A 226,026-nucleotide genomic window follows, 5' to 3' on the forward strand; every position below is an offset into this window, starting at 1 on the left:
CAGCGCCATCAGGCCCGGCATTTCGGTTTCGGCGATATCCAGTTCTTTACGGCCAAACGCCGCCAGAGCGATGTCTTTTACAATGTAATCTGCGGCCATGGGCGGCATCCTTTCAGAGTTACTTTAGCAGCCGATCTAGCACCAAGCCCCCCTGCGGACAACCAAACCCGAAGGATGTAAGTACCGAAAATTTTATGACACACGCTATAGTTGTGATATGTCTGGTTACACACAGCACACGCATAAGTATACTTTTGCAAACTTTAATTATTTCTCTGTGTATTTTTATTATTTGCAGGGGGCAAATATGATTAACCGTAAGATAGCGCTGGCGTTACCGCTAGTTGCGCTAACAGCTGCACCAGCGCTGGCCGGGTCGGTCGGCTATTGGAGCAACAACGGTGATTCGAAGGCAGCAGCCAAGCGCGTCGTCGAATCCACCGGCCAGACCTACAAGGATATGAACGATCTCAGCTATGACTCGCTGAAAGGTCTGGACGTGCTTTGGATGACCAACCGCAAGTCCAAGAAGCAAGACCAAGAGATGATCGCGGCTTCTAATGCGATCAAGCAGTGGGTCCGTGAAGGCGGCGTTCTGGTGTATAATGACCGCAACGTCCGCGATGCAGGTCAGGTTCTACCCGGCAGCGAGAACATGAAGTTCGTCCGCCATCGCAAGGGCGATGTAGACATTGTCGACGATAGCACCGTGGTTACCCGCGGTCTGGACAATGACTCGCTTGATCACCGCAAAGTCGGGACTGTTGGCTGGGTCAAAAAAGGTAGCGCGCCCAAGGGCACCAAGGTCATCATGACCAGCGAGTCCAAATCCCACCGCGCGACCGAAATGACCTACGCTTTCGGCAAGGGTAAGGTCCATTATTCGACAATTCCTTTGGATTACTATCTGAAGAACGTCAAACACGGGTTCCACGACAAATACGCGAAGAACCTGATGAAGTACGGCAAAAAGCTGCATGAAATCTCACCGGTTCCGCTTCCTGCGACCGGTGCGGCCTTGCTGGCGGCGCTTGGAGGCCTGGGGCTGATGCGTCGCCGCAAGAAAACTGCCTAACCCCCCCGGAAGGGCAGTGTGGCGCGGGGATCCGTCTTCGCGCCACTTTTCTTTTCGCCATCCATGACCAATACTCCGGCAAAAAGCGCGCAGGAGAGGCACATGGCGAAACCGGTCAGAGCATGGCAACGAATGCTGTCGGGGCGGCGGCTGGACCTGCTGGACCCCACCCCCGTTGATATCGAGATCGAAGACATCGCCCACGGTCTGGCCTTTGTGGCCCGCTGGAACGGTCAGACGATCGGGGATTACCCATACTCCGTGGCCGAACATTCGCTGCTGGTGGAACGCATCTACCGGATGCAGAACCCCAAGGCTCCTGCCAAATGGCTGCTGGCTGCGTTGCTGCATGACGCGCCTGAATATGTGATCGGGGACATGATCTCGCCTGTAAAGGCAGCTGTCGGCCCTGGTTACGGAGAGCTGGACCTGCGCCTGACCGCAGCCATCCACATCCGCTTTGGACTGCCCGCTGCTTTGCCCAAAACCGTCAAAGCCACGATCAAACGGGCCGACAAGGTCAGCGCCTGGCTAGAGGCCGTCCAGATCGCAGGGTTCGAAGAGGCCGAGGCCAACAAAATCTTCGGGCGCCCGAAGGACGCCCTGCTACAAGATCTAACGATTGATCTGCGCCCGCCGGTCGAGGTCCGCGCAGATTATACCGCGCGGGTGAACCAGCTGCTTCAGCTTATTTAGGCGAACGTTTCGCCAGAATGCGCTGCAAAGTCCGGCGGTGCATGTTCAGGCGACGCGCGGTTTCCGAAACGTTGCGGTCACACAGCTCATAAACGCGCTGGATGTGTTCCCAACGGACACGATCCGCGCTCATGGGGTTTTCCGGCGGCGGAGGCAGTTCGTCACCCGTGGCCAGCAAAGCGTTGGTGATGTCGGTCGCATCCGCAGGCTTTGACAGATAATCGGTCGCACCGATTTTCACTGCAGCAACCGCCGTGGCGATCGCGCCGTAACCGGTCAGGACCACGATCCGCGCATCGGGACGCTTTTCCCGCAGCAACTCGACCACATCCAGACCGTTGCCGTCTTCTAGCCGCAGATCAACCACTGCAAAGGCTGGGGGACGCGCCGTGGCAACCGCTTTGCCACCAGCGACCGAGCCCGCTGTCTCGACCTCAAATCCCCGTTTCTCCATCGCCTTGGCAAGCCGTTTCAGAAACGGCTCATCGTCGTCTACCAGCAACAAGGATTTGTCTTCGCCGATGTCCAGCATTGCTTCTGCCATCCCGTTTCCCCCTCCAAAGCCTTATAGGCTAGTATTTATTTCTAGAGCGATCCGTAGGGGGCGTCAAACATTCGCCGCGATCACATCTCATCCAAAAAACACTGGATGCGATCAGCCATCTGCTCTGGCTCTACCTCACGGCGGAAGAATTCAACAAAGCCCTCTTCCGGCAGTACCAGATAGGCAAAGGTCGAGTGGTCCATCAGATAATATTCCGGATCACCGTCTTCCTGCTTTTTGTAATAGGTGCGGTAGGCCTTGCTGGCGGCCTTGATCTGCTCGGCCGAGCCGGTCAGCCCCAGCATCCGCGGATGCATGTTATCGGTGAACTCGGTCAGGGCCTCGGGGGTGTCGCGTTCAGGGTCGATGCTGATGAACACCGGCTGCACACTATAGCCACGCTCGTCCAGAATATCGACGGCCTGCGCGTTGCGGGACACGTCAAAGGGGCAGATGTCGGGGCAGTAGGTATAGCCGAAATACAGCAGAGACGGCTCGGTGATCACATCCTTGTCGGTCACCGTCGCGCCGGTTTCCGAGACCAGAGTGAACGGCCCGCCAAGGGCACCGGCACCGCCCGCCACAGTCGAAGCACGGCACTGGGCGAATTTATCGTCACTGTCCCCTTGGGTCATGACGTAACCTGCGGTTCCACCAACCACAGCCACCAGAACTACTGCGGCACCTATCGCGAAAAACTTCTGCATCCGAATACTCTCTTTCCAGCTATGGCGCGGCGTTGATCCCATCCACGGGCGCCATTAACAATGGATAACCTTGTCGCAACGCATCTAGGAACCAGAATGGCCGAAACCAACCTTTCCCCGTTCGCTTTTGAAGGTCGCGGCAATTATGTCCGACTGCGCACCATGATCCTGCTGCGCTGGCTGGCCATCCTTGGCCAGCTTTCCGCGATCCTCGTGGCACAGCGCATCGTCGGACTGCAACTGGAATATGGGTTGGCCTATATGACCGTCGGTGTCTCGGTCATCGGCAACCTGATCGCCCTGTTCGTCTTTCCCGAAAACAAGCGCCTGTCCGAGACCGAGAACTTTCTCATGGTGCTGTTCGACCTGCTGCAACTGGGGTTCCTGTTGTATCTGACGGGCGGTCTGCACAATCCCTTTGCCCTGCTGATCCTTGGGCCGGTGACAGTGTCCTCTGCGGCGCTTAGCCGGCGGTCCTACCTGATCCTCGGCGCGACAGCGCTGGTGGTTGTGACGGTTCTGGCGCGGTTCCACCTGCAACTTGTCACCCATGACGGCCAGATCATGGCGATCCCGCAACTGTTCATCTTTGGCACATGGACCGCGATTGTGATCGGCATTCTGTTCCTTGGCCTCTACGCCCGCCGCGTCGCGACCGAGATGCACAACATGTCCGATGCCCTGCAGGCCACGCAGATGGCACTGGCGCGGGAACAGAAGCTGACCGACCTTGGCGGCGTTGTTGCCGCTGCGGCGCACGAACTTGGCACGCCGCTGGCGACGATCAAACTGACCAGCGCCGAATTGGCCGAAGAGCTGGACGACCTGCCGGAACTCAAGGCCGATGCCATGCTGATCCGCGAACAGGCCGACCGCTGCCGCGATATCCTGCGCAGCATGGGACGCGCGGGCAAAGATGATCTGCACCTGCGCATGGCGCCCCTGACCACTGTCCTGCAAGACGCGGCTGAACCGCATCTGGATCGCGGCGCACGGGTCATCTTCTCGTGGCCCGACGATACCGAAATGAACGCGCCGCTGATCTACCGCCGCCCCGAGCTGCTGCATGGTGTCCGCAATCTGGTACAGAACGCTGTGGATTTCTCGCGCAGCAAAGTCTGGGTCGAGGCCCGTTGGACCGACGATCAGATCACACTGCGCATCATCGATGACGGCAACGGCTTTCCCCCCAGCATCATCGGCCGTATCGGTGACCCCTTTGTCAGACGCCGCCGCGCCGAGCAGGATATGAAAAAACGCCCAGAATATGAGGGGATGGGTCTGGGACTGTTCATCGCCAAAACCCTGCTGGAACGATCGGGGGCAGAGTTGACTTTTGCCAATGGTCGGGACGCATCCGACCCCGAATCACATATGGTTGAACAGTGCGGCGCTATCGTCCAAGTTGTCTGGCCCGCCGCCAAAATCGTCGCTGACCGCGAAAAACTGGGTCAAATTGGCTCGGAAAACCCGATATTTAAGTGATACTTTCAAATCAAGAGTTGCAATAACGTAAGGTCATTCTACTCTGGCGGTGTTATCGAGGGAGTTGAGTCATGCCGCCGTTGCCCCCCATGCCTCCGCATTTGTTAATGTTACTAGTAAGTTCCGCGATTGTTGCCGGATCAATCGCAGCATTGGCAATTATGGTCTTGACCCGCAATCAAGCAACAGGACGGGCAGAAGAAGCGAAATCTCGCAAAGAAGAGTCAGGGGTGAATCTTAAAGATGGGCTAACGCCCGTCGATCTGAGTTCCGCCCTCGCGAGGGCACCAGCGATCTCGACAGAACCCAGTGCGTTGGTCCAGACGATGACAAAAACCTTTGCCCAGTTGTCCGTGGGCATCGGGATTTTCGACAAGGCAGGCAATCTGATCCTGTTCAACCCCGCCCTTATGGAACTGACCACCCTGCCGGTCACCACGCTTAGCCGCAAACCCACCATCACCCAGTTTCTGGACGAAATGCGCGGCAGGGGAATGCTGCCCGAACCTCGCGACTACACCGATTGGCGCGCCCGCTTCGAAGGGCTGCCGCTTGAGGCAAGCGGCTCGGGCAATGATCTGCTGGACGAGTTGTGGTGCCTGCCCTCGGGCCAGACCTATCGGGTCACAGCGCAGGCTTATCGCAACGGGGCCGTGGCGCTGCTGATGGAAGATATATCCAGCGAACTTTCCGCTACTCGGGGCATCCGGTCGCGCATCCGGCAGAATGAATCCACCCTCAACAGCTTTGAAGAGCCGATCTGCGTGTTCGCCGAAGACGGACGTCTTAGCTTTTCCAACCGTGCGTTCAATTCGGTCTGGGCCTCGCTCACGGACGAACGCCCGACGCGGCTGGATCAGGCGCTGGCGCTTTGGCGCAACGCCTCTGGTGGCTGCGGGTTCTGGGACGATGTGGAAAGCTATGCCACGCAGGTCAGCGACCGCGAACCCTGGTCCTTCCGCACACAGTTGGGTGGGCTGGCCAACGCCTTGGTCCGCGTCACGCCAGTTGTCGGCGGCGGGATCATGATCCGCTTGGATGATCGCGCTGTCTCGACCCCCCAGCGCATGGCCCCCATTAGCCGCTTGCAGGCCGCGAACAGCCAGTCCATCTTCGCGGTCGATGGAACGCACATTTGATCTGAATTCACCCGAAGCCACCGCTCACTTCGCACAGTCCCTTGCCCCCCTCTTGGAGGCAGGGGATGTTGTGTTTCTGGAAGGGCCGATCGGCGCGGGAAAGACCCACTTTGCCCGCAGCCTGATCCAATCGCTTCTGCCCGCGCCCGAAGATATCCCCTCGCCAACTTTCACAATTGTGCAGGTCTATGAGGGGCCGGACTGTGAGATCTGGCACAGCGATCTGTACCGCCTGTCCCATCCCGATGAGGCGATTGAACTAGGTCTGGATGAAGCGTTCGAAGACGCCATCTGCCTTGTGGAATGGCCCGACCGCCTAGGCGCCGACGCGCCTGATAAGGCTTTTTGGATGACGCTTGAGACAACCGGCGACGACACCCGCCGCCTGACCTGCCGCTGGAGCGATCCCGCGTGGAATTCGAAAATCGAGGCGCTGGCATGATGGACACAGCAACCCTGTTGAAACTGGCCGGTTGGGACAAGGCAGATGCCACGCCTCTGGCAGGTGATGCCTCATCCCGACGTTACACGCGCCTTACCCGCGGCGAAGATCGCGCCATTCTGATGCAGGCCCCCAAGGGCGAGGCTGGCGGCACCCCCTCCTTTGCCCGTCTGGCGCGGCACCTGCGCGGCATTGGCCTGAGCGCGCCGAAGATTCTGTCTGGGAACCCTCAGGCGGGTCTCTTGTTGCTAGAGGACTTTGGCGACGGCGTTTTCGCACGCCAGATGGCAGAGGACCCCGCCCAGATCATGCCGCTTTACCGGCTGGCGACAGATGTGCTGGTGCATCTGCACGAACGCCCCGCGCCTGAAGGCCTGCCTGTCTATAACGCCCGCATGATGGCGGATCAGGCGATGCTGCTGTTTGACTGGCCCTTGCCGGATCGTCCTACGCTGGACGCCAGTGCAAGGGACGCCCTGCACGCCGCCCTGATCCGCGCCGCATTGCCCTTTGACCGGCAAAAACGCGTGTTGATGCTGCGCGACTACCACGCCGAAAACCTGATGCTGCTGACTGAAAGGCAGGGCATCGCGCGCGCAGGTCTGCTGGATTTCCAAGACGCCTGTCTGGCCCATCCGGCCTATGATCTGGTGTCGCTGCTGCAAGATGCCCGCCGCGATGTGGATGACACCGTGGCCGAGGAAATGACCTTTCACTATCTGTCGCGCACTGACCGCGACAGCCATGATTTCTACAGCGCCTATGCGGTCTTTGGAACCGGACGCGCCCTGCGTATCTTGGGGATTTTTGCCCGCCTCGCCGCCCGCGACGGCAAAGACCGCTATCTGGCCTTTGTCCCCCGCGTGCTAGACCACCTACGCACCAACCTTGGCCATCCCGCAATGACCGAGGTCGCCGCGATCCTGTCGCCCCTGACCGGAGAGGACGCATGAGCCTGCCTCATCCCGTCATGCTGTTTGCAGCCGGTTTCGGCACGAGAATGAAGCCTCTGACCGACACCCGTCCGAAGCCTCTGATCGAGGTCGCCGGAAAGCCCTTGCTGGATCATGCCCTTGATCTGGTACGGGTCGAAGGCGCGCCGCGCACGGTCGTCAACAGCCACTATCTGGGCGCCCAAATCGTGGCGCACCTAGACGGGCAGGACGTCGTGACCAGCCATGAAGACACCATCCTTGATACGGGCGGCGGGCTGCGCCACGCCTTGCCGTTGCTGGGTGATCAGACAGTGTTCACTATGAACACCGACGCGGTGTGGGCCGGTCCCAATCCGCTGCGGATGCTGGCTGATCACTGGAACCCCGACGTGATGGAGGCCCTGCTGCTGTGCCTGCCAAAGCCGCAAGCCATCGGCCACAAAGGGCAGGGGGATTTCGTCAGCGATCACGGCCCCGCCACCCGCGGCCCCGGTCTGGTCTATAGCGGCGTGCAGATCCTCAAGACCCAAGGGCTGGCTGTGATTGACGATCAGGTTTTCTCGCTCAACCGCCTTTGGGATGACATGATTGCGCGGCAAAGGCTGTTCATTCTTCCCTACACCGGCCTCTGGTGCGACGTGGGACACCCTGCGGGCATCCAACTGGCCGAAGACATGCTGGACCAACATAATGGCTCTGTTTGATCCCCACACCGGCCCCCGTATTTTCGGCCTGCCTCATGGCGTGGACTTTGCTGCTGAACTGGTGCGCGGGCTGATCCCGCGTCTGGACCGTCTGCCCCCTGAACAACAGGCACGGGCCGAACTGTATGTGGCCACGCCCCGTATGCAGCGGATCATCACCGCCCATTTTGACAAGCACGGCCCCCGTTTCCTGCCGCGTATCCGGCTGATCGGTGATCTGGGACACCTGCCCGGACCTGATGTGCTGCCTGCGCCGATTTCATCCCTGCGCAAGCGGTTGGAGCTGGTGACACTGATCCGCCAACTTCTGACCAGCGCACCGGACATGGCACCACGCTCGGCCCTGTTCGATCTGGCGGACTCGCTGGCGCGTCTGCTGGATGAAATGCAGGGCGAAGGCGTTGTGCCAGAGGCCCTGCGCGGCTTGGACGTGACCGACCAGTCGGGCCACTGGCAGCGGGCGCTGACCTTTGTGAACATCGTCGAGCAATTCATCGAGAACAGCGAAGACCGCCCCGATGCCGAAGGCCGCCGCCGCGCGATTGTCGAGGCTCTGTGCGAGGCATGGGAAACCGCCGCGCCAAGCCATCCGGTGATCGTCGCAGGCTCAACCGGTTCGCGGGGCGCGACGGCGCTGTTTATGAAGGCGGTTGCGCATCTGCCCCAAGGGGCGGTGATCCTGCCGGGCTATGACACCGATCTGCCCGCCAATGTTTGGGACGGGATGGGTGATGCCCTGACCGCCGAGGATCACCCCCAGTACCGCTTTCGCCGCCTCATGAACCTGATCGGTTTTGCCCCCGATGACGTGCAGATGTGGTCTGACGGCGCCCCCGCCAGCCCCGCGCGCAACCGCCTTTTGTCTCTGGCACTGCGTCCTGCGCCGGTCACCGATGCGTGGCTGACCGAAGGCCCCGCGCTGCCCGATCTCGACCGCGCTTGCGAAGGTCTGACCTTGGTCGAGGCACCAAGCCCCCGCCTAGAAGCAGGGGCCATCGCCCTGATCATGCGTGAGGCGCTAGAGCAGAACCGATCCGTCGCGCTTATCAGCCCTGACAGCATGCTAACCCGTCAGGTCCGCGCTGCCTTGGGCCGTTGGGGCATTGTGCCGGACGATTCCACCGGCCTGCCGCTGCCCCTCTCGCCCCCCGGTCGTCTGTTGCGACAAGTGGCGGATCTTTACGGCCAGCGCGTGGATGCTTTGTCGCTGCTGCGTATCCTGAAACACCCGCTGACCTGCGCGGGCAGCCCGACGTTGCAAAACGAACTGAATGATCAAGGCGTCCTGCGGCGCGGCCAACACCTGCTGCGCACGCGCGAACTTGAACTTGCCGTGCGTCGCGAAGGCTGTGCGTTCCCTGATGGCGACTGGCTGCGCAAATGGGCCACGCCCCGCGCCGAAAAGGACGAAGGGATTGAGGGTTGGATCACTTGGATCGAACAGACGATCCTTAGCGTCCCCGATCTGGGCGACGCGCCCCTGACCAACTACGTCGAAGATCACCTGAACCGGACCGAAAACATCGTGGCCGGTCCCGACGGCAACCCCGCCCCCCTCTGGGCCGAGGCTGCGGGCCGCACCGCAAAACCCGTGATCCAGGAATTGCGCCAAGAAGCCAGCGCCTGTGGCGATCTGACCGCCCACGATTACGCAGGACTGCTGTACGGCGTTCTGGCCACCGAAGAGGTCCGCGACCGTGACGCAGGCCATCCCATGGCAGCAATCTGGGGCACGCAAGAGGCCCGCGTGGGCCGCGCCGATGTGATGATCCTTGCGGGTCTGAACGAAGGCATGTGGCCCGGTGCGCCAAACCCTGATCCGTGGCTGAACCGAGCCATGCGGGCCCGTGTGGGACTGCTGCTGCCGGAACGGCAGATCGGCCTCTCGGCCCATGACTTTCAGCAGGCGATCACCGCGCCCGAAGTTGTGCTGACCCGCGCGATCCGGTCCGAGGACGCGCAGTCCGTGCCCTCGCGCTGGTTGAACCGTTTGATGAACCTGCTGAACGGTCTGCCTGACACCGGCGGGCGGGACGCGTTGCAAGGGATGAAGGACCGCGGCGATCTTTGGGTCCGCTATGCCGAGGAACTTGAGCGTCTCGGTGACGTGCCCCGCGCCAAACGGCCCAGCCCTTGTCCGCCGGTCTCGGCCCGCCCCGATGCTATGTCGGTGACAGAGGTGCAGACCCTGATCCGCGACCCTTATGCGATCTACGCCAAGCACGTCCTGCGCCTGCGCCCGCTCGACCCGCTGTCCCGTGAACCGGACGCCCGCCTGCGCGGCACGGTGCTGCACGCGGTGCTGGAAGAATTCGTGAAATCGGCCCCCGTCACCGGCGCGCCGGAGGACAAAGACCGCCTTCTGACCATCGCCCAGCGCGTGATCAACGCCGAAGTGCCGTGGTCCGTAACCCGCACCTTCTACATGTCGCGCATCCAGAAGTTCGCCGACTGGTTCATCGCCTGCGAGGCAGAGCGTCAAAAACACCAGCACCCCACCGCGTGGGAGGTCGACGGCAAGCTGGTGATGGAGACCGCCAAGTTCACCCTTCGCGCCAAGGCAGACCGGATGGACACGGATGATCGGGGCTATCTGGTTCTTTATGACTACAAAAGCGGCGCGGCACCCACGGGGCCGGAACAGAAGTACTATGATAAACAGTTGCTTCTGATGTCGGCGATGGCCGAAGAGGGGGCCTTTGAAAACATCCCCCCGACCGAAGTCGCCCGCGCCAGCTACATCGCCCTGAGCAAGATGAAAGAACAATCCGCCCCCGTGGAAGAGACCGAAGCCAGCACCATTCTGGCCGAATTCCACGCGCTGCTCAGTGCCTACCGCGATCCCGAACAGGGCTATACCTCGCGGCGGGCGCCCAAGAACGAAGGGTTCGAAGGGGACTATGACCAACTGGCCCGCTTTGGCGAATGGGAAGCCACGGACCACCCAGAACGGGAGGTCCTGAAATGAGTGCGATGAACGACGCAACGCTGGCGCAAATCCGCGCCGCAAATCCGCATATGTCCACTTGGCTGGCCGCCAACGCAGGCTCGGGCAAAACACGTGTGCTGACCGACCGCGTAGCCCGCCTGCTGCTGACTGGGGTCGAGCCTCAGCACATCCTGTGTCTGACCTACACCAAAGCCGCCGCATCCGAGATGCAGAACCGCCTGTTCAAGCGACTTGGGGAATGGGCGATGCTGGACGCGGATTCGCTGCGGGCGCAGCTGCGTGATATGGGCGAAGAGGGGCTGATCACCCCCGAACGTCTGGCCCACGCCCGCACGCTCTTTGCCCGCGCGATTGAGACGCCGGGTGGCCTGAAAATCCAGACCATCCACTCGTTCTGCGGATCGCTGCTGCGCCGTTTCCCGCTAGAAGCCGGCGTCAGCCCCCAGTTTACCGAGATGGAAGACCGCGCCGCGCAGCTTTTGCGCCTTGAGGTGCTAGAGCGCATTAACCAGGACGAACCGGCGCTGCTGGACGGGCTGTCCAGCTACTTGGACGAAATGAGCCTGCCCTCATTGCTGTCCGCCATCGTCAGCCGCCATGACGAACTGCTGCCCCATCCGGGGCGTGATGCGATCTGGAAAGCCTTTGATCTGCCCGCCGGTTTCACCACCCGCGACATGCTGGGGCGGGTCTTCTTGGGGGATGAGGCGGACCTTTTGGCGGAACTGATCCCGATCCTTGATGCCTCGGGCGGCAATGACGAAAAGGCCGCGACTAAACTGAAAGGCATCACCGGTCTGAACCTGAATGCCCTGACGATCCTTGAGGACGTTCTGTTGACCGGCAGCGGCGCGAAAGAGCCCTTTACCGCCAAAATCGGCAGTCTGCCGAAGAAAGCCGTGCAAAAAGGCCCCGCCGCCCACCTGATGGACAGGCTGGAAAACCTGATGCGGCGGGTCGAGGATGCCCGCGGCCAGCGGCTGGCCCTGTCGGCAGCGCAAAAGGCCCTTAGCCTGAATGACTTTGCCGCCGAATTCCTAACCCATTATGCGCAGGCCAAACAGATGCGCGGGGCGCTGGACTTTGACGACTTGATCCGCAAGGCAGGCCAGCTGTTGACCAGCGCGGCAGTGGCGCAATGGGTTCTGTACCGTCTGGACGGCGGCATTGACCACATTCTGGTGGATGAGGCGCAGGACACCAGCCCGTCACAATGGCGGGTGATTGCGGCTTTGGCGCAGGAATTCACCAGCGGCGAAGGGGCCCGTTCGGATGTCGAGCGGACGATCTTTGTGGTCGGCGACAAAAAGCAATCGATCTACAGCTTCCAAGGGGCCGACCCCCGCGCCTTTGACGCGATGATGGAACGGTTCCGGCATGATCTGCAAACGGTCGACGCGCCGTTCCAATCGATGGAACTGCAATATTCCTTCCGCTCGTCCGCTGCCATTCTGGACAGCGTAGACCATGTCTTCCGCGAGAATTTTGCGCGCGAAGTCGGCCAAAGCGCCACCCACCGCGCGTTCAAATCCGCCCTGCCGGGCCGCGTGGACCTGTGGCCGTTCTTTGAAAAGACCAATGATGAGGACGAAGACGCCCTTTGGTACGATCCGGTGGATCGCATTGGCAGCTCTTCCCCCGAAATCCAGTTGGCCCGTCAGATCGCAATGGAAATCCGCCGAATGATCGACGCGGGCGAGACTATTCCCGATGAGATCAAAGGACAGACCATCCGCCGAAAGGTGCGCCCCGGTGATTTCCTGATCCTTGTACAAAGCCGCAGCGCCCTGTTCAGCGAATTGATCCGCGCCTGTAAGGCCGAAGAACTGCCCATCGCCGGATCGGACCGTCTGAAGGTGGGCGGCGAATTGGCCGTGCGCGATCTTGGGGCCTTGCTGGCGTTTCTGGCCCTGCCAGAAGACGATCTGGCGCTGGCCACGGCCCTACGCTCGCCCCTATTCGGGTGGAGCGAACAGCAGCTGTTCAGCCTGTCCCATACCCGAAGGCAGCCGCGCCTTTGGGCCGCGCTGCGCGATACGCCCGAACACAAGGACACCATCGACACCCTGCAAGACCTGCGGAACCACGCGGACTTTTTGCGCCCGTTTGATCTGATCGAACGCATCCTGACCGTCCACAAAGGGCGCTTTAACCTGCTGTCCCGACTAGGCCCCGAGGCCGAGGACGGCATCAACGCCCTACTGACCCAAGCCATGCGCTATGAAGCGCAAGACGTGCCCGATCTGACCGGCTTTCTGACGTGGATGCAGACCGACGATCTAGAGATCAAACGCCAGATCGACGCCGAAGGAGATGAGATCCGCGTGATGACGGTGCATGGCTCGAAAGGGCTTGAGGCGCCGATTGTGATCCTGCCTGACGCCGCCAAACGGCAGGCCCCCAAGGGCAACGACATTCTGCCCGTGGGCGATATCCACGCGTGGCGCCAACCCAGCGCCGAGCGGCCCGCGGTCATGGATGCCTCGAACGCCGAGATTGTCGGAAGCCAGAATGATGAACGCTTCCGCCTGCTTTATGTGGCGATGACGCGGGCAGAAAAGTGGCTGATCGTGGCGGGGGCCAAGGACAAGGGCAAGTACCCCGAAAGCTGGTACAGCATCGTGGAAAAGGCCCTACAGGATCAGGAAACGCCCGAACACGACTACGGCTTTGGCAAAGGTTTGCGCCTGACCCACGGGGATTGGGACGGGCTGCCGGTGCAGGATATGCCCCGTGCCACTAAGGAAACCGTTACGCTGCCCGCCTATGCCACCACACAGCCTCCCTTGCCGCCAGTAAGCGTGCGGGCGCGGACGGCCTCGGACCTTGGCGGGGCCAAGGCGCTACCGGGCGATGCTGGCCGCGATCAAGACGCGGCGATGGACTACGGCGATATGATCCACAAACTGCTTGAGGTGCTGCCAACGCGCCCGCGTGCCCAATGGGAAGGCACCGCCGCACGTCTTTTGGCAGGAAAAGAACCGTCGGTCGCGCTGATGGCACAGGCCGAGGCAATTGTCGTGTTGGAAGATACCGAACTGGCCCATCTGTTCGCGCAAGACACCTTGCAAGAGGTCGAACTGACCACATCCCTCAACGGGCAGACCTTGCACTGCAAGATCGACTGCATGGTGATGAAAGACGGGCTGATCGAGGTGATCGACTACAAGACCAACAGAACCGTTCCGGATGCGCCAGAGCAGACTCCAGAAGGGCTTTTGCGGCAAATGGCTGCATATCAGGCCGCTTTGGCGCAATTGTACCCGACCCATAAGATCGTGGCAAAACTGCTTTGGACGCACACCAGAACCCTGACAGAACTGCCCGATACACTGCTTCGTGAAGCGCTGGTACGCGCAGGGCTTGCTTGACGCTGGCCTTGCCCGCACTTACGTTCCGCATCAACCAAGAGCCCGCTTTAGGAGTGAGAGATATGGCCACTGTTGCCGTTACCGACGAAACCTTCGATGCCGAAGTGAAAAATTCCTCTGTTCCCGTGGTCGTAGACTTCTGGGCCGAATGGTGCGGCCCCTGTAAACAGATCGGCCCCGTTCTGGAAGAACTGTCGTCCGAGATGGAAGGCCAGATCAAAGTCGTGAAAGTGGACGTAGACAACAACCAGCAGTGGGCGTCGCAGCTGGGTGTTCGCGGTATCCCCGCGCTGTTCATCTTCAAGGATGGCGAAGTTGTTTCGAACCGCGCCGGTGCTGCCCCCAAGGCCGCGCTGAAGTCGTGGATCGAAGACTCGATCTAAGGCGGCCCGCCCGCACGTCTTTCAAGGGCGCCCTCTGCAACGGGGCGCCCTTTTTCGTATCAGCATTCAAGAGGCAGCAATGTCACAGAACGAATTCCCCGGCTGGCACGGCACCACGATCATCGGCGTCCGCCGCGGAGACGAGGTTTGCGTGGCCGGCGACGGTCAGGTCAGCCTTGGCAACACCGTGATCAAAGGCAGCGCCCGCAAGGTGCGCCGTATCACCCCCGGCGGGCATCCGGTTGTGGTGGGCTTTGCGGGCTCGACCGCAGACGCGTTCACCCTGCTGGAACGCCTTGAGGCCAAGCTTGAGGCCACCCCCGGTCAGTTGGCCCGCGCTAGCGTGGAACTGGCAAAGGACTGGCGCACGGACAAATACCTGCAAAAGCTTGAGGCGATGCTGATCGTGACCGACGGCAAGGAACTGATGGTGATCACCGGTGCAGGTGACGTGCTGGAACCCGAACACGGCATCGCGGCGATTGGTTCGGGCGGCATGTATGCCCTGTCGGCGGCCCGTGGTCTGGCGGAAAACCCCGACCTTTCGGCCCAAGAGATCGCAGAAAAGGCGATGGCGATTGCCAGCGATATCTGCGTTTTCACCAACGGCAACCTGACCATCGAAACGATCAAGGCCTAAGGCTTTATTTCGGGCGCGGCGCTGCCTATCTCAGGCGCAGCCCGCCCAATTACAGGAGATTTCCATGTCCGATCTCACCCCGCGCGAAATCGTCAGCGAGCTGGACCGCTTTATCATCGGTCAGGCCGAGGCCAAGCGCGCCGTGGCGGTCGCTCTGCGCTCGCGCTGGCGTCGGCAGCATCTGCCCGCCGCGCTGCAGGACGAAGTGTACCCCAAGAACATCCTGATGATCGGGCCCACCGGCGTCGGTAAGACCGAAATCAGCCGCCGTCTGGCCAAGCTGGCCCGCGCCCCCTTTGTGAAGGTCGAGGCGACCAAATTCACCGAGGTCGGCTATGTGGGCCGCGACGTGGAACAGATCATCCGCGATCTGATGGATGCCGCGATGATCACCACCCGTGAGAACATGCGCGAAGACGTGAAATCCCGCGCCATCGAATCCGCCGAGGAACGCGTGATCAGCGCCATCGCTGGCGAAGACGCCCGCGACAGCACCCGCGAGATGTTCCGCAAGAAATTGCGCTCGGGTGAATTGGACGACAAGGAAATCACCATCGAAGTGCAGGACAGCACCAACCCTCTGGGCGGCATGATGGACATTCCCGGCCAGCCCGGCAGCCAGATGGGCATGCTGAACCTTGGCGATATGTTCGGAAAGGCCTTTGGTGGCCGCACCGTCCGCAAGAAGGTCTCCGTAGCCGACAGCTATGAGCTGCTGATGGGCGAAGAGGCCGACAAGCTGCTGGACGACGAACAGATCAAACGCGCCGCTCTGGAAGCGGTCGAGCAGAACGGCATCGTCTTTATTGATGAGATCGACAAAGTCTGCGCCCGCTCGGACGCCCGTGGTGGCGATGTCAGCCGCGAAGGTGTGCAGCGAGATCTGCTGCCGCTGATCGAAGGCACTACCGTCAGCACCAAGCACGGCCCGATCCGCACGGACCACATCCTGTTCATCGCCTCAGGCGCATTCCACATCGCAAAGCCCTCGGACATGCTGCCTGAATTGCAGGGCCGTCTGCCGATCCGCGTGGAACTGAAGGCGCTGACCGAAGGCGATTTCGTCCGCATCCTGACCGAGACCGACAACGCGCTAACTCGCCAATACGCGGCGCTGCTAAAGACCGAAGGCGTCACGATTGAATTCAGCGAAGACGGCATCGCCGAGATTGCCCGCATCGCCGCCGAGGTGAACCGCACTGTGGAGAACATCGGCGCCCGCCGCCTTTACACAGTGATGGAGCGGGTCTTCGAGGAACTGTCCTTTGTGGCCCCCGATCTGGGCGAGCAGCTGATCACCATCAACGCGGAATATGTGCGCAAGTATGTGGGCGATCTGGCAGCCTCGACCGACCTCAGCCGTTACGTGCTGTAACGGCGCTTACAAAGACCGGTTGCGGCGCAGATAGATGTAATATGCGCCGCCGCCGCCGTGTTTCAGGTGCGCGTTGCGGACCTGTAGCACGATAGGTGACAAGGGCGGCATTTGCAGCCAGTGCGGCACCTGATGGCGCAACGCCCCGTGACGCTCGGGGATAGGGCCGTTGGTGTCCTTGACCTTACCCTTGCCAGTAATCACCAGAACCAGACGATGACCCGCCGTGTAGCTGCGCATAATAAAGGCGACCAGCGTCGGATGCGCCTGCGCCAGCGTCAGACCGTGCAAGTCGATCCGCGCTTCGGGGTCCAGACGGCCCCGCTTCATCTGGGTGTGGGTCTTTTTATGCATGTTCAAAGGCGCGCCCGCGATATCGTCTTCAATCGCGGGGGCCAGATCATGGGTACGCTTGCGGCCCAGCTTGGCCTTTGAGCCAATGACAAAGGGCTTCAGGCCCGCTGTCACCTCTGCCGGCGTGTCGACCGAGCGGGGCACCGCCTTTCGGACGGGTTTGGGCAGCCATTCGGCCTCATCGTCGATCCGTTTTTTGCGGCGCACGGGATGCATGGGGTCCGCTGTGCGGCGAACCTTATCCCATAGTTCTTCTTCGTCGGGGTTCAGCTTGCGGCGACGGCTCATCCGGCCGGATCCTCGGTCAGGCTGGCAAAGGCCCGTTGGATCGGCATCAGCACAATCATGCGGCCGCTGTCCTTCATCTCTCCGGCCAGACGCCCTGCATCATCGCCCGTGCCGACAAAAACGTCCGCCCGCTGCGCCCCTTTGATGGCCGATCCGGTATCCTGCGCGATCATCAAGCGCCGCATGGGCATCGCGCCCTCTTTTTCCACCCAGACGGGGCTGCCAAGGGTCACCCACGCAGGGTCCACCGCGATCGAGCGCATCGGCGTGATCGAACGGTTCATCGCCCCCAAAGGCCCTTTGTTCGCAGGAACGCCCCGCACTTCGCGGAAGAACACATATGAAGGGTTGTGCCGCAGCAGCTCTGGCCCATCGACGGGGTTATTACGCACCCAATTGCGGATCACCTGTGCGCTGACCTGATGGCTTTCAAAAATGCCTCGGCGCACCAGTTCCTGCCCGATCGAGCGGTAGGTGTGCCCGTTCGCCCCGCCATAGCCCACGCGCATCATCCGCCCGTCGGTCATGCGCAACCGGCCTGACCCTTGGATTTGCAGAAAGAACAGCTCGACCGGATCGTCCACATAGGCAATCTCAAGGCCGCGACCGGTCATCTGGTTGCTTTCCTCAATCTGGCGACGGGTCAGCCACGGACCGCTAGCGCGGGCCTCTTTCGGCATCCGATAAAGGGGATAGCGAAAACGGCCCGACTGACGGGTAGAAGCATCCAGTTCCGGCTCAAAATACCCTGTGAACAGGGGATCGGCCCCGTCAGTGATCAGAACGGGACGGAAGAACAATTCAAAGAAAGCGCGGGGGTTGGCGGTCTGGTCCTTGGCAACGGAACACAGGCTTTGCCAGTCAGGACCGCGCATATCACCGCAGGTCTCCAGAAACGCGGAAAGGGCCGCGCCGTGATCGTCGCTGGCCCATCCATCCAGATCGTCAAAACTCAGTAGTTGGGTCACGGGTTCCTCGCCAAGGGCAGGCGCCACCCACAGGGACAGCGCCAGAAGAATGCCGCCGAGGGACCGGATCATTCCCCGGTCGCGACGAGTTGCCAGTTCGGATCGTCGCTGCCCATAACGCGGGCATAGGTCCAAACGTCCTTTTGCCGCTTGATCTGCTTTTTATCGCCTTCGACCACTTCGCCATCGGCGTCGCGGACCTCATAGGTCAGATCGGCCACATAGCGCACAGTGACTTCGCCTTCGCCGGTCGCCTGATCAAAACTCGCATCAACCAGCTGCATTTCGCGGATACCAATAAAGCTGGCATCCACGGTTAGCCCCTGATCGGCACGGCGATCCACAACCGCTGCAAAGCTTTCGTAGATTTCTTCGTCCAGAAACGGCTCCAGATCGCGGATGTCGCCTTTTTCAAAGCCCATCAGGATCATTTCATACGCGCCGCGGGCACCCTGAAGGAATTCGGTCACCGAGAAAGACGGCTCGGCCTTCTTCATCGCAGCCAGCGCGGTTGCCGCATCGCTGCTTTCGGGAACGTGGTCGATGATGTCCCGATCAGGACCGCCATCGATCACCTCAAACGAATGACGCGAATTCTCAGAGGGTGCCTCATTCCGGGCGAGGGGCGGCTTTTCATAGCCTTCCCGCGATCCCAGCACGTTTTTCAGCCGGAAAATCAGGAAGAGCGCGATGCCTGCCAGCACCAGAAGTTGCACGATCGGAGTGTTCATCAGTTCCTCGTCTTTAGGTCGGCCGCCGTCGAATGCCGTTGTAATCTATGTATGTCACAGATGGGGGCAAGTCCACCGAAGCACAATGCAGGTGACCCGTCAAAAATGCCTAAATCGGTCAGGATTTCGTAGCGTTTCGCTGTTTCTCGCCGGAAAACGCGGGTTTTTCCGTGCAAGAATAGTAAGCGGGGCACAAAGCCCCTATGTAATTGCGAACCCCGCGCCAATAGCGGGCGGGATGACGATTTGACGCGAAGGAAGACGAAAAATGTGGCTGCTTCTGGCTTTTGTGCTGGTTCCGATGATCGAGATCGGCCTGTTTATTCAGGTTGGAGGCGTGATTGGCCTATGGCCCACGCTGGCCATCGTCTTTCTGACCGCCATCGCAGGCAGCTACATGGTGAAATCCGAGGGGCTGAAAACCCTGCGCGATTTGCAGCAGTCCATGACCCAGATGTCGGACCCCTCGCAACATTTGGCGCACGGGGCGATGATCCTGTTTGCGGGCGCGCTGCTGCTGACGCCGGGCTTTTTCACCGACACCATGGGTCTTTTGCTGCTGATCCCCGGTGTGCGGACGGCGGTCTTTAAGCAGATGCGTGGCCGGATGAAGATGCAGACGTTCCACGCATCCTCACAGGGCGGTCATTACCACCGCAGCGGCCCCGGATCGGACACGATCGACGTGGATTACGAAGTGATTGATGAAACACGTCCGAAAGAGGATCGCCCCGACGGTCCCAGCGGGTGGACTCGCCATTGAGGCGCTGGGTGTGAAGTGATAACACCAGTCCCAAAGAATTTCCAACGGAGCGAGTTATGACCGAAGAGACAGCAGGCGCGGCGCCCCAGGCGCAGCAGCCCCAGATCAAGATGAACATCCTGGCCCAGTACATCCGGGACATGTCGTTCGAAAACATCCTGGCCCAAAAAGGCGCCAACGGTGACACCACCCCCGAGCTGAAAGTAAACGTCGCACTGGACGTCAAAAAGCGCACCGCGCCGAACCAGTACGAAGTCATCATGAAGCTGAACGTTGCGGCGAACACCAAAGAGGGCAACCAGCCCCTGTTCCTGCTGGAACTGGAATACGGCGGCGTATTCAACATCGAAGGCGTGCCGGAAAACCAGCTGCACCCCTTCCTGCTGATCGAATGCCCCCGTCAGCTGTTCCCCTACGTGCGCCGCATCGTTAGCGATGTGACCCGCGATGGCAGCTTCCCTCCGCTGAACCTCGAGCCCATCGACTTTGTCGCGCTGTACATGAACGAGCAGGCACGTCGCGCTCAGGCACAGCAGGCCGAGGCACCCGCAGTCAACTAAGGGCTGCGTGACCAGTTATTTCCGGTTCCACAACGGGTTGTCGCCCAGTTTTGCCACGAATTCGGCATGGGCGGCGGCCTCTTTCTCGGAGATCCGAGAGGGCAGAGGATTGGGCCGCGGACGCGGACGCCAAACCTCGCCATTGGCGCCGGTGCTGTGATCCACTGTGGCCAGACCAAAGTCAGGCTGACGCCCGCCGATCAGCTCCAGGTACACTTCCGCCAGAATTTCCGAGTCCAAAAGCGCCCCGTGCAGGGTCCGCGACGAGTTGTCGATGGCAAAGCGGCGGCACAACGCGTCCAAGGACGCCGGCGCACCAGGGAAACGCTTGCGGGCGATCTCTAGCGTGTCCAGCGCCTGCGACATGGGCAGCTGCGGCAGGTTCATCCAGCGCAGCTCGGCGTTCAGGAACTTCATATCGAAGCTGGCGTTGTGAATGACCAGCTTGGCGTCACGCACGAAATCCAGAAAACTTTGGCCCACTTCAGCGAATTTGGGCTTATCGCGCAGGAAATCGTCGCCTAGGCCGTGCACTTTAAACGCCTCTTCGGGCATGGGGCGTTCGGGGTTGATGTAGACGTGATAGGTCTCGCCGGTGGGCATGTGGTTGTACAGCTCAACACAGCCGATCTCGACGATGCGGTCGCCCTGTTCGGGGTCAAATCCAGTGGTTTCGGTATCGAGAACGATTTCACGCATCGCGCTGTCCCTGTCTGATCTGATCCACAATCGCGGCCACCTGAGCCTGCGCGTGTTCTAGCGTATCGGTTTCGATGATGAAATCGGCGCGGGCACGTTTTTCTGTATCCGGCATCTGGCGGGCTTTGATTTGTTCGAACTGGGCCGCATCCATCGTACCACGAGCCAAAACGCGGGCCCGCTGGGTATCCGGATCGACCGAAGTCACCGCAACGCCGTCCATCTGCGCCTCTGTCCCGTTCTCAAACAGCAGGGGAATATCGTAAATCGCGATATCGGCAGTGCACGCCGCGCGGAATGCGTCGCGATCCTGTGAAACCAAAGGATGAACGATTGCCTCTAACTGTCTAAATGCGTTGGGATTTTCGCCAAGATACGCCCGCAGAGCAGGGCGGCTGACCGCCCCATCCACCACAACACCCGGAAAAGCCGCCTGCAAAGGGGCCACGGCCGCACCATTCACGCCGTAAATGCGATGCACGGCTGCATCTGCGTCCCAATGGGCGCAGCCAAGATCCACGAACATCTGCGCAGTGGTGCTTTTTCCGGTGCCGATCGATCCGGTCAGCCCCAGATGGTAGGTCATCCCAGAACCACCTGCCGCAATTCCTCATCCACCGTGGGCTGGGTGCCAAACCAACGGTAAAAGCCCGGAACCGCTTGGTGCAGCAGCATCCCCAGACCATCCACCGTGCGGCAGCCATGTTCACGGGCCTGCGCCAGCAGTGGCGTTTCCAGCGGGGTATACACGATATCCGTGACCAGAGCCGAGGTGGGCAAATCGCTGAGGTTAATCTTCAACGGCGGGTTCCCCACCATCCCTTGCGAGGTGGTGTTTACCAGCGTAGCAGCACCTTCCAGCATCCGATCCAGATGCACCCAGTCATAGACCGAGATTTTGCCGCCAAATTCGGACTTTAGCTGATCCGCGCGCAGGCGCGTGCGATTGGTCAGGCGGATTTCGGGCACGCCCGCATCCAGCAGCGCCACGATAATCGCCCGCGACGCACCGCCCGCACCGATCACCACTGCGGGGCCGGCTTTGGGGTTCCAATCAGGGCAATTCTGCCGAAGGTTCTGCATAAAGCCGTAACCGTCAGTGTTATCGGCATAAATCGTGTGATCGGGACGGAAAATCAGCGTGTTTGCGGCACCAATCAGGGTCGCACGGTCCGAGACCTGATCGGCCAGACGCAAAGCGGCCTCTTTATGGGGAATAGTCACGTTCGCACCGACAAAACCCATACGGCTCATGGCGCCCAGAACTTCGACCAGATCATCGGGCTGAACCTCAAGCGGTACATAATGCCCCGCGATCCCGTAACGCTTTAACCAATGACCATGAAGGCGCGGCGACAGACTATGGCCAACGGGGCAACCAATCACCCCCGCAAGCGGTATGTTGGTGTGACTCATGCTCTGATACTCCCCCTCGCCGACAAGTAAGACAACAGTTCGACCAGTGGCAAACCCAATATTGTGAAGTAATCACCCTGAACACTGGCAAATAGACGCACGCCTTCTTCCTCAAGCTTATATCCGCCGACCGAGTGGCGGATACTGTCCCAATTCCGCGCGATATAATCATCCAGATAGTCGTCTGAAAAGTTCGACATCCGCAGGCGCGCGATGCCCACATGACGCCAAAGAGGCTCGGCCCCCTGATAGATCACGACCGCCGACATCAACATGTGCTGCTGACTACGCAGCGCCATCAGCTGTTCGCGGGCCATATCGGGCGTTTCAGGCTTGGAAAACACGCGCGTCTTCAGCGCCAACACCTGATCGCAGCCCAAAACAAGGGCGTCAGGATGCTTTGCGCTGATCTTGCGCGCTTTGGTTTCGGCCAAAGCGTCCGCCACATCGCGGGGATTTGCGTCCTCTGCCTCTAAAGCGGCGCGGATCGCCTCTTCGTCGACGCGGGCGGGGATGATTTCAACATCAAGACCGGCGTTGCGCAACAATTGTGCCCGAATCTCTGATCCTGACGCAAGGATCAGTCTTTCCTGCATGTGGATATCCCTGTGAGAGTCATTTTGGTAATCACGGTTTGTTCTTATGGATCACTAGCGGCCTTCCAACCGCCTGTCGATAAGTCACATGGTTTTGCCCACGTTCAAGGCGTTTTTGCCTATGTGGGCGAGGAAAACCTGAAAGCGTGGGAAAACGGAATCTCCCAACAGTTTTCCACAGATTCCCACCCATCCACAGACTCCGGATTCAGTGAATGAATCCAAACCCCTTGTTTTGAATCATTTTCCTGATCCCCACCCTCTGTGTAACGTTTTCCCCGTGTGGAAAACCACGCGGAGAACCAAACAATCCACAGGAGTCAGGTACCTCTAAAAAAACAACTTCCTTTTCTTTCTTATTCTTTATTTAAGTCAGGCAGAGAGGTTCCCATGCTAGACATCCTGAGCGCGCTTTACCCTTGGACAAAATCCCTACATGTGATTTCGGTGATCACCTGGATGGCAGGGATTTTCTATCTTCCCCGCTTGTTCGTGTATCATGCAGAGAAAGCGGGGGATCAGACCGGAGAGTTGCACGAAACCTTCACGATCATGGAACGAAAGCTGTTCAAGCTGATCATGAACCCCTCTTCGATCGCGACTTGGGTGTTCGGTTTGGCGCTTGTGTTCACGCCGGGCATTGTTGACTGGTCCTCTGTGTGGCCATGGACCAAAGCAGCTGCTGTGATCGGGATGACGTGGTTTCACCATTGGCTTGGGTATCGCCTCAAAGAGTTTGCATCCGGTAAAAATTCCCGGAACGGCCGCACCTACCGGATGATGAACGAGGTTCCGACGCTGCTGATGCTGCTGATCGTGTTCTCGGTCATCGTTAAGTTCTAAGGGTTTCATTGACTCAGGAGGGAATCCCGCTTATCTGCGGATCACGGCCTGTCCTGGTCGTGTCTTCCTGTTGTGAAATTTCCACATGCCGATGCCCCAACGTGGGGTGCAAAGGGTATGCCTATGACCGATGAACGCCTCAATCTATCCGACCTAAAAGCCAAGAGCCCCAAGTCTCTGTTGGCGATGGCCGAAGAATGGGAAATCGAAAACGCTTCGAACATGCGCAAGGGCGAGATGATGTTCTCGATCCTGAAAGAGCATGCTGAAGACGGCTTTGTCATCGGCGGCGAAGGTGTTCTGGAAGTTCTGCAGGACGGTTTCGGCTTCCTCCGCTCGCCCGAGGCGAACTATCTGCCGGGTCCCGATGACATCTATGTCTCGCCCGACATGATCCGCCAGTATTCGCTGCGCACCGGTGACACCATCGAAGGTGTGATCAAGGCGCCGAATGAAACCGAACGCTATTTCGCGCTGACCGCGGTCGAGAAGGTTAACTTCCAAGACCCCGAAAGCGCCCGTCACAAGGTCAGCTTTGACAACCTGACGCCTCTGTACCCCGATGAACGTCTGAAGATGGAGGTCGAAGATCCCACCATCAAAGACCGGTCGGCCCGGATCATCGATCTGGTGGCCCCCATCGGTAAAGGCCAGCGTTCGCTGATCGTGGCGCCGCCGCGGACCGGTAAGACCGTTCTGCTGCAGAACATCGCCAATAGCATCGAAAAGAACCACCCCGAGTGCTATCTGATCGTTCTTCTGATCGACGAACGTCCCGAAGAGGTGACCGACATGCAGCGTAGCGTGAAGGGTGAGGTAATCTCCTCGACCTTCGATGAACCTGCGACCCGTCACGTTGCCGTGGCCGAGATGGTCATTGAGAAGGCCAAGCGACTGGTCGAACACAAGCGGGACGTTGTGATCCTGCTGGACTCGATCACCCGTCTTGGCCGCGCCTACAACACCGTTGTACCGTCCTCTGGTAAGGTTCTGACCGGTGGTGTCGATGCGAACGCCCTACAGCGCCCCAAACGCTTCTTTGGTGCCGCACGGAACGTTGAAGAGGGTGGTTCGCTGACCATCATCGCCACCGCCCTGATCGACACCGGCAGCCGCATGGACGAAGTGATCTTTGAAGAATTCAAAGGCACCGGTAACAGCGAAATCGTTCTGGACCGTAAGGTTGCCGACAAGCGCGTCTTCCCTGCGATGGACATCCTCAAATCGGGTACCCGCAAAGAAGATCTGCTGGTCGACAAAGGCGATCTGGCCAAGACTTTCGTTCTGCGCCGCATCCTGAATCCGATGGGTACCACGGACGCTATCGAATTCCTGATTTCCAAATTGAAGCAGACCAAGACAAACTCCGAGTTCTTCGACTCGATGAACACCTAAGAGGGCGTGATGGACACGATCTTTGCCCTGGCGACTGCTCAAGGCAAAGCCGGGGTCGCAGTGATCCGGATTTCGGGGCCGCAGGCATTTGCCGCGGCCTCTGTTCTTGCGGGCAGCTTGCCAGCGCCGCGCAAAACTGGCGTGCGCTTGCTGCGCGACGGGGAAGGGGCCTTGGTTGATGAGGCCATGGTGATCAGCTTTGCCGGTCCCGCCAGCTTTACCGGCGAAGATGTGGTCGAACTGCATCTGCACGGTAGCCCCGCCATCGTGCGACGCGTGATGGAGTTACTGTCTGACTGCGATGGTCTGCGTTTGGCAGAGGCGGGGGAATTCACCCGTCGCGCCTTGGAGAACGAACGTCTGGATTTGGCGCAGGTCGAAGGCCTATCCGATCTGATCGAGGCCGAGACCGAAGCACAGCGTCAGCAAGCGGTGCGCGTGTTCTCTGGCGGATTGGGCGATCAGGCCGAGGTTTGGCGATCGCGCATCATCCGGGCGGCGGCCTTGCTGGAAGCAACTATCGACTTTGCTGATGAAGAGGTCCCCGAGGACGTCACACCCGAAGTGGTTGGCCTGCTAGAGCAGGTTCAAAGCGACCTAGGCCACGAAATCGTGGGGTCTAAGGTGGCCGAACGTCTACATCTTGGGTTTGAGGTTGCGATTCTAGGTGCCCCGAACGCCGGGAAGTCGACTTTGTTGAACCATATCGCTCGGCGCGAGGCGGCGATTACCTCGGATATCGCGGGAACGACCCGCGACGTGATTGAGGTTCGGATGGATCTGAAAGGCCTGCCAGTTACCTTCCTTGATACTGCCGGTCTTCGTGAGACCGATGACCATGTGGAAGGGATTGGCATCCAGCGCGCCCTGCAGCGGGCTGAGGCGGCCGACCTGCGGGTTTTTCTGACGCAACCCGATGAAGAGCTGCTGCTAGCCCCTGTCGAAGGCGACTTAGTGTACCGTGCTAAGGCTGACCTGCTAGATGATGATGTTGGGGCAATATCTGGTAAAACTGGCGCTGGTACTGCCGATATGCTGGATTCGGTCTTCGCTGTTTTGTCAGAGCGGATGCAACGGGTGAACCTTGCCAGCAAGGAACGCCATCGGGTTGCCTTACTGCGGGCTAAGGATGCGCTGGCCGAGGCAGCTATTCAGGTGTCAGCCGGTCCTGACCGCTATGAATTGGCGGCAGAAGAGATTAGATCTGCTGCAAGGGCGCTAGACATGCTCTTGGGGAGAATCGACGTTGAAGCTATTTTGGACGAAATCTTCTCAAGCTTCTGTCTCGGGAAATAGGAGTGTTTCACGTGAAACAATCTGACTTCGATGTGGTGGTAATTGGCGGTGGTCACGCGGGCGCGGATGCAGCCCACGCGGCTGCGCGAATGGGCGTGCGCACCGCGCTGGTCACGCTGAAGAGTGAGAATATCGGCGTGATGTCCTGCAATCCTGCGATTGGTGGTCTTGGTAAAGGCCATCTTGTTCGCGAGATCGATGCGATGGACGGGGTCATGGGCTATGTAGCTGACCGCGCCGGTATCCAGTTTCGTTTGCTAAACCGTCGCAAAGGTCCGGCGGTTCAAGGACCCCGCGCGCAGGCAGATCGTAAGATCTATCGTGAGACCATGCTTTCGGTTTTGCAGGCAACGCCCAATCTCACCATCGTTGAAGGAGAAGTCGCAGACCTGATCCAGAGCGCCGGGCGTATTTCAGGCGTTGTGCTAGCTGATGGTTCTGAAATTTCGTGTCATGCGGTGATCCTGACAACAGGCACTTTCTTGCGTGGCGTCATCCATATTGGCGATGTATCGCGACCCGGTGGCCGGATGGGGGATAAGCCATCTGTTCCATTGGCAGAGCGCTTGGATAGCTTTGAACTTCCGCTTGGTCGTTTGAAGACCGGAACGCCCCCGCGACTGGATGGTCGCACGATCAAATGGGATTTACTTGAAAGCCAGCCCGGGGATGATGATCCGACGCTGTTTTCATTCATGTCGTCAAAGCCGTTCGCGCGTCAGATTTCGTGCGGCATTACGCATACGAATGAAAAGACCCATGAGATTATTCGCAGCAACCTAAGCCGTTCTGCAATGTACGGTGGGCACATCGAAGGAGTTGGGCCGCGTTACTGCCCCTCGATTGAGGACAAGATTGTTCGCTTTGCCGACAAAACGTCCCATCAAGTCTTTCTTGAGCCCGAAGGGCTAGATGATCCGACTGTTTACCCGAACGGCATTTCTACTTCTCTGCCCGAGGACGTTCAGCATGATTACATCCGCTCGATGTATGGGCTTGAAGATGCGGTTATCACGCAACCCGGCTACGCGATCGAATATGACTACGTCGATCCGCGCGCGCTACGGGCGACGCTAGAGGTTCGGTCTCAGCCTGGCCTCTATTTGGCGGGGCAGATCAACGGTACCACCGGCTACGAAGAGGCAGCAGCGCAGGGAGTGGTTGCGGGCCTTAATGCCGCTTTGAGTGCGCTTGAGAAAGAACCTGTGATCTTCAGTCGCTCTGAAAGCTATATCGGCGTGATGATTGATGATCTCATCACTCGTGGGGTGACCGAGCCCTACCGGATGTTCACCTCTCGCGCTGAATTCCGCCTTTCGTTGCGGGCAGATAACGCCGATCAGCGATTGACCCCAATCGCCAAAACGTTGGGCTGCATTTCCGATGTGCGCCAGGAAGCATTCGATAAGAAGATGGAAGCGCTGGAAGCTGGCCGGACACGGGTGCAGGGAATTTCTTTCACATCAAAAGAGCTGGCCAATGGTGGCGTTAAGGTAAATCAGGATGGTGCGCGTCGCAGCGGGTATGATCTGCTGGCGTTTCCGGACTTCACCTTTGATACCTTGATCGGGCTCGATCCGACGCTCTCTGACATTTCTGAGCCGATCCAGCGCCAGCTTGAGTGTGATGGGTTGTACGCAAAGTATATTGAGCGTCAGGAAAAAGATGTTCAGTCACTTAAGCGCGACGAAAGCCACGAGATTCCAGATGACTTCGATTTCTCAATTCTTGAGGGACTCTCAAACGAACTTAAAATGAAGTTGATCAGGACAAAGCCCGCAACTCTCGGGCAGGCGGGTCGCGTGGAGGGTATGACGCCCGCCGCGCTTACTCTGATTCTGGCAAAGCTACGTCAGAATAAGCGCGCGGCGTCGGCATCATGAGCCTGTCATATGCGGGACTTGATGTTTCACGTGAAACATCGGATCGCCTGAAACACTACGAAGGGCTTCTGAAAAAGTGGAATAAGGCGATCAACCTTGTGTCGCCTTCCACAATCTCTGAGGCGAAGTCACGGCATTTCATCGATTCGGCCCAGATATATGGCGTTGCGGCGCAAGATTGGAAAATCTGGTGTGACCTCGGTAGCGGTGGTGGATTCCCGGGACTCGTCGTCGCAATTATAGCGGCAGAAAAGAACCCTGATGGAATGGTCACCTTGGTAGAAAGTGACCAGCGTAAAGCGACCTTTTTACGGACGGTCGCCCGTGAGACAGGGGTAAACGCGACGGTGATCAGCAAGAGAATCGAAGCAATCGATCCGCTCAAAGCCGATGTTCTGTCTGCTCGCGCTTTGGCGCCGTTGCCGATGTTGTTAGAGTTTTGCCAGCTGCATCTGTCCGAAAATGGGCAGGCGTTGTTCCCGAAGGGGGCAACATGGCAACAAGAAGTCGCAGAAGCCCGCGAAGCGTGGTCTTTCTCGCACCAAGTTCATACAAGCATTGTAGACTCGTCGTCAGTTATTCTGAGCATTGGAGGGATCTCGCGTGGTTGAAACTGTGCCCGCAACCGGAGCCAAAATCATTGCTGTTACGAACCAGAAGGGCGGGGTGGGTAAAACCACGACTGCCATCAACTTGGGCGCAGCCTTGGCCGAAAAGGGAAAGCGCGTCCTTCTGGTGGATATTGACCCGCAAGGTAACGCATCGACCGGCCTTGGGATCGAAAGCTCGGATCGGGATTTTACAGCATATGAGCTGCTATTGAATGAGGTTGCGCCCCAGCAGGTGATCCGTCCGACCCAGTTTGAAAACATCTTTGTCGTTCCGGCGACCACCGATTTGGCTTCAGCGGACATTGAATTGATGGCGAATGAACAGCGCAGCTTCTTGTTGCGCAACGCGTTGCGCCAGCCGGTGATGGATGAAATCTCGTTCGACTACATCCTGATCGATTGCCCGCCGTCTCTGAACTTGCTGACCGTGAACGCCATGGTGGCGGCGGATTCGGTGCTGGTCCCGCTGCAAAGCGAGTTTTTCGCGTTGGAAGGTCTGAGCCAGTTGATGCTGACTATCCGCGATGTGCGTCAGGCGGCGAACCCGAACCTGCGGATCGAGGGGATTGTTCTGACCATGTACGATGGCCGGAATAACCTGTCGCAGCAGGTCGAGCAGGACGCGCGCGATAACCTTGGGGACTTGGTGTTCCAGACCAAAATTCCGCGCAATGTACGTGTCAGTGAAGCGCCGTCTTTCGCTTTGCCGGTGATCAGCTACGATCCAGCATCGCGGGGCGCAGTGGCTTATCGCGAATTGGCCGATGAGCTGTTGAGTAAGAATGCCGCCGTGGCGGCGTAAAAGACCAAGAGGGCAGTTATGAACAACGATAAGAAACTGAAACGTGGTCTCGGTCGCGGTCTGTCCGCATTGATGGCGGACGTCCAGCCCGAACAGACCCCTGCAGGAACCGCCGCGCCGCGCCGTCCTGATATGCTGGTTCCGATTGAACGGATCGAGCCGAACCCCGAGCAGCCGCGCCGCGTTTTTGCGCCGGAAGCGTTGCAGGATCTGGCAAACTCGATCCGCGAAAAGGGTGTGATCCAGCCGCTGATCGTCCGGGTCAGCCCGCGCGATTCCAACAAGTATGAGATTGTGGCCGGTGAACGCCGTTGGCGTGCCAGCCAAATGGCGCAGCTGCATCAGCTGCCGATCCTTGTTCGTGACTTTGACGACACCGAAGTTCTGGAAGTCGCGATCATCGAAAACATCCAGCGGGCTGATCTGAACCCGGTGGAAGAGGCGGCTGGCTACAAGCAGTTGATGGAGAAGTTCGGCCACACACAAGAACGTCTGGCTGAGGCACTTGGCAAAAGCCGTAGCTATATCGCGAACTCGATGCGTTTGTTGCAGCTGCCTGAGGATGTGATTGATCATCTTCAAGAAGGTCGCTTGTCGACGGGCCACGCGCGTGCACTGATCACCAGCGATCATGCGTCAGAACTGGCAAAGCAGATCGTGGTTCGTGGGCTCTCGGTTCGTGATACCGAACGTCTGGTGAAGAAGGCCGCGCAGGGCGAAACCGCACCGAAGCCGCGCCAGGAAAAGATGGTTAAGGCCAAGGGTGAAAAGGATGCGGATACTATCGCGCTGGAAGGCGATCTGTCGGCGGCCTTGGGAATGCGCGTTTCGGTGGACCATAAAGAAGGCACCGAAGAGGGCACGATTACTGTGAAATACGCATCGCTCGACCAGTTGGACGAGATTTGCCGCCGCTTGAGCGCGGTGGAATAAGCGTTAAAAGCTTGGGCGGGTCCAGATGAAAATCAGGACCGCCCCTAAGGTCACGGCCTGAATGCCCAGTAGCATCGGCCGCAGACCCATAAACACCGAAATCGAAAAGACGATGACAATCGACAATGTCGCTGCGCGTTTGCCCAAGGGGCTAATCGCGCCGCTGCGTTGCCAATCCGCGATGGCGGGGCCAAAGATGCGATGACCGACCAGCCAAGCGTGCATCCGTTCAGAGCTACGGGCAAAGCAGAACGCTGCCAGCAGCATGAACGGAACGGTCGGTAGAAGGGGAACGACGACCCCGATCAGGCCAAGCCCAAGGCAGAGAATTCCAAAGGTGAACCAGATCGGGCGCATAAGTTAATCCAGTAGCAGTTCAGCGATCACCGCATTCAAGACCAGACGGCCTTGGTGCGTAGCCTTAACATAGGGCGATTCCACAGAAATCATCCCCATTTGCTCAAGATCTTTCAGTGTCGCAGGGTCCAGCGGTTTGCCACCCAGAGCCTCAAATCGTGCCATATCTACTCCCTCAGTCAGGCGTAGACACATCATAAGGTACTCATTGGCTTGTTCAGTGGGGTTGATCGGATCGAACAATTTTTCGCCAGTGCCTTGTTTGACGGCCTCGAGCCATTTGCCGGGCTGTTTAAAGGTATCGCTGGCGTGACGCTGGCCATTGATGGTCACGCGCCCGTGGGCACCGGGACCGACGCCTACGTAATCCCCGTAGTGCCAATAGATCAAGTTGTGTCGGCTTTCTGCACCGGGGCGGGCGTAGTTCGAGACCTCATAGTCATACAGACCAAACTCGGCGCAAATCTCTCGGGTGACTTCGTACATGTCAGCCGCATCGTCGTCGTGGGGCAGGCCGCGCAGAAGGCCCCGCTCAAAGCGGTCACCAAATGCGGTGCCGGCCTCGATCGTCAGTTGGTAAAGCGACAGGTGATCGCCAGCCAAAGACAGCGCCTCGCGCAATTCGTCCTTCCAATCGGAAAGGGTCTGATCCTGACGTGCATAGATCAGATCAAAGCTGACGCGGTTAAAACAGTCCTTGGCGATTTCAAACGCGCGGCGGCCTTCCTCGACCGAGTGCAAACGGCCAAGGCGGCGCAGGTCTTCGGCCCGTAGGCTTTGCAGACCCATACTAACGCGGTTCACACCGGCATCGGCGTAGGCGCGGAAACGGCCTGCCTCAACCGAGGTGGGGTTGGCCTCAAGGGTGATTTCCTGATCATTGGCGGGAGTCCACAGCTGGCCGACCCGTTCAAGGATTGCGGCAACCACGTCGGGCTCCATCAGGCTGGGGGTGCCGCCGCCGAAAAAGACCGATTTCAGCACGCGGTCGGGCGTGCGTTCAGCATTGCGATCCAGTTCCGAGAGGTAGGCGTTCAGCCACGCTTTCTGATCAATGGATGCAGAGACGTGGCTGTTAAAGTCGCAATAGGGGCATTTGGACTGGCAGAAGGGCCAGTGGATATAAAGGCCAAAGCCCCCATTGCGCCAATCTTCGGGCAGGTCAGCCAAAGCAACCTGCCACAAGCTTTTTCAGAGCATCGGCGCGATGGCTGATGCGGTTCTTTTCGTCGGGATCCATCTCGCCCAGAGTGATGTCATAGCCTTCGGGCATGAAGATCGGGTCATAGCCGTGACCTTCCGCGCCGCGCATCGGCCAGACAAAGCGGCCTTCGATCTTGCCTTCGAAGACTTCGTCATGACCATCAGGCCACGCCAGAACCAGCGTGCAGCAAAAGCGGCAGGTGCGGGGTTCTGGGGCGTTCTTTTCTTCCAAGAGGTTGTAGGTCTTGGTCATCGCCATGACGAAATCGCGACCGTTCGGGGTTTCCGACCAGTCGGCAGTATAGACGCCGGGGGCGCCGTCCAGTGCATCAACTGCGATGCCGCTGTCATCTGACAGGGCAGGCAGGCCGGTCGCCTTGGTGGCGGCGTGGGCTTTGATGCGCGCGTTCTCGACAAAGGTGGTGCCGGTCTCTTCCGGTTCCGGCAGGCCTTTTTCTTTGGCGCCGACGACAGTGATGCCGTAGGGCGCCAGCAGCGCGGTCATCTCTTTCAGCTTTCCCGCGTTGTGGGTCGCGAAAAGGATGGTATCGCCGTCGAACTTGCGGGTCATTTGCAGGCGGCCTCTTGGGCGGCGACCAGCTCGGCGATGCCTTTGTCGGCTAGATCCAGCAGCTGGTTCATCTGGTCACGGCTGTAGGTTGCGCCTTCTGCGGACATCTGGGTCTCGATCATCTGGCCGTTGCCAAGCATGACAAAGTTGCCATCAACGCCAGCGGCGGAATCTTCGGGGTAGTCCAGATCCAGAACGGGCTGGCCCGCGTAGATGCCACAGCTGACCGCCGCGACCGGAGAGATCAGCGGGTCGCTGATGATGTCGCCCGCTTTCATCAGCTTGTTCACAGCCAGACGCAGAGCCACCCAACCGCCGGTGATCGAGGCGCAGCGGGTGCCGCCGTCGGCCTGAATGACGTCACAGTCGATGGTGATCTGACGTTCGCCCATGGCAACGCGGTCAACGCCCGCGCGCAGGCTGCGGCCGATTAGGCGCTGGATTTCGACGGTGCGTCCGCCTTGTTTGCCCTGCGTTGCCTCACGGCGCATGCGCGAGTTGGTCGAGCGGGGCAGCATACCGTATTCGGCGGTGACCCAACCCAGGCCCGAGCCCTTGACGAAGGGGGGGACACGCTCTTCCAAGGTGGCGGTGCACAGCACGTGGGTGTCGCCAACTTTGATCAGGCAGCTGCCTTCGGCGTGCTTGGTCACATTGGTTTCAATTGAAATCGGGCGCATTTCGTTTAGGTCACGTCCAGAAGGTCGCATAATAATTCCCCTTGTTCTGTTGCTTTCCGCATACGCGTCCACCGCCAAGGGTGGCAACCCCGATTGACGATTTCCTCAGGGCGATTTTTTATAGGCCGTAAGGAGTCCCATACGATGCAAGATGCAGGCAATATCCTAGAACAGATGAACGACCGCTCGCGCGAAGTTTTTCGCCGCGTGGTCGAAGGCTATCTGGAAACCGGTGGCCCGATCGGTAGCCGGACCCTGACCCGCTCGATGAACGAAAAGGTCAGCGCGGCAACCATTCGCAACGTGATGCAGGACCTTGAGTATCTGGGCCTGTTGGGCAGTCCCCATATCAGCGCGGGGCGGGTTCCCACACAAACGGGCCTGCGGATGTTTGTTGATGGATTGCTTGAGGTAACTCCGCCAAGTGACGATGATCGCGAGAAAATTAACGCAACGCTTGGCGGGAACAGTGACGATGTGGGCACGATGCTGGACCGGATCGGAAATGCCCTGTCCGGTGTGACCCGCGGCGCAAGTCTGGTGCTGGCCCCAAAACACGAAGCCCCCATCAAGCATATCGAGTTTGTCAGCCTTAGTGCCGAACGCGCCTTGGTGGTTCTGGTCTTTGGCGACGGGCATGTGGAAAACCGCGTCTTTACGCCCCCGCCGGGTCAAACCCCCAGCAGCATGCGTGAGGCCGCGAATTTCCTGAACGCGCTGGTCGAGGGCAAAACCCTGTCGGACATCCGCCGCGATATGCGCCAACAGATCACCGCCCGCCGGCAAGAGATCGACGTGCTGGCCCACGCGCTGGTGGAAAGCGGGCTGGCGGTTTGGTCGGAAAACACCGATGAGCCGGACCGTCTGATCGTGCGAGGCCGCTCGAATCTTCTAGAGGATCAAGGCGAGGCCGAGGATCTGGAACGCATCCGCGTGCTGTTTGACGATCTGGAACGCAAGCGCGACATCGCGGAATTCTTGGAACTGACGGAATCCGGCGAAGGTGTGCGCATTTTTATTGGCTCGGAGAACAGACTTTTTTCACTTTCGGGTTCCTCTCTGGTGGTCTCTCCTTATATGAACGCTGACCGTAAGATTATTGGAGCGGTGGGGGTCATCGGACCCACGCGCTTGAACTATGGACGGATCGTGCCCCTTGTGGACTACACAGCGCAGCTGGTGGGGCGGATGATCTCGGACCGGACTGAGAGGTAGAAATATGGCTGAGCCCAAGAACGAGGATTTTTTGGATGATGTCGAAGCAGCAGAAGCCGAAGCCTTTGCCGAAGACGCGGCAGAGTTCGACGGTGCCGAAGTAGAAGTGGACGAGCTGGAAGCCACCCGCGCCGAGCGGGATGACTTCAAAGACCGTTACATGCGTGCACTGGCCGATGCGGACAACGCCCGCAAGCGCGCCGACAAAGAACGTCGCGACGCCGAGAAGTACGGCAGCACCCGTCTGGCCCGCGACCTGCTGGGGGTTTACGACAACCTGCAGCGTGCGCTGAAGGCGGCGGAAGAAACCTCGAAAGAGGATAACGCTGTTCTGATCGAAGGCGTGGAACTGACCCTGCGCGAGTTGAACAACATCTTCAGCAAGCACGGTCTTCAGGTGATCGAACCCGCCGTGGGCGAAGTGTTCGATGCCAACATCCACGAAGCGATGTTTGAGGCCCCCGTGCCGAACACCAAAAAGGGCGAGATCATTCAGGTCAGCGCCGTTGGTTTCATGCTGCACGACCGTCTGCTGCGTGCCGCTCAGGTTGGCGTTTCGTCGAACCCCGCCTAAGTCACGGATTCACGTGAAACAGAATTGGGAAAGCCCGCCGTTACTGGCGGGCTTTTTCTTTGAGGTCGTAGAGGATTTGCAGAGCCTCGCGCGGGGTCAGCTCATCCGGGTGGACGGCCTCTAGCGCGTCCAGCACAGGCGAGGGCGCGGGCTTTGCCGCAGGCGGCGGGGCAGGCGGGATCGCAGCGAAAAGGGGCAGATCATCGATCAACGCCTTTTGCTTGGTGCTGCCGCCCTGACGTTCGCCTTCCTCCAGCGCCTCCAGAACAACCCGGGCCCGTTCCACAACGGATGCGGGCAGGCCGGCCAGTCGGGCAACCTGCACACCATAGCTGCGGTCGGCAGCGCCGCGGCGCACCTCGTGCAGAAAGATGACTTCGCCTTCCCATTCCTTCACCGCGACGGTGGCGTTTTCCACACCGTCCAGCTTTTCCGACAAAGCAGTCATCTCGTGATAGTGCGTCGCGAACAGGGCGCGGCTGCGGTTTACGTCGTGCAGATGTTCAAGCGTGGCCCAAGCGATGGACAGACCGTCATAGGTCGCGGTGCCACGTCCGATCTCATCAAGGATCACCAGCGCGCGGTCATCGGCTTGGTTCAGGATCGCGGCGGTCTCGACCATCTCGACCATGAAGGTGGATCGGCCACGGGCCAGATCGTCCGAGGCCCCGACGCGGCTGAATATCTGGCTGACCATGCCGATGTGCGCTTCGCGGGCAGGGACATAGCTGCCCATCTGCGCCAGCAGGGCGATCAGGGCATTCTGGCGCAGGAAGGTCGATTTACCGGCCATGTTCGGACCGGTGATCAACCAGACCGCTGCACCATCACGGGCAGTCAGTTCGCAGTCATTCGCGATAAAGGGCGCACCGTCCGCCTTCAGGGCAGCTTCAACCACCGGATGGCGGCCACCTTCGATGTAGAAGGTGCGGCTGTCGTCGATTTTGGGGCGGCACCAGTTTTCGGCACGGGCCAGATCGGCAAGGGCGGTGGTCAGGTCCAGCTCGGCCAAGGCGCGGGCCATGTTGCCCAAGGGCGCGGCCTGATCAAGGATCGCTTGGCGCAGCACCTCAAACAGACGCTTTTCAATCTCCAGCGCACGACCGCCCGCGTTCAGAATGCGGGTCTCAAGGTCCGACAGTTCCACGGTCGTGAAACGCAGCGCATTGGCGGTGGTCTGGCGGTGGATAAAGCGATCGCCCATCGCCAGCATCTTTTCCCCGTGGGTCGAGGTCACTTCGATGAAGTAGCCAAGCACGTTGTTGTGCTTGATCTTCATGCTGCTGATGCCGGTTTCTTGCGAATACTGCGCCTGAAGTCCCGCGATCACCCCGCGCCCTTCGTCGCGCAGTTGGCGGGCGTCATCCAGGTCCGCATCATAGCTGGGGGCGATGAAGCCACCGTCGCGGGCCAGCAGCGGCGGCTCGGCCACCAGTGCTTGGTCCAGCAGGTCCAGCAGTTCGTCCTGACCTTTTAGCAGGGCGGTTGTCTCTGTCAGCAGGGCGGGCAGGTCCAGCGGGGTCAGCATGGCGGCAAGATCCAGCGCCTGACCAATCGCGTTGCGGATCGAGGCCAGATCACGTGGCCCCGCGCGGTCTAGCGAAAGGCGCGACAGGGCGCGGTCCAGATCAGGCACGCGGCGCAGGCTATCGCGCAGACGGTTGGCCAACGTGCTGTTGTCTACCGCATAGGTTACAGCTTCTTGCCGTCCGTGGATTTCATCCAATACGCGGGAAGGTGCAGACAAGCGCCGTTCCAGCAAGCGCCCGCCACCTGCGGTCACCGTGCGATCCACCACAGACAGCAGCGATCCCTGACGGCCCCCCGCCAAGGCGCGGGTCAGCTCCAAGTTCCGGCGGGTCGAGGCATCAATCTGCACAACCCGATCCTGCGCTTCACGCACGGGCGGGCGCAGTAGGGGCAACTGGCCTTTCTGGGTGATGTCCAGATATTCGACGATGGCCCCAAGGGCCGACAGTTCCGCCCGCGTGAAACTGCCAAAGGCGTCCAGCGTGTCTACTTTGTAAAGGCTGCACAGGCGCACCTCGGCTGCGGTGCTGTCAAAGGCGGCACGGCCCAAAGGGGTCAGGGATGCGCCGTTGTCCTCAATCACCTCGGCCCACGCTTCTTCGCGGTTATCGCACAGCAAAACTTCGCGCGGCATCAGGCGGGCCAGTTCCGGCCCGATGCGGACTTTGGGCAGGGACAGAACGCGCAGCTCTCCGGTCGAGATATCGGAATAGGCCAGCGCCACGTCGCCGCGCACTTCGGTCAGGGCGGCCAGATAGTTGTGGCGGCGGGCCTCTAGCAGTGAATCCTCGGTCAGGGTGCCCGGCGTCACCAGACGCACGACGCCTCGTTTCACGACGGACTTTGATCCGCGTTTCTTGGCCTCGGCGGGGTCTTCCATCTGTTCACAGACGGCCACGCGAAAGCCTTTGCGGATCAGCGTCAGCAGATAGCCCTCGGCCGCATGGACCGGAACGCCGCACATAGGAATGTCTTCGCCCGCGTGCTTGCCCCGTTTGGTCAGGGCAATGTCCAGCGCCTCAGAGGCAGCAACGGCATCGTCAAAGAACAGCTCGTAGAAATCGCCCATCCGGTAGAACAGAAGCGATCCGGGATGGGCCTCTTTGATCTCCAGATACTGCGCCATCATGGGCGTTACGCCGGTCGCTGCCATCGTGCCTGTCGTCCTTTGCGGCTATCGTTCACGCGGGGATACCGTGTCAAAGCCCGTATCGAAAGGCAAATCGAAGGCGCTTCGTTTCAGCCCTTCTTTGGGTAACTAAATTACAAAATACATACCAATACAGAAATTATATGTTGCAAATCCTTGCCGCAACTGCGAAATCGCAAATCAAATACAAGGTTTCGGCCAGCGTTAGCGCAACCATTGCGGTGTCCCTGTTGTGGGCACGACACCAAAGCGTTAACCACCGCTGCGCCCAAAGAGGATACCAAGATGTCGAAGAACAAAGTCACCCGTGAAGAAGCTCTGGCCTTTCACCTGAACCCCAGCCCCGGCAAGTTCGAGGTGACTGCGACCGTCCCCATGACCACCCAGCGCGACCTCAGCCTTGCCTATTCGCCCGGTGTGGCCGTGCCTTGCGAAGAAATCGCCCGCAACCCAGAGACGGCTTATGACTATACCACCAAGGGCAACCTTGTGGCGGTGATCTCGAACGGGACGGCGGTTCTGGGTCTTGGCAACCTTGGTGCGTTGGCGTCAAAGCCGGTGATGGAAGGCAAGTCGGTGCTGTTCAAGCGCTTTGCCGACGTGAACTCGATTGACCTTGAGCTGGACACCGAAGATCCCGAAGCCTTCATCAACGCCGTGAAACTGATGGGCCCGACCTTTGGTGGCATCAACCTCGAGGACATCAAGGCGCCCGAATGCTTCATCATCGAGCAGCGCCTGAAAGAAGAGATGGACATCCCCGTCTTCCACGACGACCAGCACGGCACCGCCGTGATCTGCGCCGCCGGTCTGATCAACGCTCTGCACATCAGCGGCAAAAAGATCGAGGATGTGAAGATCGTTCTGAACGGTGCCGGTGCGGCGGGTATCGCTTGTATCGAGCTGCTGAAATCCATGGGCGCACGCCATGAGAACTGCATCGTGTGTGACACCAAAGGTGTGATCTATCAGGGCCGCACCGAAGGTATGAACCAGTGGAAATCGGCACACGCAGTGAAAACCGACCTGCGCACGCTGGAAGAGGCCATGAAGGGTGCGGACGTCTTCCTTGGCGTGTCGGTCAAAGGCGCAGTGACCCCCGAAATGGTCGCCGCTATGGCAGATGATCCGGTCATCTTCGCGATGGCGAACCCCGACCCCGAGATCACTCCGGAAGAGGCGCAGGCCGTTCGCGCCGATGCCATCGTGGCCACGGGCCGCAGCGACTATCCGAACCAGGTGAACAACGTTCTGGGCTTCCCCTACCTTTTCCGCGGTGCGCTGGACATCCACGCCCGCGCGATCAACGATGAGATGAAAATCGCCTGCGCCGAGGCTCTGGCCGAACTGGCCCGCGAAGATGTGCCGGACGAAGTCGCGATGGCCTATGGCCGCAAATTGTCCTTTGGCCGTGACTACATCATCCCGACCCCCTTCGATCCCCGCCTGATCTACCGCATCCCGCCCGCCGTGGCGAAAGCGGGTATGGACACCGGCGCGGCCCGCCGTCCCATCGTGGATATGGAGGCTTATGAGCTCTCGCTCAAATCCCGCATGGACCCCACCGCCAGCATCCTGCGCGGCATCCACGCCCGCGCCAAGGCAGCGCAAGCCCGCATGATCTTTGCCGAAGGTGACGATCCCCGCGTGCTGCGCGCCGCTGTGCAGTACCAGCGTTCCGGTCTGGGCAAGGCCTTGGTTGTTGGCCGTGAAAACGACGTGAAGGAAAAGCTGGAAGCGGCTGGCATGGCCGATGCTTACCGCGAGCTGGAGATCGTCAACGCGGCGAACACCCGCTATCTGGATCAGTACAAAGACTTCCTCTACCAGCGCCTGCAGCGAAAAGGTATGGACCGTCATGACATCCACCGCCTTGCAGCGCGGGATCGCCATGTGTTTTCGGCCCTGATGCTGGCACACGGTCATGGCGACGGTCTGGTCACCGGCGCGACCCGTAAATCGGCCCATGTGCTGGAACTGATCAACCACGTTTTTGACGCGAATGCGGAAAAAGGCGCGGCTGGCGTTACTGCCCTTCTGCGCAACGGCAAAATCGTTCTGATCGCCGATACGCTGGTCCACGAATGGCCCGAGACCGAAGATTTGGCCAACATCGCCGAGCGTGCCGCAGGCGTTGCCCGCCATATGGGTCTTGAGCCCCGCGTGGCCTTCGTCAGCTTCTCGACCTTCGGCTATCCGCGTTCGGAACGCGCCGAAAAGATGCACCTTGCACCTGCGGTTCTGGAAAAGCGCGGCGTGGATTTCGAGTTCGAAGGCGAGATGACCGTCGACGTGGCCCTGAACCCCAAGTCGGCCGAGGCTTATCCCTTCAGCCGCCTGACCGGTCCGGCGAATATTCTGGTGGTTCCTGCCCGCCACTCGGCCAGCATCTCGGTCAAGCTGATGCAGGAAATGGGCGGCGCGACGGTAATTGGTCCGATCCTGACCGGTGTGGACCAGTCGATCCAGATCTGCTCGACCAACATGACGGAAACGGACATCCTGAACATGGCCGTCCTCGCGGCTTGCAAAGTGGGCTAAGCCACAAAGTTTTCTGCGAAAACTTTGCCAAAGAAAATCCTTCGCCGAAGGATTTTCCACCCCGCCGATCAACGGTTGTAAAACGTCCCTCTGGGGCGTTTTATGCTGTTTGAAGGTAGGGGGACTGCAATGACGATTTTCAATCTTGGTTCGATTAACGCTGATTTCACCTATCAGGTGCCCCATCTTTTGCGGGCTGGTGAAACGCTGGCGGCCTCTAGCCTGACCCGTGGTCTTGGCGGCAAAGGCGCGAATATGTCCGTGGCTATCGCGCGTGGCGCGGGCCGTGTTCAACACATCGGCGCTGTCGGGGAAGAAGGCGCATGGGCCACCTTGCGCCTTTTGGAATACGGGGTCGACACCCGCCACATCGCAACGGTTCCAGAGGCCACGGGCCACGCGATCATTTCGGTCGATCCAGCGGGCGAAAACAACATCCTGATTTTCCCAGGTGCCAATGCCTGTATCTCGTCAGAGATGCTGGGCCGTGCCTTAAGTGCAGCGCATACGGGCGATTGGCTGATTATGCAAAATGAAACCAACTGTCTGGAAGAGGCCGCCCACATGGCACGCCAATTGGGCCTGCGCGTCGCCTACGCCGCTGCGCCTTTCGTTGCCGAAGATGCTGCCAAAATCGCCCCGCTTTGCGAGTTGATGTTCCTGAACCAGATCGAGGCGCAACAGCTTTCCGAAACCCTCGGCATCCAGTTCGAAAAGTTGGGGATCAAGGATATCATCGTCACCCTCGGGGCAGATGGATGCGATTGGTACCACAACGGCACGCCGACGCGGATCGCGGGCTATCCGGCCAAAGTCATCGACACAACAGGCGCGGGAGATACCTTTACTGGCTATGTAATGGCGGGACTGGATCGCGGTCTGCCTATGGCCCAAGCCATTGATCTGGCGCAACAAGCAGCCGCCTTGATGGTGGGGCGCCTTGGCACTGCCGATGTGATCCCCGACCTCAAAGAAGTCACAGAGGCCCGCCTTTCCCGCAACTGACCCTGCGGCTTCTTTATTGCATAAATACTCGTAAAACGCCCCTTGCCACCTGACGCGCAGGCCCACACTCTGGGCGCATCCAGCGGCAAGAGGCATCCATGACCGAAGAACACGTCACCACCCATCAGGCCGAAGAAGACGCTCGCAACGAAGACATTTTGATCTACGTGAACGGCAAGATTCTTCCCAAAGCGCAGGCACTGGTCAGCGTCTATGACAGTGGCTTTATGCTGGGGGACGGCATCTGGGAGGGGCTGCGTCTGTATGACGGCACTTGGGCCTTCGCGGATGAGCATTTCGACCGTCTCTATGAGGCAGCCTTGGCCATTGATCTGGACATCGGCTTGACGCGGGACCAGCTCTTTTCAGCATTGGAAGACACCCGCCGCGCGAACAACATGCAGACCGATGCGCACGCCCGTTTGATGGTGACGCGGGGGATCAAGACACGGCCGTTCCAGCATCCGTCCCTGTCGCGCCAAGGGCCGACCATCGCGATCATCGTGGAACATTCCAAACCCAAAATCCCGCGTCCGATCCGTCTGGCAACTGTGCCGCACCAGCGCGGTCTGCCGATGACGCAAGACCCCAAGCTGAACAGCCATTCCAAACTGAACTGCATCCTCGCCTGTATCGCCGCTGAAAAGGCCGGCGCGGACGAGGCGCTGATGCTGGACGTGCATGGCTTTGTGAACACCACCAACGCCTGCAACTTCTTCATTGTCCGCAAGGGCGAGGTTTGGACCAGCACGGGCGATTACTGCATGAACGGCATCACCCGACGTAAGGTGATTGAGGTCTGCAGACAGGCAGGCATTCCTGTTTATGAGCGCAATTTCAGCCTTGTGGACACCTATGGCGCGGATGAGGCATTCCTGACCGGCACCTTTGGTGCCCAAACGCCGGTTGGCAATATCGATGGGCGGCAGATCGGCACGGGACAGATGGGACCGATGACCGAACGGATCAGGACGCTGTATAAAGCGCTGATCACTCAGGAGGTCCGCTGATGCGTTTGGCAATGTGGTCCGGCCCGCGCAACCTTTCGACCGCGATGATGTACAGCTTCGGGAACCGGTCTGATTTTTCGGCGGTGGATGAGCCCTTTTACGCGGCCTATCTGGCGATGACAGGCAAGGTCCACCCGATGGGGGATCAGATCAAGGCCAGCCAAAATCAGGATCCGCATGCGGTGATCGATGAGCTTTTGGCACCCACAAAAACGCCGCATGCCTATCATAAGCATATGACTCAACACATGATCGACGGCATCCCGCGCGGGTTTCTGAATGACTGCACCAATGTCTTTTTGATCCGTCATCCGGCGCGGGTGGTGGCGAGTTTCTCTGCCAAGTATGATCAACCCGAATTGGCCGAGATCGGATTTTTGCAACAGGCAGAGATATACGATCAGGTAGTATCCGAGGGGCTGCCTGCCGTGGTGGTGGACAGCGCCGACATCCGCGCGAACCCTGAGGGGATGCTTCGGGCGCTTTGTGCGGCCATTGATCTGCCTTTTGATCCGGCGATGTTGGCTTGGCCAGCGGGGGGACATGCGGATGACGGCGTGTGGGCGGCCCATTGGTACGGCTCGGTTCACAACTCAACCGGTTTCGCGGGACCAGAGGGACCAATGCCAGAAGTTGAGCCAGAACTTGCCCATTTGGTTAGCGGGGCAATGCCCGCTTACGAGAAAATGAAGGCTGTCGCGATAGGATTGTGATGGTTCCGGGTGCTGCTGAGTTCGAATCACTTTCTATGCAATTATGCAAAAACCGCCTACTCTTGTGGCGATTTTGGCAAAATGTACCAACTGGTTTTGATGGTTAATATCTAATAAAAATTGATCTTTTAACCAGATATTTGCTCAAGTTCTGGGCGCTGTTGGAAAATTGTCGAAAACTCAGAGTGTTGCAAATAGATAAGTTTTCCACACGCCTTCCGCTCAGCTTGCCAAGCTGTCTGGTTTTGATATGTGCAAAAAACATTATGTGATTCCGGCTAACGGTTGTATGGTTAACCTCAATCAAGGGGAGAAAGTTGCTCGGTGATACACCAGCCTGACGCAACGCCTAAATAATCGGCATCCGCTGGTTTTTCCCTGAATACTCTAAGAAGCCGCTCACCCTTTGGCCCGTTCTCAGAAGAGAGCGGGTCATTTTCCGTGTGCAATCTCTTAAGTGACACTTTCGTGAAGGCTTGTGAGCGCGACAGGTGCAACTGAAGCACCCCCTGAAGCGTAAACCTTGTAACCGGTTGCTTGGACCGGCCCACAAACGTTTTGGAGGATCTTGTGAAAATTACAGCAATCGCACTCGCCCTGAGCACTACTGCAACCGCAGCATTCGCTGCCGGTCACGGTATGGCACCGTCGGTCACCGCAATGGATCAGTCCGTCGCCAATGGCGTGGTCTCGGCAGATAGCATTATGGCGCCGGCAAATGGCTGGATGGTTGTCCACCGCACGGACGCCGAAATGAAGCCTGGCCCCGTTGTCGGCTACGCGCCCCTGCGTGAGGGTGAGAACACAGATGTGGCCGCTATCCTGCAAGAGGATGTCGCCGCTGGCGATATGCTGATGTTGATGGTCCACGGCGAAGACGGCGGCATGAGCACCGGGGTGTTTGAATACACACTGGGTGCCAAGGAAGACGGTCCGATCCGCGTCGATGACAAGCTGGTCATGCAAGTGATCACTGCCCAATAACCCGATATCGGGTGACCTCTATTGGGTTATGGCCCGCGCAGAGACATCTTGCGCGGGCTTTTCACGTGAAGCGGCCAGTTAGCCCTTCAGATACCGCGCCAGCTCCATGGCTGCTGCAGGATTGCCGCTAACTTTCATCTTGCCCATCATGACGCCGGTCATCGGGTTCAACTCGCCTTTGAGCAGCTTTTTCAGGTTCTCCAGGGACATGCGGATCGTGCAATCGGCGGGGCGGTCGTCCATGGCGACCTGTTTTCCGTCCAGCACCATGATGCCATCTTCACCGCAATCGATCTTCAGGCTTTTCTGGTTGGAACTGGTTGCCAGCACCGGCGCTACGCGGTCGGCAATGTCTTGGAGGGTGGTTGCCATGAGGGGAACTTTCTAAACTGGTTGGTTCAAAAAGAAATGGCCCGCCAAGGCGAGCCATTTCAAGTGTGACGGTGCGTCTGAGGCTTAGCCTTTGTGACGACGTGCGCGCGATGCCAGCAGCTTCAGGCGCAGGGCGTTCAGCTGGATGAAACCTGCGGCATCTTTCTGATCGTAGGCGCCTGCGTCGTCCTCGAAGGTGACGTGCGCTTCGGAATACAGGCTGTAGTCCGACCAGCGGGCCACGGTGCGGGCGCTGCCTTTGTACAGTTTCACGCGGACGGTGCCGGTGACGAACTTTTGGCTTTCGTCGATCAGGGCCTGCAGCATCTCACGCTCGGGGCTGTACCAGAAGCCGTTGTAGATCAGCTCTGCGTAGCGGGGCATGATCGAATCCTTCAGGTGGCCTGCGCCGCTGTCCAGAGTGATCTGTTCGATGCCGCGGTGTGCTTCCAGCAGGATGGTGCCGCCGGGGGTCTCGTAGACGCCGCGCGACTTCATGCCAACGAAACGGTTTTCCACCAGATCCAGACGACCAACGCCGTGCTTGCGGCCGTATTCGTTCAGCTGGGTCAGGATGGTTGCGGGGCTCATGGCTTCGCCATTGATGCTGACCGCGTCGCCTTTTTCGAAACCGATCTCGATGAACTCGGGGGTATCGGGCGCATCTTCGGGGTTCACGGTACGCTGGTAGACGTAATCGGGTGCCTCATCGGCGGGGTTCTCAAGAACCTTACCTTCGGACGAGGTGTGCAGCAGGTTCGCATCCACCGAGAAGGGCGCTTCGCCGCGCTTGTCTTTGGCGATCGGAATCTGGTTTTGCTCTGCGAACTCCAGCAGCTTGGTGCGGCTGCTCAGGTCCCATTCACGCCAGGGCGCGATGACCTTGATGTCGGGGTTCAAGGCATAGGCGGCCAGTTCGAAACGAACCTGGTCGTTGCCTTTGCCGGTCGCGCCGTGGGCCACAGCGTCAGCACCGGTCTCGGCGGCGATTTCCACCAGACGCTTCGAGATCAGCGGACGTGCGATCGACGTACCAAGCAGGTAAAGCCCTTCGTACAGCGCGTTGGCGCGGAACATGGGGAAAACGAAGTCGCGCACGAACTCTTCGCGGACGTCTTCGATGAAGATGTTCTCAGGCTTGATCCCCAGCATTTCTGCTTTCTTGCGGGCGGGTTCCAGCTCTTCGCCCTGACCGAGGTCAGCGGTGAAGGTAACCACTTCGCAACCGTATTCGGTTTGCAGCCACTTCAGAATGATCGAGGTATCAAGGCCACCGGAGTAGGCCAGAACGACTTTTTTGGGCGCGGACATAGGAATTCCCCTTTAATCGGACGCACCGCCGATAGCGGTTTTTCCGTGCGGGGGCAAGTTAGGGCAGGGGAATCGCTGCAAATGACTGACATTTCCCTCTGTATCAGGGTTTTGCACCGTTGACCGCCTTGGAAAATCAGGCGAACCCTGAGGGAAAGCGGCTTTTTTATGGGGTTGGGTTATGACCGGATGGATGCTTTTCAAACACGCGGTGGCCATGGTTCTGCGCAACTGGCGCGAGGCGCTGCGGATTTCGGGCCTGCTGTATCTGGTTCTGGCGGTGGTCGAACTGTCGTTCGGCCAGTCGATGCAAGGTGGCGGGCATGGGGGCAACATGCCCATGTCGGGTGGCGCAATCCTGATCCAGCTGCTGGTCGCTGTCCTCTATGTGATCCTCAGCCTGTGGATCGCCGTGTCCTGGCACCGCTACATCCTGCTGGAAGAGATGCCCGAGGGCTACGTCCCCCAATGGCATGGCCGTCCGATCATGCGGTATCTGGGCTTTTCGTTGCTGATCACCTTGATCGTCGCATTGGCCGCCGCGCTTGGGGCGACGGCTCTGATGATTGTGGGTAAGGGTCTGGCACCTGTTGCGGTCGCACTTGGCGTGTTTCTGGTGCTTTACCTGTTTACCGTCTTCTACCGTTTGTCCCCGATGCTACCTGCCGCAGCCATCGGCGAAGACATGGGCCTGAAAGAAGCTTGGGACAAAACAAAAGGCCTGACCGGCGCAATTCTGTTGATCATTGCTTTGCAAATGGCCCTGACCTTCGGCCTACAACTGTTTGCGCTTGGTTTCGCCGGTATCCCGATAATCGGGATAATCGCGCAAATCGCGGCGAATTGGTTCCTGACAATGGTCATGGCCAGCCTGCTCACGACTTTTTACGGGCATTTTGTTCAGGAGCGGGCACTACTCTAAAGTATAGGCAATTGTGACATTAACTAAGCTTAAAGTTGTTTTCTTGCTTGCTATAATTTGTTAATGTATTGTTAACTTAATGCATAAATTGCAGATTCCTTTGTGTTTGGGTTTGTCATGTCTGATTCTGATATTTTAAGAGACACGTATAGCGTGTTTGTGGAAAATCAAAAAAAGCTCCTCTCGTTGGCGATTGGGCGAGTTGCACTGTTCCTTTTGACTAGTAGCGTCCTTGCCGCGGCTGCGATCTCTGTCGGTCAACCGCTGCCGACTTTGATTTCGGTAGGCTTTGTTGCATTGCTGGGGGTCTACTGCGTAAGCAAAATCGCCGTCCCGCTGCATCGCCTTTTCCTTCTGCCAAGTTCCGGTGAGAACCGGCCCGCGATGCGTCGTGTCAGAACACGCGAAATTTTGCAGTACGCGGGCGCCATGACCTCGGTCGGTGCTGTGATGGGGGCGATCATGTTTGTGTTCGCTCTGGGCGCGGTTTCGTTGCTGGTCGGCTCTGGGTCGAACAGCGCGACGGTCAATATTCCGGTCGGTTTCTACGGCGTCGGAGCTTTGGTTGTGCTGCTGGTCGGCTACGTTGGGTTCCGCATTTCACCCCTGCTGCCTGCTGCGGCTGTCGATGTGCGCCTGACCATGAGCGAGGCGTGGAACACCACCCATGATATGTCCGGTACCTTCATTAAGGCGTTGGTTGGAATTGGCGGCACGGCCCTTCTGATCGGCGCGGCGTTCGGCGCAGGGGCGTTCTACGCGCTTGAGGCCGCAAGCCTCGGTCAGGGTTTGGCGCTGGTCGCAGGCGGCTTTGTTGCCCTGCAAGCTGCGTTCTGGACTGCCACCCTTCTGTCGTTGGTTTTCATGAGTGTCATGTACGACAAAGTTATCGAAGAGCGTTTGGTGGATGACCGGATGAGAGAATTCCAAGTCATCTAAGCCGAGATCATTTCATTATCTCCCAACGCCCGTGCTTGCATAACGCAGGTGCGGGCGTTGTCATTCAGGTCGCAGCAACTGCATCTTGCGCCAGCGCAATCCTTGGGTCACTGATACCTGCATGAGTGATTTCCGTACCCAGGCCCAAGCCGCCGAAGCCGCCATGCGTGAGGTGTTCCCCGCAACACCGATGCTGCGCAATGATTTCCTGTCTGCTCGCTTTGGCGCTGAAATCTGGCTGAAGCGTGAAGACCTAAGTCCCGTCCGCAGTTACAAACTGCGCGGCGCGTTCAATGCCATGCGCAAGGTTCTGGCGGAAAAGCCGGACCAAAAACAGTTCGTCTGCGCCAGTGCGGGCAATCATGCGCAAGGCGTCGCCTATATGTGCCGGCATTTTGATGTGAAGGGCGTGATCTTTATGCCCGTCACGACGCCGCAGCAAAAGATCATGAAGACCCGTGCCTTTGGCGGTTCAAACGTCGAAATCCGCCTGACCGGCGACTATTTCGATGACACGCTGGCCGCCTCGCAGGCCTATTGCAAAGAGGCCGGTGCCCATTTCCTGTCGCCCTTCGACGATGATGATGTGATCGAAGGTCAAGCCAGTGTCGCGGTCGAGATCGCGGAAACCTTGGGCAAAGCGCCTGACCATATCGTGTTGCCCGTGGGCGGCGGTGGATTGTCGTCGGGGATCTACAAGTTCTTTGGCAGCGATTGCAGCTACAGCTTTGTCGAGCCTTTGGGCGGGATGTCTCTGGCTGCTGCCTTGAAGGCGGGCCGCCCCATGCCGCTAAAACGCGTGGATACCTTTGTAGACGGTGCGGCGGTCGCGCAGGTCGGGGCGAAAACCTTCGACATTTTGAGGGATGTGCCTGTCCAGAACGTCTTTTCAGCGCCTGAAGACCGGATTTGCGTCACGATTCTAGAGATGCTGAATGTCGAAGGGATCGTTCTAGAGCCCGCGGGGGCGCTGTCGATCGATGTTCTTGCGGATATTCGCGATCAGATCGAAGGGAAAACCGTGGTCTGCGTGACCTCGGGCGGGAACTTTGACTTTGAGCGTTTGCCTGAGGTGAAAGAACGCGCGCAGCGTTATTCAGGGGTGAAAAAGTACTTCATCCTGCGTTTGCCCCAGCGTCCCGGTGCTTTGAAAGAGTTCCTGAATCTCTTGGGGCCGCACGACGATATTGCCCGTTTCGAATATCTGAAAAAATCGGCGCGGAACTTTGGTTCGGTTCTGATCGGGATCGAGACCGATGATGCCGCAAACTTTGCCGGATTTACGGCCAAGTTGGATGCGGCAGGTTTCGTCTATACGGATATTACCAATGACGATCTGCTGGCGCAGTTCCTGATCTAAGGATCAGGCTGCACCGCAGATTAGCGGGCTTTCGATGAACAGGGCGCGTGATTTGTCGTAGCATTTGATCACTTCGGAGATGTCCACCTCTGCCGGATCGCTTTCCCGTGCGGTGTATTCGCCGGATGCGCAAAGCTCGGCAAAGGTTGCAAAGCCTAGGTTGATCGCGCTGCCCTTCAGGAAATGCAGATCCTCGGCCAGCGAGTCCAGCTCTGGTGCGGTGCGCAGTTGTTCGATGGCTGCGTCTACCTCAACCAGAAACATTTGAGCGACATCCGCGAAATCTTCTTCGCCGATCTCGTCGCGCAGTTCATTGATTCGATTCCAGTCGATCATCGCAGTCTCCATCTTACTAATAGAGGTAGTTCGAAATCCGCCCTCCGTCACTATAAACGTTCGACTAATGTAAGTGGATTTTTAGCATTTACCTCTCATTAAACCCTGATGCGCTTCTTTACCCCATGTGGGTAAGGGAATGAGTTATGAGTGGAATCAATGATTTCCAGCAGGTTAAAGTTGTGCCCGATCGACCGAATGCACAACGATTGCGGGTTTTGATTGTAGATGACAGTGCCATGCAAAGGCGCATACTAAGTGTTAGCTTGCGAAAGCAGGGGTATGAAATTCTTGAGGCGGATAGTGGCCAGACCGCGCTGGCCCTATGCCAAAACACACCTCCCGATATTGTTTTGAGCGACTGGATGATGCCCGGCATGGATGGGTTGGAATTCTGTCGTCGTTTCCGAAAGATGGAAAAAGCTGGTTATGGATATTTCATCCTTCTGACCTCTCGCACCGACAAAGGTGATGTCAGTCACGGGTTGGATTGCGGCGCAGATGACTATTTGCCGAAGCCTGTGGTCTTTGACGAATTGCGCGCGCGATTGTCCGCAGGCGAGCGGATCGTTCAAATGCATCGCGAATTGGCGGAAAAGAACCGGCAGTTGTCGGGTGCATTGTCCAAGCTGCAAGAGCTGTACGAGGCGCAGGAAAAAGAACTAACCGATGCCCGCCAACTGCAGCAATCCTTGGTGCCAGAGCGATTCCGTGATTTCGGGCAGGGACAGATTTCTTTGATGCTCCGGCCTTCGGGCCATGTGGGCGGCGATCTGGTGGGGTTCTTCCCCAGTGCGCAGGATGAGGTGTTGATGTACGCCATCGATGTCTCGGGCCACGGGATCAGCAGCGCGCTGATGACGGCGCGGCTGGCGGCTTATCTTTCGCCCGGTCACCCTGCGATGAACCTTGCCATGCAAGAGGGGCCAGCGGGGATATTCCGCGCCAGCGATCCCCATGCGGCTGTGGGCCGGATCAACGAACGCCTGCTGTCGGATATGCAGACCGATCATTATGCCACAATGGTTCTGGCCAGCCTGAACCTGCGCACGGGGCAATTGCGCCTGTGTCAGGCGGGCCATCCCCATCCCATCATTCATCGCGCGTCTGGCCGGATGGAGCAGCTGGGGCAGGGCGGTCTGCCCGTCGGTCTCTTTGATGGTGCTGAATTCGAAACGGTGGAAACGCGGCTCGATCCCGGTGACCGGCTGTGGATCCTCTCTGACGGAATTTCGGAAAGTACCGATCGGGCAGGGGATTTTCTGGGCGATGCGCGGACCAGCGAACTGGTCCGGATGCTGGGAGATATGCCGACCAACACCGCGCTGGACGGGCTGATGTGGCATCTGGCCGATCACGCAGGCTCAGAGGATTTCGGCGACGATATCTCGGCAATTCTGTGGAACATGCAGCACCTATAGGCGGTCGATCACCTGCTGGACAAAGGCGCGGTCGCCGTCGTTGTCCATGATCGCAGGGGCTGCGGGCAGAGGCACCCAAATCGCGGTGTGGCTTTCCTCGGTCGGGGGGCCAAGCGGGCGGATCGGGCGGGCTAGATAGATCATGCAAATCTTCTCGGCCCAGAGGTCATAGTCCGGCATGTAGACGAAGCGCTTGTAGGTTCCGATCCGGCGCGGGGTGGAAATGGTCCAGCCGGTCTCTTCGTAGACCTCACGGTGCAGGGCCTGAACGGGGGTCTCGCCCGCATCAATGCCGCCGCCGGGGAGCTGGAATTCAGGCTCGGGTTCGGCCTGAAATGTCATCAGCATTTGCCCGTCCCGCACCAGAACCGCATAGGCCCCCGGTCTGCGCGTATAGGAAATGTCAGAGCGGCGCGGCGCACCAAATCGTTGCATTCTGGAAATCCTGTATGAGGGAAACACGGATTATTGGCACCATAGCCCTTTGGTCCGGCACTTGTAGCCCCTATATGGGCGCGGTATGCCCAAACCGATCCGCGTAAGGGAACCCCACTATGCAAGTGAATAAAATTGCCTGGGACGACACTGTTCTGCCGTTCCAGCTGGACAAAGCCGATATCCGCGGGCGCGTTGCCCGTCTGGACGGGGTGCTGGATGGCATCCTGAAGCAGCACGACTATCCCGCGCCGGTCGAAGCCTTGGTCGCCGAGATGGCGTTGCTGACTGCCTTGATTGGCCAGACCATCAAACTGCGCTGGAAGCTGTCGCTTCAGGTTCAGTCGAACGGCCCTGTGCGCATGATCGCCACCGATTACTACGGTCCCGAAAAAGAGGGCGAGCCTGCCCGCATCCGCGCCTACGCCAGCTATGACGCTGATCGTGTGGATGCCAAAGCTGCCCCCATGTCGTTGATCGGCGACGGCTACTTCGCCGTTCTGATCGATCAGGGACCCGATATGCAGCCCTATCAGGGCATCGCGCCGCTGAACCGCGAATCGCTGTGCGCCGCGGCGCAGGGCTATTTCGCGCAGTCCGAACAGCTGCCCACCCGTTTCCACGTCACCTTCGGCAAATCCACCGAAGCAGGCGGCGTGGAACATTGGCGTGCCGGCGGCGTGATGTTGCAGCACATGCCCAAAGCCTCGCCCTTTGCCAGCGGCGAAGGTGGCTCGGGCGAAGGTGGTGTGCTGATGGCGCAGGATCTTGTGGATGGCGATGACGCCGAAAACTGGAACCGCGCCAACATCCTGCTGGATTCGGCAGAAGAACTGGAAATGATCGGCCCAAGCGTATCGCCTACCGATCTGCTGTTCCGCTTGTTCCACGAAGAGGACGTGCGGGTCTATGATGCGCAGCCGGTGAAATTCGGCTGTACTTGCTCGGAAGAGCGGGTGCGCAGCAGTCTGTCGATCTATTCGCGTAAGGACATCGCCACGATGACCACCGAAGAAGGTCGCGTAACGGCGGATTGCCAGTTCTGCGGCGCCCATTACGATCTGGATCCCGCCACCCTTGGCTTCGAAGCCGAGAAGCCCGCTGATGGCGGGGAATGATCTGAAACAGACCCTATTGGCGGCCCTGTCGAAACCGGCAGGGCCGTCGTCGGATTTTGACCTGAACCCTTCGGTTGTTCTGCCCGAAGGGCGCAAGTTACGGCCTGCTGCGGTTCTTTTGGCGTTTGAACCGACGCATGCGGGCGGGCGGTTGTGGCTGACCAAACGCTCTTCCGCGCTAAAGCATCACCCGGGCCAGATCGCGGCCCCCGGTGGCAAGCAAGACCCCGAAGATGCCGATCTGACCGCCACAGCCCTGCGTGAGGCGCGCGAAGAGATCGCGCTGCCTTCCGAGAATGTGGAAATCCTTGGGTCGCTGCCCGCGCATGAAACGGTGACCGGCTTTGCCATGACCCCGATCGTGGGGCTATTGCACACGCCTTTCACACCGAAACCCGAAGCGGGTGAGGTGGCCGAGGTCTTTCACGTTCCCTTTGATCATGTGACCGATCCGGCCCGCTTCCTGATCAACGGTCGCCGTTGGCGCGGACAGCGCCGTCATTACTACACGGTGCCCTATGGTCCCTATTATATCTGGGGTGCAACGGCGCGGGTTCTGCGCGGTTTGGCAGAGAGAATGTGATGCAGGTTACCGGCGAATGGCTAACACGGGATGAAACGCAGGCGGTCTGCGCCGCGCTGGTCGATGCCGGTTATCAGGCATGGTTCGTTGGCGGTTGTGTCCGGAATGCTCTGATCGGGGCGCCTGTGGATGACATCGACATCTGCACCGATGCCCGCCCCGAAACCGTGATTGAACTGTCCAAGGCCGCAGGGCTGAAACCTGTACCTACAGGCATTGATCACGGCACCATCACGGTGGTTTCCGGCGGCATCCCTCATGAGGTCACGACCTTCCGCCGTGATGTGGAAACGGACGGGCGTCATGCGGTCGTGGCGTTTTCCGACACGATGGATGAGGACGCAGCGCGGCGCGACTTCACCATGAACGCCCTTTACGCGGATCGCACGGGCGGTTTGGCCGATCCCTTGGACGGGTTGCCGGATCTTGAGGCGCGGCATGTGCGCTTTATCGGCGATCCCCAGCAGCGCATTCGCGAGGATTACCTGCGTATCCTACGGTTTTTCCGTTTCTCGGCTTGGTACGGTGATCCGGCGTTGGGCATGGACGCTGAAGGTCTGGCGGCTTGCGCGACCCTGTCTGATGGCATCGAAACACTTGCCGCCGAGCGGATCGGGGCCGAGATGACCAAGCTGCTGCGTGCCACAGACCCTGCGCCTGCGGTTGCAGCGATGGCGCAGTCAGGCGTGCTGTTGCAGGTGCTGCCCGCAGCCGATCACACCGCCCTTGCGCCGCTGGTTCACCTAGAGGCGCAGGCGGGCCAAGACCCTGATCCGATGCTGCGCCTTGCCAGCCTTGGCGGTCAGGATGTGGCGGATCGTCTGCGCTTGTCCAAGGCGGACGCGAAGCGGTTGGATGCCTTGCGTACTTGGGCGCTGGAGGGGCAGCCGCCCCATGAAGTGGGTTACCGTCTTGGCGCTGACATTGGTGCGCGGGCTGTGGTTTTGCGGGCAGCAATGATGGGTCAGCCGGTTAATTCGACTGATCTGGATAGCGTAGCCAAAGGCGCAGCGGCTCAATTCCCCGTGAAAGCGGCAGATTTGATGCCTGAATACACCGGCGCACAGTTGGGCCTGCGCCTTAAGACGCTTGAAAAGCGGTGGATCGAGGCGCAGTTTACCCCCAGCAAACAAGATCTTTTGAACGCTCCCGATTAACCGTCACGCTTTCTCGCCAGACTTCGGGCACTATAGTTCATCCCGAACAGAGTTGAGACACATGCTGCGGTTTTTCGAAAACCTCATTGACCCCTATGCCCCTTATGAGGAACCCGACCAGCCTCCGCGCCGCGTTCGGGACTATCTGTGGTGGCTGTCGCAACCCTTCAAACGGGTCTTTGCCTTTGCCGGTCTGGCAGCCATATCGGTCGCCGTGGTTGAGATTTGGCTGATCTACTACATGGGCCGGCTTGTGGATCTGCTGCAGGGCGATCCGCAGACTTTCTGGGTTGATCACGGGTTTGAGGTCGGTCTGGTGGCGCTGTTCATCCTGACCTTGCGCCCGCTATTTCAGGCGCTGGATGTGGCGCTGCTGAACAACGCGATCCTGCCGAACTTTGGTACCATCTTCCGCTGGCGGGCGCACAAGCATGTGCTGCGCCAGTCCGTCGGCTGGTTCGAGAATGACTTTGCCGGTCGCATCGCGGGGCGGATCATGCAGGCCCCTCCTGCTGCTGGTGAGGCGGTGTTTCAGGTCTTTGATGCGCTGGCTTTTTCCTTTGCCTATGTGGTGGGGGCGGCGGTTTTGCTGGGGGATAGCGATCTGCGGCTGATGTTGCCGCTGCTGGCGTGGTTGGGCCTCTATCTGCTGCTGGTCCGCTGGGTCATGAAGCGCATCGCGCCCGCCTCCAAGGCCGCTGCCGATTCACGCTCGAAGATTACGGGTCGGGTGGTGGATAGTTATTCCAACATCCAGTCGGTCAAGCTGTTCGCCCATCACGACCGCGAACTCGATTATGCCTATGAGGCGATCGAGGATGCCCGCCGCACCTTCCAGACCGAAATGCGGCTATACACCGTCATGGATCTGGCGCTGGTGATCCTGAACGGTTTGCTGATCGTCGGAGTTGTCGGATGGGCGCTGTATCTGTGGACTGTGGGCTCGGCCACCTTGGGGATCGTTGCGGCGGCGACCGCGCTGACCCTGCGCCTGAACGCGATGACTGGCTGGATCATGTGGGCGGTCAGTAGTTTCTTTCAGCAGCTCGGTGTCGTGGATGAGGGGCTAGAGACGATTGCCCAACCTATCGATCTGGTGGACCGCCCCGATGCGCAGCCCTTGCAGCTACGCGAAGGCTTAATTCAGGTGAAAGACCTGTCGCACCACTACGGCAAGGGCCAAGGCGGGCTGGATCACATCAGCCTGACCATCCAATCGGGGGAAAAGGTGGGTCTGGTGGGCCGCTCGGGTGCGGGCAAATCCACCCTGATCAAACTGCTGTTGCGGTTCTATGACGTGGAGCAGGGGCAAATCCTGATCGACGGGCAGGACATCGGCGCGGTGACCCAAGACAGCCTGCGCGGCCAGATCGGGATGGTGACGCAGGACAGCAGCCTGATGCACCGCTCGGTGCGGGATAACATCCTATACGGCAAACCATCGGCCTCTGAGGCAGAGATGGCGCAAGCCGCGGCGCAGGCTGCGGCGGATGTGTTTATCCCGACGTTGGAGGACCCCGAGGGCCGCACAGGCTATGACGCCCATGTGGGCGAGCGCGGCGTGAAACTGTCGGGCGGTCAGCGCCAGCGGATCGCGCTGGCGCGGGTCTTTCTGAAGAACGCGCCCATTCTGGTACTGGATGAGGCCACAAGCGCGCTGGATTCTGAGGTTGAGGCCGCCATTCAGGAAACGCTCTACCAGATGATGGAGGGCAAGACGGTGATCGCCATTGCTCACCGTCTATCGACGATCGCCCAGATGGACCGGATTATCGTGCTGGATCAGGGGCAGATCGTAGAAGACGGAACCCATGAGGCGCTGCTGGCGCAAGGTGGCATCTACGCCAGCCTTTGGACACGCCAGTCCGGCGGGTTTCTGGGCCGCACGCCAGACGGCGAACAAGAGGGCGAGCGATGAAGATTTCAGACTGGATCGACGCATTCAAACCCGCAGACGGGCCACCGCCGCAGACGCTTTGGCCATTTATGCGGTGGGCGATGGCAGGGGCGTGGCCTGCGGTTTTGGGGGCGTTCGCCCTATCGGCGCTTGCTGGCGCGACCGAGGCAGGCTCGGCCATGGTGCTGGGGCTGCTGGTTGATGCTGCGGGCACGTCGGTAGATGTGTTTGATGCGGGTCATATGGCTGTTCTTGTGGGCGCGGTGGCGTTCTTTATTCTGCTGCGGCCTTTGACCTTTGGCCTCTCGGCCGCGGCGAACAGTGTGATCATCCAGCCCAACGTGAACCCGCTGGTTCTGTCGCGCCTGAACCGCTGGACGCTGGGGCAAGAGGTGTCGTTCTTTGACGATGATTTCGCGGGACGGCTGGCGCAAAAGCAGATGCAATGTTCACGGGCCACGACCGATGTGGTGTCTGAATTTGTTAACGTGATCGCCTTTTCGCTGGCCTCTTTGCTGGGGTCGGTTTTGTTGCTGGGGGCGATCAGTTGGTGGGTCGCGCTGCTGCTCGCTGCGTGGCTTGGGGCCTATTTCGCGCTGATCCGGTACTTTATTCCCCGTGTGCGGGGGCGGTCCAAGGCGCGTGCCTCGGCGCGGGCGATGGTGACAGGGCAGGTGGTGGACACGATCACCAATGTCAAAACGGTCAAACTGTTTGCTCATGACCGGTATGAGGACAGCGCGGCACTGGATGCCATGCGCACGTTCCGCGACAAGGCGCTGCATATGGGCCATCTGGCGGCTGCGTTTCGGGCCTGTCTGATGCTGCTGGCGGGCGTGCTGCCTGTGCTGCTGATCGGGGCGACGATGATGTTAATGCGCGGGGGGCAGGCCAGCGCGGGGGATATTGCGGCGGCTGGAGCAATCTCGATCCGGATTGCGCAGATGACCGGCTGGGTCAGTCACACGCTGATGGGGATGTACGCCAATATTGGCGAGATCGAGGACGGTATTCGCACCCTGACCCCAGCGCGGCGGATCGAGGATGCGGAAGGTGCGCCTGACTTGGCCGTGCCGCGCGGTGAGATCGTCTTTGACGATCTGCGCTTTGGCTATGGACGTCGCACGGGCGGCGTGCAGGGCATTGATCTGCGGATTTCCGGTGGCGAGAAGATCGGGATCGTGGGCGCCTCTGGCGCGGGGAAATCGACCTTGGTGTCCTTGCTCTTGCGGCTGTATCAACCGGAAGGCGGGCGGATTGTGATTGACGGTCAGGACATCTCGGATGTGACACAGGAGAGCCTGCGGCGGCAGATCGCGATGGTCACGCAGGACACATCTATGTTCAACCGTTCCGCGCGGGACAATATATTGTACGGACGACCGGATGCCAGCGAGGCCGAGTTGATCGCCGCAACCGAAGCTGCCGAGGCGTTGGAGTTTGTTGGCCGTCTGCGTGATTTCGCAGGCCGTGAAGGGTTCGAAGCCCATCTGGGCGAGCGCGGCGTGAAACTGTCTGGGGGTCAGCGGCAGCGGATTGCACTGGCCCGCGCCATTCTGAAAGACGCCCCTATTCTGGTGCTGGACGAGGCCACCAGTGCACTGGACAGCGAAGTAGAGGCCGCCATTCAAACGGCGTTGGAGCGGGCGATGGCGGGGAAGACGGTGCTGGCCATCGCGCACCGCTTGTCCACCATTGCGCGGATGGACCGGATTGTCGTGATGGATGATGGCCGAGTGATCGAAGAGGGTACCCATCAGGCCCTGCTGGCGCAGGACGGGGTCTATGCGCGGCTTTGGGCGCGGCAGTCCGGTGGATTCTTGGGCTTGGAAGCGGCAGAGTGAGTGCTGTTTGGCATCGGTTGCGCCGCCTCCGGCGGAGGTATTTTTGCCAAGATGAAAGTCAGAGGTAGCCCTCGGACCGGAAGCTGAGTTCGCATGATTTCCCGACGATGATGTGATCGTGGAGGGTGAGGCCGAGGGCCTGCGCGGCCTCTTCTATTTTTTGGGTCATGGAGATGTCGGACTGGCTGGGGGTTGGATCGCCTGAGGGGTGGTTGTGCACCAGAATGAGGGCGCTGGCGTTGAGTTGCAGGGCGCGTTTCATGACCTCACGGGGGTATACGGGGACGTGGTCTACGGTGCCTTTGGCTTGCTCTTCATCTGCTACGAGGACGTTTTTGCGGTCCAGATAGAGGACGCGGAACTGTTCGGTTTCGCGGTGGGCCATAGTGGTGTGACAGTAGGCGATGAGGGCCTGCCAGCTGCCCAGAAGGGGGCGCTGGATGACACGGGAGCGGGCGAGGCGATGGGCCGCAGCCTCGACAATTTTGAGTTCAAGGATGACGGCGGGGCCGCAGCCTTTGGTTTCCGAAAGGCGTTCCGCCGGGGCGGAAATGACGTGGTTGAAGTCGCCGAACCGGTCCAGAAGGGTGCGGGCGAGGGGCTTTACGTCTTGTCTTGGGATCGCGCGGAACAGGATCAGCTCTAGCAGTTCGTAATCGGGCAGGGCGTCTGCGCCACCCTCCAAGAAGCGCTGGCGTAGGCGCTGGCGGTGGTCCTTGATGTAGGACGGGAGCCGTTTTGCCTCTGGCAGGGCCGCGGTGGCGGCCTCATCCATGGCAAAAAGCGCGAGTGATTCCTGAAAGGCGTTCGGGTCTGACATATGGGCAGGGTGCGCCCGAACTGGTTAACAAACGGTGCATGGCTGTGAAAAGCAAACGCCCGCCGGTGAGGGCGGGCGCTGTAAATTGTTTCATGTGAATCAGGATCAGCTCTTCATGCTGTCCCAGAAGTCTTTCACCGAGCCGAAAAAGCTTTTGCTTTCCGGGTTGTTATCCTCGGACAGCTTTTCAAACTCTTTCAAAAGTTCCTTCTGGCGCGAGGTCAGGTTGACCGGTGTTTCTACTGCCAGTTCGATGAACATGTCGCCGTTGCCAGCGCCGCGCAGGGGCGGCATGCCCTTACCACGCAGGCGCATCTGACGGCCCGATTGGCTGCCGGACGGGATTTTCACCCGGCTGCGACCGCCATCGATGGTCGGCACTTCGATATCACCGCCAAGAGCGGCAGCTGTCATCGAGACTGGCACGCGGCAGAACAGGTGGTTACCTTCGCGCTTGAAGATCGGGTGCTCTTGTACATCGATGAAGATGTAAAGATCGCCGGTCGGCCCGCCGCGCATACCTGCTTCGCCTTCGCCTGCCAGACGGATGCGTGTGCCGGTTTCCACCCCTGCCGGGATGTTGACCGAGAGCGAACGCTCTTTTTCAACGCGGCCAGCCCCGCTGCATTTCTTGCAGGGGTTCTTGATGATCTGGCCAAGGCCGCCACAGGTCGGACAGGTGCGTTCGACTGTGAAAAAGCCCTGCTGTGCGCGGACTTTGCCCATGCCGGAACAAGTCGGGCATGAGGTGGGTTCCGCGCCGCCTTCTGCGCCCGATCCGTCACAGCCTTCGCAAGCGACTGAGGTGGGTACGCTGATGGTTTTGGCTTGGCCGGTGAAGGCCTCTTCCAGCGAGATGCGCAGGTTGTAACGCAGGTCCGAGCCGCGCGCCGCGCGACCACGGCCACCGCCGCCCCCGCGTCCGCCGCCCATGAAATCACCGAATAGATCGTCGAACACATCAGAGAAGGCCGACGCAAAGTCGCCCTGTCCCTGAAAGCCGCCGCCACCGGGACGCGGGCCGCCGCCCATGCCACCGTCAAAGGCGCCGTGACCATAGCGGTCGTAGGCTGCCTTTTTGTTCGGGTCTTTCAGAACGTCATAGGCCTCGTTCACTTCTTTGAACTGGCTTTCGGCGTCCGGGTTGTCTTTGTTCCGGTCCGGGTGAAGCTCTTTCGCTTTGCTGCGATAGGCTTTCTTCAGCTCGTCTGCAGAGGCGCCCTTCGAGACGCCAAGCACCTCGTAATAATCACGTTTCGCCATGGGTTCCCCCTTGTTTCGGGAACGCAAAGGGCCGGCCCGTCACCCGGACCGGCCCTTTGTTGGTTCCGTATCTGCAGATCTTACGAGCGCTTGTTGTCGCCCAGATCTTCGAAGTCGGCGTCTACGATGCCGTCGTCATCGTCGTTACGGCGGCCATTGTCGGCGTCGTAATCAACGTTGTCGTCATCGCCGCCTTCCTGGCTGGCTTTGTAGATCGCCTCACCCAGACGCATGGACGCTTCGGTCACGTTCTGGATGCCCGACTTGATCTTGGCCGCATCGCCTTTTTCCAGCTCGTCCTTCAGAGCGGCAACGGCCAGTTCGATAGCTTCGACGGTCGAGGGGTCAACCTTGTCGCCGTGCTCTTCGATTGCCTTCTCGGTCGAGTGGATCAGGCTTTCCGCCTGGTTCTTCGCGTCAACCAGACCGCGACGCTCTTTGTCAGCCTCGGCGTTCTCTTCGGCTTCCTTGACCATGCGTTCGATCTCGGCGTCGTCCAGACCACCCGATGCTTGGATGGTGATCTTCTGCTCTTTGCCGGTGCCTTTGTCCGATGCGCCCACCGACACGATGCCGTTGGCGTCGATGTCGAAGGTCACTTCGATCTGGGGCATGCCGCGCGGTGCGGGCGGGATGTCCTCAAGGTTGAACTGACCCAGCATCTTGTTGTCTGCCGCCATTTCACGTTCGCCCTGGAAAACGCGGATGGTCACGGCCGACTGGTTGTCCTCAGCGGTCGAGAAGATCTGCGACTTCTTGGTCGGGATCGTGGTGTTGCGGTCGATCAGACGGGTGAAGACACCGCCCAGAGTTTCGATACCCAGCGACAGGGGGGTCACGTCCAGCAGAACAACGTCTTTCACGTCACCCTGCAGAACGCCGGCCTGAATGGCTGCACCCATGGCAACCACTTCGTCCGGGTTCACACCCTTGTGGGGTTCTTTGCCGAAGAACTTGGTCACTTCTTCGAAGACTTTGGGCATACGGGTCTGACCACCGACAAGAACAACCTCGTCAATGTCAGCCACGGTCAGGCCAGCGTCTTTCAGAGCAGCGGCACAGGGCTTCAGCGAGCCTTTGACCAGATCGCCAACCAGCGATTCCAGCTTGGCACGGGTCAGTTTCATGACCATGTGCAGCGGCGCGCCGTTTGCACCCATCGAGATGAAGGGCTGGTTGATTTCGGTCTGGGTCGAGCTGGACAGCTCGATCTTCGCCTTTTCAGCCGCTTCTTTCAGACGCTGCAGCGCCATCTTGTCTTTGGTCAGATCAACGCCGTGTTCTTTTTTGAACTCGTCCGCCAGATAGGTGACGATGCGCATGTCAAAGTCTTCACCACCCAGGAAGGTGTCGCCGTTGGTCGATTTCACTTCGAACAGACCGTCGTCGATTTCCAGAATGGTCACGTCGAAGGTACCACCACCAAGGTCATACACCGCGATGGTACGGCTTTCTTTCTTGTCCAGACCATAGGCCAGCGCAGCCGCGGTCGGCTCGTTGATGATGCGCAGCACTTCAAGGCCAGCGATCTTGCCGGCGTCTTTGGTTGCCTGACGCTGAGCGTCGTTGAAGTATGCAGGAACGGTGATAACCGCCTGTTTCACTTCTTCACCCAGATACGACTCGGCGGTTTCCTTCATTTTCTGCAGGATCAGAGCCGAGATCTGTGCGGGGCTGTATTTCTCGCCACGGGCTTCGACCCATGCGTCGCCCTGACCGCCGTTTACAACGTTGTAGGGCAGGTTTTTCTTGTCTTTCGCGATGTCCGCGTCGTCAAACCGGCGACCGATCAGACGCTTGACTGCGAAAATGGTGTTGTCGGGGTTGGTGACAGCCTGACGCTTTGCGGGCTGGCCGACCAGACGCTCGTCTTCTGCAAATGCAACGATCGACGGTGTGGTACGTGCACCTTCGGCGTTTTCGATAACGCGGGGCTGGCTGCCGTCCATGATGGCAATACAGCTGTTGGTGGTACCAAGGTCGATCCCGATGACTTTCGACATGTTTGTATCCCTCTTGATCTTAGGCGATGTGTCAGGTGCGGGCCCGTTCCGGCACCCGAACCCGATGTCTTGAAGCAGGCTCGCCTGCTCCGGTTCTCGGCGTATATAAGTAGCGGGAATTGACGCTGCAAGCGTTGCGCAACCCCCTTCTGTGACAAATTTGTCTCAACGCCCGAAAGCTGCCCATTTATGAGCCACCAAAACCCAGTCGATCTGTCCGGTGCGGCCTACTTTCCAGCCGCTCTGGATCAAGCCGCCCAATCGGCCTTGGTCGAGGATGTCCGCGCCATCTTGCGCGTCGCGCCGCTGGTCCAGCCGATGACGCCTTCGGGCAAACCCATGTCTGTGCGCATGTCCGCTGCTGGCGATTATGGTTGGGTCACGGACCGCAAAGGCTACAGGTATCAGCGCCGTCATCCCGATGGTCAAAGCTGGCCTGCGATCCCGCTAAGTCTGTCTTCTCTTTGGCAAAAATACTCAAATTCCGACCGTGCCCCCCAGTGCTGCCTTGTGAACTGGTACGGACCCGAGGCCAAAATGGGTCTGCATCAGGACAAGGACGAAGCGGACCTGACCCAGCCGGTCCTTTCCATCTCTTTAGGGGATGAGGCGCGGTTCCGGATCGGTGGGGTGAACCGCAGCGATCCGACCCGTTCGGTCTGGCTTAGGTCGGGGGATATCGTGGTGCTGCAGGGCCCGTCACGCCTTGCCTACCACGGGATCGATAAAATTCGTGCAGGCAGCAGTTCGTTGCTGCAAAGCTCGGGCCGCATCAATCTGACGCTGCGTGTTGTGGACTAGCGGCGGGCGCTCCAGCTGGCAGAGGCGTGCTTACGCGTCACAAATTCGCCCATCATGCCGATCACAAGCAGCACAAAGCCGACAACAACCGGATAGGTCAGCGAACTGTTGTGGGGGTTGTAGTTGATAAAGATAAACCCCCGCGCCTGATCGATGGCGTGGAACAGGGGGTTCCAGTCGAACATCGCCAGCATAAAGCCGGGCAGGGTGTTGGCCACGAACATCTTGCCGGACGCGATCATATTGGCCCGCTGATAAATCTGGGACAGAATCTGGCACAGGCGCGGCGACCACGGTTTAATCGCCAGAAACAGGATACCTACCGCTGCGCCGGTAAAGAACGCCAGCAGATACATGGCGAATGCGCCTACAGGATCAATGATCACGATGGGCGTAACGATCACATGATACAGCAGCAAAATTGTGAACATCGAGATCGTCTGCACATATAGTGTCGAGATCATGGCGGCGATGATCGCAATCGTCGTGGTCATCGGCGCGTGTTTCATCATGGGCGAGGCAGGGCCGTCCGTGGCCGAAATCGCGGCAACTGCCTTAATATGTGTCATGAACAGGAAGATGCCCGACATGATATACAGCAGGAAATCCCCGCGGATCGCGGCTCTGCGCACGCCCAGAACGGCGAAGAACAGATAGAAGCCCGCCAGCATGATCATGGCTTGCAGCATGTTGAACAGGATCGCCAGAACCGCGTTATTGTGGGTTTTGCGCACGTCACGCACAGAGTTGTGGTAGACGACCTCGGCCATTGCGATGGCCTTGCTCCACCCCGATCTGCTTTGCGTGTGCCCGAACATTCAGCGCTCCAATGCCTCGGTTTTTGCTTCAACGAACATCGACTTCTTGAAGCATCGTTTCCAGACAGGATAAGAGTTCCCTTGGTTCACTACAATAACATCGTAAGATTAAGGATTTCCCTCTATGGATTATGAAAAGCTCACATCGGTTATGCGCCGTCTGGCCCTGGACGCGGGTGACAAGATTATGGAGATCTACAACTCGGACGATTTCGAGGTGAAATCCAAAAGCGATGAAAGCCCCGTCACCGCTGCGGATGAGGCGGCAGACGCGATCATCTCGGCTGGTCTGCGCGCGGAATTTCCCGATGTGGCGCTGGTCACCGAAGAACAGTCCGACAGCCACAACCAGTCCGTGGACACCTTCCTGATCGTTGACCCGCTGGATGGCACCAAGGAATTCATCAACCGCCGCGGCGATTTCACTGTGAACATCGCGCTGGTCGAAGCGGGCGTTCCAACCCGCGGCGTGGTCTATGCCCCCGCCAAAGATCGCATGTTCTACACCCTTGCCGATGGCACCACCGTCGAGGAAATGGGACCCTTTGCGAAAGAGGCCGCGGGTGAGACCAAAGCCATCAAGGTTGCGGATTCGGACAACAGCGCATTGATGGTTGTGGCGTCGAAATCGCACCGCGATCAGGCGACCGATGACTACATCAACAAATACGCGGTGAAGGATTCCAAAAGCGCGGGCAGCTCGCTCAAGTTCTGTCTGGTCGCTACCGGCGAGGCAGACCTGTACCCCCGTCTGGGCCGCACGATGGAATGGGACACCGCAGCCGGTCAGGCGGTTCTGCATGGTGCGGGTGGCAAGGTTGTTGTCTTTGACGGTCACGCGCCGCTGCAGTACGGCAAGGAAGGGTTCGCGAACCCCTTCTTCATCGCCTTTGCACCTGCGGTTGATCTGAAGGCCTAAGGCAGTGGGACAGACCATCAGTGCGGTCGTTGTCAGTCAGGGACGCCCTGAGCTGCTTGCGCGCTGTCTGATGTCTCTGTCCCAACAGCAGCGGGTCGATCTAGAGGTGGTGGTGGTCGCTGACGCTGCCTCTCTGGATCATCTGGCCGCTGGCCCATTTGCGGGGCGTTTCAAGCCGGTGCTTCTAGAGCAGGCGAATATCTCGCTTGCCCGAAACATGGGGATTCAGGCCGCTGCAGGGGATGTGGTGGCCTTTATTGATGACGATTCGGCGGCAGAACCCACATGGGCCGCTTTTTTAACCGCTCCTTTAGCTGACCCGAGTGTGATTGCTGCCACAGGTTTTGTGCGTGGTAGGAATGGCATCACCTTCCAGTGGAAGGCCGAGACAATTGATGTCTTTGGGAATAGTCACCCTATGAGTGTGCCGGAGGATGAGGTGAGTTTTCATCTGCCTCCGAAAAACGGAGCTATCAAAACGCCCGGAACCAATATGGCCTTCCGGCGTGCGGACCTGATCGCTGCGGGGGGATTTGATGAGCGTCTGCACTTTTACTTGGATGAAAGCGACCTGAATATCAGACTTTCAAAATCGGGGCTTAAGACAGCCGTTGTACCCCATGCTCAGGTTCATCATGCTTACGCGGCCAGCGCCCGACGGGCCGCAGACCGGACACCCACATCTTTGATCGAAATCGGTGCGAGTCAGTCAATCTTTCTTTCAAATCACTGTCCGCCGGAAGATGTAAATTCAACCTTAGGGCGATTCGCTTCGCACCAAGAATCAAGACTTTTAAGATTTTTGCAGCGCGGACCGATGGGTCCTGAGACAGTATTTCGCCTTAGGCGGGAATTGGCTCATGGGTTCGAAGTGGGGAACAAACGCGGAAAATGGGCTCCTCATATTTTTGCAGAGGGGCGTTCGGCATTTCTTTCGCTCTGCTCCCAGCGTCAAGATGATATTTGCTTAAAATTTATGCGGCCTTGGAATCGCGCCAAAATGATAGGCGAAATCGCTTCGCTCGTCGCTGAGGGAAAGATTGTCACTGTTGTCGAAATGGCTCCAACTTCGGTGTATCATCATGTTTTGTACACGAATGCAGGATATTGGCTGCAAAAAGGAGGCACATTCGGCCGATCAGAAAGGTCAGATCCAATCTTCAGATTCACAAATTTTCAACGCCGGTGCCGTAAGGAAATTCTAAGAGTGAGTAAAGTCAGGGGAATTGACCCCTGTACTCTAGGAACCAAGCGGATACGCTAACGTTATTGTTTTTGCGCTGCTCCGCAGCAATGTGATAAAACCGGCTTAACATGATCAAACGATCAAGAAAGAAGGCACTTGTTTATGCGTCATAAAGTTACAAAAGCGGTTTTCCCGGTGGCTGGTCTCGGCACTCGCTTTCTTCCGGCAACGAAGTCGATCCCCAAGGAAATCATGACGCTGGTCGATCGCCCGTTGATCCAATACGCGATCGACGAAGCGCGGGCTGCTGGCATTGAGGAATTCATCTTTGTGACCTCGCGCGGGAAAAGCGCGCTTGAGGACTATTTCGATGACGCGCCCGAGCTTGAAGCCAATCTGCGCTCGAAGAACAAGAACGACCTGCTGGATGTTCTGAGCAAGACCAATATGGAAAGCGGCCAGATCGCCTACGTGCGCCAGAACAAGGCGCTAGGTCTGGGTCACGCGGTTTGGTGTGCCCGCCGGATGATCGGGAATGAGCCCTTTGCCGTCCTGCTGCCCGATGACGTTATTCAGGCGGAAAAGCCCTGCTTGAAACAGATGGTCGAGGCTTATGAGGAAACCGGTGGCAACATGGTTGCCGCGATGGAAGTTCCGATGGACCGCGCTTCGGCCTACGGTGTTCTGGACATCAAGGAAGACATGGGCAGCATGGTTTCCGTGAAGGGCATGGTTGAAAAGCCCAAGCGTGAAGAGGCTCCCTCGAACCTGGCGGTGATCGGCCGTTACATCCTGTCGCCCAAAGTGCTTGAGAATATCTCGACCATGGAAGCAGGTCACGGCGGCGAGCTGCAGCTGACCGACGCGATCGCGCAGGAAATCCGTGAAAGCGACAACGTCTACGGCTACCGCTTCAAGGGTGAGCGTTATGACTGCGGCTCGAAGTCGGGCTTCTTGCAGGCAACCGTTGCCTTCGGACTGGCGCGTGACGATCTGCGCGACGATCTGGAGCATTATCTGCAGGACGTTATGGCTGCACGCAAAGCGGCGCAGTAAGCGGGACCGGATTAGTGACGAACGTTCTCGTGACAGGTGGTGCGGGCTATATCGGCTCGCACGCTTGTAAAGTTCTTAAGGCCGCTGGCTTTACGCCGGTGACCTTCGACAACATCTCAACCGGTTGGGAAGAGGCGGTCAAATTCGGGCCGCTGGAAAAAGGCGACCTTCTGGATCGTGCCCGCGTGGATGAGGTATTTGCCAAGTATCAGCCTGTGGCCGTTATGCATTTCGCCGCCTTCAGTCAGGTTGGCGAATCCATGAAGGATCCGGGTCTGTATTGGCGCAACAACGTCATCGGCTCTCTGACCTTGATTGAGGCGGCGGTGGCTGCGGGCTGTAAGAATTTCGTCTTCAGTTCGACCTGTGCGACCTATGGCGAACAGGACGGCGTGACGCTGGACGAAAACTGCGCTCAGGCTCCGATCAACGCCTATGGCGCCTCGAAGCGGGCGATCGAAGATATCCTTGAGAACTTCGAAGCTGCTTATGGGCTGAACAGCGTGATCTTCCGCTACTTTAACGTGGCGGGTGCCGATCCTGAGGCTGAGGTCGGTGAATTCCACCAGCCCGAGACGCACCTGATCCCCGTCATGCTGGATGCCATCGCGGGCAAACGCCCTGCGTTGACCATTCACGGCACCGATTATGACACGCCCGATGGCACCTGTGTCCGCGACTATGTCCACGTGATGGATCTGGTGCAGGCCCATGTGCTGGGTGTGAAATGGTTGCTGGATGGCAAGGGAAGCCGCGTGTTCAATCTGGGCACAGGGGATGGCTTCTCGGTCCGTGAGGTGATCGACCATTCGCGTACGGTGACCAACCGCGAAGTGCCCTTTGATGAGGGTCCGCGTCGCCCCGGTGACTGCGTAAAGCTTGTTTCCGGTTCCAAACGCGCGTTGGATGAGCTTGGGTGGACACCCGAACATTCGACGCTGGAGCAGATGATTGGCGATGCTTGGCGCTGGCACCAGACCGGCCACTACGACAAATAAGGCACCTCGCCTTGTTGACCTGACGCGGCTGGTTAGCCGCGCAGGTCGCGTTCTAACCGGCGTGGATCGGGTAGAACGCGCGTATCTGGCAGCTTTCCTTGATGATGATGTTCCGGCCTTTGCCCTGATCCGTACGCGGTGGGGGTATATTGTGCTGGACCGTGCAGGCATGGACGTGCTGCTGCGTGCCTGTGCGGATGGCACTGTGCCTGCGGATGTTCTGCCCAGTCTGCGTCGTCACGCTATTGCCCGCGTCCCAAAGGTGCTGCTTGGGCGGATGCTGCGCCGCCGGTTTAAGGCGGGGCTGGTGTACGTGAACACCGGCCACAGCAACCTGAGCCAGCGCGTTGTGACGAACCTGCGTTGGGTGCCAGACGCGCGGATCGTTGTTCTGATCCATGACACCATTCCGCTGGACTATCCCGAATATCAGGCCGCCGGCGCCACCGCCCGCTTTGAGGCCTTTCTGAACCGTGCCTGCCTGAACGCCGATCTGCTGATTTATAACTCTGAGCAGACCCGTCAGGACGTGGCGCGTCATGCGCCTGCGGGCTTGCCTGAGGGGATTGTTGCCCATTTGGGGATAGATTCGACCACGGCAGCACCTGAGGATATCCCCCCATCGCTGCAATTAAATGCACCGTATTTTATCACAATTGGCACGATTGAGCCGCGCAAAGCTCACGATGTTCTACTGGATGTCTGGGATCGTCTTTACGCAGAGATGGGGGCCAATGCGCCCGACTTGTTACTTTGCGGAACACGCGGGTGGAACAATGAAGACGTCTTTAAGCGCTTGGATTCATTACCATCTGACATGCCGGTACATGAAATCGCGGGCCTGTCCGACGGGGCCTTAAAGGCCTTGATACAAGGGGCGACGGCACTACTTTTTCCCAGTCATGCTGAGGGATTTGGCTTGCCTCCGGCAGAGGCGGCAGTATGCAATACAACTATAGTTTGTAACGACCTACCTATTTATCGAGAATTTCTAGGAAATATACCCGTTTACGCGCCTTCGGGTGATGGTAATCTCTGGTATCAGATTGTTATGAGGGCTTACACAGAGTCCCTGACGTCTGGGTGTTCCGGTCAGCAGACGCGCCAAGGCTGGCAAGCGCCGACTTGGGGACAGCATTTTAGCCTCGTGATGCCGCAACTCTAGCGGTGCCGCGATGGCATCGGAGAGAGGATAGCCTTGGGGGCAATGCAGGCATACGGGCTTCGGCTGGAACGTAAGCGATGGCGCTACCGCGCTATGCGCAAAAGCCGTGAGCTTTCAGGCATTTCTGTCCGCACCGGTCATATCCGCGAAAACGATCTTCTGGTTTTCTCGACCATGCGGAACGAGCTGAAGCGCCTGCCGTATTTCCTTCGGTACTACCGCGATCTGGGTGTCGATCATTTCTTGATCGTGGACAATGACAGCACCGATGGAACTGCCGATTATCTGGCACAGCAGCCTGATGTCTCGATCTGGCGGACGACGCACAGCTATAAACGGTCGCGGTTCGGCATGGACTGGCTGAACTATCTGCTGATGAAGTTCGGTGATAGCCATTGGTGCCTGACCGTCGATCCTGATGAGTTCCTGATTTATCCGTTCTGCGACACCCGCCCGCTGCGGGCGCTGACCGACTGGCTGGATGCATCCTCGATCCGGTCGTTCGGTGCGATGTTGCTGGACATGTACCCTAAGGGGAACGTGGGCAATTCGGTCTATCAGGCGGGGCAGGACCCGCTGGATATCGCCATGTGGTTCGACAGCGGCAACTACATGATCGAGCGGAACAGCAAATACGGGAACCTCTGGATTCAGGGCGGACCCCGTGCGCGTTGCTTCTTTGCGGATGAGCCGGCCCATGCGCCAGCGCTGAACAAGATTCCGTTGGTGAAGTGGGACAACCGTTACGCATATACCAGCTCGACCCATGCGCTGCTGCCGCGCGGTCTGAATCTGGTGTATGACGAATGGGGCGGTGAGAAAGCCTCGGGCATTCTGCTGCACACCAAATTTCTGGATACCTTTGCCGACAAAGCCCACGAAGAGATGGAGCGGCGTCAGCATTACGCGGGCAGCCGTGAATATCGCGCCTATGCGGACAAGAACGCGGGCCTGCCCGATCTGTGGTGCAACTGGTCCGAGAAATACATCAACTGGCGCCAACTAGAGATTCTGGGCCTCATGTCTAAAGGAAACTGGGCATGACATTGGGTGTCATCATGTTGGTTCACACCGCGCTGCAACGGGCAGAGCAGGTGGCGCGCCACTGGGCCACCCATGGCGTGCCTGTGGTGATCCATGCGGACAGCACCGTCAGCCGCGCCCGCTTTGAGGCCTTCCGCAATCAGCTAAGCGATTTGGACAACATCCGGTTCTCCAAGCGGCATCGCTGTGAATGGGGCACGTGGGGGCTGGTGGCGGCGTCCCAAAGCGCGTCCGAGGTGATGCTGAAGGAATTCCCCGGCGTCCGGCATGTCTATCTGGCGTCGGGTTCGTGTCTGCCCCTGCGCCCCGTCAGCGAACTGATCGAATATCTGGCGGCCCGTCCGGCCACGGATTTCATCGAATCCGCGACGCTGGCCGATGTGCCGTGGACCGTGGGCGGACTGGATGATGAGCGGTTTACCCTGCGCTTTCCCTTTGCATGGAAAAAGCACCGCCGGCTGTTCGATGGTTATGTGGAATTGCAGCGCCGCCTGAAATTGCAGCGCGAAATGCCGGATGGCTTGGTGCCCCACATGGGCAGCCAGTGGTGGTGCCTGACTCGTCAGACCCTATCTGCGATCCTTCAGGACCCGCGTCGCCGCGTCTATGACCGCTTTTTCAAGCAGGTCTGGATTCCGGATGAGAGCTATTTTCAGACCCTCGTGCGCCTTTATTCGCGCCGGATCGAAAGCCGCAGCCTGACCCTGTCCAAGTTCGACTTCCAAGGTAAACCGCACATCTTCTATGACGATCACCTGCAGTTGCTGCGGCGCTCCGATTGCTTTGTGGCGCGGAAAATCTGGCCCTATGCGGATCGTCTTTATAACGCATTCCTGAATGCTCCGGGCGATAACCTGAAACGGACCGAGCCGAACCCCGGCAAGATCGACCGTATCTTTGCCAAAGCGGTGGAACGCCGAACCCAAGGCCGCCGCGGCCTTTATATGCAGAGCCGCTTCCCCAATCAGGACTGGGAAAAGGGTTTCACCGGCGCGGAATATTCCGTGTTCGAAGGGTTTTCCGAACTCTTTGAGGACTTTGAGCCGTGGCTGGCCCGCGTGACTGGCACCCGTGTTCACGGCCATCTGTTCGCTCAAGAACGGGCGGAATTCGAAGGTGGCGTCGATGTGCTGAACGGGGCGCTGACCGACTGCGCGGCGCTGCGGGATCGCAACCAGAGATCGTTCTTGACGAACCTGCTGTGGAACACGCGTGGCGAACGGCAGTGCTTCCAGATGGGGCCAGCGGACACCTTCCGCGACATTGAATGGGACATTGCCAAAGACCCGAACGCGCAGGTCTCGGTCATCACTGGCGCTTGGGCGGTGCGGTTGTTCCGCTCGAACCAGGATTTTGCGATGATCCGGCAGCAGGCTGCGGATTTGCAGCGCCGTGAGGCAAAGCATCTGGATGTGCTGCGGTCCCAATACGCCAAGGCGCGTATCCGCATCTGGACCATGGCCGAGTTTGTGGAAAACCCGATGGAGCCGCTACAAGAGATCATCAGCGAAATCGGCCCGACCGATTACCGTCGTTTGACCGAGGCGCCCAAGATGGTGAACCTGACCGGTTTCGCACAGTTCTTGCAGAATTTGAAAAATCAGGGGATGCACCCCTATCTTACGGGTGATTTTCCGAACACATTGGAAGATCTGGAAAAGCCGCGCAAACCGCGCAAACCCTATCTGATAAAGTGATCTCTGAATGACCTCGACGTTTCAGTCATTTGTGGTGCTGGCGGAAATGCGCACCGGTAGCAATTTTCTTGAGGCAAATCTGAATGCGCTGGATGGCGTCACCTGCCACGGAGAGGCGTTCAATCCCCACTTTATCGGCTATCCCAATATCGATGAGCTTCTGGGCCTAAGCTACGCCGCGCGTGAGGCTGATCCGATGGCGCTGCTGACGCGGGTTCGTGATGGGGATGGGCTGAACGGGTTCCGCTATTTCCACGACCATGATCCGCGCGTGCTGGATGAGGTTCTGAACGACCAGAGTTGCGCCAAGATTGTGCTGACCCGCAATCCGGTGGAAAGCTATGTCAGTTGGAAGATCGCGCAGGCCACCGGCCAGTGGAAGCTGACCGACGGGCGGCGGCGCAAGGACGGGCAGGCGGTCTTTGACCCCGATGAGTTCATCACCCATCTTGAGGCGCTGCAGGCGTTCCAGATCCGCGTGATGCGGTCGTTGCAGGCTTCGGGGCAGACGGCGTTTTACGTGGCCTATGAGGACTTGCAGGACCTTGAGGTGATGAACGGTCTGGCCGCTTGGCTGGGTGTCGCGGCGCGGCTGCCTGATCTGGATCGCAAGCTGAAAAAGCAAAACCCCGAACCCATGTCCGAGAAGGTCGAGAATTTTGAAGCGATGGAGCAGGCGCTGGCCCGTCTGGACCGCTTTGATCTGACCCGCACCCCGAATTTTGAGCCGCGTCGCAGCGCGATGGTGCCGCAGTATGTGGCGGCCGCGAAGACGCCGCTGATGTATCTGCCCGCACGCGGCGGCCCAGAGGCGCAGGTCATGCAATGGCTGGCTGATGTGGACGGTGTCAGTACCGATGATCTGATCCGTGACTTCACCCAGAAACCGCTGCGCAAGTGGAAGCGGGTGAATGACGGGCACCGAAGCTTTACCGTGGTCAGCCATCCGCTGCTGCGGGCCTATCGGGTGTTCTGCGACAAGATCCTCTCGACCGGACCTGATGCCTTTGGTGATATCCGTGAAACCCTGCGCAAGCGGTATAAGCTGCCGCTGCCTGCCAAAAACCAGATGGACGGCTATGACGTGGCTGCCCATCGCGCCGCATTTCTAGGGTTCCTGACGTGGCTGAAAAGCAACCTGTCAGGCCAGACCAGCATCCGCGTGGATGCGGCTTGGGCCTCGCAGTCGCAATTGTTGCAGGGGTTCGCTGAATTCAGTGTGCCTGATCTGGTTCTGCGGGAAGAGCAACTGGCGATGGGCCTTGCGCAGCTTTGTGATCAGATCGGGATCAAAGGCCCCGATGCGCCAGTGATCCCGCTGCCAGAGGCGCCTGCCACGCTGGCCGAGATCTACGATGAAGAGATCGAGAAGGCGTGCAAAGACGCCTACATGCGCGATTATATGATGTTCGGATACGGACCGTGGCAGCAGGGCTAAGCGCCCTGCGTTAGGCGGCTTGCGTTGCCTGTGCTTCGGTCAGGACCGCGTGCAGGGTTGCAGGGTCCGAGTTGGCGCGCAGTTTGGTGCGGATCGCCTCATCCTTGAGGGTCCGCGACACCAGCGCCAGAGCTTTCAGATGTTCAACGCCCGCGTCTTCGGGGGCGAATAGCGCGAAAACCAGATCAACAGGTTTGCGGTCCACCGATCCGAACTCAACAGGCTTGTCTAGACGCAGGAACACGCCCTGAACTTTGCTGATCTCGGGCAGGCGGGCATGGGGCAGGGCAACGCCATGTCCCACACCTGTCGGCCCGAGGCTTTCGCGTTCCATCAGCGCCTCGACGGCGCGGGCGCTGAGGATTCCCAAAGCGGCCTCAGTCAGATCACCGACATCCTGGAATAAACGTTTTTTACTGGAACAACCCGCAAGGGATTTCACCGCCTGCGGCGCGAGGATGTCTGTTAACTGCATGAGCCTGATTGCCTTGTAGGGCGCGTACGCTTTTATGCGTTGTTACTACGGGGATCGATCCATCCGATATTCCCGTCATCACGACGATATACGACGTTTACGCCACTATGTGCCTCGTTTCGAAAGACCAGAAGCTGAGATCCGGCCAGTTCCATCTGCATAACTGCCTCGCCCACCGAGAGCGAAGGCACCCGCGTCTCCATTTCGGCGACGATAATCGGCTGCAGGCTTTCGGGCTCGTTCGCACCGTCATCCTGCGCTTCTGGCGCGAGGATATAGGAGGAAGCTTCGAAAACTTCAACAGGTGACGTGCGATCCTTGTGGTGGTCCTTCAGGCGGCGTTTGTAACGGCGCAGCTGCTTGTCCATTTTTTCGGTGCACATGTCGAACGTGCCGTAGATTTCCGTGCCATGAGCGCGGGCGGCGGCGTTAAGGCCGGTCGAGAGGTGAACGGTGGTTTCGCAGATGAACTCGTGGCCTGATTTCGAGAATACGACCTGCGCATCTGTGGGACGCTGTGAATACTTTTCCAGTACCTCACCCAGTCGATCCTGCACATGACTCTGCAGTGCTTCTCCAACGTCGATCTGTTTTCCGGTGATTTGATACCGCATGGTGCGTTCCTTCTACGTGCAAAGACAGTCTTCCCCCCTCAAGTGCTGAAGGGGCTCTATCCGGTTGCGTGGGGATTGTGAGCGACCCTTCCCTGACCCGCGTGTTTGCGGAGGTAGCTTTCAAAGGACCTACAGTGGGTAAAGGTCATGCTCATATGACCATTTGGTGACAGAGTCGGGGGGACTGTCAATGATTTCTGCGACAGGTAATACTCTTTTGCAGAGGTCAGCCGATGCGGAAGTCTTTGCCCAGATAGACGCGGCGCACGTTTTCATCCTGCACGACTTGTTCCGGCGTGCCGGACATCAACACCTTGCCGTCATGAAGAATATAGGCGCGATCAACAATCTCTAGGGTCTCGCGGACATTGTGGTCGGTGATCAGGACACCGATGCCCCGTTTCTTGAGATCATGCACCAAAGCGCGGATATCCCCGACCGAAATCGGGTCAACGCCGGCGAAAGGTTCGTCCAGCAGAAGGTACTTTGGATCAGCAGCCAGACAGCGGGCAATCTCGACGCGGCGACGTTCACCGCCCGACAGGGCCAGCGCGGGGGCGCGTCGCAGATGCTCGATCGAAAAATCGCTGAGCAGTTCTTCCAGACGTTCGCGGCGGGTGTGGGGGTCATTCACGGTGATTTCGAGAATCGCCGCGATGTTGTCTTCGACCGACAGCCCGCGAAAAATCGACATTTCCTGCGGTAGATAGCCGATGCCCAGTTTGGCGCGGCGGTACATGGGCAGGCGGGTTGCCTCGGACCCGTCAATGGTCACACGGCCGCCTTCGGGGGTCACAAGACCGGCAATGGCATAAAAACAGGTGGTTTTACCCGAACCGTTCGGTCCCAGCAGCGCAACGACTTCGCCCCGATGCAGCGACATGCTGACATCGCGGATCACCACGCGCTTGCGGTAGGACTTGCGAAGGTTGGTGACCTGAAGGCCCGCTTCACCTTGCGATACTGACAGCTCGGGACTTGCCATTACTTGCTTTCACCAGGGTTGATGATGGTCCGGACGCGGCCGCGCATCAGGGCAGTGTTCTGCGCCAGATTGATGTCTGCGGTTTCGCCGGTCACCACGTTGCGCCCCTGCCTTATCAGAGCATCCCCCTTCATGACCACGATTTCCGAACTTAAAACGTAATCTGCGGTCTGCCCTTCGGCGGCATCATCGCCCGAGAACATGCGCACACCGCCCGAGGCGAAGACGCGTTCGATCCCGTCTTCGACTTCGACGGTGTCGGGGTTGTCCTCCACATAGGTGACCTCAACGCGGGGTGCGTGCAGGACGGTTTGGTCCTGCGTCACTACCACTTCGCCGGTGAAGACGGCGACGCGGCTGTTGTCATTCACTTCCAGACGCTCTGCCGTCACTTCGATCGGGGCGTTGGTGTCCTGATCCTTCGCGCCGAACGATGTGGACATGCCCTGCGACAATGCGGGCACTGGGGACAGGAGCATCACAGCACACAGTAGGCGAATCATTTAGTTCTGCTCCTCGGATTTGTCGTCTGTTCGGCTATATATCAGGTGGACGCCGTTTTCGAAAACCGTGATCATTTCGTCCTGACCCTCGGGGATGGTCATATGCATGTTACCGGCATCAATACGCCCAAAGGGGCCGGTCCCCGTGATGGGGCCGGGGCTGACCACATCGGTCTTTTCCATTGAGGAAATCACCTTGTCCGAGGTGATCTCATACCCGTCCGAAGTGTTCATCTGTACCTGACCGGTAAAGGTGATCAGCTTGGTATTGCTCAGATCGCCAAAGTCGGAAACCAGATCGATAATCGTGCCGTCGGGTCTTGTCAGACGCGCGACAACGTCATCGGCGGTCCCTTCATCCGTGCCATCGCCCGACGGGCGCGCCGCCTCGGCCGAGACCGAAAGCACGCCGCCATCACGGGTCTTGCCCTGATAGTCGGGTTTGCTGAGCCGCTGTTCGCGGATCATCTGGATAATGTCATCTTCGGCGTAGGGAATCGCGCCTTCGGGATCGATCCGACGCGACAGAAGAAAGATCGAAGACAAAAGAAGCACCGCCACCAATGGCAGGACGATCTTTACCCAGCTGATCACAACCGAGTAGGTGTTTCGCTGTTTATCAGCCATTGAAAACCGTAAGTCCCAGTTCCGTTAGTGCGAAAAGATATCGATCTCGGGCCATCCCCCAAGATCCAGTTGCGCACGGGTGGGCAGGAATTCAAAGCACTTCTGCGCGATTTCTGTGCGACCTTCCCGTTCCAGCATCCGGTCCAGTTCGATCTTCAGCTTGTGAAGATGCAGCACGTCCGAGGCCGCGTAGTCGATCTGCGCCTTGGTCAGTTCGGGGGCGCCCCAGTCGCTGGATTGCTGGTGTTTCGAGATGTCGGTTTGCAGCAAATCTTGCAGCAGGTTCCGCAGACCGTGGCGATCCGTATAGGTGCGAACCAGTTTGCTGGCGATTTTGGTGCAGTAAACAGGCTGGGCCAGCGCACCAAATGTCTTGTACATCGCCGCAATATCGAATCGCCCATAATGGAACAGCTTTAGCACCTTGGGGTCGCGCAAGAGGCGGCACAGGTTGGGGGCTTCGGTCTGGTCTTTGGCGATCTGGACAAGGTGGGCGTTTCCGTCGCCAGCCGACAACTGCACAACGCACAGCCGATCGCGACCGGGCACTAAGCCCATGGTTTCACAGTCAATAGCGACTGCGTTCCCTAGGTCTAGGTCGGCGGGTAGATCTTGATTGTACAGAAAGTTTGTCATTTCAGCTCCAATATATATATTGGAGGAAATGGTGCCCAGGAGAGGACTCGAACCTCCACGTCCATACGGACACTAGCACCTGAAGCTAGCGCGTCTACCAATTCCGCCACCTGGGCAGGTGTCGTGGGGGCTATCTACGGCTGGCCGCTGGGGGTGTCAACGCGAAAAAATGAAAATTTTGAAAAAACTTCACACGGGCTTTTTGGCCGCGTCTTATAGCGCTTGTTCCACAGTTCCTGCGGCGCTAGTAAGGTCCACAATACAGCATAGGCCGGAGGCAGACCCATGGCACAGCTCGTCACGATTTTTGGCGGATCTGGATTCGTAGGACGCTATATTGCGCGTCGGTTGGCTCAGCAGGGATGCCGCGTGCGCGTGGCCGTGCGTCGCCCCAATGAGGCGGGCTTTGTGCGCACCTACGGTGTCGTCGGTCAGGTCGAGCCGGTCTTCTGCAACATTCGCGATGACGCGTCGGTTGCCGCGGTTCTGAACGGTGCGGATGCGGTTGTGAACTGCGTCGGCGTTCTGAGCGAAGCGGGCAAGAACAGCTTTGAGGCCGTACAAGCTGATGGCGCAGAGCGGATCGCCCGTCTGAGCGCCGCCGAAGGCATCGCCAATCTGGTCCATATCTCGGCGCTTGGTGCGGATGCGGACAGCGACAGCGAATACGCACAGACCAAAGCAGCAGGTGAAGAGGCGGTTCTGTCGCACATCGCCAATGCTGTGATCCTGCGTCCCTCGATCATCTTCGGGAATGAGGATGAGTTCTTTAACCGTTTTGCCGGCATGATCGGTCCGGTTCTGCCCGTGGTCGGTGCCAAGACCCGCTTCCAGCCGGTTTATGTGGATGATGTTGCTGCGGCAGCGGTTCAGGGCGTCAACGGTCAGGTTGCCGGTGGCATCTATGAACTGGGCGGCCCCGATGTCCGTTCGTTCGAAGAACTGATGAACCAGATGCTGGACGTTATTCACCGTCGTAAACTGGTGCTGAACGTTCCCTTCTTTGCGGCCAGCATCATGGGCGCGGCGCTGGACTTTGCGCAGGCGATTACGCTGGGTCTGTTCCACAACGGCATTCTGACTCGTGATCAAGTCAAGAACCTGAAGGCGGACAATGTGGTGTCGGAAGGTGCCAAGGGCTTTGACGCCTTCGGGATCGAGCCCACCAACATGGGCGCAGTTCTGCCCCAGTACCTGTGGAAGTTCCGTCCCTCGGGCCAGTACGACGCGATCAAGGCCTCGGCCAAGAACCTGCGCGGCTGATAGCTTTCCGCCTCGGATTTTTAAAAACGCCTCTCCGGTTCGGAGGGGCGTCTTTCTTTTGTGACTACGATCCGCACTTTGGATTGCGAATGAGGCGCAGTCTTAACTTGTTATTTTTTTTTGTAATTTCTCGGGCAAAGCTTATCTGAGCCCCATCGGGGAGTAGCATCCCGTCCCGCAAGGGGCGTGGGGGCGCGTCAACAGACTCGCGATGGTTATCGTGTGGTGCGTCCGGCCTGAGTGGCTTTGCAAGACCGTGGCGGTGGGATTCCTGCGGGCGGGGTCCGTCCATCGCCCGGATCCAGGCCCTGAGGGATTGTCATGTCTCCTGTTTCGATCGGCATTCTTGCCGTCTCTATGTCTGTTGATGCGTTTATAGCTTCCCTTGGCAAAGGGGCGGGCGGGCAAGGGGTTAGCTATCGCCGTGCCCTACAGACCGGTGCCATCTTTGGTCTGGTTGAGGCGATCACGCCGCTGATCGGTTGGGCGGCGGGTGCGGCGGCTAGCAGCTATGTGGCAGCCGTCGATCACTGGATCGCCTTTGGTTTGCTGACGGCGGTCGGTCTGAGGATGGCGTTGCACGCTTTGGCGCGGCAGGCTGATGAGGCCCCGAAAGAGCAGGGCCTTTGGGGGCTGGTGGCGACGGCTGTCGGAACTTCGATCGATGCGATGGCGGTGGGCGTGTCGCTGGCCTTTGTTGAGGCGAATATCTTTGTGATTGCTGCTGCGATTGGTCTGACGACCATGATCATGAGCGCCTCTGGCATTCTGGCGGGACGCTATCTGGGGCGGTCCTTCGGGCGCTGCGCCGAAGGGATTGGCGGCGCGGCGCTGATGGTTATGGGTGCCGCAATCCTGTTGCAGCACCTAGGGATGATCGCGTCTTAAAGGTAGGCGTAGGCCAGTAGGCAAACGCCAAAGACAATGCGGTAGATCACATAGGGCGTAAAGCTGACGCTGCGCAGCAGGCGCATCATGATGGTCAGCGCCAACAGGGCCGACACGAATGCCAGCGCGGCGGCGATGGCGGCGTCGTGGATGACGGCGGCGTTGTTCGCTTGTCCAGCAACCTTGATCCCCAGCAGCAGGCCCGAGGCCATGATGGTCGGGATGGACATCAGCATAGACAGCTTGGCCGCGTCGTGACGGTTATACCCCATGAAACGTGCGCCGGTGATGGTGATCCCTGACCGTGAAGTGCCGGGAATCAGGGCGACCGCTTGCCAGAGGCCCATCTTCAGCGCCTCCATGGGGGTCCAGTCGGTTTCGTCCTTTTCCACGGGGCCTTTCTGGTCAGCCCAATATAGAACGATGCCAAAGATCAGCATGGTCCAGCCGATCACCGCGACCGAGCGCATGGCCTCATCAAGGCCGGTGACGTTCAGGATCAGGCCGATGATCACAACAGGGATGGTGCCGATGATCAGACCAAGTGCCAGACGGTCGCCTTGATTGGTGATCCGGCCCCGTAGGGCGTTTGGCAGGCCAAGCAGGCCGATTTTCACGTCTGCCCAGAAATAGATCACAACGGCCAGAAGGGTGCCGACGTGGACGGAAACATCGATCACCTGTCCTTGGTCTTCCATGCCAGTCAGTGCTGGAAGCAGAATCAGGTGTCCTGATGAAGAAATGGGCAAAAATTCGGTGATCCCTTGGATGACCGCGACAAGGAAAAGGTGAAACAGGGTCATGTTGCGCTCGCAATATGCTTAACTATCGGCGCGACCCTACAGTGCATTGATTCCCAAGGCGATCCCATTTGATGGGTCCGGATCGGACCTATAGTTTCGCTAAAATGCGCAAAATTCCGCATCGCAGAGGGGGTAAATCTGAATTTAGGTCAGCACTTATGACTTTTCATTCATTTCCCTTTGGTTTAAGCAGCCTGCAAACCCCGTAACAACCAGGGAGCTGCCCAACATGGCGAAGCAACCCATGCTCAAGTTCGTGCGCGTTGAGCGCGACATGCCGATCAAGCGTACTGCAGAAGACCGCAAGCAGGACTTCGATGAGATTTATGCAGAGTTCGCTCGTGAGAAAGCGGCAGAGCAAGCAAGCCGTTGTAGCCAGTGCGGTGTTCCGTACTGTCAGAACCACTGCCCGCTGCACAACAACATCCCTGACTGGCTGAACATGACCGCTACCGGTCGTCTGGAAGAGGCGTATGCCATCAGCCAGAGCACCAACACCTTCCCCGAGATCTGTGGCCGTATCTGCCCGCAGGACCGTCTGTGCGAAGGTAACTGTGTGATCGAACAGTCGGGCCATGGCACTGTGACCATTGGCGCGGTGGAAAAGTACATCACCGACACCGCATGGGAAAAAGGCTGGGTTCAGCCGATCGTTCCCGCGGCAGAGCGGACTGAGAGCGTAGGCATCATCGGTGCTGGCCCCGGCGGTCTGGCCGCGGCAGACATGCTGCGCCGCGCTGGTGTTCAAGTCACCATCTATGACCGCTACGACCGCGCAGGCGGCCTGCTGACCTACGGCATCCCCGGCTTCAAGCTAGAGAAAGACGTGGTCATGCGTCGCAACAAGCTGCTGGAAGATGGCGGCGTGCGTTTCGTTCTGAACTGCAACGTGGGCGAAGACCTGTCGTTTGAGGAAATCCGTGCGCAGCATGACGCTGTGATCATCGCAACCGGTGTTTACAAGACCCGCGATCTGCAAGGCCCCGGCGCTGGCGCCAAGGGTATTGTCCGCGCGATCGACTATCTGACCGCGTCGAACAAAGCCTCTTTCGGTGACGAAGTGGCGGAACTGATCGACGGCACTCTGAACGCTGAAGGTAAGAACGTTGTGGTTATCGGCGGTGGTGACACTGCGATGGACTGCGTGCGTACCGCGATCCGTCAGGGCGCGACCTCGGTCAAATGTCTGTATCGCCGTGACCGTGCCAACATGCCCGGCTCGCAGCGCGAAGTGCAGAACGCCGAAGAGGAAGGCGCAGAGTTTGTCTGGCTGGCGGCCCCCAAAGGCTTTGCCGGTGACAGCGTCAGCAGCGTGAAAGTTCAGCAGATGCGTCTGGGTGCCCCCGATGCCTCGGGCCGTCAAAGCCCCGAAGTGATCGAAGGTGCCGACTTTGATGAGCCCGCAGAGCTGGTCATCAAGGCGCTGGGCTTTGAACCTGAAGATCTGCCCAAGCTGTGGGGCACCGACGGTCTGGAAGTGACCCGTTGGGGCACCGTGAAAGCGAACTTTGGTTCGGGCGAGACCAGCCTTGATGGCGTCTATGCCGTTGGCGACATCGTACGCGGTGCATCGCTGGTGGTTTGGGCGATCCGTGATGGCCGCGACACCGCCGCAGCGATCCTGGAAAAGTTCAACGCCAAGGCAGCAGTGGCCGCCGAATAAGGGTCTGGCCCACGTATGGTAAGGGTATGGCAAACGTCATGACGTTCGCCTGCCCGCCGCAGCCAGTGAGAATTGATTAGGGCAACAGCCCTGACCCACCAGCGAAGGAAGGGTTAAAACATGCAAAAGTTTGATGAAAACTGGGTCCGCGCCGAAGAAGAAAAGCGCAAGTGGATGGACGAGAACAGCCTGTACCGTGACGCCGAGGAGCATTCCTCGTGCGGCGTCGGTCTGGTTGTCAGCATCGACGGCAAACCCAGCCGTAAAGTGGTCGAGGCCGGTATCACCGCGCTGAAGGCGATCTGGCACCGTGGTGCTGTGGACGCAGACGGCAAAACCGGTGACGGCGCAGGTATCCACGTTCAGATCCCCGTTCCGTTCTACTACGAGCAAATCCGTCGCACCGGCCACGAGCCGAAGAAAGACGAACTGCTGGCAGTTGGTCAGGTGTTCCTGCCGCGCACCGACTTTGGCGCTCAGGAAACCTGCCGGACCATCGTGGAAACCGAAGTTCTGCGCATGGGTCACAGCATCTATGGCTGGCGTCACGTACCCGTCGATGTGACCTGTCTGGGTGACAAGGCGAACGCGACCCGTCCCGAGATCGAGCAGATCCTGATCTCGAACGCGAAGGGCGTGGACGAAGAAACCTTCGAGCGCGAACTGTACGTGATCCGTCGCCGCATCGAGAAAGCCGCGGCTGCTGCACAGATCAACGGTCTGTACATCGCGTCGCTGTCGTGCCGCTCGATCATCTATAAAGGCATGATGCTGGCCGAGCAGGTTGCGGTGTTCTACCCCGACCTGATGGACGAGCGTTTTGAATCGGCGTTCGCGATCTATCACCAGCGCTATTCGACCAACACCTTCCCGCAGTGGTGGTTGGCTCAGCCGTTCCGCATGCTGGCGCATAACGGTGAAATCAACACCATCAAAGGCAACACCAACTGGATGAAGAGCCATGAGATCCGCATGGCCTCGGCGACCTTTGGTGACATGGCCGAAGACATCAAGCCGATCATCGCAACCGGTGCGTCGGACTCGGCGGCGCTGGACGCGGTGTTCGAGGTTCTGGTGCGTGCAGGCCGTAACGCGCCCATGGCGAAAACCATGCTGGTGCCCGAGTCGTGGTCCAAGCAGGCGGTAGAACTGCCCGACGCATGGCGCGACATGTACGCCTACTGCAACGCCGTGATGGAGCCCTGGGATGGCCCCGCCGCACTGGCGATGACCGACGGCCGCTGGGTCTGCGCGGGTCTGGACCGTAACGGTCTGCGCCCCATGCGCTATGTCGTGACCGGCGACGGCCTGCTGATCGCGGGTTCGGAAGCGGGCATGGTTCCCACCAACGAAGCGACCGTTGTGGAAAAAGGCGCTCTGGGTCCGGGTCAGCTGCTGGCCGTGGACATGAAGACCGGCAAGCTGTTCCACGACACCGAGATCAAAGACACGCTGGCTGCCAGCCAGCCCTTTGGCGATTGGGTCGGCAAGATCAATGAACTGGATGAAGCGCTGGGCGACATTCAGGAGAAGGCCCTGTTCACCGGTGCCGAGCTGCGCAAGCGTCAGATCGCTGCCGGCTATAGCATGGAAGAACTAGAGCAGATCCTTGCCCCGATGGCAGAGGATGGCAAAGAGGCACTGGCTTCGATGGGTGACGATACGCCGTCGGCAGTTCTGTCGGCCAAGTACCGTCCGCTAAGCCATTACTTCCGTCAGAACTTCAGCCAGGTGACCAACCCGCCGATCGACAGCCTCCGCGAATTCCGCGTGATGTCGCTGAAGACCCGTTTCGGCAACCTGAAGAACGTGCTGGACGAAAGCGGCAGCCAGACCGAGATCCTCGTGCTGGACAGCCCCTTTGTGGGCAACGCGCAGCTGGAAGAAGTCAAAAAGCACTTCAATGCCGAGCTGATCGAGATCGACTGTACCTTCATGCCCGGTGCCGACCTGCGCACTGAACTGTCGCGTATCCGCGCTGAAGCCGAGGATGCGGTGCGTTCGGGCGCCGGTCACATCGTTCTGACCGACCATCTGCAGAATGCAGAAAAGGTCGCGATGCCGATGATTCTGGCGACCAGCGCGGTGCACAGCCACCTGACCCGTAAGGGCCTGCGGACCTTCTGCAGCCTGAACATCCGTTCGGCCGAATGTGTGGACCCCCACTATTTCGCCGTTCTGATCGGCTGTGGTGCGACCACTGTGAACCCCTATCTGGCCGAAGATTCGCTGGCAGATCGTATCGAGCGTGGTCTGCTGGAAGGCAGCCTGACCGAGAACATCAGCCGCTACCGTGACGCTATCGACCAGGGTCTGCTGAAGATCATGGCGAAGATGGGTATCTCGGTGATCTCGTCCTACCGTGGCGGTCTGAACTTTGAAGCCGTGGGTCTGTCGCGCGCCATGTGTGCCGAATACTTCCCCGGTCTGATGAGCCGTATCAGCGGTATCGGTGTCAGCGGTATCCAGAAGAAAGCCGAAGAAGTACACGCAGCCGGTTTCAAAGCGAACCGCGACGTGCTGCCGATCGGTGGTTTCTACAAGGCGCGCCGTTCGGGCGAGACCCACGCGTGGGGTGCAAACAACATGCACCTGCTGCAGTCCGCTTGTGACCGTGGTTCGTATGAACTGTGGAAGCAGTATTCGTCCCTGATGAAGGCGAACCCGCCGATCCATCTGCGTGACCTCTTGGACATCAAGGCGCTGGGCAAAGCGATCCCGCTGGAAGAGGTGGAATCGATCACCTCGATCCGTAAGCGTTTCGTAACGCCGGGTATGTCGCTGGGCGCACTGTCGCCCGAGGCGCACAAGACCCTGAACGTGGCGATGAACCGTATCGGCGCCAAGTCGGATTCGGGTGAAGGCGGCGAAGATCCCGCACACTTCCACCCCGAGCCCAACGGCGACAACCCGTCGGCCAAGATCAAACAGGTGGCTTCGGGCCGTTTCGGTGTCACCGCCGAATACCTGAACCAGTGTGAAGAACTGGAGATCAAAGTCGCACAGGGCGCGAAGCCCGGTGAAGGTGGTCAGCTGCCCGGCATGAAGGTCACCGACCTGATCGCCCGTCTGCGCCACTCGACCAAGGGTGTGACCCTGATTTCGCCGCCGCCGCACCACGACATCTACTCGATCGAGGACCTTGCGCAGCTGATCTACGACCTCAAGCAGATCAACCCGCGTTGTAAGGTCACCGTGAAGCTGGTTGCCTCGTCCGGTGTTGGCACCATCGCCGCGGGTGTGGCGAAGGCGAAAGCGGACGTGATCCTGATCTCGGGCCACAACGGTGGTACTGGTGCGTCGCCTGCGACCTCGATCAAATACGCGGGTCTGCCGTGGGAAATGGGTCTGACCGAAGCGCATCAGGTTCTGGCGATGAACCACCTGCGTTCGCGCGTCACCCTGCGGACCGACGGTGGTCTGCGGACCGGTCGTGACATCGTCATGGCAGCGATGATGGGTGCCGAGGAATACGGCATCGGCACCGCCGCCCTGATCGCGATGGGCTGTATCATGGTGCGTCAGTGCCAGTCGAACACCTGCCCCGTGGGCGTATGTACGCAGGACGAAAGCCTGCGTGCCAAGTTCACCGGCAACGCGGACAAAGTGGTCAACCTGATCACCTTCTACGCACAGGAAGTTCGCGAGATTCTGGCAAGCATCGGTGCCCGTTCGATGGATGACGTCATCGGTCGTGCCGACCTGCTGAGCCAGGTCAGCCGTGGTGCTGCGCATCTGGACGATCTGGACCTGAACCCGCTGCTGATCACTGTGGATGGTTCGGAAGCGATCGAATACGACCGCAGCCGTCCGCGCAACGTTGTGCCGGATACTCTGGACGCGGAAATCGTGAAGGACGCCGCGCGCTTCCTGAAGGATGGCGAGAAGATGCAGCTGAGCTATGCGGTGCAGAACACGCACCGTACGGTCGGTACCCGCACCTCGAGCCACATCGTGCAGAACTTTGGCATGCGCAACAGCCTGCAGCCTGACCACCTGACCGTGAAACTGCGCGGTTCGGCTGGCCAGTCTCTGGGTGCCTTCGCGGCCCCCGGTCTGAAGATCGAAGTGTCGGGCGATGCGAACGACTACGTGGGCAAAGGCCTGTCGGGTGGTACCGTTGTGGTCCGTCCGCCGATGGAAAGCCCGCTGGTTGCTGCCGACAACACCATCATCGGTAACACCGTTCTTTACGGTGCGACCGACGGCTACCTGTTCGCAGCTGGCCGCGCAGGCGAGCGTTTCGCTGTCCGTAACTCGGGTGCGAAAGTGGTGATCGAAGGCTGTGGTTCGAACGGCTGTGAATACATGACTGGCGGTGTGGCGGTTATCCTCGGGACCATCGGTGCCAACTTTGGCGCGGGTATGACCGGCGGTATGGCCTATCTGTGGGACCCCGAAGGAGAAACCAGCCGTTGGATGAACATGGAAACGCTTGTGACCTGCACGCCCTCGCACCCCCATTGGGTCGAGCAGCTGAAGGGTCTGGTCGAGCGTCACTATACCGAGACCAAGTCGCGTAAGGCAGAAGAGATCCTGCAGCACTGGGACGAGAACCTGCAGCACTTTGTTCAGGTCTGCCCGAAAGAGATGCTGGACAAGCTGACCTACCCGCTGGCCCCCGAAGGCAAAGAGGCGATCCCCGCCGAATAAGGCCAGACGGATCTGACATGACTGACCCCGCCAAGGAAACTTGGCGGGGTTTTTCTTTGTCCGGTTGCCAGTGCGTGCGGAAGGAGTGAGTGGGGAACGGTGGGCGGCATTCCATGGTGTAAACGCAAGTTAACTATTGCCGATTTGCAATAGTCGCCCATCCTGATGGATTTTTGCGCATTTTAGGTTTGCGCGAATCTACGTTCGTAAGAATAGTTAACAATACAAAATAATAAAAAATATATCCGAGCGAGCAGTACAGAGGCACAGCAAGATGCCCACCACATATTCGGATCAGTTTTACTATATGGACCCCGCCAACCCACCGGCGTCGGGCACATCGCTGATCCCGCAAGTCCGCAGTTATACTGACGGAAACAACAACTATCAGATCGAAGCGGGTCGTTATGATTCGTTCGACGGATCGCGCATTCTGGCGGTGTATCCTGGTGACCAGATCGTTGCAGAATTCCCTGACGGGGAAGTGAAGACGATCACTGGCGTGACGTTCTATGTCTCGAACGGGGCGGGGGGACGCTATGCGGTGTTTACCCCGACAGACGGGACTGTGTTGCAGCCAGCGACCTTTCTTTCTGCACCTTTCTATGAGCCGTCCTCGACCAAGGTGGACCTGCCCCAGATGGGGCCGCCCTGTTTCACCCCCGGCGTGATGATCGACACCGAAAGCGGGCCGCAACCCGTTGAGGACATCCGCATCGGTGATCTGGTCTGGACGCTGGACAATGGTTTGCAGCCCGTTCGCTGGATCGGGAACACCACAGTGCGGGGCCATGGCGCCTTTGCGCCGGTTCTGGTGCGGGCAGGGGCCTTGGGCAACAGCGCCGATATGCTGGTCAGCCAGCAGCACCGCTTTATGCTGTCCGACTGGCGGGCCGAGTTGCTGATTGGCGAGCCCGAGGTTCTGGTGGCCGCCAAACATCTGGTGAACGGGCGCGATGTGACGCTGTCTCCGCAGCCGCATGTGACCTACATCCACCTGATGTTCGATCGCCATGAGATTGTCTTTGCCGAGGATGCGCCGACCGAAAGCTTCTTTGCCGGTGGCGTGATGGCCGATGGCATGGAAGAGGTCCAGCGCGAGTTGGCAGCCCTTTTCCCCGAGGTCGAGCAGATGGCCAGCGCCTGTGTTCTGGCTCGTCCCAATGTGAAACGCTATGAGGCGACCGCGCTGATGGCTTGACCCCTGCGTATGGGCGGGCTTACTGGCAGGTATGGCAAAGAGCACAAAGAAAAAGACCACAGGGCGTAAGTCTAAAGGCAAGGCCGCATCGCGCAGTTTCCGCGACCGTTTGCGCGGCTGGCTGCGGTATGGCCTGTTCGGTGTGATCGGGCTGTTGGCGCTGGCGGTGATCCTGCCGGCCTATATCAACCCGCCCCGTGGCCCCTATATCATCGCGGAATCCATGCGTTTGGGCAGCGTTGACCGTGCCTGGACCCCAATGGAACAGATTGCCCCTGTGATGGCGCGCTCGGTCGTGGCGGCTGAGGATGCCAATTTCTGCAAGCACTGGGGCTTTGACATGGGCGCGATCCGTAGCGCCATCGAGGACGGCGGGAACCGCGGCGCCTCGACCCTGACGCAGCAGGTGGTAAAGAATGTCTACCTCTGGCAAGGGCGCAGTTGGCCCCGCAAGGCGCTGGAGGCGCTGTTGACCCCTCTGGTCGAAGCGGCGTGGAGCAAACGGCGCATTCTGGAGGTCTATCTGAATGTGGCCGAGTTCGATGAAGGCGTCTTTGGCGTTGATGCGGCGGCGCGGAACTACTTTGGTACCTCGCCCGAGGCATTGACAGCACGGGAAGCGGCGCTGCTGGCGGCGCTATTGCCTGACCCGAAGGATCGGGATGCGGCTAACCCGTCGAAATTCGTCTCTCGGCGTGCGACACAGATCGCCGATGGGGCCGCGACCATTGCCCGTGACGGGCGTGCGGCCTGTTTCGAGGATTGAAAACCCCCTGCGGGACAGGCATTGATGGTCTGGCCCCCTTAGTCACCTGATCGAGATATGATGAACCGTCTGTATCACGTCCCCCTGTCGCCCTTTTGCCGGAAAGTCCGTTTGGTGCTGGCCGAAAAGCGTATCGAAGTGGAACTGGTGGAAGAGCGGTATTGGGAAATGCAGCCCGATTTCATGCGCCGCAACCCTGCGGGCAAAGTGCCGGTGCTGAAGCTGGACGGGCGCACGCTGACCGAGAGCATGGCGATCTGCGAGTATGTGGATGATCTGTACCCCGATCCGTCCCTGATGCCGCAATCCGCCGAGGGCCGCTACGAGGTGCGTCGCTTGGTTAGTTGGTTCGACGACAAGTTCCACCACGATGTTACCGCGAACCTTCTGTACGAGCGGGTGAACCGCAAGCTGATGAAGACCGGTTATCCCGACAGCCGTGCGGTGAAGCTGGGTGCTCAGCGGATCAAGTACCATCTGGATTATATGGCGTGGCTATTGGATCACCGCCGCTGGCTGGCCGGAGATCGCATGACGCTGGCGGATTTCGCGGCGGCGGCGCATCTGAGTTCATTGGACTACATCAGTGACGTGGACTGGAACCGTAGCGATGTGGTGAAGGACTGGTACGCCAAGATCAAATCGCGCCCTGCTTTCCGCAGCATTCTGGCCGATCAGGTTCCGGGCTTTCCGCCCCCTGCCCATTATGCCGATCTGGATTTCTAAGCTTCGCTCTTTGGGGCAAGGCTGGGGGCGCTGCCCCCAGACCCCCGAGGTATTTGTGCCAAGATGAACGGGGCGGCGCTGAAAGAGGCTTTGGTGGCGGCGGCCTTGGCGGAGGGGTTTTCCTCGGTAAGGGTATGCCGTCCTTGGGATGTGCCGGAGGTTCCGGCCCGCTTGGAGGCTTTTGTCTCGGCGGGCTATCACGGGCAGATGGGCTGGATGGAAGAGCGCATGTCGTGGCGCGGTGATCCGTCAGCTTTGTGGCCTGAGGCGCGGTCGGTGATTGTGCTGGGCGAGAGCTATACCCCTGAAGAAGATCCGATGGATGTGGTGGGTTTGCCGGATCGCGCGGCGATATCCGTTTATGCCCGCGGGAAGGATTACCATGATCTGGTGAAGAAGCGCCTGAAGCGCTTGGCCCGTTGGCTGATTTCCGAGGCGGGCGGCGAGGTGAAGGTGTTTGTGGATACCGCGCCGGTGCCGGAGAAGGCTTTGGGGCAGGCGGCGGGCCTTGGCTGGCAGGGCAAGCACACCAACCTAGTCAGCCGTGAGATGGGGAACTGGTTCTTTATCGGCTCGGTCTTTTCGACGTTGGAGTTGCCGGTAGATGGACCTGAGGTGGATCACTGTGGATCGTGCAGCCGCTGTTTGCAGGCCTGTCCGACCGAGGCTTTTGTGGCGCCTTATCAGATGGATGCGCGGCGCTGCATTTCCTATCTGACGATCGAGCATAAGGGGCCGGTGCCGTTGGAACTGCGCGAACGGCTTGGGAACCGGATTTATGGCTGTGACGATTGTCTGGCGGCCTGTCCGTGGAACAAGTTTGCCGTTGAGGCCCGCGAGATGCGCTATGCGGCCCGTGAGGGGACCATTGCGCCGCCTTTGGCGGAACTGGCGGCACTGGATGATGCGGCGTTCCGCGAGAGATTCTCGGGCAGTCCGATCAAGCGGATCGGGCGCGGACGGTTCGTGCGCAACGTATTGTATGCCATCGGAAATTCGGGAGATCCGTCGCTGGGAAAGGTGGCCACCGCGCTGGTGGAAGACCCCGATGAGGACGTGGCCGATGCAGCGCGGTGGGCTTCCTTACGACTGGGGTAAACATACGCTGCAACTGCGCGGCTGACCAGTGCCTATCACCGAAGTGTCAGGAAGGTTTCAAGGGCTTTGCCTTTGGCGATTTTGACCCCACATTATGGCGCAGCCCAGATAGGAGAATTGCCCCGTGAGCCGATATACCCGTGATCCCGATGTCGTGCAGGCACTGGAGCCTGAAAGCTTTTACGTGACGCAGGAAAGCGGCACCGAGCGGCCCGGCACTGGCAAATACCTGAACAACAAAGAGCCGGGGCTTTATGTGGATATTGTCTCGGGTGAGCCGCTGTTTGTGTCCTCTGCGAAATACGAATCCGGCTGTGGTTGGCCCAGTTTCACGCGCCCCGTCAGCGATGATTTCATTCAGGAGCTGGTGGACACCAGTCACGGGATGCGGCGGACCGAGGTGCGTTCGACCCACGGGGACAGCCACTTGGGGCATGTGTTCGACGATGGGCCGCGGGAACGGGGTGGTTTGCGGTACTGCATCAACTCGGCCGCGCTGCGGTTTGTGCATCGCGATGATATGGTGGATGAGGGGTATGGGGATTACCTTCCCCTATTGGATGAGGAGCAATGACGATGGCTGAAGAACGCGCTGTTCTGGCGGGTGGCTGTTTCTGGGGGATGCAGGATTTGATCCGCAAGCTGCCCGGGGTGCTGCGCACGCGGGTGGGGTACACGGGGGGCGATGTGGCCAATGCGACCTATCGCAACCACGGCACCCACGCGGAAGGGATCGAGATATTCTTTGATCCGGCGAAGGTCAGCTATCGCCAGTTGCTGGAGTTCTTTTTCCAGATCCATGATCCGACCACGTTGAACCGGCAAGGCAATGATCTGGGCCTAAGCTATCGAAGCGCGATCTACTATGTGGATGATGCGCAGCGTCAGGTGGCCGTGGACACAATTGCCGACGTTGATGCCAGTGGCATCTGGCCGGGCAGGGTTGTGACCGAGGTCGAGCCGGTCAGTGACTTCTGGGAGGCCGAGCCCGAGCATCAGGATTATCTGGAGCGGCTGCCGAACGGCTATACCTGCCATTTCCCGCGCCCTGATTGGGTTTTGCCAAAGCGGGACGCGGCGGAATAAGCCGCTAAATAAAGTTTACGTCGGGGCCCTTTGTGGCCCCGTCTTTGTTTCAGAAGCGAAAGCCAGCGCTAAGCTGGGTGGTGGTGCTGTTCATCTTCCAGTCGGATGTGGTGGTGCTGTTGAAGTCCTGATGCCGGTGGCGCTTCATCTCTAGCCCGATCGAGAAATTGGGGGTCACCAGAAACTCTGCCCCGCCACCGATGAAGGTGCCGCCGCCGGTGCGGATGTCCTCGATCTCGATGCGGCTGATGCCTGTGGTGACATAAGGCAGTGTGCGCCCCAGATCGAGGCCGCCGCGCAGTTTCAGCATGCTGAATGAGGCGACGTTCACGCTGGGGAAGGGGGCGACGTAAAGTTCCACATCTGTAGAGAGATGCTCGATCGCGGCGCCAAGGACGAAGGAGCCGAAATCCTGATCGACGCCGATCTGCAGGCCGTTGATCTGTCCGTCCCCTTCCAGATCGACAAAGCCGCCTGTCGTCTTTGACGTTGCGCTGCCGCTGCTGATGCCGATGTAGACACCGGTCCAGTCCTGGTCTTGCAGGGTCGTTGTGGCACCGGAGGTTTGGGATGTTTCAGCCCCTGCGTTGGCCGCACTGACCAATAGGATGGCCGCAGCCATCGCTTTGTAAAGCATCTCTGCCCCTTCCTGAAATGTTAAGGATCGTGTCTCTTTGTGATACACGCTTTAATTGCAAAACACTGTACACGAATGCAATCAAAAAGAGAAATTCTCGGCGATCCTGTGCTGATGGATTCAAGGTTTCATAGGGTATGCGCGTGGATTGGCGCAAATTGGCTGTACAATAGCCTACACAAATGCGGGTTTGTCTTTGCGGTGCCGGACATCAGAAAGATACCTTTGGCGGCAGGCGTGCTGGTTCCCCTCCAGCAAAAGTTTGAGGGCAGCGCGGGGCTGCCCTCAAAAACCAGTTAGAACCGGAAGGATGCTCTCAGTTGGGTCGAGGTCGCGCCAAGCTTGATGGGGTTCTCGTCGCCGAAGGCACGGTAGTCGTGGCGGCTGACCTCAAGGCCGATGGTCAGACCTTCGGTGACAAAGGCCTCGACCCCGCCACCGTAAAAGCCGCCACCGCTTGTGTTGCCGTTGTCCAGCGCGGCGCGGCCGATGCCAGTGGTGACATAGGTCATCGCGCCACCCAAATCCAAGCCGCCGCGCACCTTCAGCATGCTGATGGAACTAAGCTTGGCCACATCGTCCAGATTAACGTCTGTTGGGGTATGTTCGACCGAGGCCCCCAGCACGTAGTCCCCGAAATCCCGATCCACGCCGACGTGAAAGCCCATTGCGGGGCCTTCGCCCGACAGTTGGGGATCATCGCTGGTTTCACCGACAACGCCGCCAGCGCTGTAGCCCAGATAGACGCCTGTCCAATCGGGCGACTGGGGTTCGGGCAGCGGTGAGGGGGCGGGAGGGGCCACGTAAACGGGCGCTTCTACGGTTCGCTGCAATCCACCTGCAGAGGCCGCACTGGCCAGCAGGATGGCTGCAAGAGCAGTCATCGCTTGATAATACATTTCTTACCTTTCCTACCTACAATCTGTTCGCCTCTGCGTGCGATACCCGTTTAGGTTGCAAGTATTGGTCCGGTAATGCAATCTACCGCTGATTCACGGAGTGGTAGTGCGTGGCGGAATCGTCACGCTTGTCTTCGGTCAGTTTGGTTTGGAAGATCGTGGGTCGCTTATTATAGTATTGTTTTCGTTAGTGATTTTTGGGCCGCGGACGCTTGGGAAAGCAATCCGAATTATCCGAGCTTTCTCGATCTGACGAGTGCTGCCGGTACGGTGGCGTCCGCGTGTCCGCCCGAAAAAGAAGAGAGCCCGCTTGGGACGGGCCCCCTTCCACCGAGGAACAGAGGATACTGGTAACGACTCGGTAAACGTGGACTCGTTAGAAGCGGTAAGATGCACGCAGCTGGGCGGTGGTCGCATCTAGGTCGGTGTTGGTGTCGTTAAAGTCGGTGAACGTGTGCTCAAGGACTTCGGCACCCACAGTCACGTTGTCTGTGACCTTGTGTTCATAGCCCAGACCGTAAAAGCCGCCGTCGCTTGTGCCTAGGTTCTCTGCCGTGGCGCGTGCTGCACCGCCGGTCACGTATGCCAGACCGTTGCCCAGATCCAGACCGGCGCGGGCCTTCAGGCGGGTGATGCTTTCAAGGGTGTCGGCGCTGTCCAGCTTGATCTCGCCCGCGTCATATTCCACGGCACCACCAAGGACGAATTGGCCAAAGTCATAGTCGTAACCAAGGTGCGCACCGCCGAGGCCGCCCTGACCGTCCAGATCGTTGGTGCCATCGGTAACGACATCACCGCCACCGTATTGCAGACCGCCGTATACGCCGGTCCAATCGCCATCCAAACGTGCGGGCGCGGGGGCGGGCGCTGCGACGGGCTGCTCGATCACCGGAGCGGACAGGTTGCCCGCGAAGGCAGGGACGGCCAGCGCCATAAGGGTTGCCGAGGTAAGGGCTACAGTCTTGATCGCCATGAAATGAACCTTTCTGTTATTCGTAAAAATGCACTCGTGTGTGCTGCGGAACATAGCTGGGGTCGGCTAAGCGCTTATGCAATCACGGGAAATTCACATCTTAGGCCCGAGGATGTGAACGATCCGGCCCTCTTTGCAGGGACCTGTGGTGCAGGGGCAACGCTTTCGGATTAGTTCCTTGGTGTCAGGGGGTTAGGCTGCGCGGGAACCTGCCGGAACAGGGCGGGAATGCGGCCGATGACGCCAGAGGGCCGAAAACCGGTGCAAAGAAAAACCGTCGCTCTGCCCAGATACACAGGCTGCACCCATCATCGGCAATTGCGTAGTTGTATGATGACTGTGCATAGTCTGCTTGACCCGCTTCTAAATTCCGGCGCAAGCCCTTTCATATGCCCTACGATACCTATCAGCCGATCAAGGCCATTACACTTAAACTTCTGTCAGTGGTCGCCTTCATGTCGATGGCCTCGCTGATCAAGGCGACGGCGGATGATGTGCCGACGGGCGAGGCGGTGTTCTTCCGGTCCTTCTTCGCGATGCCGATCCTGTTCACCTGGCTGGGCTGGCGCGGAGAGCTGCGCACGGGCCTGAAGGTCAAAGCTCCGTTTGGCCACGTGATCCGCGGCTTTGTCGGGGCCAGCGCGATGGGGATGAACTTTATCGCGCTGGGGCTGCTGCCCCTGCCAGAGGTCACCGCGATCGGTTTTGCCGCGCCGCTGATGACCGTGGGACTGGCCGCCGTCATGCTGAAAGAGCGTGTCGGCCCGTTCCGCCTGTCTATGGTGGCGCTGGGGCTTGTGGGGGTGATGATCGTTCTATGGCCCCGTCTGACCCTTGAAGGGGCCAGTGCAGGGGCAACCTTGGGCGCGGTGCTGGTGCTGGGGTCGGCGGGCTGCCGTGCATTGGCGCAAATCCAGATACGCAATTTGGTGAAAATCGACGAACCAAGCGCCGTGGTGTTCTGGTTCACTATGACAACGACGGTGCTTTCGCTGTTCACCATCCCCTTTGGTTGGGTGATGCCCGAGGGGCAGGTGCTGGTGTTCCTGATCCTTGCCGGCCTTTTGGGGGGGATGGGGCAGATCCTTATGACCTCGGCCTATCGTTACGCAGGCGCAGCTGTTGTGGCGCCGTTCGACTATAGCTCGATGCTGTTTGCTTTAGCTGTGGGTTACATATTCTTTGCCGAGATTCCGACAGTCCCCATGTTGATTGGCGCGGCATTGGTAATCGCAGCGGGCGCTTTAATTATCTGGCGTGAGCATCGATTGGGGTTGAAGCGCGGAAAAGCACGTTCCGGAGTGACCCCCCAAGGGTAACTTCACCTTATAGTTGTGTTGTCGACATGCTTACGGGTTAAGTAAAAATTATTTTCGATGATTCCTTGGTCCTGAATCCAGCTAGAAGCGAAGGTTTTAAGTTGCTCAAGCACTGTGATTTAGTGGTTTGCAAAATTGCAAAAACAACTTTTAACTGTTCATCAACTTGTGAGATTTTGGTTTATGCAAACAAGGTTAAGCAAAAATGCGGCCTGTGGATAAAATCCTTAAAAACATGATCAGAATCGCGTGATCTCCAACAAAACAAGCCAAAAGTACGTATCCAAATAGTACCATTCATAGGGAGATTGATGTGTCCCATTGGGGAGTAATTTGTAATATCTAATCCCCATTCGATGTGTCAAAGTAGTCTCATCGGTTTGGTAAGCCAGTTTTCGTTTTCCCACATCCACACCTAATGACGTGGCTAACAATTCTCTCAGATGAAGCGTTCATCACAAAGGATAGTTAGCAAAACCAATTAAGAGGGATTCAGAATGCGTGTACTTATCGCTGACGATCACGAACTGCTCCGCGACACGCTGGAGCTTTACCTGAAGCAAGAAGGCAATATCGAAACTGCTGTTGCCGCTGATCTGGATGGCGCTGTCCGTCTGATCAACAATGAGGGACCTTTCGATCTGGTCCTGCTGGATTTCAACATGCCCGGCATGAATGGCCTTGAAGGTCTGCGCCGTGTTCAAGAGATGAACAGCGGCCAGCGCGTCGCCCTGATCTCTGGCGTTGCAACCCGCGATATCGCGGAGCAGGCGCTGGCCTCGAACGCTGCCGGTTTCCTGCCGAAAAGCCTGTCGGCCCGCAGCCTGATCAACGCCGTGCGCTTTATGGCCATGGGCGAGCAGTATGCGCCGCTGGAATTCATGTCCGGTGCGCAGGAAGATGACAAGTCGAACCACCCGCTGGCCAGCCAGCTTTCGCGCCGCGAAATGCAGGTACTGGAAGGTCTGAGCCTTGGCAAATCGAACAAAGAAATCGCCCGCGACTTAGACGTGCGTGAGCCCACCGTGAAGCTGCACGTGAAAACGCTGTACCGTAAAATCGGCGTTCATAATCGTACGCAAGCTGCACTAGTCGCGAAAGAAGCCGGCCTGTTCTAAGGTCCGCTTGTCCGACGGGCCCGCTAAGAGGTTCTCGGCGAAGAGACACGTCATTCATCCCTGAGGGGGTGTGTGCATCGGGCACGAGGTTGGTGCCCGCCATTGGATGTGGTCGATAAGGCAGGCCGGATCATCGCGGATTTGGAAATTCGCAAGCTCCGCCTGTCTTTTCGGATCATCAGATGGCAAGTCCAAAGCGGGCGAAGTTCCGCAAAATAACCGGGTTTACCTAATCTACCAGCTTACACCTGCGGATTTCTGCCGTCGCATGAAGATGATCCATGCATGCGGAATTTCGATGGTCTAACGTTGCCTTGTGCACTAGGTGTTAAGGCGATGTTCAGAACTCTATTTCTCTCAGTTATTAGCGCCTCGGCACTGGCGGGTTCCGCCACAGCCCTTGAGGTGAATGTCGTGTTGGACGGGGGCGATGATGCTCTGAAAGCACGCCTTGAAAACGCCTCGCGCCTTGCTGCTGCCGATGAAACCGGCACGGCGACCTCTCAGGATTATGCGGCTGCGGCGCTGGCGGAATACAGCATCATGGTCGGTGTGCTGTACGAAGAGGGCTATTACGGCCCGAAGGTGAACGTGCTGCTGGACGGGACCGAGGCGGTTGACCTTGATCCCTTTGAATTACCTGAACAATTCTCAAAGGCTGAGGTGCGGGTCCAGACAGGGCCGGTGTTCACCTTTGGCAACGCCACTATTGCACCTGTGGCCCCCCAGACCACGCTGCCCGAAGGGTTTGCATCGGGGCAGAAGGCGCAGCTGGACGTGATCCGCAGCACCGGCCAAGAGGTGGTTAGTGGCTGGCAGGACATCGGCTATGCCAAGGCCGATCTGACAGACCAGACCATCGTGGCCGATCACCCGAACAAGACGCTGGATGTGGATCTTGGGGTGACGACGGGGCCTTTGCTGACCTTTGGCAAGCTGGTGATCAGCGGCAACCGCAATGTGCGCGAAGAGCGGATCAAGGCCATCGCCGGTCTGCCCCGCAGTGCGGTTTATGATCCGGATATTCTTCAGCAAGCCGCCACCCGTTTGCGGGATACCGGCGCGTTCCGGTCGGTCTCGATGCGGCTGGCGGATGAGATTAGCGAAGGTGACAAGATCAACGTGGAGCTGCGGGTCTCTGAAGCCAAGCCGCGCCGCTTTGGCTTCGGGGCCGAGCTGATCTCGCAGGAGGGGCTGGAACTGTCGGGCTTCTGGATGCACCGGAACATTCTGGGCGGTGCGGAAAAGCTGCGGCTGGACTTTGCGGTTGGCGGCATCGGCGGGGTGACAGGTGGTGAAGATACCATGCTGAAAACCCGCTTTGAGCGCCCCGCCACCTTTGACGCCCGCAACACCCTGTTCGCGCAGACCTTGCTAGAGCGTCAGAACGAGCCCGACTATATCTCGGACCAGTTCCGCGCCGATCTGGGGATTACCCGTTGGGCCAGCGAGTTTCTGGATGTGGAATACGGCATCGCCTACCGCCGTGCGCGCATCATTGATGGGGGTAGCGAAAGCTATTTCAGCCAACTTCTGTTCCCGATCAACGCCACCTATGACAAGCGTGAAGGGGGTGCCTCTGCCACGGGGGGATACTACCTGAAGGGCGAAGTGATGCCTTTCATCGGCCTGAACGACACGGCCAGCGGTACCCGCAGCACGATGGATGCGCGGACCTATCTTAGTCTTGGTGAAAGCACCGTTGTTGCCCTGCGCGGCCAGTTGGGCGCGATTGAAGGGGCCAAGGTGCAGAACCTGCCGGCGGACTTCCAGTTCTATTCGGGCGGTGGCGGCACTGTGCGCGGGCAAAGCTATCGTTCGCTGGGGTATGGCGACGGAGGCGGCGCGACCTTCCTTGGCGCCTCGGCCGAGGTGCGGCAGGGCTTTGGCGGATCGCTGGGGGCGGTGGCCTTTGTGGACTATGGCTACATCGGGGCCGAGCCGAGCATGACGATGGACGGCAGTGATCATACGGGCGGCGGTCTGGGCCTGCGCTATGAAACGCCGATCGGTCCGCTGCGTCTGGATGTGGCAACGCCGCTGTCTGGTGACAGCGTCTTGGGCAAACTGGAAATTTATATCGGGATCGGACAGGCATTTTGAGACGGTGGATTGCGACAGCTCTCATTGCGCTGACCCCGCTGGCGGGCGCGGCGCAGGATGACGACGGACAGGGCTATCTGGAACGTCTGCTGCAGGACACTTTGTCAGGTGCGGGCCGTGAAGTGCGCATCGAAGGGTTCCGCGGGGCGCTGTCCAGCCGCGCGACCATTGACCGGCTGACCATCGCGGATGCCAACGGGGTCTGGCTGGACGCCGAAGGGCTGGCGCTGGACTGGAGCCGCGCGGCCCTGCTGCGCGGGCGGGTCGAGGTGAATGAACTGTCCGCCGAAAGCCTGAAGATGCCGCGCAAGCCGGTCTCGGACGCTGTGGATGTTCCTGCGCCAGAGGCGACGGCCTTCACTCTGCCTGATTTGCCAGTTTCGGTGAATGTTGCGGACCTGTCTGTCGCACGGGCCGAATTGGGCGCGGATGTGATTGGTCAGGATGCGGTGCTGTCTCTGTCTGGGCGGGCGCAACTGGCCAATGGCGCGGGCATTGTCGCTTTGGAGGCAGGGCGTCAGGACAAGGCGGGGCAGTTCACGGTTGATCTGGCCTATGATCCCGATGCGAACACGGCAGCCATCAATGTCCAGACGCAGGAACCCGATGATGGCATCATCGCGGGGCTGATCGGTCTGCCCGACCGCCCCAGCATTGATCTAAGCGTTGCGGGCACGGGGCCTGCGGACAATCTGACGGTGGATGTGGCGGTCAAGACCGACGCGGCCTTGCGGCTTGGCGGTCAGGTGACCCTGCGCGGCTCGGCTCTGGATGTGGATTTGGGCGGCGACCTGCGGGCGCTGCTGGATGAGCGGTATCACCCGCTGGTGGGGGATGACGCGCAGGTCAAAGCCTCGGCCGCGAAGGCGGATGATGGCACGCTGACCCTGAGCGATCTGGATGTTCAGGCGCGGGCGGTGGATTTGCAGGGCCATGCGGTGATCGCACCCTCTGGCTTGCCCACCGAGATTGCTTTGAAAGGCAGCCTGCAAGACCCCGATGACGTTCCGCTGGAACTGGCGCCCGATGTGACCATTGCCTCGGCGCGGATTGATCTGGGCCATGATGCGGCGGCGGGTCCCGATTGGACGGGGCAGGTGGTGCTGGAAGGGGTTTCTCAGGCGGCTGTGGAACTGGGCCAAGTGACCCTGAACGGCAGCGGACAGATTGTGCCCGAGAACGAAGATAGCCCGCAGCAGGTCTCGGCCCGTTTTGATTTTCTGACCGACGCGTTGCAGATGACCGATCCGGCGGTGCAGGCGCTGTTGGGGCCGCAGGTGCAGGGCGGCGTTGATCTGTTGGCGGTGGACGGTCAGCCGTTGGCCCTGCGTGATCTGGTGATCACGGCGCGGGCATTTACGGCTTCGGGTCGGGCAGATGTGGATGGGCTGGAGTCCGGCTATGCCACTGCGCTTGATCTGGCCGTGGACGTCAGTGATCTGGAAGCCGCGCGGGCGGCGTCTGGTTTGGATTTGGGCGGGTCGGCCAATCTGGCGGTTGCGGGCAGCGTGACGCCCTTGTCCGGTGCGTTCGATCTGCGTGTGACGGGCCAGACCCGCGATCTGCAGACCGGTCAGCAGTTGCTGGATGGTCTGGCAGGCGGCACTGGTGATCTGTCGCTGGTGGCCCGCCGCGATGAGACTGGTATCACCATTGAGACGCTGGACCTGAACACCGAAGGTCTGCGCATGATCGCCAAAGGCACCGTGGGCAGCGCCGAGACCAACATCGACTTTGACGCGCTGGTCAAGGATCTGGCTCGGCTTGGTCCTGATGGGGCAGGTCGGGCGACTTTGACTGGCAGCGCGGCCTTGAACGGCACGGTGGTGAACCAGATCAAGGTTCTGGCCAATTTGTCGGGCTTCAACGGCGTTCGCGTGCCTTTGGGCGATCAGACCCTGAGCCTGTCCGAAGGCCGCGTCGATGCGGAAATCGGACAAGGGCGTTGGACTGTGGATACCGCTTTGGCCGGTGTCCGTCATGCGTTGGGGCAGTTGAACCAAGGGGATATTCGCGGGCGCGGCACCTATGCACAAAGCGAGAGTGGCGCGGTGACCGCCCTGAAAGGTGATCTGTCTGCTGAACTGCAAGGCGCGCAGCCTGCGGATGCGGATTTAGCGCGGGCATTGGGGCAGAACGCCAGCCTCGTGACCCGTGTGGATTATACCGAAGGCCAGCCTTTGGTGCTGAACCCCCTGTCGCTGACGGGGGACGGTTATGGTCTGAGCGGCGCGGTCAGTGCTGATCTGGAAGCGCAGGTCGCCGACGTGGACCTGAGCGCGAATGTGAAGGACGCGGGACGGTTCTCGGGCCTTGCGGGGCGCAGCCTTTCGGGCGCGGCGGATGTCTCGGTCAAAGGGACCTTGGGCGCGACCCAGATGGATGTGGTTGTGACCGCGACGGGGCGCGGGCTGGATGTCAGCGATCCCCACGCGAATGGCCTGTTGCAGGGCAGTCTTGATCTGGACGGGCATATTCTGCGCGATGGGGACGTGTTCACCATCGACCGGCTGGATGTGACGGGCGGCAACCTTAGCGCCAAGGCCAGCGGAACCGTGTCTGCGGACGCACGGGATGTAACCGCCGAGGTGCGGGTCAGTGACCTTTCGCGTCTGGTGGAACAGTTCCCCGGTGCGGTCAGCGGCACGGCGCGGATTGGCGGCAGCGGATCGACCACCACAGTTGATGTGAACCTGAACGGGCCTGCGGGCATGACCGCCAAAGTGGGCGGCAGCATTGATGGGGCGACCCTTGATCTGACGGCCACGGGGCAGCTGCCTTTGGGGCTGGCCAATCCGATGATCGCGCCGCGCCAGGTCTCGGGTGTGGCCAATCTTGATCTGGCGATCCGAGGGCCTGCGGGGCTGGATGCGGTCAGCGGGTCGGTGCGGGTTGCGGACGGGTTGTTCTCGGAACCGCTCGTCGGGATCAGCCTGAAAGAGATCAACGGCGCGGTTGCTATGTCGGGTGGACGGGCCACAGTGGACATGAGCGCGCGGGGCAGCGAAGGCGGCAAGCTGAACGTTGCGGGCGATGCCAACCTCTCGGGCAATATTCCCGTGGATATTACCGTGGTTCTGGATGCTTTGGTTTTCCGCGATGCGGGGCTTTATGAGGCGACCACCAGCGGCGAGATTACGTTGAAAGGTCCCGCGACGGGCGGCGCCAGCATCGGCGGTGAAATCAACATCGCGAAGGCCGAGTTGCGCATTCCCGAAACCGGCGCGGGTGCCGGTGGCGCGATCCCTGAAATTGAACACATCGCCCCCAGTGCTGCCGTGCAGACCACGCGCAGCCGTGCGGGTCTTATCGTGGATGACAGCGGCCAAGGGGCGAAAACGATCGGCTTCCCCATTGATCTGGTGATCAAGGCACCGCAACGGGTCTTTATCCGAGGTCGCGGGCTAGATGCGGAATTGGGCGGGCAGATGCGTCTGCGCGGGGCGACGGATGACATCATCCCCTCGGGCCGGTTCGATCTGGTGCGCGGTCGCCTGACCCTGTTGGGCCAGCGCTTTGAGTTCGACGAAGGCTATGTGGTGCTGGAAGGTGCCCTGAATCCCGCGATCCATCTGGTGGTCGAAACCCAGCAAGGCGAGATCACGACGTTTATCATCGTCTCCGGTGCGGCCTCTGCCCCCGAGGTCACGTTCAGCTCTAGCCCCGAACTGCCCGAGGACGAGGTTCTGGCGCAACTGCTGTTTGGCCGCGACATGAGCCGCCTGTCCGCATTCCAAGCTCTGCAACTGGCAAATGCAGTGGCCACTTTGGCCGGAAAAGGCGGGAAAGGCGTGATTTCCAGACTGCGCGAAGGGTTTGCGCTGGACGATCTGGATGTGACCACCGATGATCAGGGCAATGCGGCGGTGCGCGCGGGCAAGTACATCTCGGACAACGTCTATACGGATGTGACGGTCGGCGCGGCTGGCAAGACAGAGTTGAACCTGAATATCGACGTTAGCCCCTCGATCACGGCGCGGGGCGGGGTGGATAATGAGGGGACCAGTAGTGTCGGTGTCTTCTTTGAGCGTGATTACTAACCCGTTCGGGTGGCGCGGCAATCTAATTGCTGTGCCGCCGTTTGAAAAACCCTGTGCGTGATTTGTACGGTTCGGTGAAATACTGCCGTAAAGATTGAAGAATGGCGGGTAGGCTGTTACCTAGCCACAAAAAACTGCAACAGATTGAGGGTCCGGCCACAGTGTCACTTTTTCTGATCGCTGCTCTGCCTTTCTTGGGCGCGCTATTGCCAGGCCTGATGGTCAAGGCAGGTCGCAACACCTGTGCCACGTGGACAGGTATCATTTCCCTTTCCGCTTTGATCGGTCTTCTGGTCCATGCTCCTGCCGTTTTGCGGGGCGAGGTCATTGAGGCGTCGGTCGAATGGATGCCCCTTCTGGGGCTGAACGCCAGCTTTTACCTTGATGGGCTGGGGCTGTTGTTCGGGACGCTGATCCTTGGGATCGGCTGTTTGATCATCCTTTACGCACGGTTCTACCTGTCGCGTCAGGACCCGATGGGGAATTTCTACACCTATCTGCTGCTGTTCCAAGGCGCGATGGTGGGGATTGTCCTGTCGGATAACATCCTGATGCTGTTGGTCTTCTGGGAGCTGACCTCGCTGTCGTCCTTCCTGCTGATCGGCTATTGGAACCACCTGCCCGAAGGTCGCCAAGGCGCACGGATGGCGCTGACTGTGACCGGCACCGGTGGTCTGGCGTTGATCGGTGGCATGGTGATGCTGGGTGAGATCGCTGGCACCTATGAGCTGACCGAGCTGCTGCAAATGCGCGACGTGATCCAGCAAAGCCCGCTGTACGTCCCTGCGCTGCTGTTGATCCTGCTGGGGGCGTTTACGAAATCGGCCCAGTTCCCCTTCCATTTCTGGCTGCCCCGCGCGATGGCCGCACCGACGCCGGTGTCGGCCTATCTGCACTCGGCCACGATGGTGAAGGCGGGTCTGTTCCTGATGGCACGCCTGTATCCGGTCATGTCCGGCACCGCCGAATGGTTCTGGATTGTCACGCTGGCGGGTCTGATCACCATGGTTCTGGGTGCCTTGATCGGTATCTTCCAGAATGACCTGAAGGGTCTTTTGGCCTATTCGACGGTCAGCCATCTGGGTCTGATCACCATGCTGCTTGGTTTCAGCACCGAGGCGGCTGCCATCGGCGCGGCCTTCCACATCATCAACCACGCGACGTTCAAGGCCTCGCTCTTTATGACGGCCGGTATTGTGGACCATGAGGCCCACACCCGCGACATCCGCCGTTTGGGCGGTCTGCGTCATCTGATGCCGATCACCTTTGCGATCTCGGTCATTGCGACGCTGTCGATGGCGGGTATTCCGCCGTTCAACGGTTTCTTGTCGAAAGAGATGATGCTTGAGGCAGCGGCCCATGCCCATCTGGGCGAGAACGCATGGCTGATCCCGACGCTGGCGACGATTGGTGCGCTGTTCTCTGTCGCATATTCGTTCCGCCTGCTGATCCATACGTGGTTCGGCCCTGTGCGTGATGATTATCCCCACAAACCCCATGATCCGGGTTTCGGCATGTATGCCTCGCCCGCGCTGCTGGCGGTGCTGGTCATTCTGATCGGCCTGTTCAGCCAGCCGCTGGTGGGTCACGCGGTTGAGGTCATCGCAGCGTCAATCCTTGGCAACGGCGCCCATCCCCATGTGCATCTGGCCCTGTGGCACGGCGTGACGCCGGCGCTGTATATGTCCGGTGTTGCTGTGGCGGGCGGTCTGGCGCTGCTGGCGATGTACAAGCCCCTGAACGCCATGTGGGAAACAGCGCCCCGTCCCGATGCGAAGGTGATCTTCGATGCCATCGTCGCTGTGGTGACGCGGATTTCGAACGGCTTTACCGATCTGCTGCATGACGGTGCACTGACGCGCTATGCGGCGATCTTCTTTGTGTTCTCGGCGCTGGTGTCGGCCCATGCCTACTTTGGCGTGGATGCAACGCAACTGACCCGCACCCCGATCGAGGCAGGCATTCTGCCGATCATCGCGTGGTTCGCGCTGATTGTTTCGGCGGCCTGTGTGGTGGTCTATCATCGTCACCGCCTGCTGGCGCTGGTAATCCTTGGAATCATCGGTGTGGTGGTGTCGCTGTCGTTCAACTACCTCTCGGCCCCTGACCTTGCACTGACCCAGTTGTCGGTTGAGGTTGTGACCATCGTTCTGCTGCTGCTGGCACTGAACTTCCTGCCGGAGCATACGCCGGTGGAAAGCGGCAGCGCCCGCCGTATCCGTGACGGTGTGATCGCAGGCGGTGTGGGCCTTGGCGTTGCGGCGCTGGCCTATGTGGTGATGCTGAGCGATTTCGCACTGCCCTCCATCGCGGAATACCATCTGGCGAACAGCTATAAAGGTGGCGGCGGCACCAACGTGGTGAACGTGATCCTCGTGGACTTCCGTGGCTTTGATACATTTGGCGAAATCACCGTTCTGGGGATCGCGGCGCTGATCATCTACGGCGTGACCGAGGGTCTTCTGGGCAGCAAGGTGCGTCAGGTTCTGCTGGAGCGTCGTCCCAACCATCCCATCGCCGGTGATGAGCACCCGATGATGATGGTGGTCGCGACCCGTCTGATGCTGCCCATCGCGCTGATGGTGGGTGTCTACATCTATCTGCGCGGTCACAACGATCCGGGCGGCGGCTTTATTGCCGGTCTGGTCGTGGCGATTGCGGTGCTGATGCAGTACATGGCCTCGGGTTATGACTGGGCCGACAAGCGCCAACGCTATCCGTATCACGCCACCATCGCGGCGGGCGTCATGATTGCAGGGATTACCGGTATCGGTGCCTTCTTCAACAACATGCCGTTCCTGACCAGCGACTATGGTTATTTCCAGATCCCGCCGATGGGCAAGTTCGAGCTGGCAACCGCTATGGGCTTTGACCTTGGCGTGTTCCTTGCGGTCGTTGGTGCTGTGATGCTGACGCTGGAGAGCCTGTCGCGTCTGGCCTACCGCCGTGGCGACATGCCCGATGAATACCCGATGGACATCAACCCGTCTCGTGCGGCTGTTGAGACCACCGAGAATGAGGACAAGACATGAGCGTAGAGTTTCTGGTCGCCTCCGCAATTGGCGTGCTGACCGCAGCAGGGATCTATCTGATCCTGCGGTTGCGCACCTTTCCTGTAATCCTTGGCACATCGTTCCTGTCTTATGCGGTGAACGTGTTCCTGTTCACCACTGGCCGTCTGGCCGTGGGCGCACCGCCCATTCTGGACAAATACGCCGAGAACCCCGTCTACACCGACCCGCTGCCTCAGGCGCTTGTGCTGACCGCGATTGTGATCAGCTTTGGTATGACAGCGGTGGTTCTGATGATTGCCCTCTCGGCCTATCTGTCGGGCGGGCATGACAAGATCGACATGCAAGACGAGACTGAATCGGAGGAGCGGGCATGAGCCATTGGATCATTACGCCGATCCTGCTGCCCACGCTGATGGGCGCATTCATCGTGATGTCCGTGCGGCATCAGGTGGCGTTGCAGCGGGTCTTCTCGCTGGTCGGCCTGTCGCTGCTGCTGATCAACGCGATTGGCCTGTTTGTTTACGCTCTGGGCGATGACATCTGGGTCTATGAGCTTGGCGCATGGCCTGCACCCTTTGGCATCGTTCTAGTGCTGGACCAGCTGTCGGCCACGATGGTGCTGCTAACCAGTTTCCTTGCGATGGCAGTGATGCTGTACGCAATCGGGTCCGACTGGGACAAGAAGGGCAAGCATTTCCACGCGCTTTATCAGTTCCAGCTGATGGGTGTTCTGGGCGCCTTCCTAACTGGCGACGCCTTCAACATGTTCGTCTTCTTCGAGATCCTGCTGATCGCCAGCTATGGTCTGATGACTTACGGCGGCGGCGCACGGCGCTTGCAGGCGGGCACGCAGTATGTGGTCTATAACCTGCTTGGCTCGACCCTGTTCCTGTTCGCTTTGGGCACGCTCTATACGGTGACTGGCACGCTGAACATGGCGGATATGGCCGTGCGCGTGGCAGAGATTGCGCCCGAGAACGCGGCGCTGCTGCGTGTGGCCGTGGTGATGCTGCTGATGGTCTACGCGGTCAAGGCGGCGATCCTGCCCCTGCAATTCTGGCTTCCCGAAAGCTATGCCGCAGCGCCTGCCCCTGTGGGTGCGCTGTTCGCGATTATGACCAAGGTTGGCGTCTACGCCATCATCCGCATGTATACGCTGGCCTTCCCGCAGGACGCTCCGGCGCTGATCGGAACCTATGATGTCTGGCTGATGCCGGTGATCGTCGGCTCGCTGGTGATTGGTATGGTCGGTATCCTGGGTGCCAACAGCCTGTCGCGTCTGGCGGCCTTTGCGGCCATGGGCTCGGTCGGGACACTGCTGATCGCTGTGGCCAGCTTCACGGTCGAAAGCACCGGCGCGGCGATCTATTATATGGTCCATTCGACGCTGGCGGCAGCTGCTCTGTTCCTTGTGGTGGATATGGTGCAATCGCGCCGTCCCCAGTGGCAGGACGCCATCCGCGAGGATCGCCCCATGCCGCAGAACGGCTTGGTCTCGGCCTGTTTCTTTGCCGTGGCGATTGCCATGGCGGGCTTGCCGCCCCTGTCGGGTTTCCTTGGTAAGCTGCTGATCCTTAAGGCCACCGCAGGTGCGTGGTGGCTGTGGGCCGCGATCCTGATCAGTTCGGTCATCGCGATCATGGGCTTTGCCCGTGCCGGTTCGCTGGTGTTCTGGAAGGGCAACGGCCTGCCCGAAAGCGATGAGCCCGCGTTTGAGCATCCCAAGCAGCCGCTGGCCTTTGTGGGCTTTGGCGTGCTGATGGCGGGGATTGTGGCGCTGACCGTTCTGGCCGGTCCCATGCACAGCTTTGCCACCGAAACCGCCGAGCAGATCTACGACAGAGACAGCTATATCGCTGCCGTGTTCGAGGTGAAGGAATACGCGACTGTGGACAGCCATGGCGCAGAGCCTGCCGGTGATCACGGAGAAGCTGCCACCGATAGCCATGGCGCGACCGAGGGAGGTCACTGATGCTGAGACGTTTGCTGCCCCACCCGCTGTTGACCGCCCTGCTGACGGTGGTCTGGATGCTCTTGAACAACTCGGCCACGCTGGGTCAGTTCGTGATGGGGCTGATCCTTGGTCTGATCATTCCGGTGATTACCGCGGCCTACTGGCCGGATCGACCGGTGCTGAAGAAACCGATGAATATCATCGGCTATGTGCTGATCGTCATGTACGACATCGTCAAATCGAACATCGATGTGGCGCTGATCGTGCTTTTCAAATCCAACGCTGCGCGTCAGCCCGCATGGGTCACCGTGCCTTTGGACCTGAAATCGCCCGAGGCGATCACCGTTCTGGCCGGTACCATCACCATGACCCCTGGCACGCTGACCGCCGATCTGTCGTCCGAAGGCCACGCGCTGTTGGTGCATTGCCTTGATGCGCCCGATCCGCAGGCGGTCTGTCAGGACATCAAAGACCGCTACGAGAGCCGCCTGAAGGAGATTTTCGAATGATCGACTACGCGCTTGATTTCGCCTTCATCTGCTTTGGTCTTGGCCTGCTGTTTACGCTTTATCGCGTGATCTTTGCCCCCGGTGTGGGCGATCGCGTGCTGGCACTGGATACGATGGTGATCAACACCATCGCCATTCTGGTGCTGCAAGGGATCAACCAAGGGACCGAGATCTTCTTTGAGGCCGCAATGGTGGTCGCGATGCTGGGTTTCGTGGGCACTGTGGCCTATGCGCGCTTTATGCTGCGCGGCAACATCATCGAGTGAGGCTCTGACATGGAAATGATTGCGGAAATCGTCATCACCGCCTGTCTGGTCATCGGAGGGTTCTTCGGTCTGGTCGGCAGCTATGGTCTGATCAAGCTGGATCACCCCATGGCCCGTCTGCACGCGCCGACCAAGGCGACAACGCTGGGCGTCGGGGGCGTTCTGATCGCCTCAATGCTGTATAGCTGGGTCTTTGAGACGCATGGTTCCTTCCACGAACTTCTGATTACCTTGTTCCTGTTCATCACGGCGCCGATCACGGCGAACTTTATTGCGAAAGCCTATCTGCACCGTCATGAACAAGAAGAGGTCCTGCCGGATCCCCAAGGGGACAAGACCTGGGCCGTATTGAATCGCCCCGCGTTCAGCCCCGAACCGGAAGAGACCCAAAAAGGATAAAGCCTTGCACACTGCGCTGCCTCAAACCCGCGATCTGGTTTTCGTCGGCGGGGGGCACGCTCATGCGCTTGTCCTGCGGATGTGGGGGATGAACCCTGTCCCCGGCGTCCGCCTGACCGTCATCGATCCGCAACCGGCGGCGCCCTATACGGGGATGCTGCCGGGGCATATCGCCGGTCATTACTCCCGCAAGGATCTGGACATCGATCTGGTGCGTCTGGCGCGTTTCGCTGGTGCGCGGCTGATTCTGGGGCGGGCGACCCGCATGGATCTGGCGGGCAAGATCGTGCATGTCCACGGCTACGGGGCGGTGCCCTATGACGTGGCCTCGGTCGATGTGGGGATCACTTCTGACATGCCCGCGTTGGAAGGCTTTGCCAAGAACGGCGTGCCTGCCAAACCCCTTGGCCGTTATTCACTGGATTGGGCCGCATTCCTTGGGCGCGGTGGCGGTGATGTGGCCGTCATTGGCGGCGGTCTGGCGGGGGTCGAGCTGGCAATGGCTATGGCTCATGCCTTGGACGGGCGGGGCAAAGTCTCCATCATCGAAAAGCGCGAGGCGCTGGCAGGACACTCTGAGCGTCAGCAACATCTGTTGCGGGCCGAACTGGCCCGTTGGAAGATCGAGGTTCTGGAAGGGGTCGACGTAGCCCGCGTTGCGCCAGATCACGTGGCCTTGGCTGATGGGCGCAAAGTGTCTGCCCTGATGACCGTTGGCACGGCGGGTGCGCGGCCCCATGAGTGGCTGGCGCAGACGGGGCTAGAGTTGCACAAGGGCTTTATCCGCGTGGATGGGCAGTTGCGGACCAGCGATCCGTCGGTCTTCGCCTGTGGGGATTGTTGTCACCAAGACCCCAGCCCGCGGCCCAAAGCGGGGGTGTTTGCGGTCAGGGCAGCGCCTGTACTGCTGAACAACCTGCGGGCAGCTGTCGGGGTTGGAAAACCGAGAACCTTCAAGCCCCAGAAAGATTTCCTGAAGCTGGTGTCGCTTGGTGACAAGCGGGCTTTGGCGGATCGCAACGGGCGCGGTTTTGCCGGTGCGCTGATGTGGCGGTGGAAAGACCACATCGACCAGAAGTTCATGGATATGTTCCGCGATCTGAAGCCGATGGCGGGGCCGGACGTGCCCCGCGATGTGGCGGATGGCGTGCTTGAGGAACTGGGCGGCGGCAAGCCCCTGTGCGGTGGCTGCGGTGCCAAGGTTGCCGCCGGTCCCCTGCGGGCGGCGCTGGCCAATATCACCCCGACCAGCCACCCCGATCTGGTGACAGGGCCGGGGGATGACGCGGCGATCCTGAAGATGGGAGAGATCACGCAGGTTCTGACCACCGATCATCTGCGGGCCTTCTGGGAAGACCCGAAGCTGTTCGCCCGCATTACCACCATTCACGCCTTGGGCGATATCTTCGCTATGGGCGCAGCGCCGCAGACCGCGCTGGTGAACCTGACCCTGCCGCGCATGTCGCCGCGCCTGCAAGAGCGCCGCTTGGCCGAGGTAATGGAGGGGATCACCGGCGCTTTGGCCGAATGCGGCGCGGCGCTGGCGGGCGGGCATACGACACTGGGGGCCGAGCTTTCGATTGGTCTGACGCTGACGGGACTGCTGGACGGACCTGCGCGGATTAAGGCAGGGGCACAGGACGGCGATGCGCTGATCCTGACGCGGCCTTTGGGCTCGGGCGTGATCATGGCCGCAGAGATGCAATTGGCCGCTGATGGGCGCGATGTAGCGGCGCTACTGAACCGTCAGGTGGAACCCCGCATGGCCGAGGCCGAGGCGCTGAGGGGTGTGAATGCCCTGACCGATGTGACGGGCTTTGGCCTTGGTGGCCATCTGGGCGAGATGCTGGAGGCAAGTGGTCTGGGGGCCGAACTTACGCTGGCCAATGTCCCAGCCTATGCAGGTGCGCGGGAACTTTTGGCGGCAGGGCAAAAGTCCAGCCTGCATGATTTGAACCGCACGGCGGCCCCGATCGACGGGCTGATCCCGCCGGAGGCAGAGATTTTGTATGATCCGCAAACGGCGGGGGGCTTTTTGGCAGCCGTGCCGCAGTCGGATGTGGCGGCGCTGATGGATGCGCTGGTGGAGGCGGGGGCAGAGCCTGCGGTGATCGGGCGCTGCGTGGCAGGCCCGCCACGGATTACTTTGGCATAAGGCCCATGGCCTGATCGGCAGCACGGGCCAAAGCGGCCCCGTCGATTTTTTCGCCCAGATCAATCGTGCCAAGCAGATCGTATTCGTAGCGGCTGGCGGATTTCTCATAGCGGCTGTCGTAGTGCAGCTCCATCAACTCGGCCGCGAGGGTCGAGAAAGCACCGACCTTTGCCAATTCGATCCAGTGTTCGACCAACTCGCGGCTTTGCAGGTGGCGCAAGGGTTCCAGCCGCGCAATCAGGGCCTCGGGATCGTCGATGAGGTCGGAATAGGCGCGGGTCAGATATTCGGCGCGGGCAGGAATGCTGGCGTTCACGCGAATCCGGGGTGCGGCGCACATGGCGGTCCAGACGGCGGGGGGCACAAGGCGATCCCCGATCTTGGAGGATTCAGCCTCAAGGAACACCGGCTTTTCAGGGTCCAGTTGCGCCAGTTGCATGGCCAGATCGCCCTCTGCCATTTTCTGGCTGGGTTGCGGGCGGCTGACTGCGCCAAGCAGTGATCCACGGTGGGCAAAGATGCCCTCAAGGTCGATCACCTGCGCCCCTGAGGTTTTCAGGGCCGCCAGAAGGTCGGTTTTTGCCGTGCCGGTGGGGCCGTCGATCAGGATGAACTTGTGCGGCAGCACTTCGTCATGCATCGCCTTCGAGATCATGCGGCGATAGCTTTTATAGCCGCCGTCGATCAGGCCCACACGCCAGCCCACCTGCGCCAGAATGGTCGCAAAAGAGCCCGAGCGTTGGCCGCCGCGCCAGCAATAAACCAAGGGACGCCAGCCGCCTTGGCGGTCGTGCAGGGTTTCCTCAAGATGGCGGGCGGCGTTCTTGGCCACCAGCGCGCCACCGATCTTGCGGGCGTCAAAGGGGCTGACCTGTTTGTAGATGGTGCCGACGCGGGCGCGTTCCTCATCATCCAGCACGGGCAGGTTGATGGCACCGGGCAGGTGATCCTCGGCAAACTCGGCGGGGGCGCGGACATCGATGATCTGGTCAAAGGGCAGATCACGCAGGTCGGTGAGGGCGTTCAGGGTCAGCTTCATGGCGGTGCAATCTAGCGGTTTTCGCCGCAGGGGCTAGGGGCAAACTGTCAGGGGCGTCCGTCGGTGAACTGCACCAGATCCCAAAGGGTGCCGTAGAGATCTTTGAACACCGCAACCGTGCCATAGGGCGCGTCCAGCGGGTCGCGGACAAAGATTACGCCTTTTTCGCGGTAGGCGTTGTAATCGCGCCAGAAATCATCGGTTTGCAGGAAAAGGAACACACGTCCACCGGCCTGATTTCCTATGAAGGGCTCTTGTTCGGGTTTCGAGGCCCGCGCCAGCACGATGGACGCGTTGCCATCCCCCTTAGGGCGGACCACCACCCAGCGTTTGTCCTGTTCGGGCTGGTAGGTGTCTTCTATCAGATCGAACCCGAGGGTGTCGCAGTAGAAGGCGATGGCCTCGTCATAGTCGCGGACCACTAGGGCGATGTGGGCTAGACGTTGGGACATTGTGACACCTCTTGAAACGAAAAAGCGCCCGCCGCGCTCTGCCGCTGGGGCAGGCTTGGCGGGCGCTGTCATCTTACCCTACGGGAAAGATGACGGATCAGCTACGCACCAGAGCTTCGTACTCTTCGGCGATGTTGCGGGTGATGTCGCCCACAGTGAAGGTGTAGTCACCGATCTGGCCCACGGGGGTCACTTCGGCGGCGGTGCCAGTCAGCCAGCACTGTTCAAAGTCGGCCAGTTCCTCGGGCATGATGCGGCGTTCGTTCACCTTGATGCCTTTGGCCTGCAGCATGCCGATGACGGTCTGACGGGTGATGCCGTTCAGGATCGCGTCCGGAATGGGCGTGTGTACTTCGCCGTCTTTCACGAAGAAGATGTTCGCGCCGGTCGCTTCGGCAACATAGCCGCGATAGTCCATGAACAGCGCGTCCGAGCAGCCTTTGGCTTCGGCCGCGTGCTTGGACATGGTGCAGATCATGTAAAGACCGGCAGCCTTGGCAGCGGTGGGGATGGTTTCGGGCGAGGGACGCTTCCACTTGGCGATGTCCAGCTTTGCGCCCTGCATCTTGGCGTCGCCGTAGTAGGCACCCCAAGTCCATGCGGCCACGGCCATACGCACGGGGTTGCGCGAGGATGCGACACCCATGTCTTCGCCCGCACCGCGCCATGCGATCACGCGCACGTAGGCGTCGGTCAGGTTGTTGGCTTCCAGAACGGCCTTTTTGGCGTCTTCGATCTGCTCAACGGTGTAGGGGATCGGCATGTCCAGCAGTTCGCCCGATTTCAGCAGACGTTCCGAGTGTTCAACCGATTTGAATATCTTGCCGTTGTAGCAGCGCTCGCCTTCAAAGACCGAGGAAGCATAGTGCAGAGCATGGGTCAGAATGTGGACCTTGGCATCGCGCCATTCCACAAGCTGGCCGTCCAGCCAGATTTTCCCGTCACGATCGTCATATGCGCCAGCCATTGTCGGCATCCTTCTGTTTCGGTCTCAATTTTTCGAATGTTGCGCCTGCAATATCCGGATCGGACATAAAATTGCGCAAAACCTGCAGATTCGCTACCAGTCCGGTCTTGGAATGTCAACAAGGCTGACTTAAAATCAGGTCAAAGCCCCGATGGAAGGAATGGCACGATGGATGAGCGCGGACACCCCGGCATGCACAGCGGCGAGAGCCTGCTGTTTCTGACCGACGAGCAACTGCGTAAGGGCATCGAGGCAATGTTCTTTGCCTATCGGGGGTTTACCGCCGATCCCGACCGTATTCTGGCCACGCTGGCCTACGGGCGGGCGCACCATCGGGCGATCCACTTTATCAACCGCAGCCCTGGCACCACCGTCAACAATCTGTTGAACACTCTGGGCGTGACCAAGCAATCGCTGAACCGCGTTCTGCGCACCTTGATCGAAGACGGGCTGGTTGAGTCGCGCGTGGGCAAGAAAGACAAGCGTGAACGGCATCTTTTCCTGACCGGTGAAGGCGAGGCGCTAGAGCAGCGCCTGTCGGATGCGCAACGTGCGCGTATGCGCGCAGCCTACCGTGCAGCGGGTCCCGAAGCGGTGGCTGGCTTTCGCACCGTTCTGGAGGCTATGATGGACCCCGATTTGCGGCGACAGTATCTGTCGCTACGGGAGGAGAATACATGAGCGATCCTGCACCTCACGTCCTGATCGTGGATGACGATGAACGCATCCGTGGTCTGTTGCAGAAATTCCTGTCCCGCAGCGGCTTTCTGGTCACCGGCGCCCGCGACGGCGCCCACGCCCGCCGCATCCTGTCGGGGCTGGAGTTCGATCTGATCGTCATGGACGTGATGATGCCCGGCGAGGATGGCATCAGCCTGACTCGATCCCTGCGCGAAACGATGATGACGCCGATCCTGTTGCTGACCGCGCGGGGCGAAACCGAAGACCGTATCGCGGGGCTTGAGGCGGGGGCCGATGATTATCTGGCCAAACCCTTTGAGCCGAAAGAACTGCTGCTCCGGATGAACGCCATTCTGCGCCGCATGCCCGAGCCGAAGGAAAACGATAGCGCGCCCAAGCTGCTGAACCTTGGCCCGATCCGCTATGACATTGACCGCGGCGAGATGTGGCAGGGGGATATCCCCGTGCGTCTGACGGCGACCGAAAACCAGTTGATGCGCATCTTTGCTGCCAAGCCCGGTGAACCGCTAAGCCGTACCAAGCTGGTTGAGGATCTGGGCCGTGACAAAGGCCAAGCGCAGGAACGGGCGGTGGACGTGCAAATCACGCGTTTGCGCCGCAAGATCGAACCCGATCCCAAACAGCCCCGCTATCTGCAAACCGTGCGCGGTGCGGGCTATATGCTGGCCCCCGATTAAGGGGACCCCGTGCGGGGTAGGCGCTACGTTCTGACGGATAGTGCCCCCCCGAGATAGGCGAGGACCCCGTATCGCGGCACGGGGTCTGCATGGTTTCTGGCGTTGAACACGCTCGGAGATCTGACCTATGGCCAAAACGTTTGAAGCTTGTGCTCTTGCCGCGACCCTTGCCACTGCGACCGCGTCGCTGATGGGGGTTGTGTCGGATTGGACCGTGCAGTTCGCCTACCTGAACATCGCCGAGCCGATGATGCCCACAGTGCAGATCGAAGGTCAGACGCTGGACGCCCACGATCTGGCGCGGTCCTTGGCCGAGCTTGGCGCGGTGGAGTGCGATTGTGAAACCGTACAGCCGCAGGGTCTTCTGGCCGGTTTGCTGTAAATTCTGCCACTCCTTCATGCAGGATGTATGAGGGGTCAGAAAATTTTCCAATGCTTACAATAAAGGGCAGGGTGGCCTGTCTTGATCGGTGGGCCGGATGGGGCAGACTTTCCCGTATTTCAGGATTCGGGAGGCCGATTATGAGCTTTATGCCCAGTTTTATGACCAACATTCTAAGGATGCCCTTGGCGGGTGATGTCAGCACAGACATCGAAAGCCGTCTTTATTCCCATGACTACAAAGGCGTGCCAGAGATTGAAGGCGCGGTTTTGAAAGAGGTCGCAGGTTACGGAAAACAGCTTGGCTGGATGACCGAGGCGCTGCTGGCGCTGGCCGAGGCGCAAAACATGAAGCTGCCCAAGCTTGAAGCCATGAATGATCAGGTCAAAGAGGTGAAAGAGCGCATCGGGCGCGACCGCAAGGCCGAGGCTGAGGCCGCCATTGCCGCCCTCAAGGCCGCCGACCCCAAAGTGTGGGCCACTTTGATGCGGGCCGAGGTGGAAAAGATCGATGCGGAATAGCCCACCTGCACCGCAGGATGTTGACGGGCGCGGGTGGTCTGGGCAGAACAGGCGGGCTATATTCCCTTCGCTGCCTGAAAAGGGCGGCGCGTTTGAATTTCTGACCCAGAGGCCAGCCTATGACCGATACCCCCGTTGAAGAGATGACGTTTGAGGCCGCAATGGCCGAGCTGGAAAAGGTTGTGGCGCAGCTTGAGGCCGGTCAGGTGCCGCTGGAAGACTCGATCAAGCTCTATGAGCGTGGTGCCGCCCTGAAAAAGCGTTGCGAGGCCAAGCTGAAAGAGGCTGAAGAAAAGGTCGCGCAGATCACGCTGGATGGCGAAGGCAATCCGGTAGCGCTGAAGCCTGTCGAAGGTCTCTAAGCCCGAATGTCCGTCTTTATGCAGGATCTGTCGCAGGCCCGCTCTGCGATTGAGGGTGAGTTTGACCGTATTTTCGCGCAGCTCGGCCAAGAGCCGGTACATCAGGCGATGTCCTATGCCTGCCTGAATGGCGGCAAGCGTTTGCGCGGGTTCTATGTGCTGGCAGGGGCTGCGTTGCATGATGTTGATCCTGCACGGGCCATCGGCCCTGCCTGTGCGATTGAGGCGCTGCACGCCTATTCGCTGGTTCATGACGATCTGCCCTGCATGGATGACGACGATCTGCGTCGCGGCCAGCCCACCGTTCATATCAAATGGGACGAGGCGACCGCCGTTCTGGCTGGCGATGCCCTGCAAACGCTGGCGTTTGAACTGTGCGCCTTGCCCGCCGTTGGTGCGGCAGAGGTGCGTGCTGATCTGACCCTGTCGCTGGCGCGTGCGGCGGGTGCGCAGGGGATGGTGTTGGGGCAGGCGCTGGATATCGCCGCCGAATCCGCAGACGCACCGTTGACGCTGGAACAGATCACGGCCCTTCAGGCAGGCAAGACTGGCGCCCTGATCCAGTGGTCCGCCGAGGCTGGCGCCCGTCTGGCGCAGGCCGACACCACCGCGCTGGGCACCTATGCGCAGGCCGTGGGTCTGGCCTTTCAGATCGCGGACGACATCCTTGATGTCACCGGCGATGAGGCCAAGGCTGGTAAGCGTCTGCAAAAGGATGCGGATGCGGGTAAGGCCACGTTTGTTTCCCTTTTGGGGCTTGATGGGGCGCGGCGACGTGCGACATCTTTGGTGGAAACCGCCTGTGACGCCCTATCTGGTTACGGAGACCGGGCGGAAAGCTTGCGGGAAGCGGCCCGTTTCGTTATCTCGCGCGAAAGCTGAAACGCCCCCAAGGAGGCGCGCCAATGTCGAACCGTCCCGAGACCCCCTTGCTGGACAAGGTGAATACGCCCGCCGATATGCACGGCCTGAGCGATGCGCAGTTAAAGCAGCTGGCCCGTGAAGTGCGGGCCGAGACCATCAGCGCAGTGTCGGAAACCGGCGGCCATCTGGGCGCGGGCCTTGGGGTTGTGGAACTGACCGTCGCGCTGCATGCGGTCTTTGATGCGCCCAAGGACAAGATTATCTGGGACGTCAGCCATCAGTGCTATCCTCACAAGATTCTGACCGGACGCCGTGACCGCATCCGTACCCTGCGTCAGAAGGACGGCCTGTCGGGCTTCACCAAACGCTCGGAAAGCCCCTATGACCCGTTCGGCGCGGCGCATTCCAGCACCTCGATCAGCGCGGCCTTGGGGTTTAGCGTTGCCCGTGATCTGGGCGGGTCCTGTGACGAAGGTCTGGGCGATGCGATTGCGGTGATCGGCGACGGCTCGATGAGTGCGGGCATGGCCTATGAGGCGATGAACAACGCGGGCCACCTGAAAAAGCGTCTGATCGTTATTCTGAACGACAATGAGATGTCGATTGCTCCGCCCGTGGGGGCGCTGTCGTCCTATCTGTCGAAACTCTACGCCGAACGCCCGCTGCACGATCTGAAAGAAGTGGCGCGCGGCGCGGTTAGCTTCCTGCCCGAGCCGTTCCGCGAAGGGGCGAAACGCGCCAAGGACATGCTGAAAGGCATGGCAACTGGCGGCACCATGTTCGAGGCTTTGGGCTTCAACTACATCGGCCCGATTGACGGCCACGATATGGACCAGCTGCTGCCCGTTCTGCGCACAGTGAAAGACCGCGCCCACGGGCCGATCCTGATCCACGTGCTGACCCAGAAGGGCAAGGGCTATGCCCCCGCCGAGGCTGCGGCCGACAAGGGTCACGGGGTCAGCAAGTTCGATGTTGTGACTGGCAAACAGCAAAAGGCGCCTTCGAACGCGCCAAGCTATACAGGTGTCTTCTCAAAGGCGCTGCTGGATGAGGCTGCCCGCGACACCAAAATTTGCGCTGTCACGGCAGCGATGCCCGATGGCACCGGCCTGAAGCAATTTCAGGACCGCTATCCCAGCCGCTGTTTTGATGTGGGCATTGCCGAACAGCATGCGGTGACCTTTGCCGCTGGTCTGGCGGCGGGCGGGCTGCGTCCCTTCTGCGCTTTGTATTCGACCTTCCTGCAGCGCGGCTATGATCAGGTGGTCCACGATGTGGCGATCCAGCGTCTGCCCGTCCGCTTTGCCATCGACCGTGCCGGTCTGGTGGGGGCCGATGGCTCGACCCACGCGGGGGCGTTTGACACGGCTTTCCTTGCGAACCTGCCCGATTTCGTCGTCATGGCGGCGGCAGATGAGGCGGAACTGGTGCATATGGTGGCAACCGCTGCGGCCTATGATCAGGGTCCGATCAGCTTCCGCTATCCGCGCGGCGAAGGCACCGGCGTTGAGATGCCTGAACGGGGCGAGCTGCTAGAGATCGGCAAAGGCCGCATGATCCGCGAAGGCAAAGGCGTGGCGATCCTGTCGTTCGGCACCCGCCTGCAAGAGGTCATGCAAGCCTGCGAGGCACTGGACGCCCGTGGCATCACGCCGACCGTGGCCGATGCCCGTTTTGCCAAACCGCTGGACCGTGATCTGATCCTGAAGCTGGTGGAAAGCCATGATGCGCTGATCACCGTGGAAGAAGGCGCGATTGGCGGTTTCGCCAGCCATGTCTCGCATCTGCTGGCGGAAGAAGGCGTCTTTGACCGCGGCTTCAAGTTCCGCAGTATGGTTCTGCCCGATATCTTCATCGATCAGGCCAGCCCGCGCGATATGTACAAGGTCGCGGGCCTTAACGCCGAAGACATCGAGGCCAAAGTCCTTGAGGTCATGGGTGTCGAGACGCTGGGTAAGCGGGCTTAAGCCTCGTTCGGATCGAATGAGTGGTGGACGTGGAACGCCCGCCACGAGCCCTTTTCCAGCTTGAGGCAAAAGGTGCTGCGGACGCCGGGTTTGGGGTGTGACGCATAGCGCAGGGTGGCCGCCAAGGTTGCTGTGTCCCCGTGGAACCAGACCTGTGGCGCGTCGATCTCCAGCTTTTCAATACTGCCGGATTCGGTGGCTTTGCCGTTTGTGAAGAACGCCTGCACGGCGGCCAGATGGGCAGGGAAATCGTCGCTGTCGTTGCCTGCGTGGTTGTCCCAGAACCGCACGTGATCCGCCGTGTAACAGTCCTTCAGGGCCGCGATGTCGCGGGCGTAGAAGGCGTTGTTGTAGCGTTCCAGAAAGCTGAGGACGGAACTGCGGGGGTCTTCGACGGACAGGGATTTCTGTAGGCCCGCGCGGTAGTCAGGGTAGGCCAGCTCGACCCCCAGTTCCTGCTTGATGCGGGTGTTATCGACGCGCTTGCTTTCGGCGTAAAAGCTGCGGGCCATGGGGGTCATGTCCGCGTCTTCGAACTTGATCGCGGGGGGTAGCGGCATCCCCAGCAGTTCGGCTGCATAGGCGATGACGTCCTGCGGCGGGGCAGGGTCGTTGTCGCAGACGTTATAGGCGCGGCCCGGATTGGGCTGTGCGATGCTGGCGGCCAAGACCTGCGCAATGTCATCCACGTGGATGCGGCTGAAAACCTGTCCCTTCTTGATGATCCGGCGCGCTTTGCCTGTGCGCACCTTTTCAAAGGGGCCACGACCGGGGCCGTAGATGCCCGCAAGGCGGAAGATATGCAGCGGCAGGCCGGAAATGCTGCCCCATGCTTGCTCGGCGTTTTTGCGGGACATGCCGCGCGGGGTGGCGGGGATCAAGGGCGCGTCCTCGGTCACCCAGCCGCCATCGTGATGGCCGTAAACGCCGGTGGTGGACAGATAGCCGACCCAATCCAGATCGCCTGCGCGGCGGGCGATGATATCGCGGTAAAGCGCCAGTACCGGATCGCCTGCATCCTTCGGTCCGGTCGAGATCAGGATGTGGCTGCACTCTTCCAGCGCCGCCTTCACGGCATCGCTGCCCCACAGCAGGGGGATGACGCCGCGGGCCTCAAGCTCGGCCTTATTCTCTTCCGAGCGGGTGGTGCCATAGATGCGCCATCCTTGGGGGATCAGCACACGATCAAGGGCTTGGGCCGAGTAGCCGTGCCCGAAGGAAAGCAGGGTCTTTTTCATGCCTCATGTTTGGGCGCGTCCGTGCCGCTTTTCAAGACAACTGTCGTAAGCCTGTGACCAGAAAGGATGCATTCTGCCCGCTATCTGAGCAAAGCCCACTTGCGGCGCTAACAAAAACGGTCACACTTGGTCCATGACACATGCTGCTTTGAAATCCTGGCCCGAGGTTGCGGCCAATCTGGTTGCCGTCGCTGCAGGGCGCGCGCCGGCTGATCTGGTTTTGAAAAACGGGCGGTGGGTGAATGTCCACACCCGCGAAGTGATTGAGAATACCGACATCGCCATCAAGGATGGCCGCTTTGCCTATTGCGGGCCGGACGCCAGCCATTGCATCGGTGAGGGCACGCAGGTGGTGGATGTGGCAGGGCGCTATATGATGCCGGGCCTGTGCGATGCGCATATGCATATTGAATCGGGGATGCTGACCCCTGCGGAATTTGCCCGTGCGGTGATCCCTCATGGCACGACCTCGATGTTCACAGATCCCCATGAGATCGCCAATGTGCTTGGCCTGTCGGGCGTGCGGATGATGCATGATGAGGCACTGATGCAGCCGGTGAACATCTTTACTCAGATGCCAAGCTGTGCGCCCTCTGCCCCCGGTCTGGAAACCACAGGGCAGGAAATCACCCCCGAGGACGTGGCCGAGGCGATGGCTTGGCCCGGTATCATCGGTCTGGGCGAGATGATGAACTTTCCCGGTGTGATCAACGCCGATCCCAAGATGCTGGCCGAGATCGCCGCCACCCAGCGGGCGGGCAAGACCGTGGGCGGCCACTATGCCAGTCCCGACCGAGGGCCTGCCTTCCACGCCTATGCGGCGGGTGGTCCGGCGGATGACCACGAAGGGACATGCGAAGAGGACGCCATTTCCCGCACCCGTCAGGGGATGCGGCACATGATGCGGCTGGGATCGGCTTGGTATGATGTGGAAACACAGATCACCGCTGTCACCGAAAAGGGTCTGGACCCGCGCGGGTTTATCCTGTGCACCGATGACTGTAACGCGGGAACCTTGGTGAACGACGGCCACATGAACCGCGTGGTGCGTCATGCGATTGACTGCGGCTGTGATCCGCTGATCGCCATCCAGATGGCGACCATCAACACCGCCACCCATTTCGGGCTGGAGCGGGAACTTGGCTCGATCGCGCCCGGACGTCGGGCGGATGTGATCTTGACCTCGGATCTGAAGACCCTGCCGATTGAACAGGTCTACGCCCGTGGTCAGTTGATCGCTGAAGACGGGGTATGTCTGGTGGATTGCCCCCATCTGGATTGGCCTGACAGCGCCCGCAACACGGTGCATCTGGACAAAGACCGCGTGGCCTCGGATTTTGAGATCGCGGCCCCCGATGGAAAGAACAAAGTTACCGCCAAGGTCATTGGCGTGGTCGAAAACCAAGCGCCGACCAAGGCTCTGACCGCCGAACTGGCGGTCACTGATGGCTTGGTGCAGGGCGATCCCGCGCAGGACATCTGCCAGATCGCACTGGTCGAACGGCACCGCGCCACGGGCGGCGTCACCAACGGCTTTGTCAGCGGGTTTGGTTATGACAAACCGATGGCGCTGGCCTCGACCGTGGCGCATGACAGTCACCACATGATCGTCGTCGGCACCGACCGCGAGATGATGGCCAAGGCCGCCAACCGGCTGGCCGAGGTGGGCGGCGGCGTGACCCTTTTCGCCGATGGCGAAGAGAAGGCGTTGGTTGAACTGCCCATCGCCGGTCTTATGTCGGATGACAATGCCGCCACCGTTGCCGCCAAAGCCACCGCTTTGGGCCGCGCCATGCAAGACTGTGGCTGCACCCTGAACAACGCGTTCATGCAGCATTCGCTGCTGGCGCTGGTCGTCATTCCCGCCCTGCGCATCAGTGATCTGGGGCTGGTGGATGTGACCACCTTCGAAATCACGGACCTGTTTGAAGAAAGCTAATCATAAATGAACAAGCCCGACCTTCCCGTCGAGACCCCCGAACCTCGGGGCCACGAATATTTCACCGATGCCAAAGCCGCCGTTGCCCGTCTGCAAGAGCTGTACGACGAGGCGACTGCCTTTCTGCATGACCGTTTCCAAGAGATGGTGTCTGGCACGCCGCACCGCGCCCGCTTCCGTGCCTTTTACCCCGAGATCCGCTTTGTCACGACCAGCTACGCCAAGCTGGACAGCCGTCTAAGCTTTGGTCACGTGGTTGAACCGGGCACCTATGCCACCACGATCACCCGCCCCGATCTGTTCGCCAACTACCTTGAGCAGCAGATCGGCCTTTTGGTGGCCCATCATGATCAGCCGGTGGCCATCGGCCCCTCGGAAACGCCGATGCCGATCCATTTTGCGGTGCTGGGGGACAGCGATATCGTCATCCCGCAGGAAGGGGCGGCCACGTTCCCGTTGCGCGATATCTTTGACGTGCCGGATTTGAACATCACCCACGATGCCATCGTGAACGGCGAAGGGTTCACCTACCCCGATGGCGCCCGCCCGCTGGCACCGTTTACCGCGCAGCGCGTGGATTACTCGCTGGCCCGTTTGGCCCACTACACGGCAACGGACCCCGTCCATTTCCAGAACCACGTGCTGTTCACCAACTACCAGTTCTACGTGGAAGAGTTCGAAGCCTACGCCCGTCAGGTCCTTGCTGACCCGAACAGCGGCTACACGGCCTTTGTCTCGACCGGCAATGTGCAGATCACCGATGGCGACACTCCGATTGATCTGCCCAAGAAGATGCCCCAGATGCCCACCTACCACCTGAAGCGTGCAGACGGCAGCGGTATCACTTTGGTAAACATTGGCGTCGGCCCGTCGAACGCCAAAACCGCCACGGACCACATCGCCGTGCTGCGTCCCCATGCTTGGCTGATGGTCGGCCACTGCGCCGGTCTGCGCAACACGCAGGCGCTTGGAGACTTTGTTCTGGCCCACGCCTACCTGCGCGAAGATCACGTTCTGGACGCGGACCTGCCAGTCTGGGTACCCATTCCTGCGCTGGCTGAAATCCAGATCGCACTGGAGGATGCGGTAGAAGAGGTATCCGAACTGGAGGGCTATGAACTCAAGCGCATCATGCGCACCGGTACGGTAGCTACAATTGACAATCGCAACTGGGAATTGCGGGATCAATCAGGGCCTGTCCAACGTCTTTCCCAGTCCCGCGCCATCGCGCTGGACATGGAAAGTGCCACCATCGCTGCTAACGGGTTCCGCTTTCGCGTACCTTACGGAACACTGCTCTGTGTCTCGGATAAACCCCTCCATGGAGAGTTAAAATTGCCGGGAATGGCCAGTGATTTCTACAAAACACAGGTCGCGCGGCACCTCTTGATCGGTATCCGAGCTATGGAAACACTGCGCAAAATGCCTCTCGAAAGGATACATTCTCGTAAATTGCGTAGCTTTGAGGAAACAGCTTTTCTCTAATCTGTGAAAAGTTCACTGAAAATTTGCTATTTTGCCTGTAAACCAAGGCCGTTTTTATTGTGTTGGGGTTCAAATTCGCGTTAGATGCCCCAACACGTACCCGGCGACGATCGGGAAGAAATAACGGAGACCAGAAATGGCAAAGCCAATGACAAAAACCCAGCTGGTTGCGGCTCTGGCCGAAGAGATGGGGGCAGACAAGAAAGCAGCGACCGCAGCTCTCGATGCAGTAACCGCGATCATCACCCGCGAAGTCGCTGAAGGCGGCGCAGTCACTCTTCCCGGCGTCGGCAAGTTCTACTGCCGTGAGCGCCCCGAGCGTATGGTGCGTAACCCCGCGACCGGCGAGTCGATCAAGAAAGAAGCCGACAAAGTGGTCAAGGTGACCATCGCGAAGGCTCTGAAGGACAGCGTTAACGACTGATCCCTTCGCTTGATGGCCATGCCGTCGATAGGGCTTCCTTCCGGAGGCCCTTTTTCTTTGCCCGCTGTTCCCGTTTCCAAGGCCTTGCCGGAACGGTAGGCCGCCAGCCTTGCGCTGGATGCAACCCCGTTCTTTTCGCACGCCGCAGCGCTGGCGCAGCCGGAATTTATCTGTCAGACCTTTTGGTAAAATTACGACAGGAGCCCCCATGGATATCCGCGCGCTGTTCGCTGGCCTGATGTTCGGCCTGATGTGGTCGTCTGCCTTCACCTCTGCCCGCATGATTGTGGCCGAGGCCCCGCCTCTGACCGCGCTCACCTTGCGCTTTCTGGTGTCCGGCCTGATCGGTATCGCCATCGCCTATGCCTTGGGCCAACGCGCCCGCCTCTCGGCGGCCCAATGGCGCGCCACGATCCTTTTCGGTATCTGCCAGAACGCGCTCTATCTGGGCCTCAACTTCATCGCCATGCAAACGGTCGAGGCTTCGCTGGCATCTATCATCGCCTCCACCATGCCGCTTTGGGTGGCGATCGTGGGTATCAGCTTTTTTGGCCAATCCATCCGCCCCATGGGCTGGATCGGCCTTGCTGCCGGTATCGCTGGCGTGGCCCTCATCATGGGCACCCGCGTCAATGCGGGCGCTGACCTCTACGGCATCCTCCTTTGCGCCTTGGGCGTCGCCTCGCTCTCTGCAGCGACGCTCAGCGTGCGCGTGGCCTCGGCAGGCGGCAACCGCCTGATGGTTGTGGGCCTGCAAATGCTGGTGGGCTCTGCCGCGCTCCTGCCCTTCGCAGCTGTCTATGAATTCCCCACGCTCGACGTGACGCTCACCCCGCGCCTGACGCTGGCCTTCCTCTACACCACGCTCATCCCAGGCCTTGCAGCGACCTTCGTGTGGTTCTGGCTGGTGGAACGCATCGGAGCCGTCCGCGCCGCCACCTTCCACTTCCTCAACCCGTTTTTCGGGGTCGCCATCGCATCTGTCCTCTTGGGTGAAAAGCTCGGCCCCCTCGATATCGTCGGCGTCACGATCATCGCCGCAGGCATCCTCGCGGTACAGCTTTCGAAGGCCCCACCCCAAACAGAAAAGCGCCCCGCATAAACAGGGCGCTCCTTCTCGTTCATCTTGGCAAAAATACCTCGGGGTCCGGGGCAGAGCCCCGGCGCTCAGCCGATTTTGCCTTGGTTCTCGCCGACGTGACCACGGTGCAGCAGCAGGTGATCAAGGATCACGCAAGCCATCATCGCTTCGCCCACGGGCACAGCGCGGATACCCACGCAAGGATCATGGCGGCCCTTGGTGATGATCTCCGCAGGCTCGCCCGCTTTGGTGATGGTCTTGCGGGTTGTCAGGATTGATGAGGTGGGCTTTACCGCAAAGCGCACAACCACGTCCTGACCAGTCGAAATCCCGCCCAGAATGCCACCCGCGTGGTTCGAGCTGTATTCCGGCCCGTTCGGACCCATGTAAATCTCGTCCGCATTGGCGCTGCCGGTCAGGCAGGCGGCGTTCATGCCTTCGCCGATCTCGACGGCTTTCACGGCGTTGATGCTCATCATCGCGGCGGCCAGATCGGTGTCCAGCTTGCCATAGATCGGCGCACCTAGACCGGCGGGAACGCCGCGGGCAACAACCTCGATCACAGCGCCAACGCTCTCGCCCGACTTGCGCAGACCGTCCAGATAGGTGGCCCACTCATCCGCTGCCACAGCGTCTGGCGTCCAGAAGGGGTTCTGGTCGATCTGGTCCCAATCGAACCGCGCGCGATCGATGCCGTGGGGGCCCATCTGGGTCATGTAGCCTTTGATCTCGATCCCCGGCACCAGCTTGTCCAAAGCGGCGCGGGCCAAGCCGCCAGCCGCCACGCGGGCCGCTGTTTCACGTGCCGAAGAGCGTCCGCCGCCGCGATAATCACGGATGCCGTATTTCTGCCAGTAGGTGATGTCTGCGTGACCGGGGCGGAACTTTTCGACGATATCGCCATAGTCCTTCGACCGCTGGTCGGTGTTGCGGATCATCAGCTGTACGGGGGTGCCGGTGGTTTTGCCTTCAAAGACACCGGACAGAATTTCCACCTCATCGGGCTCGCGGCGCTGGGTGGTGAATTTGTTCTGACCGGGTTTGCGCTTGTCCAACCAGACCTGCAGCATCTCGGGGGTGATTTCAACATTCGGCGGTACGCCGTCCACGGTTGCGCCCAAGGCAGGCCCGTGGCTTTCGCCCCAAGTGGTGACGCGGAAGATGTGACCAAAGGTATTCAGGCTCATGGGCGGGCTCCTGTTGCTTGGGGATGTTCGATAAAGGACGCCCGCGCCAGTGGCAAGCGCGGCCCTTGCATCGCTGGCATTGCCGCTCTAGGTGTAATGCCACCTCGGGGTGGCCGGAACGGCCTGAGATGCAGTGATGCGAACCCGTAGAACCTGAACCGGTTAGGACCGGCGGAGGGAAGGTTGGATCTCTGGCAACAGACCACACCCGTCTCCGCCCGTAACAGTAGGAGACGCCCTTATGAACAAGGCGCTTGTATTTGCAACGGGTCTGATCGCAGCCACTTCGGCAGCCGCCGAGGATAAGCCCGTGCTGACGATCTATGCCCCCGACTATTTCACCAGCGAATGGGGCCCCGGTCCCAGCATCGAACAGGGTTTTGAGGCGATCTGCGCCTGTGATGTCCAGTATCAAGCCGGCGACGTTCTGCCCCGCTTGCTGCTGGAAGGCGAGCGGAACCGCGCAGACGTGGTCATCGGTCTGAACACCGACGTCAGCAAGCAAGCCCGTGAAAGTGGCCTCTTTGCGCCCCACGGTCAGGACCTGTCCGCGCTGACCCTGCCGATCGAGTGGAATGACGACACGTTCTTCCCCTTCAACTGGGGTTACACCGCCTTCGTTTACAACAACGAGAAAATGGCGAACCCGCCTGCCTCGTTCGAGGAACTGCTGAACGCGCCCGATGATGCGTTCAAGGTGGTGCTTCAGGATCCGCGCAGCTCGGCCTCTGGTCTGGCGACCCTGCTGTGGGTCAAGGCGGTCTATGGTGACAAAGCGCCCGAGGCATGGGCCAAGCTGGCCCCCAAAGTGCTGACCGTGACCAAGGGCTGGTCCGAATCCTATGGCCTGTTCACCGATGGCGAAGCGGATATGGTCATGAGCTACACCACCTCGCCCGCCTACCACATCATCGCCGAAGGTGATCTGACCAAGCAGGCTGCGATCTTCCCCGAGGGTCATTACTTTATGGCTGAACTGGTGGCGAAAACCGCGACCACCCAGCAGCCCGAACTGGCGGACCAGTTTCTGGCCTATGTCCTGAGCCAAGAGTTCCAGACCATGATCCCGACCGCCAACTGGTCGTACCCCTCGGCCTTGCCGCAGGATCAGTGGCCTGAAGGTTTCCGCGAGTTGCCCCTGCCCGAAAAGGCCATCTTCTATTCCGAGGATGAGGCCGCAGCCCTGCGCGATGCGGCGCTTGAGGAATGGCTGACCGCCTTCGGGGGCTGATCCCCCTTATTGCCGCCGCGCTTGTGGGTGCGGCGGTGCTTTTGCCGCTGGCGGCCGTCATCTGGCGGGCCGGAGGCCTGTCCCCTTTGGATGGCCGGTCGTGGGATGCGGTCTGGTTCACCCTGTGGCAGGCAGCCCTGTCGGCGGCGCTGTCTGTCGGGCTGGCGGTGCCTGTGGCCCGGGCCTTGGCGCGGCGCCGGTTTCGCGGTCGCGCGGCGCTGGTGGCTTTGCTTGGCGCGCCATTCATTTTGCCGGTGATCGTGGCGATCCTTGGCCTGCTGGCGGTCTTCGGGCAAAAGGGCTGGCTGTCGGATGGGTTGGCGCTGTTCGGCCTGCCTGCTGTGAAGATCTATGGTCTGCATGGCGTTCTGCTGGCCCATGTCTTCTTCAACCTGCCTTTGGCCACGCGCCTTCTGCTGCAAGGCTGGCAGGATATTCCGGCCGAGCGGTTTCGTCTGGCCGCCACTCTTGGCTTTCGCCCTTGGACCATGTTCCGCTTGATCGAGTGGCCCATGCTGCGCCGTATCGCTCCGGGGGCGGCGATGGTGATCTTCGTGATCTGTCTTTCGTCGTTCGCGGTGGCGCTGACTCTTGGGGGCGGTCCAAAGGCGACGACGGTGGAACTGGCGATTTATCAGGCCTTCCGTTTTGATTTCGACATTGGCAAGGCGGCGCAACTGGCTGTGGTGCAACTGGTTCTGGCGGGGGCGGCGGCGCTGGTCGCCATGCGTCTGACCTTGCCTGAGGCGGGGTTTGGCGGGTTGGACCGCATTGTGCCGCGCTGGGATGGCAGTCGCCTGCTGGACGGGTTCTGGATTGCGCTGGTGGCGCTGTTCCTGCTGTTGCCGCTGGCCGCGATCGGGCTGCGCGGGGCGGGGGCTTTGGCCAGCTTGCCTACGTCGGTCTGGCAGGCGGCGCAGTATTCCGTGTGTGTGTCCTTGGGGGCGGTCTTGGTGACGTTGACACTGGCGCTGCCGTTGGCCCTGTCCCGCCGGAGATGGGTGGAGCTTGTGGGCCTTTTGGGCATCGCCAGCTCGCCCTTGGTGTTAGGCACTGGCCTTTATCTGATGATCAACCCGTTCATCGCGCCTTGGGACGTGGCCCTGCCAGTCACAGCGGCGGTGAATGCGGTGATGGCGCTGCCCTTTGCCTTGCGCATATTGCGCCCTGCTGCCGCACAGATCGAGGCCGAGCATGGTCGCTTGGCCGACAGTCTGGACCTACACGGCCTTGCCCGCCTGCGCTGGCTGGTGCTGCCGCGGTTGCGGCGGCCTTTGGGCTTTGCTGCGGGTTTGACGGGGGCTTTGGCGATGGGCGATCTGGGGGTGATCACCTTGTTTGCCGATCCCGACACCGCCACATTGCCCCTACAGATGTACAGGCTGATGGGGGCCTACCGGATGGATCAGGCGGCAGGGGCGGCTTTGCTGCTACTGCTCCTCAGCTTTGGCCTGTTCTGGATTTTCGACCGTGGAGGGCGTGCCCGTGCTGACACTTGAGGGCTTGCAGATCATTCAGGATGACTTCCGCCTTTGCGCGGATTGGAAGGTCGCGAAAGGCACCCGTGTGGCGATCATTGGCCCGTCGGGCGGCGGCAAGTCTACGCTGCTGGCGGCCATCTGTGGCTTTACGCCTGCCACGGGGCGCGTGTTGTGGGACGGCGCGGGGCTGGATGCTCTTGCCCCCGGTAAGCGCCCCATTGCGATGCTGTTTCAGGATCAGAACCTGTTTCCCCACCTGACCGCCGCCCAGAATGTGGGTCTTGCCCTAAGCCAGAAGCGCTTGACCACCGACCAGCAGATGCGTGTGGCGCAGGCGTTGGCCCGTGTGGGGCTAGAGGGGTTTGAGGGTCGCAAACCGGCGCAACTGTCTGGCGGTCAGCAAAGCCGTGTCGCTTTGGCGCGGCTTCTGCTGCAAGATCGTCCGCTTTGGCTGCTGGACGAGCCTTTTGCCGCCCTCGGCCCCGGTCTGCGCAGTGAAATGCTGGCGCTGGTCCATCAGATCGCTTTGGAGATGGGGGCGACCGTGTTGATGGTGACCCATGATCCTGAAGATGCCCGCAAGTTTGCGCAGATGATTGTGGTGGTGGATCAGGGCGTGGCGCAGGCTCCGCGTGATGTGGATGAGGTTTTCGCGAACCCCGATCAGGCATTGCAGGACTATCTGGGGCGCTAAGGGGACACTCTGACACATCGCTGTCATCCTGCTGTGGCGTATTCTGACAGCATTTCAGGAGCAGATTTCATGATGTTCAGAATTTCCTTCGGGCTGGCGGTGTTGACTGCTGCCTTGCATATACTCGTCGGAACCTTCGATACGCTGGCCCCGATGCTGAACGCGGATTTGCCCGAGGCGGTCAGGGGCACTCTGCATGCGTGCTGGCATATGGTTAGCCTGTTTTTGGCGGTCTCGGCTTGGTGCATTTGGCGGCGGCATCCCGCCGCGCCGGTGTTGGCGGGAATGTGGGTGGCAAGTGCGCTGGTCTTTGTGATGGTGGCTGTCTGGCAAGGCGGCGCTGGCGGCTTGCTGGTGTTGCCCCAGTGGAGCTTGTTGGCGCTGACCGGCGCGCTTTACCTTTGGGCAAACCGCGCCGCGCTGTGACGGCATTTGCCAAAAGGCCCCGTTCCCCCTAAAGCGGAAGCAGAAGGGCAGGCGGATGGGTCTGCCTCCATGTTTTGATAGCGAAAGATCTGCCCATGACCGCCAAGAAACGTATCGTCCTGTCCAGCGACCACGCCGCGATCGAGCTGCGTCTGGCCATTGTTAAGCACATCGAAGCCCAAGGCTATGAAGCTGTGGACATCGGTCCGACCACGCCCGACAGTGTACACTACCCCGCGATGGGGGAAGAGGCGGCCAAAAAGGTGGCCTCGGGCGATTGTGATCTGGGCATCATCCTGTGCGGCACCGGTCAGGGCATCATGATGGCGGCCAACAAGGTCAAAGGCATTCGCTGCGGCGTCTGCAACGAGACATTCTCGGCCAAAATGATCCGCGCCCATAATGACGCGCAAATCCTGTCGATGGGCGCCCGCGTGGTGGGCCTTGGTCTGGCGCTTGAGATCGTGGACGCCTTCCTTGGGACCGAGTTCGAGGGCGGCCGTCACGGCCTGCGCGTTGACATGATCAAGGATATGGAAGCCTAAGGCTTTCACCCGTTCGGAACGGTTGTAAGGCGTGTCCGGAAGGGCGCGCCTTTTTCGTTGCCGTTAGGGAAAGGGCAACGCGGGCAAAAACACGAAAGGTCACGCTAAATCGGACGATCTACGGGCCGTTTCCCTTCTTCGAAGGACGAACATCTTCTTCCTTCGGGTATTACTGGTATCTGTTTGCGTCATTTCCAATCCGCACGCGGAGTCGCTCTGCCGTTAACCCCGTCTTTAGATGTTTCGTAAATCTTTTGATGTAGGTTCGGCGTTGACGATGCGTGTTTGGAAGGACGCCATCGGGCAAAGGGCCGTTTATGTAACAGGACAGTGCCCATGCGTACCCTTGCAGACCGGATCCGCCATGTGATCGCCTACGAAATTATCGCGATGCTTGTGGTGGTGCCTGTCGGCTCGGCGGTGTTCGGGACGCAGATGCTGGACATGGGGGTTGTGGGGATCGTCGGTGCGACGATCGCGACCCTTTGGAACTTTGCCTTCAACTATGTGTTCGATCTGGGGATGCAGCAGGCATGTGGCACCACCGAAAAGCGGGGCCTTCAGCGGCTGTTGCACGGGGTTCTGTTCGAAGGGGGGCTGACCCTGATCCTGCTGCCGTTCCTGTCGTGGTACTTGGGGATCACGGTTCTACAGGCGCTGGCCATGCACATCAGTTTTGCCATCTTTTACTTCGGCTACACGCTGGTCTTTAACTGGGCCTATGATCGCGTCTTTCCTTTGCCTGAATGGCAAGACGCCAACGCCTGAACCCACCGACATTCCGGTAACGAAAAAGCCCCGCCAGATCGCTCTGGCGGGGCTTTTCCTAATCTTGCGTCAGACGATTAATCGTCCTTGCGGCCGTATTTGACCGGCGCCCAGATGCGCTTGTTGGTCAGGTACAGCAGAACTGCCAGAACCGAGAGGAAGATCACGCCGGTCAGACCTGCGGTCTTACGCTGCATCATCTTGGGTTCTGCGGCCCACATCAGGAACGCAGCAACGTCCTGAACTTCGTGGTGCAGCTCGTTCGAGTGACCGTCGTCAAAGTCCACATCCTCGCCCATCAGCGGCGGCGCCATGCCGATCCAGCTGCCGGGGACAGTGTGGGCGCCGTGCTCGTCCTTACACTCTTCAGGGTAACCACCGGCGGTGAAGACGGTGTTGTAGTAACCCGAGAAGCCTTCAGGCGCACAATCAGGCGCTTCGTGGTAGCCGGCCAGCAGTGACGCGATGTACTCGGGGCCGCCCATGCCTTTGACGATCTGGTTGATACCCAGACCGATGGGGCCGTGGAAGCCAGCGCGACCTTTCGCCATCAGCGACAGGTCAGGCGCGCCAACGCCAGTGTTCGCGGGAAATTTGTCCGCGGGGGTGGCGGGACGGTAATCGTCCAGGCTTTTGTCAAAGACTTCGATGTTTGCCGCGTAGGCACGCACCTGATCTTCGGGCAGGCCGGGGCCGGTTTCGTCACCAAGAGTGCGCAGGGGAACGTACTTCAGACCGTGGCACGCCGAGCAAACCTCGGTGAAGATCTTCAGGCCGCGCTGCAGCTGGTTCTGGTCATAAGCACCGAAGGGGCCTTCGAACGAGAAAGCGTAGTCTTCGATATGTGCTGTGCCGCCCGACGCAAGGGCCGCACCGGCCGAAAGGCCGAGTGCTGCAAATGCGGTAAGGGTCAGTTTCCGGATCATAGTGGTCACCTTTCTTACTCGGCCGGGGTGCCGGCTTTGTCGCCGTAGTGCGCTTTGAAGTCGTCTTCGATGGTCGCAACCGGAGTCTCGGGCTTCTCGAAGATACCCAGCAGCGGCAGGACTACCAGGAAGTACGCGAACCAGTAGGTTGCACCCAGCAGCGAGATGTAGGGGTAGATACCTTCAGCGGGCATAGCGCCGGCCCACATCAGCACCATGAAGTCGATGCAGAGCAGACGGAACCACCACTTGAAGGCGGGACGGTAACGGCCCGAACGGACGCTCGAGGTGTCCAGCCAGGGGGCCAGAGCCATCACAGCGATCGCACCGAACATCGCCAGAACACCAAAGAATTTGGCGTCGATGATGCCGAACGAAATCCAGCTAGCGAACTGAACAACCCAAACTTCCGAGTCAAACGCACGCAGGATCGCGTAGAAGGGCAGGAAGTACCATTCGGGAACGATGTGCGAAGGCGTCGCCAGCGGGTTTGCTTCCAGATAGTTGTCGGGGTGACCCAGGTAGTTGGGCATGAAGCCGACAACTGCGAAGAACACGGCCAGAACAACTGCCAGAGCGAACAGGTCCTTGATCACGAAGTAGGGCCAGAAGGGCAGAGTGTCTTTTTCTGCTTCGGCTTTCGAGGTGCGGCGCACGTCAACACCCGAGGGGTTGTTGTTGCCGGTGTGGTGGAACGCCCAGATGTGGACGACAACCAGACCTGCGATCAGGAAGGGCAGCAGGTAGTGCAGCGAGAAGAAGCGGTTCAGCGCGGGCTGACCCACAGCCGATGCACCCAGCAGCCAAGTTTGGATCGATTCACCAATGAAGGGGATCGCGCCGAACAGGCCGGTGATAACTGCGGTACCGTGGAACGACATCTGGCCCCAGGGCAGAACGTAGCCCATGAACGCGGTGCCCATCATCAGCAGGTAGATCAGCATACCGACGATCCATGTGATCTCGCGGGGTGCCTTGTACGAGCCGTAGAACAGGCCACGGAAGATGTGCAGGTAAACAGCGGTGAAGAACAGCGACGCGCCGTTCATGTGCAGGTAGCGGATGAAGTGGCCGCCATTCACGTCACGCATGATGTGTTCGATCGAAGCGAACGCCATGTCGACGTGGGGGGTGTAGTGCATCACCAGAACAACGCCGGTAATGATCTGCAGAGCCAGACAGAAAGTCAGAATGATGCCCCAGATCCACATCCAGTTGAGGTTCTTGGGGGTGGGGATCATCAAGGTGTCATACAGCAGGCCGATGATCGGCAGACGGCTGTTGATCGCCTTGGTGATGCCGGACTTCGGCTCGTAATGGTCGTGTGGGATACCCGACATAGTTAAATCTCCTCTCCCTTAACCCAGCTTGATCGTGGCATCGTCCACGAACTCGGCTACGGGGATGTGCAGGTTTTCGGGCGCGGGTCCTTTACGGATACGTCCGGCGGTGTCGTAGTGCGAACCGTGGCAGGGGCAGAACCAGCCGCCAAAGTCGCCTGCGCCGTCACCCAGAGGCACACAGCCCAGGTGGGTGCAAACACCCATCATCAGTAGCCATTCGCCGTTTTCGTCCATGGCGCGGTTCTCGTCGGTTGCCGGAGCATCCGCGGGATCGTTTGCGTTACGGGCGTTGGTGTCGATCAACTGGCTCATCTCGACGGCACGGGCCGCTTCGATCTCTGCTTCGGTGCGGCGGCGAATGAACACCGGCTTGCCCTGCCACAGGACAGTCATCTGCGAGCCGACCTCAAGGGCACTCACGTCCACACGGATCGACGACAACGCTTTCACGTCTGCCGAGGGGTTCATCTGGTTCACGAGGGGCCAGATTGCGGCACCTGCGGTCACAGCACCTGCGCCTGCAGTGGCGTAGTAGAGGAAATCTCTGCGGGTGCCTTCGTGGTCTTCTGCGTGGGACACGAGGTTTCTCCATTCTTTGCCGGCCACATCGCGGAAACGGCTTTCCGAAACAGGGACCGGGCAGATACAGATTTAGGCCACGGAAAATCCCGTAGCCCTTGTCATCACGCGCTATTTAACGAGAGGGTTTGCATCCGTCCAGCGGACATTCGCGCACACCTGCCGGTTCAGAGGCCGGAAAACTGGCGCAAGGTGCCGGAAATCAACATGGTGCGGCAGATGACCACATCAAGTCGGGTATTTGAGTAAAAAACTCAGGGTACGTGCAGGGAATCACCCTTGCGGGATCGTCGCCTGCATCGCGGGGCGCTGCAAATAGACTTCGGCCCATGCCGCCAAAGCGGGTCTGCCCACCCGCCAAGCCCTTTGCGGGTGCCGGAAATCCAGATACCCCAGCGCAACTCCGACGGCGATCTGCGCCGCATCGTGGGGCCCGTTCAGATGGCTCATCCAGCGTGATTCCAGCGCATCCAGCCCGTTGCTGATTTTGGTCCATTGCCCTTCCATCCAAGGCGCAATAGGCTCTGGGCGGAATTTGGCCTCATAGACCATCAAAACAGCCGCATCCATGATAGCATCGGCGCTGGCCTCTAGGGTCAGCACCTCCCAAATCCGCGCCTCAGGATATAAAGACGTGCCCGCCCGCACATCCAGATAGCGGGTGATCACGCGGCTGTCGTAAAGCGCGGGGCCATCTTCACGCACCAAGGCAGGGATTTTGCCCGCAGGGTTTATGGCAATCAGCGCCGGATCAGGGGCTACGGGATTCGCCACCGCATCGACCAAATCGGTCTGAGCCAGCAAACCTGTCTCATGCAATGTCACCATGACCTTGCGCACAAAAGGCGAGGGGCCCGCCTTATATAAAGTCAGTCCCATAGCTTGCGTACCTTCAGCCGTCCGATCACCGCGCCGTCCACTTCGAATCCCTTTCCAAGCCCGCCAAAGCGCACCACCCGCCGGAACCGGCCCGACATACGCCGCTCATTGTTCAAGGCATCCTCGCGATAGGCCATCCCTTCGGGAACTTCATCCAGCGCATCTTCCAAAGGCTGGGATCGTACCGCCTCGGGCAAGCGCCGCGCGGCGGCATAGGCGGCCAAAGCCACCAAGCCGTATCGCAAGACAACAGACGCCACTGGCGCCAAGGGCAAAGCCATTCCTTGATCCTCCCCGGCCAATTCAACACCAGCCTAGCAGATCAAAAAAAAACCGCCCGCTTCTTTATTGCATAAATACTCACAACTGCGCGAAGACCGGCCAAGGCCGATCACGCCCGCAATTGCGCGCCGTCCACCCCAAGGATCACCGTCCGCACAATCTGGCTTTCGGGCTGATCGGTGTCAAAGACTACCTCGGTGAACTGCTCGGTCCGGCCCATACGGGGGTTTTCCAGCAAGATCGAATGCTCGCGTCCCACCTGAGCGGCCAGATGTAGGGCAACGCGGCGCTCTCCGGCGTCGCGCAGTCGCGCGGCCCGTTCCTTGATCGCGCCACCTTTGACCTGCGGCATCCGCGCAGCGGGGGTGCCTTGGCGGGGCGAGTATGGAAAGACGTGCAGCCATGTCAGCTGGCAGTCATCCACCAGCTTTAGCGAGTTTTCAAAGTGGGCATCGGTCTCGGTCGGGAAACCGGCGATGATATCGGCGCCAAAGGTCATCTCGGGACGCAGTTTCAACGCCTCTTCGGTAAAGCGGATGGCGTCGTCGCGCAGGTGGCGGCGTTTCATGCGCTTTAGAATCAGGTCGTCCCCGTGCTGTAGAGACAAATGCAGGTGGGGCATCAGGCGCGGTTCGGTGGCGATGGCCTGCATAAGCGCCTCATCCACCTCAATCGAATCGATCGAGGAAATCCGCAGGCGCGGCAGATCAGGCACCAGTTTCAGGATGCGCAGCACCAGATCCCCCAGTTTCGGGGTCGCAGGCAGATCCGCGCCCCAACTGGTCAGGTCAACGCCGGTCAGAACCACTTCGTTAAAACCACGGTCCACCAGACGTTTGATCTGGTCCACCACCACCCCTGCAGGAACCGAGCGGGAATTCCCGCGGCCAAAGGGGATGATGCAGAAGGTGCAGCGATGGTCACAGCCGTTTTGAACCTGCACATAGGCGCGGCTGCGGGTGCCGAAACCGTCGATCAGGTGTCCTGCGGTCTCGGTCACCGACATAATGTCGTCCACCTGAACCCGCTCGGTCTCGCCGATAAAGTTCGGACCTTTGGCCAGACCCTGCCACGTCTCGGCCTGCATCTTTTCGGTGTTGCCGATAATGTGGTCGACCTCTGCCATGGCGGCAAAGGTTTCGGGCTCGGTCTGGGCGGCGCAGCCGGTCACGATGATCTTGGCGTCGGGATTCTCGCGGCGGATGCGGCGGATTTCCTGACGGGCTTTGCGCACGGCCTCGGCGGTCACGGCGCAGGTGTTCACCACATGGGCGTTCGAAAGGCCGGCCTGCTGGCTCAGCTCTTCCATGGCATGGGTCTCATAGGCGTTCAGACGGCAGCCCAGAGTGGTGAACTTGGGGACATCAACCATTGTGTGCGCTCAGGAATTCAGGGGTGAAGGTGCCGCTAAAGACATGGGCGGTGGGGCCTTCCATCCAGACGCCATCTTCGCGCCAGTCGATGACCAGATCGCCGATCTCAAGGCTGATGCGTACTTTGCGGCCCGTGATGCCACGGCGGGCAGCGGCCACAGCGGTGGCGCAGCTGCTAGAGCCCGAGGCCATCGTGATCCCCGTGCCCCGCTCCCAAACGCGCATGCGCAGGTGATCGGGTGCGATCAGATGGGCGACCTGCACATTGGTGCGCTGGGGGAACAGCGGGTGATGTTCGTGGGCAGGGCCAAAGGTGGTCAGGTCCACCGCCTCGGCATCTTCCACAAAGAAGGTGCAATGGGGATTGCCCATGCCGGTGCCCACAGGATCGCCATCAATGGGCAGATGCAGGGTGTCGATGTCCTCTGCGATGGGAATTTCGTTCCATGCCAGCAGGGGCGCACCCATATTCACGCGGGTCAGGCCGTTGCCGCCGTCTTCGCAAGGCAGCAGACCACGCTCTGTCTCAAGCACCAGCGCATTGACGCCGCGCACATCCATCAGATGGCGGGCAATACAGCGGGTGGCATTGCCGCAGGTCGCCGACAGCGAGCCATCCGCATTATAGAACACCAGACGCGCATCCGAGCGGTCCGAGTCCTCGATCACGGCAAGCTGATCGAATCCCACTCCGGTATTCCGGTGGGCAATCGCGGTCACAAGTTCAGGCGACAAGCCATTCGGCACATCGCTGGCGTGGATCACCACGAAATCATTGCCAAGCCCGTGCATCTTCATGAACGGCAGGCCTTGGGAGGGGGCATCATGTCTTTGCATGAGGCGGCATATACGCCCCCCAAATTCATGAATCCAGCATGTGCCGAAAAAAGTTTACATTTCTCTATTGACCCCCCCGCCTACAAACCGTAGAAGCCGCCCACACGCTGAAGAGTGGGCCGTTAGCTCAGTTGGTAGAGCAACTGACTTTTAATCAGTGGGTCGCAGGTTCGAATCCTGCACGGCTCACCACTCTCCTCCCGGTCGGCAAGAAATGCCGCTGAAACAGGAGCTTAGCGTATCTGCATCGACACTGAATTACCTCAAGTCGGATTGCAGATGGATTTATTTCCACCACTCACAATTATCCGGGGCTGCGCCTTTTGTGCGCGCCCCTGATAATGTGCGTCTGCTATACAGAGTAGGCCAAGATGCGGCTGATTTGGGTCAGTCCGCGGCCCGACTCCGTCATCCATTTATTGAAGGCCGATTGAATTGCGCTCTGCGCTTTGGATGACGTTGCGGAAGCGTCGATGATTCCCTCGGCCTTCAGACGGGCCAAAACATCGGTGGTCAGAATAAAAGAATCGCGGCCCATTTCGCGCAGAACCCGCTGGCCGGTCATCGCACCAAGGCGGCTGCCCTGTTTCGACCTGATCTTTGTCAGGCCGATTTGGTCGGTCACGGGCCAATCTGCAAAGAATCGCGCGGCGCTGCCATTTTCTTTTGCCAGATCCATCAGGAATCGGGCGTTCTCTAGCACGGCCTGAATTTTTTGCCCGTTGCGGACGATTCTTTCATCGCCGAGCAGCCGGTCGAGGTCTTCGTCGTGGTAAAAACCCACGCGGGCCACGTCGAACCTGTCAAAGGCGGCTTCAAACCCTTCCCATTTGGCGTCGATGACTTTCCAGTTGAAGCCTGCCTGAAAGATGCATTTGGCCATGGTGGCCAGCCAGCGGTCGTCGGTGGTGTTTTGCAGCGCCTCTTGGGGTAGGGGCGCGGGCAGCATGGCCTCAAGCGCCTCTGGTCCGCCTTTGCGGTCAGCGGCAATGGCGTAGAGTTCTTCGAATGTGCGCATGAAACGTCCCCCTCTTATCAAATTGAGCGCAGCCTAAAGGCTGCGCGCAGGTTCGGGGAATGAAAAAGGGCGCTTGCTGCGCCCTTTTTGGTGTCAGATGTCGAAGACAACGCCTTGGGCCAGCGGCAATTGGCTGGAGTAGTTCACCGTGTTGGTGGCGCGACGCATGTAGCCTTTCCACGCGTCCGAGCCGGATTCGCGACCACCGCCGGTTTCCTTTTCCCCGCCGAAGGCGCCGCCGATTTCCGCGCCCGAGGTGCCGATGTTGACGTTGGCGATGCCGCAGTCGCTGCCTGCTGCCGAAAGGAATTGTTCAGTTTCACGCACATTCAGGGTGAAGATGCAGGAAGACAGGCCCGCGCCAACTGCGTTCTGTGCCTCAATCGCCGCATCAAAGTCGGTGTATTTGGTCACATATAGAATGGGCGCAAAGGTTTCATGCAACATGGGGCCGGATTGTTCGGGCATCTCAACCAGTGCAGGGCGGGCGTAATAGGCGCTTTCTGCGCCGGTATCCACGCGGCCGCCGCCGTGGACGGTGCCGCCCACTGCTTTGGCGTCACTCAGGGCCTTTTCCATGCCGTCGAAGGCGTCTTTGTCGATCAGGGGGCCGACCAGATGGTTGGCTTCAAGAGGGTTGCCGACCGAAACGGATTCGTAGGCTTTGACCAGACGTGGGACCAGATCGTCATAGACATCCGCGTGAACAAACAGGCGGCGCTGGCTGGTGCAGCGCTGGCCGGCTGTGCCCATAGCGCCAAAGGCGACCGCGCGCAGGGTCATGTCCAGATCGGCTGATGGGCAGACGATGCCCGCGTTGTTGCCGCCCAGTTCCAGAATGCAGCGGCCAAAGCGTTCAGCCACTTTCGGGCCGACGATGCGGCCCATGCGGGTCGAGCCGGTGGCCGAGACCAGCGCCACGTCGGGATCTTCGACCAGCGCGTTGCCCACATCAGCGCCGCCGATCAGCAGTTGCGCAAGCCCTTCGGGGGCATCGCCAAAGCGGTCCAGCGCCTTTTGCAGGATTGCCATGCTGGCCAGGGCGGTTAGCGGGGATTTTTCCGACGGTTTCCAGATCACGGGGTTGCCGCAGACCAGAGCCAATGCCGCGTTCCACGACCAGACCGCCACGGGGAAGTTGAAGGCCGAGATGATGCCGACCACACCTAGCGGGTGCCATTGTTCCATCATGCGGTGACCGGGGCGTTCGGTGGCGATGGTCAGACCATATAGCTGACGCGACAGGCCGGTGGCGAAATCGCAGATGTCGATCATCTCTTGCACTTCGCCAAGGCCCTCGGACGGGATCTTGCCCGCCTCGATCGAGACCATGCGGCCCAGTGCCTCTTTATGGGTGCGCAACTCTTCCCCCAGCAGGCGGACCAGTTCGCCCCGCTTGGGGGCCGGAACCATGCGCCATTCTTTAAAGGCAGCGCGGGCACGGGCCACGGCGGCGGCGGTATCCTCGGCGGTGTTTTCGGGCAGTGCGGCGATTTCCTCGCCGGTCATGGGGCTGATCTTGGTCAGGGTGCCACCGGTGTAGAGGGCGGGATCAACCCCGAGGCTGTCCAGAATGGATTTGGCGTCTTGTGCCAGTGTCATAGCAAATCTCACTGTTGGGAGGGATGGACGGGCCGCTCTTATTCGGCGGCGGCCCCTTTGGTCAGAGCAGCAACGCAGGCCGCACGAGAGGCGTCCTCGATCTGCTGGTAATGGTCGAATTCGTTCAGCACCTTCGCGCCCAGATCGGTTTCAAACCGTTGCTGGTTGGGGCTGGCCGCGAATTCCTGTGCATCGTCATCGCCAAGGTTCGATTGGAAGATGCCAGCGGCGCTGACGGGCAGGAAATCCTCATAAACGATGGGATCAATGCGCACGTAGCCTTGGGCCAGCAGCTGTTCGGCGTCCAGACCTGCGATCTGGCCCGCATTGGCGCGGCCCTTGTCGGTGAGGGACCATTCAAAATAGCCCAGACTGTCTTCGCGGATACCTTCCAGCGTGTCGGGGAAGGCGGTGAAGGTCTCTTGCAGCGCGGCCATATATGCGTCGGTGTTCGAGCCATCCGCCGCAGGGCGTACCTTTTCGCGGGTCTTGGTCAGCAGCGCATCATAAAGAGCGCGGCCCACGGGGGTCAGGGCCTGACCGCGGGCCTCAATCTCGCCAAAGCGGGCGGTGTGGCTACCGTCTTTGCCGTCAAAGCTGACTGCCTCGGACAGCGCCTTAAAGCTGGTTTGGCGCAGCAGGATCGGGAAGGCGCGGCGGGGCGGGCCTTCGATCACCGCTTTGGGGTCGATCCCGTGTTCGGGCATCAACTCTTGCACGCGGTCGATGTCCAGCGTGCGCGGGGTCAGGTGGTTGATGTGCGGTCCTTTGAACGAGACCACATCCGCCACAAGGCGGTGCGCATCATGCAGGCGCTGGTAGAGGTCGGCGCTGACGTTGGCTTCGGGGTGCCAGCGGAAGGTTTCCAGCGCCTCGGCGACAAACTCATCGGCCTGCGCCTCGGTCAGGCCCCCTTGGGATTCGGCCAAATCAATCAGTTCCAGACAGCGCGGGGTGTAGATCTGGCGTTCTGCCAGCACCTTTGCGGCAGTGTCGCGCAGGGCGGCGTCCGAGATCAGGTCCAGCCGCAGCAGCGAGGTAAAGACGCGGAAGGGGTTGCGGCGCAGGGCATCCTCGCCCACGGGGCGGAAGGCGGTGGAATGCACGGGCACGCTTGCCTCGGTCAGGTCATAATATCCGACGGGCTGCATTCCCATGACAGCAAACAGGCGGCGCATGGTGGCCAGTTCCTGCGGGGTGCCAAGCCGGATGGCGCCATGACGTTCTTCGCTGATGCGGGACAGCTGGTCGGTCTGTTCCAGATCGCTGCGCAGCTGCGCATTCGCGGCCAGCACGCCATCGTTCACGTCCGAGACGATCTGCATCAGCGTGCCATAGGCGGGGACCTCGGTCCGGTACATGGCCGACATGGCAGCGGAAAAGCGGCTACGGATGTCGTCGGGGTGGGCGAATTGGGTCATCGGGCGCTCCTGCGATCACGGCGGTCGGGTACAGACTTAGCATAGCCGATCCCGATTGTATGATGAGCGCTGTCTGAGACTTTATTCCCCGCAGGAATGACGAACACACTTTTTGACGTTTGAAACGTCACTTGGCACAGGCCTTGCACTTTGGGGTGTAGGTATGCGTTGGGGAAAAGTGGCGCTGCTGGCAAACAAAAAGGCCCGGCGAATTGCCGGGCCTGAACACTCGTTGCCTGAAGCCGCTCAAAGCTCCCACTAACGGACGTCACCTTGCAAAAACTGGTATCGTTGGGGGTACTGGGAACACTAATACAAATCCGTATGGACATAGTTATTAATGTCTAACGGATAACCAGTCCACAAATCGAAAGTATGGGTTACAAGAGTTTACGTTACGTTAATGCCAGCCTAAATTGTCAACGCCGCTTCAAAGTATCGCCAAAGTCGATACGGGGGGTCAATTCCACGATCCGATCGGGGTCTGGCGCATCCGAGTCGTTTCGGGCTGCGATGATTTCAGCAGCCTTACGACCGATCTCTTTGCGGCAGGCGTCCATGGTGGCCAAGCGGCGCGGCAGACCTTCCAGCAATTCGACGCCGTTGAAACCGGCAATGCCGATTTGTCCCGGAATATCGATGCCTTGCTCAAGCAGCCACAGCATCCCGCCTGCGCCGATCATATCGTTCGAATAATAGATGAAGTCCAGATCGGGGGTGCGCTCCAGAATCTGCTGGGTCATCTCGCGCCCCTTTAGCAGAGCCGAGCCGCCCGAGTAGAATTCCTGATCCGCAATCTCGATACCGTGCTTGGCCAGCGCCTCGGTAAAGCCCTCGAAACGCTTACGGGCGCGGTGGTCCATGGGCATCTTGGTGCCGAGGAAGGCGATCCGGCTGTAACCGTGCTTAACGATAGCGTTGCCCATTTCGCGGCCGGCGCGACGGTGAGAAATACCGACCATGCTGTCCACGCATTTGCCGTCCACATCCATGATCTCGACGATCGGGATGCCAGAGGCGACCAGCATGGCGCGGGCCGCTTCGGAATGTTCCAGACCCGCAAGGATCAGGCCCGAGGGCCGCCATGAGAGCATTTCATAAAGAACACGCTCTTCCTTTTCGGGGCTGTAGTCGGTGACGCCGACGACGGGCTGTAGCTCGGTCTGTTCAAGAACTTCGCTGATGCCGGTCAGAACGTTCGGGAACACCATGTTTGAAAGGCTGGGGATGATGACCCCGACCAGATTCACCCGCTGGCTTGCCAAGGCCCCTGCGATCTTGTTCGGCACATAGCCAAGGTCGCGCGCGGCTTTCAGAACCCGTTCACGGGTGGCTTCTGACACATCTCCACGATTGCGTAGCACGCGGCTGACGGTCATCTCCGACACGCCAGAGGCTTCGGACACATCGCGCAGGGTGAGGGGGCGGACAGGGGTGTTGCTCATGGCGGCTCCGCTTATTTCTATTTCTCTTATGCTTACCCCAAGAGTGCGCAGTGTCCAGCATACATGTCAAAAGGGTTGCGATCCGCTGCACTTCGGGTGAAAACCACGGCCGTGGTCCCGTGGCTCAACTGGATAGAGCAGCCCCCTCCTAAGGGGCAGGTTGCAGGTTCGAACCCTGCCGGGATCACCAGCCTTTGTTTTCGCTACTATCTATGCCATCGAAAAGCGCTTTAGCGGCGCGGGCGATCCACGCTCTGCACAAACTTCATTCGCAAGCGTCATGATGTCTGGCGCCATAGCGGGTAGACACGGGCGGGCCGCTGTGGTGCCTTGAGTAGAACAAGTGTTCATTTCTGCCGGAGGACAGACCATGACCCAGACCCCGACCCTGAAAGCCAAAGACGCCCCCGATCTGGGCCGGTTCGACTGGATGGATGCCCTGCGCCTTGATGATCTGCTGACCGAAGAAGAGCGGATGTTGCGGGATGGTGCCCGCGCCTTTGCGCAGGATCGCCTGCAACCGCGGATCATCGATGCCTTCGCCGAAGAACGGGTCGAGCCGGAGATTTTTCGCGAAATGGGCCAAGCGGGTCTGCTGGGCGCAACCTTGCCCGAGGAATACGGCGGGCTGGGCGCCTCATACGTGGCCTACGGCCTGATCGCCCGCGAGGTCGAGCGTGTTGATTCCGGCTATCGCAGCATGATGAGCGTGCAGTCGTCCTTGGTGATCTACCCGATCTACGCCTACGGCACCGAAGCGCAGCGCCAGAAATACCTGCCCGGCCTGTGCAGCGGCGAATTGATCGGCTGCTTTGGTCTGACTGAACCCGATGCGGGCAGCGATCCGGCGGGCATGAAGACCCGCGCGGTGAAAACCGACACCGGCTATCGCCTGACGGGCAGCAAGATGTGGATCTCGAACAGTCCCATTGCGGATGTGTTCGTGGTCTGGGCTAAGTCAGAGGCCCATGGCGGCAAGATCAAAGGCTTTGTGCTGGAAAAGGGCATGAAGGGTCTGTCCGCGCCGAAAGTGGGGAACAAACTGTCCCTGCGCGCCAGCGTCACCGGTGAAATCGTGCTGGACGGGGTTGAGGTGGGCGAGGACGCCTTGCTGCCCAACGTCGAGGGTCTGAAAGGCCCCTTCGGTTGCCTGAACCGCGCCCGCTACGGCATTTCTTGGGGCGTCATGGGCGCGGCCGAGTTCTGCTGGCACAGCGCCCGCCAATACGGTCTGGACCGCCACCAATTCAACCGCCCGCTGGCGCAGACCCAGCTGTTCCAGAAGAAACTGGCCGATATGCAGACCGAGATCACTCTGGGCCTGCACGCCGCCTTACAGGTGGGCCGCCTCATGGACGAAGCCAAAGCCGCCCCCGAAATGATCAGCCTGATCAAGCGCAACAACTGCGGCAAAGCACTGGATATGGCCCGCCAGTCGCGGGACATGCACGGTGGCAACGGCATCAGCGGCGAATTCCAAGTGATCCGTCACATGATCAACCTTGAGACCGTAAACACCTATGAGGGCACCCACGATATCCACGCGCTTATTCTGGGTCGGGCGCAGACAGGGCTTCAGGCGTTTTTTTGAGCTGAGGTCGAGGCGAGCTGAAATTGCATTACCTTCGATTTCATTATAGGTGCTTTGCGATGTAATTGTGCTAGGCGATATCTATGAAAAAAGAGAAAACTGGGGAGCGCTTCTCTATTCTCTATTTGCAGCCAGCTGAACTGCAGATGGATAGCGATAGGGCGAGGTTTCGTATCGCGAAGCAAATAGAAAAGTTTTTTGCAGATGATTCGAGACCAAGTGGTTCGAGTCTATCGATGGCGGCTCGCGATGCGGTTGAAAGTCTTATTGGAATACCATTTAAAACACCACACACCAGTGTGCATACGTGGGAGAAATTCGTAGGCCGAATTGAGTTCGCGGATGTCCTAGACGTAATTACAGTATTAACTGGAGTTTTGAGGAACATCTGGGGAAATAATAGCCGTTCAGTTTTTTTCATTCTGGCAGTGCGAAGAATTTTCTCCGAAACGAACCTAGCTTATGAGATAGACGATCTTGGAGGAGTTCATCCACTAATAGATGCGGCGTTTTCTAAAGGTGTCGCGTCCGCAATTCGGTCTCTTGACGAGCCACGTTATGCAGCAACCGCTCGTTTGGTAAAAAGAATTGATTCCTGTCTATTGGATGAATCTCTGGATTATGTTGGGGGTGTTAGGGCGATCTTTGGGGCCTGCGAGAACCTTTTTAAATTGATGTTTGATGTGCCTAGGTTGGATGCGAAATCAGTATGTCAGAAGCTCCAACCATCAGTTCAAAGTCTATACGCAACTAGGAAAGCCGAACTTGGTCCGAATATGAAAATGTTGAATAGCTTTCAGCAGTGGATCGACAGCGCCCACTTCTTTCGTCACGAACCAGGTCATGAAACAGTTGAAACGACCAGTGCCGAACTGGGTCAACTTTTAATATCTCAAGGATTGGGTTATGTCCGCTGGTTGGCTCAGATCGATAAGGCTACTCAGTAGCCTCACCGCACCTCAATCGCGTCCTTCGCGACGGCCAGTGAATACCCGCGCCGCGCGACAGACCTGATCAGCAATTCGCTGACGATTTGATTGCCTAGACCATCCCGCAGGCGCTTGATTCTGGTGGCGCCGGCGGCTTCTTCGCAGTCGGAGGCGGATTTGCCGGATACCATCGCCTCGATCTCGGCGCCCGAGAGGATGTCATCGTCCATGCGGGCTTCGGCCAGAACCGAGAGGGTCTCAAGCGCCGCTGGGGTCAGGGTGAAGCCCATTTCGTTCAGGTAAACCATGTTTTCGGCCCGCTGGATCACCAAGGATCGGACCTGAATGCCGGACCGTTCGATCTGGGCCATCCGGCGGTTGGTTCCGGTCAGCAGCAGCAGAAACACCAGCGCGGTCAGCAGCATCGCGCAGGAAAACACCAGCAAAACAAAGATCACCATGCGGTAGCTGGCCAGCGTCTCGGAAAAGGCGGTGCCGGATTGGGCAAGGATTTCCAGCAGCTTCAGTTCGGCCTGACTGGTGAGGGTGTCGTTCTCGATAAATATCCGCTCGACCCGCGTGTTAAAGGCGTTGGCGTCGGGCAGGGACAGCAGCAGTACCGCCGCGCCTGCTAGCAGCAGCGCGGTCAGAACCCCAAGGCCGATCCAGACCAGCCGGTTTCCTTTAGTAGCGAAGATAGAATTCACCAGCGGCATCCTTCCGAGACTGTAATCCGGTCTCGTCGAATGTGCCGAGGATCGTCAGCAGGGTCCAGCCGTCATTGGCAAGGGCAGGCGCAAGTTCGCTTTGCGCCTGCGCCGCAGTGCAGGCCCCTTCGATCTGGCTGACGCCATAGGCCAGCCGCAGGGGGTTGTCTTGCTTGGCCTTGTAGTCGGCGTAGCAGGCCGCTTGGGCGGGCAGGGCCGCGGTGGCCAGAATCAGGGGAAGAATGATGTGTTTCATGCCCCCGACGGTGCGCCCGCATCGGCTGATATGCAATAACAATCGCATTTTCAGGGGCCGTTATCGGATAACAACCCGATGATATTGCTAGACTTTCGACGGGTGGCCCAAGTTGGACCCAAGCCACGACGGCACATGACATCCAACACGGAGACACCCTGATGAAAAAGACACTTTTGACCCTGACTCTCTCGGCCTCTTTGGTGATTTCGGGCATTGGCAGCGCCGCTCAGGCGGGCCCGCAGAATAAAGACAACACCGCGATGTTCGTGGGGCTGGCGGCTTTGGCGGCGCTGGGTGTGGCGCTGAACCAGAAGAAGCAAAAAGAGGAAGACGCCCGCGAACAGCGTAAAGATGATGCCCGCCGCGCCGCCGAGCGTGAGCGTCAGCGCCAAATGGCCCGCGAGCAGGCCCGTCAGGCCGAGCTGGATCGCCAGCGTTACCAAGAGCAGGAGCGTTACCGCCATGCAGAGCGCCAGCGTCACGAAGAACTGGAACGTCAGCGCCAGATCGCCCGCCAGCGCGCCGAGGACCAGCAGCGCCGTTATTCCAGCCACGAGCCTCTGCGCGGCCATGATGTGATCAAGCCGCCTCGTTACCAGCAGCAGTTCAACGGCAACCCGCCCCTGCCGCAGCAGTGCCTTGAGGTCGTGAATGCCTCGCGCGGGGATCAGGTGATGTACCGGATGAACTGCCTTGCCCAGAACGGCATCAACCTGCGCGAGCTGCCCGGCGAATGCATCCGCACCGTTCAACACGAATACCGGGCCCGCAAGGTGACCGGATACGACCCCCGCTGCCTGACCAAGAACGGGGTCGACCTGGCCCGGCGCTGATCCACGCCGGACCTCTCTAGACTGGGCGGGCCTTCGGGCCCGCTTTTTTTTGTGCTTGTGGCAAGGGGCGGGTGGGGCGACAACGCGGGGCATGAAGACAGAGCTGATCCTGCCCCCCGCCCCCGATGATTCTTTCGAACGCGCTGCAATGGAGCGTGGTCACCGCTTGATTGCCGGTGTGGATGAGGTCGGGCGCGGCCCTTTGGCGGGGCCTGTCGTGGCGGCCGCCGTGATTCTGGATCTGGAGAATTTCCCCGAGGGGCTGAACGATTCTAAAAAGCTGACGCCAAAGCGGCGTGCAGCCCTCTCCGAATCTATTCTGAAACAGGCGCAGTGCGGCATCGGCGTGGCCAGTGTTGCAGAAATAGACCAGATCAACATCCTTCAGGCCACCTATCTGGCCATGCGCCGCGCGGTCGAGGCGCTGCCGGTGCCGCCCGAATTTCTTCTGGTGGATGGAAATCGTCTGCCGGTGGAGTTCCAGTCGAATGCGGAAGCGGTTGTGAAAGGTGACGCGCGGTCGATCTCAATCGCGGCAGCGTCGATTATTGCAAAGGAATACAGGGATAATCTCATGTCGGCACTGGCTGAAGAGTATCCCGGATACGGCTGGGAACGTAACGCTGGCTATGGTTCCAAGGCCCATATGGACGCGCTGAAAACCCTTGGCGTGACGCCGCACCATAGGCGTTCGTTCAAGCCTATCCACAATATCTTGTATCAAGAGTGAATTGTAACAACCTGATTAGAAAAAACAATTTGACGAACCCACAGGTTTTCCTCATGTTATCCACAAACGAGAGCGCAAAAGCGCCGGTTTTAGAGGCAGTGAAACATGACGAAGAAATCCAAACAGGAGGCGCAGTGCGTCCTCCCGCGTAATTCCATATTGGCTGGCGACTGTATCGAAGTGATGAACTCACTTCCCGAGAACAGTGTCGATCTGATATTCGCAGACCCCCCTTACAATTTGCAATTGCGTGGCGACCTGAACCGTCCCGACAATAGCAAGGTGGACGCGGTTGACGATCACTGGGACCAGTTCGACAGCTTTCAGGCGTATGACGAATTCACCCGTGACTGGCTGGCTGCGGCCCGCCGTCTGCTAAAGCCCGATGGGGCGATCTGGGTGATCGGCAGCTACCACAACATCTTCCGCGTTGGCGCGGCCCTTCAGAACACCGGTTACTGGATTCTGAACGACGTGGTGTGGCGCAAGACCAACCCGATGCCGAACTTTCGCGGCAAGCGTCTGACCAACGCCCATGAGACCATGATCTGGGCCTCGAAATCCGAAGGCGCCAAGTACACTTTCAACTATGAGGCGCTGAAGTCTCTGAACGAAGGCGTGCAGATGCGCAGCGACTGGGTTCTGCCCATTTGCACCGGACACGAGCGTCTGAAAGACGAAGAGGGCAACAAAGCCCATCCGACCCAAAAACCCCAAAGCCTGCTGCACCGCGTGATCGTCGGCAGCACCAATCCGGGCGACGTGGTTCTGGACCCCTTCTTTGGCACCGGCACCACTGGCGCAGTCGCCAAGATGCTGGGTCGTGATTTTGTCGGCATCGAGCGTGAAGATTCCTACCGCAAATACGCCGAAGAGCGTATTGCGCAGATCTCGCCGTTCGACAAATCGGCATTGGAGGTCAGCACCTCCAAGCGCGCGGCACCCCGTGTGCCCTTCGGCCAGCTGGTCGAGCGCGGCATGTTGCAGCCCGGAGACGAGCTGTATTCGGCGGGGAACCGCTTCAAGGCAATCGTGCGGGCAGACGGCACGCTGGTTGGCAAGGACTTCAAGGGCTCGATCCATCAGGTAGGTGCCCACTATGAAGGCGCCCCCAGCTGCAACGGTTGGACCTATTGGCACTTCAAGCGGGACGGTCAGATCATCTCGATCGACGTGCTGCGCCAGCAGATCCGCGCCGAAATGGAAGGCCGCACAAACTAATACCAACACAAGCAACCCCAGTTGCCTGCGACCGCGCCCGTCATGCGCGGTCACAACTACGCCCCGCTGAGTTCAGCAATGACGGCGGGGCGCTTTTTCGGGCCAATCAATGCAGTTGATCAACGCCTACATCCGCTTGCTTCGGGCGATCTACGAAGCCTTTACACACCAGCTGGTATTGGCCCTGTTCTCGGTCAATCTGCTACTGGTGTCTTTGTCGTCTGTTATCTACGTCCACCTTGAAGGGTGGGATTTCACGGACGCGCTTTATTTCTCAGTCATCACGATTTCGACCGTCGGATACGGCGACATGACGCCTGTCACCGTTGGCGGCAAGCTGTTCACGTCGGGCTATATCTTTGTGGGCGCAGGATTTTTCTTCCTCGCCGTGGGCGCATTCGCCGAAGACGTCATCAAGTACATCCGCGAGCACCGTTAACGGGGCATCGGGTTCTGCCCTTTGTTATAGGGCTGCCAGTCCTCGATATGCGGATAATACTGCTGCCGCCATTCCCGCACCTTGGGGTTCATCACCCGCCGCCAGTAGGACGGCACCATCGCGCCAAGGCTCATCAAGGGATAGCCGTGGGGCAGTTGCGGGGCCTCATCTTCGGAATAGTTCTGAAGTAGCGGAAAGCGCCGGTCCGGCTTGTAATGGTGGTCCGAGTGGCGTTGCAGGTTGATCAACAGCCAGTTGGTGCCGGTATGCGCGGCGTTCCAGCTGTGGTGGGGTTTGACGTGCTCATACTTGCCGTCGCCCAGATATTCGCGGGTCAGGCCGTAGTGTTCCACGTAGTTCACCACCTCTAGCTGCCAGATCGCCACAAAGGCTTGCCAGACGAACAGGGCCAGACCGATCCAGCCGCCAGCAATCAGGGCACAGGCGATCATGATCCCTTGCAGCGCCCAATAGCGCCAGAACGGATTACTGCGGTGGTGCCACGGCAGGCTGCGGCGGGCCAGCATGGCCTTTTCCGCATTGAACGAAGAGACCAGCGATTGCCGCAGCACCCGCGGGAAGAACCGGTGAAAGCCTTCGTTATAACGCGCGGTCACGGGGTCTTTGGGCGTGCCCACATATAGGTGGTGCACGCGCAGGTGTTCGCTGCGGAAGTGGGAATACAGCACCATCGCCAGCAGGATATCCCCCAGCCAGCGTTCCTTGTTGTTCTTCTGGTGCATCAATTCATGGCTGTAGTTGATGCCGATGGTGCCGGTGATCACCCCGACGCCAAAGAAGAGGCCGATCATGGCAGCTGTGCTGAGGTGCTCGGTGTGGGTGGCATAGTAGATCAGGCCAAAGACGGTCAGGAACTGCACAGGGGGCCAGATGATCGTGATGGCCCGATACCAGAACAGGTCATCCTCGGACGTGGATAGATCGGCGTTTTCCTTGTTCAGCCCCGCCAGCGCATCCAGAAAGCTGAACAGATACCACGCGATTAGCGGAACCAGCAGCACCGCCCATCCCCCCTGCACTGCGCAGAACCAAGCCAGCGGGATCAGCACCAACGACAACCAGAAGGGCAGAGCGCGTTGGATTTTTGCGACTTGGGCGGGGGCAATCATTCGTAAGCTCCTTGAGCGACAATCATAACAACTGTCGCAGTTTGTATCAGGATTTACGAGATTTTCCTGATGTCAGATCAAATGCCTTCCGCATAACGGTGGGTAAATTCGAAGGGTCAAAGTCCTCTTCGGCCACAAACTCTCCCCGTTCGGGTTGCCGTTCCATCGGGACCAGCGCGGTCAGGACCGTGAGGCTTAGATGAAAATGGGTGAAGGTGTGCTTGGCCTCTTCGTTCAAGGTCTTCCATTCTGCGCGGATCGGGGGCGCGGGCAGAGGGTCGGTCTCGGCCCATTCGCTACCGGGCCAACCCAGCATACCGCCCAAAAGGCCGCTTTCGGGACGGGTTTCCAGCAGATAGGCACCATCGACGCGGCGGGTGATATAGGCGATGCCGCGACGTTTCGGTTTAGCCTTCTTGGGTTTTTTGTGGGGCAGCTCTGCGGGAGTGCCGAAAAGGCGGGCGCGGCAGTTGTCGCGCCACGGGCACAGGCCGCAGGCCGGATTGCGCGGTGTGCAGATCGTGGCGCCCAGATCCATCACTGCCTGCGCATAGTCACCTGGTCGATCCGTAGGTGTCAGGGTTGCGGCCAGTTCCGTTAGTTCAGATTTCGAATCGGGCAGCGGATTTTGCACGTTGAAGATGCGGGACATCACCCGTTCCACGTTGCCATCGACGACAGTTGCGGCCTCATCAAAGGCGATGCTGGCGACGGCGGCGGCGGTGTAGGGGCCGATGCCGGGCAGTTTGATCAACTCGGCATAGGTCTGGGGAAAGATGCCGCCGTGGTCATTCGCCACGGCGCGGGCGCATTTCAAGAGGTTACGGGCGCGGGCATAGTATCCCAGCCCCGCCCAAGCGGCCATGACATCGGCATCTTCGGCAGCGGCCAGATCGGTGACACGGGGCCAGCGGGCGGTGAATTTGTTGAAGTAATCGCGCACGGCGGCCACGGTGGTCTGCTGCAACATGACCTCGGACATCCAGACGCGATAGGGGTCTGGCATCACTCCATTTTTGCGCTGTGCGGGGGGCACGCGCCATGGCATGGTGCGGGCATGCCGGTCATACCAGTCCAGCAATGTTTCAGCCGTGGGCAGGGATACGTCGGATTCGTCACGCATTCTTTATCCTTGGTGTGAAACGGCCTCTGGCCTTGGGGGCGCGGGTCACTAGAATAGCGCTAGAGAAACAGATGCAAGAGCCAACCCGTCAAGACCTACGCTGATGACCAAGCGATACTCTTCCACTCGCGGCTTTGCCCGCACGTCCAAGCTGCTGAATACCCAGATCCGAGAGGCTGGGGAAAAGCGCGGCTTTGCCGTGGCCAAGCTGTTGACCCATTGGGCCGAAGTGGTGGGGCAGGACATCGCTTCCGTCGCGCAGCCGATCAAGATCGGCTACGGGCGCGGCGGGATGGGGGGCACACTGACCTTGCTGACCACGGGCGCGCAGGCCCCGATGCTTGAGATGCAAAAGGATGTGATCCGAACCCGCGTGAATGCCTGTTACGGCTATAACGCGATTGCACGGGTCCATATCACCCAGACGGCGCCCACAGGGTTTGCCGAAGGGCAGGCGCAGTTCCTGCATGCGCCGCGCAAATCCAAACCGGCCGAAACCCCCGAAATCCGCGCCCGTGCCAGTGAACTGGCCGAGGACGTGGGCAGCCCCGAATTGCGCGCTGCACTGGAACGGCTGGCGCGGAATGTTTACACAAAGACAAGTACAAAGACATGAGGCTTCAATGACACGCAAACTTCTGGCCACCGCTTTCGTGACCGCGGCGACCCTTGGCGGCGCATACTGGATGACCAGCGCACCCGAGGCGACCTCATCGCTGCTGCCCGCTCCTGCTATGGCGCAAGAGGCAGATGCTGCCACTGATGCCGCGACCGAGGCCCCCGCGATCGTCGATATGATGATGGGTCAGGCCGATGCGCCGGTCGAAGTGATCGAATACGCCTCTTTCACCTGCCCGCACTGCAAGAATTTCCACGATGGCCCGCTGCCCGAGATCAAGAAAAACTACATCGATGAAGGCAAGGTAAAGTTCATCTTCCGCGAAGTGTACTTTGACCGCCCCGGCCTGTGGGCTTCGATGGTGGCCCGTTGCGGCGGCGAGATGCGTTACTTTGGCATTTCGGACCTGATCTTCGAGAACCAGTCCGAATGGGCGAAAGCTGGCGGCGCGGCCGAGATGGTCGATATGCTGAAGAAATACGGCAAGATCGCCGGTCTGGAAGACGCGCAGCTGGACGCCTGCCTTCAGGATGCGACCTCCGCGCAGGCTCTGGTTGACTGGTATCAGGCCAACGACGCGGTGCATGACATCACCGGCACCCCGAGCTTTATCATCAACGGCGAGAAGTACAGCAACATGAGCTATACCGACTTTGCCGCCGTTCTGGACAAAAAGCTGGCCGAAGCGAAATGAGCGCCGCACCGCTTGCCGGTGTAAAGGTCATTGAACTGGCCCGTATTCTGGCCGGCCCTTGGGCCGGTCAGTTGCTGTCCGATCTTGGGGCCGAGGTCATCAAGGTCGAAAGTCCCGAAGGGGACGACACCCGCCGCTGGGGGCCTCCGTTCATCGAGCGTGAAGGCGACCGCACGGCCGCCTATTTTCATAGCTGCAATCGGGGCAAGACCTCGGTCATCGCGGATTTCCGCACGCCCGAGGGGCAGGAAAAGGTCCGCGATCTGGTGCAAAACGCCGATGTGGTGATCGAGAACTTCAAGGTTGGCGGGCTGGCGAAATACGGTCTGGATTACGACAGCCTGCGCAAGGTGAACCCGCGTCTGGTCTATTGCTCGATCACCGGTTTCGGGCAGGACGGCCCTTATGCGGCGCGGGCGGGCTATGACTACATCATTCAAGGTATGTCGGGCCTCATGTCCATCACAGGCGAGGCCGAAGGCCAGCCCATGCGGGCGGGCGTTGCTGTGGCGGATATTTTCACCGGTCTTTATGCCTCAAACGCGATTCTGGCGGCGCTTTATCAGCGGGACCGGACCGGCGAAGGACAGCAGATCGACATGGCGCTGTTGGATGTTGCGGTTGGCGTGATGGCCAATCAGGCGATGAACTATCTGGCCACAGGCACGCCACCGGGCCGCGTGGGCAATACCCACCCCAATCTGGTGCCCTATCAGGTGTTCCAGTGTGGTGATGGCTTTGTGATCATCGCCGTGGGCAACGACAGCCAGTTCGGCCGGTTCTGCGAGATTCTGGGCTTGGGTGGTCTGGCCTCGGACGCGCGTTTCGCCTCCAATCCGGCGCGGATCGAGAACCGCGCGGCCTTGGTTGAAATCCTGTCCGGTGCGATGACCCGCTTTACCAAAGCCGAGATGCTTGCCGCCTGTGAGGCGCAGGGCGTTCCGGCGGGGCCGATCAACGATATGGCCGAGGTTTTCGCCGATCCGCAGGTGATCGCTCGCGGCTTGCGTATTGAGCCTGACGGGATTGCGGGTATACGCACACCGATCCGGTTTTCCGGAGCCTCTCTTTCCCTGAATCGGTCTGCACCGCGTTTGGGGAATGGCGAGGCCAACGACTGATCGCAGGACCTCTGGCGGCGGGCGGATGCCTCCGGCGGGGGTATGTCAATACGCAGATTATCATGGAAATAAGGCGATTCGAAAATACACCCTTAAAAACCTACGCTTATAACCACATTGGGAGAAGCGAGTTCTACCCAATGCATCTGGGCATCATCGAACCGAGGTGAATTGACCCGGAAAAGTGCATTCCGCATCCGGTGGCGCGACGGTTTCATTCCTAAACTTGTTTCAGAAATTTGAGTAGTAAGCGTACGCTATTTCCTCACTGAGGTTAAGTTCAGCATTGTCGCATAAGCCTTGAATGTTCGGGACATCACAGTTATGAGCTTTAAGCTTAAGACCTCACAGATTTTATAATATACTTGATTTCTAATTATGATTTCCGAAATTTCGATCTTCTCGGACGGGGTACTTAAAATTCGCACTGCTTTCTTGCAGTGAATAGGCGTTAACGCAGTCAGCATAAGAAGTGATGGGGTTTCGATATAGATTGGATCTTTAATGCTTACCGATTGGGGGCAGAGCAATACGCGTGCATAGATGGGCTTGCAGCGAAAGCAGGCCACTCCGCAAGACCCAATCTGTCTCATAGCAGTGAACTTTGACATTAAATAATATTCAGATGTAACGATTTTTTTCAGAAGTCTTTTGGGAGGTCATCATGGGTAAAATTCCGTTCGGAATCCTAAATGGTGTATTGAAGGGCGCGGGGAATTCTAGGGAAAATTTTCTCAGCTGGACTAGTGTGCGCACGCTCGCGGAAGCTCAGTTGCTTTCCAAAGCCTCTTACCTCACATTAGCAATTGTTCCAATTTTAGCTACACTGTGGGAAGAATTTCGGCATATTTTCGTATTTCACTGGAAGAAAATTGACCAAGACCTTAGTGCAGTATCTTCCTTAGTTTTGCAGTCGCAGAATGCACCTCTCCAAGGCGATACTGAGGCATGTGCAAGTGGCGCCTTAGGTGAGCTATCTCAGCAAATTCAGGTCGTTCAGTCCTCATTTGGAGCAATGAATTCGGAGTTTCCGCTCACTCTTGCACTCGGATTTTTTGCTTCATTATCTATCGTTTGCGGGCAGCTCATTTATCAAACTTTTGCTCCTCAGGTTCTTAAGATCTACTCCAAGAGTGATTTTGTAATGGGGAAGTTAGCACAAGAAAAGGAGGCAAGTTTTGCGGCAAATCCAAGCAACAGGCAGGAAGTCGAAAGCCTAATTGAAGAATTCATCGATGAGTATGATCAGCTATCGCGTAAAAATGGCATGGCATGCTTGTACGCAATTATTCTCTACTCTGTAGGATTGGCTATTATTATTGTGATAATAATTATACAGTCAATATCCGTGGCGTCTGCATCTGGATTTTTATTGCTTTGAGATAAATAATTTGGCTGAAAAATATAAAGCCGGGAGTAGAAAAAGAAGTAAAAGAGCCGAGGCAATGGTGTTTCTGATATTCGCGTTGAATAAGCTGATGAGGAAGCTCATATCCACAGAAAATGTAATAGCAAAAATTGCGAAAGCTGAAAAAATCAGCAGGCAAGTGCGAAAGAAAAAGTTCCACTTCCAGGATCTCGTGATTTCTAAATTTGCTTTGTTAATTCTTTCTGAAGTGGCCTCAAAATCTTTTTTTGAATTCGGTTGCTGTAATTCTTTATACAATTCAGGAGCAACAGTGGTGCCGTAAATGTCGTCAAGTTTGTTGACTGCGCTCCTAGGGTCAGATTTTGGCTTGCCTTTTGTATAGGAAGTGAGGCGATGCAGCACTAGTGTGCAAAAAGCTTCATTCTCTGAAAGCTCCTCAACTTTCTGGCTTGTATTGTGCACGCGCATTAGCATGTGCCCATCCCAATTAGGGTCAACCGTAGTTGAGTTAATCATTATGCCCCTCAAAGCGAGTGAACCACGGGCATGGATGGCACCCATTAAAAACCCTGACAGCCAAACCCTCTCTTTTGTCACAATAATAATGGTCGAATTCGGCGGAAAGCAGAAAAATTTCTCGCCATCTCTTTCCGCGAGCACTGTGTAAGAAATCTCTTGAGGTGAGGTGGATTGGGAGAGAATGAATGCTTTTCCGACGCGCAAATCATATCCAAGTGGAGTAAAATTTTCAGAGCACACCGGGTGCACTAAAAATGTCTTCCCGTTCTCTCTTTTCAGGTCTTCAGCACTTAGAGCGTTCATCTTTGTTCTCAAAAAAAAACTTCGCGGCATTTAAAGATTGCGCAACTGTTTCTTCTACATCGCCATGAGTGTTAATTACAATATGCTGGTCGCTTTTAGCGTCTGTCACACACATCTCTTGGTATGATCGCAGTTCTTCCCGTAGATCTCGAGAAAAATCACTGCGATTATCTGCCCGTACTTGTATTGATAGCTGCTCAAAAGTCTCCGGCAATATAATGATTTTTAAGATATTCGGGTATGGATAGTACTTTAGTTCACTATCCTTCATATCAAGGCACCAGTGCTGGCTTGATGAATAAGACATTGCGTCGAGTATCGAAGCTTTGTCGTTGCCATAAAACTCGCCGAACATCTTTGAATATCTAAAAAAATGCCCCAAGTCCGCTCGTCGCAGAAAGTCGTCGGGCGTAATGGAAACCTTATCATCGTTAGCCCTCGCAGGCCGAGTCGTATAGACTGGTATCTTCCGCCAACCATGGTTGTTAATCAATTTTTTCATAACAGTCGACTTGCCGACGCCGCTTGGGCCAAGAAAAAAGGTCAACATTACTTTTAAATTTCGTGACCTTCAGACTCTTTTTTACCTTCTAGATGCGCCCTTAGGTCCGGTCGCACCTCCATGTCAACTACAACGCTGCTCCTTTTGACAACTTCGATTCCGTTTTCAACAAGTGCTGCCAACTTCTTCTTATTATTGCTAATCAAATCGACCTTTCGCACACCAAGTTTTTTCAAAATCAGGGCACCCGAAAAGTAGCTTCTATTATCCCTTGGGAAACCAAGCGCCTCAAATGCATCAGAGGAGTTTCTCTTGCCGCCAGGTAAATTGTTTTCCGCCAGCGTCGCCATTATGCCGTTGTCTTTTGCCTGGTGGTCTAGAACAATTATCATTCCGATTCCATCTTCACAAATTCTCTTCAATGCCATGTCAAATTGTTCACGGCAATCGCAATCACGAGATTGGAAATAATGTGCGGTCACACATGAAGAATGGAGCCGCACTGGCAAAGGTTCATCACCTTTGGGAAGACCTGTATGAACCGAGTATACCTCGGATTTGCCGTCATACCAAGCAGAGAAGGTGACCTCACCATAATCTGTTCTCAACGGCATTTCTCCAAGCTTTGAAATTAATTGTTGCATAAAATTTCCCTTCAAATTGACACTTGAGTAGCAAAAAGTCAATTTGTCAATTTGTCAATTTAATTATTCATTAAGAAATTCTTACATTTTGATGTTCAGACGTAGAAATGGATATGATTCTCAATCGAGAGGGATTTGGGAAACTGTTTACCCGATGGAAATATTCCGGATTAATCATTTTGGTGGAATATCTGGTCTTGCGCGCATTTCTATGAAGTCTAAGTCTACTAAAGCTTACATCTGCGTATCCGAGCTACTGTTCATTGAGCCGCACCGGGTTTGCCGGAGGCTTCAACTCCTGAGTAGGATGAAGCCACAATGAGCAAGACAACAAACAAATATTCTCCTGAAGTCCGCGAACGCTCGGTGCGGTTGGTCCTGGATAACCAGGGCCAGCAGAGTTCCCGCTGGCAGGCGATTATGTCTATCTCCGTAAAGATCGGCTGTTCGGCGCATACGCTGAATGAGTGGGTCAAGAAGGCAGAAAGGCATCGAACGGTCATAAATATCTTCGCACAGGCGGCTAATCAACTCTCGCAACCCGACTTTACCAAGTAACTTTATTGCCACCCGAAGCTACACCATCCGATGGGACGCGATCGTAGCCCGAGAATGATAGGCAACTATAACCCTGTTCGCGATAGTGTTCAGAGATTGCCTCTCGCAAGTTTCAGAGAACTCACTGCGCTCAGGATTTAGTATATTTGCTGAGCGAGCCATGTTTTTGTGACACAAAAACTCTCGCCTTCATTCGCTTCGCTCACGCCGGGGCGGGAGTGCGCGCTTCGCTTGCACTCCCTTTTGTCAGCTTGCTTTGAACCTGTTGATCTGTCGCCATATACCGCATCGCCCCGTGACATTTGCCGCTCAAGCAAAGTGTAAACGTTCGCTTAATATTCGAGTCCTAACTGCCTGATGCGGGCTACGTTCTTCGGCTTCTTTAGGTGTTCGGTGCAGCCTTGCATTTACACGAGGCGATCATGGGACGAACGAAGAAAGGCGGCAGGCCAAAGGCAGCAGAAACGCGAAGCAGGTATCTAAATATCAGGCTCACCGAAACCGAACTGGCTTGGCTACGAGACAAGGCAGCAGGTGCGCAGCTTTCGGACTTCGCTCGCCGTCGTCTTCTTGGAAAAGGAGAGGTTCGACCGATCCCCGAGATCAATCAGCTGGCTTGGGAGCAATTGGCCCGGACCGCTGCCAATCTAAATCAGCTTACCCACCACGCAAACCTCGGACGCTTTCCTCACCATGAAGACTTTGCCCGTGCGCTTGTCCGCCTGTCGGGAAACCTCAAAGAGGTCCGAGAGCGCCTGATCGGAGGCGAGCATGGCGATAGGTAAACTCATCAAAGGAGCTAATCCCAACGGGCTTGTCGACTATCTCCTTGGCGCCACCGACAACCAAGGACGAGACCGCCCTAAGGTTGCAATCGTCGGAGGCACACTTGGCTTTGATGGCGTGTCCGCAAAGCGCCAATTCGCTACCCTGAGAAAATTGCGCCCCTCCGTCACCAAGAACATCGTGCACATGTCGATCTCTCTGCCCGCGCAGGACCGAGAACTTTCTGAAGACGAGTGGTCCGCTATTGGGGACCACTGGGCCAAGGAGATGGGGTTCCAAGCTTACCTGACTGTTTGCCACGGTGACCATATTCACATCGCAGCCAGCCGTATCAGGCTGGATGGATCCGTCGTTTCGGACAGCCATGACTACCGCCGCAGCGAAGCATTAGTCCGAGAAGTTGAGCAAATGTTCGAATTGATCCCAGTGGAGCCATCGCACTTGCTCAATGCAGACCGCAAAGCAGACCACATTACAGCTCCGAAATCGGGCGAGTTGGAAATGGCTGCGAAGGGCGAAATCTCGTCTAAGGCTCAGCTGCAGAAGTTGCTTTCGGATCTGACCGCCAAGCCCATCACCGCAAGCGATTTTGTAGACGCCCTGGAAGCCTGTGGCGTTGACGTGCGCCCGAACGTTTCCCCGACCACGGGCAGGCTCTCAGGCTTTGCTTTTGGCCTAGATGGGAATGTTTTATCCGCGTCCGCGCTTGGACGGGGCTTTTCATTGAAGAACTTAGAGAAGAGAGGATTTGCCTATGTCAAAGACCGAGACTTTCAGAAACTCAGCGAAGCAAAAGAGCGCAGCCTTGAACGCGCCTTTAGCGATGCAGCTGGAGACGAACGCGGCGGTGCAGCAAGAAGTGCTTCAGGCGATACATGCGCTGCCCCACGAGATTGGCAGAGCATTGGAGCCGATAATGAATTTGCTGGAGGAGCAAAGAGCGCAGAATGTGCTTCTGCTGGACCGGATGCAAAAGCAGGATCGCCTGATGCGGGCTTTGGGGAAGCGACTGGAGAAACAGTAAGTCAACTCATATCGCAGATCCCGCAGCGACGCACCGGTAAGCCTGACAGCATAGGGCATTCTTCAGATGACGAACCGCAGCCCATCGGCTTGGCTGAATTCCTCAATGGCTTTGAAAGACGGGTTCAAGTTGTCACGCGCCCTCTATGGGTACTACAGCAAATATTGGCAGGATTGGAAAATGTCCGCCAGAAACTCCGCGCTGGTAAGGCGATCAGCAAGAGTTTCCTGAAATCGCGCTCTAGCGTGGGCGCGACACCTTCAGCCGAACCGGACCACCCACAAGACTGCAGTGATCGCGTGCGCAAAGGCGTCAGTGGGGCTTCAGATGATCCGGAACCGCCAATTCCACTATAATCGCATCTCGCTAGGTCAGAGTTCGCAGCCTATTCCGTTCGCAATGCAGATTTTTTCCCGCTTCGGTACAAGTCCAGGCCGTGTTGCGAGAGTTCTGCAAGCCGACTTTGGAACTTGCAGACATAGGAGTTAGGTAAAAAGCTCTCTGGCGTGATGATGGTCTCCGCACGGTTGACCATGACATCCAGGGGTCCGATGCCTTGCATGCTCAGGATGCAGGACATCGTCAAAAGGTTGCCATCGTTCATCCCAATCGGGTGGGGATCTGTCAGGTCTCGGCCTTTCTGGGTTAGCGCAAGACCAGCTGGAGTAGGGACGATAAGGCCAAGCGCCAGCAAGTTCTCAATATCCTCTCGGGGCGCGGTGCCACGGCATCGCAGCATGAAGAGGGCAAAGCCACCAGGCAAGCAAAGGCGGGTATCTGCGGCAAAGGTCGCGTTAGGGTCATACATCGAATCACTCCTGTTTTGGGAGTAATGATTATCGAGCGTAGGAGGGTGTGTCGATACCTTACGGACCCCACTATGGCTGGCACCCTTCACACACAGGCGCATCGTGACCTGATCAAATCTCTGGTCGAAGCGCGCAAAGCCAAAGGCCTCTCGCAGGCACAACTGGCCGCTATATTGGGGAAGCCGCCCTCCTATGTGGCGAAGGTCGAACTCTGTGAACGCCGACTGGACGTGCTGGAGTTTTGCGCGTGGGCGAAGGAACTGTGTGATGAGCCTTTTAGCCTGCTGCAGCGGTATCTGGACTGAAGAACGGCGCTTGCCGAAGCGGGCGGTTTCAAGCAAAAGGGCCACGCGCGCCTTTCCTACACAAAAAAAAGTTTGTGTAGGAAAAACGGCTCGTACTGTGCTTCTTTGAGAATTCCCATTTGCATCCGCAGCGAATAGCACCATGGGCGGGGAGCCGTCATTCGCTGCGTCTTGAACGAACGGCGGTTCTCGCAGCAGAGAAGCAGTCCTTAGGATGTTGAGGTCCTCCCTTACGCCAGATGGAGCCTCCGTGCCCGATCTATCGTCGGGCACACGAGCCCCTAGCAACGTCCACATGGCACCAGAACGGTCGCCGATCTCTCTCCTCTCCGGGTGCCTTCATCGTCAAGCTCTCTCAGCCTTTGGCGGTATAGGCATCTGCATGATTTTCGTCGGTTGGCTGCGCGGAGCGAGCACTTGGCATTACGTTACGCCCTTGCCAGCCGCTCTGAGAGTTTCGCGACGAAAGCCAGCGTGATTCCCGGATCGACCGTGTCATATTTGAGCTGGCGGTACGCATACGCGTAAGCCGAAGCAATCACCGATTGGTCACCTCCGCCGACGTCATGCGCCCAATTCCGGCATGCCACAATCATCGGCTTAAGAGTATGGTCTTGCACGAATTCGTCCAAATTTGACCAAGCATCAAGATTGCTTAACAGCCCTTCATCCAAGCCAAGTTTTACCGAATCCGGATGAAAGACGAGACTGAGCTCAAGAGCAATGGGATCGATTGAGGTGAAGCCTGGACCAGCATCGCCAAAATCGATCAGGACCGCATTGCAATCGCTTTTCACGAGGACGTTGCCGCAGTGAAGATCGCCATGGATGCAACTCTGAGACGCTTGGATGGTCCGTTCTTCGACCTCGCGCAACTGCCCAAGATCGAATTTTGCCTCGATCGCGGCGGCTTCGTCATCGCCAATCAAGCGGCGGCGAATGTCTGCCACCGTCACCATGTCAGCGATGGCAGCCTCGGACCAACGTATCAATCCGCTTCGAACCCGTTCGACCACTGCAGGCCCGATCGAAGGATCCGCCTTCAATCGATCAAACAATGGTGCCGTGTCGTCATCGGTCAGCGTGTAGAAGATTGCTCCATGCATGCCGACACCGACATCGACTGCGCAGTAGAGTTGAGGGCAGGCACCAATGCCGAGCTTGCGCGCATGCTTTTCATAAGCTTCAATTTCGGACCGGATAACACTTGCTGAGCCAAGTTTGCCTGCACACAGGGCTTGCGGCCTGCGTCCTTTATCCATTGCGGCAACCTTGACAACCTTCGCATCAGAGAGACCACCGCTCAGCAAGCTAACATCGCAAGCTACGCCGTCAGCTAAATTCGCAAAGCTTTTGAGCATCTGGTTCTGAATCGGCATCAAGCCTAAATCTCTGCCGCGCGTGTTGATGGCTATAGAGTTCATTTTAACGAAGACTTCTGCGACGGCGCGGACCCGAAGGAGGAGGTCATCGACCTCCTCCTTCAGAAAGAAACTTACGGTTTCAATCTCTTTACTATCGCCCCAGAGTTTCACTTGGTTGCCGAACCGAGCTAGACCGCGGCTGAATTTTTCGACCTCCGCGCCGGTGAGAATAAAGATCGGCGTTCCCGGAAGCAGTTCGCGCGCCGCGTGGAAGAGCGCTTGACCGTGTTCGGGATTGGGCGAATTCACCGTGCTGTTCGGCGGGATCGAGAGGTCGAGGATGACCAAGTCGATCTGCTCGTCGCGTAGCGCTGTTTCGGCGCTCTCTCTGTCAATGACACGCAAAACGTTATCAACGCCGGGAGTTTGGCGTAGAACGGGTTCCAGATCACGGGCGAACCCGTCATGGTCTTCAACGAACAGTATTTTCATGTGCCCCAAACCATCTCAATTCAACCCGAGCGCCCCCCCCGGAGGCATTTGACGGGTAGATGTCACCTTCCATAGCCTGCATCGCCTGCTTTGCAGTCGCGAGACCGAAACCTATATGCGCTTCTTTAGTGCTTTGGCCTAAATCGACTAGCGATGATGGGTCGTGATCAAAGCCTGGACCATTGTCGATCACTGCGACCCACAATTCGTGTCCTGCTCTGCCCCAGTTAAGCGTAATCACTGCGTCTCCTTCGTTGGCTGCACTGGTTGCTTCGACAGCGTTGCGCACCAAATTCGTCAGCGCGAGCTTAAAAAGTCCGGGATCGATCTCGGCGAGGAATGGCGATTGGCCAGCAAACCGGATTGCTTCCGCGGCCTCTTCAAAGATCGCACACGCTTCGCGGCATTCCGCCGCGATGTCGGTCTCAAAATATTCCGGCTTGCCAACGGCCGTCTTGATGTTGCGTATGCCAGCTAATAGGCCCGCAAGCGAATCTACGAGGGTTTTCGTGTCGCTCGCAGGATAGTCCTTGACCTCGATTGGTGCGCGGATGCGCAGCCGTGCAACCAGTGTCGCAAGTTCATGTATGATAGTACTCGCCACTTCGTCGATCGCTTCAGCCCTGAGTTCGGCTAGTATCTTAGTGGGCGGATCTGACGGTGGTATCGCTTCCACCACTGGCGCTGCGCGGCTCAACGACCTCTCAAGCGCACGCTTGATCCAGGGCACAGTTTCCTTCTTGAGCGCCGCTCGAAGTTTACGGCGATCGCTCCCGACTGCACTCATCGCGAAGAATCTTGCCGCCTTCAGGCGCTCGTCGGCGTCCAGGGAAGTGAGCGCAGCGAGCGCTTCCTCACGCAACATTCAAAGCTCGTGCTCGCCATAGAAAGCAGCGCGGTTAGCAAAAGCCTCACGTCCACCCTCCATAACATTGGTAATCGCGTTCACCGCGTTTGGATTGGTCAGCTGCTCACAGATCTGGACGTAACCGTTGCGCCCGTCCGATGTCATCTCGACCACCAAGTCGGCACCGCCCAACACCGGAATATTGGCGTTGTGGGTCGAGATGATGAGCTGGCCATGCGCCTTGCGATTGCGGATCGCCTTGATCACAGTCGTTGCTATATAGGCGTTATCAAGATGGTCTTCGGGCTGGTCAATGATAAGCGTCCGCGACGTATGTTGCAGAACTATCGATAGGATTACTGTGCATCGCTGACCAGCAGACAAGTTCTCCACATCCTTATAATCCAAGCCGTCCAGAAGCGACATACGGACATTGTCTTCAATACTGGCCACGACTATATCGGCAGCGCCGTTTTCGCGCAAATGCCCGAGCAGCCGGGCAGCGCGATCCTGCGCAATCGACGCGATTTCGGATAGGCTGACGAAATCGTTCGAATCGATAAATCGAACCAATTCCTGAGGACTAACGCTTTGCGTTATACTAGTGACAAGGTCAGTATAGCGCATCCCGCTGCCCCGCAACGCTTCGGTTAACGCCTTGCTGTATTCGGCATATTGACCGTAGCGCTCGACTGTCACTTGAATCTGAGGCGAGAGTGCCTCGCTGAGAGATTTTGCGACAGCGACCCGACGGGAAAAGCGTTCCGCACGCACAGTATCGAGCAGCTTGATCCGCTCGTCCCTACGGGTACGTAGCAGCGTCAGCCGGTGATCTCGCTCTTCCACGATTTTACGGCGGGACATCAGCTGCGCTAATTCAGTCTGCGCCTGCGTCAGCTGACGGGAGACAGTACCAGCGCCGGCGACCGACTGTTCGACTTCCGACCGGATACTGCGCGCCTTGTTCTCGTCTGCGATCCTCGCTTTCGCCAAAGTCTCGCGATCACTCATTGCTTTAACCGCGAGAGTGTCGAAACGCTGCGCGAGCGCCCTGGCTTCGGCAACCAGTTTCACATAGGTTGGACGGACCTCGGAGAGGGGATCATCGCCGTCAAACGGATCCCATTCCTCTACGCCAAAATCATCTTCGGCAAGTCCAGAAAGCAAATCCGCCCATTTCTGTGTGGGTTCCACGAAGCGTTCGAGAACCCCCTCGCGGACCGCAGTAGCCGAGATGGTTTCTGTGACTGCGGCAAGCTGTTTTTGCTTTCCCTCCAAATCAGCAGACAACGCCTGATGCTTGACGGCTTCTTCCTTCAGCACTTTAATCTTTTCTTTGAGCGCACCAACCGCATCAAGGCCATGTGCGAGATTTGAGCGATCAGCCTCTGCGGCCGCAATCTCTTTGAAGATGGAGCGAATGCCCGCAACCGCAGATGCCTCATCAGATACAAGCTTCGCCCCTTCGCTGACAAATCCGTCTAGCAAGCGCAGCCTGCCACCTTCGCTAAGCCCCAGATTCTCAATCTCTGTCTGTGAGAAAACGAGCGGCTTCTGGTAGTAACCGCTGGCTTGTGGCAGCTCCTCGCCAGCCGCCCGCGTGACCGTAACTGTTTCCAACAGGTCACCCAGTGATATCGAAACTGCGCCGTCTGCTAGAACTGCTTCAGCATGCTCCTCTGACCGTTCGCTTGCCTCCGAAGTGTGATTGCGCGCCCCTAGGGCGAACCGAATCAGTTCGATGACTGACGTTTTGCCTGTTCCGCGAGCACCGATCAGGACATTGAGGCCATCGGAAAATTTTACGTCGAAGCCGTCGAGAAAGCCGCCCTCTATTTGTAGCCGTTCAATATCCACGCTTTTTTCCTTCCGGGTCACGGTGCGCATCGCCCCCTGCGACATGCCAGAGAACGCCGTCAATTCTTGCTTCCGAATCCTTCTTGGACTCCCGCTTTGCTAATTGTCTACCCTGACAGACGCGCCTTTGCCTCATAGAATAACGCTCGGTCCATCCCGCGATTTCGAGCTTGAGGAGGCAGTTTGGTTGAAATTTATGGAAGATGCACCGCCAAGGCTCCTCGGCATTGCCGAAAGTTTACTTCGCATACCGATCGCGCGTGCCCCTGCGACCTCCGCTCCGTCGTCTGTGGTCGGAAAGGGGCTGGGACAGGTCATGCGCCGTGCCAGACGTGAAGGTCGGCAAAGGGCCGAAATCTTAGCTAGCTTAGACACTCCCATTTTGGTAGTAGACGCTTGTGATCTAATCTCGGGGCTTTAGCCGATGACAATCTGGTACACTGCCGATACTCACTTCGGACACGAGAACATCCTCTCCCACTGTAAACGGCCCTTTAGCACGGTCACGCAGATGGACGCGGCTCTGATTGAAAATATGTGGAAGGTAGTGGGGCCAGAGGATCAAATGTGGATCCTGGGCGACTTTGCCTTCGGAGCAAAAGCCAAAGACCCAGCGTATTTAGAAAGCATCTTTCTACAACTGCCAGGCGCTGAGAAGCACCTTATCATCGGCAATCACGATCTTGGGCCAACACTTCAGTTGCCTTGGGCCTCCGTGTCGCATCTGGTCGAACTGCCCGATGGCCCGAATGGACAGGCAAACACTCTTTGCCACTACCCGATGATCACATGGAACCAAGCGCGCAAAGGGGCGCTGCAACTGTTTGGCCATGTCCACAACAATTGGAGAGGCTCGAATAACTCGGTCAATGTGGGTATGGATGTTTGGGATTTTATGCCCGTGTCTTTCAACGACATCGCGCGACGCGCCAAGACATTGCCGAAAAACAAACATTGGGACGATGTAGAGCCGAGATCGAGGTGATTGGCGAAGCATATCCGTCAAAGGAAACAGGCCGAGCGATGTGCACTCGGCCTGCTTAGTGGTCTAAAGTCGTGGAAGGCTTTCCATCCATGCGTTGATCTCGCTTAACCGCCAGCGGCTTGCGCGCGCGCTGGTTTTGATGGGTTTCGGAAACTCGTCATTTGCGATCTTCCGGTAGATTGTGGAGCGGCTCTGGCCGGTCAGTTCTTCGACTTGGTTACATCTGATAAATCTATCTTCCATGTTATTTCCCTTGGGCTATGGAAACATGGATACCAGAGGATCATTAAAACGGCGTTTACACTTTTTAACTTTTACTGCTGATCACGTATTTTTCCCAGTCCATCATGATCGGCACACGCTTCTCAAAGAAGTCCGTTCGCTTATAAGCCTTTACTACCTTGTTGGCCTCGAAGTGCCCGATGCAAGCCTCAGCGACTTCGTCAGCCGTATCGGTGGCCTCAGAAATCCAAGTGCGCAAAGCTGACCGGAACCCGTGGGGGCGCGCTGTGATCCGGAACCCTTTCATCAGCGTGATCAGGGCCATGCGGTCCAGTGCTTTGCCCTTCGAATTGGGAAACAAGAAGCCATTCCACTCATGGCATTTCGCCAATTTGATAACGGCCAGAGCTTCTGGACCCAACGGTAAACGGAAAGTTTTTGCGTGCCCCACGCGACCCTTCACGTGCTCTTCCGGCACGGTCCAAACATCACCTTCAATCTGCTCCAGTCGTAAGTGACGGATCGGATCGGTCCGCAATCCGGTCAGGATCAACAGACGCAGGGCCAGGTGATCAATCGAAATGTCGTTCAGGCTGCTATAAAACTCAGGAACGTCCTTCCAATGCATGGCAGGCATATGCTTCTGCGATTTCGGTCGGGGTCCGAGCGGTGTTTCAGCCTTCTCGATGTCACTGATGTCGACATCGAACCCATGTGCGAAGGCGTACTTATAAACCTTTCGAAGACAGTTCAAAGATTTGCGACCGGACTCAGGAGTATTCTTCCAAGCTGACTGCAGGCACTGGGCCAGATCATGCGCATCGATCTTCATGATTGGCGTTGAGCCTAGCTTCGGCAGGACATGCGTGCGCAGCGGAGAAGACCACTTGTTCGTCGGATCACCGTGTTTCAGTTCCGCTCGAAGGGAGTTATGCGTTTTCTCGACCAGCACCGCGAGCGATCCGTTTTCAACGTTAAGCAGCGCCTTTTCCCGCCGCTTCATTTTGATCGGGTTATCGCCGTTCGCGACTGCCTTCCGAGCAGCCTCTGCGCGTTCCCGCGCATCTTTCAGGCCAATCGCTGGATACCCACCAAGGCCAGTCCAATGCTCCACGCCCCAAAGTTTAAAGCGAAATTCCCATTGGCCGCGTCCTTCTCCTCTGGCATTGAAGTAAAGGCCTTGGCCGTCGCAATGTCTACCCTTGGCCAGAGTTTTCAGCTGTTGTGGCTTTAGTCTGTAGTAATGAGTCATGTATTGTTAAGCTCCCTAAATATATACATTTTTTGCTGCGATGCCCTGAGACAACGCGAGACATGACGAGAGCTTAACAGTTTGAAGTTTCTAGAAGATTTAAGACAATTGACCCTGCATGCGCCCTCATGACACATGCAGGGTACCGCTCCGGCGGGGGTATTTTTGCCAAGATGAAGGAGCCGCGCCCATGCCAGAAGTAGTGATCGAGCGACTGGGTTTGCACGGAGACGGGATCGCCGCCGGTCCGATCTATGTGCCCATGACCCTGCCGGGCGAGCGTGTGGAAGGCGAGATCGAGGGCGACGTGATGGTTGCCCCGAAGATTGTCGAGCCCAGTGACGTTCGGGTGAAGGCGCCCTGTCCGCGCTACAAGCGTTGCGGCGGCTGTTCTTTGCAGCATGCGGCAGACGGGTTTGTGGCGGACTGGAAGGTTCAAGTGGTGCGCACGGCGCTGGAGGCGCAGGGTCTGGAGGCTTCGATTTCGGGGATTGCGACCTCGCCCGCGAATGCGCGGCGGCGCGCGGTGTTTTCCGCGCGGCGGACCAAGGCGGGGGCGCAGGTTGGGTTCCATGTGCGGGGCTCGGACCAGATTGTCGAGATTGACGGCTGCACCTTGCTGGAGCCCGCTTTGCTGGATGCGCGTCCCATTGTGGCCGAGTTGGTCAAGCTGGGCGGTAGCCGCAAGGGCGAGCTGAGCGTGACGGTGACCTTGACCCGCCACGGATTGGATATGTCGGTTGCGGGGGGCAAGCCCTTGGACGGGCCGCTGCGGGCTTTGCTGGGGCCGTTTGCGGAAGAGCAGAAGCTGGCGCGTCTTGCGTGGGGCGATGAGACTGTGGCGTTGCGCTTGCCGCCCGAGCAGGAGTTTGACGGCATTGCTGTTGCCCCGCCGCCCGGGTCTTTCTTGCAGGCGACCAAGCACGGCGAAGTGGCCTTGCGGACGGCGGTATTAGAAACCGTCGGTGATGCGGCCCATGTGATGGATCTGTTCGCCGGTGCCGGCACCTTTTCCCTGCCGCTGGCGCGGAAGGCCGAGGTTTGGGCGCTGGAAGGTGTGCCCGAGATGATCAAGGCCATGGATCATGGCTGGCGTCATGCCAAAGGGTTGAAGAAACTGCGCGGAGAGGTGCGGGATTTGTTCCGCAACCCCGTGATGGCGGCCGACATGGCCAAGATGGATGCGGTGGTTCTGGACCCGCCTCGGGCCGGTGCGCAGGCGCAGGTGGCAGAGATTGCCGCGTCAAAAGTGCCTGTTCTGGCCTATGTCAGCTGCAACCCCGTAACATTCGCCCGTGATGCAGCCGTTCTGGTAAAGAGCGGATACCGGCTGGAAAACGTTTTGGTGGTTGACCAGTTCCGTTGGTCTACCCATGTGGAACTGGCGGCCGCGTTCCGGAAAGAGTGACGCGGTCAAAGAGGCATAAAAACAAGGGCAAAGGCACTATGCGCGATCATCTGATCCTCTGGCTACAAAGGCCGCTTGTGCGCAATTCGATCATCGGGGTTATCCTGTTCAATGCGGTTATTCTGGGGCTTGAGACCTCGGTCACCGTGATGGCGCAGGCGGGCGGGTTGATCAGGTTTCTGGATGCGCTGTGTCTGAGCATTTTTGTCCTTGAGATATTGCTGAAGCTTTATGCCTACGGCTGGCGTTTTTTCTGCAACGGCTGGCATATCTTTGACACGGTGATCGTGGCGGCGGCCTTGGTGCCGGGGGGGCATTCGGTCTCGGCGCTTCGGGCCCTGCGGATTTTGCGGGTGCTGCGGGTGATCTCGGTCGCGCCGCGCCTGCGACGGGTGGTCGAGGGGCTGGTCTCGGCCCTGCCGGGAATGGGCAGCGTCTTTTTCCTGATGGCGATCCTGTTCTACATCGGCTCGGTCATCGCGACGACCGTCTTTGGCGAGACCTTCCCCCAGTGGTTCGGCACCATGGGGCGCAGTGCCTATTCCCTGTTCCAGATCATGACATTGGAAAGCTGGTCGATGGGAATCGTCCGCCCCGTGATGGAGGTTTATCCCTATGCGTGGGTGTTTTTCGTCCCCTTTATCCTTTTGACCACCTTTGCGGTTGTGAACCTTTTGGTAGGCTTGATCGTGAACTCTATGCAGGACGCACATTCGCAAGAGAAACTGCAGGATACCAACAGTTATCGGGATGATGTGACTGACCGCTTGCGCCGGATCGAAGAGGCTCTGAAACGGCTGGAGCATCGCTGATCACATTTTCCCGAAGGTTCCCATTTGGGGCGCTACAACCCTGCGGTTAAATGATGTATGTGCGCCGCAAGCTTACGAATAAGGGCAACAGGCATATGCAGATTATACGGCTGGTTGTGGCAATGGCGCTGGTGGCGCTGGTTGCTGCATGTGCGGGCGGATCGAAATTCAAAACTTACAACGGCCCTGAGGTCACGCAGGTTGTGGTGAACAAGGGTGCACGCAAGATGTACCTGCTGCACAACGGACAGGTGCTGAAGGACTATAAGATCGCGCTGGGGTGGATGCCCAAGGGCGGCAAGCGGTTCCAAGGGGATGGAAAAACGCCGGAGGGGATGTACTTCATCGACCGCCGGAACCCGAACAGCAAGTTCCATCTGTCGATCGGGATCAGCTATCCCAATGCCAATGACGTGGCCTTTGCCAAAGCGTCGGGGCTAAGCCCGGGGGGGGATATCTTTATCCACGGCAATTCTCGTGGTTGGCGGCGCAAGGATTGGACGTGGGGCTGTATTGCAGTCACCGATAGCGAGATCGAAGACATCTACGCCATGGTCAAAGACGGCACGCCGATCATGATCAACCCCTGAGATGGGGAAAAGCCCGCCCTCTGGCGGGCTTTGTTTTTTGGGCTCAGGACAGTAGGCGGGCGATTCTGGCCCCGTAGGCGCGGGCGCTGGTCAGATCGCCTTCGCGGGGGCCTTGGTCAGGGCTGCTGTCAGAGGGCGACGTGGCTAGCGGCCCCAGTGATCCGCCATTCCAGTTGGTGTCCTGCGGGGTGCTGTCCATAGCGTTCGCGGGCATCTGCCCCAGACTGACCCACAGCCCGCCGTGCTGCGCTGCAAGGGTTGCCAGATAGAGCATCGTGGTGCCCTTGTCCCCGTTGGTCGAGGCCGAGTTGGTGAAGCCTCCCATCAGCTTGTCGGACCAGCTTTGGGTCATCCAGCGTTTGGACGAGGCGTCGGCGAAGCGTTTGAACTGCCACATGGGTGCGCCCATGTAGGTGGGGCTGCCAAAGATGATGGCGCCTGCGTGGTCCAGTGCCTGCCAGCCGTCTTCGGGCAGGTCTCCGTTCTCGTCGATTTGCCAGAGGCGGGCGGTATTGCCTGCGCCTGCCGCGATGGCTTGGGCCTGTTTGATGGTGTGGCCGTAGCCAGAGGTGAAAACGATCTCGATTGTGGTCATGGATGCCTCCTTCAGTTGGATATGAAGGCAAGCTAGGCAGGTTGATTTCTTTTAGTAAGTAGGTACCATTTGGTAACTAAAGGGATTTATTTGCCAAAGGCGCGATTTTTGCGGCGTTGAGGAGAGATGTGATGAAGGATGGGGTGCCGGCACACTCTGGCTGCGCGGTCGAGCAGGTCTTGCGGCTGCTGTCCGGGCGCTGGACGCTGTATATCCTGTGGCGCTTGCAGGACATGGGGCCGCAGAGGTTCAACGCGCTGGTGCGGCTGATTCCGGGTGTCTCGCCCAAGGTGCTGACAGAACGGCTGAAGGCTCTGGAAAACGCAGGGCTGGTCAGCCGCCATTATGAGCCGACCGTGCCGCCGCAAGTGACTTACAGTCTGACAGACCGAGCAGTCGAGTTACGGGCAACGCTGGATCAGATTGCGGGGGTCAGCCGATCATGGGTGGCTGAGGGCTGGCGGATGGACACCGGCTTTCCTGATCCTGCCAAAGATGGCTGACACGAAAAAGCCCGCCAGACATCCGGTCTGGCGGGCTTTTGCTTACAGAAAAGCGGTTTCTGGTGTTAGCGAACGTCGGTGTAATTGGCCGGTGCGCCAAGAACCATAGTCCACCAAATCTTGCCGTTCGATTCTTGGTGCCAGGCAAAGCCCATCTCGGTCGCTTCGCGGGACATCAGAACGGTACGGGTGACGGGATCTTCGGCCCATGCGCCCAATGTCTCAAGCTCGGTCTCGTAGGTTTCCGAGATCAGCTCGCCCACCAGATGATTCTGGTAGCCGACGCGCCGCACACGGTCGATCGGCGACGAGCCGTCAGAGCCGAAGTGCCACGGGCGGTTCTGGATCGACATATCCCGCGAATGGGTCGCTGCGGCCGCGTTCAGTTGTGCGTTCAGCGTCAGCGAGTTGCGACCGGCCGCGTAGCGCAAGGCGTTCACGGAATCGAGCACGTTGTACTCGATTCGGCCCGCATCAGACGGCGAGATCCGGTAAAGTTTCGGCAGCGGTTTGCCATCGGGCCCAAGATGCACGGGGGCAGGGGCCGGACTACAGGCAGCCAGAGCCGTACAGAAAACGATGAGCAAAGGGATAAAGCGGATCATAGACGCCCCATAGATTGTTTCATACGGCATACCCCTGTCAGAGTTGCGATTCAAACCCACACAGCGGGTATTCGCCTTCACTGACGTGTGTTTGAATTGCGACTGAGGCTTTTGCACCATAGATATATGGCCAACTATACCTAATTTCGGGTTGAGCCGGAGGTTACCAATGACAGGCCGCAAGTTATATTCTTTATCCCGCCGGGGGTTCCTTGCAAGCGGCGCGGCGCTGCTTGCAGCACCTGCAATCGCGCAGACTGCTGCGCCCGCAGGGCTTGGCACGACCGAGATGGAAAGCCGCGTCGAGAGCGGCGTGCGCCGGAATATCTCGAGCTTCCGCACGCTGGACTGGCGACCCTATTTCAGCAGCACCGCCAATGGGGCTGTGCTGGTGGATATCGACAGCCGTGCGCTGCATTTTTGGTCAGAAGACCAGAGCATATATAAACTTTACCCGACCAGCGTTCCGCTGACCGATGATCTGACCCGTCGCGGCCGTACCGAGATCGTTCAGAAGGTGGATGGCCCGACATGGTCGCCGACCCCGTCGATGAAAGAGCGCAACCCCGAATGGCCCGACTTTGTGCCTGCGGGTCCAGATAACCCTCTGGGAACCCACGCATTGTACCTGAGCTGGACCTATTACCGAATCCACGGCACCCACGACACCCGCAAAATCGGGCGCCGTTCGTCGAACGGATGCATCGGTTTATACAACCAACACATTGCGGAACTTTTCAGTCTGACCAAGGTCGGCACTCAAGTGTTGCTAATTTGACGACATCGGCACGAACTCGTTGAAAGGCCCCACAAGTTAGGTTTGCAATTGGCAAAAATTGCTGTTTAGAAAATCCTACGAGGTAAGTCTTGGGTGCCTGTCATCATCCTCAGATATGGATGACAGGCTTATACTGGAGGATACTATGAAGAAACTCGTTCTGGCAGCCGCACTGGCAACCACCGCTTCGACTGCTTTCGCTGGCTCGATGGCTGAGCCCGTAATCGAAGCACCGGTCATCGTGGAAGAAACCACCACCTCGTCGTCGTCGGCAGGTCTGGTTGTTCCCCTGATCCTGATCGCCGTTCTGGCTGCTGCTGCTTCGAACTAATCTTCGAAGTTCTATAAAATTAAAAAAGGCGGTGGGTTTCCTACCGCCTTTTTTTCTGCCTGCTGCATCGGATTTGCCCTGCACTTTGGGGGCGGGCAAAGAAAAAGAGGGGCGCTGCCCCTCTCTTGTCCCCTTTGGGGCCAATTCACACCCCGAGGTATTTTCACCAAGATGAAAAGGCGGAGGCTTAGAGCCAGCCGCCGAGGTTTTCGCGGATCACCGAGGTAAGGGCCTTGATGTGGGCCGGATCGTCGTTGAGGCAGGGGATGTAGGTGAAGTCTTCACCGCCTGCGTGTTCAAAGGCCTCTTTGATCTCTTCGTTGATCTCTTCCAGTGTTTCGATGCAGTCCGCCGAGAAGGCGGGGGCGCAGACGGCGATGTTCTTTTTGCCGGCTTCGGCCAGACGCGCGACCTCTTCGACCGTATAGGGCTGCAGCCATTCTTCGGGGCCGAAGCGGGACTGGAAGGTGGTGGTGATTTCGGTGTCCTGCCAGCCGAGGCGCTCTTTCAGGAGGCGCGTGGTTTTCTGGCACTGGCAGTGATAGGGGTCGCCCTCTTTCACCAGATAGCGTTTCGGCAGGCCGTGGTAGGAGCAGACCAGCACGTCGGGTTTTTTATCCAGTTTTCCGTAGGCGGTCTCGATGGATTGGGCCAGTGCCTCGATGTAGAGGGGGTGGTCAAAGTAGGGATCGACCACGCGCGCAGTGGGCTGCCATTTTTCTTTCATCAGCGCGCGGAAGAACTGGTCATTCGCGGTGGCCGAGGTGGCACCTGCGTATTGAGGGTAGAGCGGGAAGAACAGGATCTTTTGGCAGCCTGCCTCGACCATCTTGCGGACCACTGATTGGGTGGAGGGGTTGCCGTAGCGCATGCAGAATTCGACCATGACGTTGTCACCGTATTCTGCGGTGAGGTCGGCTTTGATGGCCGCGGTCTGGTCTTTGGTGATGGTCATCAGGGGCGATTCGTCCGCCTCTTTGTTCCAGATCGAGGCGTAGGCCGCGCCCGATTTGCTGGGGCGGGTGGATAGGATCACCAGTTGCAGCAGGGGCTGCCAGAAGAAGGGCGAATAGTCGATGACGCGGCGGTCCGACAGGAATTCATTCAGGTAGCGGCGCATGGACCAGTAGTCGGTGCCATCGGGCGTGCCGAGGTTGGCCAGCAGGATGCCTACTTTGGGTTGCGCGACCTTGGGATGGTCTTTGGGCGCATGAGCAGGGCATTGAGCGGGGGTCTTGGCGTCCAGCATGGTATTCGTTCCAATCAGGTTTCTTGTTTCCAGTGGAAATAGGGCGGAAGTCCCGTGGTCAATCGGGTAATTTTGTTTCGGTGGTTTTCAGGGCCTCGGCGAGGCGGGCACTGGCGCTGCCGGGGCGCAGGGGTTGGGGCTGGCTGTCGGCGGGCGCCCAACCGGTCAGCACGCAAATCTCGAAGGTTGCGCGGATGCGACCGTCGGGGTCCGAGAAGCCCTCTTGGTAGAGGCTGGCGGCCTCGGTCAGCACACTGGGCCGTGTGGGGTGCTTGAGGCGACCCGACAGGGCATTGCCTTCGCCCATCATGCGCAGTTCCTGCATCAGCTTGAACGGGTGGTCATAGCGCACGGTGACGCGCCATGTGTCGCTGACGGGCAGGGCAAGGCCGGAGCGCTGCAAAAGGCCCCCAAGGTCGCGGATGTCGCCCATGGGCAGCACACGGGGGCTGAGGCCGCCTGTGATGCGGGATTCGGCCTCTGCCAGACAGGCGCGCAACTCGTGCAGGGTTTGGCCGCCGAACAGGGTCGCCACCAGCAGGCCGTCGGGGCGCAGGGCGCGGCGGGCCTGAATCAGCTGTCCCACCGGATCATTGGCCCAATGCAGGTTCAGGGCGTGGATCACCAGATCGCGGCTTTGCTCCTGTAGGGGCAGGGTATCTTGGGGCGGGATGACCTGAGCTTGGGGTAGGCGGTCCTGCCATAGCTGTGCCCAAGGGCTGATCACGGCCACATCCGTAAACGTTCTGTTAACCAAAGCGAGGCGATCCTGCAGGTCGTCTGCAGCGGCCTCTTGCAGGAACAGCAGGGGATCGCGAGCGGCGCGGAGCAGGTTTCGGGCGCGGGCGCCAGTATCGGTGAGGGGTGCGGGATTTTGCATATGTCAGGTTCTAGTCTGGTGTTGGGGACAATTCAAACAGCGCTTCGGGTTATGTTTCCAGCCCGATGTCTGGGGTGTGGTGAAATGGTCGAAAGCGATTTCGCCCTTTGCGGACCCTGTCGGCGGGATACCCATGTGATCGGCGGCCTGATTTGTGACTGTTGCGGCGTGCCCTTGCCCGGTCATAGCGACCAGCTTGAGCATTGTGATGCCTGTTTGCAGGTGGCGCGTCCATGGGGGCGGGGGCGGGCCGCGCTGGTCTATGAGGGGCGCGCACGGCAGATGGTGCTGGCTTTGAAGCACGGGGATAGGACCGACGTTGCGCGGGGCATGGCGCCGTTGCTGCGGGCCGCAGGGCGCGATCTGCTGCAAGAGGGGGCCGTTCTGGTACCGGTCCCCCTGCATCGCCAGCGCCTTTTGCGGCGACGGTACAATCAGGCGGCACTGCTGGCAGGCGCTTTGGGGCAACTGTCGGGACACCTGCACATCCCCGATGCGCTTGAGCGGCCGATCGTCACGCCTCCGATGGAAGAGATGGAACGCGAGACGCGTTTTCAGACCGTTGCAGATGCGATCCGTCTGAACCCTCGTCGTGCCGCTGCATTGAAGGGGCGTGCGGTGATCGTGATGGATGATGTGATGACCTCTGGTGCCACGCTTTCCGCCTGCACTCAGGCGCTGGAACACGCAGATGTGCATTCGGTTGACGTGCTGACGTTAGCACGCGTTGCGCAGGCGCTCTAAATCGTCATGATGCATTCCAAGAATGGAGTATCTGATGCAGCCTGTCGAAATCTACACCTCGCCTCTTTGCGGCTATTGCCACGCGGCCAAGCGCCTTTTGACCCAGAAAGGCGTGACTTTCACCGAGATCGACGTGCTTCAACACCCCGAACGCCGGTCCGAGATGATGGACCGCGCCCATGGCAGTCACACGGTTCCGCAGATTTTCATCGGCGAGACCCACGTGGGCGGCTGCGATGATCTTTACGCTCTGGATCGTGCGGGCAAGCTGGACCCGATGCTGGCTGACGCATGAAGGCCGCGCTGCTGCAGATCACCTCGTCTGACGATCCTCAGGCGAATCTGGCCATGCTGGGCCCGCTGATCGAAGAGGCGGTCCAGAACGGCGCAGGTTTTGTCCTGACGCCCGAGGTGACGAACTGCGTGTCGTCCTCGCGCCAGCATCAGGTGCAGGTGTTGCAGCATCAGGACGACGATATCACCCTTGCGGGCCTTCGGGCGCAGGCAAAGCGGCACGGGATCTGGCTGTTGATCGGGTCGTTGGCGCTCAAGACCCATGACGCGGACGGGCGCTTTGCCAACCGGTCTTTCCTGATCGATCCCGAAGGGCAGATCAAAGCCACCTACGACAAGATCCACATGTTCGACGTTGAGGTCTCGGAAACGGAAACCTACCGCGAATCAGCTGGCTACCGCCCCGGTGACCGTGCCGTTCTGGCCCAAACCCCTTTCGGCGCGATCGGCATGGCGATTTGTTATGACGTCCGCTTCCCCCATCTCTTCCGCGATCTGGCAAAAGCAGGCGCCCAGATCCTGACGGTGCCATCAGCCTTTTCACCGGTCACGGGCGCGGCCCATTGGGAAACGCTTTTGCGTGCCAGAGCCATAGAATGCGGGGCATATGTGCTGGCACCGGCCCAATGCGGCACCCATCCAACCGCGACGAATGCGCCCCGAAAGACGTGGGGGCATAGCCTTGTGGTGGATCCATGGGGTAATATTGTTACTCAGGCAGGCGCGGCCCCGACAATACTCTATATTGATCTGGACCTCACTGCGGTGGCACAAACGCGCAAACGTATTGCTGCACTGCAACATGACCGCCCTTACCAGGGGCTGTAACGAGTCCGATAGTCGAAAGAGCCGATGGCAATTGACAAGAACAGCGCGCTGGCAGTCACCCTGTTCAGCGAAATCCTGACCGTAGACCAGTTGGCGCGGAACCGTCTGTCGAAGGTTCTGCCCAAAGGCATGGAGATTTCGCATTTCTCGGTGCTCAACCACCTTGCCTTCTCAGGCGAGGAACGCACACCCGCACAACTGGCCAAAAGCTTTCACGTCACGCGCGGCGCGATGACCAATACGCTGAACCGTCTGGAATGGGCGGGTTACGTGCATATCCGCCCCGATTGGGACGATGCCCGCCGCAAACTGGTGAATATCAGCCCCGCTGGCAAACGGGCCCGCGATCTTGCGCTTGAGGCGATCACCCCGATGATCCACGAAGTTGTCAGCGCCTTGGGTGATGAAAAAGTCCGCGCCGCCTTGCCGACATTGCGTGAATTGCGCCTGCGCCTTGAAGACGAACCGGGCACATCCTGAAAACCGGCGCTGCCTGCTTCTTCTTGAAACAATTACTCAATAAAACGCCGGTCTGCCAAAGGGCGCGACCGGCGTACACGTACTTCGGGCTTCCTTATTGCCCAAATACTCACGTCATGTCGTGTACCCAGAGGCTCAGCGTTTCACACTTGCGGTGACGTAGTTCACACTCAGATCGCGGTCCGACAGACGCCAGCTCCACCCTACGGGGTTAAAGACAAAGCCCGTCCGGTCCACCGGCTCCAGCCCTGCTTTGGTGATCATTGCGCATAGCTCGTCGGGGGTGATGAACTTGTGCCACTCATGGGTGCCTTTGGGCAGCCAGCGCATGACGTATTCAGCGCCGACAATCGCCATGGCAAAGCTCTTGGGGTTGCGGTTGATGGTTGAACATAGCATCAAACCGCCCGGTTTCAGCAGCTGCTGGCAGGCATCCAGATAGGCTTGCGGGTCGGCCACATGCTCGACCACTTCCATGTTCAGAACCACATCGAATTGCTCGCCCGCTGCGGCCAAGGCTTCGGCGGTGGTGTGGCGATAGTCGATCTCTAGGCCCGACTGTTCTGCATGGACCTGTGCGACGGGGATGTTGCGCTCGGCTGCATCGGCGCCGACCACGGTGGCGCCAAGACGCGCCATGGGCTCGGACAAAAGACCGCCGCCGCAGCCGATATCCAGCAGGCGCAGACCGGCAAAGGGCTTTGCGGCGCTGCGATCCAGACCGAATTCGCCTGCGATCTGGCGGGTGATATACTCCAGCCGGCAGGGGTTCAGCATATGGAGCGGCTTGAATTTGCCGTTCGGATCCCACCATTCGGCGGCCATTGCCTCGAATTTTGCCACTTCGTGGTCGTCAACGGTGGACAGCTGCGCTTGCATTCTGATCTCCCTGTGGTCTTTTGGGCGCTACGCTTCATATAGTCTTTAGAAAAGAAAATTCTTGGTCCAAATGCGCGCAGCCCAGTTCCTATATCCAAGCACCACCCCCTTTGACCAGCGGATGCTGGATGTCGGGAATGGCCACAAGGTTTATGTGGAGCAATGCGGCAACCCCGACGGCATCCCCGTTGTGGTTCTGCACGGCGGTCCCGGTGGTGGTACCAGCCCTGCCATGCGCCGCTATTTCGATCCCGCAGTCTACCGTGTTGTGCTGTTCGATCAGCGCGGCTGCGGACGGTCCACGCCGCTGGCCAGTGTGGAAAACAACACCACATGGGATCTGATCCGCGACGCAGAGTTGATCCGCAAGACACTGGGCATCCGCCGCTGGGTGCTGTTCGGCGGCAGCTGGGGCGCAACGCTGGCGCTGGTCTACGCCGAGACCCACCCCGAGGTCGCCCTGCACCTTGTTCTCCGTGGGGTCTTCCTTATGACCCAGTCGGAACTTGATTGGTTCTATGGCGGCGGCGCGGGGCATTTCTGGCCTGATGTCTGGAAACAATTCGTCGATCTGGTCCCCGTTGAAGAGCGTGGTGATTTAATCAGCGCCTATCACAAGCGTCTGTTCGGCAGGGATATGTCTGTCCAGCTAACCTTCGCGCGGGCGTGGTGCGCGTGGGAGAATGCGCTGGCGGCTATCAACTCGAACGGGGCTTCGGGGTTCGATGTGCCTGCAGATTATGCGCGGACCTTTGCGCGGCTTGAGAATCACTATTTCATCAACCACGGCTTCCTTGAGGAAGACGGGCAAATCCTGCGGGATATCCACCGTCTGAAGGGGATTAACGGCACAATTGTGCAAGGGCGCTACGATATGATCTGCCCGCCCGTCAGCGCCTATAATCTGTCCAAGGCGTGGCCGGACAAGGGGTGCGATCTTCGGATGATCCCCAATTCGGGGCACGCGCTTTCAGAACCTGGAATTACAGCAGAACTGGTTCGCATCATGGACAACCTGCACAATACCCGTCTGAGGCAGGTCTTCACGCATTGACTTGATGCCTTCGATAGCCCACCCAAGCGGGGCAAAACCGGAGGTATGGTATGAAAAAGGCGCTGATTACAGGCTCGGCAGGGTTCATCGGTTTCCATCTGAGCCAGCGTTTGTTGCAGGATGGCTTTAAGGTCATCGGTTTTGATAGCCACAACGATTATTACGATGTGGCTCTAAAAGAAGGGCGCGAACAGATTCTGCGCCAGTCTCCTGAATTCACCCCCGTCCGTGCCAAGCTGGAGACCCCCGGCGTGCTGCACCAGTTGATCGGGGACGAAAAGCCGGACGTGATCGTCCACCTCGCGGGCCAAGCGGGCGTGCGCTATTCGATCGACAACCCGCAAGCCTATGTTGAGGCGAACCTGATCGGCGTTTTCAATCTGCTTGAGGCCGTGCGCGCGACGCCTTGCAGCCATTTGCTGATGGCCTCGACCAGCTCGGCCTACGGGGCGAACAGCAAGATGCCTTATGTCGAGACCGTGAAGGCCGACCACCAGATGTCCTTCTATGCGGCGACGAAGAAGGCGAACGAATCGATGGCGCATTCCTATGCCCATCTCTACGACATGCCCGTCACCATGTTCCGGTTCTTTACCGTTTACGGTCCGTGGGGCCGTCCCGATATGGCGCTGTTCAAGTTCACCAAAGCGATGCTGAACGGCGATCCGATCGACATTTATAACCACGGCAAGATGATGCGGGACTTCAGCTACATCGACGATTTGGTGCAGGGGATTCGCCTGCTGATCGACGCCGTGCCGCAGCGTCCCGCGTCTGAGGCCGATATTGCCGAAGGCGACAGCCTGTCGCCGGTCGCGCCCTATCGTGTTGTGAACATCGGTAACGCCTCGCCCGTGCAGCTTTTAGACTTCATTGAGGCGCTGGAAGACGCCTTAGGCATTGAAGCGAAAAAGAATTTCATGCCGATGCAGGCAGGCGACGTGCCTGCGACTTGGGCTGATACCAGCTTGCTGAGCAGCCTGACCGGCTATGCGCCAAGCACCCCCGTCAAGGAAGGCGTGAAGCGTTTCGTGGACTGGTATCGCGAATTCTACACCTGAGAATCACGCCCCCTTGCAATTTTACACAAGGGGGCGTATATCCACGCCAACAGCGGCGCGTTGAACAAACGTTCCACCGGGAAAGATCGACGGGCCGCGCGCCCGTTTTTTTGTGCCCGGAGGCACGTTCTTATGACCAATGACCTGATTGCAAAGACCGCGATCGACCGTCGCATGGCCGAAATCGTCAGCCCTGTGATCGAAGATATGGGCTTTGAACTGGTCCGCATCCGTCTGCAGGGGGGCAACCAGCCCGTGCTGCAGATCATGGCGGACAAGCCCGATGGCGGTATCGAAGTGGATGACTGCGCCGATATCTCGACTGCGGTTTCGGCGGTGCTGGACGTAGAAGATCCGATTGTTGAGGCCTACACGCTTGAGGTCTCCAGTCCCGGTATCGACCGTCCGCTGACCCGCCTGAAGGACTTTGACAACTACAACGGCTATGAGGCCAAGCTTGAAACAAGCGAGCTGATCGATGGTCGCCGCCGTTTCAAGGGCCAGCTGGCCGGTGTCGAAGACGACGAAGTGTTGATTACGATCACCGAGGGCACCATTGGCCTCAAGTTCGACTGGCTGAGCGATGCCAAGCTGGTTCTGACTGACGAGTTGATCCGCGACATGCTGCGTGCGCGTAAGGCCGCTGGCGTCGTGGACGAAAATGAATTTGATCTCATCGAAGAAGACAATACGGCCGAGTCCGGCTCTGAGGAGAACTGAGATGGCAATTACATCTGCAAACCAGCTGGAACTGCTGCAAACCGCAGAGGCTGTGGCCCGCGAAAAGATGATCGACCCCGGTCTGGTCGTCGAGGCGATGGAAGAGTCGCTGGCTCGTGCCGCCAAGTCGCGCTACGGCAGCGAAATGGACATCCGCGTGAAGATCGACCGCAAGACCGGTCGCGCCACCTTCACCCGCGTCCGCACCGTGGTTGAGGATGATCTGCTGGAGAACTATCAGGCAGAGTTGACCGTCAAGCAGGCCAAACAGTACAAGTCGGACCCTCAGGTTGGTGATGAGATCATCGACGAAGTTCCCGCTGTGGAACTGGGCCGTATTGCTGCGCAGTCGGCCAAGCAGGTGATCCTGCAGAAGGTCCGCGAAGCAGAGCGTGACCGTCAGTACGACGAATTCAAGGATCGCAAAGGCACCATCATCAATGGCGTCGTGAAGCGTGAAGAATACGGCAACGTCATCGTCGATATCGGCCGTGGCGAAGGTGTTCTGCGCCGCAACGAAAAGATCGGCCGCGAAGCCTATCGCCCGAATGACCGCGTACGCTGCTTCATCAAGGACGTGCGCCGCGAAGCCCGTGGCCCGCAGATCTTCCTGTCGCGCACCGCGCCCGACTTCATGGCAGAACTGTTCAAGATGGAAGTGCCCGAGATCTACGACGGCATCATCGAAATCAAAGCTGTGGCCCGTGACCCCGGTTCGCGCGCGAAGATCGCGGTTGTCAGCAACGACGGCTCGATCGATCCCGTGGGCGCCTGCGTTGGTATGCGCGGTAGCCGCGTTCAGGCGGTTGTGAACGAACTGCAGGGTGAAAAGATCGACATCATCCCGTGGAACGAAGATATGCCGACCTTCCTTGTGAACGCGCTGCAGCCCGCAGAAGTCAGCAAGGTGGTTCTGGACGAAGACGCCGAGCGTATTGAGGTTGTGGTTCCCGACGAACAGCTGTCGCTGGCCATCGGTCGCCGCGGTCAGAACGTGCGTCTGGCCAGCCAGCTGACCGGTCTGGATATCGATATCATGACCGAAAGCGATGATTCGGCCCGCCGCCAGAAAGAATTCGAAGAGCGCACCAAGCTGTTCATGGACACGCTGGATCTGGACGAATTCTTCGCTCAGCTGCTCGTCTCGGAAGGATTCGCGAATCTGGAAGAAGTGGCCTACGTCGAAGTGGACGAACTGCTGGTCATCGACGGTGTGGACGAAGGCACCGCCGAAGAACTGCAGGCCCGTGCCCGCGACTATCTGGACGCACAGAACGCCAAGGCGCTGGAAGCAGCCCGCGCATTGGGTGTTGGCGAAGACCTTATTGAATTCGAAGGCCTCAGCCCCCAAATGGTGGAAGCACTGGCAAATGACGGCGTTCTGACGCTGGAAGACTTTGCCACTTGCGCGGACTGGGAACTGGCTGGCGGCTGGACCACTCAGGACGGCCAGCGCGTCAAGGACGACGGCATTCTGGAAAAATTCGATGTAAGCCTTGCCGAAGCGCAGGATCTGGTGATGACCGCTCGCGTCATGCTGGGTTGGGTCGATCCTGAAGAGCTGATCGGTGACAGTGCCGAAGGCGAAGAAGGCGACGACGCCGAAGTAGAGGAAAACGAAGAATAATTTCTTCGTCAGGAGTGAATGAGATGACCCGTGGGGGCGCAAAACAAGATCGGGAAGACGGTCCCGAACGCAAGTGCATTGCCACGGGCGAAAGTGGCTCGACCGAAACGATGATCCGTTTCGTGGTCGGGCCGGACAACCAGATCGTCGCGGACGTCATGGGCAAACTGCCCGGCCGCGGCATCTGGGTGACAGCAGATCGTGACGCGATCGAGACTGCGGTAAAGAAGAACCTCTTTACCCGCGCTGCCAAAACCAAAGTGTCGATCCCCGATGGGTTGGTCGATCTGGTGACGGCTCAGGTCTCGGCCCGCGTGGTCAATCTTCTTTCGCTGGCCCGCAAAAGCGGACTGGCGGTGGCAGGCTACGAGAAGGTGAAAGACATGCTCCAGAAAGAGGACGCATTGGTCTTGATCCAGGCCTGTGACGGATCAGAGCGCGGCAAGTCCAAGCTCTCGACGCCCCATTACGGGCGATATATCGGCTGGCTTACCTCAGACGAACTGGGGCAGGCATTCGGTCGTGAAAGTGTGATACATGCCGCGCTTGGCTATGGCGGACTCAGCAACCGTGTTGTAGAGGAAGCCACAAGATTGAAAGGCCTACGCGCGCAAGACGGCGGAATGGGCCGCCGGGAAGGGTAAGACAGCTAGATGAGCGATAATAACGACGGCAAGAAACCTCTGGGTGTTCGTGGTGGCGGTGCGGGTGGACGCTCCGGCAACGTGAAGCAGAGTTTCAGCCACGGTCGCACCAAGAACGTGGTGGTGGAAACCAAGCGCAAGCGTGTTGTCACGCCGAAACCCGGTGCTGCCAAGTCTGGCGGTGCTAACCCCAAACTTGGCGACCCCTCGAAGCGTCCGGCTGGTATCACTGATGCCGAAATGGAACGCCGTTTGAAGGCTCTGCAGGCTGCAAAAGCCCGCGAAGCCGAAGAACAGGCTGCCCGTGAAGCCGAAGAGCAGCGCCGCGCTGAAGAGCGTGAGCGTCGCCGCGCGGAGATCGAGGCCAAAGAACGCGAAGAGCGTGAGCGCGAAGAAGCGGCCAAGAAGAAGGCCGAAGAAGAAGAGCGCGCACGTCTTGAGGCTGAAAAAGCAGAAGCTGCTGCCAAAAAGGCTGCGGCTGATGCAAAGAAAGCTGCCCCCAAGGCCGCGCCGAAAGCTGCCGAAGCGCCTGCCGCTCCCGCAGCAGGTGGCGACGATCGTGGTCCTGCACGCGGAGCGCCCACCAAGACCGGCATCGCAACCCCGCGCAAGAAAGAGCGTGAGGATGACGCAGGTCGCCGTGGCAAAGGCCGTGATGACAGCCGTCGCGGTGGCAAGCTGACCCTGAACCAGGCGCTTACGGGCGGCGAAGGCGGTCGTCAGAAGTCGCTGGCCGCGATGAAGCGTAAGCAAGAGCGTCTGCGCCAGAAGGCGATGGGCAATCAAGAACGCGAAAAGATCGTTCGTGACGTACAGCTGCCCGAAACCATCGTGGTGTCGGAACTGGCGAACCGTATGGCCGAGCGTGTGGCTGACGTGGTCAAAGAGCTCATGAAAATGGGCATGATGGTCACGCAGAACCAGACCATTGACGCGGATACCGCTGAACTGATCATCGAAGAATTCGGCCACAAGGTTGTACGCGTTTCGGACGCGGACGTCGAAGACGTGATCACCCAGATCGAAGATTCCGAGGAAGAGCTTGAAGGTCGTCCTCCGGTCATCACCATCATGGGCCACGTTGACCACGGTAAAACCTCGTTGCTGGATGCGATCCGTAATGCGAACGTGACCGCGGGCGAAGCCGGCGGCATCACCCAGCACATCGGTGCATATCAGGTGACCACCGACAGCGGCGCTGTTCTGACGTTCCTTGATACGCCCGGCCACGCGGCCTTTACCTCGATGCGCTCGCGTGGTGCTCAGGTGACGGACATTGTGGTTCTGGTGGTTGCGGCGGATGACTCGGTCATGCCCCAGACCATCGAGGCGATCAGCCACGCAAAAGCGGCTGGCGTTCCGATGATCGTGGCGATCAACAAGTGCGACAAGCCCGCCGCTGACCCGATGAAGGTCCGCACCGAGCTGCTGCAGCACGAAGTGGTCGTGGAAGCCATGTCGGGTGAAGTTCAGGACATCGAAGTGTCGGCGAAAACCGGCGCTGGTCTGGATTCGCTGCTGGAAGCCATCGCGCTGCAGGCAGAAATTCTGGAACTGAAAGCAAACCCGGGCCGTGCCGCAGAAGGCGCAGTGATCGAAGCCAAGCTGGACGTGGGCCGCGGCCCCGTTGCAACGGTTCTGATCCAGAAGGGTACTCTGAAGCGCGGCGATATCTTCGTTGTGGGTGAGCAGTGGGGTAAGGTCCGCGCGCTGATCAACGACAAGGGCGAACGTGTTGACGAAGCCGCACCGTCGGTTCCTGTCGAGGTTCTGGGTCTGAACGGTACCCCCGAAGCGGGCGACGTTCTGAACGTTGTTGCGACCGAAGCCCAAGCCCGTGAGATCGCCGAATACCGCGAGAACGCCGCGAAAGAGAAGCGCGCCGCTGCTGGTGCCGCAACCACTCTGGAGCAGCTGATGGCGAAGGCGAAGGCCGACCAGAACGTCAGCGAACTGCCGATCCTGGTGAAAGCCGACGTGCAGGGTTCTGCTGAAGCGATCGTTCAGGCGATGGAAAAGATCGGCAACGACGAAGTCCGCGTGCGCGTACTGCACTCGGGTGTTGGCGCGATCACCGAAAGCGACATCGGTCTGGCAGAAGCCAGCGGTGCGCCGGTCTTCGGCTTCAACGTTCGTGCCAACGCTCCTGCTCGTAACAGTGCCAACCAGAAGGGCGTGGAAATCCGCTACTACAGCGTGATCTACGACCTCGTGGACGACGTGAAAGCAGCCGCAAGCGGCCTGCTCTCGGCCGAGATCCGCGAGAACTTCATCGGTTACTCGGAGATCAAAGAGGTCTTCAAGGTTACCGGCATCGGCAAGGTTGCAGGCTGTCTGGTTACCGAAGGTGTTGCCCGCCGTTCGGCTGGTGTGCGCCTGCTGCGCGACAACGTGGTTATCCACGAAGGCACCCTCAAGACGCTCAAGCGTTTCAAGGACGAAGTCAAAGAGGTTATCTCGGGTCAGGAATGCGGTATGGCATTCGAGAACTACGACGATATCCGCCCCGGCGATGTCATCGAAATCTTCGAGCGCGAGGAAGTCGAACGCACCCTCTAACAGAGCGCGTTTCCGAAATAGAAAAACGGCGTCCCATCGGGGCGCCGTTTTTGTTTTGCAGTTGCGGAATTGGAAATTCGGCAGTGCAGCAATTTTATTCTGCGCGCGCAAAAAAAAGAGGGCCGAAAATGCGACCCTCTTTTCTCAAACCGTGTGAGTGGTGGTTTTATTAGGACGCTGGACGTCCCGCGATTTCGCGGTTGTCGACACGCACCAGAATGCGGCCATCAGCTAGATCCCGAACGTACATTCCTTGAACGGAAACCGAGGTTCCCAGAGTGATAGTGCGTAGCATGGCTTTCCCTCCATAGCTTCAGCTTGCCTCCAATATAACCAGTTCTGGGAAATAAGCATTAAGAAATGTTCATTTCCCCGTCTTTTAAGCGTCACAATTCGGATAGGGGTTGAATATCCGAAAGGATATAAGTAACGCGCCTCGCTGGTTTTTTTGGCGTGGCTGTGCCGTGGTTTTGAGCGGTTTTGAGATTACAGCCAGTCGCGAAGGATCGGAATTAAGGGAATATCGGCTGGTGGCATGGGGTAGTTGCGCAATTCTTGCGCTTTTGCCCAAGCCAGCGTCTGTCCTTCGCGGGGTTGGGGAATTCCTTCCCATTTGCGACAAGCGAAGACGGGCATCAGCAGATGAAATTCCGGATAGGCGTGTGAGGCGAAGGTAAGAGGCGCCAAACAGCTGTTCCAGGTCTCAATCCCCAGTTCTTCGTGCAATTCGCGGACCAAGGCGTCTTCGGGTGATTCGCCGTCTTCCACCTTGCCGCCGGGGAATTCCCAGAGGCCCGCCATGGATTTGCCTTCGGGGCGCTGTGCCAGTAGCACGCGCCCCTCTTTGTCGATCAGGGCCACCGCCGAGACCAAGATGATCTTCTTGCTCACGAGCGGTAGTCCGCGTTGATCTCGATGTAGGTGTGGGTCAGATCGCAGGTCCAGACGGTCGCCTCGCCATGAGCCAGACCCAGATCGACGCTGATGGTGATCTCGGCGTTCTTCATGATCGCGGCGCCCTGTTCCTCGCGGTAGTTGGGGCTGACCCAGCCTTTTTCCGCCACCAGAATATCGCCAAAACGGATGGACAGCAGATCACGATCCGCCGCCGCGCCGGATTTGCCGATCGCCATGACAACGCGGCCCCAGTTGGGGTCTTCGCCCGCGATTGCGGTTTTCACCAGCGGCGAGTTTGCGATGGACATGGCGTGTACCTTCGCCTCGGCGTTGGTTTTCGCGCCGGTCACATTGATGGTGACAAACTTGTGCGCGCCTTCACCGTCTTTGACCACCTGATGGGCCAGATCCAGCATGACGCTGTGCAGACCTTCGCGGAAGGCTTTGGTGTCGTGGCTGACTTCGACGCCCGACGCACCGGTAGCCGCCATAAGAAGCGTGTCCGAGGTCGATGTATCGCTGTCCACGGTGATGCAGTTGAAGGTGGTGTCGGTAAAGCTGCTGACCAGCGCCTGCAGGTCATCCTGCGCGATCTGGGCGTCAGTGAAGATGTAGACCAGCATGGTCGCCATATCGGGCGCGATCATCCCCGAACCCTTGGCGATGCCCGCGATATTCACGGTCTTGCCGTTGATCTCAAAGCTGGCAACCGAGCCCTTGGGGAAGGTGTCGGTGGTCATGATCGCGTTGGCCGCGTTCTCGATGCCGTTCTCGTCCAGCTTGCCCTTCAGTGCGTCCAGCGCATCGATGATGCGGCCATGGGGCAGGGGCTCGCCGATGACGCCGGTCGAGGAGGTGAAGACGCGGTTTGGTGACACTTCCATGATCTCGGCGACAGCGCCGGTGATGGCCTGCACCGAGGCCACACCTGCTTTGCCGGTGAATGCGTTCGAATTGCCCGCGTTCACCAGAATGACGGCCTCGCCCTCGGGGGCGCTGCCGAGTTTTGCCTGGCAATCAAGGACCGGTGCCGACCGCGTGGCCGAACGGGTGAAGGTGCCTGCAATGGTGGTGCCCGCATCGAGCGCCACCATCATCACATCTTCCCGACCCTTGTATCGTACGCCTGCCGCGTGGGTTGCGAAACGTGCACCCTTGATGACGGGCAGCTTCGGAAATGCCTCGGGGGCGAGCGGCGAAAGGGCGTACTTGGCCATAAGTTATTGCTCCAACAGGTCCATGTTGTTGATCACGGCAGGGTCAATACCTTCTACACCGCTACGGTCAACATCTGCTGACTCGGCCAGTTCTGCAATATGTGCTTCGATGGCTTTGCCCTGAATTTCGTCCGCCAGCTCTACGCGGACCTCATCCAGCGTGGGTGCGGTTTTCTCGCGGGTCTCGTTCAGCTTGATCACGTGCCAGCCGAAATCGGTCTGCACGGGGGCTGCGGAAATTTCACCGGCTTTCAGTTCTTTAACGGCAGCCTCGAACGGGGGAACCATCATGCCTTCGCCGAACCAGCCCAGTGCGCCGCCATTGGGGCCCGACGGACCGGTCGATTTTTCTTTCGCCAGCTCTTCAAAGTTTGCGCCTGCGTTCAGCTCTTCGATCAGGGCTGCGGCGTCTTCTTGGGTTTCCACCAGAATGTGGTTCGCGTTGTATTCGGTTCCAAGCGTGCCTTCTGCGTAGCGCGCGTCATAGGCCGCTTGCAGGGCCTCATCGGTCAGGGCGGCATCGGCCACACCTTGGATCACTTCCGACGCTTTCAGGGCGCGCTCTTCGTTGATCAACGAGACCGCGACGCGCTTGCTGGGGGCTTCGTTGGTGTCGGCCAGAACCTGCTGCTGGATCAACTGGTCCAGCAGACCTTCGAACAGAACATTGTCGGGCAGCTGCTGGTACTGCTCGGGCAGGGTGGTGCGTGCCACAAGCAGTTGTCCTACCGTAATCTCGGTTCCGTTTACGGTTGCGACGACGGTCTCGGCGGTGGGTGCATCCTGAGCGATAGCGGAAAAGCCGATGCCCATCGCGAAAACAGCGGCGGACAGAGTTGTGATAGAACGCATAAAAGGGGTCCTTCGTTTGACCTGCGCGGGTGCGCAACGTTGACACTAGGTATGCAGACCCTTATCTCGCCATTGGGCTTTTGGGCCTGCCGCGTGAAAGTCATATGGGTATACACCCCTAGCGGCAAGCCAGCAGCACGCACGAAAATGTCAGCAAGCGGGGAAAGTATGCTCGGTATCGGAACTCTGGCCAAAAAGGTTTTTGGCACCCCGAACGACCGCAAGATCAAGGCAACTCGACCGATCGTCGAAAAGATCAACGCACTTGCGGCAGACTTCCGCGCGCTGAGCGATGAACAACTGATCGAGAAGAGCCAGGAATTCAAGGCACGTCTGGAAAAGGGGGAAACCCTTGACCAACTGCTGCCAGAGGCGTTCGCTAACTGCCGTGAGGCCGCGCAGCGCGCACTGGGTCTTTGGGCCCATGACACGCAGCTGATGGGCGGGATCTTCCTTCACGAAGGTAACATCTCAGAGATGAAGACCGGTGAAGGTAAGACCCTTGTGGCGACCTTTCCGGCCTATCTGAACGGTCTGACAGGGCGCGGCGTGCACGTCGTGACCGTCAACGACTATCTGGCCAAGCGTGATGCCGAATGGATGAGCAAGGTCTTTGCCGCTCTGGGTATGTCGACCGGTGTGGTCTATCCCCAGCAGCCCGAGGCTGAAAAGCGTGCCGCCTACGCTTGCGACATCACCTACGCCACCAACAACGAGCTTGGCTTCGATTATCTTCGTGACAACATGAAGTCCGAGCTGAACCAGATGGCGCAGCGCGATCACTACTTTGCCATCGTCGACGAGGTGGACAGTATCCTGATCGACGAAGCGCGGACGCCGCTGATCATCTCGGGTCCCGCACAGGACCGTAGCGAGCTGTACAAGTCGCTGGACCTTGTGATCCCTGAACTGTCGGAAGAGCATTTCAGCATCGACGAAAAGACCCGCAACGTGACCTACACCGAGGCAGGTAACGAGTTCCTTGAGAACCGCCTGCTGGAACTGGGTCTGCTGCAAGAGGGTCATTCGCTTTACGATCCCGAAAGCGCCACGCTGGTCCACCACGTGAACCAGGGTCTGCGGGCCCACAAGCTGTTCACCAAGGACAAGGACTACATCGTTCGCAACGGCGATGTGGTTCTGATCGACGAATTCACCGGCCGTATGATGGCAGGCCGCCGTCTGTCGGACGGTCTGCACCAAGCGATCGAAGCGAAAGAGGGCGTGAACATCCAGCCCGAAAACGTGACGCTGGCCAGTGTGACCTTCCAGAACTACTTCCGTCTTTATGACAAGCTGTCGGGCATGACCGGTACCGCTTTGACCGAAGCGGACGAATTTATGGAAATCTACAAGCTGGGTGTGGTCGAGGTTCCGACCAACCGCCCTATCGCCCGTCTGGATGAGGACGACGCGGTCTACCGCACCGCCCGCGAAAAGTATGAGGCCATCGTCGAAGAGATCAAGAAGGCGCACCTGAAGGGGCAGCCGGTTCTGGTCGGCACCACCTCGATCGAAAAGTCGGAAATGCTGTCGCAGATGTTGCAGCAGGTCGGACTGCCCCACAACGTTCTGAACGCCCGCCAGCACGAGCAGGAAGCCCAGATCGTGGCAGACGCCGGTAAACTGGGTGCGGTCACCATCGCAACCAACATGGCCGGTCGCGGTACCGACATCAAACTGGGCGGCAACGTCGAGTTCAAGATCATGGAAGCGATCGCTGCTGATCCTGAAGGCAACCCCGACCATATCCGCGAAAAGATCGAAAACGATCACAAGGCTGACGAAGAGGCCGTAAAGGCCGCAGGCGGTCTGTTCGTTCTGGCGACCGAGCGCCACGAAAGCCGCCGCATCGACAACCAGCTGCGCGGTCGTTCGGGCCGTCAGGGTGACCCGGGCCGTTCGTCCTTCTTCCTGTCGCTGGAAGACGATCTGATGCGCATCTTCGGCTCTGAGCGTCTGGACAAGGTTCTGTCCAGCCTTGGCATGAAGGAAGGCGAAGCGATCGTACACCCTTGGGTGAACAAGTCGCTGGAGCGGGCGCAGGCCAAGGTCGAAGGTCGCAACTTTGACATCCGTAAACAGCTGCTCAAGTTCGACGACGTGATGAACGACCAGCGGAAGGTGATCTTCTCGCAGCGTCGCGAGATCATGGAAGCGCAGGACCTGTCCGAGATCGTTCAGGACATGCGTTATCAGGTCATCGAAGATCTGGTCGAAGAGTACATGCCGCCCAAGACCTACGCGGACCAGTGGAACACCACCGGCCTCAAGGCTGCGATCGCCGAAACCCTCAGCCTTGATCTGCCGGTCGTGGAATGGGCTGACGAAGAAGGCGTGGACAATGACGACGTGGAAGAGCGTATCCAGAACGCCGCCGACGATCTCATGGCCCAGAAACTCGCCAGCTTTGGCCCCGAAGCCATGCGCCAGATCGAAAAGCAGATCCTGCTGCAAACCATCGATACCAAGTGGCGCGAACACCTGCTGACGCTGGAGCATCTGCGCAGCGTTGTGGGCTTCCGTGGCTATGCGCAGCGCGATCCGCTGAACGAATACAAGACCGAGGCGTTCCAGTTGTTTGAAGGTCTGCTTGATTCGCTCCGGACCGAGGTTTCCAAGACTTTGTCGCGGATTCAGCCTTTGAACGAAGAACAGCAGCAATTGCTGATCCGTCAGCTAGAGGCACAACGTGCCCAGATGGATCAAGCCGCCGCTGTGCCCGAGGCCGAAGAGGCGCCCACGCCCCTGAACCCCGATTTCGACGAGAACAACCCCGAAAGCTGGGGGAATCCGGGCCGGAATGACGCCTGTCCCTGCGGATCGGGCAAAAAGTTCAAGCACTGCCACGGCGCGCTCTGAGTTTTGTAATATCGATTCGAAAGCCCGGTAGACCTTGGTCTGCTGGGCTTTTTTCGTATACCATTAAGGCAGAGTGACCTGTTTTCGCGGCCAAAAGCCCGATTTCAAGCCATATCTCTGCCCTATTTCGGGTGTATACTGCAGTCAAACAAACATAAGCATGAACGGACGACTGTCATGAAGGGTACGACTTCGCGATACTTTCTGGCCGCCACGCTAGCGGCAACCGCCATCGGTGTGGGTGCTGTGATGCAGTATGGCCCCGTCATCGTTCAGGCGACCCTTGGTGGCAACATCCCCATGCGCACGCCGGCTCCGCCGTCGGACCCTGCGGTTTCCATGACGGCAATGCTGCCCTTGGCGCGGATCAGCAACGTGGTTGACGTGGTCGCCGCAGAGGATGTCACTGCGATTGAGCTTGCAGCCGCCCCCGCGCAGCCCGAGGCTTCTTGTGCTCCCAAGCTGGTGGCAGAACCCGCTGTAGCGGCGATGGTCACCCTTAGCCTTGATGCGCCGTGCCATGCGGACAGCACCGTGACCATCCACCACAACGGCATGATGTTCACCGAAGCCACCGACACCGATGGCCTGCTGTCCGTGACCGTTCCGGCGCTGACCGAATACGCCATGTTCTTTGCCGACTTTGAAGACGGTGCGGCGGCTGTGGCCAGCACGCAGGTTTCAAGCGTCTATTTCTATGATCGTGCCGCAGTCCAGTGGCAGGGGGATGCAGGGATCGAACTGCACGCCCGTGAATTCTCGGATAGCTATGAAGGGCCGGGTCATGTCTGGTTCGCAGCTGCCCGTGATACCTCGACTGCGGTCACAGGTCAGGGTGGTATGATGGTGCGTCTGGGGAACCCCGCGCTGCCAAATGCCCGCATCGCTGAGGTTTACACATTCCCCAGCGGGACGTCGCAGAACTTTGGCGATGTGCTGTTGTCGGTTGAAGCCGAAGTGACCGCTGCAAACTGCAACAATGATATTCACGCGCAGGTGCTTCAGACGCGGGGCGAAACCTCGATGTCTGTGAAAGACCTGACCATCGCTGTGCCCGCTTGTGACGCAGTTGGCGATTATCTTGTGTTGCAAAACTTGCTGGAAGACCTGAAGATCGCCGCAAAATAACGGCGTTATCGGTTTCACATGTTAAGACATATCGGTGCGGCGGCTTTCGCCGCACTTTTCGTTTTCGGGCAGAGTTCTGCGGCTAAAGCGCAGGATATCTCACTTGAGTCCCTTGATGGGTCCATCACACTTGAAGGAACTTTCCTTGGGTTTGATGGGGAATTCTACCGGATTGATACTCAGTACGGCGAGTTGACGGTCGACAGCAGCGGTGTGAACTGCAAGGGACCCGCCTGTCCTGACCTGACCAATTATGTGGCTGATCTAACGATTTCCGGCGCTGGCGCGATTGGCGAGGTCATGTGGGGCGCGCTGATCGAAAGCTTTGCCCATCGCGCGGGCTATGTGCCCCAGCGCGAGCCGCAAGAGAACGGCGATTACCAGATTATCCTGACCGAAAAGACCTCTGGCCGTGAGGTGGCGCGATTCTATGTGCATATGACCTCGACCGACGAGGGCTTTGCGGATCTGTTGGCGAATGAGGCCGATATGGTGCTGGCCACCCGTGAAATCCGCGATGCCGAGGCCAGCAGGGCGCTGGAGGTCGGGCTTGGCGATCTGCGGGCCCGCCGTCAGGCGCAGGTGATTGCACTGGATGCCTTGGTGCCTGTCGTTGCGCCTGGCCATCCGGTGTTGCGGATCGGATTGGATGATCTGAGCCTGATCTTGCAGGGCAAGATCACCGACTGGTCAGAAATGGGCGGGCCCGAGGCGCCGATCTCGGTTCATTTGCCGGATCTGGCATCGGGTTTGGGGCAGGCGGTGCATGACCAGCTTTTGCCCGCGAAGGCCAGCTTTGCCGCGGGTGCGATTTATCACGCTTCGCCCCGTGATCTGGCGACAGCGGTTGCGGCGGACCCCTTTGCGCTGGGAATCGCCAGCTTTTCCGATCTTGGGAACGCCGAGCCGATGGCCCTTCAGGGCGAATGCGGCTTTGTCCTGCGTGCCTCGCGCAAGGCGATCAAGGCCGAGGATTACCCGCTGGTTGCGCCGATGTTCCTTTATCGTCCTGCGCGGCGATTGCCCAAAGTGGGCCGCGCTTTCGTTTCCTATCTTGCCAGCCCCGCCGCGCAGCAGGTGGTGCGCCGGTCCGGCTATGTGGATCAGGCCCCCGAGCAGATCGGGCTGGAAGGGCAGGGTGACCGTCTGGTGAATGCGATCACAAATGCGGGCGAAGAGATTGATCTGGCAGCTCTGAAAGAGATGATCGAGGTGCTGGGACCGCGCCGCCGGTTGACGACCTCGTTCCGGTTTCAGGCAGGCTCGACCACGCTGGACCCGCAGTCCTTGTCCAACCTTGATCTGTTGGCGCAGGCAATCGGGACCGGCCTTTATGATGCGCAGGATATTCTGATCACAGGTTTCAGCGACGGGATGGGCGATGCGCCCACGAACCGCCGCCTGTCTGCCGAGCGGGCAGATGTGGTTCTGGCGGCCATCCGCGAGGCGGCGTCCGAAGAGAGCAGCGATCTGTCTCAGGTCTCGTTCGGGGCGATTGGCTTTGGGGAAGCGATGCCGATGGCTTGCGATGACGCCGAATGGGGCCGCGACGTAAACCGGCGCGTTGAGGTTTGGTTGCAGGTCGCGGATTGATCGGCCGCGTGTCCGTGGCCGATGGGGGCCTCCGGCGGAGGTATTTATCGCCAAGATGAAAGGGCGGGCGCTTTTGCGGTTTGCCGGTGGGGTCTTGGCTGCGGCTTGTGCCGTGGGCGGTCTTTGCGTTAGAGCAGGGCGCGTTTCAGGCGGGGACACGGGATGATGGCGGCAATCGAGGAAGTGGATGCGCTGGTGATCGGCGCGGGTCCTGCCGGTTTGATGGCGGCCGAGATGATGTCCTTGGCGGGCCTGTCCGTGTTGATTGCCGAGGCAAAACCCAGCGCGGCGCGGAAGTTTCTGATGGCGGGGAAGTCGGGTCTGAACCTGACCAAGCGGGAAGAGACTGCGGCGTTTTGTGGGGCCTATGGGGATGGGTATCCTTTGTTGGCGGATGCGTTGGCTGGTTTTGGTCCTGACGAGGTTGTCGCTTGGGCCGAGGGGCTGGGGCAGGAAATGTTCACGGGCAGTACCGGTCGGGTCTTTCCCGTTGTGATGAAGGCCAGTCCGTTGCTGCGGGCATGGTTGGCGCGGCTTGGCGATGCTGGTGCGGAATTGCGGACCCGTTGGCGTTGGACTGGCTGGCAAGAGGATTGCGCCTGTTTCGAGACACCTGCGGGGCCTACATTGTTGCGGGCGCGGGTCACTGTCTTGGCGATGGGCGGGGCGAGTTGGGCGCGGCTTGGCTCTGACGGGGCGTGGGCGGCGCAGTTCGCGGATCAGGTTGCCGATTTCGCCCCTGCCAACATGGGATTCGAGGTGGATTGGTCACCGCATATGGCCAAGCATTTCGGCGCTCCGGTGAAGGGGGTTGCTTTGCTGGCGGGCCATGAGGTGGGGCGGGGCGAGTTTGTAATCTCGGACCGTGGTCTGGAAGGCGGCGGGATCTATGCTGTCAGTCGGGCGCTGCGCGAGGGTGCGCCGTTGGCATTGGACCTGTTGCCGGATTTGTCGGTGGATGAGGTCCGTCAGCGTCTGTCGCGCACCCGTTTGAAAGAGAGTTTGGCGAACCGTCTGCGCAAGGGTCTTGGGCTGTCGCCGGTGAAGATCGCTTTGGTGCAGGAATTCGGGCGGCCTGTGCCGCAGGACCTGGTACCGCTGTTGAAGGGATTGCCGGTGCCGCTGAAAGGGCCGCGTCCGATGGATGAGGCGATCTCGACCGCTGGTGGTTTGCGGTTTGATGCTTTGACCTCTGATCTGATGCTGAAGGATCGCCCGGGTGTCTTTTCCTGTGGCGAGATGCTGGATTGGGAGGCGCCGACGGGGGGCTATCTGCTGACCGCTTGTCTGGCGACAGGGCGTTTGGCAGGGCAGGCCGCTGCCCGCTACGCCGGTTAGCGGTTCATCATCGTCAGGCGCAGCAGCGCCCGTTCCACCAGTGCCATTTGCGGTGCGGTTTGACCGGCAGAACGCAGGGTCAGGTCGGTATCCACCAAGAGGGTGATCGCTCTTTGCAGACGCTCAACGCTCCAGCGGTTGCCTTGGCGTTCCAGCTTGCTGCGGCGGGGGCCGAAGACCGGTGGCTTCAGGGCGGCAACGCCAGCCGCCGCACCACCGGGGGCCGAGGCCACCACGTGCAAGGTCCGGAAATGGCGCAGAGCCATGATCATTAGCGCGGTCGGGTTGCTACCCTGCGCCTCAAGGCGCCGCAGGACGGGGCCAAGCAAATGGGGCGTGCCGTTGGCGACGATGTCCAGCAGGTCATCAACCTCTGCCTCGACCGAGGCGGGGGCGCAGGCGGTGATATCTGCAACGGTGACGGGTGAACTGTCCTGATACTTATAAAGGGCCAGCTTTTCGATGGTCTGGCGCAGATCGCCCGGCTCAATCGTCTGGGCCAGTGCAATCAGGGCATCCATGGCGTCGCGGTCCAGCGGGCCAAGGCCGGCCTCTTGCACGGTGGCCTCGATCTCGTCCCGACCGGGAGGATCGTTGTAGATGCCAAGGGCGTAGGCGCTTTGATGGGTCTCAAACAGTTTGCGCAGCGCGGATTTCGCGGCCAACTGACCGGCGGTGATTACGATGTTGGCATCCCCTTGCGACCAGCTTTCCAGCGCGTTCTGGATTGCCTTGGCGCAGCCGTCAGTGGCGTCTTCGACGAAGGCGCAGCGGGCACCGGGAAAGAACCCCTGTTCCTTGATGGCATCGGTCAGCAGCGCGCCATCCTTGCGCAGGTCTGCCCCATTGATGCGTGTCAGGCGCATTTCGCCTTCGCCCTCGGGGCCGATCAGAGCGGTGATGATTTTTTGTCGCCGGTCGGCCACCCGCATGGGGTCTGCCCCGTACAGCAGAATGCCCGGCCGCGTGGGGTCGGGCCGCGCGATATAGCTGCGGGCATCGCGCGGGTTCAGCTTCATTTGAGGTTGGCCTCGGCCATCAGGCGGCTGATCGTTTGATCTGCCAGCTGGATTGCGATCCGCTCTTCGGCGTCACGGCTTGCCGCTTGGGTCGCAACGGTCGAGCCTGTGGCGGAATAGCCTGTGAAGGCGGTCACAACACCGGAATACAGCGCCTCGCCCCCGCCAACCGGCGCGACCGAGAAGGTCACGCGACCGGTGACCATATAGCGGTTGGTCACCTGACTGCGGGTGATCCCTGAGGCAGATTGGCCAATGCTTATGCTGTAGTTCAGTTGCAGATCACCGGCGTTGCGGCCGATCCGCTCTTCCATCCGCTCTGCAAAGACATATTCGCTGGCACTGCCAGGTTCGCGCACGGACAGGCGCGACAGCAACTGGCCACTGGCGCTTTGGGGCGCCAGCACCGGTTGAAAGCCACAAGCCGCCACCAGCGGCAGAATTGCCGCGCCCAACACAAAGGCGCGGCGAGAAGGTTTAAACGACCACATTGACGATCCGTCCCGGAACCACGATCAGCTTTTTCGGTGCAGCGCCGTCCAGCGCTTTGACCACAGCTTCGTGGGCGAGGACCAGTTTTTCAACCTCTTCCTTCGCCAGATCCTTGGGAACCGACAGCTCGCCGCGGCGCTTGCCGTTGATCTGGATCGGCAGAGTGACCGTATCCTCAACCAGCATGGCGGCCTCGGCCACGGGCCAAGCGGCATGGGCGATCAGACCTTCACCCCCCAGCAATGCCCAGATTTCTTCGGCAAGGTGCGGGGTCATGGGCGACATCAGCTGCGCCAGCGTGCGTGCGGCTTGGCGTTTCGCCTCACCACCGGCCTTCGATTTGGCCAGCGTGTTGGTGAACCCGTAAAGCTTCGCGATCGAGGCGTTGAAGCCAAAGCTGTCGATGCCAGCGGTCACATCGTGGATCGCTTTGTGCATCTCGCGCAGCAGGGCCTCATCCTGATCATTCGCGCCCGAGGTATCCTCGGCAGCCTCAGCGGCCAGACGCCAGACGCGGCTCAGGTGCTTGAAGGTCGCTTCGGCGCCCGATGCGGTCCATTCTACGTCCCGCTCGGGCGGGCTGTCGGAAAGCATGAACCAACGGGCGGTATCGGCACCGTAGCTGGCGATGATCGCCAGCGGGTCCACCACGTTGTTCTTGGACTTCGACATCTTGGCCGAGGGCACAATCTCCAGCTCGTGGCCGGTTTCCTTGCAGAACGCCTTTCCGTCGCGCAGATCAACCTGCTCGGGGTAGAAATAGACCGGACGCCCGTTCGACGGATCTTCGGCCTTATAAATCGCGTGGGTCACCATGCCTTGGGTGAACAGCGCGTTAAACGGCTCTTTCGATTTTTCAGGCAGGTGGCCGGTGATCTGCATCGCCCGCGCAAAGAAGCGCGAATACAGAAGGTGCAGAATCGCATGTTCGATGCCGCCGATATACTGGTCCACGTTCATCCAGTATTCCGCATCCGCGGCATCGGTGGGCGTCGTCGCACGCGGCGCGGTAAAGCGGGCAAAGTACCATGAGCTGTCCACAAAGGTGTCCATGGTATCGGTCTCGCGCTTGGCCGCCGCGCCACAGGTCGGGCACGAACAATCGCGCCACGTGGCGTGGCGGTCCAGCGGGTTGCCGGGCACATCAAAAGACACATCATCCGGCAGCAGAACCGGCAGGTTCTCTTTCTTCTCGGGAACAACGCCACAGCTGTCGCAATGAACCACGGGAATCGGGCAGCCCCAATAGCGCTGACGGGACAGACCCCAGTCGCGGAGGCGGAACTTGGTCACGCCTTGACCCACACCCTGACCTTCGCAGAAGGCAATCGCTGCATCGATGGCCGCCTCGCCGGTCTGAACCTCATCGCCCGCGTAGCCGCGGACAAAGCGCACGGCCTCGGATTTTTGCGGAACGTAAGCTGATTCTTCTGAGTGGAAATACTCATCGGCACCATCCGCATCCACCGTCGCGGGGACGAAGACGGGGTTGATGGTCAGGCCATATTTGGTCGCAAATTCGAAATCGCGCTGGTCATGGGCGGGGCAGCCGAAAATGGCGCCTGTTCCGTAGTCCATCAGGATAAAGTTCGCGATATAGATCGGCAGTTCCCACGCGGTGTCAAAGGGGTGACGGACGCGCAGACCGGTGTTGAAGCCTTTCTTCTCGGCCTTTTCCAGCTCTTCCTCGCTGGTGCCCATGCGGCGGCAGTCTTCGCAGAAGGCGGCAATCTCGGGATTGTCCTTCTCCAAAGCCTTCGCCAGCGGGTGATCGGGCGAAATCCCGAGGAAGCTGGCCCCCATCAGAGTGTCAGGACGGGTGGTATAAACCTCAATCCGGTCGAACTCTTCCGGTGCATCCACGGTCGAGAAGGCAAATTGCAGACCGCGCGATTTGCCGATCCAGTTCGCCTGCATGGTTTTCACTTTGGCGGGCCAGTTATCCAGTGTGTCCAGCGCCGACAGCAGCTCTTCGCTATATTCGCTGATTTTGAAGAACCACTGGGTCAGCTCGCGCCGCTCCACCAGCGCGCCCGAGCGCCAGCCGCGCCCGTTTTCCACCTGCTCGTTCGCCAGAACGGTCATATCAACCGGATCCCAGTTCACGACGGCGTTCTTACGGTAGACCAGACCTGCGTCCAGCATATCCAGGAACAGGGCTTGCTGCTGACCGTAATATTCAGGGTCACAGGTCGCGAACTCGCGGCTCCAGTCGATCGAGAGGCCCAGAGGCTTCATCTGACCGCGCATCTCCGCGATGTTGTTGTAGGTCCATGTCTTGGGGTGACCACCGGTGGCCATCGCCGCGTTTTCGGCGGGCATCCCGAAGGCGTCCCAGCCCATGGGGTGCAGCACGTTATGGCCGGTCGACAGCTTATAACGGGCAATCACATCTCCCATGGTGTAGTTGCGCACATGGCCCATGTGGATGCGGCCCGACGGATACGGGAACATCTCAAGCACATAGTACTTGGGCTTGTCCGCGCTGCGGGTCGCGGTGAATACTCCGGCCTCGTCCCAGGCCTTTTGCCACTTGGCTTCGATTTCGCTGGCTTGATAACGCGACATCTGCGGTCCCCGTGAATGCTTTGATCTCAAGGCGGGGTGATAGGGCCGCACGCGCCGCTGGTCCAGCAGCAAGGCGGCATTTTGCATGAATTTGGCGTGCTTTGAGGGGGAATCGGCGGTCTTTCCGGTCCTCTTCGCCTGTGCGGGGGCTATTCGTCCCCAAAGAGGGCTATGCTTAAGAGGTTAGGCACGAATGTTGCCATATTATCTGCAACAGGGCTTTGCGGGGCGGCATTGCCCCTCTAACGTGCCTGCAAACGACCGGATTTATTAGTTTAGACGATGGACATTCTTTTTATTCACAACAATTTCCCCGGACAGTTCAAACATCTGGCGCCCAATCTGGCGGCTCAGGGTCATCGGGTGGTTGCCCTGACCCCTCGGGTGGACAAGCACACGGTCTGGAACGGTGTGCAGATGATTCCTTACCATCTCAAGGTTTCGGGCCGTCAGTCGGTCCACCCTTGGCTGGTGGATACAGACACCAAGCTGCACCGCGCTCATGCCTGTTATATTGCCGCGCTGAAGCTGCGCGATCAGGGCTTTGACCCCAAGGTCATCATCGCGCATCCGGGCTGGGGCGAAAGCTTGTTTGTCAAAGATGTGTGGCCTAACGCCCCGCTGGGTCTGTTCTGCGAGCTGTATTACCACCCTGAGGGCGGCGGTCTTGGCTTTGACCCCGAATTCCCCGCGCGTGCGCCTGATCAGGAATACATGCGGATCCGTCTCAAGAACCTGAGCAACCGCCTGCACCATGAGATTATGGACTTGGGAATCAGTCCCACGCAGTTTCAGGCATCGTCTTATCCAGAGGACATGCGCCCCCTGATCACTGTTTCCCATGACGGGATCGACACAAAGGCGGTCCGCCCCGATCCTGAGGTCAGATTAACATATGAGGGCCTTGATCTGACCCGTCAGGATGAGGTGATCACCTTCGTGAACCGTAATCTTGAACCTTACCGTGGCTATCACATCTTTATGCGGGCTTTGCCTCGTCTGCTGCGGGAACGGCCCAATGCACAGATTCTGATCGTTGGCGGTGACGGGGTCAGCTACGGCGCCGCGGCCCCTAAGGGGAAGACGTGGAAACAGATGTATATCGACGAGGTCCGCGATTCGATTCCCGATGCGGATTGGGCGCGTGTCCACTTCCTTGGCCGTATTCCTTATGATGTGTTCCTGAAGATGCTGCAGGTGACGCGGGTCCACGTCTATCTGACCTACCCCTTTGTTCTCAGCTGGTCACTGATGGAGGCGATGGCCTCGGAGGCTGCTATTGTCGCCAGCGATGTCGCCCCCGTGGCCGAGGTGATCAAGGACGGGGAAACCGGCCGTCTGGTGAACTTTTTCGATGGGGATGCCATGGTGGACCGGATCGCCGAGCTTGCTGAAGATGAAGAGCAGCGCCGTGCTTTGGGGCAGGCCGCCCGAAAGAAGATCGTGGCGGAATATGATCTGGCGTCGATCTGTATGCCGCGCCAGTTGTCATGGGTCCAACAGTTGCACGGAGCAGAATCGCGCCGTCCGGTGGATTGATTCCCGTGAAACTGTTCTGATCGGCAAAACAAAAGGGGCCCCAAAGGCCCCTTTATTTGATTCTCAGGATTGGTTTGCTGCGTTAGCGGCCCAGATCGGCAACCCGCAGCTGGCGGGCACGGGTCAGGATCGCATCCTCAACAGCGCGCTGGGTCTCGACGCTGACGGCCTGACCATTGCTGGTTTTCAGGGCCACATTCAGCGAACGGGCATCAAGGGCGCTGTCCGACACAAAGATTGTCGCCTTATAAGCACGCCCGCCACCGGGAGGCGTGCCCAGGCCGGTGACGATCACACCGGTGAAAGGATCGATGGTTTCGATCGGCAGGAAGTTCAGAACCTCAAGCGAAGCATTCCACAGATAGCGATTCACCTCGCCCACCTCTTCGCGGTCGGGCTGCTTCAGCAAATCAAGGAATTTCGAATCCTTCGACGTCGGCAGACCTTTCGATGCCAGAAATTCATCCTTGGCATTGCGGGGGTCGTTCTGGGACGAGAATTTACCGCACCCTGTCAGAGCGACAGTCGCTATCATAAAGGGGATGGCAAAACGGGGCATCGCGCGAAACATGCGGCCTCTCCTGCAAAAAGCAAAGTTCCTTAGTTGCTTAGCGGTCAAAGCCCCATTCGACAAGGCACCTTCACCCCGCGAGCGGCCAAATGACCGTTAATATGTGGTTAATAGGGCTGTCATGGGTTTGTGGCAAATGCGCATCACTTACCTGTTTGTTGGTCGTTAGCCGCGATGTCGGCTTGCTTGCAGGGGGGGCTTGGGTGCATTCAATGCTCATCAAGGCCGGATATCCGGATTGGTACGTGCCTTACGACACAATGAGGGAAAAAATGAAAAAGATTCTTTTCGCGACCACCGCGCTGATCGCAACCGCAGGTATCGCTTCCGCTGAAGTCGCACTGACCGGCTGGGCCGAAATGGGCATCATGGGCGGCGAGAACGGCGTTGACAACTCGAACGACCAGTTTGTTACCCGTGTAGACGCAACTTTCACCATGTCGGGTGAATCGGACAACGGCATCACCTTCGGTGCGTCGGTTGATCTGGACGAAACCGACGGCGCAACCTCGAACGCTTTCGTTGAAGCGGATCAGGGCGGCGAAACCATCTTCATCTCGGGCGACTTCGGCACCCTGACCATGGGCGACACCGATGGCGCTCTGGACAAAGCTGTTGCAGAAACCGACCTGATGGGCGACATCGACGACTCGTCGACCGGCTTCTCGGTTAAAGGCATGGCGTTCATGGACACCGTTTCGGACGCAAACGGCCAGATCGCTCGCTTTGACTACAGCGTTGCAGGCTTCGGTCTGTCGGTATCGGCTGCAACCCCCAACACCGGTGACGCACGTGCGAACTTCGGCCTGGGCGCAACCTACACCGTTGCACTGGGCGGCGCAGACCTGGATCTGGGTCTGGGTTACCAGGGCGGTGAAGATGCAGAAGGCTGGGGCCTGTCGGCAGGCACCACCGTTGCAGGCGTGACCATGGTTGCTAACTACGCAGAAGGCATCGCCAACGCTGCTGGTTCGGCTGACGTCGTGACCAAGTACTACAACATCGCAGCAACCTACTCGGTTGACGCTCTGACCGTTGGTGCAAACTACGGTGAGCAGCACGTTGATGGCGTATCGACCCTGAAAGGCTTCGGTCTGGCAGCAGAATACGACCTGGGCGGCGGCCTGAAGGTTCTGGCTGGTTACGGCGAAAGCGGCGACGACGTCGTTGGCACCCTGGACCAGGCAGCAAGCAGCTACTCGCTGGGCCTGAAAATGGCATTCTAAGATCATCTGATCTTAGATACGGAAGAGCAGGCCTTGTGCCTGCTCTTTTCGTTTTGGGGCCATGCGGTTATGTGAAGGGCAGGCACTTTTAAGGCGAAAAGGCTTAGCTCGATGGCCCAACCCAACGCTGCCGCGATCAAAGCGGCCTATGCGACGGCTTTGAAACAACAGAATGCGGGCCAGTTCGGCGCTGCGTTCAAAGCCTATGAGGCGATTGTTCAGGCCGCCCCCCGTCTGGCCGAGGCGCATTACCAGATGGGCCGCGTCGCGCTAGAGCTTTACCGCCCGCGCACAGCCGTTGTCGCCCTGACCAAAGCCGCCCGCCTGAAATCCAACGTTCCAGAAATTCTGCGCGCCAAGGCCGAGGCCGAGGTTGCCGCGTCTGATCAGGCGCAAGCCCTGAAAACCTTGGGCAAGCTGGTGTCCTTGCGCCCCTCTGACCCCGCGCCAAAGGTTGAGCAGGCCAAAGTCCTGCAACAGCTTGGCCGCTTTGATGAGGCGCTAAATATCATCGGCAAGCTGCTGAAAAAGCAGCCCGAGGATGGGCAGCTTTATCGCCTGCTGACCTTCCCGCGCCGGATGCAGGCGGATGATCCTGTGATCCCACAGATGCAGGCGCTGTGGGACCAGCAGCTTAGCGATCAAAGCCGCATTGATCTGGGCTATGCGCTGGCCAAAACGATGGGCGATCTGGGCCAGCATGATCAGGTGTTCACCTATCTTGATGCGGCCAACGCCCTGCAATGCAAGCAAGCCGCGCCCAATATGGATGGCGTTGAAGATGAGGCCGCGCAATTGATCGCCGCGCAGCAAGGGGCCAAACTGCCCGCGCTTGCCGCGCCGCAGGCGCCTTCGCCGATCTTTATCACGGGGATGCCGCGCTCTGGCACCACTCTGGTCGAGCGGATCTTTGGCCGTCATCCCCAAGTGGGCATGGCCGAGGAAATCGCCGCCGGTTTCCGTCTGGCCCGTGCGACGTTGGGGAATAACCCCAAAGCGATGGCGCCGCTGTCGCAAGCCAAGCCCGAGATGCTGTCGGCGGTTGCGCAGCGGATGCGGGTGTCATTGGCCGAAACCTCCAGTCAACAGGGGGCGCAGTTCGTCACGGATAAGTCGATCATGACCTATCTGGTGATGCCAGCTCTTGCGGCCGCTATGCCTGATGCCCGCTTTGTGGTGGTGCGCCGTGATCCGCGCGATGTGGCGCTTTCGATCTATCGCAACCACTTTGCTGACGGTACGCACCGCTATTCCACCGATCTTGAGGCAATCGCCCGTCAGATCGTAGTCTTTGAACGCTGCATTGACGCCTTCCGTGACACCCTTGGCGATCGGATGATTGAGGTCCGCTATGAAGACTTGGTGGATGATCCTGACACCCAGATTCCCCGCCTGATCACCGGCGCGGGGCTGGACTGGAATGACGCCTGCCTGCATCCCGAAGACGCCGAGGGCGCCGTGCGGACACTGAGCCTTGGACAAGTGCGCGCGCCGGTCTACAAGTCCTCGAAAGGGGGCTGGCGGCGCTTCGAGACCGAGATGCAGCCCTTTATCAAGACGTATGAGGCCCTGACGCATGTCCCTTTCCGAGATTAACGCCCGCATCGACAAAGCCTGTGCTGACCATGGCCGCGACCGCGCCGATGTGCAGTTGATTGCGGTGTCCAAAGTGCAGCCGAATGAGGTTGTTGAAGAGGTGCTGAAAGAGGGCCATCGGGTCTTTGGCGAGAACAAGGTACAGGAAGCCGCTGGCAAATGGCCCATGTTCCGCGAAAGCTATGACGGGATCGAACTGCACATCATCGGCCCTCTGCAAAGCAACAAGGCCCGTCAGGCGATGGAGCTGGCGCAGTGGATTCACACGGTGGACCGCCCCAAGATCGCTAGCACGATTGCCCGTCTGGCGCAGGAATTAGGCCATTGCCCGCAGCTTTTCATTCAGGTGAACACCGGTGAGGAAGAGCAAAAGGCAGGCGTCATGCCTGCCGATGCCGATGGTTTCATCAAAGAATGTCTGGCAATGGACCTGCCTGTGCGCGGCCTGATGTGCATTCCGCCCGTCGACGAAGAGGCCAGCCTGCACTTTGCCCTGCTGCGCAAGATCGCCGAGCGGAACGGCCTGAAGGGCCTGTCCATGGGCATGAGCGGTGATTTCGAAAAGGCGATCAGCTTTGGCGCGACCCATGTGCGTGTGGGAAGCGCCATCTTTGGCGAGCGTAATTACGGTTAATCCCGCACAATCAGCCGTGTTCCGTAACTGATGCGGGGCGCGATCCAGTGCAGGTCGCGGCGGGACAAGCCCACACAGCCTGCGGTCGGATAGCCGGGACGGCGCCATTGGTGGATGAAAATGGCGCTGCCCTTGCCCTTTTGCGCGTAGGGCCAGTTCCAGTCAGTGATCAGCACCAGATCATACATGGGATCGGCGCGGCGCAGGGCTTCGTGGCTGTGCGGATACGGCGCGCGGACCATCTGGTTATAGTCCTGATCCTTCACATCGTCGGACCACAGGTCACGCGGGCCAATCGGCACCGCCCAATCGGCAGGCTTGGCAAGTCGGTCCGGACGATAGAGCATTCCGACGATCTTATGCGTGCCCACAGGGGTTCCGCCGTCGCCTTCGCGCTTGTCCGTCACGATGCCGCCACGGCCCAAGGTGCAGGGAAAAAGGCGGCCCATAAAGCGCACCCCTTGCGGCGTGACCACCAGATCATCGCGGTTCATCAAGGCGGTCATAGAAGGTGGCCCGACTTTTTGGCTTTGGTCGCCAGATAGGCACGGTTCTGGGGTGTTTCGCCCAAGATCAGCGGCACGCGCTCGGCCACTTTGATGCCCATCTTCTCCATCATCGCGATCTTGCGGGGGTTGTTGGTCATCAGGCGGACGCTGTCAAACCCCAGACGGCGCAGGATGGCCGCGCCGATACGGAAATCCCGTTCGTCGTCTTCAAATCCTAGACGGTGGTTCGCCTCGACCGTGTCATAGCCTTGGTCTTGCAGGGCATAGGCGCGCATCTTGTTCGCCAGACCGATGCCGCGCCCTTCCTGATTCAGGTACAGCAGCACGCCCGCGCCTTCCTCGCCCATCTGGGCCAGAGCGCCGTTCAGCTGCGGGCCGCAATCGCATTTCAGGCTGCCCAGAACGTCGCCCGTGAAACAGGCTGAATGCAGACGGGCCAGAACGGGGGCATTGCGGGGCGGGTTGCCGATCTCGATCGCGTAATGCTCTTCGCTGCCGTCTTCGGGGCGATAGATGTGCAGACGGCCCGCTTCGGCGGCGGTCATGGGCAGGCGGGCAGCGGCGACGGGATGCAGGGCAGCCTCGGCGGCGATGGTGGGGCCAGCCAGATCGGCTTGGATCAATGTCAGGCGGTTTGCCTGCGAAAAGCTGGCGGGATCATCCAAAGGCACCACCACGGCGGCGGGCAGCAGATGGGCGGTTTTCACCAGTTGGATGGCAAGGCGGTGTAGGGCGGCACCCCCGTCGCGGGCGATCATGAACGGGCCTTTCATCGGCACATCCATGTCGTGTTTGGGGTCCGCCATGCCCTTGATCCACCACAAATCTGCATCGGCAGGTACGGTGATCCGCGCCAGATCGCCGTCATACGGGACGGCCCGTAATGTCTCGGCCCGACGCGAGGTGATGACGATCACCGGCTTTGGCCCCAAGCCGCGCAGATCGGCAAGACGTTGATCCGACAGGCTTTCGGCGGCCATAACCAGCAGCGCCCCCGTGTCCGAGGTCAGCACAATCGGCACGCCCATGCGCAAATCGCCTCGGGCGCGGGCCAGATCTTCGGTGATGTCGGGGGCAAACGCCATGTTACAATTCCCGTGTAGTCGCGGCCTTCCATGTAATGCTTTGACGGGGAAATTGAAACAAAACCCTGCATCGCGACACGTCGACGTGAGATCACTGCCACAAACCTTGTCGTGAAGGCAAACACGCCTCATCTCACAGGAAAGCGAGAATTTGGAGAATGTCACATGGCGCAACTGCGGAAAATCCTGCTGGTAGATGACGATGAGGATCTACGCGAGGCCCTGAGCGAGCAGCTGGTGATGACCGAGGACTTTGACGTCTTCGAAGCAGGCACCGGTGCCGAGGGCATGGAGAAGGTCAAAGAGGCGGTCTACGATCTGGTCATTCTGGACGTAGGTCTACCTGATACTGACGGACGCGAACTATGCCGCCGGATGCGCAAGCAAGGGGTCAAATCCCCGATCCTGATGCTGACCGGTCACGACAGTGATGCGGACACGATTCTGGGACTGGACGCGGGCGCAAATGACTATGTGACCAAGCCCTTCAAGTTCCCCGTTCTACTGGCCCGCATCCGCGCGCAGCTGCGTCAGCACGAGCAAAGCGAGGACGCGGTGTTCAATCTGGGGCCATATACTTTCAAGCCGTCGATGAAGATGTTGCTGACCGAAGATGAAAAAAAGGTCCGTTTGACTGAAAAAGAGACGAATATCCTTAAATTCCTGTATCGCTCCCCCGATGGGGTAGTTGCCAGAGACGTACTTCTTCATGAAGTATGGGGATATAATGCTGGCGTGACGACCCATACCCTGGAGACGCACATTTACCGGCTTCGACAGAAAATCGAACCCGATCCGTCCAATGCGCGCCTTCTTGTGACCGAATCTGGTGGTTATCGTCTTAACGTCTGAGTGTTTAAGGTTTGAGCCAGATCAATGTTTGGCATGACTTATGCAGGCATTATGACAAAGTTCCCGTGCGTATCCGGGTCATGATACGCAACCTCCCTGTTGGACTGACCCGGGCTTGTCCCGGGTCTTTTTTTGGGAAAACCCCCTATTGGCGGGCTTTTAGCCGTTCACCGCGGCGGCCATGATGGCCTCGATCTTGGCGGTCAGCTTGGCCTTGTCCAGATGCGCCAGCGCAAACTGACGGGCGGCTATGCCCATGTCGGCTGTCATCTTTGGGTCGGCCAGCAGGCGTTTCAGCGCCTCGGCGTGGGCTTTGAAATCCAACTCATCCACCAAAAGGCCGGTTTCCCCTTCGATCACCGCTTCAGGAATGCCCGCGTGACGGGTCGAGACAACGGCGCAGCCACAGGCCATCGCCTCTTGGATCGAACTTGGTAGCCCTTCGGTATTGCCGTTCTTTTCGGTCGCTGAATGCTGCGCGAAGATCGTCGCGCGGGACAGTGTATCCGCGATTTCCGCATGGGGTTTGGCACCGGGCAGGCTGATCTGATGCTCAAGCCCTGCGCTCCGGACGCGGGCGCGGCATTCTTCAAGGTGGGCGCCATCGCCGTAAAAGACGAACTGCGCGTCAGGATTGCTGCGGGCCACGTCAATGAAAACATCGGTCATTTGCAGGGGCATCTTTTTCGCCACCATCCGCCCTGCGGCGACAATCAGCTGGGGTGTCTTGGCGGCGGGCTGGAACAGGTCTGTGTCCGCGCCGCTGGGGGCCACATGGGCGTTGGGGTGGCGAATGCCATGTTTCTCAAGGTTCTTCAGCAGAAATGCCGAGACCGCGAACACCCCCGCCAGCTGCGGCATCAAGCGCCGGTAGGCGGCGGGGTAGGACCCTTCGTTCAGCAGTTTCGATGCGTCATAGCCACGGAAATAGGTGAAGACCGGAATGCCAAGCCGACCCGCAATGGGGGCGATTTGCAGGGCGCGGTTTCCGAATTCACACAGGATCACCTCTATCTGGTGCTGCTTCAGAAATGCTTCGATCTCATGGGCGGCGCGGCCCACGGGCACCTTGCTGGTGCGATAGCGCAGTAGGTTCAGCGTCAGGGCGGGCAGGGTGGTCAGAAGTTCGGACTTGGGCGCTTTGACTTCGGCGATGGACAGCAGCGGCTTGGCGAACGGGTTGTTCCCGCGCGATGCCTTGGCCGAGATCACAGCGCTTGCGCCGCCAAACAGCTTTTGGATGTGATGGTTCACAAACGTTTCGCCCGGGCGATAATAGCCGCTGGTTGCGATACACACTCTGGGTCTGGAAGACATACGCTGCCCCTTAACTGGTGCCTCACTTAGTAGGTGAGCGCGGCGGCCTAGGCAATGATCGCTGTAGGGGCGCGGGCATTAGTCACCTTGCGGGTGGTGCGCTGGCATGGTTCAACATGGGCGACTGACAGGAGAGCCAAATGTCCTTTACCCTTGCCACATGGAACATCAACTCGGTCCGCTTGCGTGCGCCTTTGGTGCAGCGCCTGATGGAAGAGGACGCGCCCGATGTCCTGTGCCTGCAAGAATGTAAAAGCCCCGTGGAGAAGATCCCGGTCGAGCTTTTTCAGGCCCTTGGCTACACCCACATGATTGGCCGCGGGCAAAAAGGCTATAACGGGGTGGCGATCCTGTCGAAGCTGCCGATTGAAGAGACAGCCTCCGAGGATTTCGCAGCCCTTGGCCACGCCCGCCATATTGCGGGCCGTCTGTCCAATGGCGTGACCGTCCACAACTTTTACATCCCCGCAGGCGGCGATGAGCCGAACCGCGAGATCAACGAGAAATTCGGCCAGAAGCTGGATTACCTGACCGAGCTGCGCGACTACTTCCACGCGCAAAAGCCGGAAAAGGCCATTCTGGTGGGCGATCTGAACATCGCGCCCCGCGAGGATGACGTCTGGGATCACAAAAAGCTGCTGAAGATCGTCAGCCACACCCCGATCGAGGTCGAGCATCTGGCGCAGGTGCAGGATTCTGGTGCTTGGGTGGATGTGACCCGTCAGGATATTCCGCAAGGTCTGCTGTATAGCTGGTGGTCCTACCGCGCCAAAGATTGGGACGGGGCCGATAAGGGCCGCCGTCTGGATCACATCTGGGCCACGCCCGATATTTCGAACGCCGCACACTCTAGCCGCATCCGCCGCGATGCCCGTGGATGGGAAAAACCCAGCGACCACGCGCCGGTTTTTGCAACGTTCGATCTTTGACAACGGGCCTTTCGTCCACATATAGGCCTCAACAACGCAATTAAGGGGATTTGCCATGCTTGAACTGGGAACCGGCGGCGCAGCTGCCCCCGCACCGTCCGATCTGGTGTTCGACGTCACCGAAGCCAACTTTATGGCCGATGTGGTCGAAGCCTCGAAAACTGTTCCGGTGATCGTCGATTTCTGGGCCCCTTGGTGTGGCCCGTGCAAAACGCTTGGCCCCGCTTTGGAGGCGGCTGTGGTCGCGGCCAAAGGCGCGGTCAAGATGGCCAAGATCAACGTGGACGAAAACCAGATGATTGCAGGCCAGATGCGCGTGCAGTCCATCCCTACCGTCTATGCCTTCTGGCAGGGCCAGCCGATTGACGGTTTCCAAGGCGCGCTGCCCGGGTCCGAGATTAAAGCCTTTGTCGAAAAGGTTGTGGCGGCGTCGGGCGGCGATGCTTCGGGCGGTCTGGATGACGCCCTAGAGGCTGCCGAAGAGATGCTGGAGCAAGGCGCGACTGAAGACGCGGCCTCGATCTTTCAGGCGGTTCTGGGTGAAGATGACAAGAACGCCAAGGCCTATGGCGGCTGGGTGCGTGCGATTATCGCAGGCGGTGATCTGGATCAGGCCGAGGCCGTGCTGAACGGCGCGCCTGCGGAAATCTCGAAATCGCCTGAGCTTGAGGCGGCAGCCGCGCAAATTGCGCTGGCCAAGCAGGCCGCCAATGCCGGTCCCGTGGCCGAACTGACCGCTCAGGTCGAGGCTGACCCCGCGAACCATCAGGCCCGTTTCGATCTGGCGCAGGCGCTGTTTGCCAATGGCGATGCCGAAGGCGCTGTGACCCAGTTGCTGGACCTCTTCCGCCGTGACCGCGAATGGAATGACGGTGCCGCCAAGGCGCAACTGTTCACCATCTTCGAGGCACTTAAACCCAATGATCCGGTTGTTCTGAACGGTCGCCGTAAATTAAGCTCGCTCATATTTGCCTGATAGCTGAGGGGGGCTAGTTCCACCTTATGAAAATCCAGAGCGACCTGCCCGAGACGATCCCTGTCTTCCCCTTGCCGGGGGCGCTGCTTTTGCCGCGCGCCCGTCTGCCCCTGCACATCTTTGAACCGCGCTATCTGGCGATGATCGAGGATTGCATGAAAACGCCCCACCGGCTGATCGGGATGATCCAGCCGAACCCCTTTGCCACAAGCGAAGGGGCGGGCCTGCACAAGATCGGCTGCGCTGGCCGGTTGACCCAGTTCTCGGAGACCGAGGACGGGCGGTACCTGATCACCCTGTCGGGCATCTCGCGGTTCCGCGTGGTGGCCGAGCGTGAGGGCTTTACGCCGTATCGCCGCTTTGAGGTGTCGTGGAAGGGCTTTGAAAGCGATCAGGGCAAGGAAGAGACCGACCCCGGACTGGATCGCAAAACGCTGATGCGCAGCCTCTCGCGCTATTTTGCCAATCAGGAACTGTCCACGGATTGGGATAGCCTTGAGCAGGCCGAGGACGAGATGTTGATCAACGCCCTTTCCATGCTGTGCCCCTTTGCGCCCGAAGACAAACAGGCGCTGCTAGAGGCGCCATCGTTGGTTACGCGGCGCGAGACCCTGATTACCCTGATTGAATATGCCCTGCGCAGCGGCGAGGGCAGCGGAGACATCATACAATGACCGAGACCACAGCCTTTGATCGCCGGATGCTAGAGGCGCTGATTTGCCCTCTGACCCACAATTCGCTGGAATACGATGCCGAGAAGCAAGAGTTGATCTCCAAGTCGGCCAAGCTGGCCTTCCCGATCCGCGACGGTATCCCGATCATGTTGCAGGATGAGGCGCGGCGGATCGATTGATCCGCCTGTCGCTTTAAATCAAAGAGCGTCCCCGCGCATCATGCGGGGCAGCTCTCCGGTCAGGCCAGCGGCCTCGCGGATGAAGTTCCGGCGCAGACCGGGTACTGCGTTCACCAGACCCATCCCCAGATCACGGCCCATCCGCAGCAGCGGGTTGTCGTTCGAGAACAGCTTGTTAAAGGCGTCTGTCGCCATCGCCATGCTGATCGCATCAAAACGCCGCCATTCCTGATAGTACCCCAGCACCACCGGATTGCCGATGTCATCGCCGCGGCGCACTGCATCGGTCAGCACTTCGGCCAGCGCGGCAACGTCCTTAAGACCTGCGTTCAGACCTTGGCCCGCGATGGGATGCACCCCGTGGGCCGCGTCACCCACCAGCGCCATCCGTTCGCCGATAAAGCTGTTGGCCAGCGTCAGGTTCAGCGGATAGGCCCACCGTTTACCGGCCAGACGGATCTCTCCCAGAAAATCACCGAAGCGGGGACGCAGCACCTCAAGGTATTGGGCGTCATCCAGCGCGTTGATGGCTTTGGCTTGTGCGGTCCGCTCGCTCCAAACGATGCTGCATCGGTTGCCGGTCAGCGGCAGGATCGCCAGCGGGCCGGGGGGCATGAAGAACTGATGGGCCACGCCATTATGGGGCAAGTCGTGCTCAATGGCGCAGACCAGCGCGGTCTGGCCATAGTCCCAACCGGTGCGCTTGATGCCTGCGCGGGCGGCGGTGCCACTGCGGCGACCATCGGCGCCCACCAGCAGACGGCCCGACAAAGCGCGTCCGTCCGCCAGCGTCACAGTCACGCCGCTGACGTCTTGCGTCTGGTCCACCACGGTCTGTTCGGCCAGATGGGTGATGTTCGGATGAGCCTCCATCGCCGCCAATACGACGGGCCGCAGGTGGCGATCCTCGACCATGTAGCCCATAGGGCCTTCTTCAATCTCGGCGTGGTCAAAGTGCATCCAGAACGGGGCAGGGCCTTCGCCAGCGCGGCCATCGGTGACTTTGATGTCCAGCATGGGCTGTGCATTTGCCGCCAGATCGTCCCAAAGGCCAAGCGCCGCCAGCACCCGCTGGGACGCCAGCGCCAGCGCATAGGCACGGCCGTCAAAGCCGGTGTCCGCGCGGGTGTCGGCGGGCAGGGCGTCAATCACGGTCACGGTCTGGCCCTGTTGGGCCAGTGCGAGAGCCAGAGCAGGGCCTGCAAGGCCGCCTCCGACGATCAGGATATCACTCGTCTGGGTCATGCTTGCGAATATGCGCCTCTGCCCGGGATTGTCCATGCGATTTGGCGCCGCTAGGGTCAGGGTGCGACAAGATTTCGGAGGCGTCATGCAACAGTGGTTGACCCGCAGCGCGGCAGAACAGGGCAGAGCAATCGGGCGGGGTGATCTGGACCCCGTGGAATTGGCTCAGGCCTACCTAGAGGCCATTGCCGCCCATGAATTTGGTGACCGCATCTATGCGCGCACAACGTCGGATCGCGCACTGGCCGAGGCGCAGGCAGCAGCCTTTCGCGCCAAGAACGGCGTGCGGCGCGGGGTTCTGGACGGGGTACCGGTCAGCTGGAAGGACCTGTTTGACAGCGCAGGCGTCGCGACCGAGGCGGGATCGCAATTGCTGGCGGGCCGCGTGCCTGAAACCGACGCCAAGGTTCTGGCGGATGCGACCCTTCAGGGCATGGTCTGTCTTGGCAAGACCCACATGACCGAACTGGCGTTTTCCGGCATGGGCCTGAACCCCTGCACCGCAAGCCCGCCAAATTCCAACGATCCCGAATGCGCCTCTGGCGGGTCGTCCTCTGGGGCGGCAACGTCTGTGGCCTTTGGATTGGCCGCGGCGGGCATCGGCTCGGACACGGGCGGGTCGGTGCGTATTCCGGCGTGCTGGAATGATCTGGTGGGGCTGAAGACGACCTCTGGGCTTTTGTCCTTGCAAGGGGTCGTGCCCCTTTGTCCCAGCTTTGACACTGTGGGTCCGCTGACCCGCACGGTTGAGGATGCAGGCCTGATCCTTGCCGCTCTTTTGGGGGAAAAGGCGGCTGATCTGAAAGGGGCCAGCCTTGTGGGCCGCCATTTTGCTCTGTTGAAGACCGTCGCGATGGATGGTGTGCGCAGTGGCCCCGCCCAAGGGTTCGACCGCGCGCGCCGCGCTTTGGAAGCCGCAGGCGCGAAAATCACCGAAATCGACGCGCCTGAGATCACAGAGGCCTTCGCGCTGGTGCCGTTCCTCTATGGTCCTGAAGCCTACGCCACCCAAGGCGAGCTGATCGAGACCGCGCCCGAAAAGATGTTCCCGCCGGTTCTGGCCCGCTTCCGTGGTGGTAAAGGGATTGAGGGGATCGAAACCATCCGCGCTTGGACCAAGCTGAATGACATTCGTGCCCGCTGGAACGCGCGGATTGCGGGCTTTGATGCGGTGATCCACCCGACGGCCCCCAACCTGCCGCCGCGCATTGATCGGATGCTGGAGGATGAAGCCTATTTCACGTCGGAAAACCTGCTGGCCTTGCGCAACACCCGCATCTGTAACCTGTCAGGCGGCGCGGCACTGACCCTTCCGACCGGAGAGACCTCGGCCGGGATTACTTTGCTTGGCGGTCCCCTGTCCGAAGGGCGATTGCTGCGGCTTGGTGCGGCGCTAGAGCCCTTACTTGGCGCGTGAAAGCCACACATCCTTATGGGATACCTAGAAAACTGGACGTGAAGGTCTGGTTTGGCTATTCTATCCACAAAAGGGCCGCCAATAAGGCCCATCAGAGGCAGAAAAGCAGTATCCCATGACGACCGATCCGTTCCCTGAGCGGTTTTCGAACCTTCCCCCGTACGCATTCCCTCGTTTGAGGGAATTGCTGGATCATCACGCCCCCGGCGGGGATGTGATCCACATGACCATTGGCGAGCCCAAGCACGCATTTCCTGCGTGGGTCAGCGATATCCTTGCGGAAAATGTTGGGGAATTCGGAAAGTACCCGCCCAATGAAGGCAGCCCAGAGCTGCGCACCGCCATCACCGACTGGTTCGCCCGCCGCTATGGTGTGACGCTGGACCCCGAGACTCAGGTCATGGCGCTGAATGGCACCCGTGAGGGGCTGTGCAACGTGGGCATGGCCCTGTGCCCTGAGGTGAAGAACGGCCAGCGCCCTGTGGTGCTGATGCCCAACCCCTTCTATCAGGTCTACATGATCTCGGCGATTTCTGTGGGGGCCGAGCCGGTCTTTGCTCCCGCCACCGAAGACAACGGCCATCTGCCTGATTTCGCCGGTCTGCCTGCCGATGTGCTGGACCGTGCCGCGATGCTATACATCTGCTCGCCCGCGAACCCGCAGGGAACTGTGGCCAGCGCGGATTATTGGCGCGACCTTATTGCTTTGGCGGAAAAGCATGACATCCGAATTCTGGCGGACGAATGCTATTCCGAGATTTACCGCAACGACCCGCCCACTGGTGCGATGGAAATCGCGCAGGAAATGGGCGCGCATCCTGAACGGGTTGTGGTGTTCCATTCGCTGTCCAAACGCTCGAACCTGCCCGGTTTGCGGTCGGGCTTTGCGGCTGGCGGACCCGAATGCATCAAACGCATGAAGCAGTTGCGCGCCTATTCCGGTGCCCCTCTGCCGCTGCCTTTGCAGCGCGTGGCCGAAAAGGTCTGGGCCGATGAGGACCACGTGATCGAGAACCGCCGTCTCTATGAGGAAAAGTTCCAGATCGCTGATGAGATCCTTGGCAATCTGCCCGGCTACACCAGCCCCGAGGCCGGATTTTTCCTCTGGCTGAAGGTTGAGAACGGCGAGGCCGCCGCGCTGAAGCTGTGGCAGGAAACCGGCGTGCGTGTGCTGCCCGGTGCCTACCTGAGCCGCCCCAATGCCGAGGGCATTAGCCCCGGTGATAACTATATTCGCGTGGCGCTTGTCGCCAGCAAGGACGAGGTACGTCGCGGTCTGACCGCTCTGCGTGCCTGTCTCTACGACTAGGAACGAGGAGAGCCATGGCCTATCAGACACGGCAACGCGACCCGCTTCTGGACAGCTCGATGCAAGAGATGATCGAAAAGCGTGGCAAGGAACTTTTCGGACTTGGCCTCGTGATAATGGGCCTCTTGGCCCTTGCGATGGCGGTGTCCTACACCCCTTCGGATCCATCCTTCCTATCGGTGACCGATGCGCCGGTGCAGAACTGGCTGGGTCAGACCGGCGCGTCCATCGCGGCGCCCGTGTTCATGATCGTCGGCTGGGGCGCGCTGGCCTTTGCGGCCTTGCTGGTTGGCTGGGGTCTGCGCTTTGTGTTCCACCGTGGCGCAGATCGCGCCGTGCCGCGTCTGATGCTGGCGCCTGTGTGGGTGGTTTTGATGACCACCTATGTGGCCACATTGGTTCCCTATGAGGGCTGGACGCAGGACAGCGGCCTTGGCGGACACCTTGGGGACATGCTTTTGGGCATGTTCTTGGGCTTGTTGCCCCTGAGTCAGGCTGTCGCACTTAAAGCTTTATCGCTTTTGATGGGTCCTGGGGTCTTGGCAATGGGCGCTTTTGTGTTAGGATTCACGGGCGAAGAGTTGCGTCGCGGAGGCCGTTTCGTACTCGTTGGTCTAATCCGTGCTTATGACGCAGTGATGACTCTTATGGGCCGTGGTGCCGGTGGTGCCATGGCCCAAGCGCGCGCTTTCAAGGAACGCAGGGCTCAGGATGATGTGGTTGAGGACTATGCGCCCGCCGCAACCAGCCGTGTGATCCGCCACGACGCGCACTATGAACCCGAAGAAGAACTGGTTGATGACAGGGATTATGACGCCGCGCCCCTTGGTGGCCTGCGCCGTCTGATGCCCGGTTTGCTGCGCCGTCAGCCTGAACCCATGCCCGATCTTGAGCCGGAATTGGTGGAAACGCCTGCGCCCGATTTCGACATCGAGGCGCCGCAGGAAGATCGCATCAAGGCCCGTATCACCAGCGTTGTGCGCACCAAACTGCGCCGTCCTGTTGAAACCGAAACGCCGCTGACCCGCGGCATGGGCCGTCGCCCTGATCCGCTGGTGCTGAAACCCCGCGCCGCCGCCGGCGAGCCGCCGTTGACCGCAGCCCATGCCGCACCGCAGGTCCAAGCGCCGATGGCCACGCCTGAAGCCCCCGTGGCTGAGATGGCTGCAGCGGCTGTTGCACCTGTGGCCGTTGATCCTCAGGCCGCTTTGGATGCGCTGCCCCAGTTGATGGAGAACTACGCCATCGACTCTGAAGCGATTGCCAAGACCGCCGTTGATTTCCGTCCCGAGCCTGTGCCTGAGGTGGACGAGCAGATCGAAGAGGACTTTGACGACGGCGACTATGGCTATGATGACGCCGCACCCGCCTATGATCTGCCCAAGGCAGAGCCCCGCAAGGCCGTGGTTCACCAGCCGCAACCCAAGCCCGTGCAGCCCTCGCGCCGCGCAATGGCCGAGGCACAACCCAGCCTCTTCCAGAACCGCGACGACGAATATGAACTGCCGCCGCTGTCGCTGCTGCGCAGCCCCGAAAGCGTGCAGAAGCTGCAACTGTCGAATGACGCACTGGAAGCCAATGCGCGGATGCTGGAAACCGTTCTGGACGACTATGGCGTCAAGGGCGAGATCGTCAGCGTCCGTCCCGGCCCCGTGGTCACCATGTATGAACTAGAGCCCGCGCCCGGTCTGAAGGCCAGCCGCGTGATCGGTCTGGCAGATGACATTGCGCGTTCGATGTCGGCCCTGTCGGCCCGTGTCAGCACCGTGCCCGGCCGCAGCGTCATCGGGATCGAACTGCCCAATGAAACCCGCGAGATGGTTGTCTTCCGCGAGATCCTGTCCAGCCGAGCGTTCGGGGACCATAAACTCAGCCTGCCTCTGGCGCTGGGTAAGGACATCGGCGGTGATCCGGTTGTCGCCAACCTTGCCAAGATGCCTCACCTGCTGATCGCGGGTACGACCGGTTCGGGTAAGTCGGTGGCGATCAACACCATGATCCTGTCGCTGCTGTACAAGCTGTCGCCGGAAGAGTGCCGCCTGATCATGATCGACCCCAAAATGCTGGAACTGTCGGTCTATGACGGCATTCCGCATCTGCTGTCGCCCGTGGTGACCGACCCGAAAAAGGCCGTCGTGGCCCTCAAGTGGGTCGTGGCCGAGATGGAAGAGCGTTACCGCAAGATGTCCAAGATGGGCGTGCGGAACATCGACGGCTACAACAGCCGCGTGAAAGACGCTCTGTCCAAGGGCGAAATGTTCAGCCGTACAGTCCAGACCGGCTTTGATGAGGACAGCGGCGATCCGGTGTTCGAGACCGAGCACTTCGCGCCCGAAAAGATGCCCTACATCGTGGTTATCGTCGACGAGATGGCCGACCTGATGATGGTGGCGGGCAAAGAGATCGAAGCCTGCATCCAGCGTCTGGCGCAGATGGCCCGTGCGTCGGGTATTCACCTGATCATGGCGACCCAGCGTCCCTCGGTTGACGTGATCACCGGTACGATCAAGGCGAACTTCCCGACCCGTATTTCGTTCCAGGTCACCTCGAAGATCGACAGCCGCACGATCCTTGGCGAACAGGGGGCCGAGCAGCTGCTGGGGATGGGCGACATGCTGTATATGGCCGGTGGCGGCCGCATCCAGCGTTGCCACGGTCCCTTTGTCAGCGACGAAGAGGTCGAGGAAATCGTCAACCATCTCAAGGCATACGGCCCGCCGGAGTATGTCAACGGCGTGCAGTCCGGCCCCGACGCCGAGAAGGAATCGGAGCTTGATCAGGTCTTGGGCCTCTCGACCGGTGGCAATACTGGCAGCGAGGATGCCCTTTATGACCAAGCGGTGCAGATCGTGATCAAGGACCGCAAATGCTCGACCAGCTACATCCAGCGCAAACTGGGCATCGGCTATAACAAGGCCGCGCGTCTGGTCGAACAGATGGAGGAAAACAGTCTGGTCAGCTCTGCCAACCACGTGGGCAAGCGGGAAATTCTGGTTCCTGAACAAGACTAAGGCGATTGTGTCAGGCCACTGACTGCGTTGTGAAATCATGGGGGCTGTACGTTAGGCGTGCAGCCCTTATTTATTATCCTATGAAAAGACGTGCCTTGATCCTTGCGCCGCTGGCCGGCGTACTTCTTAGCTTCGCTGAGCCTTTGGCTGCGGCGCCGATCTCTCTGGACCGCCTGTCCGCGTATATGAACGCGATGCAGACGGTGAAGGGGGACTTTACCCAGATCAATGCCGACGGGTCGATCGACACCGGCACGATCTACATCCGTCGCCCCGGTCGGGCGCGGTTCGAATACAACGCCCCCAGCAATGCACTGGTGATGGCAAGCGGCGGGCAGGTGGCGATCTTTGATCCCGTCAGCCCCGGTTCGGCGGATATCTATCCCCTTAGCCGGACGCCTCTTAGCCTGATCCTTGCCCGCAAGGTGGATTTGAATAAGGCGAAGATGGTGGTGGATCACCGGCAGGTGGACAACACCACCGTGGTCACCGCGCAGGACCCCGAACATCCTGAATACGGCACGATCCAGCTGGTTTACACCGACAGCCCCGTGCAGCTGCGCCAGTGGGTCATTACCGACGATGCGGGCAACCAGACCACCACCATTCTGGGGGACACCCAGACCGGTATTAGCCTTGGTCTGCCCTTGTTCGATATCGCGGATGAACGCAAAAAACGCGGTGCCCGCTAAACGACAAAGGCCGCCCTTCGGGGGCGGCCTTTTGCTTTGATCTGGCGGTGGGCCTTAGCGGCGACCGCAAGAGATCAACTGGATCTGGTAGGTCTGCGCGCGGCTTGCCACGCGATCCGCCACCGTCACCAGCCAGCTTTTGGAATTGTACGAGCGGCGGGCAAATCCGCTGTGGCCTTCGTGGTAGGCCAGATACTGGTTGCGCGCATCGCCCATGCTGATGCCATTCCGCTCGACCGTCTTGGTCATGTACCACCCCATAAAGTCGGTCGCGTCGTGGATATCGTCACGGCGGGCACTGCGATTGCGAGTCTCTTTCCGATATTCATCCCACGTGCCATCCAGCGCCTGACTGTACCCGTAAGCCGAGCTGATACGTCCCATAGGGATAACGCCTAAGGCATACTTTCGCGGTGTGCGTGCATCGCCAATGAATTTACTTTCCTGATGGATCATTGCCATCATGACCGGAACGGGGGCACCCCAGCGGCGCTCGGCCCGTTGCATGGCCTTCAGATAGTGCGGACGCTCTGCGACGATGGCGCAGGCGTTGTCTAGATTTCGAGGTGCGCGATTGTCGCCGCCGCCGCAAGAGGCCAGCAACAGTAATAGAATCAGGGCGCGGAAGGGTCTGCTCATTCTGCCTGTCTCGCTCGATGTTTTTTTTGTAGTATAGTTAAAACGGGATACTGCTTCAAATCACACTCGTGCAGGTAGCAGGTTTCTTTGCCATTTTTGAGCCCATTGCCGCCTATTGCACAGAGTGTTTCCGGAATCGTGTGCGCATCAATTAGACAAATGCCTCTTGCGAGGTGTAAGCAGGAGCGATAGGGGCGATTGTTATGCAGACTATACGTGCGAAATACCATCTGGGCCAAATCCTGCGCCACCGCAAACACCCGTTTCGCGGCGTGGTCTTCGACGTCGATCCCGAATTTGCGAACACGCAGGAATGGTATGACGCGATCCCCGAAGAGGCGCGTCCGCTGAAGGATCAGCCCTTCTATCACCTGCTGGCCGAGAACGAAGAAAGCTACTACGTGGCTTATGTGTCCGAGCAAAATCTGGTGCTGGATGACACAGGCGAGCCGGTTGACCATCCTGACCTGCCGGACCTGTTTGGGCCCTATCAGAATGGGATTTATCCGCTGCACTTTCACATGAACTAAGACGATGACGGGCGCCGCGGCGCCCGTATCTGTTTGATGTGTCTTCTGGCGGGATCAATAGCCCAAAGCACAGCCGTCCTTGCGCGGGTCCGAGCCCCCTTCCAGCAAGCCGTCTTCCCGCAGAATGATTGCCTGTCCGCCACCAATCGGCTTTTCGGGGATGCTGACGTTGTGCCCCCGCGCAGCCAGATCGGCGCGAACCGCATCGCTGTAGCCCCGTTCGACCTGCATGGTGGTGCCATCGTTAAAGGCGCGCGGCGCGTCCAGTGCCTCTTGCACGTTCAGGCCATAGTCCCTCAGGTTGGTGACCAGCCGCGCGTGGCCGTTGGGCTGATAGGCCCCGCCCATCACGCCGAACGGCATGGTCACGCGTCCGTTTTCCCGCAGCATGCCGGGGATAATGGTGTGCAAGGGACGCTTGCCCGGAGCCATCTCGTTCACGTGGCCTTCTTGCAGGCTAAATCCCGCACCACGGTTCTGAAGCAGGATGCCGAACTTGTCCGATGCCAGACCCGAGCCGAACCCGTGGAAGATCGAATAGATCAGCGAAACCGCCATCCGGTCCTTGTCCACGACGGTGATGTAGATGGTGTCCTTATGCACCGCCTCGGCACTGGGGGCGGGCATGGGTAACGCGCTATCCATCTTGATCAACGTCGCCAATTGCGCCGCCGTTTCGGGCGACAGCATGTGTTCAAGCCGTGTGCAGTGATCAGGATCGGCAATCACGCGGTTGCGGGTGTCATAGGCCAGCTTGGCAGCCTCGGCTTCAATATGCGCGCGATCCGCCCCCCAAGGGTCCATGCCAGCCAGATCAAAGTGGTTAAGGATGTTCAGCATCAGCATCGCGGTCGCACCATGGCCGTTAGGTGGATGCTCTAGCAGTTCGGCGCCTTTGTAGGTGCTGCTGATCGGGTCCGTATAGTTCGACGCGGCCTCTGCGAAATCGTCAAGTGTGTGCCAGCCGCCCGCAGCCTTCAGCGTGGCGACCATGTCCTCGGCCACCTCACCTTTGTAAAAGCCATCGCGGCCTTCCTTCGCCACGCGGCGCAGAACCTCGGCCTGACCGGGGGCGCGGAACATCTGGCCCACGGCAGGGGGCTGCCCGTCGATCAGAAAATGCCGCCGACCGCTGTCTGATAGACGCCATGCGTCCTTTGCCAGATCAAACCCCACGCGCGGAGCGATCGGAATACCTTCTTCGGCATAATGGATCGTAGGGGCCAGCAACCTGTCGATGCCCAGTTTCCCCCAATCATTGCTTAGGCGGCAAAAAGCATCCATCGCAGTTGGGATCGTGACAGGTATTGCACCTTCGGTCGGAACGGTTGTCAGGCCTTTTTCCCGTAGCGCCCCTGCTCTTGCTCCTGCCGGTGCCCTCCCCGAGCCATTCAGCGCCCGCACCTCTTCCGTGCCAGCGGGCTTAAACAGGACAAAACAATCGCCCCCGATGCCGGTCATCTGCGGCTCTGCAATCCCTAGCAGGATTGCGGCAGAAATCGCCGCATCCATCGCATTGCCGCCTGCCTGCAAGATGCCAACTGCGGTCTGCGCCGCCAGCGGATGCGACGTTGCGCACATCCCGCTCGCTGCAATGACCTGGGATCGTCCCGGCTTGTGAAAATCACGCACGTTCTGCTCTCCTTCGATTATGCGACGGATGGTAGAGGGTCTTGCGGCGGTGCCAAGTCTCTATGGCTTAGCTTTCCATTCGGCGGAAAGTCAGCGTTAGCCGGTTTTCTCCGGCAATGCGCTGGTAATCGATCCCGTCGCAACAGGCGTGGATCAGCCCCCATCCCCAGCCGCCTTCTGGCAGCGCATCGGGATCGGGCATTTCGTCGGCGGGCACAGCAAATTCAGGCATCGGGCGGCCCTGATCCCGCAAAGCGATGCGCAAAGCCTCAGAGCAACTGCTGACCTCTAGCGCGATCATGCCCCGCCCATTCCCATAGGCGTGTTCGGCCACGTTATTCAACGCCTCCGCCAGCGCCAACTCGATCCGGGGATCGCAAATTCCAGCGGGCAAAGCCTCTTCCAGCCGCGCCAGCAATCCTCGAATTTCCAAGGGGGTCGCGGCGCATTCCAGCGCCTTTGGCGCCTCAGTGACCATCGGGGACAACAGCTGTGTCCAGACTGTCATGAATAACGAAAACCCGATCCATTCGTGTCAAGCGCAGGACACGGGCCACCTCGGGCTGCAAGCAGGCCAGATCCAACCGGCACCCGCGCGGCATCTGCTTTAGGGCAAACACAATCGCCCCCAAACCGCTCGAGTCGATAAACCCGACCTCTCCCAAATTCAGTAGTGCCCTATGGGACAGCCCGGCTGTCGCCGCCCGCATGGCATCTTTGAACTGGATCGCAACGGCAGAATCGATGCGCCCCCCGTGGACATGGATGATCCGCAGTCCTGGGTAGTCGTCATGGGCCAGTTCCAATGCACCCTCCTTCGATTGAATACACTCCAGAGGCTAGGCCCCATTCATTATCAATCGGTAAGCTGCCCACCCTTTTTAGGAATAAGACGATTCAACTTGTCCCTATCCGCAGACGTGCCCAAAACAACACACCACTGGCATCCATGCCCGGTTCAGGCTAAACCGGCGGCCTCTTCATCTTGGTAAAAATACCTCGGGGGAGCCCGCATCGCGGGCGGGGGCAGCGCCCCCAACCCAACGTTTCAAAAGGGAACTGTCATGTCCGTCGATTACCAGAGCCTTGCCAAAACCATCCGGTCCCTGACTGAGGGGGAGACCGATACGGTCGCTCTGATGGCGACGCTGGCGTGTGAAATCCACCATTCGGATGACCGTTTCGACTGGACCGGCTTTTATCGTGTGACCGAACCTGAGGTTCTGAAAATCGGCCCCTACCAAGGGGGGCATGGGTGTCTGGTGATCCCTTTCAGCCGCGGTGTGTGCGGCGCGGCGGCGCGGACGCGGCAAACCCAGCTGGTGCCCGACGTGGACGCCTTCCCGGGCCATATCGCCTGTGCCTCCAGCACCCGATCCGAGATCGTGCTGCCTGTTTTCAACAAAGACGATCAGGTCATCGCGGTGCTGGATATCGACAGCAACCAGCCCGATGCCTTTTCTCAAGAGGATGCGGATGCCCTTTCCGCGATCCTCGCAGAGACCTTCGGGCATCTATCATGACCGAGGCCTACAACCCTCCCACCGATCCGATCGAAATCCTCCATGAGGATGCCCATATCGTGGTGGTCAACAAGCCTTCGGGGCTGCTCTCTGTCCCCGGTCGGGGAGAGCATCTGGCGGATTGCCTGATCGAACGCCTCCGGCTGGCGTTCCCGCAAATCCTGCTGGTGCATCGACTGGATCGGGATACCTCCGGCGTGATGATCTTTGCCCAAACCCCTGCCGCGCAGCGTCATCTGGGGCAGCAGTTTGAAAACCGTCAGACCAAGAAAACCTATGTGGCCCGGGTGTGGGGCCAGATCGCGGAAAAGGAAGGGACCGTTGATCTGCCCTTGATCGTGGACTGGCCGAACCGTCCCAAGCAGATGGTCTGTCATGAGACCGGCAAGCCCGCGATCACCGACTGGAAGGTCGTCAAGCGCGAGGAAACCGAGACCCGTGTCCGCTTGATGCCCCGCACGGGCCGTAGTCACCAGTTGCGGGTGCATATGCTGGCCTTGGGCCATCCCATTCTGGGCGATCCGTTTTATGCCAGCGGTGCGGCGCTAGAGTATCCGCGTCTGATGCTCCATTCCGAAGAACTAAGGGTGAAACACCCCGACACCGGTATCGGCATGAAGTTCCGCGCCAAGGCGGATTTCTAAAGCTCAGGTTCCGCGCAAGGTCCGGTCGGTCAGGTTCAGTCGCTGATCGACGATGGCCCGCAGAACAGGGCGCAGGCGGTCGTCTTGCGCCATTAGTTGCTCAAGCTCGTCCACGCGGTTCATCGCCACCAGTTGAAGCACGTCTTCACGCACCTCGCCGGCCTCATTGCGGGGCAGGGCGTCGACGGCTTGGATCAGCTCAATCCGCTTTTCGGGCAACAGGCCGCGGACCATTTCCTGCGTCAGATCTGTTTCTACAAACCCATAAAGGCCAACGCCGCGCGCGGGCAGGGCGTAGGTTGCCAATGCCACTCCGTCGATGCGGGGATGGGACAGCAGTTCTTCCCGTAATGCGGGGCCTTCCAGCGCGATCCGGTTCTCGGTGCCTTCGCCATCAGACCAGTTCATCAAACGGCGGGTGATAAAGTTATAAAGCGGCTTGGCGGTCGCCATCCACAGGCGGGACGGGGCACTGCGCCGCTCTAACATCCGCTTTTCGCTAGGGGTCAGCAGGTGCTTGGCAAACTTGCGCTTTTGCTTCAGCAGGTGGCGCAGGTCTTCATAGGCCATGGTGCGGTAGATCGCGCCGCGCCGTTTGTGAACGCTGGCCAGCTGGAAGTCGATGACCGAAGCTCTGCCGTCCGGCGTCATCAACCAGTTCTGAGGTTTCGCAAGATCGTTGTGGGTCACGCCCCGACGGCGCATCTGGCGCAGCAACCGCTTGGCATCACGGTACCATTCAGCGTCGCGGGGTTTAGCCAATTGCAGGGGCGTGCCGTGGCTCCAAGTCCGTAGAATGCCTTCGCGGTCAACGCGGATCAGCTGCGGGGTGCCTTCGATGCCTGCAACGGCCTTGAGTCCGCGGATTTCCTTGCGGGCCAACGCCCATCCCAGCCAGCGCGACCACAGGGGCAGGCTGCCGAGGC

The 226,026-nt window shown here is 59.2% G+C and carries 218 protein-coding genes, 3 tRNA genes, 2 pseudogenes and 1 riboswitch (2 of these 224 running past the window's edge); of the genes and pseudogenes, 137 read left to right on the forward strand and 86 right to left on the reverse strand.

Translation table 11 applies throughout. From position 1 onward, the window contains the following. Positions 1–99 carry the 5' end (the start) of an adenosylhomocysteinase gene (gene ahcY / locus CLV74_RS05595; RefSeq protein ID WP_106263250.1) on the reverse strand. It extends 1,287 nt beyond the left edge of the window, so 99 of the gene's 1,386 nt are visible here — the first part of the coding sequence; it begins with the start codon at positions 97–99; its stop codon lies off the left edge, out of view. Positions 100–307: 208 nt separating this feature from the next. Between ahcY and CLV74_RS05600 the strand changes: the two genes are divergently transcribed. Both CLV74_RS05600 and CLV74_RS05605 read left to right on the forward strand, forming a co-directional pair. Further along, positions 308–1,075, forward strand: a complete 768-nt coding sequence (locus CLV74_RS05600) for a VPLPA-CTERM sorting domain-containing protein (protein WP_106263251.1) — start codon at positions 308–310, stop codon at positions 1,073–1,075. 102 nt (positions 1,076–1,177) lie between these two features. After that, positions 1,178–1,771, forward strand: coding sequence for an HD domain-containing protein (locus CLV74_RS05605; protein ID WP_106263252.1), 594 nt, complete (start codon positions 1,178–1,180; stop codon positions 1,769–1,771). On the opposite strand, the gene CLV74_RS05610 is transcribed toward CLV74_RS05605, so the two are convergent. Next, entirely contained in the window at positions 1,764–2,315 is a 552-nt protein-coding gene (locus tag CLV74_RS05610; protein WP_106263253.1) for an ActR/PrrA/RegA family redox response regulator transcription factor, read from the reverse strand. The two genes, CLV74_RS05605 and CLV74_RS05610, sit on opposite strands and share 8 nt — an antisense overlap. 80 nt (positions 2,316–2,395) lie before the next feature. Next, positions 2,396–3,022, reverse strand: a complete 627-nt coding sequence (locus CLV74_RS05615) for an SCO family protein (RefSeq protein WP_106263254.1) — start codon at positions 3,020–3,022, stop codon at positions 2,396–2,398. Positions 3,023–3,118: 96 nt separating this feature from the next. On the opposite strand from CLV74_RS05615, the gene regB reads away from it, so the two are divergent. From regB to hslU, 10 genes are all read left to right on the forward strand, one after another. Then, a complete protein-coding gene (gene regB / locus CLV74_RS05620) occupies positions 3,119–4,507 on the forward strand; it encodes a sensor histidine kinase RegB (RefSeq protein ID WP_106263255.1) in 1,389 nt (462 codons plus the stop codon). A gap of 230 nt (positions 4,508–4,737) precedes the next feature. Beyond that, the gene (locus CLV74_RS05625) at positions 4,738–5,646 is read left to right on the forward strand and encodes a hypothetical protein (protein WP_146134903.1); all 909 of its coding nucleotides are present in this window, start codon (positions 4,738–4,740) and stop codon (positions 5,644–5,646) included. After that, positions 5,630–6,088 carry a tRNA (adenosine(37)-N6)-threonylcarbamoyltransferase complex ATPase subunit type 1 TsaE gene (tsaE, locus tag CLV74_RS05630; RefSeq protein ID WP_106263257.1) on the forward strand — a complete coding sequence of 153 codons (459 nt, stop codon included), beginning with the start codon at positions 5,630–5,632 and terminating at the stop codon, positions 6,086–6,088. The genes CLV74_RS05625 and tsaE overlap by 17 nt, the downstream gene beginning before the upstream one ends. Further along, positions 6,085–7,041: an aminoglycoside phosphotransferase family protein gene (locus CLV74_RS05635; RefSeq protein ID WP_106263258.1), complete on the forward strand. Its 957-nt coding sequence runs from the start codon at positions 6,085–6,087 to the stop codon at positions 7,039–7,041. The genes tsaE and CLV74_RS05635 overlap by 4 nt, the downstream gene beginning before the upstream one ends. After that, a complete protein-coding gene (locus tag CLV74_RS05640; RefSeq protein WP_106263259.1) occupies positions 7,038–7,727 on the forward strand; it encodes a nucleotidyltransferase family protein in 690 nt (229 codons plus the stop codon). Before CLV74_RS05635 ends, CLV74_RS05640 begins: the two co-directional genes overlap by 4 nt. Beyond that, positions 7,714–10,695: a double-strand break repair protein AddB gene (addB, locus tag CLV74_RS05645; RefSeq protein WP_245888469.1), complete on the forward strand. Its 2,982-nt coding sequence runs from the start codon at positions 7,714–7,716 to the stop codon at positions 10,693–10,695. Before CLV74_RS05640 ends, addB begins: the two co-directional genes overlap by 14 nt. Continuing rightward, on the forward strand, positions 10,692–14,048 hold the full coding sequence (gene addA, locus CLV74_RS05650) for a double-strand break repair helicase AddA (protein ID WP_106263260.1): 3,357 nt from the start codon (positions 10,692–10,694) through the stop codon (positions 14,046–14,048). The genes addB and addA overlap by 4 nt, the downstream gene beginning before the upstream one ends. A gap of 62 nt (positions 14,049–14,110) precedes the next feature. Then, positions 14,111–14,431, forward strand: a complete 321-nt coding sequence (trxA, locus tag CLV74_RS05655) for a thioredoxin (RefSeq protein ID WP_106263261.1) — start codon at positions 14,111–14,113, stop codon at positions 14,429–14,431. Between the two features lie 79 nt (positions 14,432–14,510). Then, complete coding sequence (gene hslV, locus CLV74_RS05660; protein ID WP_106263262.1) at positions 14,511–15,071, forward strand: ATP-dependent protease subunit HslV; 561 nt, start codon at positions 14,511–14,513, stop codon at positions 15,069–15,071. Positions 15,072–15,135: 64 nt separating this feature from the next. Then, the gene (gene hslU / locus CLV74_RS05665; RefSeq protein ID WP_106263263.1) at positions 15,136–16,446 is read left to right on the forward strand and encodes an ATP-dependent protease ATPase subunit HslU; all 1,311 of its coding nucleotides are present in this window, start codon (positions 15,136–15,138) and stop codon (positions 16,444–16,446) included. Between the two features lie 6 nt (positions 16,447–16,452). On the opposite strand, the gene CLV74_RS05670 is transcribed toward hslU, so the two are convergent. From CLV74_RS05670 to CLV74_RS05680, 3 genes are read right to left on the reverse strand one after another with little or no spacing between them, the layout of a single operon-like run. Next, positions 16,453–17,088 (reverse strand): Smr/MutS family protein, encoded by a 636-nt coding sequence (locus CLV74_RS05670; RefSeq protein ID WP_106263264.1) that lies wholly within the window; start codon positions 17,086–17,088, stop codon positions 16,453–16,455. Beyond that, entirely contained in the window at positions 17,085–18,128 is a 1,044-nt protein-coding gene (gene mltA, locus CLV74_RS05675) for a murein transglycosylase A (protein ID WP_106263265.1), read from the reverse strand. The genes CLV74_RS05670 and mltA overlap by 4 nt, the downstream gene beginning before the upstream one ends. Beyond that, entirely contained in the window at positions 18,125–18,787 is a 663-nt protein-coding gene (locus CLV74_RS05680) for a Tim44/TimA family putative adaptor protein (RefSeq protein WP_106263266.1), read from the reverse strand. The genes mltA and CLV74_RS05680 overlap by 4 nt, the downstream gene beginning before the upstream one ends. 268 nt (positions 18,788–19,055) lie before the next feature. Between CLV74_RS05680 and CLV74_RS05685 the strand changes: the two genes are divergently transcribed. Both CLV74_RS05685 and secB read left to right on the forward strand, forming a co-directional pair. Next, positions 19,056–19,550, forward strand: a complete 495-nt coding sequence (locus CLV74_RS05685) for an FxsA family protein (RefSeq protein WP_106263267.1) — start codon at positions 19,056–19,058, stop codon at positions 19,548–19,550. Between the two features lie 56 nt (positions 19,551–19,606). Beyond that, positions 19,607–20,110, forward strand: a complete 504-nt coding sequence (gene secB, locus CLV74_RS05690) for a protein-export chaperone SecB (RefSeq protein WP_106263268.1) — start codon at positions 19,607–19,609, stop codon at positions 20,108–20,110. A 15-nt stretch (positions 20,111–20,125) separates the two neighbouring features. Here secB and dnaQ read toward each other — a convergent pair whose 3' ends face one another. Genes dnaQ through CLV74_RS05710 form a run of 4 tightly spaced genes read right to left on the reverse strand, consistent with a single transcriptional unit; the run spans position 20,126 to position 22,821 of the window. Beyond that, positions 20,126–20,809, reverse strand: a complete 684-nt coding sequence (gene dnaQ / locus CLV74_RS05695; protein ID WP_106263269.1) for a DNA polymerase III subunit epsilon — start codon at positions 20,807–20,809, stop codon at positions 20,126–20,128. Beyond that, positions 20,802–21,395 carry a dephospho-CoA kinase gene (gene coaE, locus CLV74_RS05700; RefSeq protein WP_106263270.1) on the reverse strand — a complete coding sequence of 198 codons (594 nt, stop codon included), beginning with the start codon at positions 21,393–21,395 and terminating at the stop codon, positions 20,802–20,804. The genes dnaQ and coaE overlap by 8 nt, the downstream gene beginning before the upstream one ends. Next, the gene (locus CLV74_RS05705; protein WP_106263271.1) at positions 21,392–22,225 is read right to left on the reverse strand and encodes a shikimate dehydrogenase; all 834 of its coding nucleotides are present in this window, start codon (positions 22,223–22,225) and stop codon (positions 21,392–21,394) included. Before CLV74_RS05705 ends, coaE begins: the two co-directional genes overlap by 4 nt. Further along, entirely contained in the window at positions 22,222–22,821 is a 600-nt protein-coding gene (locus CLV74_RS05710; protein ID WP_106263272.1) for a Maf family protein, read from the reverse strand. Before CLV74_RS05710 ends, CLV74_RS05705 begins: the two co-directional genes overlap by 4 nt. A 390-nt stretch (positions 22,822–23,211) precedes the next feature. Between CLV74_RS05710 and hemJ the strand changes: the two genes are divergently transcribed. From hemJ to CLV74_RS05745, 7 genes are all read left to right on the forward strand, one after another. Beyond that, a complete protein-coding gene (hemJ, locus tag CLV74_RS05715) occupies positions 23,212–23,664 on the forward strand; it encodes a protoporphyrinogen oxidase HemJ (RefSeq protein ID WP_106263273.1) in 453 nt (150 codons plus the stop codon). Between the two features lie 123 nt (positions 23,665–23,787). Further along, the gene (gene rho / locus CLV74_RS05720) at positions 23,788–25,059 is read left to right on the forward strand and encodes a transcription termination factor Rho (RefSeq protein ID WP_106263274.1); all 1,272 of its coding nucleotides are present in this window, start codon (positions 23,788–23,790) and stop codon (positions 25,057–25,059) included. Between the two features lie 9 nt (positions 25,060–25,068). Beyond that, positions 25,069–26,355, forward strand: coding sequence for a tRNA uridine-5-carboxymethylaminomethyl(34) synthesis GTPase MnmE (mnmE, locus tag CLV74_RS05725; RefSeq protein ID WP_106263275.1), 1,287 nt, complete (start codon positions 25,069–25,071; stop codon positions 26,353–26,355). Between the two features lie 2 nt (positions 26,356–26,357). Beyond that, a complete protein-coding gene (gene mnmG, locus CLV74_RS05730) occupies positions 26,358–28,238 on the forward strand; it encodes a tRNA uridine-5-carboxymethylaminomethyl(34) synthesis enzyme MnmG (RefSeq protein ID WP_106263276.1) in 1,881 nt (626 codons plus the stop codon). Then, entirely contained in the window at positions 28,235–28,849 is a 615-nt protein-coding gene (gene rsmG / locus CLV74_RS05735; protein WP_106263277.1) for a 16S rRNA (guanine(527)-N(7))-methyltransferase RsmG, read from the forward strand. Before mnmG ends, rsmG begins: the two co-directional genes overlap by 4 nt. After that, positions 28,842–29,651 carry a ParA family protein gene (locus CLV74_RS05740; protein WP_106263278.1) on the forward strand — a complete coding sequence of 270 codons (810 nt, stop codon included), beginning with the start codon at positions 28,842–28,844 and terminating at the stop codon, positions 29,649–29,651. The genes rsmG and CLV74_RS05740 overlap by 8 nt, the downstream gene beginning before the upstream one ends. Positions 29,652–29,669: 18 nt before the next feature. Next, positions 29,670–30,584 (forward strand): ParB/RepB/Spo0J family partition protein, encoded by a 915-nt coding sequence (locus CLV74_RS05745; RefSeq protein WP_106263279.1) that lies wholly within the window; start codon positions 29,670–29,672, stop codon positions 30,582–30,584. Positions 30,585–30,587: 3 nt separating this feature from the next. Here CLV74_RS05745 and CLV74_RS05750 read toward each other — a convergent pair whose 3' ends face one another. Genes CLV74_RS05750 through rph form a run of 4 tightly spaced genes read right to left on the reverse strand, consistent with a single transcriptional unit; the run spans position 30,588 to position 33,425 of the window. After that, positions 30,588–30,941 (reverse strand): YbaN family protein, encoded by a 354-nt coding sequence (locus CLV74_RS05750; protein ID WP_106263280.1) that lies wholly within the window; start codon positions 30,939–30,941, stop codon positions 30,588–30,590. Between the two features lie 3 nt (positions 30,942–30,944). After that, positions 30,945–32,102: a radical SAM family heme chaperone HemW gene (gene hemW, locus CLV74_RS05755; protein WP_106263510.1), complete on the reverse strand. Its 1,158-nt coding sequence runs from the start codon at positions 32,100–32,102 to the stop codon at positions 30,945–30,947. A gap of 1 nt (position 32,103) precedes the next feature. After that, positions 32,104–32,715 carry an RdgB/HAM1 family non-canonical purine NTP pyrophosphatase gene (gene rdgB, locus CLV74_RS05760; protein ID WP_106263281.1) on the reverse strand — a complete coding sequence of 204 codons (612 nt, stop codon included), beginning with the start codon at positions 32,713–32,715 and terminating at the stop codon, positions 32,104–32,106. After that, complete coding sequence (gene rph, locus CLV74_RS05765; RefSeq protein WP_106263282.1) at positions 32,712–33,425, reverse strand: ribonuclease PH; 714 nt, start codon at positions 33,423–33,425, stop codon at positions 32,712–32,714. The genes rdgB and rph overlap by 4 nt, the downstream gene beginning before the upstream one ends. A 114-nt stretch (positions 33,426–33,539) precedes the next feature. On the opposite strand from rph, the gene hrcA reads away from it, so the two are divergent. Together hrcA and CLV74_RS05775 are read left to right on the forward strand one after the other, a co-directional pair. Further along, positions 33,540–34,610, forward strand: a complete 1,071-nt coding sequence (gene hrcA / locus CLV74_RS05770; protein WP_106263283.1) for a heat-inducible transcriptional repressor HrcA — start codon at positions 33,540–33,542, stop codon at positions 34,608–34,610. A gap of 4 nt (positions 34,611–34,614) precedes the next feature. Beyond that, positions 34,615–35,184 (forward strand): nucleotide exchange factor GrpE, encoded by a 570-nt coding sequence (locus CLV74_RS05775; protein WP_106263284.1) that lies wholly within the window; start codon positions 34,615–34,617, stop codon positions 35,182–35,184. 40 nt (positions 35,185–35,224) lie between these two features. On the opposite strand, the gene mutS is transcribed toward CLV74_RS05775, so the two are convergent. Then, positions 35,225–37,867 carry a DNA mismatch repair protein MutS gene (gene mutS, locus CLV74_RS05780; RefSeq protein ID WP_106263285.1) on the reverse strand — a complete coding sequence of 881 codons (2,643 nt, stop codon included), beginning with the start codon at positions 37,865–37,867 and terminating at the stop codon, positions 35,225–35,227. 282 nt (positions 37,868–38,149) lie between these two features. Between mutS and CLV74_RS05785 the strand changes: the two genes are divergently transcribed. The 5 genes from CLV74_RS05785 (at position 38,150) to CLV74_RS05805 (ending at position 44,117) form a co-directional block, all read left to right on the forward strand. Then, the gene (locus CLV74_RS05785) at positions 38,150–40,405 is read left to right on the forward strand and encodes an NADP-dependent malic enzyme (RefSeq protein ID WP_106263286.1); all 2,256 of its coding nucleotides are present in this window, start codon (positions 38,150–38,152) and stop codon (positions 40,403–40,405) included. A gap of 129 nt (positions 40,406–40,534) precedes the next feature. After that, positions 40,535–41,410: a ribokinase gene (locus tag CLV74_RS05790; protein WP_106263287.1), complete on the forward strand. Its 876-nt coding sequence runs from the start codon at positions 40,535–40,537 to the stop codon at positions 41,408–41,410. A gap of 98 nt (positions 41,411–41,508) precedes the next feature. Further along, positions 41,509–42,420: a D-amino acid aminotransferase gene (locus CLV74_RS05795; protein WP_106263288.1), complete on the forward strand. Its 912-nt coding sequence runs from the start codon at positions 41,509–41,511 to the stop codon at positions 42,418–42,420. Beyond that, positions 42,420–43,133, forward strand: a complete 714-nt coding sequence (locus tag CLV74_RS05800; protein WP_106263289.1) for a sulfotransferase-like domain-containing protein — start codon at positions 42,420–42,422, stop codon at positions 43,131–43,133. Before CLV74_RS05795 ends, CLV74_RS05800 begins: the two co-directional genes overlap by 1 nt. A 639-nt stretch (positions 43,134–43,772) precedes the next feature. Beyond that, on the forward strand, positions 43,773–44,117 hold the full coding sequence (locus CLV74_RS05805) for a DUF7282 domain-containing protein (RefSeq protein ID WP_245888477.1): 345 nt from the start codon (positions 43,773–43,775) through the stop codon (positions 44,115–44,117). Positions 44,118–44,195: 78 nt separating this feature from the next. Here the strand turns inward: CLV74_RS05805 and CLV74_RS05810 are convergent, their stop codons facing one another. Together CLV74_RS05810 and CLV74_RS05815 are read right to left on the reverse strand one after the other, a co-directional pair. Beyond that, the gene (locus CLV74_RS05810; RefSeq protein WP_106263291.1) at positions 44,196–44,489 is read right to left on the reverse strand and encodes an SCP2 sterol-binding domain-containing protein; all 294 of its coding nucleotides are present in this window, start codon (positions 44,487–44,489) and stop codon (positions 44,196–44,198) included. A gap of 84 nt (positions 44,490–44,573) precedes the next feature. Next, positions 44,574–45,800, reverse strand: a complete 1,227-nt coding sequence (locus CLV74_RS05815) for an argininosuccinate synthase (RefSeq protein ID WP_106263292.1) — start codon at positions 45,798–45,800, stop codon at positions 44,574–44,576. A 181-nt stretch (positions 45,801–45,981) separates the two neighbouring features. Here CLV74_RS05815 and CLV74_RS05820 point away from each other — a divergent pair, with 181 nt between their 5' ends. The 3 genes from CLV74_RS05820 to ilvA all read left to right on the forward strand — a co-directional run bounded on the left by CLV74_RS05820 (position 45,982) and on the right by ilvA (position 49,021). Further along, a complete protein-coding gene (locus tag CLV74_RS05820) occupies positions 45,982–46,722 on the forward strand; it encodes a hypothetical protein (RefSeq protein ID WP_106263293.1) in 741 nt (246 codons plus the stop codon). A gap of 429 nt (positions 46,723–47,151) precedes the next feature. After that, complete coding sequence (locus CLV74_RS05830) at positions 47,152–47,661, forward strand: hypothetical protein (protein WP_146134904.1); 510 nt, start codon at positions 47,152–47,154, stop codon at positions 47,659–47,661. A 121-nt stretch (positions 47,662–47,782) separates the two neighbouring features. Then, the gene (gene ilvA / locus CLV74_RS05835; RefSeq protein ID WP_106263296.1) at positions 47,783–49,021 is read left to right on the forward strand and encodes a threonine ammonia-lyase IlvA; all 1,239 of its coding nucleotides are present in this window, start codon (positions 47,783–47,785) and stop codon (positions 49,019–49,021) included. Between the two features lie 3 nt (positions 49,022–49,024). Here ilvA and CLV74_RS05840 read toward each other — a convergent pair whose 3' ends face one another. Beyond that, entirely contained in the window at positions 49,025–49,357 is a 333-nt protein-coding gene (locus tag CLV74_RS05840) for an Hpt domain-containing protein (RefSeq protein WP_106263511.1), read from the reverse strand. Between the two features lie 146 nt (positions 49,358–49,503). Between CLV74_RS05840 and CLV74_RS05845 the strand changes: the two genes are divergently transcribed. Then, the gene (locus CLV74_RS05845) at positions 49,504–50,778 is read left to right on the forward strand and encodes a PP2C family protein-serine/threonine phosphatase (protein ID WP_106263297.1); all 1,275 of its coding nucleotides are present in this window, start codon (positions 49,504–49,506) and stop codon (positions 50,776–50,778) included. Here the strand turns inward: CLV74_RS05845 and CLV74_RS05850 are convergent. After that, entirely contained in the window at positions 50,773–51,213 is a 441-nt protein-coding gene (locus CLV74_RS05850) for an NUDIX hydrolase (RefSeq protein WP_106263298.1), read from the reverse strand. The two genes, CLV74_RS05845 and CLV74_RS05850, sit on opposite strands and share 6 nt — an antisense overlap. 119 nt (positions 51,214–51,332) lie before the next feature. Here CLV74_RS05850 and hslO point away from each other — a divergent pair, with 119 nt between their 5' ends. From hslO to CLV74_RS05875, 5 genes are all read left to right on the forward strand, one after another. Next, positions 51,333–52,331: an Hsp33 family molecular chaperone HslO gene (gene hslO / locus CLV74_RS05855; RefSeq protein ID WP_106263299.1), complete on the forward strand. Its 999-nt coding sequence runs from the start codon at positions 51,333–51,335 to the stop codon at positions 52,329–52,331. After that, a complete protein-coding gene (locus CLV74_RS05860) occupies positions 52,318–52,914 on the forward strand; it encodes a CoA pyrophosphatase (protein ID WP_106263300.1) in 597 nt (198 codons plus the stop codon). Before hslO ends, CLV74_RS05860 begins: the two co-directional genes overlap by 14 nt. Next, on the forward strand, positions 52,914–54,071 hold the full coding sequence (locus CLV74_RS05865) for a CCA tRNA nucleotidyltransferase (protein WP_106263301.1): 1,158 nt from the start codon (positions 52,914–52,916) through the stop codon (positions 54,069–54,071). The genes CLV74_RS05860 and CLV74_RS05865 overlap by 1 nt, the downstream gene beginning before the upstream one ends. 61 nt (positions 54,072–54,132) lie before the next feature. Then, entirely contained in the window at positions 54,133–55,989 is a 1,857-nt protein-coding gene (locus CLV74_RS05870) for an ABC transporter ATP-binding protein (protein WP_106263302.1), read from the forward strand. Continuing rightward, the gene (locus CLV74_RS05875; RefSeq protein WP_106263303.1) at positions 55,986–57,812 is read left to right on the forward strand and encodes an ABC transporter ATP-binding protein; all 1,827 of its coding nucleotides are present in this window, start codon (positions 55,986–55,988) and stop codon (positions 57,810–57,812) included. Before CLV74_RS05870 ends, CLV74_RS05875 begins: the two co-directional genes overlap by 4 nt. 58 nt (positions 57,813–57,870) lie before the next feature. Here CLV74_RS05875 and radC read toward each other — a convergent pair whose 3' ends face one another. From radC to dnaK, 3 genes are all read right to left on the reverse strand, one after another. Next, positions 57,871–58,632: a RadC family protein gene (gene radC, locus CLV74_RS05880; RefSeq protein WP_106263304.1), complete on the reverse strand. Its 762-nt coding sequence runs from the start codon at positions 58,630–58,632 to the stop codon at positions 57,871–57,873. A gap of 105 nt (positions 58,633–58,737) precedes the next feature. Then, positions 58,738–59,895 carry a molecular chaperone DnaJ gene (dnaJ, locus tag CLV74_RS05885; RefSeq protein ID WP_106263305.1) on the reverse strand — a complete coding sequence of 386 codons (1,158 nt, stop codon included), beginning with the start codon at positions 59,893–59,895 and terminating at the stop codon, positions 58,738–58,740. A gap of 80 nt (positions 59,896–59,975) precedes the next feature. Then, entirely contained in the window at positions 59,976–61,898 is a 1,923-nt protein-coding gene (dnaK, locus tag CLV74_RS05890; protein WP_106263306.1) for a molecular chaperone DnaK, read from the reverse strand. Positions 61,899–62,087: 189 nt separating this feature from the next. Here dnaK and CLV74_RS05895 point away from each other — a divergent pair, with 189 nt between their 5' ends. Then, a complete protein-coding gene (locus tag CLV74_RS05895; protein WP_106263307.1) occupies positions 62,088–62,699 on the forward strand; it encodes an alpha-ketoglutarate-dependent dioxygenase AlkB family protein in 612 nt (203 codons plus the stop codon). On the opposite strand, the gene CLV74_RS05900 is transcribed toward CLV74_RS05895, so the two are convergent. Further along, positions 62,696–63,517 carry an ABC transporter permease gene (locus tag CLV74_RS05900; RefSeq protein ID WP_106263308.1) on the reverse strand — a complete coding sequence of 274 codons (822 nt, stop codon included), beginning with the start codon at positions 63,515–63,517 and terminating at the stop codon, positions 62,696–62,698. The two genes, CLV74_RS05895 and CLV74_RS05900, sit on opposite strands and share 4 nt — an antisense overlap. A 124-nt stretch (positions 63,518–63,641) precedes the next feature. On the opposite strand from CLV74_RS05900, the gene cysQ reads away from it, so the two are divergent. The 8 genes from cysQ (at position 63,642) to CLV74_RS05940 (ending at position 73,020) form a co-directional block, all read left to right on the forward strand. After that, positions 63,642–64,436, forward strand: coding sequence for a 3'(2'),5'-bisphosphate nucleotidase CysQ (cysQ, locus tag CLV74_RS05905; protein ID WP_106263309.1), 795 nt, complete (start codon positions 63,642–63,644; stop codon positions 64,434–64,436). A gap of 4 nt (positions 64,437–64,440) precedes the next feature. Then, entirely contained in the window at positions 64,441–65,700 is a 1,260-nt protein-coding gene (locus CLV74_RS05910) for a glycosyltransferase family 2 protein (RefSeq protein ID WP_106263310.1), read from the forward strand. Between the two features lie 84 nt (positions 65,701–65,784). Further along, positions 65,785–66,678 (forward strand): UTP--glucose-1-phosphate uridylyltransferase GalU, encoded by an 894-nt coding sequence (gene galU / locus CLV74_RS05915; RefSeq protein ID WP_106263311.1) that lies wholly within the window; start codon positions 65,785–65,787, stop codon positions 66,676–66,678. A gap of 14 nt (positions 66,679–66,692) precedes the next feature. Further along, positions 66,693–67,676 (forward strand): UDP-glucose 4-epimerase GalE, encoded by a 984-nt coding sequence (galE, locus tag CLV74_RS05920; protein WP_106263312.1) that lies wholly within the window; start codon positions 66,693–66,695, stop codon positions 67,674–67,676. Beyond that, positions 67,636–68,841, forward strand: coding sequence for a glycosyltransferase family 4 protein (locus CLV74_RS05925; RefSeq protein ID WP_106263313.1), 1,206 nt, complete (start codon positions 67,636–67,638; stop codon positions 68,839–68,841). Before galE ends, CLV74_RS05925 begins: the two co-directional genes overlap by 41 nt. A 42-nt stretch (positions 68,842–68,883) precedes the next feature. Beyond that, a complete protein-coding gene (locus tag CLV74_RS05930) occupies positions 68,884–69,885 on the forward strand; it encodes a glycosyltransferase family 2 protein (RefSeq protein ID WP_245888470.1) in 1,002 nt (333 codons plus the stop codon). Next, the gene (locus CLV74_RS05935) at positions 69,882–71,582 is read left to right on the forward strand and encodes a DUF5927 domain-containing protein (RefSeq protein WP_106263315.1); all 1,701 of its coding nucleotides are present in this window, start codon (positions 69,882–69,884) and stop codon (positions 71,580–71,582) included. Before CLV74_RS05930 ends, CLV74_RS05935 begins: the two co-directional genes overlap by 4 nt. Positions 71,583–71,589: 7 nt before the next feature. After that, positions 71,590–73,020 (forward strand): nodulation protein NodH, encoded by a 1,431-nt coding sequence (locus CLV74_RS05940; RefSeq protein WP_106263316.1) that lies wholly within the window; start codon positions 71,590–71,592, stop codon positions 73,018–73,020. A gap of 10 nt (positions 73,021–73,030) precedes the next feature. Here the strand turns inward: CLV74_RS05940 and CLV74_RS05945 are convergent, their stop codons facing one another. From CLV74_RS05945 to CLV74_RS05975, 7 genes are all read right to left on the reverse strand, one after another. Further along, positions 73,031–73,495 (reverse strand): PTS sugar transporter subunit IIA, encoded by a 465-nt coding sequence (locus CLV74_RS05945; RefSeq protein WP_106263317.1) that lies wholly within the window; start codon positions 73,493–73,495, stop codon positions 73,031–73,033. 32 nt (positions 73,496–73,527) lie between these two features. After that, on the reverse strand, positions 73,528–74,109 hold the full coding sequence (gene hpf / locus CLV74_RS05950) for a ribosome hibernation-promoting factor, HPF/YfiA family (protein WP_106263318.1): 582 nt from the start codon (positions 74,107–74,109) through the stop codon (positions 73,528–73,530). Positions 74,110–74,335: 226 nt separating this feature from the next. Further along, the gene (gene lptB, locus CLV74_RS05955) at positions 74,336–75,094 is read right to left on the reverse strand and encodes an LPS export ABC transporter ATP-binding protein (RefSeq protein ID WP_106263319.1); all 759 of its coding nucleotides are present in this window, start codon (positions 75,092–75,094) and stop codon (positions 74,336–74,338) included. Then, positions 75,094–75,597 carry an LptA/OstA family protein gene (locus CLV74_RS05960; RefSeq protein ID WP_106263320.1) on the reverse strand — a complete coding sequence of 168 codons (504 nt, stop codon included), beginning with the start codon at positions 75,595–75,597 and terminating at the stop codon, positions 75,094–75,096. The genes lptB and CLV74_RS05960 overlap by 1 nt, the downstream gene beginning before the upstream one ends. After that, on the reverse strand, positions 75,598–76,224 hold the full coding sequence (lptC, locus tag CLV74_RS05965; RefSeq protein WP_106263321.1) for an LPS export ABC transporter periplasmic protein LptC: 627 nt from the start codon (positions 76,222–76,224) through the stop codon (positions 75,598–75,600). It abuts the gene before it with no gap. 24 nt (positions 76,225–76,248) lie between these two features. Next, positions 76,249–76,860: a ribonuclease D gene (locus CLV74_RS05970; protein ID WP_106263322.1), complete on the reverse strand. Its 612-nt coding sequence runs from the start codon at positions 76,858–76,860 to the stop codon at positions 76,249–76,251. Between the two features lie 29 nt (positions 76,861–76,889). Then, positions 76,890–76,976: transfer RNA gene (locus CLV74_RS05975), tRNA-Leu, on the reverse strand. A 169-nt stretch (positions 76,977–77,145) separates the two neighbouring features. Between CLV74_RS05975 and CLV74_RS05980 the strand changes: the two genes are divergently transcribed. Both CLV74_RS05980 and CLV74_RS05985 read left to right on the forward strand, forming a co-directional pair. Continuing rightward, the gene (locus CLV74_RS05980) at positions 77,146–78,123 is read left to right on the forward strand and encodes a complex I NDUFA9 subunit family protein (RefSeq protein ID WP_106263323.1); all 978 of its coding nucleotides are present in this window, start codon (positions 77,146–77,148) and stop codon (positions 78,121–78,123) included. A gap of 321 nt (positions 78,124–78,444) precedes the next feature. Beyond that, a complete protein-coding gene (locus tag CLV74_RS05985; RefSeq protein ID WP_106263324.1) occupies positions 78,445–79,011 on the forward strand; it encodes a manganese efflux pump MntP in 567 nt (188 codons plus the stop codon). On the opposite strand, the gene CLV74_RS05990 is transcribed toward CLV74_RS05985, so the two are convergent. Next, positions 79,008–79,814, reverse strand: coding sequence for an undecaprenyl-diphosphate phosphatase (locus CLV74_RS05990; protein WP_106263325.1), 807 nt, complete (start codon positions 79,812–79,814; stop codon positions 79,008–79,010). The genes CLV74_RS05985 and CLV74_RS05990 overlap by 4 nt on opposite strands. A gap of 229 nt (positions 79,815–80,043) precedes the next feature. Between CLV74_RS05990 and CLV74_RS05995 the strand changes: the two genes are divergently transcribed. From CLV74_RS05995 to msrA, 8 genes are all read left to right on the forward strand, one after another. Further along, positions 80,044–81,477: an NAD(P)-dependent oxidoreductase gene (locus CLV74_RS05995; protein WP_106263326.1), complete on the forward strand. Its 1,434-nt coding sequence runs from the start codon at positions 80,044–80,046 to the stop codon at positions 81,475–81,477. Between the two features lie 120 nt (positions 81,478–81,597). Beyond that, a complete protein-coding gene (gltB, locus tag CLV74_RS06000) occupies positions 81,598–86,130 on the forward strand; it encodes a glutamate synthase large subunit (RefSeq protein WP_106263327.1) in 4,533 nt (1,510 codons plus the stop codon). Positions 86,131–86,404: 274 nt separating this feature from the next. Beyond that, positions 86,405–87,331, forward strand: a complete 927-nt coding sequence (locus CLV74_RS06005; RefSeq protein WP_106263328.1) for a Hint domain-containing protein — start codon at positions 86,405–86,407, stop codon at positions 87,329–87,331. 31 nt (positions 87,332–87,362) lie between these two features. Further along, entirely contained in the window at positions 87,363–88,097 is a 735-nt protein-coding gene (gene mtgA / locus CLV74_RS06010) for a monofunctional biosynthetic peptidoglycan transglycosylase (RefSeq protein ID WP_106263329.1), read from the forward strand. A gap of 60 nt (positions 88,098–88,157) precedes the next feature. Further along, positions 88,158–88,823 carry an FtsZ-binding protein FzlA gene (gene fzlA / locus CLV74_RS06015; protein WP_106263512.1) on the forward strand — a complete coding sequence of 222 codons (666 nt, stop codon included), beginning with the start codon at positions 88,158–88,160 and terminating at the stop codon, positions 88,821–88,823. A gap of 63 nt (positions 88,824–88,886) precedes the next feature. Next, positions 88,887–89,921, forward strand: coding sequence for a tRNA epoxyqueuosine(34) reductase QueG (gene queG, locus CLV74_RS06020; protein WP_106263330.1), 1,035 nt, complete (start codon positions 88,887–88,889; stop codon positions 89,919–89,921). 124 nt (positions 89,922–90,045) lie between these two features. Continuing rightward, positions 90,046–90,495 (forward strand): peptide-methionine (R)-S-oxide reductase MsrB, encoded by a 450-nt coding sequence (msrB, locus tag CLV74_RS06025; RefSeq protein ID WP_106263331.1) that lies wholly within the window; start codon positions 90,046–90,048, stop codon positions 90,493–90,495. 2 nt (positions 90,496–90,497) lie between these two features. Continuing rightward, positions 90,498–91,007 (forward strand): peptide-methionine (S)-S-oxide reductase MsrA, encoded by a 510-nt coding sequence (gene msrA, locus CLV74_RS06030; RefSeq protein ID WP_106263332.1) that lies wholly within the window; start codon positions 90,498–90,500, stop codon positions 91,005–91,007. A 49-nt stretch (positions 91,008–91,056) separates the two neighbouring features. Here msrA and CLV74_RS06035 read toward each other — a convergent pair whose 3' ends face one another. The 3 genes from CLV74_RS06035 to CLV74_RS06050 form a co-directional block, all read right to left on the reverse strand. Then, on the reverse strand, positions 91,057–91,644 hold the full coding sequence (locus CLV74_RS06035; RefSeq protein ID WP_106263333.1) for an outer membrane protein: 588 nt from the start codon (positions 91,642–91,644) through the stop codon (positions 91,057–91,059). Positions 91,645–91,940: 296 nt separating this feature from the next. After that, positions 91,941–92,543: a hypothetical protein gene (locus tag CLV74_RS06045; RefSeq protein WP_106263335.1), complete on the reverse strand. Its 603-nt coding sequence runs from the start codon at positions 92,541–92,543 to the stop codon at positions 91,941–91,943. Positions 92,544–92,919: 376 nt separating this feature from the next. Beyond that, the gene (locus tag CLV74_RS06050) at positions 92,920–93,516 is read right to left on the reverse strand and encodes an outer membrane protein (RefSeq protein WP_106263336.1); all 597 of its coding nucleotides are present in this window, start codon (positions 93,514–93,516) and stop codon (positions 92,920–92,922) included. Between the two features lie 389 nt (positions 93,517–93,905). On the opposite strand from CLV74_RS06050, the gene CLV74_RS06055 reads away from it, so the two are divergent. From CLV74_RS06055 to selD, 11 genes are all read left to right on the forward strand, one after another. After that, positions 93,906–94,835 carry a DMT family transporter gene (locus CLV74_RS06055; protein WP_106263337.1) on the forward strand — a complete coding sequence of 310 codons (930 nt, stop codon included), beginning with the start codon at positions 93,906–93,908 and terminating at the stop codon, positions 94,833–94,835. A gap of 497 nt (positions 94,836–95,332) precedes the next feature. Continuing rightward, positions 95,333–95,953, forward strand: a complete 621-nt coding sequence (locus tag CLV74_RS06060) for a response regulator transcription factor (RefSeq protein WP_106263338.1) — start codon at positions 95,333–95,335, stop codon at positions 95,951–95,953. A 336-nt stretch (positions 95,954–96,289) separates the two neighbouring features. Beyond that, positions 96,290–98,056, forward strand: a complete 1,767-nt coding sequence (locus tag CLV74_RS06065) for an autotransporter assembly complex protein TamA (protein WP_170107993.1) — start codon at positions 96,290–96,292, stop codon at positions 98,054–98,056. Continuing rightward, the gene (locus CLV74_RS06070) at positions 98,053–102,096 is read left to right on the forward strand and encodes a translocation/assembly module TamB domain-containing protein (RefSeq protein WP_106263340.1); all 4,044 of its coding nucleotides are present in this window, start codon (positions 98,053–98,055) and stop codon (positions 102,094–102,096) included. The genes CLV74_RS06065 and CLV74_RS06070 overlap by 4 nt, the downstream gene beginning before the upstream one ends. Positions 102,097–102,257: 161 nt before the next feature. Further along, complete coding sequence (locus tag CLV74_RS06075) at positions 102,258–105,128, forward strand: monovalent cation/H+ antiporter subunit A (RefSeq protein ID WP_106263513.1); 2,871 nt, start codon at positions 102,258–102,260, stop codon at positions 105,126–105,128. Continuing rightward, complete coding sequence (locus CLV74_RS06080) at positions 105,125–105,484, forward strand: Na+/H+ antiporter subunit C (RefSeq protein WP_106263341.1); 360 nt, start codon at positions 105,125–105,127, stop codon at positions 105,482–105,484. The genes CLV74_RS06075 and CLV74_RS06080 overlap by 4 nt, the downstream gene beginning before the upstream one ends. Continuing rightward, positions 105,481–107,082, forward strand: a complete 1,602-nt coding sequence (locus tag CLV74_RS06085; RefSeq protein WP_106263342.1) for a monovalent cation/H+ antiporter subunit D — start codon at positions 105,481–105,483, stop codon at positions 107,080–107,082. Before CLV74_RS06080 ends, CLV74_RS06085 begins: the two co-directional genes overlap by 4 nt. Beyond that, positions 107,082–107,573: a Na+/H+ antiporter subunit E gene (locus tag CLV74_RS06090; RefSeq protein WP_106263343.1), complete on the forward strand. Its 492-nt coding sequence runs from the start codon at positions 107,082–107,084 to the stop codon at positions 107,571–107,573. The genes CLV74_RS06085 and CLV74_RS06090 overlap by 1 nt, the downstream gene beginning before the upstream one ends. Beyond that, entirely contained in the window at positions 107,570–107,839 is a 270-nt protein-coding gene (locus CLV74_RS06095) for a K+/H+ antiporter subunit F (RefSeq protein WP_106263344.1), read from the forward strand. The genes CLV74_RS06090 and CLV74_RS06095 overlap by 4 nt, the downstream gene beginning before the upstream one ends. Positions 107,840–107,848: 9 nt before the next feature. Continuing rightward, entirely contained in the window at positions 107,849–108,238 is a 390-nt protein-coding gene (locus tag CLV74_RS06100; protein WP_106263345.1) for a Na+/H+ antiporter subunit G, read from the forward strand. Between the two features lie 4 nt (positions 108,239–108,242). Next, positions 108,243–110,393, forward strand: a complete 2,151-nt coding sequence (gene selD, locus CLV74_RS06105) for a selenide, water dikinase SelD (RefSeq protein ID WP_106263346.1) — start codon at positions 108,243–108,245, stop codon at positions 110,391–110,393. On the opposite strand, the gene mnmH is transcribed toward selD, so the two are convergent. The 3 genes from mnmH to CLV74_RS06120 form a co-directional block, all read right to left on the reverse strand. Then, positions 110,380–111,432, reverse strand: coding sequence for a tRNA 2-selenouridine(34) synthase MnmH (gene mnmH / locus CLV74_RS06110; RefSeq protein ID WP_106263347.1), 1,053 nt, complete (start codon positions 111,430–111,432; stop codon positions 110,380–110,382). The genes selD and mnmH overlap by 14 nt on opposite strands. A gap of 47 nt (positions 111,433–111,479) precedes the next feature. Continuing rightward, on the reverse strand, positions 111,480–111,884 hold the full coding sequence (locus CLV74_RS06115; RefSeq protein WP_106263348.1) for a VOC family protein: 405 nt from the start codon (positions 111,882–111,884) through the stop codon (positions 111,480–111,482). Positions 111,885–111,981: 97 nt separating this feature from the next. Next, complete coding sequence (locus CLV74_RS06120) at positions 111,982–112,851, reverse strand: branched-chain amino acid aminotransferase (RefSeq protein WP_106263349.1); 870 nt, start codon at positions 112,849–112,851, stop codon at positions 111,982–111,984. A gap of 168 nt (positions 112,852–113,019) precedes the next feature. On the opposite strand from CLV74_RS06120, the gene CLV74_RS06125 reads away from it, so the two are divergent. From CLV74_RS06125 to dxs, 7 genes are all read left to right on the forward strand, one after another. Beyond that, complete coding sequence (locus tag CLV74_RS06125; RefSeq protein WP_106263350.1) at positions 113,020–113,532, forward strand: MarR family winged helix-turn-helix transcriptional regulator; 513 nt, start codon at positions 113,020–113,022, stop codon at positions 113,530–113,532. Next, a complete protein-coding gene (locus tag CLV74_RS06130; RefSeq protein WP_106263351.1) occupies positions 113,529–114,230 on the forward strand; it encodes a response regulator in 702 nt (233 codons plus the stop codon). The genes CLV74_RS06125 and CLV74_RS06130 overlap by 4 nt, the downstream gene beginning before the upstream one ends. A gap of 127 nt (positions 114,231–114,357) precedes the next feature. After that, positions 114,358–114,612 (forward strand): hypothetical protein, encoded by a 255-nt coding sequence (locus tag CLV74_RS06135; protein ID WP_106263352.1) that lies wholly within the window; start codon positions 114,358–114,360, stop codon positions 114,610–114,612. 140 nt (positions 114,613–114,752) lie between these two features. Then, positions 114,753–115,133 (forward strand): hypothetical protein, encoded by a 381-nt coding sequence (locus CLV74_RS06140; protein ID WP_106263353.1) that lies wholly within the window; start codon positions 114,753–114,755, stop codon positions 115,131–115,133. A gap of 119 nt (positions 115,134–115,252) precedes the next feature. Then, positions 115,253–115,495, forward strand: coding sequence for an exodeoxyribonuclease VII small subunit (locus tag CLV74_RS06145; protein WP_106263354.1), 243 nt, complete (start codon positions 115,253–115,255; stop codon positions 115,493–115,495). A gap of 6 nt (positions 115,496–115,501) precedes the next feature. Next, positions 115,502–116,377 (forward strand): polyprenyl synthetase family protein, encoded by an 876-nt coding sequence (locus CLV74_RS06150; RefSeq protein ID WP_106263355.1) that lies wholly within the window; start codon positions 115,502–115,504, stop codon positions 116,375–116,377. Between the two features lie 23 nt (positions 116,378–116,400). After that, positions 116,401–118,326: a 1-deoxy-D-xylulose-5-phosphate synthase gene (gene dxs, locus CLV74_RS06155; protein ID WP_106263356.1), complete on the forward strand. Its 1,926-nt coding sequence runs from the start codon at positions 116,401–116,403 to the stop codon at positions 118,324–118,326. Here dxs and CLV74_RS23125 read toward each other — a convergent pair. Together CLV74_RS23125 and CLV74_RS06160 are read right to left on the reverse strand one after the other, a co-directional pair. After that, a complete protein-coding gene (locus CLV74_RS23125) occupies positions 118,323–118,727 on the reverse strand; it encodes a YybH family protein (protein ID WP_245888479.1) in 405 nt (134 codons plus the stop codon). The genes dxs and CLV74_RS23125 overlap by 4 nt on opposite strands. Further along, positions 118,713–119,564: pseudogene (locus CLV74_RS06160) on the reverse strand (SDR family oxidoreductase); the annotation flags it as partial. The pseudogene CLV74_RS06160 and the gene CLV74_RS23125, both read right to left, overlap by 15 nt. 133 nt (positions 119,565–119,697) lie before the next feature. Here CLV74_RS06160 and ade point away from each other — a divergent pair. From ade to CLV74_RS06180, 4 genes are all read left to right on the forward strand, one after another. Beyond that, positions 119,698–121,503: an adenine deaminase gene (gene ade / locus CLV74_RS06165; RefSeq protein WP_106263358.1), complete on the forward strand. Its 1,806-nt coding sequence runs from the start codon at positions 119,698–119,700 to the stop codon at positions 121,501–121,503. A 6-nt stretch (positions 121,504–121,509) separates the two neighbouring features. Further along, positions 121,510–122,988 (forward strand): AMP nucleosidase, encoded by a 1,479-nt coding sequence (locus CLV74_RS06170; RefSeq protein WP_106263359.1) that lies wholly within the window; start codon positions 121,510–121,512, stop codon positions 122,986–122,988. Between the two features lie 136 nt (positions 122,989–123,124). Next, entirely contained in the window at positions 123,125–123,412 is a 288-nt protein-coding gene (locus CLV74_RS06175; protein ID WP_106263360.1) for an HU family DNA-binding protein, read from the forward strand. A 208-nt stretch (positions 123,413–123,620) separates the two neighbouring features. After that, complete coding sequence (locus tag CLV74_RS06180; RefSeq protein ID WP_106263361.1) at positions 123,621–124,514, forward strand: DMT family transporter; 894 nt, start codon at positions 123,621–123,623, stop codon at positions 124,512–124,514. A 65-nt stretch (positions 124,515–124,579) separates the two neighbouring features. On the opposite strand, the gene aroC is transcribed toward CLV74_RS06180, so the two are convergent. Next, entirely contained in the window at positions 124,580–125,680 is a 1,101-nt protein-coding gene (gene aroC, locus CLV74_RS06185) for a chorismate synthase (protein WP_106263362.1), read from the reverse strand. Positions 125,681–125,775: 95 nt separating this feature from the next. Next, a riboswitch (TPP riboswitch) is annotated at positions 125,776–125,877 on the forward strand. Between the two features lie 44 nt (positions 125,878–125,921). Here aroC and thiB point away from each other — a divergent pair. From thiB to CLV74_RS06215, 6 genes are all read left to right on the forward strand, one after another. Further along, entirely contained in the window at positions 125,922–126,911 is a 990-nt protein-coding gene (gene thiB / locus CLV74_RS06190; RefSeq protein ID WP_106263363.1) for a thiamine ABC transporter substrate binding subunit, read from the forward strand. Further along, positions 126,887–128,410, forward strand: a complete 1,524-nt coding sequence (locus tag CLV74_RS06195; protein ID WP_106263364.1) for an ABC transporter permease family protein — start codon at positions 126,887–126,889, stop codon at positions 128,408–128,410. The genes thiB and CLV74_RS06195 overlap by 25 nt, the downstream gene beginning before the upstream one ends. Next, entirely contained in the window at positions 128,397–129,086 is a 690-nt protein-coding gene (locus CLV74_RS06200; RefSeq protein WP_106263514.1) for a thiamine ABC transporter ATP-binding protein, read from the forward strand. The genes CLV74_RS06195 and CLV74_RS06200 overlap by 14 nt, the downstream gene beginning before the upstream one ends. A gap of 69 nt (positions 129,087–129,155) precedes the next feature. Next, a complete protein-coding gene (locus CLV74_RS06205; protein WP_106263365.1) occupies positions 129,156–129,512 on the forward strand; it encodes a hypothetical protein in 357 nt (118 codons plus the stop codon). 95 nt (positions 129,513–129,607) lie between these two features. Then, positions 129,608–130,057, forward strand: a complete 450-nt coding sequence (gene rpiB, locus CLV74_RS06210; protein ID WP_106263366.1) for a ribose 5-phosphate isomerase B — start codon at positions 129,608–129,610, stop codon at positions 130,055–130,057. Positions 130,058–130,393: 336 nt separating this feature from the next. After that, positions 130,394–130,825: a PACE efflux transporter gene (locus tag CLV74_RS06215; protein ID WP_106263367.1), complete on the forward strand. Its 432-nt coding sequence runs from the start codon at positions 130,394–130,396 to the stop codon at positions 130,823–130,825. A gap of 77 nt (positions 130,826–130,902) precedes the next feature. Here CLV74_RS06215 and CLV74_RS06220 read toward each other — a convergent pair whose 3' ends face one another. The 7 genes from CLV74_RS06220 to dapF all read right to left on the reverse strand — a co-directional run bounded on the left by CLV74_RS06220 (position 130,903) and on the right by dapF (position 137,044). After that, positions 130,903–131,751: a cytochrome c1 gene (locus CLV74_RS06220; protein ID WP_106263368.1), complete on the reverse strand. Its 849-nt coding sequence runs from the start codon at positions 131,749–131,751 to the stop codon at positions 130,903–130,905. 14 nt (positions 131,752–131,765) lie between these two features. Then, positions 131,766–133,091, reverse strand: a complete 1,326-nt coding sequence (locus CLV74_RS06225; protein WP_106263369.1) for a cytochrome b — start codon at positions 133,089–133,091, stop codon at positions 131,766–131,768. Positions 133,092–133,109: 18 nt separating this feature from the next. Next, on the reverse strand, positions 133,110–133,673 hold the full coding sequence (gene petA / locus CLV74_RS06230) for a ubiquinol-cytochrome c reductase iron-sulfur subunit (protein ID WP_106263370.1): 564 nt from the start codon (positions 133,671–133,673) through the stop codon (positions 133,110–133,112). A 273-nt stretch (positions 133,674–133,946) separates the two neighbouring features. Next, positions 133,947–134,546 carry a glutathione S-transferase gene (locus CLV74_RS06235; protein WP_425430971.1) on the reverse strand — a complete coding sequence of 200 codons (600 nt, stop codon included), beginning with the start codon at positions 134,544–134,546 and terminating at the stop codon, positions 133,947–133,949. Further along, complete coding sequence (locus CLV74_RS06240) at positions 134,543–134,833, reverse strand: hypothetical protein (protein WP_106263372.1); 291 nt, start codon at positions 134,831–134,833, stop codon at positions 134,543–134,545. The genes CLV74_RS06235 and CLV74_RS06240 overlap by 4 nt, the downstream gene beginning before the upstream one ends. A gap of 110 nt (positions 134,834–134,943) precedes the next feature. After that, positions 134,944–136,206: a tRNA (N(6)-L-threonylcarbamoyladenosine(37)-C(2))-methylthiotransferase MtaB gene (mtaB, locus tag CLV74_RS06245; protein ID WP_106263373.1), complete on the reverse strand. Its 1,263-nt coding sequence runs from the start codon at positions 136,204–136,206 to the stop codon at positions 134,944–134,946. Next, positions 136,199–137,044, reverse strand: coding sequence for a diaminopimelate epimerase (gene dapF / locus CLV74_RS06250; RefSeq protein ID WP_106263374.1), 846 nt, complete (start codon positions 137,042–137,044; stop codon positions 136,199–136,201). Before dapF ends, mtaB begins: the two co-directional genes overlap by 8 nt. A 116-nt stretch (positions 137,045–137,160) precedes the next feature. Here dapF and CLV74_RS06255 point away from each other — a divergent pair. Further along, positions 137,161–137,236: transfer RNA gene (locus CLV74_RS06255), tRNA-Lys, on the forward strand. Positions 137,237–137,396: 160 nt separating this feature from the next. On the opposite strand, the gene CLV74_RS06260 is transcribed toward CLV74_RS06255, so the two are convergent. From CLV74_RS06260 to CLV74_RS06275, 4 genes are all read right to left on the reverse strand, one after another. Beyond that, a complete protein-coding gene (locus CLV74_RS06260; protein ID WP_106263375.1) occupies positions 137,397–138,062 on the reverse strand; it encodes a DNA-3-methyladenine glycosylase I in 666 nt (221 codons plus the stop codon). A 93-nt stretch (positions 138,063–138,155) separates the two neighbouring features. Continuing rightward, positions 138,156–139,664 (reverse strand): L-piperidine-6-carboxylate dehydrogenase, encoded by a 1,509-nt coding sequence (amaB, locus tag CLV74_RS06265; protein WP_106263376.1) that lies wholly within the window; start codon positions 139,662–139,664, stop codon positions 138,156–138,158. Between the two features lie 38 nt (positions 139,665–139,702). Beyond that, positions 139,703–141,085, reverse strand: a complete 1,383-nt coding sequence (gene hglS / locus CLV74_RS06270) for a 2-oxoadipate dioxygenase/decarboxylase HglS (protein WP_106263377.1) — start codon at positions 141,083–141,085, stop codon at positions 139,703–139,705. A gap of 419 nt (positions 141,086–141,504) precedes the next feature. Beyond that, a complete protein-coding gene (locus tag CLV74_RS06275; RefSeq protein WP_106263378.1) occupies positions 141,505–142,530 on the reverse strand; it encodes a LacI family DNA-binding transcriptional regulator in 1,026 nt (341 codons plus the stop codon). Positions 142,531–142,643: 113 nt separating this feature from the next. On the opposite strand from CLV74_RS06275, the gene CLV74_RS06280 reads away from it, so the two are divergent. From CLV74_RS06280 to CLV74_RS22545, 3 genes are all read left to right on the forward strand, one after another. Next, a tRNA-Arg gene (locus tag CLV74_RS06280) sits at positions 142,644–142,720 on the forward strand. A 180-nt stretch (positions 142,721–142,900) separates the two neighbouring features. After that, positions 142,901–144,121 (forward strand): acyl-CoA dehydrogenase, encoded by a 1,221-nt coding sequence (locus CLV74_RS06285; protein WP_106263379.1) that lies wholly within the window; start codon positions 142,901–142,903, stop codon positions 144,119–144,121. Positions 144,122–144,204: 83 nt separating this feature from the next. Beyond that, the gene (locus CLV74_RS22545; RefSeq protein WP_146134906.1) at positions 144,205–145,068 is read left to right on the forward strand and encodes a BAR domain-containing protein; all 864 of its coding nucleotides are present in this window, start codon (positions 144,205–144,207) and stop codon (positions 145,066–145,068) included. Between the two features lie 2 nt (positions 145,069–145,070). Here the strand turns inward: CLV74_RS22545 and CLV74_RS06295 are convergent, their stop codons facing one another. Together CLV74_RS06295 and CLV74_RS06300 are read right to left on the reverse strand one after the other, a co-directional pair. Then, positions 145,071–145,715, reverse strand: coding sequence for a winged helix-turn-helix domain-containing protein (locus CLV74_RS06295; RefSeq protein WP_211299016.1), 645 nt, complete (start codon positions 145,713–145,715; stop codon positions 145,071–145,073). A gap of 19 nt (positions 145,716–145,734) precedes the next feature. After that, on the reverse strand, positions 145,735–146,013 hold the full coding sequence (locus CLV74_RS06300) for a hypothetical protein (protein WP_106263381.1): 279 nt from the start codon (positions 146,011–146,013) through the stop codon (positions 145,735–145,737). 161 nt (positions 146,014–146,174) lie between these two features. On the opposite strand from CLV74_RS06300, the gene CLV74_RS06305 reads away from it, so the two are divergent. From CLV74_RS06305 to CLV74_RS06320, 4 genes are all read left to right on the forward strand, one after another. Continuing rightward, the gene (locus tag CLV74_RS06305) at positions 146,175–146,849 is read left to right on the forward strand and encodes a hypothetical protein (RefSeq protein ID WP_106263382.1); all 675 of its coding nucleotides are present in this window, start codon (positions 146,175–146,177) and stop codon (positions 146,847–146,849) included. A gap of 91 nt (positions 146,850–146,940) precedes the next feature. Beyond that, complete coding sequence (locus CLV74_RS06310; RefSeq protein ID WP_106263383.1) at positions 146,941–147,579, forward strand: ribonuclease HII; 639 nt, start codon at positions 146,941–146,943, stop codon at positions 147,577–147,579. A gap of 105 nt (positions 147,580–147,684) precedes the next feature. Beyond that, complete coding sequence (locus CLV74_RS06315) at positions 147,685–148,800, forward strand: site-specific DNA-methyltransferase (RefSeq protein ID WP_106263384.1); 1,116 nt, start codon at positions 147,685–147,687, stop codon at positions 148,798–148,800. Between the two features lie 109 nt (positions 148,801–148,909). Beyond that, entirely contained in the window at positions 148,910–149,239 is a 330-nt protein-coding gene (locus tag CLV74_RS06320; RefSeq protein ID WP_106263385.1) for a potassium channel family protein, read from the forward strand. On the opposite strand, the gene CLV74_RS06325 is transcribed toward CLV74_RS06320, so the two are convergent. Together CLV74_RS06325 and mutY are read right to left on the reverse strand one after the other, a co-directional pair. Next, positions 149,236–150,369 carry an alkane 1-monooxygenase gene (locus CLV74_RS06325; RefSeq protein ID WP_106263386.1) on the reverse strand — a complete coding sequence of 378 codons (1,134 nt, stop codon included), beginning with the start codon at positions 150,367–150,369 and terminating at the stop codon, positions 149,236–149,238. The two genes, CLV74_RS06320 and CLV74_RS06325, sit on opposite strands and share 4 nt — an antisense overlap. 46 nt (positions 150,370–150,415) lie before the next feature. Beyond that, positions 150,416–151,492, reverse strand: coding sequence for an A/G-specific adenine glycosylase (mutY, locus tag CLV74_RS06330; RefSeq protein WP_106263387.1), 1,077 nt, complete (start codon positions 151,490–151,492; stop codon positions 150,416–150,418). A 103-nt stretch (positions 151,493–151,595) separates the two neighbouring features. Between mutY and CLV74_RS06335 the strand changes: the two genes are divergently transcribed. From CLV74_RS06335 to CLV74_RS06350, 4 genes are all read left to right on the forward strand, one after another. Beyond that, positions 151,596–152,108 (forward strand): DUF721 domain-containing protein, encoded by a 513-nt coding sequence (locus tag CLV74_RS06335; protein ID WP_106263388.1) that lies wholly within the window; start codon positions 151,596–151,598, stop codon positions 152,106–152,108. Between the two features lie 7 nt (positions 152,109–152,115). Further along, positions 152,116–152,805 carry a DsbA family protein gene (locus CLV74_RS06340; protein WP_106263389.1) on the forward strand — a complete coding sequence of 230 codons (690 nt, stop codon included), beginning with the start codon at positions 152,116–152,118 and terminating at the stop codon, positions 152,803–152,805. After that, on the forward strand, positions 152,802–153,926 hold the full coding sequence (locus tag CLV74_RS06345) for a CaiB/BaiF CoA transferase family protein (protein WP_106263390.1): 1,125 nt from the start codon (positions 152,802–152,804) through the stop codon (positions 153,924–153,926). The genes CLV74_RS06340 and CLV74_RS06345 overlap by 4 nt, the downstream gene beginning before the upstream one ends. Before the next feature lie 664 nt (positions 153,927–154,590). Beyond that, a complete protein-coding gene (locus CLV74_RS06350) occupies positions 154,591–155,307 on the forward strand; it encodes a hypothetical protein (protein WP_106263391.1) in 717 nt (238 codons plus the stop codon). Here CLV74_RS06350 and CLV74_RS06355 read toward each other — a convergent pair. The 3 genes from CLV74_RS06355 to CLV74_RS06360 are packed head-to-tail and all read right to left on the reverse strand — an operon-like array spanning position 155,296 to position 157,263. Further along, entirely contained in the window at positions 155,296–156,117 is an 822-nt protein-coding gene (locus CLV74_RS06355) for a dCTP deaminase domain-containing protein (RefSeq protein WP_170107994.1), read from the reverse strand. The genes CLV74_RS06350 and CLV74_RS06355 overlap by 12 nt on opposite strands. Next, on the reverse strand, positions 156,098–156,667 hold the full coding sequence (locus CLV74_RS22550; protein ID WP_146134907.1) for a nucleoside/nucleotide kinase family protein: 570 nt from the start codon (positions 156,665–156,667) through the stop codon (positions 156,098–156,100). Before CLV74_RS22550 ends, CLV74_RS06355 begins: the two co-directional genes overlap by 20 nt. A gap of 5 nt (positions 156,668–156,672) precedes the next feature. After that, entirely contained in the window at positions 156,673–157,263 is a 591-nt protein-coding gene (locus CLV74_RS06360) for a GTP cyclohydrolase II (RefSeq protein ID WP_106263393.1), read from the reverse strand. Between the two features lie 318 nt (positions 157,264–157,581). Here CLV74_RS06360 and CLV74_RS06365 point away from each other — a divergent pair. The 3 genes and pseudogenes from CLV74_RS06365 to CLV74_RS06375 form a co-directional block, all read left to right on the forward strand. After that, positions 157,582–157,749 (forward strand): annotated as a pseudogene (locus CLV74_RS06365) (transposase); the annotation flags it as partial. A gap of 494 nt (positions 157,750–158,243) precedes the next feature. After that, positions 158,244–158,606, forward strand: coding sequence for a plasmid mobilization protein (locus CLV74_RS06370; RefSeq protein ID WP_106263395.1), 363 nt, complete (start codon positions 158,244–158,246; stop codon positions 158,604–158,606). Next, the gene (locus tag CLV74_RS06375) at positions 158,593–159,987 is read left to right on the forward strand and encodes a relaxase/mobilization nuclease domain-containing protein (RefSeq protein WP_106263396.1); all 1,395 of its coding nucleotides are present in this window, start codon (positions 158,593–158,595) and stop codon (positions 159,985–159,987) included. The genes CLV74_RS06370 and CLV74_RS06375 overlap by 14 nt, the downstream gene beginning before the upstream one ends. A gap of 29 nt (positions 159,988–160,016) precedes the next feature. Here the strand turns inward: CLV74_RS06375 and CLV74_RS06380 are convergent, their stop codons facing one another. After that, positions 160,017–160,439 carry a hypothetical protein gene (locus CLV74_RS06380; protein ID WP_106263397.1) on the reverse strand — a complete coding sequence of 141 codons (423 nt, stop codon included), beginning with the start codon at positions 160,437–160,439 and terminating at the stop codon, positions 160,017–160,019. A gap of 72 nt (positions 160,440–160,511) precedes the next feature. Between CLV74_RS06380 and CLV74_RS06385 the strand changes: the two genes are divergently transcribed. Further along, a complete protein-coding gene (locus CLV74_RS06385; RefSeq protein ID WP_106263398.1) occupies positions 160,512–160,745 on the forward strand; it encodes a helix-turn-helix domain-containing protein in 234 nt (77 codons plus the stop codon). Positions 160,746–161,173: 428 nt separating this feature from the next. On the opposite strand, the gene CLV74_RS06390 is transcribed toward CLV74_RS06385, so the two are convergent. The 3 genes from CLV74_RS06390 to CLV74_RS06400 are packed head-to-tail and all read right to left on the reverse strand — an operon-like array spanning position 161,174 to position 165,335. Next, positions 161,174–162,601, reverse strand: coding sequence for a phosphotransferase (locus tag CLV74_RS06390; RefSeq protein WP_106263399.1), 1,428 nt, complete (start codon positions 162,599–162,601; stop codon positions 161,174–161,176). Next, on the reverse strand, positions 162,582–163,466 hold the full coding sequence (locus tag CLV74_RS06395) for a sensor histidine kinase (RefSeq protein WP_106263400.1): 885 nt from the start codon (positions 163,464–163,466) through the stop codon (positions 162,582–162,584). The genes CLV74_RS06390 and CLV74_RS06395 overlap by 20 nt, the downstream gene beginning before the upstream one ends. Further along, positions 163,467–165,335 carry an AAA family ATPase gene (locus CLV74_RS06400; protein WP_170107995.1) on the reverse strand — a complete coding sequence of 623 codons (1,869 nt, stop codon included), beginning with the start codon at positions 165,333–165,335 and terminating at the stop codon, positions 163,467–163,469. A gap of 394 nt (positions 165,336–165,729) precedes the next feature. On the opposite strand from CLV74_RS06400, the gene CLV74_RS06405 reads away from it, so the two are divergent. After that, a complete protein-coding gene (locus tag CLV74_RS06405; protein ID WP_106263402.1) occupies positions 165,730–166,290 on the forward strand; it encodes a metallophosphoesterase in 561 nt (186 codons plus the stop codon). Between the two features lie 63 nt (positions 166,291–166,353). On the opposite strand, the gene CLV74_RS06410 is transcribed toward CLV74_RS06405, so the two are convergent. Together CLV74_RS06410 and CLV74_RS06415 are read right to left on the reverse strand one after the other, a co-directional pair. Continuing rightward, positions 166,354–166,533 carry a helix-turn-helix transcriptional regulator gene (locus tag CLV74_RS06410; RefSeq protein WP_106263403.1) on the reverse strand — a complete coding sequence of 60 codons (180 nt, stop codon included), beginning with the start codon at positions 166,531–166,533 and terminating at the stop codon, positions 166,354–166,356. Positions 166,534–166,597: 64 nt separating this feature from the next. Next, positions 166,598–167,764 carry a tyrosine-type recombinase/integrase gene (locus CLV74_RS06415; protein ID WP_106263404.1) on the reverse strand — a complete coding sequence of 389 codons (1,167 nt, stop codon included), beginning with the start codon at positions 167,762–167,764 and terminating at the stop codon, positions 166,598–166,600. Positions 167,765–167,954: 190 nt separating this feature from the next. On the opposite strand from CLV74_RS06415, the gene CLV74_RS06420 reads away from it, so the two are divergent. The 3 genes from CLV74_RS06420 to CLV74_RS06430 all read left to right on the forward strand — a co-directional run bounded on the left by CLV74_RS06420 (position 167,955) and on the right by CLV74_RS06430 (position 170,574). Then, entirely contained in the window at positions 167,955–169,172 is a 1,218-nt protein-coding gene (locus tag CLV74_RS06420; RefSeq protein ID WP_106263405.1) for a class I SAM-dependent RNA methyltransferase, read from the forward strand. A gap of 38 nt (positions 169,173–169,210) precedes the next feature. Continuing rightward, entirely contained in the window at positions 169,211–169,984 is a 774-nt protein-coding gene (locus tag CLV74_RS06425; RefSeq protein WP_106263406.1) for an ion transporter, read from the forward strand. A gap of 95 nt (positions 169,985–170,079) precedes the next feature. Continuing rightward, positions 170,080–170,574: a L,D-transpeptidase family protein gene (locus CLV74_RS06430; RefSeq protein WP_106263407.1), complete on the forward strand. Its 495-nt coding sequence runs from the start codon at positions 170,080–170,082 to the stop codon at positions 170,572–170,574. Positions 170,575–170,617: 43 nt separating this feature from the next. Here the strand turns inward: CLV74_RS06430 and CLV74_RS06435 are convergent, their stop codons facing one another. After that, positions 170,618–171,169, reverse strand: coding sequence for a flavodoxin family protein (locus CLV74_RS06435; protein ID WP_106263408.1), 552 nt, complete (start codon positions 171,167–171,169; stop codon positions 170,618–170,620). Positions 171,170–171,300: 131 nt separating this feature from the next. Between CLV74_RS06435 and CLV74_RS06440 the strand changes: the two genes are divergently transcribed. After that, entirely contained in the window at positions 171,301–171,672 is a 372-nt protein-coding gene (locus CLV74_RS06440; RefSeq protein WP_106263409.1) for a winged helix-turn-helix transcriptional regulator, read from the forward strand. A gap of 65 nt (positions 171,673–171,737) precedes the next feature. Here the strand turns inward: CLV74_RS06440 and dalA are convergent, their stop codons facing one another. Next, positions 171,738–172,277: a divisome-associated lipoprotein DalA gene (gene dalA, locus CLV74_RS06445; RefSeq protein WP_106263410.1), complete on the reverse strand. Its 540-nt coding sequence runs from the start codon at positions 172,275–172,277 to the stop codon at positions 171,738–171,740. Between the two features lie 169 nt (positions 172,278–172,446). On the opposite strand from dalA, the gene CLV74_RS06450 reads away from it, so the two are divergent. Continuing rightward, positions 172,447–173,055 (forward strand): L,D-transpeptidase, encoded by a 609-nt coding sequence (locus CLV74_RS06450; RefSeq protein WP_106263411.1) that lies wholly within the window; start codon positions 172,447–172,449, stop codon positions 173,053–173,055. 145 nt (positions 173,056–173,200) lie between these two features. Continuing rightward, a complete protein-coding gene (locus CLV74_RS06455; protein WP_106263412.1) occupies positions 173,201–173,386 on the forward strand; it encodes a hypothetical protein in 186 nt (61 codons plus the stop codon). Positions 173,387–173,573: 187 nt separating this feature from the next. On the opposite strand, the gene hemH is transcribed toward CLV74_RS06455, so the two are convergent. Beyond that, a complete protein-coding gene (hemH, locus tag CLV74_RS06460) occupies positions 173,574–174,635 on the reverse strand; it encodes a ferrochelatase (protein ID WP_106263413.1) in 1,062 nt (353 codons plus the stop codon). Positions 174,636–174,693: 58 nt separating this feature from the next. Beyond that, on the reverse strand, positions 174,694–175,515 hold the full coding sequence (locus tag CLV74_RS06465; RefSeq protein WP_106263414.1) for a methyltransferase domain-containing protein: 822 nt from the start codon (positions 175,513–175,515) through the stop codon (positions 174,694–174,696). On the opposite strand from CLV74_RS06465, the gene CLV74_RS06470 reads away from it, so the two are divergent. The 4 genes from CLV74_RS06470 to CLV74_RS06485 are packed head-to-tail and all read left to right on the forward strand — an operon-like array spanning position 175,516 to position 177,861. Then, on the forward strand, positions 175,516–176,259 hold the full coding sequence (locus CLV74_RS06470; protein WP_425430967.1) for a ComF family protein: 744 nt from the start codon (positions 175,516–175,518) through the stop codon (positions 176,257–176,259). 34 nt (positions 176,260–176,293) lie between these two features. Further along, complete coding sequence (grxC, locus tag CLV74_RS06475; RefSeq protein ID WP_106263517.1) at positions 176,294–176,554, forward strand: glutaredoxin 3; 261 nt, start codon at positions 176,294–176,296, stop codon at positions 176,552–176,554. Further along, entirely contained in the window at positions 176,551–177,381 is an 831-nt protein-coding gene (locus CLV74_RS06480; protein WP_106263415.1) for a carbon-nitrogen hydrolase family protein, read from the forward strand. Before grxC ends, CLV74_RS06480 begins: the two co-directional genes overlap by 4 nt. Positions 177,382–177,405: 24 nt before the next feature. Further along, entirely contained in the window at positions 177,406–177,861 is a 456-nt protein-coding gene (locus CLV74_RS06485) for a MarR family winged helix-turn-helix transcriptional regulator (protein WP_211299010.1), read from the forward strand. A gap of 135 nt (positions 177,862–177,996) precedes the next feature. Here CLV74_RS06485 and ubiG read toward each other — a convergent pair whose 3' ends face one another. Then, positions 177,997–178,740, reverse strand: a complete 744-nt coding sequence (ubiG, locus tag CLV74_RS06490) for a bifunctional 2-polyprenyl-6-hydroxyphenol methylase/3-demethylubiquinol 3-O-methyltransferase UbiG (protein ID WP_106263416.1) — start codon at positions 178,738–178,740, stop codon at positions 177,997–177,999. A 70-nt stretch (positions 178,741–178,810) separates the two neighbouring features. Between ubiG and pip the strand changes: the two genes are divergently transcribed. The 6 genes from pip (at position 178,811) to infB (ending at position 186,405) form a co-directional block, all read left to right on the forward strand. Then, entirely contained in the window at positions 178,811–179,794 is a 984-nt protein-coding gene (gene pip / locus CLV74_RS06495; protein ID WP_106263417.1) for a prolyl aminopeptidase, read from the forward strand. 50 nt (positions 179,795–179,844) lie between these two features. Beyond that, on the forward strand, positions 179,845–180,855 hold the full coding sequence (locus CLV74_RS06500) for an SDR family NAD(P)-dependent oxidoreductase (protein ID WP_106263418.1): 1,011 nt from the start codon (positions 179,845–179,847) through the stop codon (positions 180,853–180,855). A gap of 132 nt (positions 180,856–180,987) precedes the next feature. Then, positions 180,988–181,575, forward strand: coding sequence for a ribosome maturation factor RimP (gene rimP, locus CLV74_RS06505; RefSeq protein WP_106263419.1), 588 nt, complete (start codon positions 180,988–180,990; stop codon positions 181,573–181,575). Between the two features lies 1 nt (position 181,576). Next, positions 181,577–183,202, forward strand: a complete 1,626-nt coding sequence (gene nusA / locus CLV74_RS06510; RefSeq protein WP_106263420.1) for a transcription termination factor NusA — start codon at positions 181,577–181,579, stop codon at positions 183,200–183,202. 23 nt (positions 183,203–183,225) lie between these two features. Then, positions 183,226–183,846, forward strand: coding sequence for an RNA-binding protein (locus tag CLV74_RS06515; protein ID WP_106263421.1), 621 nt, complete (start codon positions 183,226–183,228; stop codon positions 183,844–183,846). 9 nt (positions 183,847–183,855) lie between these two features. Continuing rightward, positions 183,856–186,405, forward strand: a complete 2,550-nt coding sequence (gene infB / locus CLV74_RS06520; RefSeq protein ID WP_106263422.1) for a translation initiation factor IF-2 — start codon at positions 183,856–183,858, stop codon at positions 186,403–186,405. 169 nt (positions 186,406–186,574) lie between these two features. Here the strand turns inward: infB and CLV74_RS23360 are convergent, their stop codons facing one another. The 4 genes from CLV74_RS23360 to CLV74_RS06535 all read right to left on the reverse strand — a co-directional run bounded on the left by CLV74_RS23360 (position 186,575) and on the right by CLV74_RS06535 (position 189,371). Then, positions 186,575–186,700, reverse strand: a complete 126-nt coding sequence (locus CLV74_RS23360) for a hypothetical protein (RefSeq protein ID WP_281260645.1) — start codon at positions 186,698–186,700, stop codon at positions 186,575–186,577. Positions 186,701–186,891: 191 nt separating this feature from the next. After that, on the reverse strand, positions 186,892–187,296 hold the full coding sequence (gene mutT / locus CLV74_RS06525) for an 8-oxo-dGTP diphosphatase MutT (RefSeq protein ID WP_106263423.1): 405 nt from the start codon (positions 187,294–187,296) through the stop codon (positions 186,892–186,894). After that, complete coding sequence (argJ, locus tag CLV74_RS06530; protein ID WP_106263424.1) at positions 187,293–188,519, reverse strand: bifunctional glutamate N-acetyltransferase/amino-acid acetyltransferase ArgJ; 1,227 nt, start codon at positions 188,517–188,519, stop codon at positions 187,293–187,295. Before argJ ends, mutT begins: the two co-directional genes overlap by 4 nt. 3 nt (positions 188,520–188,522) lie before the next feature. Next, positions 188,523–189,371, reverse strand: coding sequence for a peptidylprolyl isomerase (locus CLV74_RS06535; protein WP_106263425.1), 849 nt, complete (start codon positions 189,369–189,371; stop codon positions 188,523–188,525). A gap of 168 nt (positions 189,372–189,539) precedes the next feature. On the opposite strand from CLV74_RS06535, the gene secA reads away from it, so the two are divergent. From secA to CLV74_RS06555, 4 genes are all read left to right on the forward strand, one after another. Continuing rightward, complete coding sequence (secA, locus tag CLV74_RS06540) at positions 189,540–192,233, forward strand: preprotein translocase subunit SecA (RefSeq protein ID WP_106263426.1); 2,694 nt, start codon at positions 189,540–189,542, stop codon at positions 192,231–192,233. Between the two features lie 177 nt (positions 192,234–192,410). Further along, complete coding sequence (locus CLV74_RS06545; RefSeq protein ID WP_106263427.1) at positions 192,411–193,361, forward strand: translocase; 951 nt, start codon at positions 192,411–192,413, stop codon at positions 193,359–193,361. An 18-nt stretch (positions 193,362–193,379) separates the two neighbouring features. Beyond that, positions 193,380–194,954 (forward strand): phosphate ABC transporter substrate-binding/OmpA family protein, encoded by a 1,575-nt coding sequence (locus CLV74_RS06550; protein WP_106263428.1) that lies wholly within the window; start codon positions 193,380–193,382, stop codon positions 194,952–194,954. Between the two features lie 162 nt (positions 194,955–195,116). After that, a complete protein-coding gene (locus CLV74_RS06555) occupies positions 195,117–196,292 on the forward strand; it encodes a TIGR03862 family flavoprotein (protein WP_245888472.1) in 1,176 nt (391 codons plus the stop codon). Here CLV74_RS06555 and holA read toward each other — a convergent pair. From holA to leuS, 3 genes are read right to left on the reverse strand one after another with little or no spacing between them, the layout of a single operon-like run. Further along, a complete protein-coding gene (gene holA / locus CLV74_RS06560) occupies positions 196,289–197,311 on the reverse strand; it encodes a DNA polymerase III subunit delta (protein ID WP_106263429.1) in 1,023 nt (340 codons plus the stop codon). The two genes, CLV74_RS06555 and holA, sit on opposite strands and share 4 nt — an antisense overlap. Beyond that, positions 197,308–197,802 (reverse strand): LPS assembly lipoprotein LptE, encoded by a 495-nt coding sequence (gene lptE / locus CLV74_RS06565; protein ID WP_106263430.1) that lies wholly within the window; start codon positions 197,800–197,802, stop codon positions 197,308–197,310. Before lptE ends, holA begins: the two co-directional genes overlap by 4 nt. Next, a complete protein-coding gene (gene leuS, locus CLV74_RS06570; protein WP_106263520.1) occupies positions 197,789–200,371 on the reverse strand; it encodes a leucine--tRNA ligase in 2,583 nt (860 codons plus the stop codon). Before leuS ends, lptE begins: the two co-directional genes overlap by 14 nt. A gap of 282 nt (positions 200,372–200,653) precedes the next feature. Between leuS and CLV74_RS06575 the strand changes: the two genes are divergently transcribed. Next, positions 200,654–201,910, forward strand: a complete 1,257-nt coding sequence (locus CLV74_RS06575) for a glycosyltransferase (protein WP_106263431.1) — start codon at positions 200,654–200,656, stop codon at positions 201,908–201,910. An 82-nt stretch (positions 201,911–201,992) separates the two neighbouring features. Here CLV74_RS06575 and CLV74_RS06580 read toward each other — a convergent pair whose 3' ends face one another. Beyond that, positions 201,993–202,481, reverse strand: a complete 489-nt coding sequence (locus tag CLV74_RS06580) for a DUF3576 domain-containing protein (RefSeq protein WP_245888473.1) — start codon at positions 202,479–202,481, stop codon at positions 201,993–201,995. Between the two features lie 272 nt (positions 202,482–202,753). Between CLV74_RS06580 and CLV74_RS06585 the strand changes: the two genes are divergently transcribed. The 3 genes from CLV74_RS06585 to CLV74_RS06595 all read left to right on the forward strand — a co-directional run bounded on the left by CLV74_RS06585 (position 202,754) and on the right by CLV74_RS06595 (position 205,937). Then, positions 202,754–203,707, forward strand: a complete 954-nt coding sequence (locus CLV74_RS06585; RefSeq protein WP_106263432.1) for a porin — start codon at positions 202,754–202,756, stop codon at positions 203,705–203,707. 111 nt (positions 203,708–203,818) lie between these two features. After that, positions 203,819–205,303, forward strand: a complete 1,485-nt coding sequence (locus CLV74_RS06590; RefSeq protein ID WP_106263433.1) for a tetratricopeptide repeat-containing sulfotransferase family protein — start codon at positions 203,819–203,821, stop codon at positions 205,301–205,303. Next, entirely contained in the window at positions 205,284–205,937 is a 654-nt protein-coding gene (locus CLV74_RS06595; RefSeq protein ID WP_106263434.1) for a YggS family pyridoxal phosphate-dependent enzyme, read from the forward strand. Before CLV74_RS06590 ends, CLV74_RS06595 begins: the two co-directional genes overlap by 20 nt. Here the strand turns inward: CLV74_RS06595 and CLV74_RS06600 are convergent. Beyond that, positions 205,934–206,431, reverse strand: a complete 498-nt coding sequence (locus CLV74_RS06600; RefSeq protein ID WP_106263522.1) for a L,D-transpeptidase family protein — start codon at positions 206,429–206,431, stop codon at positions 205,934–205,936. The two genes, CLV74_RS06595 and CLV74_RS06600, sit on opposite strands and share 4 nt — an antisense overlap. An 8-nt stretch (positions 206,432–206,439) precedes the next feature. Then, entirely contained in the window at positions 206,440–207,531 is a 1,092-nt protein-coding gene (gene ribA / locus CLV74_RS06605; RefSeq protein WP_106263435.1) for a GTP cyclohydrolase II, read from the reverse strand. Positions 207,532–207,696: 165 nt separating this feature from the next. On the opposite strand from ribA, the gene CLV74_RS06610 reads away from it, so the two are divergent. Further along, positions 207,697–208,383: a response regulator transcription factor gene (locus tag CLV74_RS06610; protein WP_106263436.1), complete on the forward strand. Its 687-nt coding sequence runs from the start codon at positions 207,697–207,699 to the stop codon at positions 208,381–208,383. A gap of 159 nt (positions 208,384–208,542) precedes the next feature. Here the strand turns inward: CLV74_RS06610 and CLV74_RS06615 are convergent, their stop codons facing one another. Further along, positions 208,543–209,637, reverse strand: coding sequence for a glycosyltransferase (locus tag CLV74_RS06615; RefSeq protein ID WP_170107996.1), 1,095 nt, complete (start codon positions 209,635–209,637; stop codon positions 208,543–208,545). A gap of 203 nt (positions 209,638–209,840) precedes the next feature. Between CLV74_RS06615 and CLV74_RS06620 the strand changes: the two genes are divergently transcribed. The 4 genes from CLV74_RS06620 to CLV74_RS06635 are packed head-to-tail and all read left to right on the forward strand — an operon-like array spanning position 209,841 to position 212,458. Then, positions 209,841–210,629 (forward strand): exodeoxyribonuclease III, encoded by a 789-nt coding sequence (locus CLV74_RS06620; protein ID WP_106263438.1) that lies wholly within the window; start codon positions 209,841–209,843, stop codon positions 210,627–210,629. 55 nt (positions 210,630–210,684) lie between these two features. Further along, positions 210,685–211,605 carry a thioredoxin family protein gene (locus CLV74_RS06625; protein WP_106263439.1) on the forward strand — a complete coding sequence of 307 codons (921 nt, stop codon included), beginning with the start codon at positions 210,685–210,687 and terminating at the stop codon, positions 211,603–211,605. 26 nt (positions 211,606–211,631) lie between these two features. Beyond that, complete coding sequence (locus tag CLV74_RS06630; RefSeq protein WP_106263440.1) at positions 211,632–212,279, forward strand: LON peptidase substrate-binding domain-containing protein; 648 nt, start codon at positions 211,632–211,634, stop codon at positions 212,277–212,279. Continuing rightward, positions 212,276–212,458, forward strand: a complete 183-nt coding sequence (locus tag CLV74_RS06635; RefSeq protein ID WP_106263441.1) for a Trm112 family protein — start codon at positions 212,276–212,278, stop codon at positions 212,456–212,458. The genes CLV74_RS06630 and CLV74_RS06635 overlap by 4 nt, the downstream gene beginning before the upstream one ends. An 18-nt stretch (positions 212,459–212,476) precedes the next feature. On the opposite strand, the gene CLV74_RS06640 is transcribed toward CLV74_RS06635, so the two are convergent. Beyond that, positions 212,477–213,703 (reverse strand): FAD-dependent monooxygenase, encoded by a 1,227-nt coding sequence (locus CLV74_RS06640; protein WP_106263442.1) that lies wholly within the window; start codon positions 213,701–213,703, stop codon positions 212,477–212,479. A gap of 85 nt (positions 213,704–213,788) precedes the next feature. Between CLV74_RS06640 and CLV74_RS06645 the strand changes: the two genes are divergently transcribed. The 4 genes from CLV74_RS06645 (at position 213,789) to CLV74_RS06660 (ending at position 220,132) form a co-directional block, all read left to right on the forward strand. Next, a complete protein-coding gene (locus tag CLV74_RS06645; RefSeq protein WP_106263443.1) occupies positions 213,789–215,120 on the forward strand; it encodes an amidase in 1,332 nt (443 codons plus the stop codon). A gap of 115 nt (positions 215,121–215,235) precedes the next feature. After that, positions 215,236–216,429: an aminotransferase class I/II-fold pyridoxal phosphate-dependent enzyme gene (locus tag CLV74_RS06650; RefSeq protein ID WP_106263444.1), complete on the forward strand. Its 1,194-nt coding sequence runs from the start codon at positions 215,236–215,238 to the stop codon at positions 216,427–216,429. A 14-nt stretch (positions 216,430–216,443) separates the two neighbouring features. Continuing rightward, positions 216,444–219,440 carry a DNA translocase FtsK gene (locus CLV74_RS06655; protein WP_106263445.1) on the forward strand — a complete coding sequence of 999 codons (2,997 nt, stop codon included), beginning with the start codon at positions 216,444–216,446 and terminating at the stop codon, positions 219,438–219,440. Positions 219,441–219,520: 80 nt separating this feature from the next. Next, positions 219,521–220,132 (forward strand): LolA family protein, encoded by a 612-nt coding sequence (locus CLV74_RS06660; RefSeq protein ID WP_106263446.1) that lies wholly within the window; start codon positions 219,521–219,523, stop codon positions 220,130–220,132. A gap of 54 nt (positions 220,133–220,186) precedes the next feature. Here the strand turns inward: CLV74_RS06660 and CLV74_RS06665 are convergent, their stop codons facing one another. After that, positions 220,187–220,771 (reverse strand): transglycosylase SLT domain-containing protein, encoded by a 585-nt coding sequence (locus tag CLV74_RS06665; protein ID WP_106263447.1) that lies wholly within the window; start codon positions 220,769–220,771, stop codon positions 220,187–220,189. 203 nt (positions 220,772–220,974) lie between these two features. On the opposite strand from CLV74_RS06665, the gene hspQ reads away from it, so the two are divergent. Then, positions 220,975–221,301 (forward strand): heat shock protein HspQ, encoded by a 327-nt coding sequence (gene hspQ, locus CLV74_RS06670; RefSeq protein ID WP_106263448.1) that lies wholly within the window; start codon positions 220,975–220,977, stop codon positions 221,299–221,301. Positions 221,302–221,355: 54 nt separating this feature from the next. On the opposite strand, the gene CLV74_RS06675 is transcribed toward hspQ, so the two are convergent. From CLV74_RS06675 to CLV74_RS06685, 3 genes are all read right to left on the reverse strand, one after another. Continuing rightward, the gene (locus CLV74_RS06675; RefSeq protein ID WP_106263449.1) at positions 221,356–222,933 is read right to left on the reverse strand and encodes a gamma-glutamyltransferase family protein; all 1,578 of its coding nucleotides are present in this window, start codon (positions 222,931–222,933) and stop codon (positions 221,356–221,358) included. 67 nt (positions 222,934–223,000) lie between these two features. Then, the gene (locus CLV74_RS06680) at positions 223,001–223,441 is read right to left on the reverse strand and encodes an ATP-binding protein (protein WP_106263450.1); all 441 of its coding nucleotides are present in this window, start codon (positions 223,439–223,441) and stop codon (positions 223,001–223,003) included. Beyond that, on the reverse strand, positions 223,401–223,739 hold the full coding sequence (locus CLV74_RS06685; protein ID WP_106263451.1) for an STAS domain-containing protein: 339 nt from the start codon (positions 223,737–223,739) through the stop codon (positions 223,401–223,403). Before CLV74_RS06685 ends, CLV74_RS06680 begins: the two co-directional genes overlap by 41 nt. A gap of 258 nt (positions 223,740–223,997) precedes the next feature. On the opposite strand from CLV74_RS06685, the gene CLV74_RS06690 reads away from it, so the two are divergent. Both CLV74_RS06690 and CLV74_RS06695 read left to right on the forward strand, forming a co-directional pair. Beyond that, positions 223,998–224,456, forward strand: a complete 459-nt coding sequence (locus CLV74_RS06690; protein ID WP_106263452.1) for a GAF domain-containing protein — start codon at positions 223,998–224,000, stop codon at positions 224,454–224,456. Further along, a complete protein-coding gene (locus CLV74_RS06695; RefSeq protein WP_106263453.1) occupies positions 224,453–225,100 on the forward strand; it encodes an RluA family pseudouridine synthase in 648 nt (215 codons plus the stop codon). Before CLV74_RS06690 ends, CLV74_RS06695 begins: the two co-directional genes overlap by 4 nt. Before the next feature lie 3 nt (positions 225,101–225,103). On the opposite strand, the gene CLV74_RS06700 is transcribed toward CLV74_RS06695, so the two are convergent. Further along, positions 225,104–226,026, reverse strand: the 3' portion of a protein-coding gene (locus CLV74_RS06700) for a phosphotransferase (protein ID WP_106263454.1). Its footprint extends 121 nt past the window's final position; only the last 923 of its 1,044 coding nucleotides appear in the window; its start codon lies beyond the right edge, outside the window — the gene reads right to left on this strand; the stop codon is at positions 225,104–225,106.

The sequence above is a fragment of the Donghicola tyrosinivorans genome, from assembly GCF_003003355.1.
Lineage (GTDB): Bacteria > Pseudomonadota > Alphaproteobacteria > Rhodobacterales > Rhodobacteraceae > Donghicola > Donghicola tyrosinivorans.

Coding starts and splice junctions, on each gene's coding strand:
- CLV74_RS05800 (WP_106263289.1), top strand. CDS start 42,420: ATGCGTTTGGCAATGTGGTCCGGCCCGCGCAACCTTTCGACCGCGATG.
- mltA (WP_106263265.1), bottom strand. CDS start 18,128: ATGATCCGGTCCCTCGGCGGCATTCTTCTGGCGCTGTCCCTGTGGGTG.
- CLV74_RS06420 (WP_106263405.1), top strand. CDS start 167,955: ATGCCAGAAGTAGTGATCGAGCGACTGGGTTTGCACGGAGACGGGATC.
- dapF (WP_106263374.1), bottom strand. CDS start 137,044: ATGCAAAGACATGATGCCCCCTCCCAAGGCCTGCCGTTCATGAAGATG.
- CLV74_RS05845 (WP_106263297.1), top strand. CDS start 49,504: ATGAGTGGAATCAATGATTTCCAGCAGGTTAAAGTTGTGCCCGATCGA.
- rsmG (WP_106263277.1), top strand. CDS start 28,235: ATGAGCCTGTCATATGCGGGACTTGATGTTTCACGTGAAACATCGGAT.
- coaE (WP_106263270.1), bottom strand. CDS start 21,395: ATGACCTACCATCTGGGGCTGACCGGATCGATCGGCACCGGAAAAAGC.
- CLV74_RS06480 (WP_106263415.1), top strand. CDS start 176,551: ATGAAGGCCGCGCTGCTGCAGATCACCTCGTCTGACGATCCTCAGGCG.
- mutY (WP_106263387.1), bottom strand. CDS start 151,492: ATGCGTGACGAATCCGACGTATCCCTGCCCACGGCTGAAACATTGCTG.
- lptE (WP_106263430.1), bottom strand. CDS start 197,802: ATGTGGTCGTTTAAACCTTCTCGCCGCGCCTTTGTGTTGGGCGCGGCA.
- CLV74_RS06150 (WP_106263355.1), top strand. CDS start 115,502: ATGTCCGTCTTTATGCAGGATCTGTCGCAGGCCCGCTCTGCGATTGAG.
- hemJ (WP_106263273.1), top strand. CDS start 23,212: ATGCTAGACATCCTGAGCGCGCTTTACCCTTGGACAAAATCCCTACAT.
- CLV74_RS05600 (WP_106263251.1), top strand. CDS start 308: ATGATTAACCGTAAGATAGCGCTGGCGTTACCGCTAGTTGCGCTAACA.
- CLV74_RS06430 (WP_106263407.1), top strand. CDS start 170,080: ATGCAGATTATACGGCTGGTTGTGGCAATGGCGCTGGTGGCGCTGGTT.
- CLV74_RS06360 (WP_106263393.1), bottom strand. CDS start 157,263: ATGCAACAATTAATTTCAAAGCTTGGAGAAATGCCGTTGAGAACAGAT.
- CLV74_RS05935 (WP_106263315.1), top strand. CDS start 69,882: ATGACATTGGGTGTCATCATGTTGGTTCACACCGCGCTGCAACGGGCA.
- CLV74_RS06395 (WP_106263400.1), bottom strand. CDS start 163,466: ATGTTGCGTGAGGAAGCGCTCGCTGCGCTCACTTCCCTGGACGCCGAC.
- ribA (WP_106263435.1), bottom strand. CDS start 207,531: ATGGCGTTTGCCCCCGACATCACCGAAGATCTGGCCCGCGCCCGAGGC.
- tsaE (WP_106263257.1), top strand. CDS start 5,630: ATGGAACGCACATTTGATCTGAATTCACCCGAAGCCACCGCTCACTTC.
- CLV74_RS05840 (WP_106263511.1), bottom strand. CDS start 49,357: ATGATCGACTGGAATCGAATCAATGAACTGCGCGACGAGATCGGCGAA.
- rpiB (WP_106263366.1), top strand. CDS start 129,608: ATGACCGCCAAGAAACGTATCGTCCTGTCCAGCGACCACGCCGCGATC.
- CLV74_RS06100 (WP_106263345.1), top strand. CDS start 107,849: ATGGAAATGATTGCGGAAATCGTCATCACCGCCTGTCTGGTCATCGGA.
- CLV74_RS06120 (WP_106263349.1), bottom strand. CDS start 112,851: ATGGCTGGCGCATATGACGATCGTGACGGGAAAATCTGGCTGGACGGC.
- CLV74_RS06215 (WP_106263367.1), top strand. CDS start 130,394: ATGCGTACCCTTGCAGACCGGATCCGCCATGTGATCGCCTACGAAATT.
- CLV74_RS06660 (WP_106263446.1), top strand. CDS start 219,521: ATGAAAAGACGTGCCTTGATCCTTGCGCCGCTGGCCGGCGTACTTCTT.
- CLV74_RS06035 (WP_106263333.1), bottom strand. CDS start 91,644: ATGCTTTACAAAGCGATGGCTGCGGCCATCCTATTGGTCAGTGCGGCC.
- CLV74_RS06665 (WP_106263447.1), bottom strand. CDS start 220,771: ATGAGCAGACCCTTCCGCGCCCTGATTCTATTACTGTTGCTGGCCTCT.
- CLV74_RS05805 (WP_245888477.1), top strand. CDS start 43,773: ATGGCACCGTCGGTCACCGCAATGGATCAGTCCGTCGCCAATGGCGTG.
- CLV74_RS06275 (WP_106263378.1), bottom strand. CDS start 142,530: ATGAGCAACACCCCTGTCCGCCCCCTCACCCTGCGCGATGTGTCCGAA.
- CLV74_RS06060 (WP_106263338.1), top strand. CDS start 95,333: ATGCGTGTACTTATCGCTGACGATCACGAACTGCTCCGCGACACGCTG.
- CLV74_RS05930 (WP_245888470.1), top strand. CDS start 68,884: ATGCAGGCATACGGGCTTCGGCTGGAACGTAAGCGATGGCGCTACCGC.
- CLV74_RS05860 (WP_106263300.1), top strand. CDS start 52,318: ATGGCGGGGAATGATCTGAAACAGACCCTATTGGCGGCCCTGTCGAAA.
- CLV74_RS06340 (WP_106263389.1), top strand. CDS start 152,116: ATGACACGCAAACTTCTGGCCACCGCTTTCGTGACCGCGGCGACCCTT.
- msrA (WP_106263332.1), top strand. CDS start 90,498: ATGGCTGAAGAACGCGCTGTTCTGGCGGGTGGCTGTTTCTGGGGGATG.
- CLV74_RS06680 (WP_106263450.1), bottom strand. CDS start 223,441: ATGACAGTCTGGACACAGCTGTTGTCCCCGATGGTCACTGAGGCGCCA.
- secB (WP_106263268.1), top strand. CDS start 19,607: ATGACCGAAGAGACAGCAGGCGCGGCGCCCCAGGCGCAGCAGCCCCAG.
- dnaJ (WP_106263305.1), bottom strand. CDS start 59,895: ATGGCGAAACGTGATTATTACGAGGTGCTTGGCGTCTCGAAGGGCGCC.
- CLV74_RS06485 (WP_211299010.1), top strand. CDS start 177,406: ATGGCAATTGACAAGAACAGCGCGCTGGCAGTCACCCTGTTCAGCGAA.
- CLV74_RS06380 (WP_106263397.1), bottom strand. CDS start 160,439: ATGTATGACCCTAACGCGACCTTTGCCGCAGATACCCGCCTTTGCTTG.
- CLV74_RS06220 (WP_106263368.1), bottom strand. CDS start 131,751: ATGATCCGGAAACTGACCCTTACCGCATTTGCAGCACTCGGCCTTTCG.
- CLV74_RS06550 (WP_106263428.1), top strand. CDS start 193,380: ATGTTAAGACATATCGGTGCGGCGGCTTTCGCCGCACTTTTCGTTTTC.
- ubiG (WP_106263416.1), bottom strand. CDS start 178,740: ATGCAAGCGCAGCTGTCCACCGTTGACGACCACGAAGTGGCAAAATTC.
- pip (WP_106263417.1), top strand. CDS start 178,811: ATGCGCGCAGCCCAGTTCCTATATCCAAGCACCACCCCCTTTGACCAG.
- CLV74_RS06225 (WP_106263369.1), bottom strand. CDS start 133,091: ATGTCGGGTATCCCACACGACCATTACGAGCCGAAGTCCGGCATCACC.
- rho (WP_106263274.1), top strand. CDS start 23,788: ATGACCGATGAACGCCTCAATCTATCCGACCTAAAAGCCAAGAGCCCC.
- mtgA (WP_106263329.1), top strand. CDS start 87,363: ATGGCAAAGAGCACAAAGAAAAAGACCACAGGGCGTAAGTCTAAAGGC.
- CLV74_RS05810 (WP_106263291.1), bottom strand. CDS start 44,489: ATGGCAACCACCCTCCAAGACATTGCCGACCGCGTAGCGCCGGTGCTG.
- CLV74_RS06465 (WP_106263414.1), bottom strand. CDS start 175,515: ATGCAAAATCCCGCACCCCTCACCGATACTGGCGCCCGCGCCCGAAAC.
- CLV74_RS05710 (WP_106263272.1), bottom strand. CDS start 22,821: ATGCAGGAAAGACTGATCCTTGCGTCAGGATCAGAGATTCGGGCACAA.
- CLV74_RS06450 (WP_106263411.1), top strand. CDS start 172,447: ATGACAGGCCGCAAGTTATATTCTTTATCCCGCCGGGGGTTCCTTGCA.
- CLV74_RS06470 (WP_425430967.1), top strand. CDS start 175,516: ATGTCAGGTTCTAGTCTGGTGTTGGGGACAATTCAAACAGCGCTTCGG.
- queG (WP_106263330.1), top strand. CDS start 88,887: ATGAACGGGGCGGCGCTGAAAGAGGCTTTGGTGGCGGCGGCCTTGGCG.
- leuS (WP_106263520.1), bottom strand. CDS start 200,371: ATGTCGCGTTATCAAGCCAGCGAAATCGAAGCCAAGTGGCAAAAGGCC.
- ilvA (WP_106263296.1), top strand. CDS start 47,783: ATGAGTGATTTCCGTACCCAGGCCCAAGCCGCCGAAGCCGCCATGCGT.
- regB (WP_106263255.1), top strand. CDS start 3,119: ATGGCCGAAACCAACCTTTCCCCGTTCGCTTTTGAAGGTCGCGGCAAT.
- CLV74_RS06410 (WP_106263403.1), bottom strand. CDS start 166,533: ATGGAAGATAGATTTATCAGATGTAACCAAGTCGAAGAACTGACCGGC.
- CLV74_RS06600 (WP_106263522.1), bottom strand. CDS start 206,431: ATGAACCGCGATGATCTGGTGGTCACGCCGCAAGGGGTGCGCTTTATG.
- CLV74_RS06085 (WP_106263342.1), top strand. CDS start 105,481: ATGAGCCATTGGATCATTACGCCGATCCTGCTGCCCACGCTGATGGGC.
- CLV74_RS05875 (WP_106263303.1), top strand. CDS start 55,986: ATGAAGATTTCAGACTGGATCGACGCATTCAAACCCGCAGACGGGCCA.
- amaB (WP_106263376.1), bottom strand. CDS start 139,664: ATGACACTGGCACAAGACGCCAAATCCATTCTGGACAGCCTCGGGGTT.
- CLV74_RS23360 (WP_281260645.1), bottom strand. CDS start 186,700: ATGCTACGCACTATCACTCTGGGAACCTCGGTTTCCGTTCAAGGAATG.
- trxA (WP_106263261.1), top strand. CDS start 14,111: ATGGCCACTGTTGCCGTTACCGACGAAACCTTCGATGCCGAAGTGAAA.
- CLV74_RS06170 (WP_106263359.1), top strand. CDS start 121,510: ATGAACAAGCCCGACCTTCCCGTCGAGACCCCCGAACCTCGGGGCCAC.
- CLV74_RS05865 (WP_106263301.1), top strand. CDS start 52,914: ATGCAGGTTACCGGCGAATGGCTAACACGGGATGAAACGCAGGCGGTC.
- mutS (WP_106263285.1), bottom strand. CDS start 37,867: ATGGCAGCGACCGGCGTAACGCCCATGATGGCGCAGTATCTGGAGATC.
- ade (WP_106263358.1), top strand. CDS start 119,698: ATGACACATGCTGCTTTGAAATCCTGGCCCGAGGTTGCGGCCAATCTG.
- dnaQ (WP_106263269.1), bottom strand. CDS start 20,809: ATGCGTGAAATCGTTCTCGATACCGAAACCACTGGATTTGACCCCGAA.
- CLV74_RS06055 (WP_106263337.1), top strand. CDS start 93,906: ATGCCCTACGATACCTATCAGCCGATCAAGGCCATTACACTTAAACTT.
- CLV74_RS05680 (WP_106263266.1), bottom strand. CDS start 18,787: ATGAACACTCCGATCGTGCAACTTCTGGTGCTGGCAGGCATCGCGCTC.
- gltB (WP_106263327.1), top strand. CDS start 81,598: ATGCAAAAGTTTGATGAAAACTGGGTCCGCGCCGAAGAAGAAAAGCGC.
- holA (WP_106263429.1), bottom strand. CDS start 197,311: ATGAAGCTGAACCCGCGCGATGCCCGCAGCTATATCGCGCGGCCCGAC.
- CLV74_RS06655 (WP_106263445.1), top strand. CDS start 216,444: ATGGCCTATCAGACACGGCAACGCGACCCGCTTCTGGACAGCTCGATG.
- CLV74_RS06065 (WP_170107993.1), top strand. CDS start 96,290: ATGTTCAGAACTCTATTTCTCTCAGTTATTAGCGCCTCGGCACTGGCG.
- CLV74_RS05900 (WP_106263308.1), bottom strand. CDS start 63,517: ATGTTCGGGCACACGCAAAGCAGATCGGGGTGGAGCAAGGCCATCGCA.
- CLV74_RS06610 (WP_106263436.1), top strand. CDS start 207,697: ATGGCGCAACTGCGGAAAATCCTGCTGGTAGATGACGATGAGGATCTA.
- aroC (WP_106263362.1), bottom strand. CDS start 125,680: ATGAGCCTGAATACCTTTGGTCACATCTTCCGCGTCACCACTTGGGGC.
- CLV74_RS06440 (WP_106263409.1), top strand. CDS start 171,301: ATGAAGGATGGGGTGCCGGCACACTCTGGCTGCGCGGTCGAGCAGGTC.
- CLV74_RS06335 (WP_106263388.1), top strand. CDS start 151,596: ATGACCAAGCGATACTCTTCCACTCGCGGCTTTGCCCGCACGTCCAAG.
- CLV74_RS06415 (WP_106263404.1), bottom strand. CDS start 167,764: ATGACTCATTACTACAGACTAAAGCCACAACAGCTGAAAACTCTGGCC.
- CLV74_RS06375 (WP_106263396.1), top strand. CDS start 158,593: ATGGCGATAGGTAAACTCATCAAAGGAGCTAATCCCAACGGGCTTGTC.
- CLV74_RS06090 (WP_106263343.1), top strand. CDS start 107,082: ATGCTGAGACGTTTGCTGCCCCACCCGCTGTTGACCGCCCTGCTGACG.
- CLV74_RS06400 (WP_170107995.1), bottom strand. CDS start 165,335: ATGCGCACCGTGACCCGGAAGGAAAAAAGCGTGGATATTGAACGGCTA.
- dnaK (WP_106263306.1), bottom strand. CDS start 61,898: ATGTCGAAAGTCATCGGGATCGACCTTGGTACCACCAACAGCTGTATT.
- CLV74_RS05830 (WP_146134904.1), top strand. CDS start 47,152: ATGACCTCGGTCGGTGCTGTGATGGGGGCGATCATGTTTGTGTTCGCT.
- CLV74_RS06050 (WP_106263336.1), bottom strand. CDS start 93,516: ATGGCGATCAAGACTGTAGCCCTTACCTCGGCAACCCTTATGGCGCTG.
- CLV74_RS05895 (WP_106263307.1), top strand. CDS start 62,088: ATGAGCCACCAAAACCCAGTCGATCTGTCCGGTGCGGCCTACTTTCCA.
- CLV74_RS05785 (WP_106263286.1), top strand. CDS start 38,150: ATGTCGAAGAACAAAGTCACCCGTGAAGAAGCTCTGGCCTTTCACCTG.
- CLV74_RS06125 (WP_106263350.1), top strand. CDS start 113,020: ATGGATGAGCGCGGACACCCCGGCATGCACAGCGGCGAGAGCCTGCTG.
- CLV74_RS05615 (WP_106263254.1), bottom strand. CDS start 3,022: ATGCAGAAGTTTTTCGCGATAGGTGCCGCAGTAGTTCTGGTGGCTGTG.
- CLV74_RS06130 (WP_106263351.1), top strand. CDS start 113,529: ATGAGCGATCCTGCACCTCACGTCCTGATCGTGGATGACGATGAACGC.
- CLV74_RS06315 (WP_106263384.1), top strand. CDS start 147,685: ATGACGAAGAAATCCAAACAGGAGGCGCAGTGCGTCCTCCCGCGTAAT.
- CLV74_RS06650 (WP_106263444.1), top strand. CDS start 215,236: ATGACGACCGATCCGTTCCCTGAGCGGTTTTCGAACCTTCCCCCGTAC.
- CLV74_RS05635 (WP_106263258.1), top strand. CDS start 6,085: ATGATGGACACAGCAACCCTGTTGAAACTGGCCGGTTGGGACAAGGCA.
- CLV74_RS06625 (WP_106263439.1), top strand. CDS start 210,685: ATGCTTGAACTGGGAACCGGCGGCGCAGCTGCCCCCGCACCGTCCGAT.
- CLV74_RS05745 (WP_106263279.1), top strand. CDS start 29,670: ATGAACAACGATAAGAAACTGAAACGTGGTCTCGGTCGCGGTCTGTCC.
- CLV74_RS06300 (WP_106263381.1), bottom strand. CDS start 146,013: ATGAAACACATCATTCTTCCCCTGATTCTGGCCACCGCGGCCCTGCCC.
- secA (WP_106263426.1), top strand. CDS start 189,540: ATGCTCGGTATCGGAACTCTGGCCAAAAAGGTTTTTGGCACCCCGAAC.
- hpf (WP_106263318.1), bottom strand. CDS start 74,109: ATGCGGTATCAAATCACCGGAAAACAGATCGACGTTGGAGAAGCACTG.
- hslU (WP_106263263.1), top strand. CDS start 15,136: ATGTCCGATCTCACCCCGCGCGAAATCGTCAGCGAGCTGGACCGCTTT.
- CLV74_RS06175 (WP_106263360.1), top strand. CDS start 123,125: ATGGCAAAGCCAATGACAAAAACCCAGCTGGTTGCGGCTCTGGCCGAA.
- CLV74_RS06320 (WP_106263385.1), top strand. CDS start 148,910: ATGCAGTTGATCAACGCCTACATCCGCTTGCTTCGGGCGATCTACGAA.
- CLV74_RS06515 (WP_106263421.1), top strand. CDS start 183,226: ATGACCCGTGGGGGCGCAAAACAAGATCGGGAAGACGGTCCCGAACGC.
- mtaB (WP_106263373.1), bottom strand. CDS start 136,206: ATGGTTGATGTCCCCAAGTTCACCACTCTGGGCTGCCGTCTGAACGCC.
- CLV74_RS06575 (WP_106263431.1), top strand. CDS start 200,654: ATGGACATTCTTTTTATTCACAACAATTTCCCCGGACAGTTCAAACAT.
- CLV74_RS05605 (WP_106263252.1), top strand. CDS start 1,178: ATGGCGAAACCGGTCAGAGCATGGCAACGAATGCTGTCGGGGCGGCGG.
- nusA (WP_106263420.1), top strand. CDS start 181,577: ATGGCAATTACATCTGCAAACCAGCTGGAACTGCTGCAAACCGCAGAG.
- CLV74_RS06195 (WP_106263364.1), top strand. CDS start 126,887: ATGGCTGACCGCCTTCGGGGGCTGATCCCCCTTATTGCCGCCGCGCTT.
- hglS (WP_106263377.1), bottom strand. CDS start 141,085: ATGACCCAATTCGCCCACCCCGACGACATCCGTAGCCGCTTTTCCGCT.
- dalA (WP_106263410.1), bottom strand. CDS start 172,277: ATGATCCGCTTTATCCCTTTGCTCATCGTTTTCTGTACGGCTCTGGCT.
- lptB (WP_106263319.1), bottom strand. CDS start 75,094: ATGGCAAGTCCCGAGCTGTCAGTATCGCAAGGTGAAGCGGGCCTTCAG.
- CLV74_RS06425 (WP_106263406.1), top strand. CDS start 169,211: ATGCGCGATCATCTGATCCTCTGGCTACAAAGGCCGCTTGTGCGCAAT.
- CLV74_RS06390 (WP_106263399.1), bottom strand. CDS start 162,601: ATGAAAATACTGTTCGTTGAAGACCATGACGGGTTCGCCCGTGATCTG.
- CLV74_RS06045 (WP_106263335.1), bottom strand. CDS start 92,543: ATGTATTATCAAGCGATGACTGCTCTTGCAGCCATCCTGCTGGCCAGT.
- CLV74_RS05750 (WP_106263280.1), bottom strand. CDS start 30,941: ATGCGCCCGATCTGGTTCACCTTTGGAATTCTCTGCCTTGGGCTTGGC.
- CLV74_RS06005 (WP_106263328.1), top strand. CDS start 86,405: ATGCCCACCACATATTCGGATCAGTTTTACTATATGGACCCCGCCAAC.
- CLV74_RS06260 (WP_106263375.1), bottom strand. CDS start 138,062: ATGCGCACATTCGAAGAACTCTACGCCATTGCCGCTGACCGCAAAGGC.
- CLV74_RS05990 (WP_106263325.1), bottom strand. CDS start 79,814: ATGACCCTGTTTCACCTTTTCCTTGTCGCGGTCATCCAAGGGATCACC.
- CLV74_RS05820 (WP_106263293.1), top strand. CDS start 45,982: ATGACCGGATGGATGCTTTTCAAACACGCGGTGGCCATGGTTCTGCGC.
- CLV74_RS06620 (WP_106263438.1), top strand. CDS start 209,841: ATGTCCTTTACCCTTGCCACATGGAACATCAACTCGGTCCGCTTGCGT.
- hrcA (WP_106263283.1), top strand. CDS start 33,540: ATGCAAGATGCAGGCAATATCCTAGAACAGATGAACGACCGCTCGCGC.
- CLV74_RS06115 (WP_106263348.1), bottom strand. CDS start 111,884: ATGTCCCAACGTCTAGCCCACATCGCCCTAGTGGTCCGCGACTATGAC.
- mnmE (WP_106263275.1), top strand. CDS start 25,069: ATGGACACGATCTTTGCCCTGGCGACTGCTCAAGGCAAAGCCGGGGTC.
- rimP (WP_106263419.1), top strand. CDS start 180,988: ATGACCAATGACCTGATTGCAAAGACCGCGATCGACCGTCGCATGGCC.
- hslV (WP_106263262.1), top strand. CDS start 14,511: ATGTCACAGAACGAATTCCCCGGCTGGCACGGCACCACGATCATCGGC.
- CLV74_RS06370 (WP_106263395.1), top strand. CDS start 158,244: ATGGGACGAACGAAGAAAGGCGGCAGGCCAAAGGCAGCAGAAACGCGA.
- CLV74_RS06645 (WP_106263443.1), top strand. CDS start 213,789: ATGCAACAGTGGTTGACCCGCAGCGCGGCAGAACAGGGCAGAGCAATC.
- CLV74_RS05705 (WP_106263271.1), bottom strand. CDS start 22,225: ATGAGTCACACCAACATACCGCTTGCGGGGGTGATTGGTTGCCCCGTT.
- hslO (WP_106263299.1), top strand. CDS start 51,333: ATGCAAGTGAATAAAATTGCCTGGGACGACACTGTTCTGCCGTTCCAG.
- CLV74_RS06585 (WP_106263432.1), top strand. CDS start 202,754: ATGAAAAAGATTCTTTTCGCGACCACCGCGCTGATCGCAACCGCAGGT.
- radC (WP_106263304.1), bottom strand. CDS start 58,632: ATGTCAGACCCGAACGCCTTTCAGGAATCACTCGCGCTTTTTGCCATG.
- thiB (WP_106263363.1), top strand. CDS start 125,922: ATGAACAAGGCGCTTGTATTTGCAACGGGTCTGATCGCAGCCACTTCG.
- CLV74_RS06180 (WP_106263361.1), top strand. CDS start 123,621: ATGGATATCCGCGCGCTGTTCGCTGGCCTGATGTTCGGCCTGATGTGG.
- CLV74_RS06690 (WP_106263452.1), top strand. CDS start 223,998: ATGTCCGTCGATTACCAGAGCCTTGCCAAAACCATCCGGTCCCTGACT.
- CLV74_RS06240 (WP_106263372.1), bottom strand. CDS start 134,833: ATGGCTTTGCCCTTGGCGCCAGTGGCGTCTGTTGTCTTGCGATACGGC.
- lptC (WP_106263321.1), bottom strand. CDS start 76,224: ATGGCTGATAAACAGCGAAACACCTACTCGGTTGTGATCAGCTGGGTA.
- grxC (WP_106263517.1), top strand. CDS start 176,294: ATGCAGCCTGTCGAAATCTACACCTCGCCTCTTTGCGGCTATTGCCAC.
- CLV74_RS06140 (WP_106263353.1), top strand. CDS start 114,753: ATGAGCTTTATGCCCAGTTTTATGACCAACATTCTAAGGATGCCCTTG.
- addA (WP_106263260.1), top strand. CDS start 10,692: ATGAGTGCGATGAACGACGCAACGCTGGCGCAAATCCGCGCCGCAAAT.
- CLV74_RS06455 (WP_106263412.1), top strand. CDS start 173,201: ATGAAGAAACTCGTTCTGGCAGCCGCACTGGCAACCACCGCTTCGACT.
- CLV74_RS05685 (WP_106263267.1), top strand. CDS start 19,056: ATGTGGCTGCTTCTGGCTTTTGTGCTGGTTCCGATGATCGAGATCGGC.
- CLV74_RS06205 (WP_106263365.1), top strand. CDS start 129,156: ATGATGTTCAGAATTTCCTTCGGGCTGGCGGTGTTGACTGCTGCCTTG.
- hemH (WP_106263413.1), bottom strand. CDS start 174,635: ATGCTGGACGCCAAGACCCCCGCTCAATGCCCTGCTCATGCGCCCAAA.
- argJ (WP_106263424.1), bottom strand. CDS start 188,519: ATGGCCAAGTACGCCCTTTCGCCGCTCGCCCCCGAGGCATTTCCGAAG.
- CLV74_RS05945 (WP_106263317.1), bottom strand. CDS start 73,495: ATGCAGTTAACAGACATCCTCGCGCCGCAGGCGGTGAAATCCCTTGCG.
- CLV74_RS05790 (WP_106263287.1), top strand. CDS start 40,535: ATGACGATTTTCAATCTTGGTTCGATTAACGCTGATTTCACCTATCAG.
- CLV74_RS05925 (WP_106263313.1), top strand. CDS start 67,636: ATGCTTGGCGCTGGCACCAGACCGGCCACTACGACAAATAAGGCACCT.
- CLV74_RS06325 (WP_106263386.1), bottom strand. CDS start 150,369: ATGATTGCCCCCGCCCAAGTCGCAAAAATCCAACGCGCTCTGCCCTTC.
- CLV74_RS05870 (WP_106263302.1), top strand. CDS start 54,133: ATGCTGCGGTTTTTCGAAAACCTCATTGACCCCTATGCCCCTTATGAG.
- CLV74_RS06350 (WP_106263391.1), top strand. CDS start 154,591: ATGGGTAAAATTCCGTTCGGAATCCTAAATGGTGTATTGAAGGGCGCG.
- CLV74_RS06305 (WP_106263382.1), top strand. CDS start 146,175: ATGAAAAAGACACTTTTGACCCTGACTCTCTCGGCCTCTTTGGTGATT.
- CLV74_RS05980 (WP_106263323.1), top strand. CDS start 77,146: ATGGCACAGCTCGTCACGATTTTTGGCGGATCTGGATTCGTAGGACGC.
- CLV74_RS05985 (WP_106263324.1), top strand. CDS start 78,445: ATGTCTCCTGTTTCGATCGGCATTCTTGCCGTCTCTATGTCTGTTGAT.
- galU (WP_106263311.1), top strand. CDS start 65,785: ATGCGTCATAAAGTTACAAAAGCGGTTTTCCCGGTGGCTGGTCTCGGC.
- mnmH (WP_106263347.1), bottom strand. CDS start 111,432: ATGAAGCTGACCCTGAACGCCCTCACCGACCTGCGTGATCTGCCCTTT.
- CLV74_RS22545 (WP_146134906.1), top strand. CDS start 144,205: ATGAAAAAAGAGAAAACTGGGGAGCGCTTCTCTATTCTCTATTTGCAG.
- CLV74_RS06385 (WP_106263398.1), top strand. CDS start 160,512: ATGGCTGGCACCCTTCACACACAGGCGCATCGTGACCTGATCAAATCT.
- CLV74_RS05640 (WP_106263259.1), top strand. CDS start 7,038: ATGAGCCTGCCTCATCCCGTCATGCTGTTTGCAGCCGGTTTCGGCACG.
- CLV74_RS06590 (WP_106263433.1), top strand. CDS start 203,819: ATGGCCCAACCCAACGCTGCCGCGATCAAAGCGGCCTATGCGACGGCT.
- infB (WP_106263422.1), top strand. CDS start 183,856: ATGAGCGATAATAACGACGGCAAGAAACCTCTGGGTGTTCGTGGTGGC.
- CLV74_RS05815 (WP_106263292.1), bottom strand. CDS start 45,800: ATGTCCGCGCCCAAAAAAGTCGTTCTGGCCTACTCCGGTGGCCTTGAT.
- CLV74_RS05995 (WP_106263326.1), top strand. CDS start 80,044: ATGGCGAAGCAACCCATGCTCAAGTTCGTGCGCGTTGAGCGCGACATG.
- hspQ (WP_106263448.1), top strand. CDS start 220,975: ATGCAGACTATACGTGCGAAATACCATCTGGGCCAAATCCTGCGCCAC.
- CLV74_RS05960 (WP_106263320.1), bottom strand. CDS start 75,597: ATGATTCGCCTACTGTGTGCTGTGATGCTCCTGTCCCCAGTGCCCGCA.
- CLV74_RS06545 (WP_106263427.1), top strand. CDS start 192,411: ATGAAGGGTACGACTTCGCGATACTTTCTGGCCGCCACGCTAGCGGCA.
- rph (WP_106263282.1), bottom strand. CDS start 33,425: ATGCGACCTTCTGGACGTGACCTAAACGAAATGCGCCCGATTTCAATT.
- CLV74_RS05850 (WP_106263298.1), bottom strand. CDS start 51,213: ATGCAACGATTTGGTGCGCCGCGCCGCTCTGACATTTCCTATACGCGC.
- CLV74_RS05670 (WP_106263264.1), bottom strand. CDS start 17,088: ATGAGCCGTCGCCGCAAGCTGAACCCCGACGAAGAAGAACTATGGGAT.
- CLV74_RS05970 (WP_106263322.1), bottom strand. CDS start 76,860: ATGACAAACTTTCTGTACAATCAAGATCTACCCGCCGACCTAGACCTA.
- CLV74_RS06435 (WP_106263408.1), bottom strand. CDS start 171,169: ATGACCACAATCGAGATCGTTTTCACCTCTGGCTACGGCCACACCATC.
- CLV74_RS05775 (WP_106263284.1), top strand. CDS start 34,615: ATGGCTGAGCCCAAGAACGAGGATTTTTTGGATGATGTCGAAGCAGCA.
- CLV74_RS06535 (WP_106263425.1), bottom strand. CDS start 189,371: ATGCGTTCTATCACAACTCTGTCCGCCGCTGTTTTCGCGATGGGCATC.
- CLV74_RS06135 (WP_106263352.1), top strand. CDS start 114,358: ATGGCCAAAACGTTTGAAGCTTGTGCTCTTGCCGCGACCCTTGCCACT.
- CLV74_RS06145 (WP_106263354.1), top strand. CDS start 115,253: ATGACCGATACCCCCGTTGAAGAGATGACGTTTGAGGCCGCAATGGCC.
- CLV74_RS06080 (WP_106263341.1), top strand. CDS start 105,125: ATGAGCGTAGAGTTTCTGGTCGCCTCCGCAATTGGCGTGCTGACCGCA.
- CLV74_RS05940 (WP_106263316.1), top strand. CDS start 71,590: ATGACCTCGACGTTTCAGTCATTTGTGGTGCTGGCGGAAATGCGCACC.
- CLV74_RS06640 (WP_106263442.1), bottom strand. CDS start 213,703: ATGACCCAGACGAGTGATATCCTGATCGTCGGAGGCGGCCTTGCAGGC.
- CLV74_RS06580 (WP_245888473.1), bottom strand. CDS start 202,481: ATGTTTCGCGCGATGCCCCGTTTTGCCATCCCCTTTATGATAGCGACT.
- rdgB (WP_106263281.1), bottom strand. CDS start 32,715: ATGACCCGCAAGTTCGACGGCGATACCATCCTTTTCGCGACCCACAAC.
- CLV74_RS05610 (WP_106263253.1), bottom strand. CDS start 2,315: ATGGCAGAAGCAATGCTGGACATCGGCGAAGACAAATCCTTGTTGCTG.
- CLV74_RS06635 (WP_106263441.1), top strand. CDS start 212,276: ATGACCGAGACCACAGCCTTTGATCGCCGGATGCTAGAGGCGCTGATT.
- CLV74_RS06345 (WP_106263390.1), top strand. CDS start 152,802: ATGAGCGCCGCACCGCTTGCCGGTGTAAAGGTCATTGAACTGGCCCGT.
- CLV74_RS06555 (WP_245888472.1), top strand. CDS start 195,117: ATGATGGCGGCAATCGAGGAAGTGGATGCGCTGGTGATCGGCGCGGGT.
- CLV74_RS06500 (WP_106263418.1), top strand. CDS start 179,845: ATGAAAAAGGCGCTGATTACAGGCTCGGCAGGGTTCATCGGTTTCCAT.
- CLV74_RS06285 (WP_106263379.1), top strand. CDS start 142,901: ATGACCCAGACCCCGACCCTGAAAGCCAAAGACGCCCCCGATCTGGGC.
- CLV74_RS22550 (WP_146134907.1), bottom strand. CDS start 156,667: ATGTTGACCTTTTTTCTTGGCCCAAGCGGCGTCGGCAAGTCGACTGTT.
- CLV74_RS06310 (WP_106263383.1), top strand. CDS start 146,941: ATGAAGACAGAGCTGATCCTGCCCCCCGCCCCCGATGATTCTTTCGAA.
- CLV74_RS06695 (WP_106263453.1), top strand. CDS start 224,453: ATGACCGAGGCCTACAACCCTCCCACCGATCCGATCGAAATCCTCCAT.
- CLV74_RS06095 (WP_106263344.1), top strand. CDS start 107,570: ATGATCGACTACGCGCTTGATTTCGCCTTCATCTGCTTTGGTCTTGGC.
- CLV74_RS06630 (WP_106263440.1), top strand. CDS start 211,632: ATGAAAATCCAGAGCGACCTGCCCGAGACGATCCCTGTCTTCCCCTTG.
- cysQ (WP_106263309.1), top strand. CDS start 63,642: ATGGATTATGAAAAGCTCACATCGGTTATGCGCCGTCTGGCCCTGGAC.
- dxs (WP_106263356.1), top strand. CDS start 116,401: ATGTCGAACCGTCCCGAGACCCCCTTGCTGGACAAGGTGAATACGCCC.
- fzlA (WP_106263512.1), top strand. CDS start 88,158: ATGAACCGTCTGTATCACGTCCCCCTGTCGCCCTTTTGCCGGAAAGTC.
- CLV74_RS06355 (WP_170107994.1), bottom strand. CDS start 156,117: ATGAACGCTCTAAGTGCTGAAGACCTGAAAAGAGAGAACGGGAAGACA.
- CLV74_RS06405 (WP_106263402.1), top strand. CDS start 165,730: ATGACAATCTGGTACACTGCCGATACTCACTTCGGACACGAGAACATC.
- addB (WP_245888469.1), top strand. CDS start 7,714: ATGGCTCTGTTTGATCCCCACACCGGCCCCCGTATTTTCGGCCTGCCT.
- CLV74_RS06595 (WP_106263434.1), top strand. CDS start 205,284: ATGTCCCTTTCCGAGATTAACGCCCGCATCGACAAAGCCTGTGCTGAC.
- CLV74_RS05795 (WP_106263288.1), top strand. CDS start 41,509: ATGACCGAAGAACACGTCACCACCCATCAGGCCGAAGAAGACGCTCGC.